Raw genomic sequence first — 223,908 nt, 5'->3', positions numbered from 1 at the left:
CACCGCTCGAAGACCTGATCTTCGGTTCTCGCCGTAACGAGGCTTACCTCGACAACCTCGCCAACGAAATCCAGCGTCGTGTGACTGCCGAGTTCGGCGGCACGATCGCCGATTATCTCTCCGCCGCATAAGGGGCCACCATGACACTTCGCATCGTCCGGGGCTTCACGCTCTACGTCAACGACAACATCAACATGGCGCTCGACATCGAGACGCTCAAGCTTCCGCCGCTGGAAGAAATCACCGAGACCTTCCAGCCGGGCGGCTCTGATATGGAACTGGAAATCAGCGGCCTCGGCGTCAAGGCTCTGACTATGCCGTTCAAGCTCAAGAGCCACACGCCCGAAACCCTCGGCCTGTTCGGCGGACCTCCCGGTGTGCGTCAGAACTGGACCGGCAAGAAGCTGGTGATATCCGAGGAAGACGGAACCGAGCATGAGCACGCCATCGACGTAACCGGTCGTCTTTCCAAAGTCGAAGGCGAGTCCATGGCGGGCGGTAAGGCCACCGGCTACGACCACGAGATCAAGTCAATCTGGTCTTACACCGAATACTGGGACGGCCGCGTGATGCACCGTTTCAGTTTCAAAAAGGGTGGCTGGGACATCTGGAACTATCAGGCCATCAATTCCACCCGCCGCTCCATCCTCTTTTCGTAAGGTCTCGCCATGTCGCTCGTTCAAGAAGTCAAGATATCGCTCGCCGTCCCTGTCCCTGTTGAGGGCGCGGATGGCAAACCGGCGAAGCGGGACAGTTTCACGATGTACCGGCCGAACGTCGCTCACGCCAAGCAGCTCGCCGTGTTGATTGGCCCGAAGCTCGCCTCGCAGCTGATGAGCGACGGCAAGGCGAATATCGATGATGTCGATATCGGCGGACTTATTACCGAGCTTTCCAGCACGTTGCTGACCACCGATGGCCTCGACAGCCTGACCGGCATCGTCGCCTCGATGTCGCGCGAGGAAACGGCCTTCATCGATCAGCTCGACTGGCTTGACCTCGTTTCTGTCGGCAAGGCGCTGCTCGATTTTTTTCCGGCACTCCGGTCCCTCGGGCGTTCGAATACGCCGCAGACCTAGCGGCCGTCTACAAGTTTCAGCCCTCGGAAATCGCACAGATGCCTTGGCTGGATGCTCTCTCATATCGCGCCGAACTCCCCCGCTTGACCGGAACCGCCCAAAGGACCGAATGACATGGATATCTCTTTTGTCATTCGGTTGATCGACCAACTGACCGGACCCGCCAGAAAGGTGAAGTCCGGCCTTCTCGATTTGGGGCAGGCCGCCAAGGAAGGTTTCTCCGGCGCGATCAGGGACGGCTTTACCGTCGAGAATATCGAGACCGCCACTCGAAACGCCGAGGCGGCGCTGCGCGATGCTCGCGGCCGGATGCTTGGCGCGTTCGGGCAGGCCATGACGCTTGCCGCGCCGATCTTCAAGGGCGCGAATTTTCAGGACGCCTTTATCGACTTCGCCAACGTCGCCGAGATTCCGATCGACCGCATGGGCGAGATCGAGGCGCGGCTGATTGCACAGACCCGCACCACCGGCAAGAACAAGACCGAGCTGCTGCAAATCCTTGCCACCTATGTCGGCAAGGGCATGGACCTTGACGAGAGCCTTGCCGCGATCGAGGCGACCGGCCAGGCATCGACTGCCACCAAGGCGGAAGTCGGCGACATGGGCAATGCCGGTTACGCCGTCATGGATAACCTGAAGGTTGCCGCGACCGATCTTGCCAAAGCGTTTGATGTCATGGCGTCCACCGGCAAGTCCGGCTCATTCGAGCTGAAGGACATGGCACGGAATTTCCCCGAGCTGACCGCCAACGCCTCGGCGCTGAAGATGCAGGGTGTCCCGGCCGTGGCATCGCTTGCCGCCGCGCTCCAGATCGCCATGAAGTCGGCAGGTTCTGCCGATCAGGCCGCAAACAACATGTCGAATTTCCTAGGGAAGATCACTTCGCCGGACACGGTGAAGAACTTCAAGAAGATGGGTATCGACATCGAGAAGGAGATGAAGTCGGCCGCTGCCAAGGGTACCGATCCCCTGTTGCATTCGCTGGAGCTGATCAAAAAGGCGACGGGCGGCGATCAGTACAAGATGGGCGAGCTGTTCGCCGACAAGCAGGTTCTCGATTTCCTTCGCGCCCTGATCCCCAATCTGGAGGATTACAAGCGCATCCGTGATGAGGCTGGTGCAGCCAGCGGCGTCATCGACAAGGATTTCGTCAACGTCATGTCTGGCCTGAAAACCCAGATCAAGGGCCTCGTTACCGAGGTCGACAACCTGTTTTCTGCAGGCGGCGCATTGCTGCCCGTGGTGCAGGATATTGTCCTTCGCGGCACGGCCATCGTGCGGATGGTCAACGACTGGACCACGGCGAACCCTGAGCTGACGGCGACGATCGTGAAAATCACGGCCGGGCTACTGGCGGCATCGGTCGCCATGCGCGTTGCCTCCTATGCCTTCGCCGCCATGCGACTGTCCGCGATCGGATTCACCTCGACGTTCCTTCGCTTTCAGGATGGCAGGAACATCGCTACCGGCTGGCGCATCATCGCCGGAGCGTGGCGATTTGCGGCGGGCAGCGCCTCGGCGCTCGGCTCGGCGCTCCTGCCTGTCGCTGGCCGTATTCCGATGCTGCGAAACGCGATCGGCGGTCTTTCCTTCATCTCGGCCGCGAGCGGCGGAGGGCTTGCCGGTTCGCTCTCGGCCGTCACGGCGGCGTTGACCGCCTTTGCCTCTGGTCTTGCAAGCATAGTCGCCGGGATCACAGCGCCGGTTTGGGCAATTGCAGCCGTTCTGGCGGCAGCCGGATTTGCCGTCTGGAAGTATTGGGACCGCATTTCCTCATTCGCTTCCGGTTTTGCAGGGCCGATCGTCGCGTTCTTTAATACCGGCGTTGAGGGTGTCACAAATGCGCTGTCGCGTCTCGTGGACCGCATCGGCTCCGCTCTCAACATCGATCCCGCCTCGATCGCAGCGTTCAAAGCCTCGATGGCGAAGATGTTCGATTTCGGTGAGATGATCGAAGCCGCAAAGCAGAAGCTCAGCGAGATTTGGAAGGTTATTACGTCCTTCTTCTCTCAGGAAAAACTGTCTGACAGCGACAAGGAAGCGATGCGTTCTGCCGGTGCAGCGCTTGGAGACGCGGTTGTCGATGGCTTCAAAATGGCCTTTGAAGCGCTCTATGGCTGGTTGGCTGGTGTGCCAGGACGAATTCGTGATGCCATCGGCAGCATCGATCTCACCGGCCTTTTTAAGTGGCCTGCAATATTTGGCGGTAGTGATGATATTTCCGTTACGCAACCGTACCAGCCTCAACAGTCAGCCGCGTCAGCGCCCGCCGCTGGCGACACCACGTCGAACGTCACAATAAACCAGAACGTGATCCAAAATATTTCGTCACCCGATCCGAAGGCAGCGGGTAATGCCGCAGCATCAAAATTGGGCGCGTCGATCTCCTCTGCTCGATCCAGCGCCCTGAATGATGGAGCTGCGCCATGAGTTCCGCTTTGCTCGCGCTCGGTCCGCATATTTTCCAGATCGACCGGTTGAACTATCAGCAGTTCGCCCGGTCGACGGAAGCGAAGTGGGCATCCATCCCGCGCTTCGGCACTTATCCCGGCCGCCAGTTTGTAGGTTATGGCGACGACACGATCACGATCTCCGGTCTGCTGTTTCCTGATGAATTCGGTGACAGGGCGGATTTCGAGGCAGTCCGCACAACGCAACGCGCCGCCAATCCCGTGATGCTGATCGGTTGGGCCGACGCCAGTTCCACCGTCGCCACTGTCTACGGCCGCGTCGTGATCCTGTTTGTCGATGACGAGCAGTCAGCCATCAACAGGGCAGGCCTCGGACGGAAAGTGACTTATACCATAGAGGTTGCGCCCTTCCATGATGGCGGCAAGCCCGTGGGGCTGTTCATATGAGCGCCACCATTATCCCGGCCGGGACCCGCGTCATAGAATTTGAAGACCTGAGCATCGATCTCGTCTGCTTTGATCACGCCTTCAAGGCCCTCAATGATCGGCGCGTGGCGGGCAAACTCGATGGCTACGTCGAGGCGACTCTCGAAGCCAACCCAAGTATCGCCGATCGCGGCATCCTTCTTCCGCTTGGCAGCACAATCATCCTGCCCGAGTTCACCATCCGGGCAACATCGACATCGGTTGTGAGGCTGTGGGACTGATGCGGCACAAACCATTCATCGAGTGCTTCGTCGGCGGCAAAGCCGTCGCGCCGGGCTTCTATGATCGCTTGTCGACAGCGACGGTCACCGACAATGCAGGTCAGGAGGCCGACCGTATTGAACTGGTTTTCGATGATTCCGGCAACGCGATCCAAATTCCGGAAAAGGGAGCCAAGCTCTCTGTTTCGTTCGGCTACAAGGAATTTGGGTCGTGGGTCATGGGCGAGTTCACAGTCGAGAAAAACAGGATCAGCTTCGGGCAGGACGGCGACAAACTGACCATTTCCGGCCACTCGGCCGACATGCGCGAAGACGTCAAGGAGCAAGGCTCTGAACACTTTGATCAGACCACCATCGGTGATGTGGTTGAGCAGCTCGCCAAACGGCACGGCTACGACGCCAAGGTCAGTCCCGAGCTGGCTTCGAAGCAAATCGAGTACATCGCTCGCGTTGGACAGAGTTCGCTTGATTTCCTGACCCGCCTTGCCGATCGCAACCGGGCGCTCTTTTCGATCAAGGGCAATAAATTCCTGTTCCTGTCTCGCGGCATCTTGCCGACTATCACGATCGACAAAAGCGAATGCGAGAGCGGCGATTTCGAGGTCGAACCCCGCACCAAGTTCGGCAAGGTCGAGGCGTCCTATTTTGACCGCGCAACCGGCAGAACGGAAACCGTCTCGCATTCGACCGGGTTAAAGGGTCCCGTTCGTCGTCTGCGCACCGTTTACGCCACCAAGGCCGAGGCCGAAGCGGCGGCGGGGTCGGAGGGCGACAAACTCGGCCGTGCAACCGGCTCAGGCAACCTCATGATGTTCGGCCGACCCGAGTTGATGGCCGACACCCCCTTGAACCTCACAGGTTTTCGGCCGGAGGCGAACGGGGCGTGGCGCGCCGGAACAGTCACTCAAACCTTCGCGGCCGACAGCTACAAGACCGGCGTTGCCGTCGAAGCACCAGAGAGCGGCAAGGAGTAGCAGGAGAATGAAGATTTCGGCCTGCCGGTAGACCGGGTGGCCGGGGTGTTTGCACGCACCCCAAGCGACGGGCCAAAGTTTGGCGACCTAACCCGTCCGACAGCGCAATTCGATAACTGTCACACCCGTACCCTGCAGGGCGGATTTGCTGTGACTGAGTCGAGAGATATTTGAAATGGTGAATCTGACACCGGTGGCTCCGGCCACTCCCGCCGCCCCTTATATCGGTGGAAAACGTGTTCTGGCGAAAGCCATCATCGCCCGTATCAACGAGACGCCGCACGAAGGCTATGCGGAGGCGTTTGTCGGAATGGGCGGTGTTTTCCTCCGCAGGAACCTCCAGCCGCGCATGGAGGTCATCAACGATATCAGCGGTGATGTCGCCAATCTCTTCAGGATACTGCAGCGGCACTATCCGCAGTTCATGGAGACGCTCCGATATCAGGTTACGAGCCGCCGTGAGTTTGACCGCCTGTCTCGTGTCGATCCCACGACCTTGACCGATCTGGAACGTGCGGCGCGGTTCCTTTATCTCCAGCGGACGGCCTTTGGTGGCAAAGTCGCCGGGCAAAACTTCGGGGTTACAATGCAGGGCGCTCGCTTCAATCTCCTGAAGCTTGCCCCGCAACTGGAGGCGATCCACGAACGGATGGCAGGTGTCGTCATCGAGCAGCTTCCTTGGCGGCGCTTCATTGAACGATATGATCGGCCAGAGATGCTGTTTTATCTCGATCCGCCATACTTCGGGAACGAAACGGACTACGGCTCCGGCGTGTTCAGTCGGGAGGAGTTCGCCGAGATGGCGCATGTTCTCGGCCAGATTAAAGGCCGCTTCATACTGTCTTTAAACGCCGTTCAAGGTGTCTTCGAGACCTTCAAGGATTTTAGAATTGAAGAAGTGGACTGCACCTACTCCATACAGGGAGCTGGAAACAGTAAGGCGGTAAAAGAGGTTGTCATCTCCGGACCGCGCCGCTGAATTGCACACCGCTCAAATTCATGCTTCAAAGCCCTCTATCATGACTAGGGGGCTTAGAGCTTATGATGAAACACTTCACTGTTTTTCTGATAACGACCATCTCGGCTACAGGCTCTTTGTCAGCCGCAGAGCCTGCGCGTGATGCCAAAACTTGGAGCTACTCATGCGTGAAGGCCTCCGAACTGGAAAATTTCAAAGCTGAAGGTCCAGCATTCAAAATCAATAATCTTAGCGTAGTCGAAAAAAAGGCATTCACGGCAAAACCATTGACCCAGCTCGTGGTTAGCTTCTCCGTTGTAAATAGGGGTAACGAGAATGCTTACCTGTCGGCCGACGTGCTGGCGCTCGACAAAGATAGTTTGCCCCTAGCGGCGCTGAGTGCAAATCCGCCATTTGACCTCATCGCGCCGGGTAGCACTGATACTGTGAAAGGTGACACCTTTGTTCCGGCCGGAACTTTGGCGAAGGCCGATCTCATTTGCTACCGTTTCGGTGGCACCGCACTACCCGAAACTGTTGCCAACTGATGTTGCGCTTCGCGCCATTCGATTTTGCGCGCTACACTTGACCCGGTATCCAGTGACGGCGAGTCGGCGCTGTGAAAGAGTATTTCGCTATCAAAGACTTGATCGCGCTGGACCCCGGCTCAAGGCCGGGATGACGGATGGGGATGCTGTGCTTTCTCAGAAGGCCGATTACGGCAACTCCGCCGTCTCAAAAGCCGCCCCCGCGCAACCTCAATCCTTCTTGATCTCACCCATGCGGTTCCACGCATCAAGCCCGGCAATCTTGTAGGCTTCCGCCAGTGTCGGGTAGTTGAACGTATTCTCGACGAAATATTCCACCGTGCCTTTGAGGTTCAGCACCGCCTGGCCAATATGCACCAGTTCGGTGGCGCCTTCGCCGACGATATGGACGCCGAGCAGGCGGCGGGTTTTCAGCGAGAAGATCATCTTCAGGAGGCCGCTGTCGAGACCCATGATGTGGCCGCGGGAGGTCTCGCGAAAATGGGCGATACCGCATTCATAGGGAATGTTGCGTTCGATGACTTCCTCTTCCGTCAGGCCGCAGGTGGAGATCTCCGGCACGGCATAGATGCCGTAAGGGAAGAACTGCGGCGGTTCGCCGGCCGGTGCGCCAACGGCATGGCGGGCGGCGATGCGGCCCTGTTCCATGGACGTGGAGGCAAGGCTCGGGAAACCGATGATATCGCCGGCGGCATAGATGTTCGGCACGGACGTCTGGAAGGTTTCAGGATCGACTTTCAGGCGACCCCGGCTGTCGGCTTCCAGCCCGCAGGCCGAAAGGTTGAGCGTGTCGGTGGCGCCGACACGGCCGGCGGCGAAGAGAACGGTCTCGGCCTTCAGAACGCGGCCATTGCCGAGCGAGACGAGGCACTTGCCGCTCTCGTCGCGCTCCACCTTTTCCGCCTTCTGCCCGAAGATCAGCTTCATGTTGCGGTCGCGCAGCTGATAGGCGAAATCCTCGACGATTTCCTTGTCGATGAATTCGAGCATGGTTTCGCGCGGTTCCACCACCGTCACCTGCGTGTCGAGCGCGCTGAAGATGGTGGCATATTCGATGCCGATGACGCCGGCGCCAACCACGATCATGGAGCGCGGCAGTTCCTTGATTTCGAGAATCTCGTCCGAATCGAGCACCGCTTCGCCATCGAAGGGAATATGCGGCGGCCGGTAGGGGCGGGTGCCGATGGTCAACAGAATGGAAGTGCCGGTGACATTCATGATCTCACCGTCGTTCTTCACCACCTTCATGGTGTTGGCGTCAACGAAGCTTGCCGTGCCGCGAATGTGCTGCACGCGGTTGCGGGCGAACTGGTGTTCCAGCACTTCCACTTCGTGATCCAGGGTGATGAGCAGGCGGCGGCGAAGGTCCTCGGCGTCGATCTCCTGCTTGACGCGATAGGAGCGACCGTAAAAACCGCGCTCGCGCCAGCCGGTGAGATTGAGCGCCGTTTCGCGCAGGGTCTTTGAAGGGATGGTGCCGGTATGCACCGAAACGCCGCCGACGCGGCTGCCTTTCTCGATGACCAGAACCTTCTTTTCGAGCTTGGCGGCCTGAATGGCGGCCCGTCTTCCCGCCGGACCGCTGCCGACAACAATCAGATCGAACTGGTGCATGAAGAACCCCGGAATAGAATGCATTTCGATACCGGATGTCGCATCCGGCATGGCGTCGCCGCGAAATGGTCGTGATGCCATTTTGACGATGGGGAGTGATTCCCCCGTTTGCCTTGACCGCTAGAGTGCAATGCAACAAACGCCTGCGTCAATCTGTAGCGCAAGAATCTGACGGATTCGTAACTGGGTGGGGATATTCGGAGGGTCGCGCTATTCACATCGGAGGGAGGTGGGTGTGGCTTACCCCCCTCTGCCCTGCCGGGCATCTCCCCCTCAAGGGGGGAGATCGGCAAGGGGCTCTCCCACGGCTCATTCTCAAACTTCGAGATAGTCGAAACCTAGCCGCATATCGATCTCCCCCCTTGAGGGGGAGATGCCCGGCAGGGCAGAGGGGGGTAAGCCACACCCACCTCCGTCCACTTTTCCTGAACATGCGCCTAAAACCCCAACAGCTTCATCCCGCACGGCACTGCCGAACGGGTGATCGCTAGAGAGGTCGGGCGATTGCCCGGCTGCGCCTTGATTTGGTTTGGTGTGGGTCGGATGCGTTGCGCAGCCGGGTCTTTCACCATGCCGTATCTCGCAAGGGCCGTGCACTGCACCCTGCGACATGGTCCTTTCCACGAACGTTGCCAGCGTTCCACCACCAGGACCGTCCTTTGGTTTCCGCCACGTCTGGCGTCCACCCGGCAGGACTGCGACCAATATAACAGCCTGTCGCGGAGCGGGGAAAAGCGAGGGTGAATTTTTCCGGTGTCAGTCTTCCTTGCGGGTGACGTGGCGGTGAAGTGCTGCAAGGTCCTGCCGCAGCGCAGCCAGTTCGGCCAGCACTTTCACATCGATCTTTTCATGCAGTGAAAGCACTTCCAGTTCTGCCTTCAGATTCACCTCATAATCCTTGGCGGCCTCGAAGCGGTCGCGGGCGGCCTGACGATTCTGTGACATCATGATGATTGGCGCCTGAATGGCCGCCAGCATGGAAAGAAGCAGGTTGAGGAAGATGAAGGGGTAGGGATCGAAAGCGCGGGTGGTCAGTACGATGGTGTTGATGATAGCCCAGAAAATCAGGAAAAAGCAGAAGCCGAGGATGAAACTCCAGGAACCGCCGACCCTGGCGATCTTGTCTGCCAGCCTGTCGCCGAAACTGGCGCCGGCGGAAAATTCCGCATTAATATCGCTCGAAACCAGCTTTTTCTGGTGCGCCAGCTCGAGAATGCGCCGTTCCACCTCGCCGATTTCACGAGAGGAGCGCTTGAAATGAGAGACGATATAGTCGGAGATATCTGACACGGGCGTGTCTCCGGTTCTGATTGGCGGTGCGGAGCTTTCCCGAAGATAAACCCGCATGATGGCGGAATTCAAACGTTTTCCGCCACCATGCGTTCAGGCGTCCCTCGCCGAAATTCATTACACCGACGGCGCGCCCTCGTGCAGCCAATTGAAGCCGGGGAAAAAGCGCTCTTTTCCATATTGCTTGCCGAACATCATGTCGAATTGCAGCAGGCGATAATTGCGCACCACGTCAGGGACCGCGTTCGGCGCGATCGACCAGTCGGGCAGGGCATCGCCGCCGGCCGTCACCAGCATGTGGCGGTCGATCACGGAAAAGGCCTGCTGAACTTCACCCAGCGTGCCGGTATAGAAGGGATCGGAAAAGCCTGCGGTCTTCAGCACGTGATAGGGCAAAAGCGCCGGGCTGATGGTGCCGATATTCTTACGCACGCCCTTCTTCGAAGACCACACGACGAGCGGCGTCTCATGTTCCTTCTTCATTACTTCCAGCGGCGCGCGGCGGCTGGCCACCATGCCAGGCATGTAACCGCTTTCCACAAAGGCCTGGCCGAGCGGCGGCAGGTGATCACCAAAGAGAACGATGATGGTTTCGCGGTCGCGCTTCTTTGCCCAGCGCATCAGCTTCAGCAGCGCTTCGTCCGCTTCCACCACCCCTTGAGAATAGGTGGCGAGCGCCTGCGAGGCCGAAGCCGAAAGTTCGCCCTCAATGCCGATGGTGTTTTCGGCGTAACGGTTTGTCTCATAGGGGCCATGTCCCTGCAGGGTGACGGCAAAGAGGAAGAGCGGGTTCTGCGTCCGGTCCGCCGTCGCCATGATCTCTTCCATCAGCGCGTCGTCGGAGGCAAAATTGCCGCGTTTTTCCATCGCCGGCAGCGTCTCTTCGGAGCGGAATTCCTCGAAGCCGAAATTTTTATAGACCTGCTTGCGGTTCCAGAACCATTCCTGGAACGGATGAACTGCGATGGCGGAATAACCTTCGCCGCGGAAGAAGCTGGCGAGCGAGGGCACCGGGCGGCGGATATATTGCTGGTAGGGAATGCTGCCATAGGGCAGGAAGGCGTTGGAAAAGCCGGTCAAGGCCTCGAATTCCACATTTGCCGTCATGCCGCCGAACTCGGGCGAAAACACGTTGCCGGACTGTTTGGCGCGGATGGTCGGCATGGGATCGGCCGAGAGATTCACGTTTTCAAGCCGGGTCGGATCCCACAGGGATTCGCTCATCAGCATGATGACGTCAGGGTAATCACCCTTATTGGCGGCGAAAGATGCCGGTTCCGAGATGAGATCGGCGATGCTGTTTTCGCCGTAACCCTCCGGCGCCGAGACATTGGCCATGGGAATATTGAAGGCGAAGGCCATCAGGAAGCCGTTATGGCGGTAGTTTTCCTGCTGATCCCACATCATGGGGATGATGTTGAGGCGATCGCGCACCCAGGAATAATGCGAATAGTCCATCAGCGAGGCGAGGCTGGCGAGAAGCGGCAGCGCCAGCGCAAGGCCGGCGGCGCGCTCACGCCAGCGCAACACCGGCGAATGACGGCGCGCCAGCAGCCAGAGAGCCGCGAGAGAGGCAATTGCCGCGCTGAGGCCGAGACCCACCAGCATCGCCGTAAACGGCTGCGCCTTCAGCATGGTTGGCAAAAGTTCGAGAATCTGCCGCCCGAACAACAGGTCTGAGGGATAAAGCGGATCGGAAAGATAGGTCTGTTTCTGCGCTGAGATCAGCCACACCAGTGCGCAGAGCGGCGCGACCGCAATCAGTGAAAGATAACGCCGGCCGAGGATCGAATCCAGCGCGACGAGAAGGGCGAGCACGGCGGCAATGGTTGTCATGCCCGGACGCGCGGAGGAGGTGATGAAAGTGCCGACATCCTGAAGCGAGCCGCGGACGACCCATTCCAACGCCACGACCAGCACGACGGACGCGACCGTCAGGTTGGCAAGCGTGTAGGCCGTGCCAGAAAGCTTCGAAAGGCTCCTTGTCCATGCAGGCGAAAAGACAAAACCAGCCTTTTCGGAAGCCGTTGTTTTTGGCGCCGAATCTCTCAAACCCATACTCCGGTATTTCAGGCGCCAGCACCGATCCGGGGAGGTGAATCGGGTGTCGCAAAAGTGTCATGTAACTGTCACATAAGCGCGATGAACGCGACATGAACTTTATGAGATGTGCATATAAGCGCGATAACCTTCGCGTGAGGGCGGCTGTGTCGAGAAGCGCACGAATGAATGCAAGTGGGAATTGCTGCGTTGCGGAGCGATCACGGGCGCGGTATTGAAGGTTTATGAGCGACAGACACGATATAGAGAACCATCTCCGGATTGCCGTCGGGCAGTTCAATCCCACCGTTGGCGACGTGGCGGGCAATCTCGCCAAGGCGCGTGAGGCAAGGGCCGATGCGGCAACGCAGGGCGCCGATCTTCTGCTTCTCACCGAACTCTTCATTTCCGGCTATCCGCCAGAGGATCTGGTGCTGAAACCTGCTTTTTTGAAAGCATGTCTGAAAGCGGTGGAAGAACTGGCTGCGGAAACCGCCGATGGCGGGCCGGGTATCGTTATCGGTTTTCCGCGACAGGGCGAGACGGGTCGGCACAATTCCGTGGCGCTTCTCGATGGCGGCAAGATCATTGCGCTGCGCGACAAGATCGACCTGCCGAATTACGGCGAGTTTGACGAAAAGCGTGTTTTCTCCGAAGGGTCGATTTCCGGGCCCTATAACTTCCGCGGGGTGAGGATCGGCATTCCGATCTGCGAGGAAATCTGGAACGACATGGGCGTCTGCGAGACGCTGGCCGAAAGTGGCGCGGAAATCCTGCTGGTGCCGAACGGCTCGCCCTATTACCGCGGCAAGCTGGATGTGCGCCATCAGGTGGCACTCCGGCAGGTGATCGAAAGCGGCCTGCCGCTGGTTTTCGCCAACCAGCTGGGCGGGCAGGACGAGCTGGTGTTCGACGGTGCGAGCTTCGGTTTCAACGCCGACAAGACGCTCGCCTTCCAGATGAGCCAGTTCGAAGCCACGCTTGCCGTCACCGACTGGAAACGCACAGCGGATGGCTGGCGCTGCGAAAGCGGGCCATTTTCCAAGATTCCCGAGGGTGAGGAGGCGGATTACCGCGCCTGCATGCTGGGCTTTCGCGATTACGTCAACAAGAACGGTTTCAAGAGCGTGGTTCTCGGCCTTTCCGGCGGCATCGATTCGGCGATCTGCGCCGCCCTTGCCGTCGATGCGCTGGGCGAGGAGCGGGTACGCTGCATCATGCTGCCTTACCGCTATACCTCGGAAGAATCGCTGAAGGACGCCGCCGATTGTGCGAAAGCGCTCGGCTGCCGTTACGATATCGTGCCGATCGTGGAGCCGGTGGAAGGTTTCCTGTCTGCGCTGTCAGAACTTTTCGAGGGCACGGAAGAGGGCATTACCGAAGAAAACCTGCAGAGCCGCACGCGCGGCACCATCCTGATGGCCGTTTCCAACAAGTTCGGATCCATGGTGGTGACGACGGGCAACAAGTCGGAGATGTCGGTGGGTTACGCGACGCTTTATGGCGACATGAATGGTGGTTTCAACCCCATCAAGGACCTCTACAAGATGCAGGTCTATGCCATTTCCGCCTGGCGCAACGCCCATGTGCCGCCGGGCGCGCTTGGCCCTTCCGGCGAAGTGATCCCCGCCAACATTATCGCCAAGGCTCCATCGGCCGAATTGCGCCCCAACCAGACCGACCAGGATTCGCTGCCGCCTTATCCCGTGCTGGACGATATTCTTGAGTGCCTTGTCGAGAAGGAAATGTCGGTCGAGGAAATTCTGGCGCGCGGCCATGATGTGGCGACCGTGCACCGGGTGGAGCATCTGCTTTACCTCGCCGAGTACAAGCGCCGGCAATCGGCGCCGGGTGTGAAGATCACCAAGAAGAACTTTGGGCGGGACCGGCGTTATCCGATCACCAACCGGTTCCGTGATCGGTAGGGCGTTTTGGGAAGGCGCGTTTAACGCCGTCCCTGCTTAATGAATTGGGCAAGCGCATTGTGAGGCGGTGCGGCATATTTCTTCTCCCCGCCGGGGAGAAGGTGGCCCGAAGGGTCGGATGAGGGGGCAAGCTCTCCGTATACATCGACCCTTGCCCCCTCATCCCGCTGCCGCGGACTTCTCCCCGGGCGGGGAGAAGAAACAGGTGGCATGCGATCGTTCCACAACGGAGGCAGAATGCGCAGCTCCATCGAAATCTTCAACATCCGCACCCGGCAGATGCGGGTGATGTGGCAGACGCCCGATCTTTTCGAAGCGCCGAACTGGTCGCCGGATGGACAATATCTGCTGTTGAACAGCGAAGGGCTGCTTTATCGTCTGTCTCTTGCCGGTGACGTGTCGCCGGAGAAGGTCGATACCGGCTTTGCCACGCTCTGCAACAACGACCACGGCATTTCGCCTGACGGTTCGCTTTATGCCATTTCCGACAAGGTGGAGTTCGGCAAAAGCGCCATCTATCTCCTGTCATCGGCGGGCGGCGCGCCGCGGCTAATGACAAGGAACCTTCCTTCCTACTGGCACGGCTGGTCACCGGATGGGAAAAGCTTTGCGTATTGCGGCATTCGCGATCAGATTTTCGATATCTATTCCATGGACATAAACAGCGGCGTTGAAACACGCCTTACCCATGGCGAGGGCCGCAATGACGGGCCGGATTATTCGCCTGACGGCGCGTGGATCTATTTCAATTCCAGCCGCACCGGACGGATGCAAATCTGGCGGGTGCGGGTGGATGGCTCAGCCGTGGAGCGCATCACCGACAGCTCCTATGGCGACTGGTTTCCGCACCCGTCACCAAGGGGGGACAAGGTTGTCTTCATTTCCTATGACGGCGACGTGTTCGATCATCCCCGCGATCTCGACGTGCGGGTGCGGCTGATGGATATGGATGGCGGCAATGTCGAAACGCTTTTCGAGCTGTTTGGCGGGCAGGGCACGATGAACTCCCCCAACTGGTCACCTGATGGCGACGAGTTCGCTTATGTCAGATATTTCCCGGTGGAGTGATGAAGGTAAGGTGCGGCAGGCCACATTGCCGCACCACCTGCACCGCACTTGTGTTCGCAAGCTTTTTTGCCCATAGCTTCACCCGTCAGGTGCCCGCCCTTCGGCGGGAGAATCGGGAATCCGGTGAAAAACCGGAACGTGCCCAACGCTGTGAGGCGGATGCTCTGTTTCTCATGCCACTGGAGCAATTCGGGAAGGCGAAACGGGGCGGATGAAGCTTAGTCAGAAGACCGGCCTGGCAGGATGGACCGAACCGCGCGGACGGCGGCAGGTCGCTGGAAAAGCGCGTCGTCGCTGCAAACCTCCCATGGTTTCGGCACCGGCCCGCCCCGCATTGTTAGGGATAAACGATGCCGACCGAACCGCCCGTCACCATGTCGCCCGTCACCATGCCGCCCGACTCCAACCCGTTCGATCACGCGCTTTCGCCCGCCCGCCCGTTTTCCGGCGAGGAGCGTGAGGCCGTCTATCGTGCCATCGAAACCCGCCGCGATGTGCGCGACCAGTTCCTGCCGGACCCGCTGCCGGATGATCTCATCGAGCGCCTTTTGAGGGCGGCGCATTCGGCGCCATCGGTCGGTTTCATGCAGCCGTGGAACTTCACCCTCGTCACCGATGGCGCCGTGCGCCAGGCGGCATGGGTGGCCTTCAGCCGCGCCAATGAAGAGGCGGCGGCGATGTTTACGGGTGAAAAGCAGGCGCTTTATCGCAGCCTGAAGCTCGAAGGCATCCGCAAGGCGCCGCTCAGCATCTGCGTGACCTGCGATCCGACACGGGGTGGCAAGGTGGAGCTGGGTCGCACCCATAATGCACGCACGGATGTCTATTCCACCGTCTGCGCCATCCAGAACCTCTGGCTCGCGGCCCGCGCCGAAGGCGTCGGCGTCGGCTGGGTCAGCATTTTCCACGACAGCGATATCAGGGCCATTCTGGATATCCCTGATCATATCGAGATTGTCGCCTGGCTGTGCCTCGGTCGCGTCGATACACTTTATACCGAACCGGAACTGGCGGTGAAGGGCTGGCGGCAGCGCGTGCCGCTGGAAGAGCTTGTGTTTCGTAACCGCTGGGGTGGGGTGTAGGCCCGGAGGCCTGCGAACAGGGCGGGACGTTGCCGCGCATTTCTTCTCCCCGCCGGGGAGAAGGTGGCCCGAAGGGTCGGATGAGGGGGCAAAGACAGAGATTTACGGAGAGCTTGCCCCCTCATCCCGCTGCCGCGGACTTCTCCCCGCCGGGGAGAAGAAACAAGGGGCACGCGCTCGCACCATTCCGCGTGCAGAAGAGATTTCACTGCTGTGGCTGGATACCCTTCAGCGCCGGGTTCTTCAGGTCGATCTTGCCGGTCTGGTCCGGCAGGAATTTGGGCCCGATGACGCGTACTTTTGTGTCGTTCGGGTCATAGTCGCGCTCAGGAACAGGTTGTTCCGGCGGCTTTGCGGCCTGCTGCTCGGCGGGCTTCGGGGCCTTGTCACCTTGCGGCGATGGAATGGTGGTGATGCTGGAATAGGGCTTTTCGGCTTCCGGCCGGGACGCCTGTTCCTGCTTTTGCATCTCCTCGTGATAGGCGGCCATGTTGCAGGCGCAGCCGGGCGCTTTCGTTGAGGCATTGCTATAGGCGAAGGCGGTCGGCAGGTCCTTGTAGGGTTTGCCGGTTTCAGCGGACACCATGTCTGCTGTTTCCTGATCCGTCATGGAGTGGAAATAGAGCTCCGTCTCGGTTCCCGGGCACATTTTCTGGCACTGTTCGGCCTGGGCGCGGAAATCGAGCGGCGAGGCGTTGGAGGCGATCGGGAAGAATGAGCCGTCGCAGGTGCGCACGCAGAGTGTGCGAAGCCCGCCCTCCGCGGCGTTGGGGTAAGGGGAAAGGCCCGCCTGTCCCGGCTCACCGCCATTCTGCCTGAAGGCATCGGGATAACGCGTCACATCGGGTGCAGGCGATGCTTGACGGTTCATCTCCTCAGCGGGGGTGCAGCCATTGGCATCGAGGGCGGCAAGAATGCGCTCGCGCCTGGTATCGCCGTCGTCGCTCCTCGCCGCCGCCATGGCGTCGTCGCGATCGCGGATGATCGCGTCGCGTTCGGCCTCGGCATCCACCAGCGCATCGCCGATCTCGGCGCAGAGCCCGGCATTGGGATTGCCATAAACGATGACGCTGCCGGACGAGCAGCCATAGCTGCGCATGTCGTTCCTGATCTTGCGGATGACGATGTTCTGGTGGGCAAGCGCATTGGCATAGCGCCGCACCTCGCCCGTGTTGCCGATGACACGGGGTGGTTCTCGCAACTGTTGATAAAGCGTATCGCACACCTGATCCGCAAGAGCGGCGGCAGGAGCAATGAAAACAAGGGGAAGCAGAAGGCCGATGATGCGGCTGCGCCGGGTCAATTGTGCGATCCGTTTAATGTCCCCGGCCGGTGGCAGGGGTGTTATGCTTCAGGAAATCCGTGTTTCAGGAAGATAACATAAGCTGTTGCCGCATTGCGGCAACAGCATGTTCAAAACTGCGTTAATGCGCCTTCATCACACCGAAGGGTGCGAGGCCTGCACCACGGCAAAGGCCGCCATGTTGACGACGCCGCGCGAGGTGACGCTGGGCGACAGGATATGGGCGGGCAGGGCCGTGCCGAGCAGGATCGGGCCGACATGCAGGCCTTCCGTCAAGGTGCGGGTGACGCCCAGCGTGATGTTGGCCGCATCGAGGTTCGGGAAGACTAGCAGGTTTGCTTCGCCGGTCAGCACGCTGTTGGGCATGGCGCGTTTGCGCAGCGCTTCTGACAGGGCCGAGCCGCCCTGCATTTCGCCGTCCACTTCCAGTTCGGGTGCAGCCGCCTGCACGATCTTCAGCGCGCGGCGCATCTTGCGGGCGCTTTCGGAATCGCGCGAGCCGAAATTGGAATGGCTGGCGAGCGCGATTTTCGGCGTGATGCCGAAGCGGCGGATTTCCTTCGCGGCAAGAATGGCCATTTCGGCCACTTCTTCCGATGTAGGGTCGTTGTTGACGAAGGTATCGGTGAGGAACAGCGCACCCTGCTGGGTGATGAGTAGGCTGAGGCCGGCGAAGGAGCGGACGCCGTCCTGCTTGCCGATGATCTGGTTCACATCGCGCAGATGGCGGTCGTAACGGCCTTCGAGGCCGCAGATCAGCGCATCGGCTTCGCCACGCTTGACCGACAGCGCACCGATGACAGTCGTGTTGGTGCGCACGATGGTACGTGCCGCTTCCGGGTTGATGCCGGCGCGGCCGACCAGGGCGAAATAATCGTCCACGTAGTCGCGGTAGCGCGGATCGTCTTCCGGGTTCACCACGGCGAAATCCGTATGCGGGCGGATGCGCAGACCGAAACGCTTGAGGCGCGTTTCGATGATCTGCGGACGGCCGATGAGGATCGGGATGCCGGTGCCTTCTTCCAAGAGCACCTGGGCGGCGCGCAGCACGCGCTCGTCTTCGCCTTCGGCAAAGATGATGCGCTTCTTTTCGGCGGCCTTTGCGGCGTTGAAGACAGGCTTCATGATGAAACCCGAGCGCCAGACGAAGCGGTTCAGCTGGTCGAGATAGGCTTCGAAATCGGTGATCGGCCGGGCGGCAACGCCGCTTGCGGCGGCAGCACGGGCAACGGCCGGGGCAATGCGCAGGATAAGGCGCGGATCGAAGGGCGAGGGGATGAGGTAGGTCGGGCCGAAGATCGGCGTTTCGCCGCTGTAAGCCTTGGCGGCCACTTCGGAAACTTCCTCACGCGCGAGTTCCGCGATGGCCTGCACGGCGGCCATCTTCATTTCCTCGTTGATCGTCGTCGCGCCGCAATCGAGCGCGCCGCGGAAGATATAGGGGAAGCAAAGCACGTTGTTGACCTGGTTCGGGAAATCCGAACGGCCGGTGCAGATCATCGCGTCCGGGCGGGCGGCACGCGCCTCTTCCGGCATGATTTCTGGCTTGGGGTTGGCAAGCGCGAGGATCAGCGGGTTCTCCGCCATGCGCTCCAGCAGTTCCGGCTTCAGAACGCCTGCCGCCGACAGGCCGAGGAAGACATCGGCGCCGTCGATCGTTTCGGCCAGCACGCGCTTGTCGGTCTTCTGGGCGTAAACTTCCTTCCACTCGTCCATCAGCGTATTGCGGCCGTCATAAACGAGGCCCTCGATGTCGTGGACCCAGATGTTTTCTTTCTTCGCGCCCATCGCAACGAGGAGGTTGAGGCAGGCAAGGGCTGCCGCACCGGCGCCCGAGGCAACGATCTTGACGCTGGACAGGGACTTTCCGGCCAGTTCCAGAGCGTTGGTGACAGCGGCGGCGACGATGATCGCGGTGCCGTGCTGGTCGTCGTGGAAGACGGGGATGTTCATCTTCTCGCGCAGCTGGCGCTCCACCTCGAAACACTCCGGCGCCTTGATGTCTTCAAGGTTGATGCCGCCGAAGGTGGGTTCCAGCGCCGCGATGGTGGAAACCATGTCGTTAATGCCGGGCGCGTCGATCTCGATATCGAACACGTCGATACCGGCGAATTTCTTGAAAAGGACGGCCTTGCCTTCCATCACAGGCTTGGAGGCAAGCGGTCCGATATTGCCGAGGCCAAGCACGGCCGTGCCGTTGGAGATGACGGCGACGAGATTGGCGCGGGCGGTGTAATCCGCCGCCATCTCCGGGTTTTCATGGATGGCGAGGCAGGGTGCGGCGACACCCGGCGAATAGGCGAGCGCCAGATCGCGCTGGTTGCCGAGCGGCTTGGTGGCCTGGATCTCCAGCTTGCCGGGGCGCGGATAGCGGTGGAAAAAGAGCGCCTGTTCTTCGATGTCGGCCTTTGCCGTGTTGGCGGGCGTGTTGTTCTTATCGTGAGAGGTCATGTCTTCCACCGTCGTATCTGGTTTTATTTCGGACCCCTGAATACAACAAACTTCCCCGTGGTACAGCCGTTATTTACGGGCGTCTCATGCAAATGCGGCCACGGCTTATTCGCGTTTTCGTGAAGCGTTTCGTCATATTCCCTGCAAAAAACGGCCGCTGTCATGTTGCTGAAACACGAGTCTGGTTCTGAGAGGGAAGAAAGCCGCAGGGACGCAACCGAACAGGGGGATGAAATCCGTGGCCGGTCAAATCGAAACCAGACAGTTCAGAACGCTTTTCATTTCGGATGTTCATCTTGGTTCCAAGGCGGCCAAGACTGACTATCTGCTGGACTTCCTCAGACATCACGAGGCCGAAACGATCATTCTCGTCGGTGACATCGTCGACGGCTGGCGCCTGCGCCGCAGCTGGTACTGGCCGCAGGGTTGCAACGACGTGGTGCAAAAGCTGCTGCGCAAGGCCCGCAAGGGAACCCGCATCGTGTATATTCCCGGCAATCACGATGAATTCCTGCGGGAGTTCCCCGGCATGCATTTCGGCGGCATCGAAGTGGCCGAGCGCATGATCCATGAGGCGGCCGACGGCAGGAAATATCTCATCATCCATGGCGACGAGTTCGACGTGGTGGTGCGCAACGCCCGCCTGCTCGCCTATCTCGGCGACTGGGCCTATGACGCAGCAATCGCCATCAATATCGCCATCGCCGCCGTACGCCGCCGCATCGGCCTGCCTTACTGGTCGTTTTCGGCCTGGGCCAAGCTGCAGGTGAAACACGCCGTCAACTTCATCGGTGAATTCCAGCGTGTGGTGGCGGATGAAGCCCGGCGCAACAATGTCGACGGCGTGATCTGTGGCCATATTCACCACGCCGTCATGGAAGACATGGACGGCATACGTTACATCAACACCGGCGACTGGGTGGAAAGCTGCACGGCGATTGCCGAGAACGCCGATGGCAGCTTCGAGCTGATCACCTGGATGCAGACGAGCGAAGTGGTTGCCGAGCAGACATCGGACGAAATGGAGCCGGTGAATATTCCGGGGCTGATTGGCAAGCACGCGGCGTGATTGGAGCGTTTGACGGGCGCTGATGGTAGGCTCACCTGTAAACGATTGTTGGTTGAAATTGTAGCATCCGCATACCGTCATCCCGGCCCTGAGCCGGGATCCAGTGCGATCAAGTCTTTGATCGCGTAAGACTTATTTCTCACGGCGCAGACGCGCCGTGGCTGGATGCCGGATCAGGTCCGGCATGACGGAGGTGAGGCTTTAGAGGCTTCTCAGTAACCTTCCGGTGACGCACCGGAGAGAGGGTGCGAATGCAGCCTCTAGGCACCAACCCAGTCCGGACCCTTAGCGAGAGCTCTACCCCCACAATTCCGGCCGCGCCGGATAAACAAGCGACCCTTCATAAACCAGCCCAGGCTCCCGATCCTCGGCCAAAAGCAGCGGGCCGTCGAGATCGGCAAAGGCCGTGCCCTGCGCGGCAAGCACGGCAGGTGCCATGCCCAGCGAGGTGCCGAGCATGCAGCCGACCATGATGGTGAAACCGAGCCTTTCGGCCTCCGCCTTCATGACAAGCGCCTCCGTCAGGCCGCCGGTCTTGTCGAGCTTGATGTTGATCGCGTCGTAGCGGTCGCGCAGGCCCGTGAGGTCCTTGGTGGAATGCACGCTTTCATCGGCGCAGATCAGCACCGGATGGTCGATACGGGAGAGAATGGCGTCCTTGCCGGCGGGCAGGGGCTGTTCGATCAGCGATATCTTCAGCTCTGCCGCAAGCCTCAGATAATATTCGATATTGTCGTCGTTCCAGCCTTCGTTGGCATCGATGATGATGCGCGCCTCGGGTGCGGCTGCGCGGACGGCCCGCAGGCGGGCTTCATCGTCGGCTGTGCCGGTCTTGATCTTCAGAAGCGGACGTCCGGCGTTCTCTGCGGTCTTTGCGGCCATGGTCTCCGGGTCTGCAAGCGAAATCGTATAGGCTGTGACGAGCGGCTCTGCCTCCTGTCCGAGGACCTGCTCGGCGACGCTCTGGCCGCTCATCTTCGCCTCGAGATCCCAAAGCGCGCAATCCACCGCATTACGGGCCGCACCCGGTTTCATCGCCTGCTGCAACTCCTGCCGCGTGAGGCCTGCGGCGATCCGCTCCGCCATCGCCTCGATATCGGCAATGACGCCTTCGATGCTTTCGCCATATCGCGGATAGGGCACACATTCACCTCTGCCGGTGAAGGAACCATCGCGGATGGTGCACGTTACGACATCCGCATGCGTCCGGGTGCCGCGTGAAATGGTGAAGCTGCCAGCAACGGCGAAACGTTCTGTTGTGGCTTGAAGGTAACGGGGCATGTTTTTTCACTTCCGATTGGGCGTCAAATGACACATGACGCCAAATTTATCACGAATTGTCGGCTGCCACTGTGGCTTGCCGGAGGCCGAAACGTTATGAAACCTTTAAGAATCTCGTGACGGCTGCATTCGCTCGGAGCATTATGCAAGAACAGGACACACGGCAACAGGCGACCCCGGCCGCAATCACCGAAGACGGCGCCGTCTCCGGCGGCGGCCTGCGCTATGTCATGAGCGGCTCCTGGCGCAACAGTAATCTCTCCGCCGTTTTACCTGATCTCGATAAGATCGAAAAAAGCAGACCCGCCGGCCCGGTGGAGATCGAGCTTTCCTCCGTCGAGTCCATCGATACGACCGGCGCCTGGATCATCCAGCGCCTGCGCAAGGACCTCGAGGCGAATGGTGCGACCGTCACGCTCAGCGGCAACGACCGTATCGAGCAGGTGATCGGGCAGCTGCCCGACAAGGCGGAGATGGAGGCGGAGCCGGTCGCGCGCGAGGGACTGGTGGAGCGCATCTTTTCTCCGATCGGCAAGGCCGTGGTCCAGAACGGCGCGGATTTCCTGGCGGGCATGTATATTCTGGGTTCCGCAGTACGCGGTGCGCAGATGAAGCTCGGACGCGGGCGCGGCGTCTCGCCGGCGGCAATCGTCAACCAGATCGACCATATGGGCGTGCGCGCCGTGCCTATCATCATGCTGATGTCGTTCCTGATCGGTGCCATCATCGCCCAGCAAGGCGCGTTCCAGCTCAGATATTTCGGGGCTGAGGTCTTCGTCGTCGATCTGGTCGGCATTCTCCAGCTGCGTGAAATCGGTGTTCTGCTGACTGCGATCATGATCGCCGGCCGCTCCGGCAGCGCCATCACCGCCGAAATCGGCTCCATGAAGATGCGCGAGGAAATCGACGCGCTGAAGGTGATTGGCCTCAATCCCGTGGGCGTGCTGGTGTTCCCGCGGCTGGTGGCGCTCACCATTGCGCTGCCGCTTCTGACCATTCTCGCCAATTTTGCCGCGCTTTTTGGTGCTGCCATCGTGGCGCTGCTTTATTCCGGCATCACTTTTGAGGTGTTCCTCTCGCGCCTGCATGGCGCGGTGGAGGAATCGACCATCGCAGCGGGCATGATCAAGGCGCCGTTCATGGCGCTCATCATCGGCATCGTCGCGGCGGTGGAGGGCATGAAAGTGGGCGGCTCGGCGGAATCGCTCGGCCAGCACGTCACCTCCTCGGTGGTGAAGTCGATCTTCGTCGTCATTCTGGTGGATGGTCTTTTTGCCATCTTCTACGCAGCCATCGATTTCTAGGGAGGGCGCGTTGGAAACACTGGACCAGAAACCGCAGCAGCAGGCAAAGACCGGAAAAGACGGCCGCGAGGTGGTGCTTTCCGTCGAGGGCGTGACAGTCGGCTTTAACGGCCGGAACGTGCTGGAAGATCTCAATCTCGATGTCTATCGCGGCGAAATCCTGGGTTTCATCGGTCCCTCCGGGGCCGGAAAATCCGTGTTGATGCGCACGGTCCTGCGGCTTTTGCCACGGCAGGCGGGCACGATCAGCATTCTCGGCTCTGATTATGACAAGGCGGGCGAGGACGAGCGCATGAGGCTCGACCAGCGGCTTGGGGTGCTGTTCCAGCAGGGCGCGCTGTTTTCCGGCCTGACAGTGAAGGAAAACATCCAGCTGCCGATGCGCGAATATCTCGATCTGCCGAAGAAACTGATGGACGAGCTTGCCTATCTCAAGATCGAGATGGTGGGGCTGAAGCCCGATGCGGGCGACAAATACCCGTCGGAACTGTCAGGCGGCATGATCAAGCGCGCAGCGCTTGCCCGGGCGCTGTCGCTCGATCCCGACCTCGTCTTCCTTGATGAGCCGACATCCGGCCTCGATCCCATCGGGGCGGCGGAATTTGATATGCTGATCGCGCGGCTGCGCGATTCGCTCGGCCTGACCGTTTATATGGTGACGCACGATCTCGACAGCCTGTTCTCCGTCTGTGACCGCATTGCGGTTCTCGGCCAGAAGAAGGTGCTGGTGGAAGGGACGCTGCAGGACATGCTTGCCTGCGACGACCCGTGGGTGCAGTCCTATTTCCGCGGTAAACGGGCGCGCTCTGTCGTTCTTCCGGACGACAGGCAGGAACATCCGGTGGAGTAACGAGAAGCATGGAAACCAAGGCGAACTACACCATAGTCGGAATTTTCACGCTGATCGTGATCGCCGCTGCATTTGGCTTCGTTTACTGGATGGCGGAATTCGGCCGCGGTGGCCCGACAGCACAGCTTGTGGTGCGTATTCCGGGCTCCGCCAATGGCCTTTCGGTAGGCTCTCCGGTGCGCTTCAACGGTATTCCCGTCGGCACGGTACGCGGGCTTGCAATCGACCGCGACGACCCGGCCTATTCCATCGCCTTTACAGAGGTACAGGCGGATGCGCCGGTTTTCCCTTCCACACGCGCCGTGCTTGAAATTCAGGGCCTGACCGGAGCCGCGTATATCGAGCTTTCCGGCGGCAACAAGGATGGCGAGCGCATTCTGCAGAAAGCCGTCGAAAGCGGTGTTCCGGCCGAGCTGACGGCCGATCTTTCCAGCGTCACCAACCTGCTTGCCACCGCCGACAAGATACTGAAGCGCGCCGATGGCGCCATCGGCGAATTGCAGGGCTTCGTGCAGGATGCGCGCGGCCCGCTGACGCAGACGGTTCGCAATGCCGAAAAATTCTCCGATGCGCTGGCGGCAAACTCCGATGGCATCAAGAATTTCATTGCCAGCCTCAGCTCGCTTTCCACCACCGTACAGTCGGTCTCGGTGCGCCTCGACGGCACGCTGAGCGCCATCGAAGATCTGGTGAAGGCAGTGGATGCCGGCAAGATCGATTCCATCCTGTCCAATGTCGACAAGGTGACGAAGGATGTCGCGTCGGCTTCGAGCGATATTCAGGGCATCATGGAAACGGTGCAGAGCACGGCGCGCAATTTCGAGGCGGCAAGCACGGAAGTGCAGACGGTCGTCAAGCGCGCGGATGAGCTTCTCGCCTCCGTCGATCCCGCCAAGGTGGGCACCGTGGTTGACGACGTTTCCTCTGCGACCGCCGATGCGCGCGATGCTGTCGCGAACTTCAAGCGGATCGCCGATGATGTGGGCGCACGGCGCGCCGATATCGATCAGGCGGTTTCCGATTTCACCGAGATGGGCCGCAAGCTGAACCTGGCCTCCAGCCGCGTTGATGGGATTCTCGCCAAGGTGGACGGCATGCTCGGCACTGACGACGCCAATTCGCTGTTTGCCAAGGCGCGTGAGACGCTCACCTCCTTCAAGGCGGTGGCCGACAATCTCAATGCCCGCATCGGACCGATCGCCGACAATCTGACCCGCTTCTCAAGCTCGGGCCTGAAAGATTTCCAGGCATTGATCGGCAGCACGCGACAGACGGTGGACAATCTCAACAATGCCATCACCAATATCGACCGCGATCCGCAACGGTTGATTTTCGGCGGCGAAACCGTGAAACAATATGACGGCAGAACAAGGCGCTAAGAGGGGTATGGGCCAATGAGACTATCGATGAACGGCCAACGCCGCGCCTTCGTTCTGGCCCCGTTGCTTGCTGCAATGATGGCGGGCTGCGCGGGCGCGCCGAAGAACGATACCTTCGATCTCTCCGTCTCGCCGGCGGCGGTGACGCAGGGGCCGTCGCTCAAAAGCCGTCAGTTGCTGATCGCCGATCCGACTGCGCTAAAGGCGCTGGACAGCGAAAACATCGTGGTGCGGCTTTCTGGCTCGGAAGTGCAATATCTCGGCAACTCGCAGTGGAGCGACCGCCTGCCGCGTATGGTGCAATCCAAGCTCGTGGAAGCGTTCGAGGATACCGGCAAGCTCGGTGGCGTCGGTCGGCCGGGGCAGGGGCTGGCGATCGATTATCAGGTCGTGAGCGATATCCGCGCCTTCGAGATCGATACGGCGAAGAATCTCGCCAATATCGAAATCTCGGTGAAGCTGCTGAACGACCGCAACGGCACGGTGAAGGCGCAGGAGGTGTTCCGTTCCAGCGCCCGCGTCAGCGGTTCCGGCAACGCCAATTTCGTGAAAGCACTCGACCAGGCCTTTGCCGCCGCCACGCGCGAGATTGTCGCCTGGACGCTGAAGTCTCTCTGACGGTTGGTCCGTGCAGGCGCGGTGCCGGCACGGACGCTATCGGTATTTTCCCGATCGTTTCAGGCGGCGTCCTGCTGCGACTTCCATTCCGGCAGGGGGAAGACGCGGTCGTAGCTCCAGTTGAAGACAAAAGCATAGACCACGTAAAAAAGCGCGAAGGAGATATCCATCACCAGCGCGTGGGCAAGGCTGATATTCAGATACCAGGCGATGAAGGGCATCAGGACGATCAGCAGGCCGACTTCGAACAGCACCGCGTGCCCGACCCGAATGGCGGGTGTCTTGAGCGTCGTGCCCTTCAGGCGCTGCATGGCGTGGTCGAAGCCGAGATTATAGACGTAATTCCAGATGGTCGCGAGCGTGGCGCTGACGAGGCCCACGACGCCGATATCCTCCATGGGCATGCCAAACAACAATGCGCCGAGTGGAATGACCAGCAGAAGCCCGATGATCTCGAAACTGAGGGCGTGGCGGATACGATCTTGCAGGGAGCGCATTCTATTCTCCGGTTTGTGACCGGGCCGTCCCGCATGCTGTCGCCGATGTGGCCGAGGTCGTCCTCGCGCCTGGTCATATATAGCTTTCGGGCGGATTTTTCAAGCATGGGGGACTTGGGGAGTGTTCCGCCTGCTTCGTCTCGCCGCCGCGGAAGAAAAAACAGGCGGCGACACGTTCATTCTTTCGACTGCACCAACGAAACCGTGATCGGAACAAGAACAGTGCATTTTCGTTATCGCTTACGGAAGGAGTCGTGCAATGCAGCAGAATTCCCTCGAAGGAAGAACGATCAAGGCCGCCAACCAGGCGAAGATTTCGACTTACACGCCAAGCCTGATTTCCCTCAAGGGAAGTTACGTGGCGATGATATTTCGCAGACCGCTTTGCGGAAATCCGCTGGATCTGCGGAAGAAATAACAAAGCATGGCCAGTTCTGGCGCACCATTCGCATATCGAAACGACGACTGCCGACGTGAAGTTTATAAGGTGTCTCTAAAGTGTGATTTTCAATCCGGTTCGTCTCCACCTAGACTGGAGATTGCCATAAAAGCGAAGGGAGAATGACATGAAATCAGTTCTCATTATCGCCGCTGTCTTTGGTTTTTCCGCCAGCGCAGCGCTTGCGGAATGCGCGGGTCATGAAAAGATCAACGCTTCCGTCCCTGCCGTCGACCGCGAATTCAAAACCGCAAGCATCGTTCCGCCGACGGAACCGGCTGACAAGCCCGTCGTCATCCTGAAAAAGACCGATCGCCTTCCCGCCGCGGCGGTTGCCACCACCGGCGAGCCCAAAGCCGCAATGCAACGCATGCAATAAGACAGAACCATGATCTCTTCATTCTGAAAATCCCGTGCGCGATGTGATCCGCACGGGATTTTTCATTGTCTGCTGCGTCGCGCCGCCGCCGTTTTGCAGCGTTTGAACGTTACCAGAAAGGCAGACAGCCTCAGCTGTCGAGCTTCAGCGACAATTGATGCGGTCCTTCGCTCTTCTTCAGCACGTAAAGCGGCCGGGTAATGATGACCTCGGTGCGCCGCTGCAATTCGCGCCGGCGTTCCAGCGCGCGCTCGCGCATGTCACGGGAACGGGCCACGACGGTGAGGGCATTTTCTATGGTTGCGTCTGCTGTGTTCATCGCTGACCTCCATAATGTTCACTATATGTTCTCATTATTGGCCGCTTGTGTCAACACTAAGGCAGGCTGTCAGCGCCATTCCGACATTGCTGGGTAAACAGGGGCGTATCACGTGGCAGCGGGCGTGGGGCCCGGCACGGCTCCGCAAGGCGCATCATGCGCCTGCGGTGGAGGCGTTTAGCTTACGCCAGCCTGGGGATCGGTGTGTGGGGATGGATATCAGGAGTGCCCGGGCGCTGATCCGCCCCGGCGGCAGGGTGCATTCAGGAGTGGGGGCGTTGGTCCGGCGCTGCGAGCGTCGATAACATATCGGTGAGATGTTCGCTGGCGAGCGCCACGATGGCGAGTGCGGCCTGCTGGCGGTTCCAGCCGGCATGTTCGGCTTTTTCAATGAGCCCCTGAATGGAGGGTTCCAGTGCGAACTGGCACTCGGCCTGATAGTCCATGGTGTCGATCGAAAGCGACGGGGAATTGATTGCGGCCCGCATCGTTTGGTCTCCCTGTTTTCCGTCATGTCCTTCAAACGCGAAACGCAAATTGGAACATGCACATTCAGAGGCCGGTGATACCGGATATGCCCCGCAGGGCCCGATATCACTGGCAGCGAATCCCCCAGCAGGCGGGAGTTAACGGCAAGTACCTGTCGCTGTCAACGAATGCCCGGTAGCGATGAGGCGGGGATGCGCTTTTTCAGAGGCTTCGGTTGCGGAAGGGTTTTCGTCTCCAGATCAGCAGAGCCATGACATAAAGCGCGAAAAGGACGAACCATGTGACCGGAAGCACCATGAAAAGCGCCGCGAAAGCACAGCTTCCCTCGAAACAGGAGCCGAGGAGCCCGGAATCGGCAAGGGCTGCCGATAATAAAAACGCACATACCCCGCTCCCGACCGCGCCGAGGACGAACAGCAATATGGTGATGAGTAATCTCATAATCTCGATCATAGGGATGATTGAGACAGCTTTGCGGAAGTAACGTCACCGCAACGCCGAGAATCGCACTTTCGTCCGCTTCATCGCAAGAATTTGAAGAGGCATTCCGGGATCGTTGGTTGCCTCGACGCAGCATGACTGAAAAACCGCCCGGGGATTATGTCAATTTCCTTTCTGGGGCGCGGTTTTAATGTATATATTGATTAAGAGCGGTATATTTTGCAATATATTGTGTAATATAAATATTATTGTGATAGATTTTAGAAGGTTCATGACTGTTTTTGCTTCATAATTTTGTATCTAGGTTGGGAAATATATCCGATTTTATTTCATTGATATTTTAACCATCACTTACTGACAAGCGGCACGGGCTCACCATCCTGCGGCTGTGTCGCGAGCAAAGGATAGCAGATTTGTTCATTCTTTCATTCCCGGCTTGCCCGGCCGGCAAGCTCTCGGGCCTTGTGGCCTGCGCCATCGTGCTGACAGGTTTCCTGACGCAGGCTTCCGCTCAGTCGCGCGCCTGCAACGACCCTACGCCCGTCGGCAATCTCAACGAAATGTTCGATGCCATCTTCGCCTGCTGGGTGCCGCCGGAGGACACGGAGGGACTGGTGGTGACGCTGCAGTTCATTTTGCACAAGGACGGAAGGATAAGGGACAAGGTGGTGGTGATTGCCGCGCGCCCGCAGGAGGATAGTCCAAGACGCAGGGCCTTCATCGAATCCGCCATCGAGGCGGTGAGGCGGGCGGCACCTGTTCCCTTTACCGAGCAGTTTGGAAGCCGTATCGCCGGCCGGCCGCTGGCGCCGCGTTTTGTCGGTGTAGAAGAGCCTGTGCCGACGCTGGAACTTTAGAGGCCAGGCGAAAACACGCGACGCTTCGAGCGCTGGCGTCGTGACTGCCGCAGCAATTTTACTGCTATCGCGCGGAATGCCCGACCTAAGACGAGGCTTCCGAAGCTCACGCGATGCTTCAATCCGGCATCGCAACGTCTTGTCATTATGGAGAAATTTGGTGGGTGATGTAGGGCTCGAACCTACGACCCGCTGATTAAGAGTCAGCTGCTCTACCAACTGAGCTAATCACCCGACCGGCACCGTGTGGCGGTGTGAGGGGGCGTATAAAGGGGAAGTTTGGGCTTGTCCAGCGCGTAAATGAAATTTCTTTGATTTTTGTGACGAAAAAATTTCGGCCGCGCTGGAAAAGCCTGGAAATCCGGGGTTTTACGGATTTTTTCTTTTCGTCATCCGCGCCTGAACGCCCGCCCGATAAAGATGAGGATGCAAGCGCCGATGAAGCCGGCGATCAAATATCCCAGCCAGCCGGTCAAAACGATCCCGAAGACCGAAAGGATGGCGTTGGCGATGATGGCGCCGACGATTCCGAGAAGGATGTTCATGAAAACACCCATATTGCTTTTCATGAATTGTTCGGCGAGCCACCCCGCGACGCCACCGATGATGATGGCTGCAATCCAGCCAATGCCAGCAGATTCCATGATTTCCTCCCATGTTTGCTGCACGATCAAAGGTGATGATTCGCGCGGGGAAAAGCAAGGTAAACTCCTGAAAACCTCGCTTCATGCGGGTGGTTTTCCGCGCTGCAGGCGCTAAATAGCCTGATGCGGTGCAAGAGATGAAAGGCGTGGATGTGCGGTTGATGTTTGGCGAATGGATGAGCGGCAGGCGGGTGCTTCACAAGCGGGCGGGCCGTGGCCGGCGGAGCGGCGGACTTGCCGCCTTTCTGGTTGCGATTTTTGCGCTTTTCAGCGTCTTGAGCGTTGCGCCTGTCTCGGCGCAGGAGGCGACGACGCCAACGGCGCCGGGCGCCATCCAGCCCTCGACCATCGAGCAGGCAAAAGCCGATCTGGAAAAATGGAAATCGGATCTGGCGTTTATTTCGGGACAGGTGGAGGCAGGCGGACGCGATGACGCCCAGCTTGTCGATCTCAAGGGGCGGGCGGACGGTATCGCCGCCGATGCTGCCGCAACCAACACCAAGCTTCGCGCGCGGCTGGACCAGATCAAGACCCGGCTGGATGCACTGGGTGCCGCGCCCGGCGAAGGGCAGCCTCCGGAAGCCGACATGGTGACGGACGAGCGTAACCGGCTGACGGCGGAACGCGGCGAAGTGAATGCCATGGCCGGCGAGGTGGAGGCCACGGCCAATAATGCCGCACAAATTTCCAACAATATAACAGCCGTCCGCCGGGCGCTGTTTGCCGCAACGCTGTTCAAGCGAACGGAAGTCTCCGCCGAGACGCTCGGTGATGCCTCGTCCGCCTTCCTGACGGAACTCACCAACCTCAACAATGCGTTCAGCAGCTGGGCAGCCTATGTATGGAATTACAAGCGGCTGCCGATGTTCGGGGCGGTGACGCTGTCGATCATGGCCGCATTGCTGTTTCTGGTTGGCGGCTACCGTCTTTTCGGCAGTCGTATGGAGCGGCGCGCCTTTACGGGGGCACCATCCTATTTGAGACGGCTATCGGTGGCCTTCTGGTCCACCATGGTGCAGTCGCTGTCGCTGTTCCTGTTTCTGCTCACGTCGGCGTTTTTCCTTGATAATTTCAACGTGTTGCGGTCCGACATCGCGCCGATCCTGTTCGGCGCCATGGCGGTCACGGGCTTCGTTTATTTCGTGTCGCGGCTGAGCTATGCGATCTTTGCGCCGACGCAGCCGGAATGGCGCCTGCTGAAGGTTTCCAATCGCGGCGCACATCAGCTGTCCTCGGCCGTGCTTTTGATGGCGCTGGTGAATGGTCTCGATTATCTGTTCGGCACCATCAGCGAGACGCTTTATTCGCCGCTTATCGTCACCGTTGCCAAGAGTTTCGTCGCCTCGATCATCATCGGTCTCATTCTGCTCGCCGTATCGTTCCTGAGGCCGGTGATCGGCGAGGGGCAGGATTACGAGACCGGCAACCAGCGCCTGCCGCGCTGGCTCGTCATTCTGCTGCGCATCGGCGGCCTCGTTCTCATCGGCGCGTGCCTGACGGGTTATGTCGGTCTTGCGCGCTTCCTCGCCACGCAGATCGTTGCGACAGGCGCGGTGCTGGCCACCATGTATATCGGCATTCTCTCAGGCAAGGCCATTTCCCGGCAGGGCGCCTTCGCCGAATCGCTCGTCGGCCGTTACCTTGCCCGCCGTTATGGCCTTGGACCCGTGCCGCTCGATCAGGCCGGGCTTGTGGCGGGGCTTGGCATCTATGCCGTGGCCTTGACCTTCGGTGTGCCGCTCATCCTGTTTTCCTGGGGCTTCCAGCCCGGCGATATAGAAAGCTGGGCCTATCGCCTGCTGACGGGTATCACCGTCGGCAATGCCTCGATCTCGCTGATCGGCATTTTCGGCGGCATTCTCGTCTTCGCCATCGGTTACATCATCACCCGCTGGTTCCAGAAGTGGCTGGACAGCAACGTCATGGCACGCGGCCAGGTGGATGCCGGCGTGCGCAACTCCGTCAAAACAGGCATTGGATATCTCGGCATTGCGGTTGCGGCCATTTTCGGCGTGTCTTCCGCCGGCCTCAACCTCTCCAGCCTGGCGCTGGTCGCTTCCGCCCTTTCGGTCGGTATCGGTTTCGGCTTGCAGAATATCGTGTCGAACTTCGTCTCCGGCCTCATCCTGCTGGTGGAGCGCCCCTTCAAGGTTGGCGACTGGGTGGTGACCGGCACGACCGAGGGCACGGTCAAGCGGCTTTCGGTGCGTGCCACGGAAATCGAGACCTTCCGCGGCCAATCGATCATCGTGCCGAATTCCGAATTCATCAATTCCTCCGTTGGTAACTGGACGCACCGCAACCGCATCATGCGCGCTGAAATCCCGGTCTCCGTTGCCTATGATTCCGACCCGCAGCGGGTCATGGACATTCTGCTTGAGCTGGTGCGCGCCCAGCCGCCGGTATTGCGCAATCCCGAGCCGCATGTGGAATTCCTCCGTTTCGGCGACTTTTCGCTGGATTTCGAACTGCGCTTCCATCTCGCAGACCTCTCGAATGGGCTTGCCGTGAAGAACTCCCTGAGGATCGCCATTCTCCAGCGCTTCCGCGAGGAGGGCATCGCCATCCCGTTCCCGCAGCGCAACCTCAACATCCACGTGGAAGGCGACGCCAATCCGCAGATGCTGGCAGCCCTGCTTTCGGAGGAGGGCGACAAGGCGGTGGTGGCCCATACGGGCGCCGCATCGCCAGAGAAAGAGGCACCGAAAAACGACAAGGCGACAGAGCCGAAGGAGAAACCCGGCGCGAAAGCGTAGATCGCTGTTGATCGCGGACATTGAGTTCCGGCCAAGGGTGCTCGCCGCTTTTCCACTTCTCCTCGCCAGCGACAAAGGTCGCGGCAGCGGGTTGAGGGGGCGCGCTCTGCGGAGTCCGGCAACGTTGCCCCTCATCCGATCCTTCGCGCCAGCTTCTCTCCGGCGGGAGAAGAAAAGAGCTGCAAAGTTGTGCAACGTTCGTCCGGCACGCTCCGCAATTTCTTCCCTGTCGCAGCACCCTATGGCCATGTCGCAATCAGGCGGCTGAACGACCCGCAAGCGCTTCATATTCCTCCCATCCAAAGCTGGCGGAATAAGGCAAAGCCAGCGCTTTTCAGGGGTTCTGTAAATGAAGACACATGCACGGGCGGTGGTGATCGGTGGCGGCGTCGTCGGCGTCTCGACGCTTTATCATCTGGCCAAGAAGGGCTGGAGCGACAGCGTGCTCATCGAGCGCAAGGAGCTGACCTCCGGTTCCACCTGGCACGCGGCCGGGCTTCTGCCGCTGTTCAACATGAGCTACTCGGTTGGCCAGATCCACAAATATTCCGTGAAGTTCTACGAGGAACTGCAGGAAGAGACCGGCATGAATGTCGGTTTCTCCAAGGTCTCCAACATCCGTCTCGCCCGCACCAAGGATCGCTGGGACGAATATATGTATTATGCCGGCATTGCCGAGACCATCGGCGTGCGCGTTAACATGCTGACGCCGGAGCAGGTGAAGGAGATCTGGCCGCTTTGCGAGACGGACGGCCTGCTCGGCGCCATCCAGCATCCTGATGACGGTTATATTCAGCCCGCCGATCTGACGCAGGCGCTGGCCAAGGGCGCGCGTGACCGCGGCGCGACCATCTATCGCAACACGACAGTCACCGCCATCGAGCAGCTTGAAGACGGTCACTGGAAGGTGACGACCGACAAGGGCGAGATCATCGCCGAACACATCATCTCCTGCACGGGCTCGTTCGCGCGCAAGACCGGCGAGATGGTCGGCATCAACATTCCGGTCATTCCGGTCGAGCATCAGTACATCGTCACCGAGCCGCATCCGGCCATTCAGGAACGCCGCCGCCAGGGCTTGCCGGAAATGGGCGTGCTGCGCGAATCCGACTCGGCCTGGTACATGCGTGAAGAGGCGGGCGGGCTGATCCTCGGTCCTTATGAAGTTGGCGCGCCGGTCTGTTATGTCGACGGTCCATCCGATGACAGCGAATATGAGCTGTTCCAGGAAGAACTCGACCGACTGATGCCGCATATCGAAACCGCCATGGTGCGCGTTCCGGCCTTCGGCGAAGTGGGCATCAAGAAGGTCTATAACGGCGCGATTGCCTATACGCCTGATGGCAATCCAATCGTCGGTCCTGCGCCGGGCCTGAAGAATTTCTGGCTGAACGAAGGCCACTCCTTCGGCATCACCGCCGCTGGTGGTGCAGGCTGGCAGCTGGCCGAATGGATCGTCGATGGCGAGCCGACGCTCGACCTGATGGGTGTCGATCCGCGCCGCTTCGGCCCTTACGCAACGGAAGGTTACCTCATCGCCAAGAACGAGGAAGCCTATGCCAACGTCTTCACCATGCATTACCCGGATGAAGAGCGCTCTGCCGCCCGCCCGCTGAAGACGACGCCGGTTTACGACCGTCTGAAGAAGCTCGGCGGCGTGTTCGGCTCCGTCTATGGCTGGGAGCGCGCCAACTGGTATGCGCCCGAAGGTTACGCGCTGCGTGAGGAAGACCTCGGCGTTGGCGCCGACGTCATCACCAGTCATAACCATGCACCGGCTCTGGATGACGGCCGTATCGTTGAGAAGTGGTCGTTCCGCCGCTCGAACTACTTCGAGCATGTCGGCAACGAAGTGAAGAACGTCCATCAGAATGTCGGCGTGCTCGATATGTCGGCCTTCGCGAAGATGGAGGTTTCCGGCCCTGGCGCGCGTGCCTGGCTCGACAGCATTCTCGCCAATGCGGTGCCGAAGAAGCGAGGCCGCATCGCGCTCACCCATCTTCTGACGCCGAATGGCGGCGTGAAGGCGGAGTTCACGGTCTATGAATGGGCGCCGGGCCGCTTCTACATGGTTTCGGCCGGTGGTCTCGAAGCGCATGACCATGACGTGCTATTCCGCCTGGCGCCGACCGATGGCTCGGTCGTGCTGCAGCCGATCACCCAGAAATACGGCGTGCTGGTTCTGGCCGGTCCGAAATCGCGTGATCTCCTGAAGAAGCTGACCCGCACCAGCCTTGAGAACAAGGACTTCCCCTGGCTCACCGGCAAGCAGATTTCCGTCGGCGTTGCGACGGCGCATGCGCTGCGCGTCAACTTCGTGGGTGAACTTGGCTGGGAGTTGCATCACCCGATCGAGATGCAGAACTACATCTTCGACCGGTTGATGGAAGCCGGTGCCGAATTCGGCATCAAGCCTTTCGGTATCCGCGCCATGGTTTCCATGTCGCTCGAAAAGTCCTATCGCAATATGGGCCGCGAGCTTTCGGTGGAATACAATGCCTATGAATCGGGTCTCGACCGTTTCCTGCGCCCGGAGAAGAGCTTCATCGGCCGCGACGCACTGGTGGCCTACAAGGAGGCGGGCCTGAAGTCGGTCTTCTCGACGCTCACCGTGTCGGGCAATACGGATGTCGATGCGCGCGGTTCGGAAGCGATCTTCGATGAAAACGGCGCACTTGCAGGGCGCGCGACGAGCGGCGGTTTCGGCTGGCGTATGGGCAAATCAATTGCGCTTGCCATGCTCAAGCCGGAATATGCCGCAGTCGGCACCAAGCTGAAGATCCGTATTCTCGGCACGTCCTATGACGCCGAGGTGGTGGAAGAAAGCCCGTTCGACACCGACAACGCGCTTCTGCGCGCATAAGACCAAAATCCCCTCCCAAAGTCGGAATACGGCCCCTCGCGGGCCGTATTTCCGTTTAAGTAAGCATGTGCTCAACTGATGTTTCAGGAAAAGTGCTATTAATCATTCTGAAAAATGAGCCTGCTATCTTCCGCTGACATACGATGGGGGATCGGGGCAGAATGAATTTCCTGGGCATCACGGGCATGCAATATTCGGGCGTGCCTTTTACCAATAACCGCATTTTACTGGCGGAAGACAGCAACGTGTTTACCCAGATGGTGAGCAGGCGGCTCAACGAGATGCTGGGCGTTACCGTGGAAGTATGCCGCTCCTTCGAGGAATTGCAGGCCTGCTACGAACATTCTTCCGAGCCCGTGACGCTCGCCATTTCCAACATCAACCTGCCGGGCGCGGAAAAGGGCGAAGCGCTGGAATATCTGATCGATCTATCGATCCCGACCATCGTTTTCACCAGCACCTTTCACGAGGCGACGCGTGAAACGCTGATCGCCAAGGACGTGGTGGATTATATTCTGAAAGACAATATCTTCGCCGTGGATATGCTGACGGAATCCGTCTGCCGCTTCCTCACCAACCACCGCCATCATGTGCTGATCGTTGACGACAGCCCGACGGCGCGGGCGCTGCTTTCGAGCCGTCTCAAGCGTTATAATTTCCGCGTCAGCCTGGCAGACAGCGGTGCGAAGGCGCTCGATATTCTAAGGGCCAATCCCGATATCGGCCTCGTCGTCACCGACTATAACATGCCCGACATTGACGGTTTCGAGCTGACGCGGCGCATCCGCACCGTGCGCGGCTCCCATGAACTGCGCATCATCGGTGTTTCCTCCTCCACCAACCGGCTGCTGTCGGCGCGTTTCCTGAAGGCTGGCGGCAATGATTTCATGCTGCGGCCCTTCATTGATGAAGAGTTCTATTGCCGCGTCAACCAGAACCTCGATACGCTGGTGCAGATACAGCTGGCGAAGTCCGGGGTGCGGCCGGCTGCGTGAGCCGGACGCTCGTCTTCAAAGCTGAGATTCAAGCGGCAGGAAACGCATGATGCCGGCGATGAGGCGGCGGCCGATAGCGGCGTCTGGCTCGCGCCGGTAGGTCTTGGTACGGCCCTGTTCTTCCGTCGTCCAGACGATGCGGTTGCTGCTGTCGATCTCCAGTTCAAAGCTCATCGTGCGGCGGATTTCCTCGGCGAATATTTCGTCCATGCAAGCGACCAGCGGCGGCGATGTGAAGACCACGCCCATCTCCGTATTGAGGGAGGCCGAGCGCGGATCGAAATTCAGCGAGCCGATATAACCTGTCATGCCGTCACGCGTGAATGCCTTGGTGTGCAGGCTCGCCTGTCCGGAACCGCGCAGGGTGAAGTTCGGCTGGTCCACCTGCGAACGCAGCTCGTGCAGGCGTACGCCGCCCGAGAGAAGCGGCTTGCGATAGCGGGCATATCCGGCGTGAACGGCGGCCACATCCGTCGCCGCCAGGGAATTGGTTAGGATGGCCAGCGATACGCCCCGTTCGGCAATATCAAGGAAAATCTCAACGCCCTGTTTGCCGGGAATGAAATAGGGGGATGTGACGTGCAGGCTGTCGCTTGCCGCCTGCAGCAGGGGCAGCAGGCTTTCCATCAGGAAGTTGTGGCCCTTCCGCCGTTTGCCTGCCGCTTTTTCCGGAGGATCGGCAAGCACATCCACGGAATCCACCCAGTGCATGCGGTCCGACATCAGGAAATGATCTCGGTCATACTGGCTTTCAACGCGCTCCAGATAAGGTTTGGCGGCTTCGCTTTTTGGCAGGGCGTCCAGCTCGCGCCGTAATCTTGCGAGTTTGCTCGGCCTGCGCGCCAGAAGCGAGCGAACGGGGACGGAAACGGCGCTGTTCCAGTAATCATCGAAGATTTCCGTTGCGTCGGCCACGACGTCACCGAAGCCGAGAATATCGAAATCGTGGAAATTCGCCCGTTCGGCCGCATCGAAATAGGCGTCGCCGATATTTCGACCGCCAACGATCACCGCGCGGCCATCGGCAATCCAGGCCTTGTTATGCATGCGGCGATTGACACTGCGAAAGCGCAGCAAAAGTTCCATGCCGCGATGGAGCATGTTCTCCCGCGCCCGGGTGGGGTTGAACAGGCGAAGTTCGATGTTGGGATGGCTGTCGATGGCGTGGAAAATTCGGTCTGACATGGAGACGCCGAGATCATCGAGCAGCAGCCGTACCCGCACGCCGCGATCGGCCGCCGCGATGACCTCGCGCATCATCAGCCGTCCCGTCAGGTCCGCATTCCACATGTAATACATGAGATCGAGGCTACGCCCGGCCGCGCGCGCCGCCGCGACGCGTACCGCAAATGCATCGAGATTGGAATGTAGCAGGCACAGCGCATTCTTTTCGCTCCAGCCATTTTTTATGGTCTGCCAGTGCCGATCCAGAACGGTTTCGTCCTCAGTGACGGGCAGGGCGGCGGAGGGGCGTTTGGGAATGGATTTTTCCCGCTGTTTACCGATGACGACAAACAGGCTCGGCCCGACGAGCAGCAGAAGAATGATGATGAAGACCGTAAATGCAGTCACTTGTTTTGATCGCTCCCGGCCTGGAGAGTATCAGGCGGGATGGAAACGCGCGAGGGAATAAAGCGTTCATTTCGGTTCGGCGGCAGTACGAAAAACCGGTACAGGCGCGACAACGGGCTTGCGAAACACATAAGTGGGTGCTTATGTGTGTTTATGACAGAGAACGATATATTCCGGGCACTGGCCGATCCCACGCGCCGTGCCATTTTCGAAAAGCTGGCGGATGGTGCCATGAATGCCTCTGCCCTGCGCGAAGGGATCGAGATCAGTCAGCCGGCCATGTCGCAGCATCTTTCGGTTCTTCGCGGCGCCGGGCTAGTGGTTGAGAGACGGCAGGGCCGTTTCGTCAATTACGAGGTCGATCCGGAGGGGCTGACACGCATTGCTGCGTGGCTCGGCAAATATCGCGCCTACTGGCCACAGCGAATTGAGGCTCTCAAACTCCTGCTGAAAGATATGGACCAATGAACAGGGATGCAGCGGAAGCGCCGAAAAACGGCATTGAACTTGAATATGATCTGGACGAGCCGCCGCAAAAGGTCTGGCGCGCCATCAGCATTGCAGCGTTCCGTGAAAACTGGCTGCCGAACGAGGCTCTGGCGGAACCTGACGCGATCGACATCAAACCCGGCGAGGAAGTGCGCTACCGGCTGCGCGAAGACATTCCACCATTTCTGGAAAGCACCGTAACCTTCAGGATCGCGGCCAATGCCGAGGGCGGCACCAGCCTTCGCATCATTCATGAACTGCCCACAAATACCGGCCGGACGATGAAGGCCGCTGCAAACCACAACGGCCCGCCGATCAAGCTCGCCGCCTGATCCCACTCGTTTCCCGACATTTCCAAACACAGGAGTTCGCCGATGCGCGAAGTGATGCAACTCGTCCCTATGGTCGTCGAACAATCATCAAGGGGAGAAAGATCTTTCGACATTTATTCGCGCCTGCTGCGGGAAAGGATCATCTTTCTCAATGGCGAGGTCAACGATGCAGTTTCAGCGCTCGTCTGCGCGCAATTGCTGTTTCTCGAAGCGGAAAACCCGAAGAAGCCGATCTATCTTTATATCAATTCTCCGGGTGGCGTCGTGACGAGCGGTCTGGCGATGTATGATACGATGCATTACATCCGCGCCCCGGTTCACACACTCTGTATGGGCACGGCCCGTTCCATGGGATCGTTCCTGCTAATGGCGGGCGAACCGGGCGAGCGCACAGCACTTCCCAATGCCAGCATCCACATTCATCAACCGCTGGGCGGTTTCCAGGGACAGGCATCGGACATGCTGATCCACGCCGAGGAGATGCAGCAGACCAAGCACCGCATGACGCGGCTTTACGCCGAACATTGCAAACAGAGTTATGAGAAATTCGAAGCGGCCATGGATAGGGATTTTTTCATGACGGCGGAGCAAGCGTTGGAATGGGGTCTGATCGACCGCGTTCTGGGCGTTCGTGAGGATATCGCGGCGTAGTGCCGGCTACTATCCGCAAGATGTTGTTTCCATATCAACACAAAAGGCAGCGCCAATGCGCTGCCTTTCAAAGGTCTATCCGGATGATCAGATATCCAGATTATCTGCAAAAGCCGCCCGCTCCTGAATGAAGCGGAAACGGGCATCGGCCTTGGTGCCCATCAGATTGTCGACAGCCTCGCGCGTGCCCTCGAAGTCCACGTCATCGATCTCGACGCGCAGCAAGGTGCGCTTTTCGGGGTCCATGGTGGTTTCCTTGAGCTGGGCGGCCATCATTTCACCGAGGCCTTTAAAGCGGCCCACTTCGACCTTTTTGCCCTTGAAGACGGTTTCCATCAGCTCGGCGCGGTGGGCGTCGTCGCGGGCATAGGCGGATTTCGCGCCCTGACGGATGACGTAGAGCGGCGGCACTGCCAGATAGAGGTGGTTGCCGCGAATGAGTTCCGGCATTTCCTGATAGAAGAAGGTGATGAGCAACGAGGCGATATGGGCGCCGTCGACGTCGGCATCGGTCATGATGATGATGCGCTCATAACGCAGGTCTTCTTCGCGGTACTTGGTGCGGGTGCCACAGCCAAGCGCCTGGATGAGATCGGCGATCTGCTGGTTGGCGGAAAGCTTTTCGCGGCTGGCACTGCCGACGTTGAGGATTTTGCCACGCAGCGGCAGAATGGCCTGATTGGCGCGGTTGCGCGCCTGTTTGGCCGAGCCGCCAGCCGAGTCACCCTCGACAATGAAAAGTTCGGCGCCTTCGGCCGTGTTCTGGGAGCAATCCGCCAGTTTGCCGGGCAGGCGCAGCTTGCGCACGGCGGTCTTGCGGTTGACTTCCTTTTCCTTGCGGCGGCGCATACGCTCTTCCGAGCGCTCGATGACCCAGTCGAGCAGCTTTGCCGCCTCGGCCGGGTTGCCGGTCAGATAATGGTCAAATGGATCGCGCAGCGCGTTTTCGACGATGCGCTGGGCTTCGACGGTGGCGAGCTTGTCCTTTGTCTGGCCGACAAATTCCGGCTCGCGGATGAAAACGGAGAGCATGCCGGCAGCCGAAATCATCACGTCATCGGTGGTGATGTCCTTGGCGCGCTTGTTCTGCGTCAGGTCGGCATAGTTCTTCAGACCCTTGGTGAGCGCGATGCGCAGGCCCGCTTCGTGCGTGCCGCCTTCGGGGGTTGGGATGGTGTTGCAATAGGAATGGATCTGCGTGTCGCCGCCATACCAGGTGACTGCCCATTCCAGCGCGCCGTGGCCGCCGGTCTTTTCGGTACGGCCTGAGAAAATCTCGCGGGTGACGGTGAATTCCTTGCCGAGCGTGGCGGCGAGATAATCCTTCAGGCCGCCCGGGAAATGGAACACCGCCTTTTCGGGGATTTCTCCATCGGCCGGCACCATGCCGGGATCGCAGCTCCAGCGGATTTCGACGCCGCCGAAGAGGTAAGCCTTGGAGCGGGCCATGCGGAAGATGCGGGCCGGTTCGAATTTCGCGTGATCGCCGAAGATTTGCGGATCGGGATGGAAACGCACGCGGGTGCCGCGGCGATTATGCACGTCGCCAAGCTCTTCCAGCGGACCGATCGGCAGGCCGCGCGAAAAACGCTGGCGGTAAAGCTTGCGGTTTCGCGCCACTTCCACTTCGAGAAGATCGGAGAGCGCATTCACCACGGAGACGCCGACGCCGTGCAGGCCGCCAGAGGTCTCGTAGGCCTTACCGTCGAACTTGCCGCCGGCATGCAGCTTGGTCATGATGACTTCGAGCGTCGATTTGCCCGGAACCTGCGGGTGGTTCTCCACGGGAATGCCGCGGCCGTTATCGGTGACCGTCAGGAAGCCTTCGGCATCGAGATGGACCTCGATGAAATTGGCGTGACCGGCGACGGCCTCGTCCATGGAGTTGTCGATGACTTCGGCGAAGAGGTGGTGCAGCGCCTTCTCGTCCGTGCCGCCAATATACATGCCGGGACGCATGCGCACCGGCTCGAGGCCCTCAAGCACGCGTATCGATGATGCGCCGTAGTCGTCACCTGTAGGAGACGCGGGCGGCGGAGGGGCAGACGACGCGACGGGGGCAGCGGCTGCAACGGCTGCGGGTTTCTGCTGCACGTTCACATTGGCAGCAGCGGTCGCCGGGGCCTTCGCGGGCTTCGCCGCGTCCTCGTTCGTGTCCGTGTCGCTGTTTCGTGACGCCGGAAGACCGGAGAAGAGATCGTTGCTGTCGTCCATCATGTCCAAAGTTCAAAAGCGTGTGTCAGAATTTCGCCATGCGAATCATTTTGCCATCAGCGTCAATATACCGCCAAATGTGGTTCCCGTCCGATTGAACCGGGGTCCGCCTGGGCAAGCGCGGCGCATCCTATGTCACGATTGTGTCAGGGTTTCGCAACAGGAGGATTGCGCTGCCGGCCTTGCGATGGCAAGTCTCGCAGCCACGAATGAACGGTTAGCCAAGGCATGTCCACAGCTCATTTCACGTTTTGTACTCTTTTCAGCCTGACTGTGGCGGCAATGCCGGTTACGGCCTTTGCGGCTGACGGGCCGCTGCGGCCTTTCAAGGACGAGTTGTTTTCCGCGCAGACGGTGCTTTCCACTGGCGATGGCGGCGCATCCGAAGTCATCGACTACAAGGAGATGCGCGACATCAACGGCCGCGACGAGGTGCCGGAGCGGCGGGTGAAGCGGCAATATGTGGATATGGCGCCGAAGAAGGTGCAGGCACTGGAGACCGTGACGTTCGCGGGCAGGGCGCTTGAGGTCGGCCGCGTCGGCCCGGCCAGCGGGCAGGCGTTCACCGTCATCTTCATCCACGGGCGCGGCGGTGACCGGCGGCTTGGCATGAACGACTATACGTTCGGCGGAAATTTCAACCGGCTGAAGAATCTGGCCGTCGCCAATGGCGGCACCTATTACGTGCCGAGTGTTCGTTCCTTCGATGAGAACGGCGTTGCCGACATTACGGCGCTGATTGCGGATGCGGCCAGAAAATCCGGCGGCAAGCCTGTCATATTGACCTGCGCTTCAATGGGCAGTTCCATCTGCTATGGCATTAGCCGCGACAAGGCAGCCGTTGCCAATCTCAAGGGAATGGCGATCCTGGGTGGCGCGGTCGATCCCGACTTTCCCAAAAGCGCTTTCGCGAAGGCGAAGAAGCCGGTCTGGTTTACCCATGGCAGCGCCGACAAGGTTTACTCGGCCGATCAGCAGGCGACGATCTTCCGCACGTTGTTGAAGGCTGGGGAGCCCGCGCGGTTCACGCGCTATGAGACCGGCAGTCACGGCACGCCGGTGCGGATGACCGACTGGCGGGCGGTTCTGAACTGGATTTTGAGCCGATAAGGGATCGCGGCGGGCTCGGTCACGACAAATTTTGCCAGATTTGCCGCTGGTTTTAACCCTTGGGCCGCTTTTTTGTACCAATTGCTGCCCGCTGCGGTTAAAGGAATATCCGGGAAATTGCGGCAGAGCTTCTGTCGTGATCAAGGGCCGTCAGCGGCTGAGGGATAGGGCGCCGCCAGGGCTGCGCCCCGAGACAAAGGGAATGGGATACGCATGACGCCGAATGTTCGACCGCTTGTTGCCGGAAACTGGAAGATGAACGGCACGCGTGCCTCGCTCGACCAGATCAAGGCCATGGCAGAGGGTGTCAAGGGCGCGCTGTCCGAGAAGGTGGATGCGCTGATCTGCCCGCCTTCGACCTTGCTTTACGTCGCGACTGCGCTCTGCGATGACAGCCCGCTGATGATCGGCGCTCAGGATTGCCACCAGAACGCCTCCGGTGCCCATACTGGCGATATTTCCGCCGAGATGATTGCCGACTGCTTCGGCACCCACGTCATCGTTGGCCACTCCGAGCGCCGCACTGACCATGCCGAGACTGATCACCTGGTTCGCGCCAAGGCATCTGCCGCCCATGCGGCCGATCTCATCGCCATTGTCTGCATTGGCGAAACGGCCGATGAGCGCAAGGCGGGCCAGACGCTCGATATTTTGAAGCGCCAGCTTGCCGGCTCGCTGCCGGATGAGGCAACGGCGGAAAATACCGTTATCGCGTATGAACCCGTCTGGGCGATTGGCACCGGCCTTACGCCGACGGTGGACGATGTGCGCGAGGCTCATGCCTTCATGCGCGACGAGCTCGTCAAGCGCTTCGGCGATGCCGGAAAGACCATGCGCATCCTTTATGGTGGATCGGTAAAGCCGGCCAATGCGCTGGAACTGATGGGCGTTGAAAACGTCGATGGCGCGCTGATTGGTGGCGCGAGCTTGAAAGCGTCGGACTTCCTGTCCATCTATGCGGCATATGAGCGACTGACGGCCTGAATGAGGCTTTCCTGAAAGAGTATCGGGAAAGGGGCTTGGAATAAGCCTTCGCCTCATGTAAAGAGCCGCAAAACCTTCTTTATGGTGCTCCGCGCGGGGCATGGAATGGATTGTCATGCAGACCGTTTTGATTGTTATTCACCTCATGATCGTGCTGGCGCTTGTCGGCGTGGTCCTGATCCAGCGTTCCGAAGGCGGCGGCCTCGGTATCGGCGGCGGTTCGGGCTTCATGTCCGCGCGCGGAACGGCCAATGCCCTGACGCGCACCACCGCGATCCTTGCGGCGCTGTTCTTCGCAACGTCGCTCGGCCTTGGTCTTCTGACCCGTTACGAATCGCGTCCGACCGATATCCTGAACCGTATTCCGGCCACGCAGGGTCAGGGTAACGGCATTCTCGACACGCTCGGCCCGTCGACGACGCCTTCGACGCCGGCTCCGGCTCCGGCTGAAAATGGTGTTCCGACCAATAACGGCGCTGCTGCTCCCGCACAGACCACACCGGCTCCGGCCGCTTCCGGCACGGCCGCTCCGGCCCCGGCGCAGCCCGCCGATCCGAACGCAGTTCCGACCGGTCAATAAGCCCGGTTCTGATTTAACGCTCCGGCAGGCCAAAAGCCTGCCGGTTTTCTTTTGTTCGCATTCCGGCCAGTTGAATTGTGAATTCGTCAACAGCGAATTTGCAACAGCATGAAATTTGGGCTGGCGGAATCAGAGGTAAAAAGGTATCCGGTGAATCCCATGGCGCGATATGTATTCATCACAGGCGGCGTGGTCTCCTCTCTCGGTAAGGGCATCGCAGCTGCTGCACTCGGAGCTTTGCTGCAATCCCGTGGTTATCGGGTGCGGCTTCGCAAACTCGACCCCTATCTGAACGTCGATCCCGGCACCATGAGCCCGACACAGCACGGCGAAGTGTTCGTGACTGACGACGGTGCCGAGACGGACCTCGACCTTGGCCATTATGAACGCTTTACCGGGCGTTCGGCCACCAAGACCGACAACATCACCACCGGTCGCATTTACAAGAACATCATCGACAAGGAACGGCGCGGCGATTATCTCGGCGCAACGGTTCAGGTCATTCCGCACGTCACCAACGAGATCAAGGATTTCGTGATCGAAGGCAATGACGATTACGACTTCGTCATCTGCGAGATCGGCGGCACGGTGGGTGACATCGAGGCGATGCCGTTCATGGAAGCGATCCGTCAGCTCGGCAACGACCTGCCGCGCGGCACGGCGATCTATCTTCACCTGACGCTGATGCCCTATATTCCGGCAGCGGGCGAATTGAAGACCAAGCCGACCCAGCATTCCGTCAAGGAACTGCAGGCGCTCGGTATTCACCCCGACATCCTTTTGGTGCGCGCTGACCGGGAAATCCCGGAAGCGGAACGCCGCAAGCTTTCGCTGTTCTGCAACGTGCGTCCCTCCGCCGTCATCCAGGCGCTGGATGTGGCGAATATCTACGACGTTCCGATCGCCTACCACAAGGAAGGCCTCGATTCGGAAGTGCTGGCCGCTTTCGGCATCGAGCCGGCGCCCAAGCCGCGTCTGGAGCAGTGGGAAGAGGTCTGCAACCGTATCCGCACGCCGGAAGGCGAAGTGACGATTGCGATCGTCGGCAAATATACCGGCCTCAAGGACGCGTATAAGTCGCTGATCGAGGCGCTGCATCACGGCGGCTTTGCCAACCGCGTCAAGGTCAAGCTCGAGTGGATCGAGTCTGAAGTCTTCGAAAAGGAAGATCCAACGCCATACCTTGAAAAGGTCAACGGCATTCTGGTGCCGGGCGGTTTCGGCGAGCGCGGTTCGGAAGGCAAGATCATGGCGGCGCAGTTTGCGCGTGAGCGCAACGTGCCCTATTTCGGCATCTGCTTCGGCATGCAGATGGCGGTCGTGGAAGCCGCTCGTCATCTGGCCGGCATCGAAAATGCCTCTTCGACCGAATTCGGTCCGACTTCCGAGCCGGTTGTCGGCCTCATGACCGAATGGGTGAAGGGTAACGAGCTGGAGAAGCGCTCCTCCAAGGGTGATCTCGGCGGCACGATGCGCCTCGGCGCCTACAAGGCGGCGCTGAAGAAGGATACCAAGATCGCCGAGATTTATGGCTCCACGGATATTTCCGAGCGCCACCGTCACCGCTACGAGGTGAACGTGGACTACAAGGACCGGCTGGAAGAATGCGGCCTCGTCTTCTCCGGCATGTCTCCGGATGGTGTGCTGCCGGAAACGGTGGAATATCCTGATCATCCGTGGTTCATCGGCGTTCAGTATCACCCGGAACTCAAGAGCCGCCCGCTCGACCCGCATCCGCTTTTCGCCAGCTTCATCGAAGCGGCGGTGGAACAGAGCCGGCTGGTGTGACGGTTTGAAGGATTGTGAAGAGGGTCGCGAAAGCGGCCCTTTTTTATTGCGGGAAGTCTGGACATCTCCTCCGTCACCCGGACTTGATCCGGGGTCCAGTTGTGGCGCGCCGCCACCTTCTGGACGGAAATGAAATAGCTTCTGGACAGAAATTTTTCTAGGCCCTTGGAATTACGCCGCCAGCCGCTGCGCATTCTGGTCCATCAGCTCGGAATAGCGCTGATGGATTTCCTCTGGATAAATGAACCGACTTTGAAAGCCGTATAGCCCGCTGGTGTACCGCCGCACGAATGAAAGCGTCTCCGCTTCCTCATCCGTCAACATCCTCGTGGGCCAGCCTTTCACATAGAGCATTCCCGGCGTAAGTGCGCCTTCCAGTTCCCTGCGGGCACGGGCGATTTCTTTCGCCTCTGCTATCCGCTCTGTCAAACCAGCATCTAGCAGATGCGGCGCAATATCGGCAAGCCAGCGCGCACCCTGAAACGCAAAGGCGCTATCGGCCTCAAGCGCCACCATCCGCCGATAGATGTCATGGGTTTCTTCTTGCGCACTCGCGGCGGTCAAGTCTGGAAGGCTGGACATGATGCAGAAGCGGCACGATACCCGGCTCATGCCGAATTCACGATAGGCTCGATGCGGAGCCAAACCGCTAGCGACGATCATAGCGAACACTTCGGTCTCGCTTAAATCAATGATCGGCCGCCAGTTCCAAACCCGTCCGTCGCGGTCCAGATCGGCCACGTTCATCCGTGCACGCTTTCTACTTTCCGCACGGCGAACGCCGGTCACATTGATAACAGGCTGGCCGCCAAAACGTCGCTTCAGCTCGGCAAGGATGACGTGGGTTTTCTGCTCGGAAGTACAGAAGCGAAGTGAGGGTGTGGACCAGCAAGGCACGAGCGTGACAGTAGTCAACATCTCGTACCGAGTCTTGCTGGATTGCCACCGCGCTTCCCACCGCTCCATCATGCCGCCTGCCTTACGCTGTACGGTCACGAGATCGCAACCAAGGTGCTTAGCAAGAACCTCACACACCGGCAGGCTATCTTCCCATTCAACGGAACCGAGATCGGCATGGATGAGGATACGCGGTCCGCAGTGGCCCTTTCTGTCCAGATGATGAAAGGTGGCGAGGGCGGCGGCTTGACTGTCCTTGCCACCGGAAACGCCTATGGCGACAGGCGCATCAGAAACTATAAGACGATCAATGTCGGGATCGCTATTTATCTGCATGGGCGTGTCTAACATTTGCTCTCGGCATCGCGCAGTTCGATGAATTCCTTCAGTTGCGCTATCACAACGTCAGCGTTGAAGACCGCCAACAACTGAAGCGCCACTGGACTCTTTGTTTGCAACCTGTTCTCCTTGATGAAACCAACGAAGGGATTCTGGTATGAGCGAGCGAATGAAAGTCACAATGAAGCCCGACGACACAGGAGTTGCTATTGAACTTCTTCCAGCAAGTGGAGCGACGGGAATTCTCGATTTGACAGGTGAGCAGCTCTTAGCGCTTATCCGTCAGCTCGGGCAGATACATGCACAGCTTGTCAAAAACAGGCCTATCCCCGTACTGGAAGGCGCGTCCATCGAGGCCGTCGTCAATACGCGATGGTATGTACAGCCGGGAATGCTTGGGGAGCTATCTTGTTTGAGTTTTCAGCATCCCGCCTTTGGTCCAGTTGGTTTTGCTCTCCCGATCGATCAGGTGGCGCAACTGGTAGGCCTCCTCTCCAATCAGCTTCATGAGGCATCGGCATTGAAAGCATCGCCTCAGTAAAATAAGGCCCGCCGCCCGTCACTCCCTCAATGCCTTTAACGGACGCAATCCTTCCGCGAAAAACGATCACGCCGTCACTCCTTCAGGCCAACGAATCGATGTTACAGCCCCGGCCGTCGTGGCGGCCAGCACGCTCGCGGTCAGTTCACCAAGGAGCGTTTGGCACTCAACGACATGTGCCTTGCCGTCGCGTCCGGCTTGCTGAATTTGGCCCGCGTTGTGCATTTTCCAACTCCAGACACCGGCAACATCACAGACCCAGAATGGTGTCTGCCAGTCAGCCGGCAACTCCGGCATGATGCTGTCGGTAACGGAACCCATGAGATTAATCTGCGCCTTAATGTCACTCGGATAGGTGTGAGCGTCCCCAAGTGCGCTGGATTTGAAGCCCCCTATGATTGTTGCTTCACAAGCTGCCCTCAAAGTTTCGACGCGAGCTGCCTTGACTGCATCGAGCGTCGGGGGCACCACAACGGGCGGCTCAAACTTGTTCCCCTTCAGCAGCCAACCGGGTTCAACCTGTGCCGCACACTCTTTGAGCATAGCGGCAATGGCGGGATGGAATGCATCTTCAGGAGCAACATCCAGAACGATGATTTCGAGAACGACGCCGTTCTCAGTGCGTGCAAATCTTTTGCTCATTTTACCACCTCACAATCACGCCACCACGTTCCGGTTCGCCTGTCGATGGCACACCTAGCCCGCCGCCACCGCCCGGCCACGTCGCTTGCACAGTGGCTGCGCGCGCACCTTTGCCGCCGTGCGGACCTGCCGCGTCACCCCCGAACGCAAAGGCATATGGCTCAAAGCCGGTGCCATCCAGCCCCATCGCGCCGGTCAGATTGATCTGCCCCCCGATGCCTGTTCCACCGCTGCCTGCCGCGCCGTTGCTTAAGCCCGGAGAACCTCCTGTGGCGGACATGAACGATCCAAAGGAAGATGTTCCCCCAGCCGTTCCCGAGTCAGTGCCGGACCCAACGCCCCTCGCGCCCACCGTGACAGGGATAACCTGTCCGGGTGTCACCGACACCCAGCCACCCGCGAAGCCGCCGCCACCACCGCCCTCTCCGTGCGCCCGACCGGTATTCCATTCCTGAACCCCGGCGCCACCGCCGCCGCCGTAGACCTCGACATAAATGGAGAACACGCCGTCCGGCACGACGAAATTGGTGGTGCCGACGACGTCGAAAATCTGGATGCTTTTTGGCACCATATGCGCGGGTGACCCACCAGACATTCGCCAGCTCGCGCCATCCCAAATGAAGGGAACGAACGTGTTGATAGGTACATCGCCCGCAGCGGCCGCTTGGCCGGAGGCGCGCTTGATAGTCGCGGCACCCGTGCCGTTGACATTGAGCGTCGGGGCGGCGGCCGTATTAGTCGCAGCGATTTTGAGGACCACGACCATGCCGACCGTCAATGCCTGCGGTGCGGGATTGAGGGACGCTGTCAGGGCATTCGGGGTGCCGCCCGCAACGGCATAGCTCCATTTGCCGGATTGCGCGTCAAGCGCCAACTTCTCGACATAAGTGCCGCCAACGCATTCGAAGACGCGGCCATCCGGCAAGCTGATGCCGTGACCATCGGGCGGCAAAACGTAGTTCCAGCTCGTACCGTTCCACTCGGCAATCCTTCCGATATTTGCGGCCCAGATGCCGGTGGCGTTAGACGGAACAAGGTAGCTGTCGCCCACGGCCGGATTGCCGGGTGCGCTGGAGAGCGTCATGGACAGGACGGGCATCCACGGGAGACGCATGAGCTGACCCATGGGAATTTTGCGGTTTTCGACCCAAGCCCGTGTGGCAAACAACAGGGAAGGATCGACCAGCAAGGTCACATTGGCGTTTTCGCCAATGATGATCTGGAATTCATAACGGATGTCTTCAAGCTGCCCTTCAAGCGCAGTTGGCTTGTACTGGCTGACCGGCTTTGCGACGGCAATCATCGATCCGGCCTGATCGAAAATACCGAACTCCCGCATCCACCAGCCACCGGCATTGGTTGGAATGATCGCCGTGACCAGAATGGCGGAAGGGTTGTCCGGATCAGTGATGACGCTTTCGACCGGCGTGCGCCAGACCTCGCGAACCAGAGCCGTCGCGGCGGCGGTCGGATTGGTTTCAGCGCCATTGCCGTCACCAATGGCAAAATGGGTGATAACGACCGCATCGCCACCGGCTGCGCTCTGTGCGATCTTGATCTTGCCGGTGTTCGTAACGAGCGAAAAATAAGCCTGCGCCATGCCTCAAGCTGCCTTTGCGTTGATGCGGATAGAGCGGAGCGCATAGGCTCCGGTCCCCGCGAAGGTGGAAATTGAATAGGCCGCGTCTCCGAGCTGCGGAGCCATGATGCGGACGGTGCGGCCACGCCGGGACGCCGCGCCAAGGCGAAGGGTCGCTTCGCCTCGCACGCCGTACTGGATGGCGATATCCTGACTGTGCCGCTTGGCGGCGGCGATGATGCGGGCCGCAGCCTTCTGGTTCGGCAGATCGAGCGGCGCGTGGCCGTTGATGACGGTATCGTTGATGAACAGAACGACCTTATGCGTGTCGTGATACGCCTTCGGCTCTTCCTGCCACCATTGCGTCCAGCGGGCGGAAACGCCGATTGTTTCTAACGCCTTGCGCACGCCCGCCACGGTTCCACGCATAGCATGGATTTCAGGGGCCGCGTCGATCATGGCGCGCAGCAAATCCTCGCGCATGTCCGGAGAGATGAAATCCAGCAGTGCGGCTTCCACCACCATGATCGGCAGCAAGGCGGCCGGAGCCGTCAAGGCGTCCTGAACAACAAGGGCGGAGGGGTTGAAGGTGGCGAGCGTCTGGGACAGCGCCTCAATGAAATCGCGGTCGCGCTGGTCGCTGATGCCAGGAGGAACAAGGATGGCGGGAATGAAGTCACTCATTCGGCACCACCACGATGTTGACCACGAGCGATGCCAGAACCGGGAACTGGTGGGCGGCAAGATCGGTGAAATCGAAGCTGGTCAGCTTGGCGTCCGCAACACGCGGCAGGGCTTTCAGGGCTGACGTGATGACGGACGGTGCGATCTGCGCGCCAAGCTCCTGCGTCCAAGGCTGGAAAGCCGCCTGCGCCACGCTTTCGAACAGCGCCTGCTGACCAGCCGCCGCCTCGCGAACGCGAACGGTCAGCACCATGTTGAAATTGACCGGCTCCGGAGAATGGACAACGACATAGTCACCCATCGGGCGGCGGGTGTTCGGATCGAGGTAGGCAAGAATTTCCGCCTTCAGCTCATTCGAAGGCAGGCCGGTTTTCATAAGCGGGTAAATGTCGATGTGACCGGGTTCCGGCCGGATGACGGCAACGTCTACAATCGCCGGATTGACCGCCATGACATGCTCACGATAGCCGTCGCGAGGCCCGGCCTTGCTGATCGTGTGCAGGGCATTAGCGGCGCGAAGACGAAAACGCTCTTTATCCTCGATATCGGTCCCGCCCGAAATATCCGTCAGATTGGTGGCGCTGATGACGAATGCGACCGGATCGAGAATATCCGTCACCTTGCCAATACCGAGACCGTTCCATGTCGCGCCTGCCGCCGTCGCTTTTGCGGCGACGGTTGCCGCCAGCATCCCGGCTGGAATGACGAGATCGGAATCGGTTGCGAAGGTCACAGCATTGCCAGCACCGACGCGGGTGCCTTTCGGGATGACCGTATCCAGCAGGCGGATGGCGGATAGACGAAACTCGATTGTGGTGGCAGCGGCCTGTGCCAGAAGCCGGAAAGTCGAGACGTTGGCGGCGCGGTTTTCGAGGTGTACGCCTTCGGAAAAAACGACAGTGTTCTGAAGAACGCCTGTCTGCGCCGCTTCGTTGAGTAGCGACAGGGCATAAGCCGCGACTTCGATCAGGTACATTTCCGTTTGTGCGGGATAGAGCGTGCGGTTGGCAACCGCTTCGAACTTTGCCTTGAACTGCGCCTTCAGCACCGCAGGATCGCGCTCGAAGAATTCGGGAGCGCCATTTTCGCGCAACTCGGCAAGTGTGCGCTTGACGGGATCAGCCATTGTAAACGACCTCCGTTACCTGAAGATCGTCCAGCACGGATTGAACCGGCCGCCAGAAAACCTGTGTTTGGAAATGGGAGAACTGCACCATGTCAACCACGACGCGCTCGACGGTGACACGCGGCTCCCAAAGGGCGATGGCGTCCCAAATCTCGCGGGTCAGATACGGAATACCGATATCCGGGTTCCGGTCGATGGAACCGAGAATATCGACGCCCTTTTCCGGTTCGGTCGGAACGGAGCCTTTCGGCGTCAGGATAAGATTGGTGATCGACTGCGACAGGTCTTCGACCGCCGTGACGATCTCGCCATAGGTGTCGGGCGCAATAGCGGTCTGCGGATCGGCGCGGCCGACCTTAATGGACCAATGGCGGTGGGTGATTTTATCCTTGTCGATCATGCGAAGAGAGTGCCGCACGCCACAAACAAAAATGACCGGAACTCGGTTCCGGTCAGATGCTGAAGGTGAAGGAAGGTTAGCCGCAAAAGCCTGAAATAACAAGCCCGCGCCTAATCAACCTCCCATTTCGTAGCACCAGATATCAAAACCGCGCCGCATCCGCAGATATCGCCGTCGCGGGCAATGGGCGCTCCCTCGCAACTGTACTTTCCCGAGCCAGAGACAATGGGCGTGACGCCGTGGCCGGGAATGGGGCAGGAATGCATGTCACCTTTGCGGGCAATCAGCGCCTCTTCGGCGCTCCAGTTCGCGGCGCTGGTGATCACGGTGCCCCCATGCGTAGACGTGTCGCCAAGACGAACGATTTTCGGCATCAGGAAAAATGCCCCTTGGCGGCCTTCACGTTGAACTCGCCTGAAACCTCGATACTGACGCTGCCCGGTATCTTGATGTCCAGATTGCCGCTGCCCGTTTCCAACCGCACATAGCCGCCCGGAAACGTGATCACGATCTGGTCGTTGGCATCGCCTGAAGGCGCATCTTTCGCATTGTAGCGGGAGCCTATGACGCAGCCGCTTTCGCCTTTGGCGTCCATGGCGCACCACACCTCGTCATTCTCACCGGGCATCTGGAAGGCGGAAACGCCGGTCGAGGATTTCGCAAGCACGTCGATCCATTGCGTCACCAGCTCGTCTTCATCCTCAAACTGGACCTTGACACGCATCGTCTTCGGATCGCGGTCAACGACGATGCCGCGCCGTGCTGTTGGGTTCTGCCCGTATTCACTATCGCTTCGCTTTGACAAGCTCTGCCCCCGTTGTATAGCCACTACGGCTCATGGTGTGACTGGAACTGTCGATGACCAGAAGCGCGTCATAACGGCCGAAACCGTTGGTCTCGACCACGACGCCGGCGACGGCCGAAACATTGCCGACCATCTCGACCGATCCGGAGAGCGATTTCCGATTCTTGCGATGCAGGCGGGATTTTGCGAGTTTTTCCGCCTGCGCGGCATTCTCGACCCGCTCTCCAGTGATGTTGAGCACGTCACCGGTCGTTACGTCGCTATCCTCGACTTCGGCTTCGATTTTGGATTTCTGGTTCTCATCCATGGCCGTCACCTTGGCCTTGGAATAGGTTTTGTCGGTCTGGAAACGGAAACGGTAGTTCAACAATTGCACGCCGAGCTGAGCATGGCTGATGGTCAGCGCGGCGGCCCGACCGTCCACGGATTTGATGCTGGTGAAAATCGCCCGCTGCCCCCGCACGCTGAAATAATGCCCGGTGTCTTCGGCAAGCCGCGTTAGAAACTCAAGGTCGCGTTCCCGGCGCTGTGTCACTCGCTGGAAAATTTGCTGCTCGATGTCGCCTTCGACCGACAGGCCGTTTTCACCCGCGACCTTTTCCACGATCTGGCGCAGCGACTGCTTCTCGAAAGCGCGGGTCTTTTGGGTGCGGAGCGGCTTGGAGATCGGCGCGGCAAGCCCACGAATCGTCACAGTGTCGCCACCGCGATTTCCAGACGGTTCCGGTTCGTCCATTTCGAAAGTGCCGCAGGGCAACACACCGCCTGCTCCGTCGAAAATGGTGAGCTTCATCGTATCACCGGTCTCCGGCAACCACTCCCCTTTCCAGCGTCCGTCTTTGTCTTGGACTGTAACCGCTATGTCATCGGCCTCACCATGAGCCTTGTCGGTATAGGTGATAGACGTGGTCATGGGATCGAGTTCGGAAGAAATATCCACGCCCTGATAGATCAGCGAGAAATACGGTTTCGTCGCCATGGTCAGACACTGTATTCCGGGTTGGCGCGCTTCCACGGCGGCAACAGGCTGGTATTAGTAGCCTCTTCCTCAATTACCGGAATTTTGAGCGTAACGCCCTGCGGCAGCATGAGCGGCTGCACAGCCAGGTCGTCAAGGATCAGGTGGCGGTTGGCCTCAAGAATGACCGTCTGTTTGTACTGGTCACCGTAATAACGATAGGCCAGCAAATCCCAGCGATCCCCGGCAATCGTCCTGTACTCGAAATACTCTCCCGTCAGCTTGACTGTCATTTGCGCACCTGCGGATTGGTGGCGGCGCTACCGGAGAGCGCCGTGGCGCGGCTCTTGGCAATGGTCGTCAGTTGCGCGAACAGGCCGCCCGCCAGCGGGTCTTCCAGCAGGCCCATCGTGGCCTCAATTCTAACGGGGCTGCCGCTGCGGTTCGTCTTGGTGATGCCGAGCGACAGGCTTTCGATGACATAACGCTTGCCGGTAAATGTGCCGTCGCCAAGCGACAGGGGCAGCGGCGACTTGATTGCAAAGGCGATTTCCAGCTTTGCCAGTTCGGCGGCCGGATCGCAGAATTCTTCAGAGAAGAAGAAGCTGAAGGACTGCGTATCCAGTTCTTCGCCAATCTCCTGAAGAGCAGGTTTGCCCCGCGTGGTGGCGTGCTGGACGAATGTGCCCGCCCGCTCGATGCCGTGCGAAACGGGGCCGGTCAGCGGCGCAACACCAAGGGGAATGGAGCCGAGAAGGTAGATCACAGATCGACCTCATCATAATAGCGAGGAGCATCCTCAAGCCAAGACTGGCACGAGCGGCAATAACGCTTCTGTCCCTCTTCGAGCATGGTGCCGCAATCGCACTTCCATGACTGTTCTTCAGCCATGGCACTGAGTACGGTTTTACGGGTTTCGAACCGGTTGCGGTGACGAGTCAAAATTGCCGCCTTTCTCTAAGACGATTCTCTTCATCGATAAGCGCCGCCAACTCACGGGAACTTTCGTAAAGGGCATCTTTCACGGCCGCCTTGATGTCCGCTGGAGAACCATTTCCGCCATTGACCGAAATTGTTGGATTGAAATGATAGGTGCTGCCGGAACCGCCCGACGCCGCCGACTGGACGGAAGCGCGGGCAACCTGTGCGCGGGCGGCGTCAGCGCCGGTGGAAGCTGTCGCGACGTTCGGCGCGGAGATCGCGGCAGCCGCCATGGTTGCAGCCGATGCGGCGCGCATGGCCTTCACCATCGGTTCGGCCCGGATCGATCCGGCGATGGTTTCCCCGAACTTCAGACGGTGAATGTCTGAAAGCGGCCCGACCTTCGCAGGCGAGGACGGGAGGTGATCGCGCACCATCTGCGCCATGCGCTGGATTTCGTTGACGACAACGGCAGCACGCGCCCGCATGCCCGCCGCCATAGTGTCCATCAGCGCCGCGCCCTGATCGTAGAACGACACCCCGGCAAGATAGCTCCGCGCCTGACCGATAACATCCGTGATCGACGGCACCAGCTTGGCGGCTGCGGCGTCGAGCTCGGCAAGTTTCTGCATGGCGACGGTCGCGTTTTCGCGCAAGGCCACCGCATCCGTCATGGTGGCGGGTGCGGCGGGCGTTTCAGTGGGATCATCACCGCTGAAGCTCAAAACCGATTTGACCTTTTCCCATGCTGCACCAGCTCGGGCGGCCGCGCCGTCGATCAATCCGCCAAGCGCGTCGGAAATCCCGGCCCACGACCTCTGGATTGCCTCAACAGGTGACCATTCAAACAGCGCCTTGATGCGCGACCATACAGCATCCACGGCGGCAAACGCGTTTTCCACCGCCGCTGTCGCGGTCGTGGACAGGCCAGCCCAAAGCCTCGAAATCGTCTCGACAGGAGACCATTCAAGGACGGCTTTAAGATTGGTCCATGCCGCTTCCACAAGGCCACGCAGCGCCTCGATGCCCATCGCGGCAATAAGCTTGTGGGCGTCCCAAAGCTGAAAGAGTATCGGCATGGGATCGAAGCCGAGCCAGCCCTTGACCGTATTCCAGGCATTGGCTGCAGCCGTTGCCATCGAGTTCCAAAGATCGATGAAAAACGCCTTGATCGGTTCCCAATTGAGATAAATCAGCGCTGCACCGGCGACGATCGCGGCTATGGCAAGCGTTATCGGATTAGCCATCAGGGCGGCGCTCAGCATCGACAGGCCCATGGCGATCTGGACGAGACCGGCCGCCGTGGAAATCAGGATCGGCGCAAAGGCCATGCCCGCCAGAATTCCGGCAAGGCGCTCCCACCCACCGACATATTCAGCCGCGACGGAAAGATACTCGCCAAGGCGAGATAGCACCTGATAGACGCCATTGGCGAACTCCCAAGCCGCAGTCAGCACCGTCACGACACGGTCGCTAATATAGGACGCCCATTGCTGAAGGGTGCCGTCATCCGCCATGCGGTTGACGGTTGCGAGGACCAATTCAAGTTTCGACTTCATCCAGTCGAAAAGACCGGCATTCATGATGGCGAGCTGGAACTGCATCCAAAGGTCACCAAGATTGGAGACCATGCCCTCCCATGTGCGGGATAGCTTGTCCATCGCTCCTGAAAAGCGATCAGACATAATCTTTTGCAGCACTTTCTGGATGCCGCCGGGGTCCGACGCCAGCGCTTTCGCGATTCTCTTTTGGCCGTTGATGGTGTAGGAATAGGCGATCTCATCGCCATCCTTCGCGGCGCGGATGCCAAATTCCTTCAGGCGCTCGTTCTCACCCGTAACAGCGTCGGCAATAGCTTCTACCGCTTGTTCCAACGGCTTACCCATTGCGGCCGACATGTCGCCAAGATCGCGAAGCAAGCCAGTTGTCGGATCAAGTCCATAGGCGCGCAATTTCACGAAGCTGTCCATGACACCGTCCAATTCGTACGGCGTCTTTGCGGCGAAGTTGGTTACCCATGCCATTGCGTCCTTGGCTTTGGCGCTGGAACCCTCTGTCGTTTCAAGGATGGTCTGGAATTTTTCGAATTTCGATGCAGTACCGACCAACTGGCCCGCAGCCAAACTCGCAGCGCCAACGGCAACTGTCGCCACGCCAGCGGCAAGCGCTAACCCGCGAAAGGTCTTGCCTGCTCCAGACGCGACCTGTCCAAAGCCTGACTTCGCTAACGCAACGGTCTTATTATGAAGGGCAACCGTTGCACGCGCTGCCGCCTCCGCCCCTGCCACTACGCCTCTGTACGCCGAACGGGCAACGGACCCGATTTTAGATAGGGCAGATGCGTGACGCTCCGTTGCCCGCGTGGCACCGGCTGATGCGGCAGCGCCAGCCTTGGCACCAGCTTCAGCGGCTTTGGCCGTTTTCTTCTCAGCGGCCATGATTTTCGACATGACCTTGGTGGCGCGATCCACCCCCTCGAAAATCATCGCGAAACGCATAAAAAAACCTCTGGTCAGATATCCTGAACAGAGGTCGCACATTACTTGGATAGGAATGACCGGAACTCGGTTCCGGTCAGGTCTTGTTTGAGGCGGCTTTTATAGCGGCAGCTTTCGCCTCTTCCAGTTCAATCTGTTCCGCATACCACCACGCGAATTCGGCTTCATCCATGGCATTAAGATCGCCATGCGTCCAGCCCTTTTCCAGCAAGAACAAGTGCTGGGCGGGTGCCGACAGCGTTACGCCGCCGTCTTTTCCTTTCCCTCGTCATCGTCATCGCCGAAAATTTCGCTGATTAGGGTCAACGTGTCGCCTGCCGCAACAAGCTCTTGAAGGTCGGTAATGGTGAGTTTTTCACCGTCGAACAGGACAGTCTCGCAAATGAATGCCGCCTGCGCCTTCGGGGTGTCACCTTTGGCGATGCGCTGTGCTTTCATCCAGAGGCCATGATTGATGAAATTCGGGATGCTGGCGGTAACGCCGCAGTCCTTCAGCGGAAAATCATAGGTGCCGGATTTGGCGTCCTTGTTGGCCCTCAGTTTGGCGCGAACGCCGGTGAGCTTCGTTTCTGCTGCCACTGTTGTCTCCTGTGTGACGTTAGAACTTGAAAGAAGGGCCGCGCCTCTAACGCGGCCCGATAGGTTGGAAGGATTGCCGCGTCAGCAGCGCATGCGGGTTTCGATGAAGTTGAGCGCGTCCGTTTTCAGGCTTTCGGCATATTCAGGAGCAAGAGGCTGCGCCGTTCTGATTGCCTGATGCCAGGGCATGAATTCGTCCACCTCCATCGACGTGATGGCAACGGGGGAAACATGCATGACGAAGGGACCGAAATCGTCGGCGCTGACGATGACGCTGTAGAAATCGCTCCGGCTTTCCGTCGCGGCCGGAACCGGCGACGTGAAGAAAAGGGAGGCGAGCATGAAGGTCACAGCGCCAACCACCGCAACATAAGGGAAATATCGCTTTACCATAGGTTCCTCAGAAGGGGTTCAATGTGTGTCCGGACGCGCCTTAGCGCGGCCAGACGTCTGTGCCATTGATGCGATAGATGTTGTTCCACGCATCAAATTCGATGATCGGGGTTTCGCCGCCGTAGACGGACTGCTTGAACGAGCTGATGGATATATCGTGCTCCTGCCCGAGATTTTCCCCGAGTTTGGCGGTTCGGCCGCCCGTCTTCATCATCTGGAAGCCGATATGGGTGATCAATGTGTGGGACTGCCCGGTGTTCAGTCCTTCGCCGTCGAAAATATCGACGTAGGAATGAAGCTGGAGCTTGTGCACCTTGGTCGGGTTGAGGATATTGCGCGACACTTCCTCATCCAGCCATTCGAAGGTGATCTTGCCGTCAATCGCCTGCACCGGGCGACCGGGCAGCTTCAGGACGCCGATCATGCCGAGCGTCTGATGCTCGATCTCGGCATGGGCGATTTCGCCCATGTCCAGCTCCGTCACGCGCCCGCAGACATCCACCTCGTTGATGTAGCAGTCGGACTGCGTGATCTGACCGATTTTACGTGCCATGGATTATGCCTCCTGTCAGGCCGCGAGCGAAAGCGCGTTGGAGATGAATTTCGTATCGACGTAGGAGTCGATGGTGATGCGCTCCATGACCGAAATCGGGTGGCATTCGAGTCGGTAATAGAACTTCCCGTCTGCGATCTGCTCGGCGGTGTTTTTCTGCCGGTCGAAGCGGAAGGTGCCGCCATAAATGGCGATGTCGGTTTTCGAGCGCAGATAGGCGTTCACGCCTTCTTCGGCCGCCTCGACGGTCATGGGGGAACCGAGGCGATCCACGTAATTCATCGTGTAGAAGATGATCGCCTCGTGGATCATGTCGAGGATGCGGCGGGCATGAATGAAATTCTCGACATGCGACGAAGTCGGGAAAGCCGCCGAGCGGTTGCCAAATACCCGGATGCCCGTCGCGAACGACCGCATCGCGGTGACGATCCCGGCTTCGTTCAGAAAGTTGGTGTCGTTCTGGTAGTCGGACGGGTAGAAGTTGATCGGCACTTCCAAATCGACCACGCCCTTGATTTCGCGATTGGACGGCGAATTCTGCCAGCCTTCGTTGAGATCGGTAGCGATGATGACGCCAGCCAGCCGCGAAGACAGCGGATCAAGCCGGGTTTCCGTCGCCCCTGTCGTGTCTTCGATAACGACATGCGGATAGGTGAGAACGGTGCGGGCGCTGGAGGTGTTGGCCGTGCCAGCCACGCCGCGAGCGGCGACAGCCTGCTGTTTCGTGAGACCAAGCGGCAGGTCGGCAATCGCCAGCGCATGAAGGCGGCTGGCAACCACGTCCATTTCGGCGCGAACCGTCGCTGCAGGCGAATAGCCAGGTGCGATGATGAGCTTCGGGAAATAACCGAAATTGTTGTAGCACTCGTAGGCACCAGAAAATCCGGAGGCGAGACCGGCAGGTGAAATCGTGCCGTTGATGTCAACCGTCGTCACCTTGGAAGGATCGGGGTTGGCACCTTCCTTGTGAACGTCCGGATCGAAGACGTTGTTGACGATAATCGTGCCGCCGTCGCCCTGATCGAAGATCGCATCGAGCGCGGCCGGGATGGTGTAACCGGCTTTGTGCACACCGAACGCGGCCGCACCTTCCGCCCGCGAGCGGATGATAACGCGTTTATTGATGTAGTCTTCTCGTGCCAGAGCCGTGGCATGCACGTCCTGAATGGGGGCCGTGCCGTTGACGTAGGTGACGGCGGATTTCACGTCGCGAACGACTGTCACGCCGTCCTTGTGTTCGATGACTTCCGGGCCGTGATGGAAAGTTGCCGCCATGTATCAGGCTCCTTCAGCAGATGCGTCGGCAGGCTGCACTTCTTCCTTGCCGGTTTCGGCAATGAGCAGCTTTCTGGCGATCAGGTTTTTGACGGTGTCGTTTTCTTCCGGCAGATCGGTGTAGGAGGTGCCGGGAAACAGCATGCGGGAGGTGCCGTCCGCTTCCAGCGGCGTGACGGGACCACTGTAGCGGTAGGATTTGCGGTTCAGAGGCGACTTTGCCATGTCCTTCTTTCCTTCAGGGGGTTGCGAATGCGGGGCGCATGAACGGCGCTGGTGACGGAGTGCTGCGGGCCACGGCCGGGATCGGCAGGGAAATGCGGATTTCCCAGCGCCAGACGCCATCTACCTCTTCAATGAGCTGGTCGCGGGTCATGACGGCTGGGCCAGCACCCGCAAAGGATCGGCCCTGTACTGCAAGTCGGATGTCCTCAAGATGATTGTAAGCGCCGCCTTCACCGCGCAGCGACCGGACTAGCAGCACCAGCGACCATTCCATGGCGCGGGCCTGTGCGGTGTTGGAAGGACCTTTCGGAGCCGCATAGCGCGAACCGGCATAGTGAATGAGCAGCGCCGCTGGCAGGTTGGAAAAATCGTAGAGCTTCGGGTTGTTGGGGAAATTCTCGACCTTGCACTGGCCGGAGACATTTTCCTTCAGGTGCGGCAGAAGCGCGTCTTCGACCTGTTCGATGATGAGCGGCGGGCGGGCGGTGCGCAGAACGTCGCTCATGAATTCCACCCGTACAGAATACCGGCCACGCGGGATGGCGGAATAATGGCGTCCGCGCGGGTCGATCCGGCCTCGCCATTCACCGGCTCGCCAGCAATCGGAAGCTCGAATTTCCCGGTGGCGACGGCCTTGATGTTTGACATGGCGGCGTCATGGCGCTCGCGCACTGTGGTTTCGACCTGTCCCTGTCCGCCCGACTTGTCGCGCAGGCGGTAACGGGCAACGTCACCGATCAGGCCCTTGACGAGCTGCGGCGTGTTTTCTGGCGTAAGCGTTTCGATGACGGCGTAACGGGCACGGGAATAACCGACAAGAATATCTTCGGCAAAGGTGATGGCGGTTTCGATCTTGGCCACGTCGAGCGTGCGACCGGCCATGTCGTTCAGATTGCCGATGCCCGCGATCTGCGAGACTTCGGCAAGGCCGAACATCGTCGTAAATTCGTCAACCGTTAGAAAACGTGGCATCGGAGAGGTCCATGGGTGAGAGTGAAAACGAGCGGGATGGATGCGGTGCACCATCCCGCTCGAAAGGCCCGGCTTGGGAGTCTTCGGAACGGGGCTTATTTCGGGGTCTTGGCGGGTTTCGCCTTGTCTGCCGCCTGCTCGGCAAGCTTCGCCAGTTCGGCCTGCGCTTCCGCCAGTTTGGTTTCCGCGTCGGTTCGGGCCTGCTTTTCGCTGGTCAGCTCGGCTTCCAGATCGGCAACCTTCTGGCGTTCCTCGACAAGCAGGCTATCCTTGGCTTGAAGATCAGCGATGGCAGTGCTGACCGTGCTCTTTTCGCGACCCAGATCACGCGTCAGATCGAAAATCCGATTTTCGAGCAGGGCGGTATCGAGCAGATGATCCGCCTTCAGCACCTCAATCCGGCCTGCGGCGGCATCTTCCACCGCCGTCTGGAAATCGCTCTCCAGTGCAGTATCGGACATGTCCACGGCCTGCGAAAGCTTCTCCGCAACCTGCGGGTTGATGACGCCGGAGGCGGCAAGCTGGAGCGCCAGCGTCGGGGAAACTGCGACGGTCTTGCCAGCCTTTTCTCTAACGCCGTTGACCTTGGCGGGACCGGTCAGAGTGACGGAAACGGTAAATTCGTCCATGATCGCCTCCTATCAGGCCGGAGCTGCGCCAGCGTTCTGGAGAAGGAAACCGGCCTCCGCCCCGGTGATGGTGGGGCGGCGCTCGATGGTGGTGGGATAAATCCACGAACCGTTGCGATCCTCGTAATACGGCTTGTTGACCTGCGGATAGCCATTCAGCTCGTAGGTGTAGGCGTAGCTCGGCACCTGGAAATTGTTGCCCTGCTCGGGGACATAGGCGAGGATGGCATCGTCGCCCCAGACATCGTTGGCAAGTGCGCTGTCGTCAGCCGTTTCCGGCAGGTAAACAGCAGCCCCCACGACTACCTTCTTCAGGTCGAAATACGCCGCGAGCATCTCAACCGTGATGCTTTCCTTGGAGGTGTATTTGAACTGCTCCTTGATCTTCGGGTGGTTCTTCAGGGCATTGCCGGCATTGGGGCCGAGTGCCAGCGTGTTGGGATAACGGCCAACGGAACGGCGGATGGCTTCCTTGGCAGCGTCGATATCGGATTTCGGATCGGAATTCGGGTCCGTCCAGCGATCACCGCCCGCCAGCGCCAGCTTATGGTTGCCATCGTACTTGGTCGCATCGCGGGCGAGCTTGGCCGCATCGACCTCCAGCGTGAGGTCAAGAACATCCAGCACCATGTTGACGGCTCCGGCCGCAAGGTCGATGCCGGGAATGATTTCGGCTTCCTGCTGATGTTCGGTAGGCACAACAGCTTCAAGACTGTCCTGCGCCAGAGACACCGGATCGTCGGCATAGCCGTACTGGATGCGCTTGCGGTCGGCACCCGGTGCGCGGCGAGTGTTGAGCAGACGGAAGCTTTCCTTGCCGAAGCGGATCGTCCGCATTGAGCGGTTCGGGATCGTTACACGCGGGAAAAGCGCGCTCGAAATGAAGGTGGAGTTGCGGTAGCCGCGTGCATGCGTCGAAAGGATCGGATCGACAACGGCGGCGGTGCGCTGGTTCAGGACATTGTTACCCATTCGGAACTGGTTCCTTATTTCATGAAGACGGTGACAAATTCGCCATCGGCCGCAGCAGTGAGCGCACGGGCGAAGACGTTGACGGATGCGCCTGTAGCGGTCTTGACGCCTCCAGCCGCTGCGGAAATGAGCTTGTCGCCCTTGGCGATAGCGCCGCGAGCGCGCAGGCGGGCCGTGCCGATCATCATGCCCGCGACGTCGAGACCGACCGTTGCCGGGGCGTGCGCCATGGCTTTCACGGGCGCATCGTCTGCCGTGATCTTGGCATCGTTGAAATCGACCAGATCGTAAGCGGCGAAGACGGTGGTAGCGGTCAGCGTCTCGCTGTAGAGGGAGTTGAAAAACTGCATGTCGGGAAGCTCCTGTCAGGAAACGGCGCGCACGGCGTCGAGGTAGGCCGTGCCGGGATGCTGGCGCTGGTAGGCTTCCGCCCTGGCATGGATTTCCATGCCATTGGCATCGACCTGTTTGCCGTCAGCCGAGAACGAAGCGGGGCGGCCTCCGGAGCCGTTGATGTCCGGCATGTCGAAAGCGCCGAACGACACGATCTTCGGCTGCGCCGCCAGAATGTCGCGGAGCGCCTTGGCAACCGGGACGGCTGTTTCACCAGCCGCGAATGAAACGGAGGTTTCGGCAGGCAGGGCGTCAAGGATCGACACGACCTTGTCCTTGCTATCGGGCAGAAGCTTGCCATCGGAGACGAGGCTTTCCGCAAAGGAGACATTCTCGGCGTGGGCGGCGTCGGCTTCGCGTTTCTTGATGCGCTCTTCACGCGCCTTCAGATCGGCTTCCTGAGCCGCAAAGGACGGATTGGGGGTGGTCACGGGGGCTGGCTCCTTCAAAGGGGGAACAACGGGGGCGGAAAATGACGGGCGGGAAATGGGCGGCTTTTCGATCTCGGTTTCCGAGAGCCATTCGAGGCGATAGGCAGGCAGCGCCTTATCGGCGTCTTCCATGCCGAATTTCTCGATGATGAAATCACGCAGCGACCGCATGATGCTGGCGGTCTCCTCGAAACCGCGCTCCCCGAAGGACGAGGCGAAGGTGGCGCTGCCTTCAGACGAGGAAAACGCGACGTTCTTCAGGCCGGAGACGGCAGGGGCCGCGCCGCCGAGAAAACCGATATGTTTCGGATACCATGTGCCGGGGGTCGGATTGGCCGCCTGATCCGGCGAAAAAAGCTGAAGTGATACCTTTTTGTAGGTGCCCTTTTTGACCTCTTCAGCAAAGGCCGGATTGATTTCGCTAACCGTCGCATAGAGACGGTTGGTCGTAGCGTCAAAATCGAAGCTTTCGGCCCATGCGAAGGCAGGCGCATCCGTCGAGGGATGACCGACGACAACAGGTGCTGGCGCAGTCTCATAATCGTAACCGTCTGCCATCGCCTTAAGGTCGGCGGCGGTATAGGTCAGCTCGATGCCTTCCATCGACTTGAAAGTGCCGGGGCGGAAAACTTCGATACGGGCGGTGGCGGAAGCGGTGGTCATGTCGGCTCCAGAAATCATCTGAAGCGACCATGCGGCACGCCGAAAAAGAAAATGACCGGAACTCGGTTCCGGTCAGGCGTACTTGGCTTGTGGACAGACAATGCGCCATGTCGGGAATGGTTTCAAGCCCGGATCGCATCCCCAATGCGGGAGCAAGGCCGCAACCGGCTCACAGCCGGTTTCTAACGCGTCTCTAACGCGGGGGTAACCCAAAATCGGTATGAGCGGACACCCGAAAGGGTTATGCGCGCCTGTGGGCGAAAATTTCGAGGGGGTTATTCCACCTCCAGCCAGTCTTCCGCAATGGCAAAAATTTCCGTCTCGTCGTCGGCCGAAAGACCGAGATACGGCCGCGCCGGTATGGTGACTTTCCGATTCCGACCCGCCTCGCCGCCGAGCTGGTGAATGGCGGCATAGACCAGTGCCGAACCGATACGAACATCGTTCTGGCTGGCGACCATATTGATCGAACCGCGCAAGGCTCCGGAAGCGCGAAGGATCGTGATCGGCGCGTTGCCGTATTTTCTCATGCGCAGATCACGCGTCACCAGCGACAACGTTTTCCAACGCGAACCGTCCGGTGCTGTTTCGCTGTCAAAGCGCTCATCGGTAGAATTCAGGAGATGCTCACCGACATTCTTGTGAAACCCTTCGCGGTTCGCCATGCGCTCCACCAGCTCCGCCAGCTTCTCGCGCATATCGGCGTCGTTGATCGTGGTTTTGTAGCTGATGCCTGTCATTGGACTTTCCCGCTATTTGGGCCTATATTGTCACTGTCAGCGAGCGAGACCGGCGATGGTCACGCCAGTTCGCTGACGCAAAGGCCGGATCGCTCCCGGCCTTTTACTTTTTTGGGCGCTTGTAAATCAGCTTGCCGACGCGCCGCTTCTCCAGCGCCGCAAAATCCGCGTCACCCTTCTTGTCGGTAAAATCAAAGCTGGTGACCGCCTCCCACGTCTTCTCCCCGATCTCGAAGACGATCTGCATGGCGGTTTTCGGATCGACGCGGATATAACGCCGGTCCACGACCAGATCGCCGCTTTCGGCCTTCCGGGCAACGCCCATCCAGATTTCGTCCGGATCAAGCAGCGCTTCCGCCATCATCGACATGACGCGATGCCGGTTCCGCTTCAGCGCCTTCAGCTCGCCATGGCGGTTTCTGAAGAGAAGATCGGAAACCGGGATTTTCGTGCCGGATTTATCCTCGAACAACACGGCCCGGTCGATATCGGCTCCGAAGGGTTTGAGGAATTCGCGGACATAATCCTCCGGCGTCTGGCCGTCCTTCAGCAGTTTCGCCTTGAAGGGTTTCGCAGCCTTGACGAGATCGGAGACCGGCTCCGGCGTGTCGATGGCAACGGCCATGCGGGGATTGTCGAGCAGTTCGCGGCCTTCATCCATCAGGGTGGACGGCGTTAGACCGCGCTCCCAAAGATCACCCGGCATATAATCCCAGCCGTAACCGATACCCTGCGGCTGTTCGATCAGCGCGCCGGAAACCGGGTCGATCATCGGCATCATCAGATCGGCAGGCGCTTCATCCGGACCATCTTTGCCCCGGCGCTTCAGGTCGCGCAGCGAGAGCGATCGGACGCCGCAGGAGCAATACCAGTCGTTCGGCGGAAAGTGCTTCTTCCACCATGGATCATCATGGCGATAAATCCTGCCGTGCAACGCCTCATGCGATGGCCGGGGGATTTTCGGCTTGCGGGTTTCGCCGTGCCGGTATTCCCAGAAAGGCCGAAGCTTCAGCACGTCCGGATCGCGCATCTGCTTCAGGCGGCCCGCCATATAGGAGGTGCGCATATTGGTTTCGAAGATGACGCGGGTGCGCCATCCGTAATCGCCCTTGTAGGTCCAGCCATATTTCGAGACGATCCGGTCGAAGTCGTTTCGAAAATCCTGAAGGGTGCCGCCCTTTTCCATGATGTCGGCTATCGACGTCTGGAAATCGGAGAGCATGGCAAGATCGGTGGCACCGGCAATGACGAAAGCACGGTCATGGGTGCCGCGCATGGCGTCGGTCCAGACCTTGGTGGGCTTGCCGCGCTTCTGCCTGAAGAACTCTATCTGCTCTTTGAAAGGCTGGTTGAATACATCGGCGTCGGCAAAACTCGCCTCGTCCTCACCATCAAGGAAAACCGCCTCGCGACCCTGAAGGCTGGAAAGCTCCAGCGCGTCCCCAAGCAGTTTTCCCAACGCGTCCGGAGACCATTTTGCGCCGAGCTGGAGAATGGCACGGGCTGCGGCCGGAAGATCGGCGGCGCTGTCTATGACGGCGCGGATGGCATTCAAACGGCGTGTGAAGTGTCCGGCCGCTAATTCCTCAACCCGGTCGGCAACATCGCTGACCGGATCGGGGTCGGCCGCAAAACCTACCGAGCTACGGAGTTTTTTTTTACGTCGAGCGCCCCGAACAGGGCGGCGAAGGCAGGGTTCTCAGCGGCTGCCTTGCGCAACACAGCATCACGCTTGCCTCGTTCCGAGAAGGCGAAGCGCGCTTCCACCAGCCGGTCAATGGCCGTTTCCGAAAGCGCATGCGTCAGTTCAAACGACACGATGAACTCGCGGGCCGTATCGTCATCATCCATCATGGCGGCGGATTTGAGGATTTCGACCAGCGCCGCATTCTCCGAACTGGCGGCTTCCGCCTTTGCCTTGCGGGTTTCGGCCTTGGACTTTTCGTTGCTCGGACGCACGCGCCAGACGCGGGGAACGCCAGCGCCGGGGAAATTGTAGTCGATCAGCCACTGCACGAGCTGCTCGTGGAACGTATCGGAAAGATGGTCTGCATCGCTATCCACCAGCAGGTCAAGAATATCGGCATGGGTTTCTGCGGCGGCCTTCGAACCGTGAGAACCGATATCGGTGGTGAGGGTCTCACCAAGAATACAGATGGAAATCTGGCGGTCCCAATATTCCATCCATTCCCGGTAGCTGACCGATCCGGAGCGTGCCGCTTCCAGAAACTTTACGTCCGCCCCCTTTGGCACGGTGATGGCGGCGCTGGTCTGGATGCTGGCGAGCTTCTGCAGAAGCTGGTTCTGTTCGTCTGACAGCATTCCATACGGCGTTTCGGCTATGACGGTCGGGCCTGCGAACTTCTCCAGAAAATGCAGCCAGAAGGCAACGCCCTCGCGCTTGAACAGCACCGCCCAGAAGAGCTGCGAGCCGAGGCCAAGCCCATAAGGGTTATTACCGACGACGCCATGGCGATGCACGATGAACTTGCGGTCAGGCAGTTCCTCGCCTTCGTTCATGTTTGTCCAGGTCAAGAGGCGCGGCCGCCAGTCATGGCCGAAAGCGAAGCGGCGCTGATCGTGGGTTACGATCTTTTCCGGCACGATCCGGTTGTCGTCACGCTTCCAGACGATTTCTGAAACGGAAAAGCCTTTCAGGATAGCGCCGCCGGACAGGTCTTCGGAGATACGGTCGAAGGGCAATTTGCCTAACGTCTTGCGCACGAAATCCGCCGCTTCCACGTCCTGCGGCTTGTCGGATGCGGCGATGCATTCCCATTCGCGGGCGACAAGATGTTTGTTGCGCTTGGTAAGGATGGCGGAGGCATGGGTGTCGCGCTTGATCTCGTCATAGATTTTGAGACCCTTGCCGCCGCCGCGCTGGATGAGCGTGTCGTCGGCATGCTGAAGCGCGCCACTGAAAAACGGGATGGTGATGTCGTTCGTTGCGTTAGCAATCAACGCACGGGCGTCTGCGGGCAGGTTCTTGCGTTCGGCTGCCGTGACCGCTTCTTCTGCAAAAGAGGCCGATTTCTGTTTCCTGCGGCGGCTCATAAGCGATACCCTCCAAGTCTCTGCTGACTGCTGTTCGCAGCCGTATTAATCCCGCCGCCTGCTCCGGCCGTGGCACCGCCCGCATATTCGAGCGTGTGCTGCCAGAGCATGTCGAGGCAGTCCGGGCCGTCATCGTGATCGGCGTTCGGCCATTGCTGAAGCTGGTCGATCAGCGTCTGTTGCGTTTTATTGAGACGGATCAATCCGCCCGCGACGGGTGGCTGAAGCCGCTCAATGCGCAAATCCTTGTCCGCGATAGGTGTAACCGGTACGGCGGAAATACCCACGCCCTGCCGTGCTGCCGTCGCCATCAATGTGGTACGCAGGAATTCCTGAAACTGGACGGCTTCCACGAACCAAAGCAGGCAGCGATATTGCCGCTGCAAGGCGATGACATCGGAAATGATGATATCGGGCAGACGGCGGCGAATGGAGGCTTCCAGCAAATCCATGGTGCCGTGCAGCCGGTTGAAGCCGCCGACAAGAATAGCGCTCGGATCGCGGCCATGGCCCTTTTTGCCAAGCGAGGGGTCGATGGCCCCGAAATGGATAAGATCGGGCTGCTGCAAAACCCAGAACGTTATATCCTTGAAAGGGCTGGCCTCGTTGATCGGCTTGTTCTGATATTCGGTCGCGAAGCTGTCATGGTCCGACGCCCGCTCCAGCATAAGGAAGATAAGCGGCTGGATCGCAGGCCAGTTGACGATGGCACCGGCGTCCATATCCGCCTTGCGCTCGGCGTAAAATGCGCGGGCGGCGTCCTCACCGTCATTCTGGTAGACTTCTTCGAACTGGTCCCAAAGGTCCATCCGGTCGGGAAACTGAATGACCGCCTGAAACTCGGCAACACGCCAGACCGGCGATTTCGCGGCACGAACAAGCACGGCGTCATAATGAAGGACGGTCCCGACCCAGACCACGTCCATGGAGCCGTCAGGCGGCCCGACCTTCAAGGCGGCGCGCTTGATCCAAGTTTCGAGCTTCTTGCGCTGCTCGGGCGACCGCACGGCCTCGTCATTCTCCAGATCGTCAAAGAACATCAGGTCCGGACGATATGGACCATGGCGACGGCCGCGCAGTTTCTGGTTCGCGCCAAGCCCTTCGACGCGGATATTGTTCTTGGTGACGATCTCGCCTTCACGCCAGACACGTCCCTGACCGGCAACCTCGGGAAAATCGTTGGCAAGGCGGGGATTTTCCGTCAGTTCGGCTTTGATCGCCTCTATCAGCAGCGCGGCCTGCGCGTACACGTCGCAGACCTCCAGAATATACCGCTTGAAGCCAAGGCAGATGCAATAAAGCGCAAAGCCGAGCGACAGGTGGGTAGATTTGGACGAACCGCGTGGCGCGATGAACAAATCTCTAACGCCCTTTTCGGAGGCGAGGATTTCCGGAACGCGGGCAAAGATCGTCTTGTGAAAAAGGCTATGCTCGCCCTTCACATAGTGCGGCAGGTAGGTTTCCAGAAAATACTGGAAGCCTGTTTCGGGAATTCTGACTTTAGCCAGGCGCTCGGCTTTGGCCTTCGGATCGGCTGCAAAAGCCGAAACCGACAGGTCCACCCACCGGGCGAGCTTGTCGGCTTCATCCGCGATCCAGTCGCGAAAATCCTTGTCGCTGACCTTCGCCTTCAGGACCGGTTTTTTCATCATGACGAGAAGGCGCTCGCGATCCTGTCACCGAACGGAACAAGGATTTCCTGCACCACGGAAATGTGCTGCGGGAACTGCTCCTGAACGAAGGCAATGAGATGCTGGACAACGGACTGCGCCACGCCCAGCTCGGAGATTTTAGGCGCCAGCTTTCCGGCAGATGCCGTGACCTTCACCATGGCATCGCCCAGCGCCACCATGTGCTTGATCTTCTGGTCAATGGAGAGGTCTTTGTTGTTCTTGACCTCGTCCAGCAGCGCCTGCGCCATGATGACGAAATCTTCGACAACCGACGACACGACAACGTCGAGACCTTCACCGGCAAGCACCGCGCCGGAGCGGGCCATGTCCCAATCGTCGCCATCGGCTTTCGCCGCCGCCTTCCAGCGGCCAATGGTGGCCTGACTGACGTTCAGCGTCACGGCGATGGTGGCAAGCGTCATCCGCCGATAGACATAATCGGAGCGGGCCTTGCGGCGGGTTTCCATATCGTTAGCCACTCAATCCGCCTTTCAGAATAAATGTCATGATGCCGCCGATGATCGCAGCGGCCACCAGCCATACGACCTTGCCGATGGAGGTTTCGATTTTGGTGAGGCTGGTTCGGATGCCGTCCATTCTTTCGTCACGGACGGCGCTGTCCCGTTCCAACGCGGTTACACGAACGGCCACTTCATCGATCCTTGTGTGAGCCTGTTCCACCTTGGCGGCGATATGAGCAGGGAAATCAAAGCCGTTCATCGGCGTCCTCGAATGGCGGCGGCAATCGCATTCAGACCGCCGCCGACAGCCTGAATACCGAAGAAGGAAAGGAGGATCGCGCCCTGCCACTCGTCAAACGGCGCGGGAAACTTCGGGATTGCCCAGCCCAGCTTGAAACAGGTGTCGAGCGTGACAAGAAGAAGGTGAAGCGCAAAGCACCCGGCGATGATCGCCGTGATAAGCCGCATTTCCCAGAAGCCTGAAGACGCCAGCCGGATTTCCTTGGCGTTCCGGGCCGCGTCGATCTGGCGGTTGACATCGGAAATCGCAGCATCGGCAATAAGCCGTTGCTGGTCGTTTTCCGCCTTCAGCCGCATGTCGTAGGCGCGGGTGAGCGCGCCTGCCAAATCACCGGAAAGCCATCGCAACAGGGCAGTTATCATCAAATCCCCTTGATGCGATTGACCGACCAGCGGCCCGAACCGAACATGTAGAGCGCGCCGCCACCCATCAGCAGCAACAGCGCCGTGACGCCGAAGGCCCATGGGTTATTAACGCCGACAAGGGCAGACGCGACGGCCGTGCCAACAGTGCTGCCGATCAGCGTTTTGACCGAACCACTGGCGGACGGTTTGACGTCATCGGCCGTCGCCAGTGCGTGATTGGCGTCGGTTTCTTGAAGCGGCACGGAAGCGGCTTCAATGGCGTCAAGGAAATTCTTGTGATAGCCGGCGATCAGCTTCGCCTTGTCGGTACCGTTGACGATCCGGCGTGCGCCTTCAGCGTCATCCACCTTGTCGTTGAAATAGTCGGAAAGCTTCTTGCCGGTGAAAAGACCTCTGGTCATCCCGACGATGGCGATGCGGGCGCTGATAACCGGGTCCATGGCCCTCGCCGGATTGCTGACGAGATCAACACCCAGTTCATCACCAAGCTCTTCGTAGTTGACCTTGTGGGTGAGCTGGATGAAGCCACGACCGAACCAGCCATCACGCCAGTAAGGGTTTTTGACGGAGCCGAGCTTTCCCGACTTCCATGCCGCTTCAAGACGGCTTTTCGCCTGCGCGTCGGAAGAGGCGTTCGCCTCACGGATCGGCTGCATCTTGCCGCCCGTCTCATGGAAAATCTGCGCGAGGATGTTTGCCAGCCAGCGGCGGTCGATGAGCTTGTAATATTCCCACTGTTCCAGAATGACGTTAATGCCGTCGATCTGGCTTTGCGTCAGGCGGCCACCGAAAGGCGCACGGCGAATGTAAGAAAAGAACGTGGTCTGGTTTTTGATGGTGGACATGTCGCCTCGCGGGTGCGGTTTGCAGTTGCGAGGACTTTGGCAAAGGTCACTATATGAAAAAGACCGGAACTCGGTTCCGGTCAGATGTTTTCGAAGAGATCAAACTGATTGCTTGGCGGGGCGTTGGCAACTTCGCGGACCCACCGCTGCGTGATGCCAAGGCGTCGGGCAATTTCCCCGCGGGACAGCCCCTCTGCCTCCAGACGCCTTATATCGGCCTTGAGGCTGCGCGGCGGGCGGCAGTGCGGGACCGACAAAAGCGATCCGCCCATATATTTGCATACCTCATACCCATCCTCTTTGCCAAGAGCCAGAATGACGGCATGCTGATCGTGCGGGTTTTTCGGGAACTTGATCTCCATGCCGCCATAGGTCTGCACGATCTTCAACGCCAGACGCATGCCGATGGTTTCAGCGATTTCTTCAATGGATGCGGGCATTGGGCGAGCGTCGGTCATGCCAGCACCACCTGACGGCCGGAAACCATATCCAGCAAAACCGATTGCATAACGGTCAGCGCCGCTGCTACACGTTGAGCGTTAGAAACGAGGATGTTTCCATGAAGTTGCTTATTGCCGCCATTTTGTCTGTCGCTACGCCTTTCGCGGCCCAGGCTGGTGCAGATTGGCAGAAAAAGGCGCTCTCCGCCGTTAAGGCGGAAAAGACCGTGCTGGACGCCAAATGGCGTATGCCGAGCCAGAACGTGCTTTGGGTGGCAATGGCGGCAGATGGCAGCAGCAGGGATGGTTTTGCCGAATACCTTTGCGAAGTTATTACCGATGCTGCTCCGAGTGGATCGTTGAAAACTGTGTGGATTTACGACCCCGCATCCTACAAGGCAGGCGGTGCTGCGATGGGAACGGCGGCTTGTAAGTAGGCTCATAGCTTACCTGCCTTTCCGCGCTTCTCCATCGCCTTCAGCGCAGACACAATCGGCTCGGCCTGCGCTTGGGACAGAAAATCCACATCGACAACAATCTTGGTATCTTCCGGCGAAACGAACCGCTTGCAGAAGGCGTTGAGCGCCTTCACGGAGGCGTCGTCAATTACGCCGAGCCGCGCGCAGGACTTCCACAGCGCGTGAATATAACGCGACCACGGCCGGTTGGCGGTCGGGCGATGTTTCTCCAGCTTTCCCTTGGCCGATTTCCCCGGCTGTACCTTGAAGCCGAGACGTTTGAATTCATCCACCACCGCGATGCGCTGGCGTTCCGACATGGCACGGAGCGATGCAATTCCCGTCACCCGAACCAGCAGACCACGGTACTCGGTTTCTTCCAATTCGAGCTGCGACTTGGCAACGTTGATCATGGCGATGGTATTCATTCAGCACCGCCAATCATTTTCGGCGCTTGCGCCGTGCCATCAACACCATGTGACAGGTTGATATTGTTGCCAGACAGCCAGCCCGCCGCAATAGCCTCATTGAAGCGCGTTTTCGTGTCTCTGTTTGCGATTGACGTGGTGTCGGGATAGCGCTCGGCACGGGCAGCAATGGCGTTTTTGAGGGCGGCGGCTGAAACGCTTTCCGCGAACAGATCACGCAGGCGACGGCGCAGGCGCGCCACGAGGCCCGAAGTAAAATCCTGCGCGGCCTGCCGTCTGGTCGCGACCGTGCGGCGACGGCGATAAAATGGGCTGGCCTTGAACAAGGCGATTTCCTTATCCACTGCCCGGTCAAGAACTACATAAAGATAGGTCGCTATCGCAGGGCCGGGATCGATGCCGACAAAGGCACGGCGGCATTCGCTGCGATCTTCGAGGATGATGGCGACGGTATTGGTGCAGTGGCAGAGCATATCCCAAAGCGGATCACGGGCAGAATGGCCTTTCGTGCGGGATTTCACGGCCTGCTCGTCCACGGTAATGTCGTTTTCCGAAAGGCCATATTCGCGCATCAGCTCGGCAGCTTTTGCCGCAGCGGATAACGCTTCGGCTTCTGTGCAGCCGCGCTCTACCGTCATCTGGCGAAGGGCGGCGATGCGTTTGGCTAACGTTTCCCTGTTCATGCGGCACCTGCCACTTCTTTTTCCGCCATGGCATCGAGAACGGCGGATGCGAAGAAGCGCGGCTGGAAGATACGGGCATATACGAACTCAATCGTCATGCCCTGCGCTTCAGCCGTCTGCCAGTTTGCATCGCAGGTGGCAGGATCGATGAAAACAGAAGCAATCGCTTCCGCTTTCGTGGGGCGGAAGCTATGCGGCAGCAATGTTCCTTCAGGGGAGCAAAGAGCGAACCCCTGCGCGAAGGATGACAGGAGAGTGCGATCAGAACTCATTCGCATCCTCCAGTTCGCGAGGGTGGCAAGGCATGACGTGCTTATCACCACGAAAGAGTACCTGGACGTAGTGGCCGGCACTCAGATTCTCCGGCATGACCGTGCCAATCCGGCCCGTCACGGTATGTTTGACGAACTGGTTCACGGTCACTTCAACGCCATAAGAGGAGCGAATATAATCGTAGCTCATGCGATACCGCCTCACTGAACCGTCGAAATTTCGAGTTCAAGCGGTTCGATTGCGAACACTTCGCCCTCGGATTTGATCGTGACGCCCGCAACGGTTCGCGCCTTGTCAGGATCGTTCAGCATGGCTTCCTTGTTGATTTCCTCCTTCTCGCGGATGAACGCCTTCAGGCCGAGAGACTTGAGAGCCTCAATGACGGCTTCCGCGCCACGGATGGAGACACTGGCAGGAAGTGAGCGCCACCGGACGGTGCCCGTGCCGAAGTCGTGGAATTTGACCTTGTCGTTGTTGGTAAGGATCATGCGATTGGCTTCGCACCATGCCTGCACGCCGCGCTCGTGTTCCGCCAGCTCGGCAGCAAAATCGGCAGTATCGGCTTCAAACCGTTCGCCAATCATACGGATCGCCTCGTCCGCTAACGCCTTTCTGGCGGCGATCTCGCGGCGCAGCGTGCCGACGCGGCCAACTGCCCGGATGGCGTCCTCACGGGTCTGGGGAACGCGGGAGATGGCTTTGGATTTCTTTTTCAGTGCAGATTTCATGTGAAATGAACCTCGTATCAGGCAGTTTCGGTAGGATTGTTGGAAGGCGTGGTCTTGCGGGCGCTGGCGAAGGCGGAAAGGGACACGACGTTCTCCGAAAGCAGCGGGCGCAGATCGACCGGAGTGGCCGTGGTCGATTGCAGCGCCGCTTCCATGTCTTTCGCATGGGCCTCGCAGGACGAAAGAAGGCTTGCGATGGTTCCGGCCGCTTCTGGCGGCATGGCAACGCCGCCGCGTTCGTGGGCCTTCAGGTGAATTCGCAGGAGGGACAGGAGAGCCGAGAGCTTCAGCATCTTTGGGTTCCTTTCAGTGGTCGGAAACAAGGGCGATGGAAGAAAGCAACTGACCGTTGAGCGGCACATGCGGGCGGCCGGTCAGGTATTCGATGGTCATTTCCATGTGCTTCGCCTCCATCTCCATGAGGCGCAGCGTTAGAAAAAGCTCCGGGGCATCCAGCCCGTTAACGAGCGGCAACAATCGGTCGCGCAGCTGCGCGGCGGCGTCAGACAGCATTGGCCGGCTCCGGTTTCTTGTGGTTTTTTGGGTTCTGCGGACATGACTGGCACGCCAGCCATTGTTTGAGCTTGACAGGATCACTTTTCGCCATCGGCGCTTCGCGATGGCTAACGCAGGTGCCGGGGGCGATGGCGTCACGAACATGCGGGCACCAAACCTGCTGCCCGTAGAGCGCCATGACCTTGTGCGCGATCTTCGCCTGCACCTTGTTCATGCCAGCGCTGTAGGTTCCGGAGCAAAGCAGCGATATCGCCGTGCGCGACACGCCCAATTCGTCACCGATCTGCTTTTTCGTGCGGTCAGGCTTGGCGGCTTCAGCACGCAGAACGTCCAGCCACGCGGGATCGACAAGAGGCATCAGGCTTGCTTGGCGCATGGCACGGCCTCTCTGGTGTTAGGGTCGTAGACGCTGCCATCGACACTGCTGACGACAGGGGCAAGCAATCCGGAATTGCGGACAAGCCGGTAGCGCATTTGGCCTCTCGGGCCTTTCGGCAATTCGATGAGGTAGCCCGCCCGCTTCAGGGCAAGCAGGTATTTTCCCGCTTCGAATTCCGGGCGCTTCAGCGGCCAATTCGCCGCCATGACCAATTCGGCCGCCATGAAAGTCCCGGACATCCGCATGATGGACCAAAGCCGCTGACGGAAACTGTCGGTAGGAGGTGCGGCGGGGCGGATCGGCTGCACCGGCATTGGGATATTGCCGGTGCGTTTCGCCTTTTGCCCTACAGCCGTGAGCTGGTAGCAACCCATCTTGCGGCGCTCGATCAGGGCGGCCGTGACCATCTTGGCCGTGACGCGGGCAAGCTGTGTCCGCGTCAGGCCGGATTTTTCCTCAAGGGTGTCGAGCGTCAGGCACGCCGTGCCGTCGAGCGCTTCAAAAACACGGTCAAAATGCAGGGTCGAGCTATCCCGTTGCATCAGGCGAACTCCGGGACATGAATGGGCTTGCTGGTGCGCCGGTCGCTGAGAACTTTCAAGCCCGACATATCGGCCACGGTCACACCTGCCGGGCCGGGATCGGCGCGCAGGCCGAACTTTTCGATATTGGCGATGGCTTCCAGAACTTCGCGGTTAAACCCCTGTGAAACCTTCAGCACGAAATCAACGAGGCAATCGGCCACCTTGACCTCGCATTTGCGGTCGATCAGCAGCCGGATATCCTCGCGGCTGGCCTTCTGGAATTTGACGCGCTGGCTGATGCGGCTGGAAATCTGCGGGAAGCGGGAAATGTTGTCGTTGATCTTGCCCATGCCCACGAGGATGACGGGCATTTCCAGCATGTCGGAAATGTCGCGCACGGTTTCGAGCAGGGCTTCCTTGGTCGAAATGTGGTCCGCCTCGTCAATCACAAGGCCGAAAGTGCGCTTGGACATCAGGGCGGCAGAATGACGGCTGCCAAGCTCGCGCAGGATCGTTTCGTATTTCTTCTCGATGCTGTAGGGCGGCTTGACGGGCAGCGCTTCCAGCAGCTCGTTCATCATCCACGCGGATTTCCATTCTTTCTTGGCCCGCAGGTAGACCCAGCCGCTTTGGGCCACCCAATTCTTGAGCGTCGTGGTTTTGCCCAAGCCGGGTTCACCATCGACCACGGCAAGGCAAGCCTCCTGCGCGCCGCGATCTTCCAGAGCCGACAACGCCGAAAGAAAGCGCTTCACGTTGCTGGTCTCGACAAATGTGTTTTTCATGCGTATTTTTCCTCGTGTGTGTTGGCGTCAGGCAGCGGCGCGGATGACGTTACGAAGGGCGTCCACGTCGATGCCTGACAGTCGAAACAGCTCAATGGTGGTTTGCCTCTGGAGGCATCGACGCAAAACACCCACCTGATTGGCTGTCAGTTTTTCCGGATTTTCTAACGCCCATGCCGCAAGCGCCTCGTCGGTCGCGAAGGTCAGCCTGCGGGCGGTCTCTGCGGCTCCGGACGCCGCTGAAGGGGCTTCAGAATTGTCGATCACCAGCACAGGACCGGCCGGAACCGGCTCGGGCGCGATATCGATGAAGGGCATGGGCTGGATCGGGGTTTCTTCCAGCAGATACGGGGCGATGTATTCGGCATCGATGTCGCGGCGCTTCGCCTCGTTGCGCTTGACGCGCCCCTTGTGGCGGGCGTCTTCCGCCGCCTGCTGGAAGGTACGCGGCACATAGTCGGTCTTGTTGCCGGTGAAGTCGGCAACGCAGATCAGCGGACCCGGCTGGCCTTCCTCGCGGTCGATCTCGCGTACCCAAACATAACGGGCCTGCGCGAAGTCGTAGCCGACCATGACTTCTTCGCCGTGGTAGCGCTCCAGCGCCGCGTGGTAATAATGGTTCGTATTCCATTCCACGAGGCCGCGACGGGCGACGCGGATTTCGTAGGGGCGGAACAGATCGTCGCGCAGATCGTCATCAACCGGGACCGGCTCGAAACCATCAGCAACATGCAGCGCCCAAAACTCATTGGGGGAATAGTGGCGGTATTTACCGGTGCGCTCATCGCGGAAGCGTGGCAGGCCGTCATGCGGACGGTCGTTGTACTTGGCGATGGCATTTTCGCACATGGCCCGGAAATCGTCCCATGATGGCAGAAGGCGAGATGAGCCAAATTCCTTCAGGTCGCTGCGGGTTGCCTTGTGGGCAATCTTGGCGGCTTCCTTGTCCATTTCTGCGCCGAGATAGGTGGGCAGCTTGCGGGCAAGCGGGTTCCATACAGAACCGTTGAACCGCTCGATAATGCCCTTGGCCTGCGAATTGTAGGGAAGCGCGTGCATCTTGGTGATGGACAGGCGGCCCATGAGACCGTTCACATCGCCGTCGAGCGTCTTGTTTTTATAGCCGGGGCCACGGTCGGTGTAGAAGATCGCCGGAATACCATGGTCGCAGCAGGCGTTGCGCAGGGCCTCCGTCACCGAGATGACGTTTTCCTTGAGGGCGATGGAGAAGCCGACGCACCGGCGGGTTGCCACGTCGAGGATGGAGGTGATTTCCGGTTTGAACGGCTTCTTCGAAAACGGGTTCTCGACTTCGGCGTCGAAGGTCTTGCCGTCTGCCGTATAGATCGTGGTCGGAAACAGGTTTTCCGTCGAGCGCTGGATATAGGCCATGCGCGACCGAAGCGTTAGAAGTCCCTCACGACCGACATTCTTTTCAATGTCGTTCAGCTTATGGCGCAGCGTATAACGCACATGCTCAATCGTCAGCTTGCTGCCGGGGTTTTCTGCCTTGTAGTCCTCTAACGCTTCCGTTGCCGCCAGCTTCGACGGCTTGCAGTAGAATTTGAGGAAGGCGGAAAACTCTTCCGAGATGGGTTCTTCCGTCTTCGTCAACGCGGGCGCAAGGGCGGTGATGCCGCCAGTATCGCGGGCGCTGAACCACTCATAAACGGTGGCGCGGGAAATCCGGAACTTGTCGCCAGACCGGTCATTGGCAAGGCGCAGGGTATCTTCCAGCAGCCCGAAACCGTCCGGATCGGCAAGAAGCGAGACACGCTCCAGAAGGACACGCTCACGGTCTGTCAGGGCTTTACCTGCCTCAACCTTTTCCAAGGCTGCTTGACGTTCAGCGTGTTCTTCCTGCGCCTGAACGAAATCCAGTATGCCCTTACGGCGACCCCATCCGCCTTTCATGGTGATATAACGGTCGATGGAAAGGAGGATTTCGCCGCGCGCCTCCATGGCCTGACGCTGACGGAACCGCAGCGATGTGACAGAAAGCGCCGCAACCTTCTTGCGGGCGGTCTCGCGTTCTTTTTCCTGCGCGGCAAGCTGATGCGCCCTGATCTCGCGCCCGGTGATGACCGTATGCATGATATCCGGCAGGATGTTCAGATGGTATTCCCGACCGCCACCTACGGCGGCGCGGTCGCGGCACAGATTTTCCGGAAGGTCGTTCCAGCCTTCTTCTTTGGCGCGGTCCCTAACGCCGCGCTCCGAATTCGGGAAAACGCTGCTTTTCAGCCCGCGTTCTGCGGCGATTTTCGCCAGTTCCCCTGCGGTAAACCATTCCTTGGCTATCATCGTTTTGCTCTCCTGCGGGTATCGAGCGCCCGAATACGAGCGTCGATTTCCTCGCGATGTTCTTCCAGAAGGCGCTGTTCGATCAGGTCGGCATATTCGTTCTCGATGACCGTCAATCCGAACTGCCCCGGCACAAAGCCGAGCAGGTCTTTCGCGCCGGTCGCGTGAACGAGGGCGATAAATGCGTCGAGCGGGATGCGGTGGCCTTCCGAGCCTTCGGAGGTCCACTTGTTGAGCATTTCCACCGACACCTTCCGGTCGAGAAATTTGCTGATCTGCTGCGCTATGTCGTCACGGCTAAGGCCGTCTTCGCGGGCATCGCGAAGGGCATGGGCAATCAGCCGTGCAATCTTGTTTTCCAGCCGACCGCGACCGACCACGTCTTCGCTGTAGCCGACAGCCACCTTGGGCGGCTCCCAACTGAACAGGTCTTTGGTGAGGGGATCGCGGCGGCGGGACATTACTGGATGCGTCCCCGGCGCTTGAGCGAGGCAATAACGCGGTCTTCATTCTGGTCGATGACGCTATCCAGATCGTCATCCTTCAGGTCGGCAAAGAACTTGCTCAGGATCGCGATGTTCTTCTTCATCTCTGCGATGCGGGCATCGACCTGTGCTGACACCGCCGCGTCAGCGACCGGTGCAGGTAGGGAATTCAGGGTACGCTTGACGGTCTCCAGCTTCTTTTCCGCTGGCGTCATCACCGTTCCCTTCCGGACAATCGTCACCGCCTCGCTGACCGTAGAAGCGGCGGCGGGTTCAGAAAGAAGCAGGTCCAAGACCCCTGCTTGCGCAGCCGGTGACTGTTCGGAAAGCTCCTTCAGACCCGACTGGTGGTTTGCCAGCCGCGTCCCGGCCAAGCGCTGGCGGCTTTCCGGTGTGAGACCCGTCCAGATTTCAACGGCAAGCTCAATGGAGCGGCGGGACATGCCGATTTTCTCGGCCATCGTGGCGGCAAAACCGAAGATTTCCGGGCTTTCTGGATCAAGACGCAAATTTTGCGTTTTGATTTCCGACTTGCGATCGCCGCCGTGCTTCGCTTCTGGATGCAGGCGCTCATAGACCAGCTTGAGCTCATAAAGATGCTGGCAGCGGTCGAGCTTGTTAAGATCGTATCGGCCAAGGTTCTCCATGACCTCTTCAAGCCGAGCATCGTCGTCGGTTGCAGCAGTCGAAACGGTGGATGGGATTGCCTCCCATTCGAGAAGACGGATTGCTTCGAGGCGTTTCCGCCCCGCAACCAGACGGAAACGGTTGCCAACCGCGCGGACACGAATGGGGTTCTGAAGGCCGGTAGTAGCGATAATGAAGGAGAGCACCTTGGCCTCATCCGGATCGAACGAGCGGGCGCGGTTTTCGGGAATGTCGATTTCGGAAAGGGGAATATCACGCACTTCTTTCGTGCGAATATCGATTTTGACGGCGGCTTGCGGTTTGGGCATCTATTAGACCTGAAATGTAGGTGATGTCGTCTATGCGGAGCCGCCAACGGGGGACGGCGCGGCGGCTCCGCAGGATCGCGCCGGACGCAAGAACCGGATCGGCGCGATGAAAGGGGGAGGATCAGGCGGCGGAAGCGTCGTACTTGTCGGCAATCTCGCGCAGGCGGCTGGCCACAAGCTTGGCGGCTTTGGCCTCAGCGTCGCGTCTGATATCGGCAAGGGTTGCCTCGTACAGACGAGCAGCAAGCGTGTCGAAGTCGCTGGACGCAGGGAGTTCTGCAAGTATCCCAAGCGTGCTGATCTTACGCGTCTCTGGATCGATTTCGGCGGCAATCAATGGGCGTACGGGCTCCGCACTCTCCGGCGCTGCCACCATGGCATCGACCGCGCGGACTGCCAGCTCCGCTTTCGCCTTCACCGGTGACGGCTGAAACTCAGGCAGTGCGGCTGCAAGCCTTTCCTGTGCGATGCCGTGACGGTGACGGCGGTCGTTCTCCGGCTCCCATCGTTTTTCCTGCTGGGCGGTGGATGCAACCGGAGCGGAAATGGCAGCCCTTGGCTTCTCGCCCGGGCGGGGAATGAGGTTTGCCTGAACACCGGCAATCCAGCGCTTCACAATGGCGCGTGGCGGCGGCTCGATATGGAGGAAACGCAAATCCTGCGCGAAGTCCTGATAGGCAGTCTGGCCGTTGTAGCTGGCAGACTGCGCTTCATCCCATAGACGAGCGGCAGACGAGACGGCGGCTTTCGGCAAGTCGTGGAAGAAGGGAATGACTTCGCTGTCAGTAGAATGACGGGCGTTTGACAACATGTTGTTCATGCCGCCACCATCATGTCAGCAGAGGCGTTAGATTTTTGACTTTCTAACGGCGGCCATTTTGCGCTATCCAGTATCCCGGAGCTTTTCTTCGGGTAACGAGTCGGCCAGAGGTTTTCGGGCTTCTGATCAATGAAGGCGGCAAGCGCGGCCTGTCCATTGTAGTGAGTTGTGGTGTTCAGTTTCCGTAGCAGGGAGCGATGAAATCCATTTCTAACTGCGAGTTCAGTTAGCGTCATTCCTCTTCGATGGACTTCGGCCTTTATGGCCTGCCAGTCCATAACTGGCTTATGTTTGCTCATGGTTTTTCTCCGCTGAGAAAGCGGGCGCTGCAACGCCCGCTTTTTTGGGAACGTTTCGGTACAAGTGCGAAGCGCGTAAGCGGTTCGCTGATAGGAGTATTAACGGAGATTCGCCGTTTTGTAAACGGAGAAATTCCGTAAACGCTATGGCTCGCCCACAGGTCGCTAAAACGCCGTTGGCTCAACGGCTTACAGATGTTCGAAAGGCGCTCGGCTTTGCCGCGCGGCTACCTTTTGCACAGTCTTTGGAGATGCACCCGGATACTCTTGGCGGATATGAGCGTGGTGATTCGACGCCGGACCACGAATTTCTGAGTATGTATAAACGGAGATTTGGCGTTAATCTGGACTGGCTGATCACCGGTGATGGACCGATGTTCACCCCCAAAGAAGTTGTTCAGATACTCGCTGCCCATGGTGACAGAACAGTCTACGATCCGGCCATGGGTTCGGGTGGTTTTCTCATGCAGGCTCTTGAACATATGACGGAAAAGAACGGCGACGAAACTGGTTTACCGGCATGGTTGCAAAAAGCGGATTTCGTCAATCTTCCACAATACGATGTTAGAGCATCGGCCGGGCGCGGCCTTATTCCAATCAACGAGATGCCGGTTTCACAAACTGCCTTCGAGCGCAGTTTTTTGCGAAGTCTCGGTGGTGCGCCAGATTTCTGCTTCATGATGTGGGCGGCCGGTGACAGCATGCTTCCGACAATTAATGACAACGCATTGCTCATTGTCGATTCAAGCCAGAACATTGTTGATCACGGGCGGATCTACGTTTTCGCGGTCGGTAGCGGTGTCTTGGTAAAGCGCGCGAAATGGCGCATGGACGGAACGCTAGAACTGACGTCTGACAATGTCGATGGGAATTATCCTGTCGAGACTTTCCACGCGGATCGCGTTGAAGACCTAACTGTGGTAGGGCGAGTTATTTTTATCGGTCATCAGTCGTAGTTTTAGTTTTCTAACGCTGGAAAGCGGTCTTTTTGGTTGCCGACTTAGATTTCCGCTCGTGAAAACACGGCCTGTCGAAAATCTATTGAAAAACAGCATCTTAATTTAAGGCGGCAATCCGCAGGTTAAGTCGGCGCGAACTGCCGACTTAACTGCCGTTGTTCTACGGAAGTTTTTGCCCCCTGAAGCCTGCGGGAAGGCAATTTACTGCGCTGTCGCTTGACGGCTCTCGTGCCAAATTCCCTATGTAGCAAGGCTTTCCGTCCGGTGCGCGGTGGTTGCACGCCAGTGCGCTATCTTTGCCAGCAGAATGTACGATATGCGGTTTAAAATGCGCGATTTTGGCACGCCTTTGGCCGGTCATTTGCAATGCTTTCTGGCACCCCCGTTAGCCTATACGGGCGGTTTTTCCTTATATCATAAGCCTTTGCGCGTTTCTCTAGACGGAATGTCAGTGTCCAGAAGGTACTACCCCCCTACACCAGTGCGATCAAGTCTTTGATCGCAAAAGACTCTTTTCACGGCGCAGACGCGCCGTGGCTGGATGCCGGATCTAGTCCGGCATGACGGAGAACTCTTCCCCGACTGACCATCCTGAGATTCGTTCGGAATGGGCTTGTCTTTAGTTGAGCAAACAAAAAAACGGGCCCGAAGGCCCGTTTTGCATTCCACCAAAATTCAAACAGGCTTACTTCGGCCCGATCATGTTCTCCGGACGCACATACTGGTCGAATTCCTCGTTGGTGAGGTATCCGCCACCAACGGCTTCTTCGCGCAGGGTCGTGCCGTTCTTGTGGGCGGTCTTGGCGATCTTGGCGCAGATGTCGTAGCCGAGCTTGCCGTTCAGTGCCGTCACCAGCATCAGCGAGTTTTCGACGCCCTTCTTGATATTGTCTTCGCGGGCCTCGATGCCCACGACGCAATTGTCGGTGAAGGAGACGGCCGCGTCGCCCAGAAGCTGGACGGACTGCAGGAAGTTATAGGCCATCATCGGGTTATAGACGTTGAGCTCGAAGTGGCCCTGCGAACCGGCGAAGGAGAGCGCTGCATTGTTGCCGAAGATGTGGGCGCAAACCTGCGTCAGTGCTTCCGACTGGGTGGGGTTCACCTTGCCCGGCATGATGGACGAGCCGGGCTCGTTTTCCGGCAGCGAGAGTTCGCCGAGACCGGCGCGGGGGCCGGAGCCGAGGAAGCGGATATCGTTGGCGATCTTGAAGAGTGCCGCTGCTGCCGCGTTGATCGCGCCATGCGAGAAGACCATGGAATCATGCGAGGCGAGCGCCTCGAACTTGTTCGGCGCGGTGACGAAGGAAAGGCCGGTGATCTTCGAAATTTCCTCGGCCACCTTTTCGGCAAAACCGATGGGGGCATTGAGGCCAGTGCCGACGGCCGTGCCGCCCTGGGCGAGCTTGGAAAGCGCGGGCAGGGTGGTTTCGATGTTGGTGATGGCGGAGGCAACCTGCGCGGCGTAACCGGAGAATTCCTGGCCGAGCGTCAGCGGCGTTGCATCCTGCGTGTGGGTGCGGCCGATCTTGATGATCTTTTCGAACTGCTTGACCTTGGCTTCCAGCGCCTTGTGCAGGTGCTTCAGGCTCGGCAGCAGGTGGTGAACGATCTGCTCGACGCAGGCGATGTGCATCGCCGTCGGATAGGTGTCGTTCGAGGACTGGCTCATGTTGACGTGGTCGTTGGGATGAACCGGCTTCTTGCTGCCCATTTCGCCGCCGAGCATCTCGATTGCGCGGTTGGAAATCACCTCATTGGCGTTCATGTTGGACTGGGTGCCGGAGCCGGTCTGCCAGACGACGAGCGGGAAATGTTCGGTCAGCTTGCCGTCGATGACTTCCTGTGCGGCGGCGATGATGGCTTCACCGATCTTCGGGTCGAGGCCGGCAAGCGCCATGTTGGCACGGGCGGCGGCCTGCTTGACGATGCCGAGCGCGCGAACGACAGAGGCGGGCTGCTTTTCCCAGCCGATCTTGAAGTTGCCGAGCGAGCGCTGCGCCTGCGCGCCCCAGTAGCGATCGGCCTGAACTTCAATAGGGCCAAATGTATCGGTTTCCGTCCGTGTGGCTGTCATCAATCTTGCCTTTTTACTCGTGTTCCTCCGCCAAAACGGCGCCTTCGCCCGCCTTGCGCGGCCGATATATAGAATCATCGCGGCGGCAAAGAAAGCCGCTGCAATGCGGCGCGGGAAGATATTTCCCGTCGTTGCGCGGCGATTTGCCTGCAGCGAATGCAGCAAGGCGAAAAACCCGGCCGCGTGGCATTTTTACTACGTCATGAAAAGGCAGGGAAACCGGGCTTGTACCGGGGCGGGCGCTCAAAGCAAAGTGAATGAAATAAATAGAAATTTAACCATTCTCGCCAATTCTGGAAATTACGTTTTTACGGCTTTGGCTGTATTATGAGGTTCATTTCGGCACGATTTTGAGCTTTGGGCGTTTTCTTTTCAACAGGCCGTTGATCGGCTAGACAGGCATGAAACTAATGCCCGCCGTTTTCCCGGTGGTGCTGGGTGCTACGAGGATCAAATTGCAAGTCACATCTGGAAAATCATCGGCAGCACTGGTGCTGGCTCTCGGTCTTTCCGTTTCCACCGCTCTTCCCGGCACCGCCGGTGCGGTGACCCTGATGGACCTCCTGCGCGGCGGGCCCGGCAAGATCGCGCGGGATCGCGGCGAGTTGCCGCCGGCCGGCATCGTCACCTCGCCATCCGGCTCCGGATCGGGCGCTGGTCAGAGTGCAGATGCTTCCGATCCCGAGCCTTTGCCCCGCGTTTCCGGCCCACGCTATTATGATTACAAGGCGGATGCAGCCCGGGCGGTGAACACCGCGAATTTCGGCGAAGGCCTTGCCAATCTCAAGTTCAGCGCCACGCCCGAGATCGCCAAGGCGCTTGAGGCTTATTACGGCGCTGGCGGCAAGACGTTGTGGGTATCCGGTGGCGAACTGACCGAGCGCGCCAACGCCGCCATCGCTTTCCTGGAGACGGTTGGCGAAAGCGGTCTCGATCCCGCCGATTACAGCATTTCCGCACCGGCCAAGGATGTGACCGCGAGTATCAGCAGCAATGTTGCCGGCACCACATCGAACGGCACACCGGTCGAGACGGCTTCGGCGCCTGTTTCCGATGCCTATCAGCGGGCGCAGATGCAGTTCGAGCTGGCGCTGTCCGCCAAGGTTCTCGCCTATGTGCAGGATACGACCCGTGGCCGCGTCGATCCGAACCGGCTGTCCGGTTACCATGATTTCAAGCGCAAGACGGTGAACCTCGCTCCCGTGCTGAAGCTTGCTGGCCTGAGCCCAGATGTGGCCGCTTATCTGCGCAGCCGCGAGCCCTCCAGCACCGAGTATCAGGCGCTGAAGGCAGAGCTTGCCCGCCTGCGTGGCGAGGGCGATGCCGCCCATGTCGTTCGTGTTCCCGCCGATCTGGTGCTGAAGCCCGGCAACAGCAGCGCTGACATGGCGAGTGTCGTCAAGGCTATCGAACATCGGGCTTCTCCCGCCTTCAAGGCGGAACATGCCGCAACGATCTCCGCTTACCAGCAGACGCCGGATTACACGCCCGATCTCGTCGATCTGGTGAAGGCGTTCCAGAGCGAAAATGGCCTGAAGGCGGATGGCGTCATCGGTCGTGCGACCGTGCGCGCCATGGTCGGCGAAAGCAACGACGCGAAGATCGCCAAGGTGCAGGTGGCCATGGAGCAGATCCGCTGGCTGCCGGCCGATCTCGGCCAGCGTTACGTCTTCATCAACCAGCCCGCCTTCATGGCCTATTACCACAATGAAGGCGTCGAACAGTTCGGCATGAAGGTCGTGGTCGGCTCCAAGGCCAACCAGACCTATTTCTTCCAGGACGAGATTCAGACCGTCGAGTTCAACCCCTATTGGGGCGTGCCGCAGTCGATTATCATCAACGAGATGCTGCCGAAGCTGCGCCGTGACCCATCATACCTCGATCGCATGGGTTACGAAGTGCAGGTGAATGGCCGCGCCGTGTCGTCCTCCAGCGTCAACTGGTATGGCTCGACCAATGCCGTCTCCGTGCGCCAGCCGCCGAGCAGCGACAATGCGCTGGGCGACCTGAAAATCCTCTTCCCCAACGCACATGCCATCTACATGCATGACACGCCGGCCAAAAGCTTCTTCAACCGCGACATGCGGGCGCTGAGCCACGGCTGTATCCGCCTGGTCGACCCGCGCCGCATGGCGGCTGCCGTTCTCGGCACCAGCGTTGACAAGGTTGGCGAGCAGATTGCGTCAGGCAAGAACCGCGCCGTGCAGGTGCCGGAAAAGATTCCGGTTTATGTGGCCTATTTCACCGCCTGGCCGGATAAGGACGGCAAGGTCCAGTTCTTCGATGATGTCTATGATCGCGACAGCTACGTGCAGAAGGCCTTTGCGGTGACGACGAAGGCAAGGGCTGCTTCGATCTGATAGGTCGCACCTAGAAAAAGCGCCGGAAACGGCGCTTTTTTGTTCCGGCGATTGCGGTTCTGGCTACTGCTTGAAAAGTGCGAATGCGAGGTCGCCATCGTCATCGATCGTTGCAGCGCGGCTAAGCGCGTCTTCAAGCGATGATTTGCCGACTAGCAGTTCGTAAAACAACATATGGACGAAAAGTGGCGTCGCCGCACCGTCCGGGTAACCCGCCGAAGCAATGTAGGCTTTCGCGCCGCCTTCAATAAAGGCCTTCCCGAAAGCATCGTAGCCCGTGCAGCACGCCGTGCTGAAAATTACAGTGCCCGACAGGTGGACTTTTCCCAGAATTGCTTCAACAGGCAGGCTGCCCTCGCGCAATTTCAATTGGGTCACGTCGGGATTGATGTCTCCGATCACGAGGCCATTTTGATCGCCATGGCCGCTGATGATGAGATAGGGCGGCGGGTTATCAGGTTGATTCAGGCACGCCAGAATATCTTCCGGCGTTCCCGGGAGGTGCAGGCGAACCGCGGCTCCCAGGCTCTCCAATATAGCGCGCAAAAGTAGAGCTTCGCCTGTGTCGCCCACCGCGATGATGCTTACAGCCTTGCGCGGGAAAAAGAACTTTTCGTCGACCATCCCGATTTCGTCAGCACGCAGCACTCAAGCCGCAGCAGCGCCTTTTTCAATCAGCTTCGCGAACAAATCAGGTGTCAGGGCTTCGAAATTATCGATGGCGACATCTGGCTCGAGCTCGGCCATCGGTACATCCGTGTAACCGAAGGTGACGCCGATGGAGGGGACGTTTGCATTCCGGGCGGCGAGGATATCGTTGATGCTGTCGCCGACCATGACCGTGCGCCTGATATCGCCGCCGGCCTTTTCGATGGTGCCGAGAATATGGCGTGCATCCGGCTTGCGGAATTCGAAAGTGTCACCGCAGGTGATGGCGGCGAAATAGTGGGTCAGGCCGAGTTTTTCGAGCAGCGGTACAGCGAGGACTGCGGTCTTGTTGGTGCAGACGGCAAGCGTGATGCCGGATTGCGAAAGCGCATCCAGCGTTTTGACGATGCCGGGGTAGGGGCGGCTTTCGCCGGGCATTTCAGCGCGGTAATGGGTGATGAAGCGTTCGTAGAGCGGATCGATTTCGGCTTCCGGCAGTTCCGTTTCGCGCAGTGCAAAGGCGCGCTTGATCATGACCCGTGCGCCCTGGCCGACGAGATGCGTCAGGTCGTCATAGGTGACGGGCGCTAGCCCGGCGGCGGCAATGGTATGGTTGAGGCTCGAGACGAGATCAGCGGCGGTATCGACCAGAGTACCGTCGAGATCGAAAATGGCGAGCGGGGCGAGCGGGCGGGATGTCACGGAAACGGCCTCTTGTAGAATGCGGGGCTGAGCTATTCATGCTTTCATTCGCGCCAAGCCTAGGCAAAGCCTCCTGTCTTTGCAACCGCATCACAACGTTCTGTTCGTTGCCTTGAAAAAGGCTTTCGTTTGGCTTTCGACCCGTGTAAACAGCACGGCGACGACAAAGCTACCGGAGTTTCAGGCACATGGATGCCCGCCAGATGAAGATCAAGGCCGCCGAGGCCGCATTGTCCCATGTACAGGATGGGATGCGGCTCGGTATCGGCACGGGTTCGACGGCCGAGGAATTCGTCCGGCTTCTGGCCGAGAAGGTCGCCGCCGGCCTCAAGGTCGAGGGCGTGCCGACATCCGAGCGCACCGCGCGTCTGTGCGTCGAGCTTGGCGTGCCGCTGAAATCTCTCGATGAATTGCCGGAACTGGATCTGACCATTGACGGTGCGGATGAGGTTGACCACGCGTTGCGGCTCGTCAAGGGCGGCGGCGGTGCACTGCTGCGCGAGAAGATCGTCGCGGCGGCATCCGCACGCGTGATCGTCATCGCCGACCAGAGCAAGGTTGTGGAGACGCTGGGCGCCTTTCCTCTGCCCATCGAGATCAATCCGTTTGGTCAGGTTGCGACCCGCATCGCCATCGAAAAGCTGGCATCGCGGTCCGGCCTGTCGGGTGAGTTGAAGCTTCGCTCTTCCGGTGACGGCGTCTTCATGACGGATGGCGGACACCTTATTCTCGACGCATCTTTTGGCCGTATTCCTGATGCAGAAGCGCTAGCACGCGAGCTGAACACGATTCCCGGTGTCGTCGAGCACGGACTTTTCATAAATTTGGCATCGCTTGCCATTATCGCTGGCCCTGAAGGCGCCCGCGTGATGCAGGCAGTATAACAGGAGCGAGATTTTCATGATCAAACTAGCGGGACTGGGCAAAGCTGCCGCTGCTTCGATCCTCATTTCCGGCATCGTGTTCGGTACTGCCGCACGCGCCCAGGAAATTTCCGAAGCGCATATTGCTGCCGCGCGGCAGGCGATCGCCTCTCTTGGCGTTACCGACCGTTTCGACGACATTCTGCCGGGACTGGCCGAGCGTCTGAAGGCAGAACTTATTCAGGCTTCGCCGAATGTTCAGGATGCGATCACCGCGACGGTTGACGCCAAGGCGCTTGAGCTTGCACCGCGCCGCGCCGATCTCGAGCGTGAGGCCGCGCTGACCTATGCACGTGCTTTTTCGGTCGAGGAACTGAACGCCATCTCCACCTTCTACAGCAGCGAAGCTGGCAAGAAGCTGTTGAAGGACGGCCCGATTGCGACCCGCGAACTGATGAAGGCTGCCGATATCTGGGCCGCCGGTATCAACCGCGATCTCAACGCTGCCAGCATGACCGAACTGCAGAAGGTCGCCGGCGCTGATCTGAAGCCGCTTCCCGCGGATCACAATGCCACGGGTGGCGCTCCGGCTGCCAAGCCATAAGGCGCTTTTCCAGGTTCAGAAATATTCAAAGCCCGGCCGCAAGACCGGGCTTTTCATTTGTGCGCCGCAGCACCTATATGTGGGCGTGAATGCACCGCTGCCCGTTTGCGGCTGATGGCGGTTTTGATCAGGGGTTTTGACTATGACAGCTTATGACTACGATCTCTTCGTCATCGGTGGCGGTTCCGGCGGCGTGCGCAGCGGCCGTGTGGCTGCCTCGCTCGGCAAGCGCGTGGCGATCGCCGAGGAATACCGCTATGGCGGCACTTGCGTCATCCGCGGCTGCGTGCCGAAGAAGCTGTTCGTCTACGCCTCGCAGTTCCCCGAGCATTTCGAGGATTCTGAAGGTTTCGGCTGGAGCGTCGGCGAGCGCAGCTTCGACTGGAAAAAGCTGATCGCGGCGAAGGACAAGGAAATCACCCGTCTCGAAGGGCTCTACCGTAAGGGTCTGGAAAACGCCAAGGCCGATATTTTCGACAGCCGGGCGGAACTCGTGGATGCCCATACCGTCAAGCTGACGAAAACCGGCGAAACCTTCACCGCCGAGCGTATCGTCATCGCTGTCGGCGGCACGCCGAACGAACACAAGGCGCTGCCCGGCCACGAGTTGACGATTTCGTCCAACGAGGCTTTCGATCTCGAGGAGCTGCCGAAATCGATCCTGATTGCCGGCGGCGGTTACATCGCGGTGGAATTCGCCAATATCTTCCACGGGCTCGGCGTTGAAACGACATTGATCTATCGCGGCAAGGAAATCCTGTCGCGCTTCGATCAGGATATGCGCAAGGGCCTGCATGAGGCGATGGAGGCCAAGGGCATCCGCATCATTCTGGAAGACATCATCGAGGAAGTCAGCAAGGATGGCGCCGGTGGTTTCGTGGCCCGCACCAAGCAGGGCGCTTCGCTGCATGTGGGCCTGGTGATGCTGGCGCTTGGCCGCGATCCGAATACCAAGGGGCTCGGTCTCGAGAATGCCGGTGTGGAGGTGGACGCCCGCGGCGCGATCGTCGTTGACGATTATTCGCGCACGAACGTGCCCAGCATCTTCGCACTTGGCGACGTCACCGACCGGGTACAACTGACGCCGGTGGCGATCCACGAGGCGATGTGCTTCATCGAGACGGAATACAAGAACAACCCGACCAAGCCGGATCACGAGCTGATTGCGACGGCGGTATTCTCGCAGCCGGAAATCGGCACTGTCGGCCTTTCGGAAGAGGAAGCCGGCAAGAAATATCCGGAACTGGAAGTCTATCGCGCCCAGTTCCGTCCGATGAAGGCGACGCTATCTGGCCGTCAGGAGAAAACGATCATGAAGCTGATCGTCAATGCCGCTGACCGCAAGGTCGTCGGCGTGCATATCCTCGGCCATGAGGCCGGCGAGATGGCGCAGCTTCTCGGCATCACGCTGAAAGCCGGCTGCACGAAGGATGACTTCGACCGCACCATGGCCGTTCACCCAACGGCGGCAGAGGAACTGGTGACGATGTATTCGCCGAGCTATCGCGTCGTAAACGGTGAGCGGGTCTAGCTCATCTTCCGCTCCGGCTTCCAGCTCGTCTCTGCCTGATAATGGCGGCTGCCATCGAATAACGCCTCGTTGCCCTTCAGGAGAGCGACGAGGCGATCTATGGCGAGTCGCATTTCCGGGGCGTGCCGGTCGTCGTCGTTGACGATGATCCAGAGCGGATGGGACAGTTCCTCGATGATCTCGCCGTCGCGGACGAGGCCGGGGACGTTATCACCAATAAAGCAGGGCAGGACGCCTTTTCCTGCCCCGCTCTGGATGAGGCTCGGCAAAAGGGCAGGGGCATTCGTCCAGGTGTGGATCAGCGGTTCCCGATGCCGGAACACCCATTTTTCGGCGTCGGATTTCGCGACCTCGGTGCCGATCGAAATCCATTGCTCAACATTCTTGCTTGAGCCGTCGCGCGCGCGATAGGCGCAATAGGCAACGTCGACCGATTTCCGGACGGCGAAATTCCCGGTGGCTGGCCTGACGTGCCTGATCGCGATCATGCCGCGCCTGTAAGTCAACTCGTCGTCATTCTCACATTGCTTGCAGCACAGGCGGAAAGCGTCTGACGGGCCGCGAATGGCCGCCGCATTGGTGGCTATGAAACCGGCAGTCCAGATGTCACTCGACAGAGAAACGATCGGTAGCGAAAAAGCGTCGCTGTGCCATTGAGTGATTTCCGCCGCGCTGTTGCGCATGGACCTTACTTTCTCGAACAGGACCTGGCCGTCCGGTGCGAGCCGGTATCCGTTCTGACTCCGAATAAAGAGCGTTCGCCCCATTTTGCGTTCAAGAAGCATCATCTTTCGGCCAATCGTTGGCGCACTGAGCCCGGCTTTACCCGCCGCGCCGGCGAGGCCGCCCTCTGTGGCGACAATGTCGAAAAGCCTCAACTCGTCCCAGTCCACTTCTGTCACGGCATCCTCTCCACATCATGGCAGCATCTTAGCCGCATCAGGGCCTGTCCTCTCCGTTCAGATATGAAACGGGTCTTTCAGTCCTGCCTCTATGCTTGCTGCAGGGCGCAACCTAACTCGTCTCCAACAAAGGAGACAGACATGTTACCCGAAACGATGTTCCTTATGGAGAAGATTAGACACATGGAAATCCGCCACGGAAGAGGAGGGTGTGTTTCCGAATGGGAGAACTGGCCTTGCTCGCCACTGGACCGGCTTGTTGTGTTTCTCTTGCATCTGCACCATTCCCTGCGCCGATATCTCTGCATCAAGCCCGGAAGTCGGTGACTTCGGAGGGATGGGCAACCATCCACGGAAACTATTTAAATCGTTTGAAATCATTTTTCTGCTTCATGGCGGATCAAAACGGTCCGAAAGAGGGCGGGCGGCGCGCGGATGTCTATGCAAAGCCTGTGCTTGGAGCTATAAGCCGCTCAAATTTCCGAGGCGGTCGCGCGGCGGTTGCGCGGTCGAAAGAAGGGTAAGAACATGGCACAGAATTGGACCCCCGGCAGCTGGCGGCAGAAACCGATCCAGCAGGTTCCCGAATATCCTGATGCGGCAGCGCTTGCGGCAACGGAAGCCACGCTTGCAACCTATCCGCCGCTGGTATTTGCCGGTGAGGCCCGCCGCCTCAAGAAGCAGCTTGCCAATGTGGCGGAAGGCAACGCCTTCCTGCTGCAGGGCGGCGATTGCGCCGAAAGCTTCCTCGAGCACGGCGCGGACAATATCCGTGACTTCTTCCGTGCCTTCCTGCAGATGGCCGTGGTGCTGACCTATGGCGCACAGCTGCCAGTCGTAAAGGTGGGACGCATTGCCGGCCAGTTCGCCAAGCCGCGCTCTTCCAACGTGGAAGTGCAGGATGGCGTGACGCTGCCGTCCTACCGCGGTGACATCATCAACGGCATCGAATTCAACGAAGCCTCGCGCATTCCGAGCCCGGAGCGTCAGCTCGACGCCTATCGCCAGTCGGCGGCGACGCTGAACCTGCTGCGCGCTTTCGCAATGGGCGGTTATGCCAACCTCGAAAACGTTCACCAGTGGATGCTCGGCTTCATCAAGGACAGCCCGCAGGCCGACCGTTACCGCAAGCTGGCCGACCGAATCTCCGAAACCATGGACTTCATGAAGGCCATCGGCATCAGCGCGGACAGCAATCCGAGCCTGCGCGAGACCGACTTCTTCACCAGCCATGAGGCGTTGCTGCTTGGTTACGAAGAAGCCTTGACCCGTATCGATTCCACCTCTGGTGACTGGTACGCCACGTCGGGCCACATGATCTGGATCGGTGACCGCACACGTCAGCTCGACCATGCGCATGTGGAATATTTCCGCGGCATCAAGAACCCGATCGGCCTGAAATGTGGTCCGTCGCTGACGCCCGACAATCTGATCGAGCTGATCGACGCGCTGAACCCGGCAAACGAGGCCGGCCGTCTGACGCTGATTTGCCGTTTCGGCCATGACAAGGTGGCGGACAGCCTGCCGAAGCTCATCCGTGCTGTCGAGAAGGAAGGCCGCAAGGTCGTCTGGTCCTGCGATCCGATGCATGGCAACACGATCACGCTCAACCACTACAAGACGCGCCCGTTCGAGCGTATCCTGTCGGAGGTCGAAAGCTTCTTCCAGATCCACCGCGCCGAAGGCACGCATCCGGGCGGCATCCATATTGAGATGACCGGCAAGGACGTGACGGAGTGCACGGGTGGCGCGCGCGCCGTGACGGCGGATTCGCTGTCCGACCGTTACCACACCCATTGCGACCCGCGCCTCAATGCCGATCAGGCACTGGAACTGGCGTTCCTGCTGTCAGAGCGCATGAAAAGCGGGCGCGACGAGAAGCGCCTGGCAATCGCCAGCGCTTGATGGAAGAGCTGAAAGTCTCTCTGCGCTTGCGCGAGGTCTGATCGTGCCGGACTGAAGATCTGGTCCGGCTTCGGGAGTGTGAGGCTCCCGCTCGCGGACGCTTCAGCCTCTGGTAATGATAAAGCCGCCGGATTTCCGGCGGCTGTTTTTATCTGTGGCTATAGGCTTACTGTACTAGAGCCGGCTGCTGGCAGCGGACATCGGTAACACGAACATCGGCTTCGCCGATCTTGACGCCGAGAACCAGAAGCGTGTTGTAAAGCAGCGTATCAACCGGTGCGGTGACGAGGGACAGCGTGTTGGCGAGCGCCGTCTGGATGACGCCTAGGCCGCCAAGGTTGAGGAAGAGAATCCTGATGTCGAGATCGAGGTTCTTCAGCAACGAGCTGACGAGCGTCGTGACGGTATCCTTCGTGGAGACGCTCTTGATCTTGCCCTGGGCAATATCCAGCTGCGTGAAGGTCAGCTTGGTCTTCGTCATGTTGGTGGCGTTGATGAGGGCGCTGCCGTTGACGGCAAGCAGGGCAGAATCCACGATTGCCGCCTTTGTCACGCGCGGGTCCCGTCCGAAATTGGCGAAGGCCGTGGTATCGACATTGCCAAGTGCAATTTCTGCAACGCCGGGAACAACTTCGACATCAACGGTTCCCTGTCCGCCGCCCGTGCAGCGAATGTCCGCAAGCCGGGCTTCCGCGTGGGCGACTTCCACATAAAGCGGGACATTGACCTTGAGGCCGGCGATTGCCTGGAGCCCATCCACCACGACATTGACCGCAAGGCGGGTCTGGGCGGTACGGACCACGGTGCCCTGGCCGCCAACGGCGAGCGAAGGCGTTTCGACCGGCGGCTGGCCGATGGCGAGTGTCACCTTGGCCGAGGCGAGGCCGAGAACATTAGCGCCGAGATCAAGCGCCAGCTGGTTGCCGCCATTACCGGCAACGGCTGCGGCATTGAGAAGGTCGAAGACGCTGGCATTGACCTTGAGATTTTCCCCGCTGCCAATGAGCTTTTCGGTGAAGGGACCGAGATTGACGATTTCTTCTAGCTTGAGCTTGATGTTGCTCTTGCCGGCGGTTTTTTCCAATGTCTTCAAAACGGTGACGACGGCTGGCTGCAGGCCCGTCGTTTTCGTCAGCGCGTTCAGGAACTTGCCGTAGGTAATCTCCGTCTGCAGCACGTCCTTGTAGGTGCCGGCGGTGAGGCCAAGATCGATCGCTAGAGCTTCGACGACATGCAGCGCGTTGACATCGGCATCGACAAGGGCCTGATAGTCCATGAGCTTGAGCGAGACCGTGGTGCCGAGCAGACCGCCGAGCAGGCTGTTCAGGAGGCCGTCATTGAGGCTGGCAAGCCGCGATCCCACCGAGAATGCGGCGACTTTCTGAGACGAGGCGGTTCCGGCGGCCGAAATCCTTGGCGGCGTTGTAAAGGCCGAAGCGAAGAAGATCTGGCCCTTTTCGAAGATGTTTACTTTTACCGCATTGGTCGGCTGGGCGTTTTCGACGAACCGCTGTCCGACCGGGAGGCTGGCATCCGGTTCGTAATGGCCTTTGACAACCTCGGCGTAGCCGTGGGTTTTGGCAAACTCATTCCGGGGATCGAAAGGCTGCAGCCCGGTTGGCGTTAGCAGCCCCTGCGCCGTCCTGACGCCGAGGTCCAGGCCGTTGAGTGCAAAATATTGCTGCACCGTCTTTTCGGCGTCGGTGACGTTGGCTGCTGCCGAAATGGCCGCGAGATCGGCGGTCTGCTGCAATTGCCGCTTCTGCAGGGTCAGATAACCGTAATCGACGCCAATCGCCAGGATGCCGATAAAAAGCGGCGCCGTCAGGCCGGCGGAGATGGCGATGTTGCCGGCGCGATCCCTCAGGAAACCGGAGAGCAGGGAAGGGATGGTCCTCATGTCATGCTCCTCCGATCCGGATGGTGGAAAAACGCCGGATGACCGGCTCGGGCAGGGTGTAGCTGTAGAGGCTCCAGATCGGCAGATCACGGGCGTCATATTCGACTTTCACCGTGAACTGGTTGGCATTGGCGGGATCAGTGGCGACGTCGACCGTGAAGTGTCTTTTATCCAGGAAGGCGTAACCGAGATCGCTCTTGGCGACGAAATCCCGGGCGAGCTGCTGGCGCTCGGTTGTGTTAAGGCCGGCGACCGCCGTTCTTGCCGCGTCGGCGGCGATCTGCTGCACCGAATAGGCCGCCATCAGATAAATGCCGTAGGCAATCATGGTCAGGAGGACAAGAAAGAAGATTGGCGCGACAATGGCGAACTCGACAGCGTTCGAGCCGGACCGATCGCGAAGGAAACGCACTGCATTACGCATAAAGCACCCCCGTTCCTTAAGGCACCAAGGTTCGATGCCTTGATTTATTATTTTCGGAAATGCTAATTTATAGGTGTTAATTTTGTGTTGACGTGCGCTTATGGGTTGCAGGCCTGTGTAAACCTTCGCGTCTGCTTCAGATCAGGCGCAGGCCCTTGAAGCTGGCGTGGCCATCCTTGCCGATGATGATATGGTCGTGGACGGCGATACCGAGCGGCTTTGCCGTATCGATGATGGTCTTGGTCATCTCGATATCCGCACGCGAAGGTGTCGGGTCGCCGCTCGGGTGATTGTGGATTAAAATCAAGGCGGTAGCCGATAGTTCGAGAGCGCGGCGCACCACTTCGCGGGGATAGACCGGTGTATGGTCCACGGTCCCGTGCCCCTGCACTTCGTCGGCGATGAGGACATTGCGCTTATCGAGGAACAGGATGCGGAACTGTTCGCGTGTTTCATGGGCCATGGCGGCGTGGCAATAATCGATGACCGAGGACCAGGAACTCAGAACCTGCTTGTTGCGGATTTCGCTTTTCAGCATGCGCTGAGAAACGGAGGCGACGAGTTTCAGGTCGAACGCCACGGCTTCGCCCACGCCCTTCACCTCCTGCAACAGCGGCAGAGGTGCGCCGAGTACACCGCCCAGCGTGCCGAAACGGGCAAGGAGCGCCTTGGCGATGGGCTTTGTGTCGCGCCGCGGTATCAGCCGGAACAGTAAAAGCTCCAGCAACTCATAATCGGCAAGCGCCGCGTCGCCGCCATCGCGATACCGCGCCCGCAGCCGGTCCCGGTGACCATGATAATGGGCGGCATCCGCCGGCGGCTCGATGACAGGCACCGGCTTCTTCACCGCATTTCGCGGCTCGGCGAAAAAACCGCGCTCGTCCGCCCCTTCGAAGAGATCGCCTTCGCCCGCCTGAAAGCCGGACGTCGTGGAAAGCTCGGCGGGAGGCGGGGCGGGGCGTCTTGCCATGGGCGGTCTGGCCTTATGAAGGGGTAAGCGGCGGCAGGCCCGGACGGTCGAAGCCGCCGGGCGACAGCGTGAAGATTTCGCAGCCGGTGGCCGTGACGCCAACGGCGTGTTCATATTGGGCGGACAGCGAACGGTCGCGCGTCACCGCCGTCCAGCCGTCGGAAAGCACTTTCACATGCGGTTTGCCTAGATTGATCATGGGCTCGATGGTGAAGATCATGCCTTCCCGGATTTCCGGACCTTCGTCCGGACGGCCGTAATGCAGGATGTTTGGCGTATCGTGGAACAGCCGCCCAACGCCGTGCCCGCAGAAATCGCGCACCACCGAGCAACGTTCGGCTTCCGCATAGGTCTGGATCGCCGCGCCGATCGCGCCGGTGCGCACACCGGGCTTTACAGCCGCGATACCACGCAGCAGGCATTCATAGGTCACTTCCATCAGCCGCTCGGCAGCGCGCTTGATCTGGCCGACCGGATACATGCGGCTTGAATCGCCATGCCAGCCATCGAGCACATAGGTAACATCGATGTTGACGATATCGCCTTCCCGCAGCGGCTTCTCATCGGGAATGCCGTGGCAGACCACATGGTTGATCGAAGTGCAGACGGATTTGGTATAACCACGATAATTGAGCGTTGCCGGCAGCGCGCCGTGATCGGCGCCGAATTCGAAGACGAAACGGTCAATGGCGTCCGTTGTCACACCCGGCTTGACGATTGCGGCGAGTTCATCGAGACAACGCGCCGTCAGCTGGCACGCCTTGCGCATGCCGTCGAAATCCTCAGGGGTGTAGAGGCGGATGACGCCTGTATTCTTGAGGGGGGCGGAGGCGGCGTCGATATAGGTGACCATCATAGTGCTTTCTGTCTCTTTACGTCCCTGTTCATAAAACAGCCGGACGCCACTCGTCCATCTTAACCGTTCCGTTGACTGAAATTTGTGCCGGGGTGACCGCGCATTTCACGGCATAGGCCTCCACGCCCCGCGCCATTGCCCGTTGGAAAGCCAGCGCATAGACCGGATCGAGATCGTCGCAGATGCGCATCCGGTCGCAATCGCCGCGCTGGATGAGATAAAGCATCACCGCCCGGTGACCGGCTTCCGCTGCATCGCCCAGTTCCTCGAGATGCTTTGCGCCGCGTTTGGTGGCGGTATCGGGGAATTCTGCAAGGCCCTTCTCGCGCATGAAATGCACGTTCTTGACTTCCACATAGGCGTCCGGCCGACCGGGTTCGGATAGCAGGAAATCGACGCGGGAATTGCGCCCGTATTTCTGTTCTCGGCGGATTATCGAATAGCCGGCGAGTTCCGGGATACGGCCGTTCAGGATCGCCTCTTCCGCCAGCCGGTTCGGCATGCCGGTATTGATGCCGACGACGGTGCCATCGGCCTCGACCATTTCCAGCATATGACGGTATTTACGGGTGGGGCTGTCATGCTGCGACAGCCAGATGCGGGAACCCGGCGTCGTCAGCCCACGCATGGAGCCGGTGTTGGGGCAGGACCCGGTTATCGCCGTGCCGTCTTCCAGAACTGCGTCGAAGAGGAAACGTTTGTAGCGGGAGATCAGCGTTGCGGGAACGAGCGGGGGCGTGAAGAACATGATGCCTTGAGGTAAGCTTGTGTGTTTGCAGGGTCTTTTTATCCCTCATCCCTGTGCTTGTCACAGAGAACCAGCCAGCCCAAGTCCTTGGGCTGAAGCAAGTCTTTCGCCGCGTAGACCGGCGCCTACTGGATTCCTGTGACAAGCACAGGGATGAGGGTGACGGGGAACGCCTGTGGAAGAGGCCTTTCTGCCGTGTACTGGTCATCTTTTTCACAGATATTCTACAAAAGAACATAGGTTCCCGGCGCATCGCCGAGCACCGGGCGCTTGCCGTCCTCCGGTTTCCGCGCCTTTACCTTCTCGGCGTTCTGGCTTTCGATCCAGTTCTGCCAGTGCACCCACCACGAACCCTTATGAGGTGTGGCGGCGGCCTGCCAGGCGTCGAAGTCTCCGGCTGGTGATGGCCCCGTCCAATACTGATACTTCTCGAGCTGCGGCGGGTTCACGACGCCGGCAATGTGGCCGGAAGCGCCGAGCACGAATTCCACCGGCCCGCCAAACAGGGCAGCACCCGTGAACACCGATTTCGCGGGCGCGATATGGTCATCGCGGGTGGCGAGATCGTAGACGGGTATGTTGATATCGCCGAGATTGATGCGCTTGCCGGCAACGCGCATCAGACCGCGGGCGAGATTGTTCTCGAGGTAACAGTTGCGCAGATAGTACGAGTGGCTGGCGGCCGTCACCCGGGTGGAATCGGAGTTCCAGTAGAGCAGGTCGAATGGCAGGGGTTCGGTGCCGCGCAGGTAATTATCGACCACATAGGGCCAGATAAGATCGGAGGCGCGCAGCATGTTGAAGACGGTGGCCATGATCGAACCGTCAAGATAACCGACGGCCTGCATGTGTCTGTCGAGCGCGGCCAGCTGACCTTCGTCCACGAAGACCTTGAGGTCTCCGGCATGGATGAAATCGGTCTGGGCGGCGAGCAGCGTGGCGCTGCGGATGCGCTCATTGTCCTGCTGTGCATGCAGCGCCAGCGCCGAGGCCAAAAGCGTGCCGCCTACACAATAACCGACGGCGTTTATCTCCTTTTCGCCAGTCCGTTCCTCAATGGTATCAAGCGCAAAGTCGATGCCTTCGCTGATATAATCGTCCCAGCCTTTTTCGGCCAGACCGGCATCCGGGTTGATCCAGGACACCATGAAGACGCTGTGGCCCTGTTCGAGGCACCAGCCGACGAAGGATTTCTGCGGGTTGAGATCGAGAATGTAGAACTTGTTGATCCAGGGCGGTACGATCAGCAGCGGCCGTTTGAAGACCTTTTCCGTCGTCGGCTCGTAATGGATGATTTCGCAAAGCGCGCTTTTCGCAACGACCTTGCCTGGCGTGACGGCAATGTTCTGGCCAATGACGAATTTGCTGTAATCGGTCTGGCGAAGCTTCAGATGGCCGTTTCCGGCCGCGACATCCTCCGCCAGCTGCGCCATGCCCTTGACGAGATTGGCGCCGCTGGAGGCTACCGTCTCGCGGAAGACCTGCGGATTGGTGAAGACGAAATTGGCCGGAGAAAGCGCCTCTGTCACCTGCCGCATGTAAAACAGCGCCTTGGTGCGGGTGTGCTCATCCAGCCCCTCCGCCTCCGTCACCATCCGGTCTGCAAAACCGACGGTCGTCTGATAGGCCTTGAGAAGAAAATCGAAGAACGGGTTGGCCTGCCAGTCGGCATCGGCAAAACGTTTGCTTCTGCGCTGTGCGGGGCCGCTTTCGGCCGTTTTCTCCGAGGTCGAATCGGAGGCTCCGGAAAATTGCGCCACCGATTTCGACCACAGATCGTAATAGCTCGACAGCAGATGGGTCTGCGCTTCCAGTGACCGCTTCGGCTCGGCCATCCAATATTCGGCGACATCGGAGAGCGTCTTGACCAGATCGGTCACGGGATCGGCGCTCGTCTGCGGAATTTCGCCGCGTTCGCGTGGCGCCAGCCATTCACCGGCAGCCTTGCCGAGGTTTTCGAGCGCGCGTGCGATGTTGATCGCGAAGGTTTCGGGGTCGCGGATCAGGTAGGCCTCGGCGGAACTGGCGTCGAAGCCGGGCGTTTTGTCACCCTTTTTCGTGCCCCCGCCGTCAACACCTGCCATGCACCATCCTCCACCAAATTTGTGTTTGCACATTCTGCATGAAAACGAATACAAGTTCCACCAGCAAGGGGAGGCCGCAAAGGGCCGAACCGCGGTCGAATTCGATATCGGTAGATATCCTTACAGGCGGAACATGACGATGGGCAAGCACATGGGCAAATGCGGCACATGGGGAACATATGCGGAAAATGCGGCAAGAATCGCTGTGCTTTCGCTCTCCGGCGCAATGCTCGCCGCCACACTTGCCGCCTGCAAGGCTCCGGAGCCGATCGTCGCGCCCGCCCATATGCGCCGCCCGACGGCCGAAATCGTCGGCCCGCGCCCGGTCAGCGATACTGCGGTGAGCCAGAAGCGCGACACCGGCACCTATCCGACCTTCTCGCAGCCGCTGACGGCCGCTGGCACGCAGATGGGTGAGGATGAGGCTTCGACCATGGAATCGAGCCTGTCGCGTCTCGGCGCTGCACGGAAAAACGGTCAGATTTCCGAAGCGGAATATAATCGTCGGGTTGCCGAATTGCGGGCCCTTGCCGAAAACCAGAAACCGGTTGCGACGCCTGCGGCTTCGCAATAGCTCTTAATTTAATTTTTATTATCACCCTTACGTAATTTGCTTTGATGCTTAGATAGTCGAAAATCGGTTTTTATCTAAATGCGCAATCCGAAGGTGCTTGTACTCTTAATAGTTTTTTTTGGCGCTTTGCCTCTCATCCTACGTCTATTCGATGTGCGACCGTCATTGCTCCTCGGTACATCTTTCTTCATTCTCAGTGTTTTAGTTTGCTTGTTGGGTGCTGCAACGAGATATCGTTTCTGGTGGCTGGCTTACGGAGTGGCCTGCGTTTTCTCTTTTGTGCTTTTTGGCATGTCCAGCCCTCTCTCCCTCGTCCTGTTGCTGCTAGCTTCGAAAGCCTGATTTGTTTTGACGGTTTCTCTTCTGGAGAATGCGCAACAACCATAACCGCTTATTTACCCTGCCTTTGAACCATCCGCTTACCCAAGATGTTAAGCGGATGGATGCGGTTTGGCTGTTATGATGCATCCATAACAAACAGGCCGCTGAAAAGGCGGCATACAGGGTGAAATATCATGAAATGCATCGCCGCTTTGCTGGTTCTTGCCGGTTTTGCGCTCGCACCCGCTCAGGCGCGGGCGCCACACATCAATGTCGGAACTTCCGCGCTTACAGGGCGGTGACAGGGTAATCTCGTCAGTCGTTGCCAGCGGCTTCGCTCAGCGCGTTGAGATCAGGCACCGTGATGTGGCGGTTGTTCTCAATGCGGATAACGCCTTCCTTGCGCAGCTTGGTCATTTGCCGGCTTACGGTCTCAATGGTGAGGCCGAGGAAATCGGCGATATCGGCGCGTGACAGCGGCAGGTCGAAAGCCGATTTGTCATCTTTTTCCGGATCGATATGGGTGGCGATCATATAAAGAAAGCTGGCAACTTTTTCGAGCGCCGATTTGCGCCCCAGCGTCAGCATCCAGTCGCGCGCCTCGTCGAGTTCCTTCAGCGATTGGTTGTGGAGCTTGCGTTCCATATCAGGCACTTCGGAAACCATGCGGTCTACGATGCGGCGCGGGAAGAGGCAGATTTCCACATCCGTTGCAGCTTCGGCGGTCATCTTGCTTTCCGCCATAAACGGGCGGCCGAGAAAATCAGGCGCAAATTGCAGGCCGACGATCTGCTGGCGGCCATCCGACATCATTTTCGACAGCTTCACCACGCCGTTGAGGATATTGCCGTAGGAGGTGACGAGTTCGCCCTGGCCCAGCAATTCATTGCCCGCCTCCAGTTTTTTACGGCTGGAGTGACGGTTGAGGTCGCAGAGCTGCTGCGGTGTCAGCGTGCTGCAAAGACCGCCGTGACGCGCCTCGCAGGAGCGGCATACAACGGGGTATTCCGAGTTGTGGATGGTTTTCTGCAGCGTGTCCATAAGCCTTTTCCAATGCTGGCTTTTTCAGGACGATTACGACCGTGGGTATAAGTTTCGGTCTCTGTGAAGGCTTGCGCCGTGTAGCCGTCGCCCCCGCGTCTACTTTAGCAAGAACTTATGGCGCAATTTGATTGAAGTCAAAGTTGCAAACTGTCGCAGCCGTTACTGAAAGAGAGGAAATCGACATTTTCTTGATAAAAGGCAAATCGGGCGATGAATACCGAACTTCTTCACAAATATTCGGGTGCAGTGCCGCGTTACACGAGCTATCCGACCGCGCCGCATTTCCACGAGGGAATCGATAATACGACCTATCGCGGCTGGCTCGGCGCACTCGGTCACAGGAATCGCCTGTCGCTTTACGTGCATATTCCCTATTGCGACCGGCTTTGCTGGTTCTGTGCCTGCCATACCAAGCACACGCTGAAATACGAGCCGATTGCTATTTATCTTGAAGCACTTAAGCAGGAAATTGCTGCGGTCGGCGCACTTGTTTCGCCTGACGCCGTGGTGAGTGCCGTGCATTTCGGCGGCGGCTCGCCGACCATGCTTGACCCGCAGGACATGCAGGACCTGATGGACTGTCTGCGGCGTCACTTCACCTTCGGTCTTGCACCCGAGATCAGCGTCGAGATGGATCCCAACGATCTGGACGACAGCCGCTATGACGCGCTTGCCGCCATCGGCATGTCGCGGGCGAGCCTCGGGGTGCAGGATTTTGATGACAAAGTGCAAAAAACCATCAACCGCATCCAGTCTTTCGAGCAGACGAAATCCGTGGTGGACGCCGTGCGGGCGAGGGGCGTTCACTCAGTCAATTGCGACATTCTTTACGGGCTGCCGTTCCAGACATGCGAGACACTGAAAACAACGGTCGATCAGATCGTATCGCTTGACCCTGATCGCATCGCGCTTTTTGGCTATGCCCATGTTCCCTGGATGAAAAAACACCAGTCGCTGATCCCCGAACATGCGCTGCCCGATGTTACCGAACGCTACCGCCAGATGACGATGGCGGGGGAGATGCTGAGGCAGGCCGGATACAGCCAGATCGGCATCGATCATTTTGCCCGGGCGACCGACACATTATCCCAGGCCGCCCAGGCGGGTGCCCTGCGCCGCAATTTTCAGGGCTACACGACCGATAATGCCGATGCGCTGATCGGGCTTGGCGCATCATCCATCGGCCGGCTGCCGCAGGGCTATGTGCAGAACATGGTGGCAACCGGTGAATATCAGCGCATGGTGGGTGAGGGCGGTCTTGCCGCTGTGAAGGGCATTGAGTTGTCGCAGGACGATCATCTGCGCTCGCATGTGATCGAAAGGTTGATGTGCGATTTCTCTATCGATCTTTCGGATTTGCAGCACCGTTTCGGCAAGGTGAGCCATTCCGTGAGGGACCAGGCGCAGCAGTTTGCCGCAGGCGACAGGGACGGTCTGGTGCGGCTGGATGCCGATATTTTTGCCGTGACGGAGGTGGGAAGGCCGTTTGTACGTAATATCGCGGCAATCTTCGATACCTATCTCGGCAATGGGCGCGGCCGTCATTCGGTTGCTGTTTAGGCAACAGTTTTGGGGCAAATTTCAAAGTTACGTCACGAAACCATTGGCTTTTTTGCGCGACTTGCCTATGTGGTGCGTCAGAAAGAATAATTCATACGAACGACAATAAGGATTATGGGCGTGACAGCTACATTCGACAAGGTTGCCGACATTATCGCCGAAACCAGCGAAATCGACCGCGAAACCATTACGCCGGAGAGCCACACGATCGACGATCTGGGCATCGACAGCCTCGACTTTCTTGATATCGTTTTCGCGATCGACAAGGAATTCGGCATCAAGATTCCGCTCGAGCAGTGGACGCAGGAAGTCAATGAGGGCAAGGTTTCCACGGAAGAATACTTCGTGCTGAAGAACCTTTGCGCCAAGATTGACGAATTGCGCGCGGCCAAGGGCTGATATGACGGTGCCCGCTTCCGGCGGGCATTTTCTTTTGATGCCGCCTGCGGGCAAACCATGACTAACCGACCAGAGACGGGCCGGACGGATGCTGCTTGAATATTTCCAGATGATCGACAAGGTCGAGGCCGTGGACATGACGGCGCGCACGTTGAAGGCGCGGTCCGTTGTTCCCGATAAAAGCCCTGTTTTCGAAGGCCATTTCCCCGGCATGCCGCTGGTTCCGGGTGTGCTTCTGATCGAGACAATGGCGCAGGCCTCCGGCATGCTGGTTCTGGCATTTTCCGATTTCGCGTCCATGCCGTTCCTGATGTCGGTCGATGGCGCCAAGATGCGGACTTTCGTGGAGCCGGGTGCTGTTCTCGACATCGAGGCAGTGCTTGAGTATGACGGTTCGGGCTTTGCGGTTACCAAGGCAAAGATCACCTCCGATGGCAAGAAGGTCTGCGACGCGCAGCTGAAACTGCGCACCATGCCCTTCAGCGAGATCCCGCTTGGGCCTATCGTCAAGAAGCGGGCGGAAGAAGTCGGCCTGACGGCGGCGATTGCCGCCGATGCACGGAAATAAGCTTTTTCATTCGTTTCGGAGAAGACAGTTTTTCCTGTCGGCCCGGTTTTGATGCACGAAAATCGTGGGCTCGCGACGGTGGATCGGGTCTTCGCCATTGCCAATCCGCACCGCGCGCTTTATTCCGCAACGCATGAAGTGGTTGTTCGCAACCGCTGTTGGATAGCCGTGACCGTTTCGGCGGGGCCGGCTGCAAAGGATGACAGACGATGAAATCTGACAATGATGTGGTGATAACAGGGGTCGGCATCGTGACCTGTCACGGCGTCGGCAGCCAGGCGCATGTGGCGCTTCTTTCGGGAACCGTCGCGCCGGCGACGATTGTCGAGACGGAAAAATTCAAGCCATATCCGGTTCATCCCATGCCCGAGATCGACTGGTCGGCCCAGATCGCCAAGCGCGGCGACCAGCGCCAGATGGAAAACTGGCAGCGGCTCGGCGTTTTTGCCGCCGGTCTTGCACTTGACGATGCCGGCTTGAAGGAAAATGCCGAAGCCTGCGCCACCATGGACATGATCGTTGCTGCCGGCGGCGGCGAGCGCGACATCAATGTCGATACGCTGATCGTTGACGAGGCTTTGAAGCGCAACGACCGCGAAAAGCTGCTGAACGAAAAGCTGACGACGGAACTGCGCCCGACGCTGTTTCTCGCCCAGCTTTCCAACCTGATGGCCGGCAATATCTCCATCGTGCACAAGGTCACCGGCTCTTCCCGGACCTTCATGGGCGAAGAAGCGGCCGGCATTTCCGCCGTCGAAACCGCGTTCCATCGCATTCGTTCGGGCGAATCGAGCCACGCTCTCGTGGGCGGCGCCTTCTCTGCCGAACGTCCAGACATGATCCTGCTGTTCGAAGCCATCGGCGCGCATGCGCAGGGCGAATGGCAGCCCCTGTGGTCGCGCGAAGGCCAGGAAGGCGGCGGCATGGTTTCCGGCTCGCTCGGAGCCTTCCTCGTGCTGGAATCACGCAAGCATGCCAGCGAGCGCGGCGCGCGCATCTATGCCCGCATCGACGCCATCGAAGGTGATCGCGGCAGCCGCGACGACGGCAAGATGGAAAAGCGCATGGAGCGCCTTCTGGCCCCGGCAACGGACAGCACCGCGACCGTCGTCTTCTCCGGCGCCAGCGGTTATGACGGCGTTACGGCCCGTGAGAAGGACATTCTCGAAAAGACCTTGCCGAAGGCTGCCATCCGCGGTTTCGGCGGTGTCACTGGACATGGACTTGAGGCGCAGTTTCCGCTCGGGCTCGCTCTGGCGGCGCTGACGCTTGAAAGCGGTGCCAAGGTTCCTACCTTCGACGCGAATGCGGAAAAGCCAATGGGCGAGGCGGCGACCGAGGCTGTCGTCACCACTGTTGGCCATGTCCGCGGCGAAGGTGTCGCCGTTCTGTCCCGTGACGTGTGAGGAGAAAGACCATGACCAATTTTAAGGATCATCTCGGTCGCCCGATCGTCGCCGTCACCGGCATGGGCATCATTACCTCGCTCGGTCAGGGGCTTGCCGATAACTGGGCGGCGCTGACCTCGGGTAAGTCAGGCATTCACAAAATCACCCGTTTCCCGACTGAAGGGCTTTCGACCAGGATCAGCGGCACGGTGGATTTCATCGATATTCCGGTTCCGAATTCCGTCGAACGTTCCTATGCCTTCGCGCGCGAAACCACCATCGAGGCGCTGGCGCAGGCCGGCATTTCCGGTGACTTTGACGGCCCGCTGTTTCTCGCAGCGCCGCCGATCGAACCGGAATGGAGCGCCCGTTTCGAGCTTGCCGACCGCTCTCCGCCAGCCGCCCAGCCGGGTGATGCCTATGAGCGGTTCCTGACGGCCTTCCGTCAGCGTCCCGATCCGGCATTCCAGGAAGCAGCGCTGTTTGGTGCCATCTCCGAGCGTCTGTCTGACCGTTTCGGTACGCGCGGTCTGCCGGTTACCCTGTCGACCGCCTGTGCATCCGGCGCGACCGCGATCCAGCTCGGCGTCGAGGCCATCCGACAGGGCCGCGCCGAACGGGCGTTGACGGTCGCGACCGATGGTTCTGTCAGTGCCGAGGCGCTGATCCGCTTCTCGCTGCTGTCTGCCCTTTCGACCCAGAACGACCCGCCGGAAAAGGCTTCCAAGCCGTTCAGCAAGGACCGCGACGGTTTCGTGATCGCTGAAGGTGCGGCAACGCTGGTGCTGGAATCGCTCGAAGCCGCCGTCGCACGTGGCGCGAAGGTTCTCGGCATCATCAAGGGCGCCGGTGAAAAGGCCGACAGCTTCCACCGTACACGCTCTTCGCCCGATGGCGGCCCCGCGATTGCGACGATCCGTGCGGCACTGGCCGATGCGGGCGTGGCCGAAAGCGATATCGGCTATATCAACGCCCACGGCACCTCGACGCCTGAGAACGACAAAATGGAATATGGCTCGATGCTGGCCGTCTTCGGCGAAGGCCTGAAGAACATTCCGCTGTCGTCCAACAAGTCGATGATCGGCCATACGCTGACCGCCGCAGGTGCTGTGGAAGCGGTGTTCTCGCTGCAGACCATGCTGACCGGCACGCTGCCACCAACAATCAATTATAACAATCCCGATCCGACCATCACGCTCGACGTGGTGCCGAACGTGAAGCGGGATGCCGAGGTGGGTGCGGTTCTGTCGAATTCCTTCGGGTTCGGCGGGCAGAATGCAAGCCTTGTCATGACGCGGGAACCGGCTTAACCGGTTCGTTACAACAGGGGCGTTTCCGAATGACTTGCGGAAACGCGCCCGTTTCTTTGATTTCGCATTCCAGCCGCAAAACCGTTACAGAGTTTTGCTGGAATGATTTTAGATAACGCCTTCGGGCGAAGGACTGATATATGCGCGCTCTTCAACTCGTCGACGACCGGAAGCTCGAAAAAGTGGATCTGCCCGAACCGGATGCGCCGGCGCCGGGCGAGGTAACGCTGCGCGTCAAGGCCGTGGCGCTCAACCACATCGATGTTTGGGGCTGGCGCGGGATGGCTTTCGCCAAGCGCAAGATGCCGCTCACAATCGGTGCGGAAGCCTCGGGTGTGGTGGAAGCCATCGGTCCGGGCGTATCCAACGTGCTGCCCGGCCAGCTGGTCGCGATCTATGGCGCGCGCACCTGCGGGCTGTGCAAACCCTGCCGCGAAGGCCGTGACAATCTGTGCGAACATGTCCAGGGCGTGCACGGTTTCCATCTCGACGGTTTCGCGCAGGAAAAGATCAACATTCCCGCCCGCCAGCTCGTGCCGGCGCCGCATGGCGTCGACGCCGTCGGTGCTGCTCTCGCGCCGGTGACGTTCGGCACGGTTGAGCACATGCTGTTCGACAATGCCAAGCTGGAGTCCGGCGAAACCATCCTCATTCATGCGGGCGGTTCGGGCATCGGCACGGCGGCGATCCAGCTTGCGAAGAAGATGGGTTGCACCGTCATCACGACAGTCGGTTCCGACGACAAGATCGAACGGGCGAAGGCGCTCGGGGCCGATCATGTGATCAACTATCGCACCGACCGTTTCGAAGGCGTCGTGCGCAAGCTGACGAAAAAGAAGGGCGTCGACGTCGTGTTCGAGCATGTCGGCAAGGATACCTGGGCGGGTTCGATGTTCTCGCTGAAGCGCGGCGGTCGTCTCGTCACCTGCGGTTCCACATCCGGTGTTTCCACCGACATCAACCTGATGATGCTGTTCCAGCAGCAGCTGAAACTGCTCGGCTCCTTCGGCTGCCGTATGGAGAACATGGCCAACGCCATGCAGAAGATGGCACGTGGCATCGTGCATCCGGTCATCGACACCGAAGTGACCTTTGACGATATCGACCGGGCGCTGGAGCGCATGGAGACGCGTCAGGTGTTCGGCAAGATCGTGCTGCGGATGGACTGAGCATCTTGAAGCTGTTCCTGACACGGATCGTCCTGAAACTGGACCACTTCCGGCAGTGGCTGATTGCGACATTCGCCTTCGGCCTTCTCAACCTGCTGAAGCTCTTTCCCGCCGATGCGGGCATTCGCGCCGCTGACAGACTGGCACGCTGGGTGGGGCCGAAAACCGGCCGCCACAAGCTGATGCTTTACAATCTGGCCCGCGCCTTTCCGGAGAAATCCGAAGAGGAACGGCTGGCAATCGCCATGGACAGCTGGGCCAATATGGGCCGGCTGGCGGCGGAATATGTCTTTCTCGACCGGCTGTTCGATTTCGATCCGGAAAAGAACGAGCCGGGACGCATCGAGGTCCAGGGCATCCCGACCTTCCTCGAGCTGCGCGACAATCCGCGGCCTTTCATCGTCTTTACCGCCCATAGCGGCAATTTCGAACTGCTGCCGGTTGCCGGCTCGGCTTTCGGTCTCGATGTGACGGTGCTGTTCCGGCCACCGAACAATCCCTTTGTGGCCGAGAAAGTGTTCAGTTTCCGCAAGGAGCGCATGGGCAATCTCGTGCCCTCGCATGCCGGCTCCTCCTTCGCGCTGGCGCGGCAGCTGGAAAAGGGCGGTGGTGTGGGTGTGCTCGTCGACCAGAAATTCGGCAAGGGACTGACGACGAAGTTCTTCGGACTTGAGGTTCGCACCAATCCGCTTCTCGCCAAGCTGGTGCGGCAGTTCAATTGCGATGTCTATCCTGCCCGTTGCGTGCGCCTGCCCGATAATCGCTACCGGCTGGAAATCGAACCGAAGGTTGAGATTCCGCGCGATGACAAGGGTAATGTCGACATTCAGGCGACAGCGCAGCTTCTGAATGACAAGGTGGAGAGCTGGGTGCGCGAATATCCCGGCCAATGGCTGTGGTATCACGACCGGTGGGACGTTAAGCACCAGATTTGAGGATGCCGGCTGGCTCTTGCTTTCAGAGCAATTTTCACAAAATCAGGCGCAGAAACTGTGCTTTTCGAAATTTTTCCATAGTAGTGGAACCTCATTTTTCGTTCATGGATTATCGAAATTGAAAAAATAGCAGCGGCTGTGATATTTTGAACAACAATCCCCGCCGTGTTTTCGTGCTTCGTTACGTCATTTTTAAGCGCGGAGACGCTATTATCAGGGATAATTGGTCTATCCTTTCGGATTAGGATCGGGATGTTTGCCCGTTCAGGGAGAGTTGGGTTGAAAGATTTGATTGAGCTGTTCTGGCTGCGTTATACGGAACTGCAATCTGCTGTTGGTAAAAACGAGGCCGACAAGATCGCAGTGCTGGAGCGTGAACTGGAGCAGCTTCTCGAGCGCGTCGTCGGACGCAAGACCGAAAGCTCCGAAGACATTCGCGAGCAGTTCCGTTTTGCTATCGATCTCCTCAACCACGAGGCAGAAGACCTCGGCTGCGTGCAGCGCAATTCCGAACTTCTGCGAACGCTCGTCGACCGTTACGTCGGCATGCCGCTCAAGGCGAAAGTGATCGGTGACGAAGATGCGGACAGCCTCGAATGGCACCACCGCCATCTGATCCTCGATGAAGATATGCTCAACGATCTCGATGAGCCTGTCGTCATCGTTTCCCCCGGTTACCGCGTGTCCTTTGCCAATGCGCTCGACGCCTTCCAGCGTAATGCGCCGGAAGGGCTCGTCGGCTGCCACATCGCCGAACTCGTCGGTGTCCACCGTTTCCAGAACGCACTCAGGGAAAAGCTCGATAATTGCTTCAAGGGCGATACGTCGAAATATACCTATGCGGAAGACCAGAACGGTCGCACAATCGTCAAGTCGCTCGAAATGTCGCCTTGTTATTCTTCCGCCTACAAGCTCGTGGGTGCCATGGTGGTCATCCGCGAAATTGCCGATCGCAGGCGCCGCGCTGCGGGTTGACCCCAAGCTCCGCTGATATCAGAAGGACGCGCTGAACGCGCCCGATCGGTCCCTTATTTCGGGAAGACGGTTTCCCAGATCGTGGCGATGGACCAGGCGGACGAGGCGTCAATCAGAAGCTTCGTCGCCATGGCCAGACACGACAGAACCAGAAGCGGGCGGATGATCTTCGCGCCGTTTTTCATGGCGAAACGCGACCCGATCTGCGCCCCGATGAATTGGCCGAACCCCATTGCCAGTCCGAGCTTCCACAAAACCGCGCCGCCCATCGCGAAGACGACGAACCCGCCGAAATTGGAGCCCAGATTGAGAAGCTTGGTATGGGCTGTCGCCTTCAGCATGCCAAAACCGGCAAGTGCCACGAAGGCGAGCATGTAAAAGGAACCGGCGCCCGGACCGAAGACGCCGTCATAAAAGCCGATCAGCGGCGCGGCGGTAAATCCGAACACCAGCGGTGTGATGCGGCGATGGCTGTCTACATCGCTGAGCTGTGGCTTGAAGGCGAAATAGATCGCTATGGCGATCAGCAGGAAGGGCATGATGGTGCGTAGAAGATCGGCAGGCACGAAGGCGGCCGTCAGCGCCCCGAGCATTCCGCCGGCCATCGCCATCAACCCCATCGGCAATTGCTCTTTCAGATTGACATGGCCACGTCTTGCGTAAGCGAGAGTGGCGGAGGCCGAACCGAACTGTGCCTGCAGCTTGTTCGTGCCAAGCGTATCGAGTGGCGGTATTCCCATGATCATCATTGCCGGAATGGTGATGAGGCCACCGCCGCCGGCAATGGAATCGATAAAGCCGGCGAAAATGGCGACGCAGAAGAGGACGATGAAAACGTTGAGGGCGATGTCTTGCACTTGATATGTCCGGGCGGGCGGAAGGAGAGGGCTTCTTCTTTCACCGAAAGGGCCATGGCGCAATCTCTTTCTCTGCATCCCGCAACGGGCAGGGGATTGCGGTGTGGCCGCTTATCGTTATGTTTCCGTGGCGCGTCGCCGGAACGACGGATGGCGCCTGACACATGTGGATGAGGGCATTATGCATAAAGTGATATTCGATACGGACCCCGGTGTGGATGATGCCATGGCGCTTCTGTTCCTGCACCGCCACCCCGATATCGATCTGATCGGCGTCACCACCGTTTTCGGCAATGCGCCCATCGACATCACCACCCGCAATGCGCTTTTCCTCAAGCGGGAATGGCAGATGACCGCGCCGGTCGCGAAAGGGGCGGGCGTGACCTTCGATCCGGCCCGCAAGGAAGGCCACTGGCCGACCTTCATCCATGGTGAAAACGGCCTTGGCGATATCGACATTCCAGCGACCATCGACCTGCCGCTCGACCCGCGGCCCGCGCATCGCTTCATCATCGAGACGGTCAAGGCCAATCCCGGTGAAGTGACGCTTATTGCCGTTGGCCGCATGACCAATCTGGCGCTGGCTTTGCGCGAAGAACCTGATTTCGCGGCGCTGGTGAAGGACGTCATCGTCATGGGCGGCGCCTTCGACATCAACGGCAATGTCTCGCCGGCGGCCGAGGCCAATATTCATGGCGATCCGGAAGCGGCCGATCTTGTCTTCACCGCGCCGTGGCGCGTGGTTGTTGTCGGTCTCGATGTCACGACAAAAACCGTGATGACCAGCGCCTTCATGGCTGAGATGGCAGAGGCGGGCGGCAAGCCGGTGCAGCTGCTTTCGGACCTGTCGCAATTCTACATCGATTTCTACAAGACCCGTACCGGTGACGGCATGGTGGTGCACGACAGCTGCGCCTGTGTTTATCTCGTCGCGCCGGAACTGTTTACCACCCGCAGCGGCCCGGTGCGTGTCGTCTGCGGCGGTCTTGCCGACGGCCAGACCATCCAGAAGCCAGACGGACGCGCTTTTCCGCCGGGCGACTGGGACGGGCATCCGAGCCAGCTGGTCTGCACGGATATCAAGCCGGAGCGCGTGCTTTCGGTCATCCGCGCGGCAATTGTGAAGGGCGAGCGCGGCTGAACGACAGGAATGGCCGTTCTTGAGCATGGCTTGCCTTGCATTTTCCCAGAATCTGGCGTTATGCAAGTTCCCTGATCATAGTGCGCGATCCGCCTTGCCGAAGGGCTTGAAAAGGCGGTGCCGGTAGGACGGGCGGATCACCGCTAGGCGGCGTTGGCCCGAGAAAACCCTTGTGGGTTTTCCCGTGCTTTGCGCTACAATGAATAACGCCTGCCGGGTCGGTTCGTGTCGGCGGCGTTTAACAACAAAAACGAACCTTCGTTATGGACCGGAAGAACCGGTCCATTCCCATGAGGAAAGAGATGGAAGAGTTTCACAAGGTCCGGCGTCTGCCGCAATACGTCTTCGAACAGGTCAACCGTTTGAAAGCGAGCGCGCGAGCGGCCGGGGCCGATATCATCGATCTCGGCATGGGCAATCCCGACCTTCCGACCCCGAAGGCCATCGTCGACAAACTTTGCGAGGTCGTTCAGGACCCTCGTACCCATCGTTATTCCTCGTCCAAGGGCATTCCCGGTCTTCGCCGCGCGCAGGCGGCCTATTATGCCCGCCGTTTCGGCGTTAAACTGAACCCCGACACGCAGGTCGTCGCCACGCTCGGCTCCAAGGAAGGTTTCGCCAACATGGCACAGGCCATCACCGCGCCGGGTGACGTGATCCTGTGTCCGAACCCGACCTATCCGATCCATGCCTTCGGCTTCCTGATGGCGGGCGGCGTTATCCGCTCGATGAATGTCGAGCCTGACGACAGCTTCTTCGGGCCGCTAGAGCGCGCCGTGCGCCACTCCATTCCGAAGCCGCTGGCGCTGATCGTCAATTATCCTTCGAACCCGACGGCGCATGTCGCGTCGCTCGATTTCTACAAGGACGTCATCGCCTTTGCGAAGAAGCACGAGATCATCGTGCTTTCCGACCTTGCCTATTCGGAAATCTATTTCGACGAAAGCAATCCGCCGCCCTCCGTTCTCGAGGTTCCCGGTGCGATCGACGTTGCGGTGGAATTCACTTCCATGTCGAAGACGTTTTCCATGCCCGGCTGGCGCATGGGCTTTGCCGTTGGCAACGAGCGGCTGATCGCGGCGCTGACCCGCGTGAAGTCTTATCTCGATTACGGCGCCTTCACACCCATCCAGGTTGCTGCGACCCATGCACTGAACGGTGACGGCTCGGACATTGCCGAAGTGCGCAATGTCTATCGCCGCCGTCGCGATGTCATGGTCGACACCTTCGGCAAGGCGGGCTTCGAAGTACCGCCGCCGGCGGCCACCATGTTCGCCTGGGCGAAGATCCCGGAAAAATTCCGCCATCTCGGCAGCCTGGAATTCTCCAAGCTTCTGGTCGAGAAGGCCGATATTGCCGTTGCTCCCGGCATCGGCTTCGGCGAGATGGGCGATGATTACGTCCGTCTCGCGCTCGTGGAAAACGAGCATCGAATTCGTCAGGCAGCGCGCAATCTGAAGCGTTTCCTGTCGACAGCAGACGAGACGATGCACAACGTCGTTTCGCTCAACGCCCACAGATAAGGGCAAACCCAGGGCGGCCGGGTCTCGGCCGCCACCATCACCAGCAATCAGGAACATACCCATGGCAGATTCATTGAGAATCGGCATAGCGGGGCTCGGCACTGTCGGCGCTTCGCTCGTGCGCATCCTCCAGCAGAGAAGCAACGAACTTGCGATTACCTGCGGACGCGCAATTGAGATTATTGCCGTAAGCGCGCGCGATCGTTCGCGTGACCGCGGCATTGATCTCACGGGTATTACCTGGTTCGACACGCCTGAACAGATGGCGAGCGAAGCCGACATCGATGTGTTTGTCGAACTGGTCGGCGGTGCTTCCGGACAGGCCGAAAATGCGGTGCGGGCAGCGCTGTCGCGCGGTCTCCATGTGGTGACAGCCAACAAGGCGCTGCTGGCCAAGCATGGTGTCGAACTGGCGACCATTGCCGAAGACAAGGGCGCGCTTCTGAACTTCGAGGCGGCGGTCGCTGGCGGCATTCCCGTCATCAAGGCCCTGCGTGAATCGCTGACCGGCAATCACGTGACGCGCATCTATGGCATCATGAACGGCACCTGCAACTACATCCTCACAAAGATGGAGAAAGAAGGCCTGTCCTTCGAGGCCTGTCTGAAGGAAGCGCAGCGGCTGGGATATGCAGAGGCTGATCCCGCCTTCGATATCGAAGGTAACGACACCGCGCACAAGCTTTCCATTTTGACCACGCTTGCCTTCGGCAACAAGATCGCTGCCGACGACATTTATCTCGAAGGCATCACCAATATTTCGATCGAGGACATCCAGGCGGCTGCCGATCTAGGCTATCGCATCAAGCTTCTCGGCGTGGCGCAGGTCACCGAATCCGGTATCGAGCAGCGCGTCCATCCCACCATGGTGCCGCTCGATTCCGTCATCGCGCAGGTCGATGGCGTCACCAACGCCGTGGCGATCGAATCCGACATTCTCGGTGAATTGCTGATGGTCGGACCCGGCGCCGGCGGCAACGCCACGGCATCCGCCGTGCTTGGCGATATCGCTGATATCGCCAAGAGCCGTCCCGGTGCACAGCGTGTGCCGGTGCTCGGCCGTCCGGCGAAATCGCTGACGGACTATCGCCGCGCCAAGATGAAGAGCCACGAGGGCGGTTACTTCATCCGCCTGACGGTGAAGGATCAGGCCGGTGTGTTCGCCTCCATCGCCAGCCGCATGGCTGACAATAACATTTCGCTGGAATCCATCGTGCAGCGCCAGCGCGTGCACGTGGAAGGCGCGCCGCAGACAATCATCCTTGTTACGCACGCGACAATGGAAGATGCGATCCGCAAGGCGGTAAAAGCGATCAAGAACGAGAAATATCTCGTCAGCGAGCCCCAGGTCATCCGCATCGAGCGGACCTGAAGCGCGACGCTACTGTCGTGAGATCAAAAACCGCGTTTCCATCCGGAAACGCGGTTTTCTGTTGCTTGGGGGACCGGCGCCTTCCTGCGGTCTGGCGGCCGCAAAATTTGAGGGGACGGTGCGTGAAGCGCTGGAAAGCAGGGCGATTCGGCCTTATGGTTAATCGTGTTCACCAAGCGAGGGAGGCGTGGCCGTGACATCGATCATCCTGTTCAAGGACAACAAGCGCCAGGGCGCTCCGGCGAGCCATCACCGGGCGCGGCCGCACAATGCCAATGACAATATTCGCAGCATGGAATTCGATATGGCCGAATATGAGCGTAACTGGTGTTCGCTCGCGGTATTTTCGCTGCTGCTGCTTGTCGCGGCCGTCTCGATTGTCAGCCCTTTTTTCTCGATTTTCTCGACGTGATTTCGTCAAGGCGCGTTTTTGCTTGAAAAACGCAGCATCGCCATTTAGCCCGTTCTAACCATTAGAGCGCCTGTTGGCGCGAATGACAGGACGAATGGACAGGATGGTAATGATGGAGCCGGCCGATACCGTGGCCCGCGCATTTTTAAGCGTGGAGCGGTCGGCAACAGAACAGCGGTGGGTGTCTCGGCTGGATCAGGCCGGGCAGAACCGTGCGCTGGCCATGTCCCAGGTCCACGGTATTCCGGAACTGATCGCCCGGGTGCTCGCCGGGCGCGGTGTGGGGGTGGATGATGCCCTGGCGTTCCTTGATCCCACCATTCGCTCCCTGATGCCCGACCCGCATGTGCTGACCGATTGCGAGAAGGCCGCCGAGCGGCTTGTGCGCGCCATTGAAGCGGGTGAGAAGGTGGCGATCTTCGGTGATTACGATGTCGACGGCGCTGCTTCCTCCGCGTTGATGTACCGGTTTCTTGCACATTTCGGGCTGACGCCCGAGATCTACATTCCCGACAGAATTTTCGAGGGTTACGGGCCTAACCCGGCGGCGATGCAGCAGCTGGCCGCCAATGGCGCGACGCTGATCGTGACGGTGGACTGCGGATCCACCAGCCATGAATCGCTCGAGGCGGCAAAAGAGGCACGAACGGACGTTGTGGTCATAGACCACCATCAGGTGGGTACGGAACTGCCGCCGGCGGTGGCGCTGGTCAATCCCAACCGGGAGGACGATCTGTCGGGGCAGGGGCATCTCTGTGCCGCCGGCGTGGTGTTCCTCGTGCTCGTCGCCACGCTTCGCGTTCTCAAGGACAGGCGGCACCGCCAGGCCTTCACGCTCGATCTGCTGTCATTGCTCGACATCGTTGCGCTTGCGACGGTCTGCGATGTGGTTCCCCTGAAAGGGCTGAACCGCGCCTATGTGGTGAAGGGCCTGATTGCCGCACGCCACATGAAAAATGCCGGCCTTGCCGCGCTGTTCAAGAAGGCGGGGCTGGGCGGGCCTGTGACACCCTATCATTTCGGTTTCCTGATCGGGCCCCGCATCAACGCCGGGGGGCGTATTGGCGACGCTGCGCTCGGCAGCCGATTGTTGACGATCGATGATTCCTCGCAGGCCGAGGTGATTGCCGAGCGGCTGGACGAGCTGAACCGCGAGCGACAGGCGATGGAAGCGGCGATGCTTGCGGAGGCCGAAGCGGAGGCCCTGTTCGAATATGGCGACGGCTCGGGTGCCGGTGTTATTGTCACCGCGCGTGAAAACTGGCACCCCGGCATTGTCGGCTTGTTGGCCTCGCGCCTGAAGGATCGCTTCCGCCGCCCGGCTTTTGCCATTGCCTTCGATCCCTCCGGCAAGGGCACCGGCTCCGGCCGTTCGATCGCCGGCTTCGACATGGGGCGGATGGTGCGCGCTGCCGTGGAGGCCGGCCTGCTGGTCAAGGGCGGCGGTCACGCCATGGCGGCAGGCCTCACGGTTGAGCGCGCCAATCTCGGCAAGCTCAGGACCTTTTTCGAAGAAGCCGCGGCAAAGACCGTAAACGAGCTGGTAGAGAGCAGCGTATTGAAGATTGATGGCGCCATCGGCGCTTCGGGGGCTACGTTGCAGCTTGTCGACCAGCTAGAACAGGCCGGTCCCTATGGTTCCGGTCATTCTCAGCCGATCTTTGCTGTTCCGGCGCATCGCCTGCGTGATGTGCGGCTGGTGGGCACATCCCACGTCAAGATCACGCTGGAGGCCATGGATGGCTCACGGCTGGACGGAATCGCGTTCCGCGCCGCCGAGGCGCCCCTGGGACAGATGCTCATGAATGCCCGCGGACGGAATATTCACGTCGCGGGTACTGTGGGCGCCGATCTCTGGCAGGGGCAAAGGCGGGTTCAACTGCGTGTTCTGGACGCCGCTTTCGCGCCCTGAGAGGGGCCACCAATCTATCTCGACTGTCACCGGCCAACGGTTGTCGCTGACCTATGCACTACAACGGGATATCTTTACGCGATGCGTGAAGATTTTCGTTTATGCTGCTGATTTTAAGGAAGAAGCAAGTGGCACGCCCTAGGGGAGTCGAACCCCTCTTTTCAGAATGAAAATCTGACGTCCTAACCGATAGACGAAGGGCGCGTGCGCTTGTGGTGTGGCGCCCTTATAGTCAGGCTCCGGTTGCTCCGCAAGCGGAAAAACTGATTTTTTTCGCTTTGCGGCGAGTTTTTTTGGCAGGGCGGAACGGGCTGTGGAAAACCCGGTCGGACCGGCCCAAATCCTTGAATTACCGCTCCAATCTCGCGCGGCACGGGACACGACGATGCGGTGCAAGTGGGCAAAGCCCAGCATCTTGATGTTGAGCTGGCAACGCTCTGCCGAAGCTTGGGACTTCCTGATGATCTCGGAGAGGGGAAAGGCAAGCCGGGTGAATTGCGCGGCGGCATTTCGTCCGGCTTGCCTTCCATCGGGGGGACAGGCATCTAACGTGCCTATGGCAAATCGGTTCCGCAGCAATGATGAGATGCTGGAATTATTGCGATTTTATCGAATGATTTCGTCGTGTGGGAGGTAACCAGCAAAGCAAGTGGCACGCCCTAGGGGAGTCGAACCCCTCTTTTCAGAATGAAAATCTGACGTCCTAACCGATAGACGAAGGGCGCGTGCGCTTGTGGTGTGGCGCCCTTATAGTCAGGCTCCGGTTGCTCCGCAAGCGGAAAAACGCATGATTTGACAAAAAAATGACACGGGTGGCCAGAAGCCCTGAAAAACAAGGTTTCTTGTTTCGTAACAAAAGGTTAAAGCGTGCTTGGTCCCGCGGTTTTGCGCTTCTAACGGAAGAGAATGATGTGGGGGAACGCGTTGGTGGGCAGTGATTCACGCAAGTGACTCTGGGACGGGAGAAGCGCAGCGTCATGAGAAGCCCAACGATCACGCCAGATCTGGAGCTGGGTTGTCGTCATAAAGAAACGGGGCCCAAAGGCCCCGTCCGATGATGCTTGGTCTCAGTGCAGTATCTGGCTGAGGAACAGGCGGGTACGCTCGTGCTGCGGATTGTCGAAGAATTCGGCGGGCGAGTTCTGTTCGACGATCTGGCCCTGGTCCATGAAGATAACGCGGTTTGCGACCTGACGCGCAAAGCCCATTTCGTGGGTCACGCACAGCATGGTCATGCCGTCTTCTGCAAGGCTGACCATGGTATCAAGCACCTCCTTGACCATTTCCGGGTCGAGCGCCGAGGTCGGCTCATCGAAGAGCATGATCTTGGGCTTCATGCAGAGCGAGCGGGCAATCGCCACACGCTGCTGCTGACCGCCGGAAAGCTGGCCCGGATATTTATGCGCCTGCTCGGGAATCTTCACGCGCTTCAGATAGTGCATCGCCACTTCTTCGGCTTCCTTCTTGGGCATCTTGCGAACCCAGATCGGCGCCAGCGTGCAGTTTTCGAGGATCGTCAGATGCGGGAAGAGGTTGAAGTGCTGGAACACCATGCCAACTTCGCGGCGCACCTCGTCGATCTTCTTGAGGTCGTTGGTAAGCTCGATGCCATCAACGACGATGCTGCCCGACTGGTGCTCTTCCAGACGGTTGATGCAGCGGATCATGGTCGATTTGCCCGACCCGGAAGGACCGGCGATGACAATGCGCTCGCCCTTCATGACCTTCAGGTTGATATCACGCAGCACATGGAAATCGCCGTACCATTTGTTCATGCCGGTGATTTCGATTGCGACGTCCGTCGCCGAGACGGTCAGTTTTTTTGCCTGGGTTTCTGCCATTTTGAGCGTCCCTTATCGTTTATGCCCGGTGTCGAGGTGCCGTTCCATGAACAGCGAATATCGCGACATGCCGAAGCAGAATATCCAGAATACGAAGCCTGCGAAAATATAGCCAGTCATGGCGGTGACGGGCGTGGCCCAGTTCGCATCCGATTGGTTGAGTGTGACAATACCGAGCAGGTCGAACATGCCGATGATCGAGACCAGCGACGTGTCCTTGAAAAGCCCGATGAAGGTGTTGACGATGCCCGGAATGACGAGCTTCAGCGCCTGCGGCAGCACGATCAGCCTCGTCTTCTGCCAGTAATTCAGGCCGAGCGAGTCCGCACCTTCATATTGTCCCTTCGGAATGGCCTGCAGGCCGCCGCGGATCACTTCCGCCATATAGGCGGAGGAGAACAGCGACACGCCGACCAGCGCACGCAGGAACTTGTCGAAAGTCCAGCCGTCGGGCAGGAACAGCGGCAGCATGATGCTGGCGAAGAACAGGACGGTGATCAGCGGGATGCCTCTGATGACCTCGATGAAGAGGACGCAGAGCATCTTGATGACCGGCAGGTTCGAGCGTCTGCCGAGAGCCAGAAGAATGCCGAAGGGCAGCGACACCGTTATCCCGAAGAAGGACAGGATGAGCGTGACCATCAGGCCGCCCCAGAGCTGCGTTTCCACCTTTGGCAGGCCGAAGACGCCGCCGATGAGCAGGAAGAACGCAATGAAGGGCAGGATGATGAAGAGCGCCAGCGCATTGAGACGCTTGAACGGCGCCTTCGGTATGAGCATCGGGACCAACAGGATCGCGAACGTCACCATCACGAGGATGGGACGCCAGCGCTCGTCAATGGGGTAACGGCCGAAGACGAATTGTCCGAGCTTGGCCGAGACAAAGGCCCAGCAGGCGCCGGACTGTCCGTCCGGAAGCGCGCCGCCCTGTGAAGCGGTGAGACACGCAATACGGTCGATGCCGGTCCAAACCGCGTCGATAAACAGCCACTCGATGATCGGCGGCACGATATAGACGAGGAGGGCAATAGCAAGGACGGTGAGCACCGTATCCTTGGGCGTGGCGAAGAGCTTGGTACGCAGCCAGTGGGTTACGCCCACCGCGCTCGATGGCGCGGGGCGGGCTTCCTCAATGGTCTGGCGCACGAAGGCGTGGTTGCTGATCGTCATCGTCATCTCTCCACCAGAGCCATTTTCGCGTTGAACCAGTTCATGACGACGGCCGTGAGCAGGGACAGCGAGAGATAGATGACCAGCCAGATGGCAACGACTTCAACCGCCTGACCCGTCTGGTTCAGGATCGTACCGCCAACGGAGACGATGTCGGCAAAGCCGACGGCGACCGCAAGCGACGAGTTCTTGGTGAGGTTGAGGAACTGACTTGTCAGCGGCGGAATGATGATGCGCATGGCCTGCGGCACGACGATGAGACGTGTCGTGGTGCTGGAGCGAAGCCCAAGCGCGTCGGCAGCTTCCGTCTGCCCCTTCGCCACGGCCTTGATGCCGCCGCGAACGATCTCGGCGATGAAGGAGGCAGTGTAGAAGGACAGCGCCAGGAACAGCGACATGAATTCAGGCGCGACGACGGCGCCGCCCGAAAGGTTGAAGCGTCCGGCGATGGGGTAATCGAATGTCAGCGGCGCGCCGATTGCGAGGAACGTGGCGAGCGGCAATCCGATGACGAGCAGCGTTATCGTTATTCCGGTGCGGAATTGCTGTCCGGTTTTTTCCTGTCTGGCTTTCGCCCAGCGGTAAACAAGCACGCTGACGACGACGGCGACAAGGAAGGCCAGCGGCACGAGCCAGATTCCGTCCCCCCAGAGCGGTTTTGGAAAGAAGAAGCCACGATTGTTGAGGTAGGTGCCGAGCGGCAGCTCGAGCGATTCGCGTGCCTGCGGCAGGACCGAGATAACGCCCTTGTACCAGAAGAAGATCACGAGCAGCGGCGGAATGTTGCGGAAGATTTCCACATAGGCCTGCGCGAGCTTCGAGATCAGCCAGTTGTTGGACAACCGGGCGATACCGACGATGAAGCCGATGATCGAGGCGGCGATGATGCCAAAAAACGCAACCTGGATCGTGTTGAGAATGCCGACGAGCAGCGCCCGGCCATAGGTCGCGTCGCTGGTATAAGCGATCAGCGACTGGCCGATGTCGAAGCCGGCGCGTCCGTTGAGGAACCCGAAGCCGGATGAAATGTTTGAACGTTGAAGATTGGTGATCGTATTCGTCACGATGACCCAGACGAAGGCGGCCAGGATGACGACCGTCAGGACCTGGTAAAAAATGCCGCGTATGCGTGGATCGTAGATAAGTGACGACGCGCTTTGCGCGCGCGATCGTTGCGAACTGACCGCGTTGCCTGCCATAGGCACCTTTCCCTTTTATATGCTCTTTGCGAGCTTATTTATATAATTTGAAGCGGAGGCCGGGTGTTGCCCAGCCTCCTTATGATCTAGCCGATGATGGGGCCGATCAACGGACCGGCGGTGCGTATTGCAGGCCGCCCTTGGTCCAGAGCGCGTTCTGGCCGCGCTCGATCTTCAGAGGCGAGCCGGCGCCGACGTTGCGGTCGAAGACTTCGCCGTAGTTGCCCACCAGCTTGATGATGTTGTAGGCCCAGTCATTGGTCACGCCGAGATCGGTACCGATCTTGGTGCCTTCTTCCGTGCCGAGCAGGCGCTTCACGTCCGGATTTGCGCTGTTCTTCTGCTCGTCGACGTTCTTGGAGGTGATGCCAAGTTCTTCGGCATTGACCATGGCGTAGTGAACCCAGCTGACGATGTCGAACCACTGGTCGTCACCCTGGCGAACGGCCGGACCAAGCGGCTCCTTGGAGATGACTTCAGGCAGAACGATGTTTTCTTCCGGGTTCTTCAGCTTCAGGCGGATCGCGTAAAGGCCCGACTGGTCAGTGGTGTAGACGTCGCAACGGCCGGCATCATAAGCAGAGGTCGCGTCGGCTTCCTTTTCGAAAACCACCGGGTTGTACTGCAGATTGTTGGTCTTGAAGTAGTCGGCGAGGTTGAGCTCCGTGGTCGTGCCGGTCTGTACGCAGACGGCGGCGCCGGAAAGCTCGAGAGCGGACTTCACGTTGAGGCTCTTCTTGGCGATGAAGCCCTGGCCGTCGTAGTAGTTGACGGTACGGAAGTTGAAGCCCAGCGACGTGTCGCGGCTGATCGTCCAGGTGGTGTTACGGGTCAGAACGTCGACTTCACCGGACTGGAGAGCCGGGAATCGGTCCTTGCTCGAAAGTGCGACGAACTTGGCCTTCGAAGGATCGCCGAAAACCGCTGTGGCAATACCACGGCAATAGTCCACGTCGATACCGGACCACTCGCCCTTGTCATCGGGATTGGAGAATCCCGGAATGCCGGCGCTGACGCCGCAGGTGACGAAACCCTTGCCCTTTACATCCTGAAGCGTCGCAGCCGAAGCGACCGAGGCTCCTCCCAAAACTGCTGCGCCGATGGCGGCCGACAGAATTGCCTTTTTCATTTTTCCCAACCTTTGTTTGTTATCGTCACTTGGAAGAGGACCGGCATGTTTGTTCTGCCCCAGCTCCCCCTTCAGCGAGATCTTTTCGATCCGCTTTTTCTATCACAATCGCAATTGGCAGCGGGGTCAAGACGTGCGGGCAATAATTGTGCCTATAAAACGGAATTTTCCAAAATTTGGTCGTGAAGTGTGCAAAGGGTGAAAATATAAGCATATTTTTGCGGAAATTTGCACTTGCACAGTATTTGTATACTTGTTGTATTCTGGCTGGCGATGGATCAATCCCGGCGGTTGTTGCGTCCGGGCGGGACTTGACCTTGCGGTTCGCTCTCAGCATTGTCGCACGCGTCAATGTTCCTTCGAAAGCTGATCTGAAATGACCAAGACAAATGACCTGCTTTCCGCCGCAGGTGTGAATACGCGCCTCACCCATGGCGGCAATGATCCCGCGGACTGTTTCGGTTTCGTCAATCCGCCAATCGTGCGTGGCTCGACGGTGCTTTTTCCCGACGCGGAGACGCTTTCGACCGAAAACCAGAAATATACCTATGGCACCCACGGCACGCCGACGACCGATGCGCTCTGCAATCTTGTCAATGAGCTGGAAGGGTCTGCCGGAACCATTCTCGTGCCTTCGGGCCTTGCGGCCATCACGGTCCCGTTCCTTGCCTATCTCGGCGCTGGCGACCACGCGCTGATCGTCGATTCCGTTTATTTTCCGACACGTCGCTTCTGCAATACGATGCTGAAGAAGCTGGGTGTCGAAGTGGAATATTACGATCCGGCCATCGGGGAGGGCATAGAGGCTCTCATCCGGCCGAACACGAAGCTGGTGCATCTGGAAGCGCCGGGTTCCAACACCTTCGAAATTCAGGATGTCAGGCTGATCACCGATATCGCTCATCGGCATGATTGTGTTGTGACGATGGACAATACCTGGGCGACGCCGCTTTATTTCAAACCTTTGGATTTTGGCGTCGATGTTTCCATCCACGCTGCCACCAAATATCCCTCGGGCCATTCGGATGTGCTGATGGGCTTCGTCTCGGCCAATGAAAAGCACTGGAAGGCGCTTTATCAGGCCAATACCAATCTCGGAATCTGCGTCACTTCGGACGATGCCTATCAGATCCTGCGCGGCATGCGCACGATGGGAATCAGGCTGGCGCACCATCAGAAAAGCGCGCTCGACATCGCCACATGGCTGGAGAGCCGGGACGACGTCGTGCGCGTGCTGCATCCGGCGCTGCCGAGCTTTGCAGGGCACGATCTCTGGAAGCGCGATTTCAAGGGTGCAAGCGGCGTCTTCTCCTTCGTACTGAAGGCGGAAGAAGGCAGATACAAGCAGACGGCGGCCGCGTTCCTGAATGCGCTGACCTTTTTCGGGCTCGGTTACTCCTGGGGCGGCTACGAATCGCTTGCCGTTTCGGTCTCGCTTGTCGACAGGACCATCGCCAAGGGTCCCTCGGAGGGACCGGTCATCCGCCTGCAGATCGGGCTTGAGGATGTCGCCGATCTCAAGAAGGACCTCGAGGCCGGCTTTGCAGCCGCGGCCGCGGTTTGATCTCAGCCCTTGGCGCGATAGCCGTAGAGCCAGTCGAAGTCCTTCACGAAGGCGTCGGTGGGACGCGTGGAAAACACGAAGTCCCGCGCGATACGCACCGGGCCTGTGGCGTGATAGGCAAAACGATTGAGAGAGGCCCGCTTGCGGGCCTTTTCTATGCGCGGCAGGCGCAGGGCCTCGAAGGCGGCAAGAGCCTGCGGCGCGGGCAGGGTGGCTGAAGCATCGCTGCCCACCATGGTTCCCGCGAGTTCAAACGCATCCTCGATCGCCATGGCTGCCCCCTGGGCGGCGAACGGCATCATGGCATGCGCTGCGTCGCCGATCAGCACCGTGTCCCGGCCATTGTGCCAGCGGCCGGGGCCGGCCTGATAAAGCGGCCAGAAGGTCGGGTTTTCGGACGAATCGAGCAACCGGACGATGTCAGGGCTGAAGCCGCGAAACTGTTCAAGAAGCAGGGCTTTCTGCCGCCCGCTCGATTCCGCCCGCCACGTCGCGCCGGGATCGGCGCCAAGCGCGATGGCGACAATGTTGAAACCGCCGACTTCTTTCAGCGGATAGGCGACGATATGGCCACCCGAGCCGAGATAGGCTGTGACGGCGCTTTTGTTGATGGCCGACGGCACGGCATTGGCGGCAACGGTGAAGCGCCAGGCGACATTGCCGGAGAAGGTGGCGGTGGGAGCGGCAGGAACGGCAAAGCGGGCCGCCGACCAGACACCGTCCGCGCCGACAATCAGATCATGGTCGCGGAATGTGGTTGCGGCAATCACATCGGCCGTCGCGTTTTCGATGCGTTTGCCGAGATGCAACCGGCATAGGGGATTATCTGTCACCGCGTGGAGAAGTGCGCTTTGCAGGGTGGAGCGGTGCAGCACGCCATAAGGAGCGCCCCAGCGCGTACGCGCCACCGCGCCCACAGGCAGGGAGAGCAGCGTTGCGAGCGATTTTCCGGAGGCGAGTTCGACACTGACGGGCTCGGTCCAACGCGCCTCGATGGCAGGCAGCACGCCAAGCGTGGCGAGAATGCGGGCGGCATTGGGCGAAATCTGCAGGCCGGCGCCCACTTCCGTCAGTTCGCCGGCCTGTTCGATGATGTCGCAGTCTATACCGTGCCGGGCAAAAGCAAGGGCAGCGGTGAGACCGGCAATGCCGGCACCGATAATGGCTACGGATTTTATGGGCATGATGCGCCCCGATCAGGAAAAGTGGAGGTCAGGCAGCCTTCACGTGGAAAACGCAGCCCGGAGGATTGGTCTGCTCGGCCTTCAGCGACGGATTGTAGCGATAAAGGGTGGAGCAGTAGGAACAGACCTTCTCATTGTCGTCGCCCATATCGATGAAGATATGCGGATGATCGTAAGGAACGGAAGCGCCGGTGCACATGAATTCCTTGACGCCGATCTCGATCATGCGGTGTCCGCCATCGTTCTGGAAGTGGGGAATGGTATGCCCGGCCATGTTCGTCTCCAAATGCAATATCGTTGTAGAGCCGCAATCCGTCTTCGCATGCCGGCTCGTCGTTGCGGATATGTAGCCTCAAACGCATTGCATCTCCATAAAAATCGTCAGCAAAACATGTTCAACATTGCTAATTCCTGCCATATGGTCCGGCAAAAAGGATGTCCTTGATGAATCTCAACACGCCGCAGTTTTCCGATTTTTTCCATGACGGCCTTCGCCTCGCATATTTTGACGAAGGCGATCCGGCGGGAGACCCGGTTTTGCTGATCCATGGCTTTGCATCCAGCGCCAACGTCAACTGGGTCCATCCCGGCTGGCTGAAGACGCTGGGAGATGCCGGCTACCGGGTGATCGCCATCGATAATCGCGGCCATGGCGCAAGCGACAAGCCGCATGATACGGAGGCCTATTATCCGTCCGTCATGGCCGAAGATGCGGTGGCGCTGCTCAACCATCTTGGCATCGCAGAGACGCATGTGATGGGTTACTCCATGGGGGCGCGCATTTCCGCCTTCCTGGCCATGGCGCACCCCGAGCGTGTGCGTTCTCTGGTTTTCGGCGGGCTCGGTATCGGCATGGTCGAAGGTGTGGGCGACTGGGACCCGATCGCAGAGGCGCTTCTCGCGCCTTCGCTCGATGTCGTGACCCATGAGCGCGGCCGCATGTTCCGGGCCTTTGCCGATCAGACGAAGAGCGACCGCTTGGCGCTTGCCGCCTGCATCGAGACATCGCGGGTTCTCGTCACACGCGACCAGGCGGCAAAGATAGATGCGCCGACGCTGATCGCGGTCGGAACGAAGGACGATATTGCCGGCTCCGGTGAAGAGCTCGCTGCCATCATGCCGCATGCGCGGGCGATCGACATTCCCGGCCGCGACCACATGCTGGCCGTCGGCGACCGCGTGTTCAAGGCGGCGGTGCTGGATTTCTACCGTTCGTTCTGAGTTGACGCATTTTCGAGGAAAAACGGGGCAGGCTTTCCGCGCAGAAGCGCGGCAAAGCGCAGTTCGGCAAGAAACGGTTTTTCAAGCTGCATGAAGAAAAACTGAAGCCGTGCCGCCTTTAAAGTCGTCATTCGAATCCCATTTCTAATGCACGTCTTTTTCTGTATAAAGAACGACCACTGCAAACGAGGAGACCGTTCATGGTCGCACGTACCGAGGCCCGTCAGCCTGAACAGCTGGCGATCGTCGACCCGATCTGGGGCAGCCTGCTGCATGAAGCGCGCAGCGCCGCCGCACAGGATCCGCTGCTTTCAGCCTTTCTTTATTCGACGATCCTCAACCACCGGTCTCTCGAAGAATGTGTGATCTACCGTATCTGCGAACTTCTCGACCATCCGGACATACAGGCCGTGCTGTTGCGTCAGACCTTCCAGGACATGCTGGATGACTGGCCGGAATGGGGAAGCGTTCTCCGCGTCGACATCCAGGCCGTTTACGATCGCGATCCGGCCTGCACGCGCTTCATGGAACCGCTGCTTTATTTCAAGGGTTTCCAGGCCATCCAGACCCATCGGCTTGCCCACTGGCTGCTGCAGAAGGGCCGCAAGGATTTCGCGCTTTATCTGCAGAGCCGGTCTTCCAGCATTTTCCAGACCGATATCAACCCCGCAGCACGCATCGGCAAGGGCATCTTCCTCGACCACGCCACCGGGCTGGTGGTCGGCGAAACGGCAGTCATCGGCGATAATGTCTCTATCCTGCATGGCGTCACCCTCGGCGGCACCGGCAAGGAAGGGGCGGACCGTCACCCGAAGATCGCCAACGGTGTGATGATCGGCGCAGGGGCGAAAATCCTCGGCAATATCGAAATCGGCAGCTGCTCGCGCATTGCCGCAGGATCTGTGGTGCTGAAGCCGGTTCCGCCGAAGACCACGGTTGCCGGCGTGCCGGCGCGGGTGGTGGGAGAAGCAGGGTGTTCTGAACCCTCGCGCCTGATGGACCAGCTCATCGGAGCCGATATCTGAGCGGCACTGCCGCGTTGACAGGTGGCCGGTTTTTTTGCCGTCGTCCGTGTGGAAGACACGGATGACCTGCCGCTTTCACTTTACTTTGGCCTTTGTCCCATGCCAAAAGCGGGCCAACGCGAACCGCACAGGAGAATAGTGGTGAAAGCCGACGAAATCAAAAAACTCGACGCCTACTTCAAGCGTACCTTCAACCCGACGATGGTGGTCAAGGCGCGTCCGCGCAAGGACGATTCCGCCGAAGTGTATCTTGGCGAAGAGTTTCTCGGCGTCGTTTACATCGATGACGAAGACGGCGACCGTTCCTACAATTTCTCGATGGCGATCCTCGACGTCGACCTGTGATCGTCACCGTTCGGTGACCCAGGAGGCCTCCATTCATCGCCCGCGGTGGTTCACGCCGCGGGCGATTTGTTTTTCCGTTGCACGATCCGCATCGTCAGGCGACTTTCCGGCCGCAATGTTACCCGCATCAGCGGTGCCGCAGTTGCCGTTGACCTGTTTTCCAGATGAAGGCCTTGCAGAAGAACGGCCAGAATCGCGACGGCTTCCATCATCGCAAAAGCATTGCCGATGCAGATGCGGGGTCCCGCCCCGAATGGCATATAGGCATAGCGGTGGCGCGCCTTCGTCTTTTCCGGTTCGAAGCGCGACGGATCGAAGCGCTCGGGCTCGTCCCACAAGGCGGAGTGGCGGTGCACGGCATAGATGGGCACGTAAAGAACGGTGCCCGCCGGAATATCATGCCCGCCGAGCCTGAAGTCTTCAAGCGCCGTGCGTGTGATGACCGGAGCTGGCGGGTAAAGCCGCATCGCTTCCGAGAACACCTGTCGGGTATAGGTCAGGCCGGCGATATGTTCCGCCGCGACCGGTTCACCGGCGGTGACGGTGTCGATTTCCTCAAGGATTTTTCTCTCCGTCTCCCGGTTCTTCGACAGAAGGTGAAACGTCCATGCGAGACCGAGCGCCGTCGTTTCGTGGCCGGCGGTGATGAATGTCAGGAGATTGTCGACGATTTCCGTGTCGGTCATCATGCGTCCGGTTTCAGGATCCCTGGCCTCCAGCAGCATCGAGACGAGGTCGTTCCTTTCGGATGGATTTTTCCGCCGTCCAGCAATCACCTTCGCAAGGCTTTCGCGCAGATAACCGACGGCGATCCGGGCCTTGCGCCGGCCGGGATGAGGCAGCCATTCCGGCGCCCCCAGCATGGTGAGCGCGAAGGTCCAGCCTGTCGGTTTCAGATAATCGGTAATGCTCTGTTCGACCCGCGCTACATCAATTCCGTGTCCACCGGACATCATCGTTTCGACGATGATGTCGAACGTGGTTCGCATCATTTCGTGGCCCACGTCGATGTCACCAATGGAAGGAGAGCGCCAGCGCGTTTCCGTGCGTCGTGCCGTCTCGATCATGACCGGAAGCAGATCCAACAGCTTTTCGTGGCGGAAAGCGCCCGCGACGGATTGCCGTTGCCATTTCCAATGGTCTCCGTCGGCGGTCAGAAGTCCCTGACCGAGGGCCGGGCCGAGGACGCGCCGCACATCTTCACCCTTGCCGAGCAGATGGGCATTCTTGACCAGAGCCTCGTGGATCAAAACGGGATCGGCGAGATGCACGCGCATCGTATCGCCAAGGCGAGTGAAAACCGCAGGTTCATGAAAGATTTCCGGCGGCAACGCCTTCAACGGATTGCGGATAATGGAGAGAGCGAGACGCGCGGTGGCGAGCTTCGATACGGTTTGTGTCCCGATCGCCTCGGGCGAGGGGTTGCGAAGGCCGGTGTCGGTCATCTGCGGGTCCTTTATGCGCGTTGAACAATGGCAACATGCTGTTAAGGTGTTTACCTTATACCGGTAATTTAAGGTGTACGCCTTAATTTTCAATGGTGGGGTGAAATTTCTATGATGAACGGCGCGAAACGGCCGGGGCGATCCCTGACACGTGAAAAAATTCTAGATGTTACACTCGGTCTCTTCAACGAACGTGGCCCGGACCGTGTGACAACGGCCGAAATCGCCGGCGATGTGAAAATCAACGAGGGAAATCTCTATTATCATTTCCGCACCAAGGAATCGCTGGTCCTTGCCTTGTTCGCCCGCTTCGAAAACGATGCGCTGGCGCTCGTCGCGACTGTTGACGGAGCGGACGAGGCGGCTGCGGCGACTTATGCCGGCTTTCTGCGGCAGTGGTTCTCTCTCGTCTGGAACTACCGCTTCCTTTTTCGCGATCTTGTCGGTCTGGTGGCGTTGGCACCGGGGCTGGTGGAGCCCGTCCGAACCATAAGCGCCGCCATGCGTCTGGCGGTCGGCCACATCGTCACTCGGATGCAGAATGCGGAGCTGGTGGATATTCCCGAACCGGAGCGCGAGGCGGTTTTGACGAATTTGTGGATCGTCTCAACCTATTGGGCGTCCTATCTTAATCTGCAGGAAGGTGTCAGCGAATTCGGGTCGCAGCAACTGGAGTGGGGGCTGCGGCAGGTCTCCAGCCTGTTCAGGCCTTATCTTTCTTCCGAGGCGATGGCCGAGCTGGAGGCGCTGGAAGAAGGCGAAAAATAGTGTCTCCGGCAGGGGACATTTGCGCCAATGGAAAACCGCCCGTTTATAGCGGGCGGTTTCATTACTCCGGTTTTCCGGTGCAGGCGTCAGGCCGCCTTGAGCAGGTCGCCATGCGGATCGAGCACGAACTTGGTGGCTGCGCCCTGGTCGAAGCTCTCATAGCCCTGTACGGCATCGTCGAGCGCAATGATCCTGGCGTTGACGATGTCGGCAATCGGCAGGCGGTCGTGCAGGATCGCCTGCATGAGCTGGCGGTTATATTTCAGCACCGGTGTCTGGCCGGTGTGGAAGGATTGCGCCTTCGCCCAACCGAGGCCGAAACGCAGTGACAGGCTGCCTTGTTTGGCAGCATCATCCACCGCGCCCGGATCTTCGGTGACATAAAGGCCGGGAATGCCGATCGAGCCGGCGGCGCGGGTGATTTCCATCATCTGGTTGAGAACGATCGCCGGCTGTTCGCCGCCTGCGTGGCCGCGCGCTTCAAAGCCGACCGCATCGATGGCGCTGTCCACCTCGTTGGTGCCGACAATCTCGGCGATCATGTCGCCCAGCCGGTCGCCCTTCGAGAGATCGACGGGTTCGAAGCCGACTTTCGCAGCGTGGGCAAGACGATCCTTGTTAAAATCGCCGATCATGACGACCGCAGCACCCAGAATGCGGGCGGAGGCGGCCGCCGCGAGGCCGACCGGGCCGGCACCGGCGACATAAACAGTGGAGCCGACGCCGACACCGGCCTTCACTGCGCCGTGGAAGCCGGTTGGCAAAATGTCGGAGAGCATGGTGAGGTCGCGGATCTTCGACATCGCCTTGTCACGATCCGGGAATTTCAGCAGGTTGAAATCGGCATAGGGGATGGTGACATATTTCGCCTGACCACCGATCCAGCCGCCCATGTCGACGTAGCCATAAGCGCCGCCGGCGCGGGACGGGTTCACTGTGAGGCACACGCCGGTATCCTGAGACTTGCAGCAGCGGCAGCGGCCGCAGGCGACGTTGAACGGCACGGAAACGATGTCGCCAATTTCGAGCATCTCGACATCGACGCCTTTTTCAATGACTTCGCCGGTGATTTCATGACCGAGAACAAGGCCCGGCATCGCCGTGGTGCGGCCGCGCACCATGTGCTGGTCGGAGCCGCAGATATTGGTGGAAATCACCTTGAGAATGACACCGTGCTCGATGCGGCGGCCATCCGGCGCCTCAAGCTTCGGGTCGTCGATGTCGCGGACTTCGACCTGGCCCGGCCGCATGTAGACGACGCCTCTGTTCCTGCTCATATCCATCTCCTCCATGGTTTGAACACCGTACCTGTCCGCTCCTCCGCGGGCAGATGACTTCATGGGTGCAGCAAACCATGAGAGGGGAGATGTGGCGTTCGGGAATACGACACGCGGTGTGGTCGTAACGACACCGCGTTTCGCCCGATGTCACGGTGGTGTTATCTGTCGAGCGGTTTCCTGAGGCGGCCGGCGGCGTCTTGAATATATTGCCAGGCGACACGGCCTGAGCGGCCGCCGCGGGTGGTTGCCCATTCCAGCGCTTCGTGATGCAGTGTCTCGCGGTCGAGACCCAGATCGAAATGCGTGGCATAGCTGTCGATCATCGTCAGATAATCTTCCTGACCGCATTTGTGGAAACCGAGCCAGAGGCCGAAGCGATCGGAGAGCGACACCTTTTCCTCAACCGCTTCGGATGGGTTGATGGCGGTGGACTGCTCGTTTTCCATCATGTGACGCGGCAGGAGGTGACGACGGTTGGAGGTCGCATAAAAGAGGACGTTGTCGGGACGGCCCTCGATGCCGCCGTCGAGCGCTGCTTTGAGTGACTTGTAGGCCGTATCGTCATGATCGAAGGAGAGGTCGTCGCAGAAAACGATGACGCGCTGGCCCGAGGCCTTGAGGATGTCGAGCAGGGCGGGCAGGGTGTGAATGTCCTCGCGGTGCACTTCCACCAGCTTGAGCGAAACACCGCTCGCTACACGCACATCTTCGTGAACGGCCTTCACCAGCGAAGACTTGCCCATGCCGCGCGCACCCCACAGCAGCACGTTGTTGGCGGCGAAACCTTCCGCGAAACGCAGCGTGTTTTCGTGGAGAATGTCGCGGACATGATCGACGCCGCGGATGAGTTTCAACGCGATGCGGTTGGGGCGGGCAACAGGCTGCAGGAAAGAGTTCAGCGGCGCCCAGACAAAACAATCCGCCGCATTCCAGTCGTTTACGGCGGGCGCCGGTCCCGCCAGCCGTTCGACGGCATCGGTGAGCCGGCGCAGTTCTGAAAGAAGCAGGGAGGCCGTTTCTTCTCGAATCATGGTGTTTCTTCCGCTTGTCTGATGTTCAAAAGTCTGTTTTGCGCCCGGCCTAGCATGGTGTTTGGCGCCCATAAAGGTTAAGAGGTCCGGAATCGGTACGGCGAGGGCCCTGCATCTGTTGCAATCCCGGCGTTCCCCACTATATTCCGGCGGCTTGAAAGCTGGGGCGGCATACGAGGTCGTGCCGTAATCGTTGAGGAGTTTTATATGTTCATTAGTCAAGCTTTTGCCCAGGATGCAGCGGGCGGCACGTCGGCGCTGGGTTCCGGCCTTGAAATGCTTTTCCTGTTTGCGCCGCTCATGGTGGTCTGGTATTTTTTCCTCATCCGTCCGCAGCGCGCACAGATGAAGAAGCGCCAGGAAACGCTGACCAATATTCGCCGCGGTGATCAGGTCGTTCTCGGCGGCGGCATCGTCGGCAAGGTGACCAAGGTCATCGATGACAGTGAACTCGAAGTCGAAATCGCCGAAGGCGTGAAAATCCGCGCTGCCCGTGCTTACATTGCCGAAGTGCGCGTGAAGGGCGAAGTGGTCAAGACGGAAGCAGCTTCCTGATCCTGCCGGACAACCGAATGCCCGATTGCGAATTTTGACGGGTTGCGCAGAGCGCGACCCCAACCCTGACCGAGATCGAAATGCTTCATTTTTCCCGTTGGAAAACAGTCTTCATCTGGCTGCTTGTGCTGGCAAGCGTCGTCATCGCCTCTCCCAATCTGTTTACGGACAAACAGCTGGAGGGCATGCCCGCCTGGTACAAGGACAACAAGGTAACGCTCGGTCTCGACCTTCAGGGCGGTTCCCACATCATGCTCAAGATCGAGCGTTCCGACATCGTCAAGGAACGGCTCGAAACCATCGTGGGCGATGTGCGAACGCAGCTTCGCGATGCCAACATCCGTTATTCGGGCTTGACCGGCAACGGCCAGCAGATTCAGGTCCGCATCAGCGATCCGGCGCAGCTGGAAGCCGCCAAGAACGCACTTCGCGACCTGACGCAGCCGGTATCCGCCGGTACGCTGGTCGGCGGCTCCATTACCGAAGTGACGATGAATGATGGTGGCGACAATCTGCTGCGTCTCAATCTCACGGATGAGGGCATCGATTACCGCCTGTCATCAGCCGTTTCGCAGTCCATCGAAGTCGTGCGCCGCCGCGTTGACGAAGTCGGTACGACCGAGCCGCTCATCCAGCGTCAGGGTTCCGACCGCATCATCGTGCAGGTGCCTGGTCTTCAGGATCCGCAGCGCCTGAAGTCACTTCTCAACCAGACGGCAAAGCTCTCCTTCCGTATGGTTGACACCACCATGCCGGTGCAGGAAGCCATGAACGGCCGTCCGCCAGCGACGTCCGAGGTTCTCTATTCGCAGGACGATCCGCCGGTTCCCTATCTCGTGGAGCGCCGTGCGCTCGTTTCCGGCGACAATCTCGTCGACGCGCAGGCAAGCTTCAACCAGCAGACCAATGAACCCGTCGTCACCTTCCGCTTCGACAGCCGCGGCGCGCAGCGGTTTGCGCAGGCGACGCAGCAGAATGTCGGCAAGCCTTTCGCCATCGTGCTCGATAATCAGGTCATTTCCGCGCCTGTCATCCGTGAGCCGATCATTGGCGGTTCGGGCCAGATTTCAGGTAATTTCTCGGTGCAGGGCGCAAACGACCTTGCGGTCCTGCTGCGCGCCGGTGCGCTGCCGGCGACGCTGACGGTGGTTGAAGAGCGTACCGTCGGTCCGAGCCTCGGTAACGACTCCATTACCGCCGGTCTGACGGCAAGCGCCATTGGCGCCGTGGGCGTCCTCATCTTCATGTTCGTGTTCTATGGCTTCTTCGGCCTGCTGGCGAATATCGCTCTTGTGGTCAACGTCATCATGCTGCTGGCGGTCCTCAGCGTGATCGGATCGACGCTGACGCTACCGGGTATCGCCGGTATCGTCCTGACCATCGGCATGGCTGTCGATTCCAACGTTCTGATCTATGAGCGAATACGCGAAGAGGTGAAAAGCGGCAAACCACTGATCCAGTCACTGGATAATGGCTTTACCCGCGCCTTTGCGACCATCATTGACGCCAACCTGACGACGCTGATCGTGGCGAGCGTGCTGTTCTACATGGGCACGGGCCCGGTCAAGGGCTTTGCGGTTACGCTGGCCGTCGGTATCATCACGACCGTCTTCACGGCCTATACACTGACAGCGTGGATGTTCGGTTACTGGGTTCGCCGCAGTCGTCCGAAGCATCTGCCGAAGGGCGTTCGTACCGCCATGTTCGACGGTCGCGACATCCCGTTCATGCGCTACCGTCGCGTGGTGTTCATGATCACCGGCGTGATCATGCTTGCCTGCGTTGGCGGTTTCATCGCCAAGGGTCTGAACCTCGGTATCGACTTCCAGGGCGGCTCCGTCATCGAAGTCCGTGCCAAGCAGGGTGAGGCCGATCTGGCCGATATCCGCGATCGTCTGAACCAGCTAAACCTGGGTGAAATCCAGGCTCAGAATTTCGGTACGCCGCAGGATGTTCTCATCCGCATTCAGGCGCAGGAAGGCGGCGAAAATGCCGAGCAATCCGCCATCACCATGGTGCGCGGCGAGCTTGAGGACAAATATGACTTCCGCCGCGTTGAAGTTGTCGGCCCCGCCGTTTCCGGTGACCTCACCTTCACCTCCACGATCGGCATCCTGCTCGCCATGACGGCGATCATGATCTACATCTGGGTTCGCTTCGAATGGCAGTTTGCGCTCGGCGCCGTCATTTCGATGGTGCACGACGTGGTCTTCACAATCGGCCTCTTCGTGTTCCTGGGGATAGAGTTCAACCTCACCAGTATCGCGGCGATCCTGACGATTATCGGTTATTCGCTGAATGACACCGTCGTCATCTATGACCGTATCCGCGAAAACCTGAGGCGCTATAAGAAGATGCCGCTGTCGATGATTATCGACGTGTCGCTGAACCAGACGCTGTCACGTACCATCCTCACCGGCTTGACCGTGCTTCTGGCGCTGCTCGCGCTCTACCTCTTCGGTGGCGAGGTCATCCGCTCCTTCACCTTCGCCATGCTCTTCGGTGTCGGTATCGGCGTGTTCTCGTCGCTCTACATTGCCGCTCCGGTGCTGATCGCCTTCAAGCTTCGTCCTGATAGCAAGGACGCGGAAGACGAGAAGGATGAAAAGTCCGGCAACGCCATCGGCGGCAAGCCTGCCGTCTGATGGCCGGCGGGATCGAAATACGCCCGGCCCATTTTCCCGGCCGGGCGCCCATAGATGCTTATGGCAATGGCGGCTTCCGCTTTGCCGACATGTCGCATCGAGGCTCGCTTCTGCTCCTGCCTTCGGGCATTTACGGGTGGGAGCCCGTTGACGCCAAAGAACTGAGCGTCGGGCATTTCGAAAAGGTTCTGGCGGAAGCGCAGGATATCGAAGTGCTGCTGATCGGCACGGGAGATGGTATGCGGGTTCTGCCGAAGGAGCTGCGCGCGGCTTTCAAGGAAGCGGGCATTTCCATTGATCCGATGAGCACGGGTGCCGCCGTACGCACCTACAATATCATGCTTTCGGAATCGCGCGCCGTGGCTGCGGCGTTGATTGCCGTCGAAGGCTGACGTAACGCTCCGCGCGGGGAACCATGGCACCCACAGAAAATCTCGACGTCTGCCTTGCGACGCTGCGCGATACGGATCGTGACCGCTATCTCGCCTGTCTTCTGTCTCCCGCGGACAGGCGCAACGCCCTTTCAGCGCTTTATGCCTTTAACGCCGAGATTGCGCGTATTCGCGATTCCGTGCGTGAAGCGCTGCCAGGTGAGGTGCGCATGCAATGGTGGCGCGATCTGCTCGAGGGAAGTCCCCATGGGGACAGCCAGTCGCACCCCGTCGCGTCGGCGCTTCTGGAAACGATCGAGCGTTACAGGCTGCCGCGACCGGTGCTTTCCGACATGATCGAGGCGCGCATCTTCGATCTCTACGACGATCCTTTCGAGGATCGCAACGCGCTTGAAGGCTATGCAGGGGAAACGGCTTCGGCGCTGATCCAGCTTGCCAGCCTCGTTCTGTCTCCGGAAGAGGCTGCGGCAAGCGCGGAAGCGGCCGGACATGCGGGTGTGGCGCAGGCCATGGCCGGCATGCTGCTGCTCATGCCACTGCACCGTCGCCGTGGTCAGGTCTATATTCCAGCCGACATGCTCTCGGCCGCCGGGCTTGACCGCGAGACGTTCCTGGAAGGCACGGACCGACAGCGGATCGGCATTGCCATCGAACTGTTCGCGGCCCATGCGCTGGATCATATCGAGAAGGCAAGACGCGCTCGCATTTCGGGCAGCGTCTTTGCGGCCTATTTGCCCGTCGCCATCTCCGGGCCGGTCATAACGGCCGCGAGAAAGGCTGGCGCGGGCGTGTTTGAAGGCGAAGTGCAATTATCGCAGCTTCGTCGGCAATGGCTGTTGGCAAAAGCATCTTTCCTCAAGCGCTTCTGATCGTCGCTCCTGGCGCCGATGCGGGAGCCATACTTCGCGCAAGCCTCGTTTCCTATCAAAGCGAACCGGGTTCGCGTCGTTCCGATTCGCGACCCATGATGTTTGGTTGCTGAGGGAGCGTTCCGGATGAATATGGCGATCTGGATTATCGTTTTCGTGCTGCTTTTGGTCTTTGCCGTTTATGCCTGGCGCATGTCGCGGGCGACGGATGAGGACAACAGCCATGATGTCGGGCAGGCGATCATGGATTTCGCCCGCGCCTTTCCCAATGAGGCGATCAGAAGCCTGCACATGACGGTAGATGGAGGCGCTGCCTTTGTGCGGCTGCACGACAACAAGGCCGGTTTCATGCGCAACATGGGTTCTCATTACGTCTGCGTGATGATCGATCCCGAGCGGATCCGGGTGGAGAGCCTGGAAAGCGGAGACGGTTTCGTCGTTACCTTCTTCGACATGCCGAAATATAGCGGTTCATACCGCTTCAAATCGGCAGGAGAGGCGGCCGAAGTCTCTCTCTGGCTGCTCGGCAGTCTCGTCGAGGCGCAGGATCATCACGATGAAGGACCGCTGCCTTCCGGCACCTGATGGCTACCGCATGGCCCGTCACTGCCCGTCGAGCGGCGGCCGATTGGCCCCTGCCTGCTGGCGTTCGCGCCAGATGATGAACAGGCCGGATGCGACGATGATGAAAATACCGAGCCATTTCGACGGCGTCGGAAAATCCGAGAACAGCGCATAACCGAGGATCGTCGCCGAGATGATCTCGAAATACTGGAACGGCGCCAGCAGCGAGAGCGGGGCCAGCCTGAAAGCCCTGACGATCAGCAGATGCATGTAGCCGGATATCGATCCTAGCAGCACGAGCAGAGCCAGGGCCAATCCCGATTGCGGCAGCGAGACGGCGAAATCCTTGTCGCCGAGCGCATCGCCGGCAAGAAGGGCCGCTCCCATGAATAGCGTGCCGGCAATGCCCGACATGGTCTGCATCACAAGCGGGCTGTCGGCGTCACCGATGGCTCGGTTCAGGAAGAGATAGAGCGTGTAGAGGAATGCGCAGGCCACCGGCAGCAGCGACGTCCAGCCGAAGATTTCGAAGCTCGGCTGAATGACGATCATCGCGCCGCCGAAACCGACCACGATCGCCGTCCACCGCTTCCAGCCGACCCTGTCGCCGAGAAACAGAGCCGACATCATCGTCAGCATGAACGGTTCTACGAAATAGATCGCGAACACATCGGCAAGCGGCATGTATTTGACTGCGGCGAAGAACATCAGGCTGGCGGAAGCGTGCAATACGCCGCGCAGGCAGTTCATCCACGGACGCTTCGCGCTGAAAAGCGCGCTGGGTGAGACCATGAGCAGCAGCGGCAGGGTGCAGACCACCTGGAAGAAGAAGCGATAGAAGGTTACCTGCGCCGGTGACATGCCGCCGACCACGGCCATGTATTTGGCTATTGCGTCCATGACGGGCAGCACGAACATGCAGGTCGCCATGATCGTCATGCCCTTGGCGACATCGCTGAAACCGGTCTGGCTGGTCATGGTTCGAATAGCGCTTTCGACCGGAAGGTCCATTGAGAAAAGGGGGCGCTAAAGGCTGCCCCCTTTCGCAGGTCAGGCGGCCTTCTGGCGCGGCAGGCTCTTCATATCAATGACGAAACGATAACGCACATCGCTTTTTATCATGCGTTCATAAGCATCGTTGATCTGATCGATATCGATCATCTCGATGTCGGCGGCGATGCCTTTTTTGGCGCAGAAATCCAGCATTTCCTGGGTCTCGGGAATTCCGCCGATCATCGAGCCGGCAAAGGTCTTGCGGCCCGGAATGAGACTGAACGCCATTACCGACAGCGGCTTTTCCGGCGCACCCACCTGCACCAGCGCGCCGTCGCGCTTCAGCAGGGCAAGATAAGCGTTGATGTCATGGTCGGCGGCGACAGCATCGATGATGAGGTCGAGGCTCGAAGCGGCCTTTTTCATCTGATCCGCATCGCGGGAGACGATCACCTCATGGGCGCCGAGTTTTTTTGCGTCTTCAGCCTTGCCGGGCGACGTCGTGATCATCACCACCGTCGCGCCCATGGCATTGGCGAGCTTCACCGCCATATGACCAAGGCCACCGAGACCGACAACGCCGACCCGCTTGCCGGGGCCTGCATTCCAGTGGCGCAGCGGGGAGTAGGTTGTAATGCCCGCGCAGAGCAGGGGTGCGGCAGCGGCCGGATCGAGACCTTCGGGTATGCTGAGAACGTAACGGTCATCGACCACCACATGAGCGGAGTAACCGCCAAGCGTATGGGCGCCGCCGCCCATCGCCTTGTCAGGCGAATTATAGGTGCCCGTCATGCCGTTTTCGCAATATTGCTCCAGCCCCTCGGCGCAGCTTGCGCATTGCCGGCAGCTATCCACGATGCAGCCGACGCCGACGCGGTCACCCGTCTTGAACCTGGTGACATCCGAACCCACGCGGCTGACACGGCCGATGATTTCGTGGCCGGGAACGCAGGGGTAAAGAGAGCCCGGCCATTCGCTGCGTGCCGTGTGGATATCGGAGTGGCAGACGCCACAGAATTCTATTTCGATTTCGACATCGCGCGGGCCGGGATCGCGACGCTTGATGGTCGCGAGCTTCATCGGTGAAGATCCGTCGTCGCAGGCGTAAGCGGATGTTGTGAACATGGTCGTTCCTCCTCTTGTGGTGATCGATGCATCAAACACCGGCCTGCGGCAGGGGTTGCGGCGGTCAGCCGCCAGCGCCGGTTTCGGGGACTGCCGGGCCAAAAACCTCCTCGAAGGCCTCGCGCAGCAGGACGTCGACATCACCGATCATAACCGGCAATCCAAGATCGACAAGGCTGGTGACGCCATAGGCGCTGATGCCGCAGGGAACGATGCCGGTGAAGTGCGAGAGATCGGGATCGACATTGATCGCGAGCCCGTGAAAACTCACCCATTTGCGCAGACGGATACCCAGTGCGGCAATCTTGTCTTCTGCCATGCCGCCATCCGGCAGGAGAGGTTTCTCGGGGCGCCTAACCCAGACGCCGACGCGATCCTCCCGCCGCTCGCCACGCACATTCATCTTATCAAGCGTGCGGATGATGACATCCTCGAGTGCCGCCACATAGGCGCGGACATCCTGGCGGCGGCGTTTGAGATCAAGCATGACGTAAGCGACCCGCTGGCCAGGGCCGTGATAGGTATATTCGCCGCCGCGCCCCGTGGCGAAGACCGGGAAACGATCCGGTTCGATCAGGTCGGCCACATCGGCGCTGGTGCCGGCCGTATAAAGCGGCGGATGCTCCAGAAGCCAGACGAGTTCATCCGCCTCGCCAGATGCGATGGCGCTAACCTCGCGCTCCATTTCCTCTACCGCCTGCTCGTAAGGCACGAGGCCGTCGGAGATTCGCCAGCGAACGGCCGGCGAACCGGCGGCGGGGAGCATTTTTGTCTCGATATCCGTGCGTGTGAGCATGAAAAAGTCCTTTCCACAGCCTTCTCGCAAAATGGCGTCACGGCCGCAACCCCAGCATTTCCGGGCTTCCTGCATATAGGATGGTGCAGTGCGATTTTTAATTTCAAAAAACTGTCACGACGCTCTTGTGCACCCAAAATCCTTTTGCTACATGCACCCCCGTCGGCGCAAGTCGACGCCTACCACGATGCGGTCGTGGCGGAATTGGTAGACGCGCAGCGTTGAGGTCGCTGTGGGGCAACCCGTGGAAGTTCGAGTCTTCTCGACCGCACCAAAGAAACCCGCTTCGGCGGGTTTTTTCTTTTTTAGACAATCGGTTAGCCCTGACCCCACAATACGCCAGGCTGCGTCGGAGCCAATTCGGCTACCGTGTTTTATTTTGCCGTCAGCATTATAAAAATTACGGGCGGCAAATCATTGACCCGACGCCGCCCGAATTGAATGGCCGGACTGAACTAGCGTCGGTAACGCTGTCCGTCCCCGACACGGTAGGGGTCCCCATCCATTACCTGATCCATTCGCCACTCGTTTCCACGATATGGGCTATGCCACGTCTGGCATCCGGCCAGAAAGACGGTTGCGGTCAGCAATCCGAAAGTAAGGGCGGCTCGCATCATCTTGAACTCCTCGAAATGTCATCCCAGCCATGTAGGCGCACGCCCGCATTTTTGCGATACCTCGTCGGAATTTGTCGTCCGTTTTAGAACGGCGCAACAATTTGGATTGCCGGAAAATTCCGGTGGATATTGATGCACGCTTTGGTAGCTCGTCTGCTCCCCCCACAAAACGAGGGGTGGAATATGAGAGGTCTGATGTTAGCTTTTGTCAGGAAATAATGTCCGGGGGTTTTCGTGCAGGGGGACAAGACGGATTCAGACAATGCGCTCGGTTATTACATGTGGAGCATTTCCGACAACAGGCTGATCATGGATGCGGTTACCGCGGAATGCCATGGATTTTCCGAACCGGTTGCATCACGCGGGGTAACGATCGAGGAGATTCTGGAAAGGATCGATATTGAGATGCGCGATCGGGTGGCACAGGCCATTTTCGACAGCATCACCACGGGCGTCTTTTTCGATCAGCGTTACAAGGTCAACCTGCCTGACGGCTCTAGCCGATGGATCGCGGCAAAGGGCAGGGCGATCTTCGATCCGGAGGGCACGCCTTTTCTCGGTATAGGCAGCGTCCGGGATATCACGCTGAAAAAACCTTACCAGTTTGAACCACGCCAGTAACGACAACAAAAAAATAGGCGGCTTTCGCCGCCTTTTTTCGTCTGCGCCTTGCCGGGACATCAGAACACGGCGAGATATTTCAACAGCGAAATAATGCCGATAATAATGACGATAACCTGTGCGATCTGTTTGGCGCCGCCGCCAACGGGCAGTCGCGCGATGAGCCACAAGACAAGCACAATCACCAGGAAGGTGATCAGAATGCTGACGAGCGTAGATGTAACCATATGTCCCAGCTCCCTATTGAAATTCGATATTCAACGATGGTTCACCGTTGCGTGAGTAAAAAGGCGCCAGCCGGTATTTTGTTCCATGTGGTCGATTGCGCGCGATTAAATTAGGATTTTCTGAATGACCGAGAGCGTGAGGATGAAATCGAGGCCGGTCGGCGCTTCCGTCAGCGTGGGGCGGCTTGGCCGTCCTCATGTGTCGTCGGTCACCGGTGGCGCTCTGGACATCGTCACGGGGGTTTCGGAGCCAGGGTTTAACCCAATCGATCTTTTATACTCCTCGCTGGCCGCCTGCCTGGCGCTCAGCGTCCGCATCGCAGCCAGCGGCTTGGGACTGCTCGATCTGTTCGAGGGTGTTCGTGTTGATGTCTCCGGCGAGAAATCGGCTGATGAGCCCTATCGCATCATCCGCTTCGACATTCGGATGGAGATCGCTGGAAACTTCAACGCGGCGGAGCGACTGGCGCTTGCGCACAGGGCGGAGGATATCTGCACCGTCAGCAACACGCTGAAGGGCGATGCGGAATTTGTGCTGTCGATTACCAGCTGACGGTTACGGCTTTCTCGACTTTTCCCATTTCTTCACCAGCCGGTCGCGTTTCAGCTTCGAAAGCCGCTTCACCCAGAAAATGCCGTCAAGCTGGTCAATCTCGTGCTGGATGCAGATGGCGTGAAATCCCTCGACGGCCTGACGGTGCTCCGTGCCGTCGATGTCCTGAAACCTCACTTCGATCTTGGATGGCCGCTCCACTTCGTCCGTGAAGCCCGGCATCGAGACGCTGCCCTCCACATGTCGCATGGTCTGCGTGGCGCGGCCGATGATTTCGGGATTGACGTAGGTAAGGACGGTCCCCGGCGTCAGTTCCAACACAAAAACACGCTGCTTCACGCCGATATGGGCGGCGGTGATGCCGACACCCGGGGCGGCGCGCATCGTGTCGATCAGGTCGCTGACAAGATCCTGCAATTGCCCGTCAAACACCGTGACCGGCTCGCAGATTTCCGATAAGCCGGGATGCGGATAGGGCAGGATAGGCCTGGTTGCCAAGGAAATGCTCCGTTCGTTTCAAATCCGGGCGGCGGCGGCGAGCGCCTTTCCCTCCGCTGTCGCTTCCAGGAAGCTGCGCTGGGTGCGGGCATGGCGTCTCGTTATCTGCACGAAGCGCGGTGACAGACCGGCGATTTCGCGCAGAACGAGGGCATGTGCAAGACCCAGCCTGTTGGCAATGCCGCGGCTGTCGGTGGCTATATTGAAGTCGACCGCAATCAGTATCGCCGCGCCGGTGGATGTCAGCAAGGGCTGCGATCGCTCTTGAACCCGTGCCACCGCGGCCATGAAGGCATCAGCGGACTGTTCCTCATTCATCAGGAGGCATCCGGGCGCAGGCGGACGGACACGAGCACGGATTTAGACGTCGGTGTAAAACTGTCTTTGCCATAGCTCGACAGCGGCACCAGCACATTCAGTTCCGGATAATAACCGCCGATGCTGCCCCGCGGAATATTGTAGGGCACCAGCCGGAAATTCTGTGCGATGCGTTCGACCCCATCGCCATATTCGCCAACGACATCGACACGCTGGCGGGAATGGGCGCCGAGCGCTTGCATATCCGCCGGGTTCATGAAGATGACGTGGCGTTCGCCATAAACGCCACGATAGCGGTCGTCCATGCCGTAGATCGTGGTGTTGTATTGATCGTGGCTGCGGAAGGTCTGCAGGACGAAAAGGTTCTCGCGCGTGAGCGCCTGCTGGTGTTCGGTCTGTTCCGGCAGGGGGCCGCTGAAAAAGATCGCCTTTTTCGCCGGTGTGTTCCATTGCCGTTCCGCAGCCCTATTGGGCAGACGGAAGCCGCGCGGCACGCGAACGCGTTCGTTGAAATTCTCGAAGCCGGGTATGACCCGCTCGATCATGTCGCGGATAAGATCGTAATCATCAGCGAGCGCTTTCCACTTCACAGGCCCGCTGCCCAGCGTCGCTTCTGCGATGCCGGCGATGATGGCGACTTCCGAGCGCAGCTCGTCCGACGCCGGTGGATTGATGCCGCCGGAGCCGTGCACCATGCTCATGGAATCCTCGACCGTGACGATCTGCGCCCGGCCTGCCGAATTGCGGTCGATCTCGGTTCGCCCCAGGCAAGGCAGCACGAACGAGGTTTCGCCAGGCACGAGATGCGAATGATTGAGCTTGGTGGCGATGTTGACGGTGAGCTTCTGATTTTCGAATGCCTTGATAATAAGCGGGCTATCGGGCGTGGCGCGCAGGAAATTACCCCCGAGCGCAATGAAGGCTTGCGCCTTGCCCTCAAGCATGGCCGCCACAGCCTCCACCGTATTGTGGCCGGGCTTGCGCGGCATGGTAACGCCGAGTTCCTTTTCCAGCGCATCGAGAAGTGCGGGCGGTGCTTTTTCATCGATGCCGACGGTGCGGTCGCCCTGAACGTTGGAATGACCGCGCACGGGGCAAAGGCCCGCACCGGGACGACCGACATTGCCGCGCAGCAACATGAAATTCGTGATCTCGCGCACGATGACGACCGAGTGACGATGCTGAGTGACGCCCATGGCCCATGTCGCGATGACGGAGCCGGCCTTCATGTAGATGTGGGCGGCTTCTTCGATCTCCGCGCGGGTGAGGCCGGACTGGTCGAGAATGGTCTTCCAGCTCGTCGCTTCGACGGCGGCACGGTAGGCCTCGAACTCCGCTGCATGTTCGGCGATGAAGTCGTAGTCGATGATGGCGGGTTCGCCCGCCGCCCTTGCGGCGTCGTCAGCGGCGAAGACCGCCTTGCTCATGCCGCGCACCGCCGCCATGTCGCCGCCCTGGCGCGGCTGGTAATAATTGGTGGCAATCTTCGTGCTGCCGCCACTGATCATCTCGATCTTGTCCTGCGGGTCTGCAAAGCGCTCCAGCCCCTTTTCGCGAATGGGATTGAAGACGGCGATCCGGGCGCCGCGCAGGGCGGCGCGGCGCAGGTCGCCCAGCATGCGCGGATGATTGGTGCCCGGGTTTTGCCCGATCACGAAAATCGCGTCGGCCTTTTCAAAGTCCTCGAGCAGCACCGTTCCCTTGCCGACACCGATCGATGCGTTCAATCCGACACCGCTTGCCTCGTGGCACATGTTGGAGCAGTCGGGGAAATTATTGGTGCCGTAAAGCCGCACCATCAGCTGATAAAGGAAAGCCGCCTCGTTGGAAGCGCGGCCGGACGTATAGAATTCAGCACGGTTCGGGTTGTCGAGACTGTTGAGGATGCTGCCGATTTCGGTAAAGGCCTCGTCCCACGATACGGGCAGGTATTTGTCGCTCATCCGGTCATAGCGCATGGGATGGGTGAGACGCCCCTGTTTTTCCAACTCGTAATCGGACCAGCCGCGCAGTTCGGAGACGGTGTGGCTGGCGAAGAACTCCGGCGGCACGCGGGCTTCGGTCGCTTCCCAGGATACCGCCTTGACGCCGTTTTCACAGAACTCGAAAGAGGAGCCGTGTTCCGGATCGCCCCAGGCGCAACCGGGACAGTCAAAACCATCCGGCTGATTGGTCTTCAACAGGGTGCGGACGCCCGAGATCGGTGCCCCGGATTCCAGAAGGCGCTTGCCGACGCTTTTAAGTGCGCCCCAACCGCCTGCGGCGGACGATGCCTTGCCGATGAAACCCGTCTTGCTCATGGTTTGCCACCCCGAAACTGACTTTCCGCGTCCGGTCGGCGCGGTTTGTCCTTTGTCAAAAATATCTTCAGAAGCGCCCATCCGCATCGGCTGTCAACGCCTTTGTTGTGCGGTGCGGTAAAACCAGCGTCATGGCCATCAACCTTGGCTGCGGAACGGCGTAAAGGGTGCGGGCGTTGTCGTAAAACAAGCGGCACGGATCGGCTATTCATGCTTATAAGCCGCACTCCGCCCGGTCCTGCCGGAGAGGCGAAGAGGAATGACGAATGGAATTTTCGCAACACGCACGAAGCTTAGGTATTTGCAGCTATCCGGTTGTTGACAATATGCTTTTTAACGCCATTCTGCCTTCGAATCCGAGCATTGCGGCATTTGAATACAAGGGGACGCCAGATGACAGACCGTGACGACGACGCTGTCGCGCCCGATGAATTGAAGCCGTTGGATGCCCCGTCGGATATTTATGCCGAAGATGGCTCGGTGCGTTCCGATTTTCTGACGATGGTGGGTGCGGCAATCGCCGATCGCGACCTCTTGTTCCTGCGCAAGAATGTGGCGCGGCTGCATGAATCCGAACTCGGAGACCTGCTTGAATCCATTCTCCCGGAACAGCGCCACGCGCTTGTGCGGCTGCTCGGTTCCGATTTTGATATGACGGCGCTGACCGAGGTGGATGAAGGTATCCGCCTCGATATCGTTGATCAGATGTCGAACGAGCAGATCGCTGCCGGTATCGGCGAGCTCGATTCGGACGACGCCGTCTACATTCTTGAAGACCTCGACGACGAGGATCGTAAGGACATTCTCTCGCAGCTGCCCTTCACCGAACGCGTGCGGTTGATGCGGGCGCTGGACTATCCTGAGAGCTCGGCCGGTCGGCGCATGCAGACGGAATTCGTCGCCGTGCCGCCATTCTGGACTGTCGGGCAGACTATTGATTATCTGCGAGAGGAGGAGGAACTCCCGGACTCCTTCACCCAGATTTTTGTCATCGATCCCACTTTCAAGCTGGTCGGCGCGCTCGATCTCGACAAGGTGCTGCGGGCCAAGCGCCAGGTGAAGATCGAAACGATCATGCATGAGACAAACCATTCCATTCCAGCCGAAATGGACCAGGAAGAGGCAGCGCAGCTCTTCGAGCAATACGACCTTCTGTCCGCCGCCGTGGTGGACAATAACGGCCGGCTGGTCGGCGTGCTGACCATCGATGACGTGGTCGACGTCATCCAGGAAGAGGCCGAGGAAGACCTTCTGCGTCTCGGCGGTGTGGGTGACGAAGAGCTGTCGGACTCCATCGCCAGCACGTCGCGTTCCCGCGTTCCGTGGCTCGCCGTCAATCTCATCACTGCCTTTCTGTCCGCTTCCGTCATCAGCCTGTTCGATGCGACAATCCAGCAGATCGTCGCGCTGGCGATCCTGATGCCTGCGGTCGCCGGCATGGGCGGCAACGCCGGATCGCAGACCATGACGGTATCGGTGCGCGCGCTCGCCACCAAAAGCCTCGATATCAACAATGCCGCCCGCATTATTCGGCGCGAGGCGGGGGTGGGCATTCTGAACGGCATGCTGTTCGGTTGCGCCATCGGCGTTGTCGCAGCGCTATGGTTTCAGGACATCCATATTGGGGGCATCATCGCCACGGCCATGTGTCTCAACATGCTCGCGGCGGCCCTGGCGGGAATTCTCATTCCGCTCGTCCTCGACAAGTTCGGAGCTGACCCTGCCGTCTCATCCGCCGTCTTCGTAACGGCGGTAACGGACATTGTCGGGTTTTTTGCCTTCCTGGGAATAGCGACCTGGTGGTACGGAATTTCGGGATAGGCGAGGGCGGCCATAAAATTGACTTTTACGTGAAGGTCAAATAATAATGATCCGGTTAGGAATCGGATAGGCCCGTGAACAAATATTATAGCATAACCGAACTGACCCGAGAATTCGGTGTTTCCACCCGCACACTCAGATTTTATGAGGATGAAGGGTTGATCCATCCTGAGCGGCGCGGGCGCACCAGGCTTTTCCGTGCAGCGGACCGCCGTCTCATTCAGGAAATCCTGCGCGGTCGCCGTATCGGTTTCACGATAGCCGAAATCCGCGAGATCATTCAGGTCTACAAGGAGCCGCCGGGGGAATCGGGCCAGCTTGTGCTCCTGATGAAGAAGGTCGATGAAAAGCGCGCCGATCTTCGGCAGAAGCGCAAGGATATCGAGGAGACGCTGGCGGAGCTCGACAATGTCGAAGAAGCCTGTCTGACGCGTCTTGCCGAAATCGGCGTTGGGACCTGAGCACTGCTTTTTAGCGGTATCGGATATTCCGTTGACGTAACTGTCGGGAACGGCTCCAAGCCTCTCCGCTTTGCTTCATAGGAAACGAGCGGGTTCCGCTTGCCTTTTCTTCCCGCCGACGAGAATGTCGCGGCAGCGGGATGTGGGACATGATCTCGATTTATCACCGACGTTCGCCCCCTGATCCGACCCTTCGGGCCACCTTCTCCCCGGAAAGGGGGAGGAAAGACGGCGACCGCTGACGCTCTGGCTGCCTGCGCTACTGCGCCTCAACAGTGCACTGCTGTGCCACTTCGCTGACCTTCGTCTGCTGATCCGCGGTCAGCTTGCCTTCCATCATGATGTCAAAAAGGCTTTCCGCCTGGAGCTTCTCCAGCGTGCAGCCGCAGAAGCGCTGGCACAGCTCCAGCCCGTTCGCCTGTTCGACGCAGCTTTTTTCGCAGCTTGATTTGTATAGTTCGACTTGGTCGACAGGCGGGGGTGGGGCGACGAGCGACAGGGTGTAAACAAGGCCGATTAATACCGGCTGGTGGATGAGATAGAAGGCAAGGCTGTGACGGCCGGCGCTTGCAAGAAGGTTGCGAGGTGAACTCGGGCTTCGGAAGCGGTCGAGCCAGCCGCGCGGCGTGACGAATTGCGAGACCGCAAGCCCGGCGAGGAACGGCGCAAGCCATGGCAGCAGCGGGACATAATCATTCGAACGGGGTGGCTGGGTGGAGAAGCCGATCCAGGCCAGCCATTTTGCATTGAACAGTTCGGATTGCAGATATTGCGGCAGGATAAAAGCAATCACAGCGAAAAGCAGTGTCACGGCTGCGGGTGCCCTGAGGAACAGCAGTCCCACGAGGCTTGCGGCGGCAATATTATGCAGGATGCCGAAGAAGATGAAGCTGTCCGGAAAGGCAAAATAGGTGGCGATGGTGATGAGTAGCGCCGAACCGGCCACCATGGCAAAACGCTTGCCGAAGGATGGCCAGTACACGCCCTTGCCGTGGGCGAGAAACAGGCTGAAACCCGCAAGGAACAGAAATGACGTGGCGATGCCGCGTGCGTAAAGCTTCCAGAGCCCCGTGGTTGCCGTTGCTGGTTCGAGATAACCGAAATATTCCAGATTCCACGTGAAGTGGTAGGACGCCATGGCGATGAGGGCCAGCCCGCGGAGCGTGTCGAGGCCGCCTATGCGGCCTTTACGGCGGTTTTCGTCGGCGACTGTGTTTGTGTCCATGGTTTCCGTTTTTCAGCTTTCGGTAAGGCCGGTGTCTTGCTCGGCTTGGCCCTTGAAGTGCGGCTATTTCAAGGCCTGTTTTCTTCCATGATGGCGCGTCGCGCCTCGGAAAAGAACTGGCGGCGCAAGAGCGCGACAATGATGATGACCGTGCTGGCGATGAAGACATAGGGGCTGATGAACCAGCCGAGATAACCGATGGACAGAAAGATGGTCCGCAGGCCGTCATTGAAGTTCTTGGCGGCGATGATGTTCATCTTGATGACGTTCTCGGCCGCGCGTTCCGCCGCCTCGCGGTCGGCGCCCACGTCGTGCACCATCGGAATGGCGCCGAAGAGGATCGTGCAATAGTTGAATAGGCGGTAGGACCAGCCGAATTTGAAGAAGGAGTAACCGAACAGACAGGTGAGCCCGATGACCTTCAGTTCAAAAGCCGTGCGGCCGGCATAATGCACGAAAGGCATGTCGCGAAACACCGACTCGACCTGATCGGTCGCCCCCAGAAGGGCGAAACATCCGCCGATGGCGAAGATGGAGGTGGAAGCGAAAAAGGCGGTTCCGTTCTGCAGGCCGGCCATGATTTGCGTGTCGATCATCTTAAGGTCGCGCTTCAGCGAGTTCATGATCCAGTCGCGACGGCGCTCGGCCATGGCCTGGTTGAGGCTGGCGCGCGAAAACAGCCTCGTTCCCGTCGTCACATGGGTGTAGGCGGCCCATAGAAGGATGAAAACGACAATCGCGATATAGTCGATGACGGTCATTACGGGCAGGCCACCTTGCTGTTTGCGAATCTTCGAAACCATATTGATTTGAAGGCCATGGCAAGGCAATGGCGGCGGCTGACGTCACTCCCATATTCTCTTTTGGCGTTGCGGTTTCATCATTCGGTTTAACGCTAACCTTCCGGTAACCAAGTCGCTTTATCAGTCCTGTCGCGGACGACAGGTCTGCCGGTTCCGGGTTAAGGTTTTGCGTACCGGTTCCGCCTGGTTTTTCACCGACGGCAGGGACGGATTGACAGGATGGCAGTTCGCACCTAGCTTTTATTCCGGACCGGTGTTTCCGGTATCCGGAGCATCAAGACTGATATGCCCCGCATCCTGCAGGCAGGTCTTGTTTTTTCCGGCCCGGTATCAGCGGCAGTCCGGCGTGAGCAACCGGGGGACGCCTTTTCTACGAATCGTTCCCTTCATGTCCACCTGTCACTGGCTCGCTATTCAGCGAAGATGCCGGTCCGTTTATTCTCTTCCTTCAGGTTTCCCATGACAGAAAATAACCGCTCCGTTTTCATTCTTGGCGGCGCGCGCTCCGGCAAATCGCGTTTTGCGGAAGAGCTTGCCATAAAGGCGGGCGGAAACCTGCATTATCTGGCCACCGGCCGGGCGTGGGATGACGAGATGCGTGAACGGATCGCCCATCATCAGGCGCGGCGTGGCGGCGAATGGACCACCCATGAAGCGCCCCTCGATATCGCCGCCATGCTGGAGCGGCTGGACCGGCCGGACAATGTCGTTCTCGTCGATTGCCTCACTTTGTGGCTTACCAATCTGATGATGGAAAATGCGGATTTCGATGCAGCCTTCGCGGCACTTGAGGCGGCGATCCTGTCGGCTCGGGCAAAGCTGATTTTCGTCTCCAATGAAGTCGGTCTCGGCATCGTGCCGGAAAATCGCATGGCGCGGGAATTCCGGGATCATGCGGGGCGGCTGCATCAGCGAATCGCCGCCATTGCCGGTGAGGTCTTTTTCGTCGCCGCCGGGTTGCCCCTGAAAATGAAGGGCTGAAGCGGCACCCGCGAAAGCGCGGCCGACATCGCCGTATCCTTGTTTATAGGCAAATTTCCCCTGAAATGCGAGCCGCATTTTGGCGAGGCTGCGACAGCTTTGCTTTCTTGATCTGGATCAAGGTCGCTTCCCATTCCCGGTGGCAATGCTCCAGCCGACGCAAAGGCGCACGTCCGCTCTCCCAGGCGCATGCCGTGCCTTTCGTCGGTCGGCTTGCACGTTGGGGGAAACCAACAATGAACTACACACTGGAAACCGCGATCGTGGCCCTTGGGGCCTTTCTCGCGTTGCTCGGGGCGGCATTCGCCCATGACAGTCTTTTCGCCGCCCATATGTGGGTGCTGTTCTTTACGCTGCTGGTCAGCACGGTGCTTCTGTTGCGCCGTGTCTCCTTTGCGCCCGTCGATCCGGCCGCGCGGGCCCGGCGCAAGTCGGAATATTTCGACGGAGTCGTACGATACGGTGTCATCGCCACCGTCTTCTGGGGCGTCGTCGGCTTCCTGGTCGGCGTCGTGGTGGCGCTGCAGCTTGCTTTTCCGGATCTCAACATTGCGCCCTATTTCAATTTCGGCCGTGTAAGGCCGCTGCACACGTCGGCGGTGATCTTCGCTTTCGGGGGAAATGCGCTGATCGCCACCTCATTCTACGTGGTGCAGAGAACCTGTCGGGCACGCCTGTTCGGCGGCGATCTCGGCTGGTTCGTGTTCTGGGGCTACAACCTCTTCATCGTCATGGCCGCCACCGGCTATCTGCTCGGCATAACGCAGGGACGCGAATATGCGGAGCCGGAATGGTATGTCGATATCTGGCTGACGATCGTCTGGGTTGCCTATCTCATCACGTTCCTCGGCACGATCCTGACACGCAAGGAGCCGCATATCTATGTGGCGAACTGGTTCTACCTGAGCTTCATCGTGACGATTGCCATGCTGCACATCGTCAACAACCTCGCCATTCCCGTCTCTTTTCTCGGCGTCAAGAGCTACTCCGCCTTTTCGGGCGTGCAGGACGCGCTGACGCAATGGTGGTATGGCCATAACGCCGTCGGCTTCTTCCTGACGGCCGGCTTCCTCGGCATGATGTATTATTTCATTCCGAAGCAGGTGAACCGCCCGGTTTATTCCTACCGCCTGTCGATCATCCACTTCTGGGCGCTGATCTTCATGTATATCTGGGCAGGCCCGCACCACCTGCATTACACGGCACTTCCGGACTGGGCGCAGACGCTTGGCATGGTGTTCTCGATCATGCTGTGGATGCCATCTTGGGGCGGCATGATCAACGGCCTGATGACGCTTTCGGGCGCATGGGACAAGATCCGTACCGATCCCATCGTGCGCATGATGGTGATGGCGGTTGCCTTCTATGGCATGGCCACCTTCGAGGGCCCGATGATGTCGATCAAGGCCGTCAACTCGCTCAGCCACTATACCGACTGGACCATCGGCCATGTGCATTCGGGCGCTCTCGGCTGGAACGGCATGATCACCTTCGGCGCGATCTATTATCTGACGCCCAAGCTGTGGGGCAGGGACCGTCTTTACAGCCTGCAACTCGTGAACTGGCACTTCTGGCTCGCCACGCTCGGCATCGTCATCTACGCCGCCGTCATGTGGGTGGCCGGCATCCAGCAGGCGCTGATGTGGCGCGAATATGATAGCCAGGGCTTCCTTGTCTATTCCTTCGCGGAATCGGTGGCAGCGCTGTTCCCCTATTATGTGATGCGTGCACTGGGCGGCCTGATGTTCCTCAGCGGCGCGCTGATCATGGCCTACAACGTCACCATGACCATCCTCGGTCATCAACGCGAGGAGGGCGCCAGCAAAGGCGCGGCTCCTTCGCTGCAGCCCGCTGAATAGGAGGGGCCGATGTCCATACTCGACAAACACGGCGTCATCGAACGTAACGCCACCCTGCTTCTGGTCGGCTCGCTGCTGGTGGTCTCGATCGGCGGTATCGTGGAAATCGCACCGCTCTTCTACCTCGAAAACACCATCGAGAAGGTGGAAGGCATGCGGCCCTACACGCCGCTGGAACTGGCCGGGCGCAACATCTACATTCGCGAGGGATGTTATGTCTGCCACAGCCAGATGATCCGTCCGTTCCGCGACGAGGTGGAGCGTTACGGGCATTACAGCCTGGCGGCGGAATCCATGTACGACCATCCGTTCCAGTGGGGCTCCAAGCGCACGGGGCCTGACTTGGCACGCGTGGGTGACCGTTATTCGAACGAGTGGCACGTGCAGCATCTGGCCGATCCACGCTCGGTGGTGCCGGAATCGATCATGCCGTCCTACGCCTTCCTCAAGACAACGCCGCTCAAGATCACTGACATCTCCATGGAGCTGAAGGCCAACCGTGCTGTCGGTGTGCCCTATAGCGACGAGATGATCGAGAAATCCGCGGCCGATCTCGCCGCCCAGGCGGACCCGAATGCGGATTCGTCGGAACTGCTGGCGCGCTATCCCAAGGCCAAGGTCGGCGATTTCGACGGCGACCCGGCCAAGCTCACGGAAATGGACGCGCTGGTCGCTTATCTCCAGATGCTCGGCACGCTGGTCGATTTCTCGACCTATGACGATGCCGCCGGTTACCGGTGAGGAGGCGGAACAATGGAAACCTACACGGCCATGCGCCACTTCGCCGATAGCTGGGGTCTGCTTGCCATGACTCTGTTCTTCGCCGGCGTCGTCATCTTCACGCTTCGCCCAGGCTCGAAAAGGGCTGCGGACGATGCGGCCAGCATTCCGCTCAGGGAGGACTGAACATGTCCGAAAAACACATCGATAAAATCAGTGGCGTCGAAACCACCGGCCACGAGTGGGACGGCATTCGCGAATTGAACAATCCCATGCCTCGCTGGTGGGTATGGACATTCTACGCCACGATTGTCTGGGCCATCGGCTACACCATCGCTTTTCCGGCATGGCCGCTGATTTCCGGTGCAACCCAGGGCGTCCTCGGCTGGAACAGCCGTGCCGAAATCGCCGCGGACTTGGCCGATGCCAGACAGTCTCAGAGCATCTATGTCGACAAGATCGCCAATTCGTCGCTTGCCGACATCCAGGCGGACCCGACGCTGATGCAATTTGCCCTTTCGGGCGGTGCTGCCGCTTTCAAGGTCAATTGCATTCAGTGTCACGGTTCTGGCGCGGAGGGCGGGCAGGGTTATCCCAACCTCAATGACGACGACTGGATGTGGGGCGGCAGCGTCGATGATATCTATACGACGGTGAAGCACGGCATCCGCTTCCAGGATGATCCAGACACACGGGCTTCAGAAATGCCGGCCTTTGGCGATATACTGCAGCCGGATGAAATTCGTCAGGTTGCCGCTTATGTGTTCAGCCTCACGGGAACGCCTTCCAACCCGGTGCTGGTGGAACCCGGAAGGCAGCTGTTTGCCGACAATTGTGCCTCTTGCCATGGGGAAGATGCCAAGGGCAACCGCGAATTCGGTGCACCCAATCTTGCCGACGCCATCTGGCTGAAATCTCATGGCGAAGAGGGGATCGTTTCGCAGATACGCTCTCCCAAGCATGGCGTCATGCCCGCCTGGGGTGAGCGCCTCGGTGACACGACCGTCAAGCAGCTTGCGATCTTCGTGCACTCGCTGGGCGGCGGCGAATAAGAGCGCCTGAGCAAAAGCAGGGGCCGCATCGTGCGGCCCTCGACTGTTTCCATTCTTCTTCGATGATGCAGCTCGGCTGCGGGCGGAGAAAACCGGCGCTCGAATCGTGAGGCGTCCCGCCCCTCAGGACGTGACCTTATCGAGCGAGCGTTCGATGCGCTTTGCCGCTTGCCAGAGGTCTTCCATCCTCTCGAGGCTTGCTTCCTCCAGCGTCTCGCCATTTTCGCCGAGCGACTTTTCGATGTGGTTGAAGCGCCTGCGAAATTTCGTGTTGGTGCCGCGCAGCGCGTTTTCCGGATCGGCCTTGACGTGACGGCCGATATTGACGAGGGCGAAGATCAGGTCGCCCAGTTCGTCTGAGACCTTTTCAGGCCTTCCTTCCTCCAGCGCTTCGCGCAGTTCGGCGATTTCTTCTTCGATCTTGTCGAGAATGGGGGCGGGGTCCGACCAGTCGAAACCGACGCGCGCCGCCTGTTCCTGCAGTTTGAGCGCTTCGGTCAGCGCCGGCTGGCTGCGTTGCACACCGCCGAGAAAGCCGGCCTTGAAATCCTCCGTGATGCCCCGGCGCGCACGGCGCGCTGCGCGCTCGCGTTTTTCCTCGGCCTTGATCCGGTCCCACTGCAGCTTGACGCTGTCGGGCGTATCGGCCTCGGAGGCGGCAAAGACATGCGGGTGTCGGCGGATCATTTTCGAGGTGACGGCATGCACCACATCGCCGAAGGCAAACTCACCGCGCTCTTCGGCGATACGTGCATGAAAGACGACCTGCAACAGAAGATCGCCCAGTTCTTCGCAAAGATCGTCCATGTCCCCGCGCTCGATGGCGTCGGCGACTTCATAAGCCTCTTCAATCGTATAGGGCTTGATCGTCTCGAAGGTCTGGACGACATCCCACGGGCAACCGGTTTCCGGCTGGCGCAGGGCTTCCATGATCTCGATCAGGCGGGAAATGTCCTTCGAGGCTTCCATATGCTCAAACCTTCGCTTGTGTTTATGCCGGTCCGGCCGTCCAGTTCCGCGCTTAATTCAGAGGAATATCGTTGCCGCCCTTCGACGACTGATAGCTGGTGGACAGATCGTCATAGGCCGCCTTGATGCGGGCGGTCTGCGCCTTCAACGTGCTCTTCAGCGGATCCTCCTCGGCTTCCACCAGATCGGTGATGAAATACGAGTTCCAGAAAGCGTTGTTGCGGCGATAGCCGCCCGGCTCCAACCCGAAGACTTCCTTCAGAATTTTCAGATCATGCGGGATCGCGAAAGCGTCGCGCGAATCCTCGTGGCTGAAGAAGGAGTAGAAATTGTCGAAACCGGCCCAGGTGATGGCGGACATGCACATGGTGCAGGGTTCGTGGGTGGAGAGGAAAATCAGGTCCTTCGTATTCGGCTTTTCGCCCAGTTCGTAAAACCGCTTCAGCGTATGCACCTCGCCGTGCCAGAGCGGATTTTCCAGCTCGTTGTTGGTTTCCGCAACCACCAGCGACAGGTCGGACTTACGCAGGATTGCCGCGCCAAAAACCTTGTTGCCAAGGCTGACACCGCGCGCCGTCAACGGCAGGATATCGTGTTCGATGACATCAAGAAGGCGGGCGGAAAGTGGCTGGCTGGTCAAGGGGGCGGTCCTTCTTGCCGCTTGTATAAAGCGGTCTTCGCATGGAAAACAGATGGCAAATTGTCTTCCCTTGTTCGGCGCGGGGGCCGGGTTTGTCAAGGGATTCGCGCTGCGCTTGGAAGCCTCCAGGCGTGCGGGAAACAGAGGCCGGTTTGTTTTCCTCCAAAACCGGGGTGTTCGAGAAATAAAAATCCAGGTGCCGGAAAGGCTTGAATTTCTGTTTCTTCAATCTTGCGCCGCGATGCGGGATATATGTCCAATGCACAACGAACATGATTTTTCCGCTGCCAGCGATCGCCTTTCAACCTTCCCCGCGTTCTTCCGGGTCGAGGGCAGGCAGGTTGGCGTCTTCGGAAATGGCGATGAGGCCTTCGCAAAGGTTAGGCTTCTTGCCAATACCAATGCGCATATCATTGCCTATGCCGACGAGCCGGAGGCTGATTACGCAACTTATCTCCGCGAACACGGCATCGATCATCGGCCTCATGCTTTTGCCAGCCATCTGATTGACGGTGCGACCTTGGTTTTTGCTGCAACTGGCGAGGCTGTTCTGGACAGGGACATCGTTGCTGCCGCGCGTTCCCGGAAAATCCCCGCCAATGCGGTGGACCAGCCGGAATTCTGCGATTTCTTCACGCCGGCGCTCGTGTCCCGGGCACCCGTCGCGGTGGCTATTGGCACCGAAGGGGCAGGGCCGGTGCTCGCGCAGATGATCCGCGCGCGCATAGACCAGATGCTGTCGCCTTCACTTGGCAAGCTCGCACATCTTGCCGTGCAGTACCGCAGTGCAGCGGAACAAACCGTACCGAAGGGCGCGTTGCGGCGCAATTTCTGGCGGCGATTTTTCTCCGGTGCAGTTGCGGATGCCGTCGCCGTCGGCGACGCCCCGGCCGCCCATCAGGCTGTCGACCGTCTTCTGCGGTCGCCCGAACGCAGCGAAGGCCGCGTATGGCTTGTCGGCGCCGGGCCCGGTGCGGAAGATCTTCTGACGCTGCGCGCGCAGCGCGTGCTGATGGAAGCCGACGTCATCGTTTACGATGCGCTGGTGCCGCAGGCGATCATCGATATGGGCCGTCGCGACGCCGAGAGGCTATCGGTCGGCAAGCGCAAGGGCTGCCATAGCAAGTCGCAGGACGAGATCAACCGCCTGCTGGTGCGTCTCGGCAAGGACGGCAAGCGCGTCGTACGCCTCAAATCCGGCGATCCCCTGGTTTATGGCCGTGCGGGCGAGGAGATGGCAGCGCTGCGCGATGCCGGCATCGCTTACGAGATCGTGCCTGGCATCACGTCGGCCTTCGCCGCCGCTGCGGATTTTGAACTGCCGCTGACGCTGCGTGGTGTCGCCTCGTCGCTGATTTTCACCACCGGTCACGATCTGACTGGCGATGTTCTGCCCGACTGGGCCCGGCTTGCCGTTTCCGGTGCGACCATTGCCGTCTATATGGGCCGCAGCGTCGCTGCCTCGGTGGCCACAAGGCTTATCGAAGCGGGGCTCGGTGTGGAAACCACCGTCGCCGTTATCGAAAACGCCAGCCGCGCTGATCGCCGCCTGCTGCACGGAACATTAAACGATCTGCCCGACCTTGAACATCGCGATGAACTGACCGGTCCTGTAATGGTCATCATCGGCGATGCGGTGGCAGGCGCCAATTTCGACAGGTCCGAGGCGCTTGCGCTTGCCGGAAGGCCGGCGGACCTCAAACGGGAGTATGTAAATGGCTGACAAGGTTTTGACCGCCAACCGCCTGAGCGATGGCATTGCCGTCTGGCTCGACGCCAACGGCGAATGGACGGAAAACCTGCAGGGCGCAATCGTCGCCCGCCATGCGGAAGCGGTCGCCTCGTTCGAGGAGATCGGCAAGCGGGATTTTTCCGCCAACAAGGTCGTTGACGTTAATATCGTCGACGTTGTGGAAGAGAACGGCAAGCTCTGGCCGACGCGCCTGCGCGAGCGCATTCGCGCCGCCGGCCCGACCGTGCACTATGCGACCGGCTACAAGCCGGCCGATGCAGCATTTATCGCAGTCTGAGGAAGAATATGTACCGTTACGACGAGTTCGATCACGCATTTGTTGAAGGCCGCGTGGCGCAGTTTCGCGATCAGGTGGAGCGCCGGCTATCCGGTGAGCTGGCCGAGGACGCATTCAAGCCATTGCGCCTGATGAATGGTGTCTATCTTCAGCTGCACGCCTATATGCTGCGCGTCGCCATCCCCTACGGTACGCTGAATTCCAAGCAGATGCGAATGCTGGCGCATATTGCCCGTAAATACGACCGGGGTTACGGCCATTTCACCACCCGTCAGAACATCCAGTATAACTGGCCGCGCCTCTCTGATACCCCGGATATCCTCTCCGAACTGGCAAGCGTGGAAATGCACGCGCTGCAGACCTCTGGCAACTGCATTCGCAACGTCACTGCGGATCATTTCGCTGGCGCTGCGGCCGACGAGGTTGCTGATCCGCGTCCTTATGCCGAGATCCTGCGCCAATGGTCTTCCGTGCATCCGGAATTCTCGTTCCTGCCGCGCAAGTTCAAGATTGCAGTGACGGGTGCCGAACGCGATCGTGCGGCCATTCAGGTTCACGATATCGGGCTGCATCTTAAAAAGAACGACAAGGGCGAGATCGGCTTTGCCGTTTATGTCGGTGGTGGACAGGGGCGCACGCCGATGATCGCCAAGAAGATCCGCGACTTCCTGCCGGAAGAAGATCTCCTGTCCTATACCACGGCCGTGATGCGGGTTTATAACCTGCATGGTCGTCGGGACAACAAATACAAGGCGCGCATCAAGATCCTCGTGCATGAGACGGGTGCGGAAGAACTGGCCCGTCAGGTCGAGGTCGAATTTGCGGAACTCAAGAACACCGAATTGAAGCTGCCGGATGCCGATATCGCCGCCATCACCGCCTATTTCGCGCCGCCGGCGCTGAAGGACCGGCCGGAAGGCTGGGAAAGCCTGGCGCGCTGGAAGCGCGCCGACGAGGGCTTTGCCCGTTTTGTCGAGCAGAACGTCGCCCCGCACAAGCATCCGGACTACGGCATGGTAACGATCTCGCTGAAGCCGATCGGTGGCATCCCGGGCGACGCGACGGATGAGCAGATGGAGCTGGTCGCCGATATTGCCGCGGAATATGCCTTCGACGAAATCCGCATCAGCCATGAGCAGAACATCATCCTGCCGCATGTGGCGCTGGCTGACCTCGAGCCGGTCTATCGTGCACTTGCAGGCGCGGGTCTTGCGACCGCCAATGCCGGGCTCATCACCGATATCATCGCCTGTCCCGGGCTGGATTATTGCGCGCTTGCCAATGCGCGCTCCATTCCGGTGGCGCAGGAAATTTCTACCCGCTTCGGTTCGCCGGAGCGTCAGGCGGAAATTGGTGAGCTGAAGATCAAGATTTCCGGCTGTATCAATGCCTGCGGCCACCACCATGTCGGTCATATCGGGCTGCTGGGCGTGGAAAAGAAGGGTGCGGAACTCTACCAGATCACGCTTGGCGGATCGGGTGACGAAAACACCTCGATTGGTGAGATCATCGGTCGCGGCTTCGAACCGGAAAAGGTGACCGACGCGGTTGAAACCATCGTCGACACCTATCTCGGGCTTCGCCTTTCAAAGGAAGAGAATTTCCTTGAAGCCTATCGCCGCGTCGGGCCGCAACCGTTCAAGGATGCGCTCTACGGTTCCGCCGCCGAAGCCGCCTGAGGAGAATGTCATGACGAAAATCTGGACCCGCGACGGCTTCGTGGAGAACGATCCCTGGGTGATCGAAACGGAAGAATTAAAAGCGGTGGCTGAGCAGAAGTCCGTGCTGCCGCTTGCCGATTTTCTGGTTCGTGCGGCCGAAAGCAACGATATCGGTCTCGGGGTGCTGATTGCGCCGGCCGATGATGTGACCCGGCTGGAACCTTATCTTGACCGTATCGAGCTTGTCGCGGTGAGTTTCCCGGCTTTCAACGACGGCCGTGGTTTTAGCCACGCGTCGCTGCTGCGCAGCCGCCTCGGTTTCACAGGCGAGGTGAGGGCGATTGGCGACGTGCTGATCGATCAGGTGCCGCTCATGCTGCGTACCGGCTTCACAAGCTTTGCGGTGACGAATGGTACGGCGATCCGCCGCCTGTCCGAAAATCGCCTGCCGGAAATTCCGGTCTATTACCAGCCGACGGCCAGGCCTGCGAGCGACGGCGAGGCTTATAGCTGGCGTCGACGTGCGTCTCTGTGACACGTTGCACGGAAATATGAGTTTCTGATACATATTTCCTACGCACATGGCAGTATTGACATTCTCATGCCTTCAAACCGGAGCAGAAATGGTATAATTGCCCGGTCGGAGAATGTCGCTCATCGAATAGAATGGACGGAACCTAAATGAACGCGCCAGCCAAGACGGAAGATTTCGCGATCAAGATACCCGATGGTGTTTATGCCGAGACGGTTTTGTCGGTGGAACATTATACGGATCATCTGTTCCGTTTCCGCATGACGCGTCCGGCCGGCTTCCGTTTTCGTTCCGGCGAATTCGCCATGATCGGCCTGATTGTCGGCGACAAGCCGATCTATCGCGCCTATTCCATCGCCAGCCCCGCCTGGGACGAGGAGTTGGAATTTTTCTCGATCAAGGTCCCGGATGGTCCGCTGACCTCCCATCTTCAGGCGATAAAGCCTGGCGATACCGTTTTGATGCGCAAGAAGCCGACAGGCACGCTGGTTCTCGATGCGCTAACGCCCGGCAGACGGCTTTACATGTTCTCCACCGGCACCGGCATTGCGCCTTTCGCGAGCCTGATCCGCGATCCCGAGACCTATGAGAAGTTCGAAGAGGTCATCCTCACCCATACCTGCCGCGATGTGGCCGAACTGAAATACGGTTTCGATCTGGTCGAGGAAATCAAGAACCACGAGTTCCTCAGCGAGATTGTCGGCGACAAGCTCAAGCATTATGCGACGGTGACCCGCGAAGATTATCCTTTCAAGGGCCGCATCACCACGCTGATCGAAAACGGCAAGCTGTTTTCCGATCTCGGCGTACCAGCGCTCGATCCGGCCATTGACCGCGGCATGATCTGCGGTTCCTCGGCGATGCTCAAGGATACCAAGGAACTGCTTGAGAATGCCGGTCTTACCGAAGGCGCCAACAACAAGCCTGCCGAATTCGTGATCGAACGCGCTTTCGTCGGCTGACGGAACACGGTCTACGACATATAAGGAGGCCAGATGGCCTCCTTTTCTGTTTGCGCCGTTACTGCCTTCCTTGAGATAGGCCATCATTATTCTGTTTAGGCGCTATCTCGTTGCGATAGAGCAGGAAAAGCCCGATGGCGATTGCCGCAATGCCGCCGCCGACAAGGTGCGACAGTGAATAACCGCCCTTCGTCACCAGCCAACCTGCGACGACATTGCTGAATGACGCGCCGATTCCTTGAACCATCATGACGCTGGCAAGACCGACATTAAAGCGGCCCGTGCCCTTCAAAATTCTCTCCACCGCAACCGGCGTGACTATGCCGAGCAGCCCCGCTCCGACACCGTCCAGAAACTGGACGGGGAAAATGACCCAGAAGTCCGTAAAGGCGGAAGCGAGAACGCCGCGGATCGGCAGTGCGACCAGCGCGATGATAAAGACGGTTGAGAGACCGAAACGTCGTATCAGCCAAGGCGCCATGGCGGCGACGAAAATCATCGCAAATTGCGCGACGCCGGTAATGATCGCAGTGGTGCGGAAGGGTGTCTGAAGTTCGATGGCGAAATCCTGCGCGATCAACCGGCCCATCGGCGCGTTGCCGAAGTGGAAGACGAGCAGGATGATGGCCAGAAAGATAAGTCCGCGTTCCTGCAGCAAGACCGCGATGCCGGATGGACCGGGTTCGCCCCTGTCTTCGCCAAGGCCGCGCGCCACCTTGTGGTCGATGCGTTCGGGGTCGATGGCCGCCGTCGCGACCAGAGCACCCGCAGCGGTCAGCAGCATCAGGCCGATGATGCCGTTCATGCCGAAGAAAGTGACGACGACATAAGTCGCGAAGAGCGATGCGAAATTGCCGCCGTGGTTCCAGAACTCGTTGCGCGAAATCTGATGGGAAAACAGGCGCTCGCCGACAAGGCCGAGCGTGAGGCCGGCAAGCGCCGGGCCGACCACGGCGCCGACGACGGCCGTCATGATCTGGCCGGTCCAGACGATCCAAACATCGGGAAAGATCAAGGTGATCAGCGCGCCGATGGTCACGAGGACGACGGGTATGGCAATCAGCGTCCTTTTCCACGTCGTTCCATCTACCAGGGCGCCACAAAGCGGCGTGGCGAGCAGACCCACAAGGCCGCCGACCGTGGCGATCATGCCCAGCGAGAGCGAAGACCAGCCCCGTGTCGCCAGAAATGCATCCAGAAACGGCCCGAGACCGTCGCGGGCGTCGGCGAGAAAGAAATTCAGTGCAGCAAGGGCAAAAAGCGTGCGATCCGAGATGCCACCGCTATGCGGCAGGCCGCCGGAAGGAAGGCGGCCGTGTGGTGCCGCAACGCCTACAGTCGTCATGAAAATACTCCGAGAAATATGCAGGGAATCGAAAAATTGATCGAGGCTGGCGAGAAACATCTGTGCCCGCATTTGGTTGCATTGGCACGACATCAGCAGGGATGTTCCGATATTTTTGCCCGTTGCGGGATTAGCTGGAGGAACGTTTAACGGCATTTGTGAGTTAGGCTTCGTGGAAAAACGGATAATCGCCATGAAGATCAAGGCTCTTGCAGTTTTATTTTCGGTCGGATTGCTCGCAACCCAGCCTGCTTACGCGGACGAGGGCGCTTTTCTCTCCTCGATGAAGGGCACGTGGGCGGGAAAGGGAACCGTAATTACCCGGATCGGCACACCGCCCATTAACGTCAGCTGCACGCTGAATTCCAACGCGGGATCATCGTCACTCAACATGTCCGGCACTTGCCGCGGTCTTCTGGTGGTAAGGCGCGCGATCGCAGCCGATCTCTCGGAGAAGGGCGGGCGCTATAGCGGCGCCTATACGGGCCCTTCCGGTCGGCCGTCCGCACTATCGGGCACAAGAAAAGGAAACGCCATCAATCTGACGGTGCGATGGAACCGCGATATCAACGGCGACCGCGTTGCCGCCATGACCATCGAAAAGGTCGGAGCCAATGGCTTGCGGCTGCGCACGACCGATAAGGACGGCAGGACCGGCAAGACGGTGGTGACGAGCGACATCCAGCTGGTGCGTTGAAGAGCCTACGCATAGCACCTCCAGTTCTTCAGCTGAATTCAAGCAGCAACGGGCAATGATCCGAGACTTCGGGCTGTCTAACGACGTCGAAACGATCAACTTTCACCGCCGGATTGACCAGCAGGTAGTCGGCATATCTGTTATGCTTGGCGTAATGTGAGGTTCTGGTATCTGTGAAACCGCGGGTCGTGACGAGCTCGACAAGATTGAGTTCATTCAACACGGTAAAGGTTTCGCTGTTGGGCAGGACATTAAAATCGCCGCATACGATCACCCGGTCGCCATTCTCCGCAATGTTGTTGACGAGGTTCACAAGTCGTTTTGCCTGCGCCAGGCGGGCGGCGGTATCGTGTTTGCCGTCGAGGTCGCGTAACCCGTGCATATGGGCAATGACAGCCGGCTGTCCAGTGGCAAAGTCGAAAACCCTGATGGCATGGCCGGTGCGTGACCGTGGATGATCGCCATATCCGTCCGCAGAAAAGGTCCCATGGACGAAGCCCTGCGCCTGGGCAACGATGGCGATGGACTTGCGAACGAATGTGGCCAGTCCCCATTGGGAAAAATATCTAGTCGTACCCTGCCAGAGATCACCCTGCGCCGCGGGGCAGAACATCGCGACATGATCCGGCAGGGCATCGGCGACATCGCGGAGGAAATTCGCTCTCTGCGGAAGCTCGATGCCGTGATCACGATAGGTCAACCAATCCTCTTCGGCAGCGGGCGTATGCACCACTTCCTGCAGGCACAAGATATCCGGGTCGGACAGGGAGATGTAAGGAACCAGCTCATCGTGGAGCTTTCCGCCCCAACCGTTCAGGCAGATAAGGCGCATGCACACTCCATCGCTTGATTGTGTGATCCGATTTAGCATGGAAGCGATGAAGATCAATCACACCCCGTTCCTTTTCACGGCCGGGATTACGCCCACCTGAATGAGGAAGGCCCGAATTGCTTCGGGCCTTAGTCGTTCGAGCCCAGATTGGCGCTGCGGCGCTGCCTTACATTTTCGGCAGCAGCACCTTGTCTATGACATGTATGACGCCGTTGGATTGTTTAACATCAGCGATGGTGACATGGGCGACCGTGCCATTCTCATCGGTAAGTGTGATTTTTCCCATGCTTTCTTTTGCCTTGAGTACGCAGCCGCCGACCGTCTTCACGTCGTGCTCGCCCTTGTCATCCTTGATCATTTTTTCGATGGCGGATGACAGTGCATTGGCTGCAACGACGTGGCAGGTGAGAACCTTGACCAGCTTCTGCTTGTTCTCTGGCTTCAGAAGATCGTCGACCGCGCCTTTCGGAAGGGCCGCGAAAGCCTCGTTGGTGGGTGCAAAAACCGTAAACGGTCCTTTGCCCTGAAGTGTTTCCACAAGTCCGGCAGCCTTTACCGCGGCGACGAGGGTCGTGTGGTCTTTTGAGTTCACCGCATTTTCAACGATGTTCTTGTCCTCGAACATCGCCGCGCCGCCCACCTTGGGGTTCGCGGCATAGGCCGAAACCGTGCCGATGGAAAGAGCTGCAGCCAGCGTCAGGGCGCGAACGGAAAGCTTGTACATCATTATTCCTCCTTGTGACATCCAAGGCCCCGAAAGGTGGCTCTTCCAGCGGCCGCTATCGGTTATCCGTAGCGACACAAGAGACGGAAGCCGGTCTCGCAAAGTTTCAGGCGAGCCGGAAAAAAAAGATAAATGGCTGATTTAAAACATGGTCCCGGCGCGCGAAAGCCGAGGGTTCGTCCTGCGACGGGACGGAAAACGAAAAAGCCCGGATCGCTCCGGGCTTTCTGGCTCGAACGAAGGACAGCTTATTCGGCCGCCTCGGCATAGGCCTCCATCGGCGGGCAGGTGCAGATGAGGTTGCGGTCGCCATAGACATTGTCGATGCGGTTGACCGGCGACCAGTATTTGTCAATGCGGAATGCGCCGGGCGGGAAGCAGCCCTTTTCGCGGCTATAAGGACGGTCCCAATCGCCGACGAGGTCCTCGACCGTATGCGGCGCGTTCTTGAGCGGATTGTTCGTCTTGTCCGCGCGGCCTTCCTCGATGTCGCGGGCTTCCTCGCGGATGGCCAGCATGGCATCACAGAACCGGTCGAGTTCCGCCTTGGTCTCGGATTCCGTCGGCTCGATCATCAGCGTGCCGGCAACCGGCCAGCTCATGGTCGGCGCGTGGAAACCGCAGTCGATCAGGCGCTTGGCCACGTCATCGACAGTCACGCCGCAGCTGTCTGCCAGCGGGCGGGTGTCGATAATGCATTCATGTGCCACGCGTCCCGTTTCGGATTTGTAGAGCACGTCATAAGCACCCTTCAGCCGCTCGGCGATGTAGTTGGCGTTGAGGATCGCAACCTTGGTTGCCTGCGTCAGCCCTTCGCCGCCCATCATCAGGCAGTAGCTCCAGGAAATCGGCAGGATGGACGGCGAACCGAACGGGGCGGCAGACACCGCGCCCTCGCGGCCGTCGGTCGCCGGATGGCCGGGCAGGTAAGGAGCAAGATGCGCCTTGACGCCGATCGGCCCCATGCCCGGACCACCGCCACCGTGCGGAATGCAGAAGGTCTTGTGCAGGTTAAGGTGCGAAACGTCGGAGCCGATATCGCCGGGACGGGCAAGGCCCACCATGGCGTTCATGTTCGCGCCATCAAGATACACCTGACCGCCATGCTTATGGGTGATCTCGCAGATCTCGCGAACCGTCTCCTCGAACACGCCGTGAGTGGACGGATAGGTGATCATGCAGCATGAGAGGTTTTCGGCGTACTGCTCTGCTTTTGCACGGAAATCATCAATATCGATATCACCGTTGTCCCGCACTTTCACCGGCACCACCTTCATGCCCACCATCTGCGCCGAGGCAGGATTGGTGCCATGCGCCGAGGTCGGAATGAGGCAGACATCACGGTGTGTCCCGCCATTGGCGAGGTGATAATTGCGGATGGTCAAAAGCCCGGCATACTCGCCTTGCGCACCGGAATTCGGCTGCATGGAGAAGGCGTCGTAACCTGTGACCGAGCACAGCTTTTCGGAGAGATCGTCGATCATCTCCTTGTAACCGAGTGCCTGATTGGCCGGTACGAAGGGATGGATGTCGGAAAATTCCGGCCAGGTGATCGGCAGCATCTCCGCCGTCGCATTGAGTTTCATGGTGCAGGAACCGAGCGGGATCATCGAGCGGTCGAGCGCCAGATCGCGGTCCGAAAGACGGCGAATGTAGCGCGTCATCTCGCTTTCGGCACGGTTCATGTGGAAGATCGGATGCGTCATGTACTGGCTGGTACGCAGCAGCTCCTTCGGCAGGCGATAGTCCGGCGTGAAATCCGAGACCGAGAAATTGCCGCCGAAAGCGCGCCAGACGGCTTCCAGCGTTGCCGGGCGCGTACGCTCGTCAAGGCTCATGCCGATCTTGGTGGCGCCGACCTTGCGCAGGTTCACCCCTTCCGCGACGGCCGAACGCAGGATAACGCCCTGCATATGGCCGACTTCGACGGTGATCGTGTCGAAGAAGGTCTCCGGCTCGATGGTGTAACCGAGCTTTTCTAGTCCCTTGGCCATCAGCACGGCCTTCTGGTGGGTCTGCTGGGCAATCGCCTTGATGCCCTGCGGGCCATGGAAGACGCCGTACATCGAGGCCATGACTGCCAGCAGCACCTGCGCCGTGCAGATGTTGGAGGTGGCCTTCTCACGGCGAATATGCTGCTCGCGGGTCTGCAGCGACAGGCGATAGGCGCGGTTGCCGCGCGCATCGACCGAGACGCCGACGAGACGGCCCGGCATGGAGCGCTTATGCGCATCCTTGACGGCCATGTAAGCGGCATGCGGACCACCGTAGCCGACCGGAACGCCAAAGCGCTGCGAGGTGCCGATGGCGATGTCAGCGCCCATTTCGCCGGGAGATTTCAGCAGCGTCAGGGCCAGAAGATCGGCGGCGACGGCGGCAATCGCGCCCGTCTGATGCAAGCGGGAAATCAGGCCGGAGAAATCGCTGAGATGTCCGTGCGTGCCGGGATACTGGAAGATCGCGCCAAACACGTCGACCGGATCGAGATCGGTGAAGGGGTTGCCGACAATCACCTTCCAGCCGAGCGGGGCCGCACGGGTCTCGATCAGCGCGATGGTCTGCGGATGGCAATTGGCATCCACGAAGAAGGCGGTCGCCTTGGATTTCGCGACGCGCTGGCACATGGCCATGGCTTCGGCGGCCGCAGTCGCTTCATCGAGCAGCGAGGCGTTGGCGACGTCAAGGCCGGTCAGATCGCAGACCATGGTCTGGTAGTTCAGCAGCGCCTCAAGACGGCCCTGGCTGATTTCCGGCTGGTATGGCGTATAGGCCGTGTACCAGGCCGGGTTTTCCAGAATGTTGCGCTGGATGACCGGCGGCGTGATGGTGCCGTAATAGCCCTGACCTATCAGCGAGGTCAGGACCTGGTTCTTGTTGGCCGTCTCGCGAAGACGATCCAGCGCCTCACGTTCGGTCAAGGCCGCACCCCAGGTGAGAGGCACTTTTTGACGGATGGAGGAGGGAACGGTGGCGTCGATGAGCGCGTCGAGGCTCTTATAGCCGACGACCTTCAGCATCTCGGCCATTTCCGACGGCGACGGCCCGATGTGACGCCGGTTGGCGAAATCATAGGGCTGATAGTCGGTGAAATGGAATTCGGTGGGCGTCGTCATTACGCGATCAGCTCCTTGTAGGCTGCCTCGTTGAGCAGCGTATCGGCATCTGCAACGTTGGAAAGCTTGAGCTTGAAGAACCAGCCGGCGCCTTGAGGATCGGAATTGACCAGCGAGGGGTCGTCGACGATGGCCTGGTTGATCTCGACCACTTCGCCATCCAGCGGACAATAGACATCGGAAGCCGCCTTGACGGATTCAACGGTTGCGGCTTCTCCATCCTTGGAGAAGGTGGCACCCACTTCCGGCAATTCGACGAAAACGAGATCGCCGAGCTGTTCAGCGGCGTGGCTGGTAATGCCAACGGTGGCGACATCGCCTTCGAACTTCAGCCATTCGTGTTCTGCAGTAAATTTCAGCATCGTGTTCTCTCCGGAGATGGGATGAAATTATCGTTTGTAGGTGGGCTTTATGAAGGGCAGGGCGGCGACGGTGACGGGCAGATATTTGCCGCGCACTTCCGCGAAGATCGCCGTGCCGGGAGCGGCGTAAGAAACAGGCACGTAACCCATGGCGACGGGGCCTTCGACCGAAGGACCGAAACCGCCCGAGGTCACTTCGCCGATTTCCGTCTTGCCTTCAGCATCCGCAAAAAGCTTCGAATGGCCACGCACCGGTGCCTTGCCCTCGGGCTTCAGGCCGACGCGGCGGCGCGATGTGCCGTCCTTCAGTTCACCAAGAATGCGTTCCGCGCCCGGGAAACCGCCTTCGCGATCACCGCCGGCGCGGCGCGCCTTCTGGATCGCCCATTCCAGCGAGGCTTCGATGGGGGAGGTCGTGGTGTCGATGTCATTACCGTAAAGGCAAAGGCCTGCTTCCAGGCGCAGGCTGTCACGCGCGCCAAGTCCGATGGCTTCGCAATCGGGATGTTCGAGCAAGGCCCTGGCGATCTCTTCTGCCTTGTCTGCCGGCGCGGAAATTTCAAAGCCGTCTTCACCGGAGTAACCGGAGCGGGAGACGATGCAGGCAACATCGTGCAGCGGCACCTCCTGCACGTCCATGAATTTCATCTCGGAAACGCCCGTCCAGAGTTCGGCCAGTACCTCCTCGGCGCGGGGGCCCTGCAGCGCGACCAAGGCGCGGTCCTCGAGAAGGGTGATTTCGCAGCTGTCTGAAAGATGCGCCTTCATATGGGCGACGTCGGCATCCTTGCAGGCCGCGTTGACGACGACGAAAAGGTGATCGCCGCGATTGGTGATCATCAGATCATCAAGAATGCAGCCCTTGTCGTCGGTGAAGAAACCGTAGCGCTGGCGGCCTTCCTTGAGGCCGAGAATATCAACCGGCACCAGCTTTTCCAGTGCCTGTGCGGCATCGGCGTTGTTGCCGGACTTTGCCTTCACAATCACCTGACCCATATGGGAGACGTCAAAGAGACCGGCTGAGGTGCGGGTTTGAAGATGCTCCTTCAAAACGCCGGCCGGATATTGCACGGGCATGTCGTAACCGGCGAATGGCACCATGCGGGCGCCAAGCGATAGATGCAGGGAATGAAGCGGCGTGGTTTTCAGCGCGGCGGTATCGTCCAAGGACGCCTCCAGGGTTGCGCGAGCAATCGCGCGGGCTCAGGTCGTGGCGCAGATGCGCCGGTTCAAGAGCCCCCTCTGTCCTTGTCGCCTGAGATTGTTATCCCTTCGGCGAGCCGTCCTTATGAAAGGTGGCTTCTCTCCAGAGTTCCGTCGTCATCGCTGGTCCTTTTGCCTGAGAGTTTCCGGGGCGGTTGCTCCTTCGGCACCGCATTGAAGCGGTTTCTCCCAACGATGATGCGACGCTCATTATCTTCGAAGACCCGCTATTGGCAAGGACCAAATGACGCATCTGAACAGATTCTTGCTCCATCTGCGCCATCATCCCTCATCTCTTTCGCAACGACGTTTTGATATTGTCGTTCCGTCATCATTCCAACGAATGGGAATGGCGGTGGAAAGACGCCGTCATTCCGATTTTTTTGCCGGCAGACCCTTGCGTTTCGTTGAGGCAAAATCCTCAAGTTCCTTTTCCGTCATGGACTTCTCCATGCTTTTTGAAGCACCTTTTAAACTGGATTTCTTCGTTTCGCCCCTTTTGGCGGCGAGTGCTGCACCCGCAGCTTTCTGCTGGGCTTTCGATTTGGCAGGCATGTCATGTCTCCCTTGAACGATCCGTGTTGCAGGAAAATGCCGCCTTGCGGCGATTGTTCCTCATACACGTCAAGCCTGCGGCAAAATTCCCCTTTGAAATCGAAGGGAAGCGCGATATCGCATGAGATCATGGGCGCACATCGAAAAAGACGGCTGACAGGGATCGAGAAAATGCTTCGCATTTTCTGTGCAACCCTGATGCTGTCGCTCGGTTTTGCCCACAGGCCCGCGCTTGCCGCAGCCCCCGCAGTCGTGCTCGATGAGAGCTACCGGCTGCCTGATGGCACCTTTGCGGAGATCTGCCTCGGCCATGGCGGCGGGGTGAATGCCTCGCATGCCAAGGAGGGGCCCGCCCATTCGGGCGACGCGATCCTGTTTTGCGAGGCCTGCCTGCTGGCCTCGTCCATTCTTCTTCCGGTCCCCGACAAGGAAAGCTGGCTGAAGACCGAATTTGCCTGGCTTGAGAACCGCCCGTCCACCGATTGGCGTTTCCACCCAGTCCCGACGATCCGCAAACCGGTCGCACGCGGCCCGCCAGCCTTGTCCGCCTGATTTTTCATCTTACAGGATCATCGCCGCCGAACCGGTGGCAAGAAACGGCTGCTTGAACCCGAAGGGCTGGCAGTCGCAGGGACAGACAAATGAAAACCACCAAGATCATCACATCGACCCTTTTTATCGCCGCGGTTTCCACCGCGCAGGCTTTTGCCCACGCCACCTTCGTTGACGGCTCGGCCGAACAGGAAAGCACTGTCGTCGCTGCTCTTCAGGTGCCGCACGGTTGCGAAGGCGGGCTTGCCACGACGGAAGTGCAGATCAAGCTGCCGGAGGGCTTCATTTCCGCCAAGCCGCAGCCGAAGGCCGGCTGGGAGCTGGAGGTCATCAAGGGCGATTACCGGAAGGCCTATAAAAATCACGGCAAGGAGATCAAAAGCGGGCCCGTCGAAATTCGCTGGAAGGGCGGCAATCTGCCGGACGAATTCTACGATACATTTGCCGTGCAGGGGAAGGTTTCCGGCGTCGAGGTGGGGCAGGAACTACCCTTCAAGGTGACACAGCTTTGCGGCGACAAGGGCAAGGTTTCCTGGGATGAAGTGGCTGCAGCTGGTGTCGATCCCCACTCGCTGAAAAATCCCGCGCCGACCATCAAGGTCACCGCCAAAGCCCATGCGGGCGGCCACGATCACGCGGGTATGAGCATGGATATGGATGTCGTGAAGGCTGGCAATCTCGAAGTGTTTGGCGGCGCGACGAAGGCCATGTTGCCGGGCCAGCCCGTCGGTGGCGGTTATGTGACGATCAAGAATGGCGGCGATAGCGACGACAAGCTGATCGGAGTCGAATCGTCTGCCGCCGGACGCGCTGAAATCCATGAAATGGCCATGGTCAATGACGTGATGAAGATGCGCAAGCTGGACGAGGGCATCGTCATTCCCGCCGGTCAGACCGTGGAATTGAAACCCGGCGGCCTGCACATGATGTTCTTCGACGTGAAGAAGCCCTTTGCCGAAGGAGACAAAGTGCCGGTAACGCTGATCTTCGAAAAAGCCGGGAAGGTCGACGTCATACTGTCTGCGGGAGCTGCCAAGGGCGGCGGCGACCATCAACATAATTGACCAATGAAAAGCGGCTACCGGAACGCGTGACAGGTCCGGTAGCCGCAAGATTTCTCATTTGTCCGGTCTATTGTTTCGGCGCCGCGGCGGAAAACGGATGACGCTCGCTTTTGGTGATTTCCGGAAGCCGGGTGTAGATATCTAGAAACTCAACCTGACACCAAGCTGAATGCCACTCCCGCAACGACAGGGTTGAAATCTAACAAGCGACATCAGGATGTCTGTCTATCATCCTGATTCAAAAGAATATCATCTGCTTTTTGGGGGAGGTTGTTTTCCTCGTATGCCTCCACGGCCTGCTCAAGCGTCGCCTGCGGTTCCTGATGCTGGCTGGCGACGGTCAGGAAATAGAGGGTGAGGGCTGGTGGCTTGATCACAGTCATCATGCCGCGAAGCTGGAAGTCGTCGCTGTTCTCGGCCTTGCGCGCGAGTTCGTGAATGGCCTCTTCGACCTCGCTCCGGCGCGGCACGCGCTGTGACGGTTTTACAGCCTCCAGCGCATAGGCTGCCGTGTTCGCAGAAACGGAAAGAACCTGTGTCATCCAACCTCCGGCCATCGTTGCCGACCTTCAAAAATCGCAGGTTAGCATCTGCGTGTTGTTGGAAGGCTAAATCGCGGAGGCGCAATTTAATCGTATTTTAACAGCTGGCAGTGCCCGGCCAAGGGTTTCGCAGGCGGTTTACGTGGTCTAGAAATCTAAGCGGACCGTGAGGTCCGGCCGTTCCCTCCGGAGATAAATGCATGATCAATATAGTCCTCGTCGCAGCGGGCGGCGCAATCGGTTCCGTCTTCCGTTATCTGGTCGGCGTCTGGAGCGTCCGGCTGGCGGGGGTGAATTTCCCCTGGGGAACGCTTACGGTCAACGTGGTGGGTTCTTTCCTGATCGGTCTCCTGGTGGAGCTCGTGGCGCGACGTCTGAATGCCTCGATGGAAATGCGTCTTTTTCTCGTGACCGGCGTGCTCGGCGGTTTCACGACGTTTTCATCTTTTTCGCTCGATGCTGTCTCGCTTTTTGAACGCGGCGCGCTCGGCCTTTCTGCCGTTTACGTTCTTGCGAGCCTTTCGGTTTCCATCGCTGCGGTTTTCGCCGGGCTGGCCTTGGGCCGCAACTTGTTCTAAAGGCTTGATCCAAACGGCGCGCCGAAGAAACGGCTGCGCGATCAGGACAGAGAGACTGGAAAATTTATGGCAGGTATCGAGCATATCAAGGTCGAGGCCGACGAGGCCGGTATGCGCCTCGATCGCTGGTTCAAGATTCACTATCCGGGGCTTGGGTTCGGGCAGTTGCAGAAGCTGCTGCGATCCGGCCAGGTGCGTGTGGATGGCGGCCGGGTGAAGACGGACGCGCGGGTGCAGCCGGGACAGATGGTGCGCGTGCCGCCGGTCGATTCCGATATGAAGACCAAGAGCGGTCCGATCGGCTCTAAGGACCTCAAAAATTCCGCCGATGGCGAGCTGTTGGCACGAATGCTGCTGCATGAAGACGATAAGGTGTTCGTTTTCAATAAGCCTGCTGGCATCGCCGTTCAGGGCGGCTCGGGGGTGACCCGGCACATTGACGGCTTGCTGGAAGCCTGGACCAACCAGAAGGGCGAAAAGCCGCGTCTCGTGCACCGGCTGGATCGTGATACGTCGGGTGTGTTGGTGGTTGCCCGTACCAGAGGTGCCGCGCAAAAACTGACCGCCGCCTTCCGCGAACGCGACACCAAGAAAACCTATTGGGCGCTCGTCAAAGGCGTGCCGCGCAAGCACCAGGACAAGATTTCCACCTGGCTGGTCAAGGAACAGACAATCGACGGAGACCGCATGCGCATCGCCAAGCATGGCGAGGAGGGCGCCGATCACGCCGTGTCCTATTACCGCGTCATCGATACCGCCGCGCAGAACCTCGCCTGGCTGGAAATGGAGCCCTATACCGGCCGCACCCATCAGCTTCGCGTGCACGCGCTGCATATGGGGCACCCGATCATCGGCGATCCCAAATATTACATCGACGATCCAAACTGGGATTTTCCGGGCGGCATCCAGAAGCGCCTGCATCTGCATGCGCGCCATATCGACATTCCGCATCCGAATGGCGGCCGGCTTCGGGTCAGCGCACCCCTGCCGCCGCATATGGTACAGACCTGGAACCTGCTCGGTCTCGACGTGGCCGATGGCGATAGGGAAGACTGACGGCAGATGAAACTTGTTCTTTTCGATTGCGACGGAACGCTGGTGGACAGCGCGGGCCTTATCCATGCCGTCATGGCCGATACGTTCGCCGATTTCGGCAAGCCGCGCCCCGATATCTCCGAAACCAAGGCGATCATCGGTCTGACGCTGGATATCGCCATCGCCCGCATGCTCGGCAAGGCGCATGTGGATGACGAGGTTCAGGCGATGACCCAGCGTTATAAGGAAATCTACCATCCGATCCGTGCACGTCCGGGGATGATCGAGCCGCTTTTCGAGGGCATTGCCCCTCTGATCGACACCCTTTCAAGGCGGGATGACGTGCTGATCGGTGCGGTGACGGGCAAAGGGAGGCGCGGGCTGACCCACATTCTCGAAACCCATGGATTTGCCAGGCACTTCATTGTCTCGCGCACGGCGGATGATTGCCCTTCCAAGCCGCATCCGGCCATGGTGATGGAATGCTGCCATGAAACCGGCATGGTTCCGGCCGATACTGTCGTTATCGGCGACGCGGTCTATGATATGCAGATGGCAAAAGCTGCGGGCGCAAAAGCGATCGGCGTCGCGTGGGGTTATGCGTCCATCGACGAACTCTGGACGGCGGGCGCCGATGCAGTCGTCAGCCACCCGCGTGAAATCCCGGTCTATGTTCCGACCGATAATCCCTAATTGTCCTTTCTACCGACCGATGAGGATGTGCCATGCGTGATCTCCTGAACGACCTTTCAGAAGGCCTGAGCCACCCCGATCCGATCTTGCGCGCGCAGATCCAGATGCAGAAACCGCTGCCCAAGCGGTTCTACAAAGATGTGACGGTCGGCGAGGCGGCGGAGGAAGGCTTCACCATCCTTCTAGACGGTAAGCCGTTGCGCACCCCCGCCAAGAAGCCGTTGGTCGTGCCGTCGAGGTCGCTCGCGGAATTGCTTCGCGATGAATGGGACGCCCAGACCGAGGTCGTCAATCCGGTTGTCATGCCGGTGTCGCGCCACGTGAACACGGCCATCGACGGCGTCGCCAATGATACGCAGGCGGTTTTCGAGGATATATTGCGGTTTTCCTCCTCCGATCTCCTCTGCTACCGCGCTGGTGAACCGGAAGCGCTGGTCGCGCGCCAGACGGACCATTGGGATCCCGTGCTCGACTGGGCGGCCAATGTACTTGGCGCGCGCTTCATTCTGGTGGAGGGAGTCATGCATCGCGACCAGCCGCGGGAGGCCATCACCGCCTTTGCAGTGACGCTGAAAAAATACCATACACCGATCGCGCTCGCGGCACTTCATACCATGACGTCGCTGACAGGGTCTGCCATTCTGGCGCTGGCGCTGGCGGAAGGAGAGCTGAGGCTTGAGGAAGCCTGGGCGCTTGCCCATCTGGATGAAGACTGGACTGCGGAACAATGGGGTGAGGATGAGGAGGCGCTGGAGCGCCGGGCCGTCCGTCTCATCGACATGCGTGCTGCGGTCAATGTTCTGGAGTCTCTGACGAGCGCATCTTAACGCTTTTCTAACCCTGATCGACGATCATCAGGCTACCTCACGTAAGGGGAGCCACAGATTATGACAACCACGCTGAAACGCCTTGGCATCATTGTGCTGGCGTGTTTCATGCTCATGTCTTTCAGGCTTGAACCGGAAGCGACCAGTGCCGATCGGCTGCTTTACGACGTGCGCGGCGCGTTTGTTGCAGCACGACCGGATGTGGCGCCGGCGCTGATGCAGTCCATTCATGCGCAGGTTCAGAATGCGATCAAGACCACAGCACGGGGTGAGACCCGACCGCGCGTGGTGCTGACCATCCGCCTTGCATCCGTCACACGCGGTCCCTTTCTTTTCGGTGAAAAGGCCTCCGCCAAGGTCATCGTGCGGGCCGCCGCCGTGGCCACGGGCGAGGTGATCGCCGAAGCCAAATTCACCGCCACCGTCGTAAGCTTCGATGACGAGGCTTTAGAACAGGAGCTTGCTTATGGCGTTGCCGAGCGGGTGATCCGCGAATTCAGATTGAACCGGCCGGGTCCGACCACGCTGGCGACAGCGCTGTTTCCATAGATTGGACCAAAGGCGTGAGCGGGACTGCGGCAGTCATCAGCGCGCCAGCGCCGGAAACCATCTTCTGCTTTGACAAAGTGCGTCTCGATATTCACATACGTCACGTATCTCAATTGACATGCGTCGTGTAGGTCACTATCTCACATACGAAACGTATGTGAATTGGGCGTCCGGAGTTCTTCTTCCGACGCCACTCAGCCAAAAAGAGAGATGCAAGATGAGCAAACGCGAGGCAATTTTTCCCGCAGACCGGCACGCGCTTTACGAACAGCACGGTTACTCCGCGGCAATTCGGTCGGGTGACCTTCTTTTCGTTTCCGGCCAGGTCGGCAGCCGTGCCGACGGAACGCCCGAACCCGACTTTGAGCGTCAGGTTCGGCTTGCTTTCGAAAATCTCGCGGCCACGCTCAAGGCCGCGGGATGCACGTTCGACGATATTGTCGACGTGACGACGTTCCATACCGACCCGCAGAACCAGTTCGGGACGATCATGGCCGTTAAGCAGGAGATTTTCAGCAAACAGCCTTATCCGAACTGGACCGCCGTCGGCGTCAACTGGCTTGCGGGCTTCGATTTTGAGATCAAGGTGATCGCCCGCATCCCGTGAGATGCGGTGGGCCTAAAGGGGCGGCGTTCGCAGGCGCCGCCCGCTTTGTGTTTGCCGCTTATCCGAGCCGTTCGGCATGCCATTTCAGATGATCGTCCATGAAGGTGGAGATGAAATAATAGGAGTGATCGTAGCGGTCGTGCAGGCGCAGCGTCAGGCCGATATCCGTGCCTTTGATCGCCTCTTCGAACAGCCATGGCCGCAGGCCCTTTTCCAGGAAACTATCGGCCTTGCCCTGATCGATCAGGAATTCGGGAAAACGCGCACCGTCCTCCACCAGTGAGCAGGCGTCGTATTGACGCCATGCTGCCCGGTCCGGTCCCAGATATTTTTCCAGCGCCGGTTCCGACCAGTCAGCGGAGGAGGGAGCCACGATCGGCGCGAAAGCGGAGCAGCTTTTGAACCGTTCGGGGTTTTTCAGGGCGATTGTCATCGCGCCGTGGCCGCCCATTGAGTGGCCGAAAATGCCCTGACGGCTCATATCGGCGCGGAAATGCTGGCCGACCAGTGCAGGCAACTCCTCCGTCACATAGCTGTACATCCGGTAGTGCTCCGACCAGGGTTCCTCGGTCGCGTCGAGATAAAATCCCGCGCCTTTGCCCATCTGCCAGTTGGTCAGTTCATCCGGTACGTCATTGCCGCGCGGACTGGTGTCGGGGCACACGACGATAAGACCAAGTTCGGAAGCCATGCGGCGATATTCGCCCTTCTCCATGACATTGGCGTGGGTGCAGGTGAGGCCGGAGAGATACCACAGGACGGGGCATGGCTCGTGGATTGCCTTCGGCGGTACATAAACCGCAAAGGTCATCTCGCATTTCAGGGTCTCGGATACATGGGAAAATACACCCTGCATGCCACCAAAGGCCGTATTTTGCGACATAATGTTCATGAAGCCATTCCTTTGAAAAAATCCCGGTTCAACCGGCAAGCGAGACTGCGGCATTGACGGCTGCCGCTACCAGAACCGTGTTGAAGAAGAAAGAGACGATGGAGTGCAGCAACGTGACCTTGCGCATGGCGGTCGTGGTCACACCCACGTCCGAGGTCTGCGCCGTCATGCCGATCACCACGGCGAAATAGAGAAAGTCGTAACCGCAGGGCTCTTTGGTCGCGGGGAAGTCCATGCCGCCGCGATGCTGGCGCTTGCCGTCGACCGTGTGCGGACGCCAGTAAAGATGCGCGTAGTGCAGGGCCGTCATGGTGTGGATGGTCAACCAGCCGAAAATCACCGAGGCGAAAGCGATGACCAGCGTCCAGACGGTTTCACCGGTATGGTTGAGCGCCTGAAAAAGGGACACCACGGCGACGGTCACTGCCAGCAGCGTCACGGCGATGATGGCAATTGCGGGGAGATCGTCGCTGTCGGCATGGGCTTTCAAATGCTGCGCCGTCAATTTAGAAAGACGAAAGGCAACCAGCGTCAGATAGGTCAGGAAGAAAGAAACTGCCGCGATTTCTATTGCCACGGAAGGCGCGAGAGCCAATGCAATACCGAGGCCGGAAGCCCCGACAAGAACGGCGATGAAAAAAGGTTGATGGCGGCGATAGGTATTGCTGTTGGAACTGGCCGGGGTCATGGGCTGGGCCTTTCTGCTTGCGGCATCACTTTTTTACACGGCGGCAGAAACGGTCAAGCGTCTCCAGAAAAGCGGATCGATCGCGTGGCGAAAACGCGGCATTATAGCCCTTGCTTTCACCGGTTTCGCGCAGATGTGCACCAAGGTCTCGCATCGCCGTTGCCATGCCGATATTCGACTGGTCGAAAACGCGGCCCGTCGGACCCGTCACCAGTGCGCCTTTGGCAACACAGCGCCCGGCCAGCGGCACATCGGCGGTAACGACGATATCGTTCTCGCCGGCATGATCGGCAATCCAGTCGTCCGCCGCGTCGAAACCGGCGGAAACAATGACATTTCTGACCATGGGGTCGCGCGACGGGCGCAGACCGGAATTGGCAACAAAGGTTACCTCCAGCCCATGCCGCTCCGCGACCCTGAGGATTTCCGGCTTCACTGGACAGGCGTCGGCATCGACGTAGATTTGCGGATTTTGCTGCATGGACACTCTTTTGGATCGTTCTGCCACGCTTCTAAGCGCAAATGCTGCGATTACCAAGCCCGCGATTGGTAAATTGCGGGCGAGGCAAGGGCAGGGCGTGGCGCTTGCGAAGGATCCGGAAATGAATTATGTTCCCCTTATGTTCTTTCCCAAGAGGGTTCCATGCTGGAAGAGTTCATAGTGAGGGCCAAGTCCGCCACATATGTTGGCGGGGGCAACAAATCCGCCACGCCCACTCGCACGGGATCGCATGATCTCGGCTATCGCGACGGAGACTGGCACTATATCGACAGCTATTTCGGCGGAACCGATTTCATCGGTCAAGAGGTCGTCTGGCACCGGGGGACAGCCATGTGGGCGATGAACTATCACGGCCGCATCCTCCGGCCCGATATGATCGACGCCACAACGGCCGGCATGGTCATTCAACGTTCGCTTTCCACGCTCTATCGGGAAGGGCGGTTTCTGGGCGGCTTCACGCACCCGGTGGAGAATTTGGTCTATGTCGACACGAATGCAGGCGAATTCCAGTCGTTCACCGGCGTCGAGCGCATTTATCTCGGACATTTCGAGACGTACCGGCTCGACTATCATGGCGGGATCATAAAGCCATGAAAATTGCGATGATGGGGCAATGATGTTTCGCCGCCCCATCAGGCTTCAAATCAGCCCGGCTGCTTTGTCTTGCGCAGATAGGGAAGAACCGTGTCATAGGAACCAAAACGCGCAATCGCATCCTCATTGGAGACGGCGGCGGTAATGATGACGTCTTCGCCTTGCTTCCAGTTGGCTGGCGTCGCCACCTGGTGTTTCGAGGTCAGCTGGATGGAATCGATGGCGCGGAGGATTTCCTCGAAGTTGCGGCCGGTGGTCATGGGGTAGGTGAGGACCAGCTTGATCTTCTTGTCAGGACCGATGACGAAGACCGAGCGTACGGTGGCGTTATCGGCCGGCGTGCGGCCTTCCGAGCTGTCGCCTGCGCCGGCCGGCAGCATGTCGTAAAGCTTCGCGACCTTCAGGTCCTTATCGCCGATCAGTGGATAATCGACATTGAAGCCAGTGGCGGTGCGGATGTCGTTCTTCCATTTTTCATGGCTTTCGACGGGATCGACCGAGATACCGATGATCTTCACACCGCGCTTTTCGAATTCCGGCTGCAGGCCGCCCATAGCGCCGAGTTCGGTGGTGCAGACCGGCGTAAAATTCTTCGGATGCGAAAACAGGACCGCCCAGCCGTCGCCGATCCAGTCGTGAAAGCTTATCGGACCATGGGTGGTCTCGGCGGTGAAGTCGGGCGCTATATCGTTGATACGCAGGCTCATCTGGTGCTTTCTCCCTAATCATTTGAACTGAAAACTGATGGTGCGGCAATCCGTCTCCAGCGCAGGAGCTTAGAGTTTTTGCGTGAAATGGCCAGCCCTTTAGCGTGTGCCGACAACACGATGCGTTGTTTTCGCTCATTCCGGCGCCTATTGTGACACAACGCCAGGTAACAGAATTGCGCGGGGCAAGTTTGCATGGGGGAGTGATGGAGAACAGCAATGACAATCACCATTACCGCCTTTGAACGCTCGCCCGATGGCGGCAAGGGTCTTGCCCGCGACATGCGTGTCCGCTGGGCACTGGAGGAAGTGGGGCAACCGTATGAGGTTCGCCTTCTTTCCTTCAAGGCGATGCGGGAGCAAGGGCATCTTGCACTTCAGCCCTTCGGGCAGATCCCGACCTATGAGGAGGGCGATCTCGTCCTGTTCGAATCCGGTGCGATAATATTCCACATAGCCGAGCGCCAAGCCGGCCTGTTGCCGCGGGAAGCGAACGCGCGGGCGCGCGCGATCATGTGGATGTTTGCGGCGCTCAGCACCGTGGAACCACCGATAGTCGAGCATTTTGTCGCCGGTTTTGTCGAAAGGGACAAGAGCTGGCATCGTGAACGCCTGGAAATCGTCGATGAACGTATTCGCAAGCGACTTGGCGAACTGTCCCAGCGACTGGGTGAGGGCGAGTGGCTCGACGGCGCGTTCAGCGCCGGCGACCTGTTGATGATATCGGTGCTGCAACGGATAAAAAGCTCGGGCATTCTCGATGAATATGCGAACCTTGCAGCCTATGTGGCGAGAGGCGAGGCGCGTCCCGCCTACCGACGCGCATTTGCCGATCAGCTGGCGGTTTTCAAAGCCGCATCGAACTGATTGATACGCATCGCGAGGGCCCGAACTTCAGGCCCTCGCTGTGTGCTAGCACTCCGCCGTGACAGATTTCCACAAACATGCCGGATCGAGGTCATCGCACCGCTCGATCACGATCCGCGTGCCGTTTTTCACCTGGCGTCGCCATGGATCGGAGGCGTCGCCGTGCGTGCGAATCCGGCCGCCGCGCTGAAGCCTTTGTAGAAGCGACCGCGAAAGCGCGAGCTCAGACGCCAGCAGGCGGTCGAGGCGTATACCGGTCTGGAACGGAACGATGAGATCAATTTCCGCCACGGCCCAATCCGGAGGTTCATCCCGTATCTGTTTCACGATATCGAATTCGGAAAACACGTCGACGCGCGGCGATCTGCGTCTCAACGCCTCGAGATTGAACGTTTCCAACCTTATCCATTGCGGGTCATTGTTCTGCAGCGCCTCGAGAACAGAAGGGCTGATGTCGCGAATAGCCCGCCGCTCAAAGATCGGCCGGTTCCAGCTCCTGTCGCATATCCGGCATCTGTATATGAGCCAGGCATCCAGCTTGCGGCCATTGGCATTGAGGCGGATCTTGCCGCTCGGCTGAAATGGCCTCGCTTCTCCGCATCCGCTGCAGGCAATCCAGGGCTGCGGCGCGGTTTTGGGTGTAACGGTCCACTGGACCCGAAATATATTGCACATAGTCGGTTGGTCTTCCATTCGGAAGTCCACCAAGATGGTGCAGGAGAAAACCCATGCGGGAACGGCGTGGCGGTGTTCTGGAGTGGTGAAGAGCTGAAACAGCATAGCTGCGCACGGCACATTGTAACGATGCCAGACCGGTCTCTTGCCACCACCCGATGAACATGATCATGCGGCGACAGCCGGTGGCTATCCGCACAGGGTGAAACTGGATTGAGACCGGTATTTACTTAGGCAAAGTCTACCTCGATGCGCCAATGCTCTTCGCTAGGAGCAATAACAGATAAACGGCGGCAGATGGAGTCCCTCATAGAAAAGACGACCAAGTTTTTATCTTTGAACGATTTATAATAAATACAATGGCTTGTCGGCCAATATTAAACTCATATCAGAAATGCATTTTACGGGGAAAGGGGAAGGTCTGGCTCAAGCCCAATCTGGACATCGACAGACAGCTGTGCGCATCGTGAATCATGTCGCTGATGCAAGACCTCGAGAAAATTCTGGACACTGTCCTGCCAATCGATCCCAGCTTTCGGCGCATCGAACCGGCAATGATAGACCGCTGCATTTATGATACCCGACGATACGCTTTGGAGGGCTTCAAAGAGGCCTTTCTGTTTTCCGCGATGCGCCTGCTTGCGCTTCCCGACAACGGACACACACGGTTGATCCCGAACGATTCCATTTCGGTGCTCCCGCTGAGGTTTGTAAGCGTTGGAACGGGGGTGCAGTTAACTGACACGGCACTGGAAACAACTGTGCCAAGAGGGGAGCTGATAGCAGTCAACGGCATACCCCTTGGTCAGATTGAAGCCGCCGCAGGGAAATTTCTGGCGGGAACGCGCCAGCGGAAACGGGTGATCGGACCGATTCTCCTCGCATGGCCATATGCATTGGCTCATCTCGGGTTTTCTTCAAAAGAGAGTAGCACTGAATATCGCCTGAAAGGCGAGAATGGGCAGATCACCGACCTGAAAGTGGAGAACCGGCTTACCGTTCCGGCATCGATGCTCTACCCGAGAAACGAGCATGGCAAGGCTGACCCGGCCTGGAAACCTCGGGCATTTGTGGAGATTGAGGACCGGCAGGAGTTTGGGCTTTCAATATTATTGCCGAGTTTCTTCGACCCAAGCGAAAGTGCGCTGCCGAAAGCCATCTCCGCTGCAGCGGAGCGCGTGAGAACCTGCGGGAACAACAAACTCTTGATTGATGTTCGCGGAAACACCGGTGGCGATTTTCTTCAAACTGTGCCCTTGATCGACGCCATCTCTGAAAACGCAGGCAGGCAGGTTGTTGTGCTTGTCGATAAGTTCACGTTTTCTGCAGCGATAGTATTTGTGGCCATTCTCAAACATCGTCTGGGACGTAGGCTCAAGCTCGTCGGGGAAGAAATGGGCGACGGCCTGACGTTTTTTGCCGAGGGAGGGTTGCTCGATTTGCCGACCAGTGGAGCGGTCGTTCGATACTCATCAGCCTTTCACGACTGGGAGAACGGAACCAGCGACGAAACCACACCGGCTGAGATCGCACAGCAAATGGTTCCTGCAGGAAAACTGCATCTCGATTTGGAATGGATCGAAGGGCCTGCCGCTGAGGTTTCACAAGAAGCGTTCCATCAGCGAGTTTTAAAGGTTCTGTGTGATTAGACGAGGGGCCATTTATGCCAGCGAGCGATCTGGCTTCTCTCATCCATGCCGATATTGGGACAGGCGTGTTTCACTGAATGTGCCTTGCAGGAGACAACCCATAGGAACATTTGCAGGTTGACGTCATTCCCGAACCCGCCAGCACGCATACAATAATCGCATAAGATAGAATGTGGAATTTCGGAGGTTTAGTGACAGTGTATTTTCATACACTTGAGTAACCCACGTTACATAATCTGTGTGAACTGATTTGGGTATTCTCGTCAAGGCCCCTAGCACCACGGTACAAAGCTTTTTTTGCTTCCGCTACCGCTCTTAACTCGCGCCGCTTTTCTACTGTCAGGACGCTTTTTGCACACCATTTTATCTCGCGCCCTTTCGGACGACTTCCTCGCGTCAGGAGAGGGTGTAGCAGCTAATGACAGATTTGAATGATAGCGCGCTTCTTTTGTGGTGACAGGCCTATTGACGTTCCTCAAAGGCTGTTTTGGCTTCGCCAATGGCTGACGGGGGAGCGCTAGCGGCTTCGCCGCAATCCTTGCGGACCGCACTGAAAACGTTGCGGGCGCATAGCCCCGCGATGGTTCCATAAGGGTAACTTTATGCGCGGGAGCTTTTATCGACCGCTTCACCGCCATTTGAATGTGCGGATTAGGGCCACGCCTCACAGAAAAGGCGCGAGCGGGCGGGCCTACAGGTCGATTGATATCGTGGGTACGTGAGTTTGAAACCCGGCGAGCCGCCACAGGCGTTCTGTCTCGTACGGGTTGTGACTTGTGGGCTTTATTTTTACGTGCCATCCGGCATCTCCTTCTTGATCATGAGAGTACCACAGCCGCTGACCGGCAGTGGCAGTGAAGTAGCAGTTTGCTTTTTCGCAAAACTGCACGATCGCCCCTTCGAATGGCGGGGCGAGGGGGACAGGCCCCTTCGCTTGACGCTCGTAACGAGGTGCAGCGATTTCAGCCCAATATTCCTCAAGCGTCCCATGGAGGTACGCCCACACGACTTCCGAGCGCGGCGGCTCGTCATTGTGTTTTTCACGCCAAATGTCGATGAAATATTGGAGGAAGTTTTCCGCCGTTTTCCCGGTCATGTGAAATTGCACCGGCTTGGCAGCTTCCCGGAACTGCTTATGCGTTTTGGCGCGAAGCGTCCTGGGGACACGGCGCACATCGGGAAAGTGATACATGAGAGTTTGCGGGGACAGACCCGCATCGAGATATTCATGCGCCAAGCGCTTGAAATACTCATGCCCAAGCGGCGGCTTCTTGGAAACCATCGGCCCCCAGCCTTGCTGCTCTTCGTCAGCGGCCTCCTTAAGGAGATATTTGCAGGCGTATCGAACGGCCTCAGGCGTCGATTTGTCCCAATAGGACCAGCCGTGGGGCCAATGTTTTTCCATGAAGTTTTCTCTAAGTACGTGCTCAGGGACAGGCCCTTGCCAGTACATGATGATGTGCCAATGAGCGCGGCCCTTCATGGAGCCGTATTCGCCTACAACGAAATACCGAACAGGGAACCCATCGGCGCGTAGATACTTCAAGTATTTTTGCACATCGGAGTAAGTCAGCACAGCCGCCCGAATATGATCGATATCGCCCGTTGTGCGATCCTGCCCGTAGGTCAGTGTTACGACATGGGACGCTGTTGCAGTCTTACTTTCGGCAATGTTCCGTCCGACCCAATCGTCAACTTTTGTCTCCCGGCATTGCCAGCATTCGCGACAGGCCACAAAGCCAACATCGCTGATTTTCACCGGATTGATACACATTCGTCTTCGTGTCCTGTCACTAAATGCACCTATTACCAAGGGATGGTGTTCCGCCGCGCCTCCCTCCCTCCTGCGATCTTGGGATCGAGGGAGGGAGGCACGGCTACGCGCCCGCCGCGTTGACGGCGGGTGCGCTTTTCATGCGCCAAAGAGGCTTGGTTAGAGGGAGCGGCCTATGTCTCGCCAGTTGGCGAGTTCCCAGTGGGCCGGATCGTAGAACGCCCAGTCACCGCCCCAAACAACTTGGACGCCCATGGAGGCCGCAACTTCCTTGCCGACATGACCGACAACCTCCCATTGCTTCCGCGTAAGGTCCCATGCCTTCGTGCCGTGCACGATATCAGCGGCAAAGCCGTGATTATGGGCGGACTGACCCGCCTTCGCCTTGCTCAGACCCTTCACATACAACCGCGTTTGCTCTTTATCGTCGCGATACACGCAATGCGCGAACATTGGCACACCGAGTTTTGCGAAACGCTTAATTAGCTTTCGCTCAAATTCGAGCAGGGTCGGATGACCGCGTGAGCGGTCAGCACGATTGTGCTGACCCTTATGACGTTCGCTGAGAAGGAATGATCTATCGATCATCCCCCTCAGTTCCGAGGCGTATTTATCGCCGTCAGACGGAACCACCCGTTCCGGTGGGTCCACCTCCGGTGCTGCCCTGTTGTTCGCCTCCATTCGGGGCAGGGGCAGTTTCGCCGGATTCTTCACCGGCTGCGCTTTGCGCTGGTACCTCTGGGCCACCAGCGCCAGCAACCGTTCCCGGAGCGTTGGAGACGACTGTTTCAGCGGACCTTCCATTTTCTTCCTCCATACGCCGACGCTCAAGCGCGGCTTCAAATTCGTCCGCTTGCTGCGCAAGGCGACGTTCGAGGTTCTGGTTCATGCGGAACATCATTTCTTCAAGTTCCGGGTTCCGATGACGCCGGTTTGCGATCTTGGTGAAAATCACCGGATCGACAATTTCAGAGAACGTCGGCTCAAGATCGGCGCTGACGTAGTGCACGACGCCGGAGCCCTTTTCGGCGTAGACGCGGAACGTTCCGAGGGCGTTGAACTCAATTGTTTCCTGCCCCTGCGGCAAAGCGCAGAGGAAGTTTTCGACCCCATCATTATCAACGATGAAGAACGACGTCGCGGCTTCAAGGTTGAAATCGATACGGACGCGCCTTTCAGCGACATCCGAACCGGCGAAGACGATAGCCTGCTCAGGGGCGAGGGCAGACCAGCGGGAAAGGGAATTAAGCTTCACAACCATCGGAGTTACACCTTTTCAATGCGGTCCTGCGGAGCAACCGCCAGCACCTTTTCATAATCGTCCGTGGCCTCGACCAAATGGCCGCCGAACACAGTGTTTCCTTCGATAAAGAGGTCGCCCTGGGTGACGACTTCGAAGGGGTCTTGATTGGTCACGACAAACGGCTTCGTGTGCATGTTCGTGCACAGATAGAAGTCCGTTGAGAGCGTCGGATTAATGGTTTCGACAGCCCAAATGCGCTGACGGTCTTCATCGAAGCCCGTATTAACCGTGGGGCGGTAAAAACGACCGCCAACACGCGGCGTATCGATATTCCAGCGCCCGTTCAGAGGCTCATACCCGAACGTCGCGTTCGGATTAGCATGCGACGTGTCGATGCGGCTGTTTTTGACGATATCGACCTTTTCAGGATCAAGCGTGTCACGCAGGTACTGCGGAAGGCCGTCCACCGACAAAGTGTTGAGCCATGGGTCTTCCTGCCGCTCAAAAAGCTGGTCAGGAGTGATTTCCGCAACCACCATGATGATGCCGCCCGTGTTAATGCGCGGAAGCTGGATTGACATATCCAAGCCAGTCATGCCGTTGACAACGCTTTCCGTCAGGTTGCCGGCGTCGGAAGCATAACGCTTCGACATGCCGAAAATCGTCTTACGATCAGAAAGCAACATCGGCTGCTTAAACGCCTGATCGGGAATAGAAATCGCGTCCATCAACAGATTGATGATGTGATCATCATGCATGTTGTACTGCTGGCGCAGCTTGGCAAACGCCTGCGTTTTACGTGCCATTTCGATGTTCGACAGTGACACAGTAATGCCGTTCTGCTGCAATTCGGCATACATGCCATCCAGCAGAAGTTCCTGAGTGACGAGCGCACCACGGCTACTCGTCACCACATCTGTACCAGCCTTATGCTCAAGCACGCGAGTAAACCCGTCGCTGGCACCTTTGAGCACCAAACGGTTACCGCCGACATTGTCGCGCAGAGGCATAACCGCGTTCACGACATTGAGCGGAACTTCGCCGTCAATCACCGCCTGATCGAAATCAGGGACGATGTGCGAGAAGCGCTCATGCAACCAGAACGCCGGAGCCAAACCCGTATCGAGCCGATTGCGCAACGTCAAATCCGGCGAACGGTTTTTCGCCCGGAAATTCCAAATTTGATTGTACGCCTCAACATAGGAGGAATTGACCATCTGGTCAGCACGGCCGTGGAGGCCGAGGTAACGATAGATGTCGTTCGAACCGTGAGCGCCGAAGGCGACCTGTTCGATGAAGGGAACAACCTGTTCACCTTCAAGCGGCGGCTTGCCCTCATAGGAGAGGTTGAGCTGGTCCATAGACCCGTTAAAGCGGTCGAGAGCCAGCATGGGAACGAAATACGCCATCACTCGAACGTTGATGGCATTCATGAGGACTTCCGCCGTTTCCATCATTTCAAATGAGAAACGTAGACGGCCAGACCGCACCGCATCTTCACGGAGAACCGGAAACGCGGCGAGGGGAACCATCTTGCCAGCGGGGAGGGACGTAATCCCACGCGCCGAGTGTTTGCGAACTGTGCGGGGCGCAACAAGCGCCTCCGTCCTCGTACGGCTATTTGTGATCGAATTTGGACCTGTCATTTACGGGTTCCTTTCTTGAACCTTTTCAGAAACTGCTTTAGCTTTGCCGCCCGGCGCATACACGCCGAACACTTCTTACGAGGACTTACCATGTGGCCTATCGTTCGGTTTGGGTTGAACTTTTTCGCGACGCTCGCTTTGCTCGCGCTCGCGACAATCGGCGGCCTATACGTCGTGGGTGGAATACTGGCGGCGTTGGCTTAACTCACCAACCACCGCCACCGCCGGTAGAGCCTATCGAGAGCCTACCGGACTTCTTCGACTTCTCAGTCCCAAGAAGCTTATCGACCCAGCGCGCCGCGTTGCGGATAGCACCGCCCGGCTTGGTAAACGCGCTGGCTTTGCGATTAGCGTAATCCCACGCATCCGCCGCGCCAACGACGGCACCGCCCACCCAGCTTCCCGGCTCGCCATAACGCTGCTCCCACGTCGCAGCATCTGACCAATTCGCATTGACCGGCTCAGTCTTAAAGGGATTAGTGACGTTGACATCGCCCGCCGTCCAAAGGGACGGCTTGCCAAGTGCAGCACCAACGGAGGAGGGGCGGCGGTCCGTATTGCCGGTTGCATAAGAGCCTTGGCCGTAACGAACCCCCGACAATGCAGAGGCGTTCAACGCGGCAATCTGGCTTTCAACAAGGCGATATTCTTGCTCCCGCCTGTCGTCCGCCATTGGGTCGAAATTGGAGAGAAAATCCCCAACCGAAGAAATAGCGTCGCCAAAGCCGGAACCACCGCTATTAACAGCCCGCCGCGCAGGCGGGGTAAATGTTGGGGTGCTTCCGCCGCCGACCGACGGCGAAACAAGAGAGGCAGACGATAACGGCGCGAAACCAGCGCCAGCGTTGTAAGAAGTCGCGCCGCCACCGCGCAAAACGGTGAGGGGATTAAACCCGGCGTTTTGACTGTCCTCAACAAGATGAGTTAGCGCTTGACGGCTGTAAGCCCGCGCTTCATCAAGTTGCTGCCGGTTATAAGTGCGCGCCTCATCAAGCTCTTGCCGGTTGTATGCGCGATCTTCATCACGCATGCGCAAATCCCAAGCGCGGTTTTCGTACAAATCATCGAAATACCATGTGCGCTGTTGCCACGCTTGCGCCCATTCATTCTCATATTGCTGCTGCGCGGCCTTTTGGGCGGCCTTCTTGGCGGAGTTGGCGCCAAAAAGTTTGCCAACCGCGCCAAGAGCAGCACCCGCAAATTGAATGAATTAACGAACCTCCTGTGTCTTGGACCGCAGGTAGCTACCGACCAGATCAGCAGCGAGCAAGACACCGGCAAGAACCCACGCTTCAACGCGGGAGGCAATCACCGGATCGGAGATTGCGAGGCCGGAAAGAGCACCTGCGGCGAGAGCGCCGAGACGTGCACCAATCGGTTTCACGAGAACGGAAACGATACCTTTCATGAACGATCCCTTTCAGATGTTCACGAAATTCCCCATTTAAATCGCATAAGATAGATTATGGAACCGCCCAGTCATTTTCCCGCTGTTGCTTTTAGGCCTGAAATGACGCGTTATCCTGTTGCGAGCTTTTTGAATTAACTGCCGTTATGGCTGTTGCTTTTCCTCGTCTACCTTGGAATGTTCTGTTCACGGTTCCACCGTGGTGATTCATGCCGGTCAACGTCAACTCGTCAAGTCTCCCGCCATCTTTGAATGCGGTCATCAGCGTTGGGCCCACCAACGTTCCACGGTTCTGGGCAACGGTCTGGAGCGATATCCTCAAGCGTGACATCGAGGCTTCGACCCGACGGAAACACCTCGCATCTCTTGATCGCTTCTATGTCGCTGTCGCGCGCCAGCGGCGAACGGACTGTCTCGACAGACTGATTGCCGACGCCGACGCTGATGCGCTCGAAGACTGTCTGATGGGCTTTCTTGCCCAGCTCCAGAACGAAGCCGCCGTCAACGGTGTGGATCGGTCTTCGATATGGCAAACGTCAGTCGCCTTCGTTGTCGATATGCTCCGACGAGCCGGAAACGTAGCCGGCACACGGGCGGCGCAGATCGAAGCGAAGCTTCTCAGGATCGAGACCCTCTATAACCAGCTTGCGCCAAATCCCGAAAGGCCTCCTGCACCCATCCGGGCGCTGCCCGCTCTGGTGGTCGAAGACTTGTATGAAATCTTCAGACCAGACTCGCTAAGAAACCCGTTCAAGACGGAGACGCTCCGCTGGCGGAACCTGCTGATCTTCATGTTGCTCTTGCGCCTCGGACTGCGGCGCGGCGAAGCCGCGCTTCTCATCGACAACTCCTTCAAGCACGACTTCGATCCGGTGTCCGGCAAGACGATCCACTGGGTCGACATCGAGGATACGAACGACGGCGATCCGCGATACGAGCTTCCCAGCCTGAAAACACCCATGTCACGCAGGCAGTTGCCCGTTCAGCAAGAGGTCGTCGATCTGGTCGACTACTTCAGGAAGAACCACCGCGGCCGAGCCGACTTTCCACATCTACTGATGTCCCAGAAAGCCAAACCGCTGGCATTGCGGTCGATCAACAAGGTGTTCGACATCGCGACGGAAGCGCTGTCCGTCGAGGCAAAAGCGTCTCTGAAGAAGCAGGACCTGGACGGCGTGTCGCCCCACGACTGCCGCCATACCTCGGCGGTCGTCCGGATGACGCTCTATAAGGAGGCCGGATACGATATCCAGCAATCGATCGAGAAGCTGCGCGTCTACTTCGGCTGGTCGAAGAAGTCGGACATGCCGAGGCATTATGCCAAGGCCTACTTCGAGACCAGCCTGGCCGAGGTCTGGAATGAGAAATTCGATACCTATGTCGACGCCTTGAGGAGCATCAATCCGGAGATACCCTCATGAGAGTTCCATTGGAACGGCACACCCCCCAACTATTGGACGAGATCGCGGCGATCACCAGATCGCTACCGCCGTTGCCGTTCGTTGTCCGCTACCACGATGATTTTGCCGATGAAACGCGATCAATCCGGTGGGACGATGAAGAAACAGCCGTGTTGTTATTGGATGGCACACCATACCGTCTAGCCACGAATAGATTCACTTTCGCAGAAACGATCATGCGGCACGTTATTGCCGACTGGCTCACGAGGCTCGATCCTCATACGGTGAAAATCTACATTGAGGCGGCGTTCAAAGCGGTTCGTGACGAGTGTCCCGACGCGTTCTTCGAATTGTTCATCTGCGCTCCGCAGAGCTGTCGGACCATCTGGACATTGAAGATACAACCTGTTGTCAGCGCCAAAGTATCTTTTGCACTCAGAGCGCTCCTTCACTCGCTTTGCCGCCTGAATATCGGCCAATGGACCCAGCCAAACGCATCAATCGTCAGGTCTCTGACCAGTCCGAAAGTCGACCGCTACCGCGTCGTGCGCGCCGGCGACTGCTTCATGCCGCTAGACCAGCAGGCCATCATCGTCGGCCACATCGACGACATGTGTCAGATGCTCGCCGCCGATCCCGAGATGCTCGACAACGACACCCTGCTCGACGTCTGCCTGCTGGTCCTGTCGTTCCAGTACGCCTTGAGACCGGGGCAGCTCGCGAGGATCGAGCTGGCCGACCTCAGAATCTATTCGGTCGCGGTACACTTCGCCTTCACTATCATCAAGCAGCAGGACCAGTCCAAGCGCATCCGGGAAACCAGGAAGATCAAACGGGAATGGGGACCGCTCTTCGTGGAGCTGGCGAAGCGCAGGCAAAGCGGCGCTCTCCAGCCGGAAGAGGGCGTTCCCCCTCGCCTGCTCTTCGGCCTAACGCCCCCTGGTGTAAGAAAAGCGATACAGGACTTGACCGAACACCTGACTGGAGAGCCCTGGACGCCGACCGACATCAGGCACACGGCGGCCCAGCGCATGGCAGACGCTGGTGTGTCACGTGCGGTCTTGACGCAATTTCTGGGCCAGACGAGCGACCGGATCGCCGACGTATACTACGAACAGTCACCGTCTCAGGCCGAGCAGATCAACAAGGCTCTCGCACTATCGCCGATCTTCAGCAACGTGGCCAAGGTCGGTACGACCAAGACGATCGACATTGCCATGCTCCGCGGTCTTCCAGAGGAAAAGCAGATCGGCGGAGTGCCGCACGGGGTTCCCCTCGCCGGGATCGGCGGCTGTCAGCTCGGACAGAGCCTCTGTATGAAGAACCCGGTTATAGCCTGTTACACCTGCACAAACTTCATGGCATTGGACGAACCTGAAATTCACGAGGAGGTTCTTGATGGTCTGCGTCCGGTGGTGAACGAGTTCGCCTCCGCCTCGCGAAACAACCAGATGTCTCCAGCGTACGGTCAGCTCAGGGCGACCTTGAGCGCCGTGCAACGCCTAGTCGACGAACTTCGCAACGAGGGTGAACCGTGAACCGCTTCTACGCCGAATTTATCAGGACAGCCCGAGAGTTGGCCGAAGGCCGTGGCCTTGTTTGGGACCTCGAGTTTGACGAAGGCGGAAAGGTAAGCAAGGAGACTCGTTGGAATCTGACCGCTCTGGTCGGATTGATGCCGCCGCCAACGCTGTGGCTCGGGCAGGTCGGTGTCGACGCGAACTCTTTCTCAAGCCTGAACGAGATCAGAAAGAGAATGGGGCAAGGACCGATCACCGCCTCCCCAATGTCGAGGGATTGGCAAGACCTCTATAAGGCCATCTTCATCCACCAGCTTCTCGTCCGGAAAACCAAGCCGCTTAGCGCCACGAAGATTGCAGGACCGATCCGGCAACTCGCTCCTGTTGCTGGTGATACGCCGCCTTGGTCGATTACTCCGGATCAAATCCAGCAAGCGTACAACGCGACGCTGGAGGGGCAGTCGTCAGGAAAGGTGGCCCTCGACTTCAAGACGACGGTCAAAACCATTATTGACGGTCTGCATCTTGCCGACATCCCTTCCCTCGATCGTTTCTGCGTTGCCTACACGACCAAGGAAGCTTCAGAGGCACAGGAACGAGCCAACGCGACGAAGACCCGCCAGAACGCACACGGTGGACGCGACGGCCTGCGAAAGAGGCTCGCCGAGCGCAAGTCGGCCTCCAAGCTCCCCGACGAGCGCGCCTTCTGGGAGCTGGTACGGATCGTTTTTACCGAGACGCCGCGATCGTTCAACGACGCGATCTGTTTCGCCGCATTTAAGGTGCATATCATCATGGGCTTCCGGATCGGGGAAACCGCCTCAATACCGTACGATTGGAAGCGCTGGCGTGACCATGTCGACGCGAAGGGGCGTCCCGCAGGCGAGCGCGGCGGCATCTCGCGCTCGCTGATGATCCGCCACTTCGCGGAAAAGCAGGCGGAAAGCGCGACCGACGATGGGATGGCGCTCTACGAAAACACGGCTTATGTACCGTCGATGTTCCAGGATATCCTTGTGGAAACGCTGGACTTCGTTGATAGGATCACTGCACCCCTTCGGGAACGGTTGCGCCAGCAGGTCGAAACAGCACGGATGTTCCCGGAATATCCAGATGATGCGTTAATTCCCGCGTGGGAAATGTACGTCAGAATGACGGGCAATATAGCCTTCTCAGACACCAACATGCCCACTGACCTCGTCTCGCGCTACCGCCAAGACTATAGCCTCGATGCGCTGTCCAAGATCAGAGAGTATCAACTGAATGGGCGACACGCACTGCTTACAAAATTTTGGAACCGACCCCAGCAGGCGATGATCCGTGTCAGAACGCCTGATGGCACAGCATATTCTGGGCGGATAGAATGGAGATTTGCCTACATCCGGGTCGGGGATATCGAGGAACACATCCGCACCAACAGCTTGACGAAGTTGTCTGATACGACGCTGACCATACTCACGGATGGCACCGCCGTTCACCCACACGATTTGATGTTCCTCGTCCCTATCAGGAACCTCATTGAAGGCAGGAACAACGGCATTCTGGATACGACACTGTACTCCGCCATCGGTCGGACGAGCGGCCAAGACCTCGTGAACTTTCTGAGCGGTGGCGGTACGATGCCGAGCCTATTCGCCCGCTATGGGATAACGGAAGAGGATCGGGCGCTTTCGCTGGTGTCGCATTCCATCCGCCACTTACAGAACACAGAACTGTTCCGTCTCGGCGTCGCTGACACCCTCATCAGCAAGAGGTTCAACCGACGCAGCGTCGCCCAGAGCTATGAGTACGATCACCGGAGCCTCGAAGAGGACATCGCTTTCGTGGATGTACCGCCCGAGGCAGAAGACCGCCTTGGGCACAATGCCCGGCAAGTCTACAAACTGATTGCCGCCAGCAAGGCGCACGGCCCTACCGTCGACGAATTCCGGAGCATCCAGCGCGAGTACGGTGATGAAGCCGCGCTCGACTTCCTTGAGGCCGAGGCGGATGGGCTTCATGTAACCCCTTACGGCCTTTGCGTGAATAGCTTCACGAGCGATCCGTGCCCCAAGAACCTCGAATGCTTCAACGGCTGCGTCAACCTCGCGAGGACGAGGGTCGCCAGCGAGCAGACCCATCTGGAGACCCTGCGGGATAGGTTCGCCATGATCATTATCAAGCTGGAGCAGACGCCTGAGAACCGACGCAACATCGGATGGGCCAACCAGCTCCGGCACGCCCGCGTCCGCTACAACAACATCTGTAAGGCGATCGACACGGTCCCAGGCGAGCAGGTCTTTCCCGACGGTGTCGACCTATCGGTTACCCCGAAGCAGCAGTTCGGCAACACCATCATCGACACCATGAAGAACCTGAGAGACCTCGATGTTTGACAAGGCAAAGGTACTGGAGGAACTGCTCGAGGCGATGATCGCCGAAAACGAGACCATTACCATCAGAGCGGTTTGCCGCCGGAGCGACGGCGTCTTCAAGCACGCTACCGATATCACGCGCAATACCAAGCGAAAGTCGATGGTCGACGCGGCGATTGCGAGGCAGGAAACCATCCGGACAGCCGTCGAGCGCAGTAGTAAGAAGTCCCGCAGCGAACTGGAAAGGCTGGTCGCCGCGAAGAATGACGAGATAGCGCAGTTGCAGAAGGATAAGGAACTTCTGATAGCATCGCACCGCGCCATGATCCTCGCCGTGGCCGAAATGGGTGGGTTCGCCACTTGGAGAAAGTTCTACGATGGATACCAGGCGGTTATAGACAGGCTTGAGAAGATACATGCCATTCCGACGGGCGAAGTGGTCGACTTTCTTCCGAAAGGGCCCAACTGATGGCGCGGGGAACTGGAAAAAGCGGCGTCGAGATTGCGCAGGAACATGTCGATGCCCTGATCGAATATCTGGAGCGCCACAAGGAAGAGCCGCTTCCGAGATACGGTATCGATCTGAACAAGAGCGTCATCGCCAAGGAATGCGGGTTCGACCGACAGGTGTTCCGCACGAACCCGCGTTGCGCCGAAATCCTGAGCAACGCCGACGACCGTGATCGCAAGGCCAACCTGACGCGCCTGGAACAGTCGGAGGCGGACCGCGAGCAGAAGGCAAAGGTCGATGGCAATCAGATGGCCTTGGAGGAAGAGAACCTCCGTCTGAAGGCGGAGAACGCCTCGCTACGCCGGGACCTGGACCGCATGAAGCGATTGAGCGCGGTGATCGCCGAGACTGGGAGACTTCCATGATTGGGTGTTTGAAGTCTGGTCCTCGGAGCCGCGCCGTCGTGGCCCCGACAGGCCGTGGGAGCTGGATCGCAGTGAATGAGGCACAGGGACCCGCGACGGCACGTCGTGGATGGCCGCAGTGAACGGAGAGCTAGAGCCCATGGCAGGGGCCAATCAACGACGAGGTGGCGCAGAGGGGCAGACGTTCCTGGTCCTTGGTGAGCGTTCTGAGCAGTCTTCCTGGGAGCTGTCTATCACGTCGGTCCATGCCAGCCGGTTCGGCGACCATGTCATCATCGGGCGTGACGAGGCCGAGCAGCTTCGTCGTGCGCTCGTGCTCTCTAAGAGATCACCGCGCGATCCGGCGGTGGGCGAAACGTGGCGTGTCACGGGCTCCATCCAATTGCATCAGGAATATGGTCCACAGCTCCATGCCGAGGTGGCCCTACCCCTCGTCACAAAAGGGCGGGCGATCATTCGCCACCTAGCCACCGATAAGCGCTTCGTCGGTATCGGCTGGGCGACGGCGGAGAGGGTCTGGGAGCGCTTCGGCGAGACCATCTATGGCATCATCCGGGATCGCGACCTGAAGGCGCTCGCGGAAGTCGTCGGGGCGGATCGTGCCATCACCATTGTTGACGGGTTCGGCATGCTTGCCGACGAGGTCGAAATCTTCCGATGGCTGGATCGATACGGCGTCTCCCCTCGTGTGGCTGGTGCTGCCGCCCGCGTCTGGGGTCTGGGAGCTATCGACCGCATCAAGGCCGACCCGTTCACTATGACATTGCTGGAGCCTTGGAAGGACGTTGATGCGCGAGCGCTGCGGCTGGGCGTCGCCCTCGACGACTCGAGGCGGCTGACAGCCGCAGTCGAGGAGGCGTTGGCGATCCGCTTCAGGGCAGGCAACATGGCCTCCCCTTCCCCGGTCCTGAAGCCTCTAGTGAAACGCCTGCTGGCACCTTGGACGGGCGATCCGGCGACGGCCATCGCTCTGGCCTTGGCCACGGGGCGCGTGGTCTCACCATCGACCGATCTTCTTCAGTCGCGAGCGTGTCGGTTCATGGAGGAAGAGGTCGCTCGAGAGATTGGCGAGCGCATCGGCCGCGAAGTTCCAGGATTCAGCGGCAAGCTCGTCGTTGATGCCATGACCAAGGTAGAGGCCGAGATCGGCTACGCTCTGACAGATGCGCAGCGCGAGGCGGTCTTCATGGCCACGACCTGCGGCGTCTGCGTGATCAGCGGTGGAGCGGGCACGGGCAAGACAACCGTCGTTCGGGCGATCCTAGAAGCATTGGAAGCCATCCGCGATCATCTGCCAGCATCGCAACGCCTTGGTGTCGAACATCTGCAGGTGGCTCTGGCGGGCCGCGCCGTAAGACGGATCAGCGAAGCGACTGGCCGCCCGGCGAGCACTCTTTCGCGGCTGGTGCACGACATCGAGGATGCTGGTTGTCGTATCGAGGCGGGAACCGTCATCTTCGATGAGTCCTCGATGCTCGATACTCCGTCGATCTACCGGGTGCTCGCCCACTTGCCTACTGAGGTCAACCTGATCTTCATCGGCGATCCCGGTCAGCTTCCGCCCATTGGTCCCGGGCTGCCCTTCCACATCATGGTTAAGGCGGCGAGCATTCCCTCGGTCACCCTCGACATCGTTCACAGGCAGGATGATGCCACAGGCATTCCTGCTGTCGCATCCGCCGTACGCACCGGCAAGATGGTCGGTCTCCGACGCTTCGATCCGAACGTCGCGCTGACCCCTGGCGTCTATCTCTTCCCGGCATCGAAAGACGACGTGGCGGCGAAGACCATAGCAGCCTTCCGCGCCATGTGCGGGCGGGTTCCACCCTATGGCAAGACGGCCACCCTACACGAGATGGACGTCCAGATACTCGCGCAGGTGAAGAACGGCGTCGCAGGATCGAAGGAGATGAACCGCGCCATCGAGGTCGAGTACATGGCCAGGCAGGCAAAAGTCGAGGATTGGGGTCTGAGCGTCGGCTCGAAGATCATGTGGCTGAAGAACGATTACTCGAAGGCCCCTCAACTCGATGCTGAAGGGAAGCCTGTCGTCGATAAGGTGACGGGCGATCCGATCTGCGCTGGCTTTATGAATGGCTCCCTGGGCGTGATTACCAAACCTCATCCCAAAGGGGCTTGGGTGCGATTCGACGACGGCGCTGAAGACGCGATTACCACTGCCGACCTTGAGAAGCTCACCCACGGATGGGCGATCAGCGTCCACAAGGCGCAGGGATCGGCATTCAAACGGGTGATCATCCCCGTTGTCCGGTCGAAGCTGTTAGATAGGACGATGCTCTATACTGCGATAACTCGCGGCATAGAGACTGTCGTTCTTGTCGGCGATATTGAATTCATTAACGAGGTGATCTCAGCGGCACCCGCGAGCCTAGCTAGAGATACTGCGCTCTGCCTGTGCTGATGGTGTACTGATGACAATGCGGGAGAGGTGGTGGACGTACTGCGTGCCCCGAGCTCAGATGTCGCGTCATTCCGAAAAGAAGGCCTTCACGAGCTCCATTCCGCAGGCCGCACTCGTGTAAGCCGCATAGTCTTGGTAAGTATCATTCTTGTGCGAGTTTGCGAAGTCACAGACTGACTTAATGACTATGGCCATAGCCCGAGGTGCCACCATTTCGGCCGTTGTTGCGTAGACGGCGTAGGCCTCCATATCCACAGCCACTACTTTACGTTTTGCGGCGGCGAGCTCATCGAAAAAACCGTCGTCGGCGCGCACTGCCGCCCCTGTCGCCATCGCGCCGACGACTACGTTGAGCACGCTGTTGATTTTTTGTGGCTTGTAGCCTCTGCGGATTGCGTCCAGCGCCTCTTGATTAGCTGACAACGCCTCCGCATGTTTTCGCAGCATTGGCTCAAGAGCGATCTGGACGGGATCGGGGGCAAACCGTACTTCGCCGTCCTTGTGGTGAAACTTTCCGTTGCCATAGTCCCAAGAGATGTTTGCGACCACAACATCACCTAGCTGGATGTCTCCTTCCCGGCCAGCGCAGATACCAGTCATGACGATAATGCGGGGCCGGAATGCGCTGGAAACCTTTGCCACGACAGCTGCTGTGGCGACCATTCCCATCTGAGCGGCGTGGCAAGCGACTACGCGAAGAGTTTTCGAACCTGCGCGGATCGTTCCAGACCAATACTGAGTCGGATCGGTGCGTCGATCGATCACCTTCCAGTCGCAATCGTGGTCGAGTACAGCAGACAGCTCGGGTTTGGCGAGGGCGCAGACAAAGGCCACGTCATAGTCGTAGTCCAAACCCGTGGCAACCGCATCGATTGACGACTGGATGTAACGAACCTTTCCCGAGAGCTGTTCGATCCAGTCCGCCGAGGACGTGTCGTATTTCAGGATCGACCAGAGTCCGTTATTGAAATCGGCCTCTGATTGGTCCCTCGCGTCGTCGAAAGAGGTCAGGCCAACGATATGCTTGGGGCGAAGGAATGTCCCGCGGGCCATTATACTCCGAAGCAACGATTGCCCCCCATCCAGCTCAGCCTCACCCAGACGGGTCTTAGGAATCATGAGGTCAAGGACTAACAAGTCAAACTGGGTCTTACGAAGCTCGGCGGCCGCATCGAAGGAGTTCGTGACGTGAGTGATGTCATCTAGCGTTGGGACCCCCGCCTCCAGCAAGACCTTGGAGATGGCGGAAGCCTTCGCAGTATCGTCGTCTACGATCAAAATCCTCATTGAATTTTCAAGCCCTGAATCATCGAGTTAAGGTTCTTCGCCCATTCATCAATCGATGCATGATAGTAGACGGAGCCGACATAGTGTTTCGAGTATTTCGATTTCAGTTCCGCGTCCAAGTCAGCCAGTCTCGTGACGTTCGGCGCTTCCCCGAAGCTCTCGAACTGGGTTAGAACAATGACCTTGCAGGAAGCGGAGGTTCTCGCAATTTGTCTGAGAAACTCCTTTCCGCCGAATGGGTGCATTCGCCCGTCCAGCTCCATCCCTCTAGCCTCATAGTTCGGAAGCGTCATGTCGAGAATTACGAGATCGGGAGAACTGCGTTTGGCCTCCCTGAGCCCCGCAACGAGAGAAGAGCCAAACATCAGCTCGTCCGCTGGGTAGTTAGACCGCAGGAACTCATGTACCTCGCGGCGCTTATTCTCGTCGTCTTCAACTACCAAAATACGCACAATCTTGCTCCTCGGTAGGTTGTCGAATTTTGTGATAAGAGAACCTCAAGCGACACGTAAAATGCCCAGTTTCTTCATTGATGCCAATGTCTACGGGTTCGGAAGCGGTTGAGAACGCCATAATATTGGCAAGTTTCGGAAAGCCCGTGCCCCCCTCTGTGCTCAGGTCTTTCAACGAATCGGAGGTTTTGAGCTTACTTCGTGCATCTTCGATTTTCTGGCGATGGATCGAAATGTCACGGCAGTCGCTGACGAACGACATTTCGAGTACACCGTCGATTTCGTCGATCTCGATACGAACCTCCGGTTGTTCCATGTCGGCGTGCTTCACGACGTTCCCGAACAAGATGTAAATCGCGTCGGTGAAGACGATCAATGCGTTGCCTAGCTTCATCTCCAATCGGTCGGTGATGCTGAGCCGAGGGTTGAAATGTGGATGCAGACGGCGCACCATCTCCTTCCCAATCTCCGCGAGAACTTCGAAGCTCAGCGGCGAGTTTTCGATCGTCTGGGGTACGTCAAACCACTCGGCCATCTCGTGCAGGGCGTCGTGAAGACCAGAGCGTGCCCGAACCATCGCGTCGTTCAGCAACGGAAAATTGGCCGCGTTGACGTTGGGGAGGATGTCAGCGGAGGCATTCGCGAACAGTTCGTCGAACTGGTCACGAAGTTCGTTGCGGATGTAGGATTGGACTGTCCTAAGCACGTTGCCCATGTGAGCCCAGAACACGGAAAAGAAGGAGTCCAAAAACTGATCAAAGTCTATGATCTCTTTCGCATCCGACGAGAAGCTCAGTACCACTGCTTCCGGGAACTGGTAACTTATAAGGCCCTTAGGCTTGTCGGGTCTACGTATCTGGACATAGTCGGACGAGAAACGGTCTACCAGTAGATCGTACTCTCTGGAAAACGCTCCGAGTTGCTGAGATACCTGCTCTGCGTCCTCGTGGCCGAGGTGTCCTTGCAGCAAGTCATACCAATGTTGGTTGGGACCGTAAGCCCCGCCAGAAGAGACTGTGGTCAGAAGATGCTGTTCCTGGGACGGTCGCCTCAGCTGTCCCGAGATGGTGCCGTGTCTGATACGAAGGCTAAGATAGCTGTTGATGCCGTGTCTGCTGTTCAGGCTGCTCTCTCGGCACAACTCGCCAAGCATTTCCGCGAAAAGTGCCGAAACCTCGTTGTCGGGTATCTCGAAGGGTTTGGTATCCGGCGTGCCGGCGGCAAGCCGATTCAGGATTTCGAACGCCACCATAGGGGACACGGTTTCCATTCCCGCTTCGATCAGCGCCCGAAAGCGGTCGAATTTCCCTCGGAGATTCTTCCGCGCCCAATCTCTAATCGGCTCCTCATCCATCGAGATTTTGCTGCGGTCCAGCGATTTTATAGCCTTGGTAACTTCCTGACGCCTCAAAATGAGGGTTATTTCGTCCTCGAAGATCGACGAGCGTTCCGGATCGAGCGTCTTCAACTGCGACAGTATTGCCAAGCGTTCTTCTTCGAGTTCGAACTGGCTCTCGTACACCAGCGAAAGGCTCAACGTGTCCTCGGTGCAGATAGACCAGAGGAAGAACACGAGCTCCGCCACATCATCTGCGTCTACGGCCCTAAGCTGGGATGGTCGAGCAACGTTGTGTTCATCAAGGTAGTTATCGACCGCATAGGAGAGAGGGGACCGAAAATCCCGGTCGTAGTGCTCTGAAAGAAGCCACACCACGAGAGCCATGCTTGTAGAGCCTGCGTACTGGCCGACTGTCATGTCGTCGAGCCGCGCGGCCAGCCTTTCGCAGGGAAGCCAGTGAACAAGCTCAGGCCTGCGGCGGTAGAAGTCGGCGCAGACCTCGACGGCTCGGTTAATTTCACCTGCTGCCAGCATGGCTTCGATCTCACACCACATCGCCATGCGGGTCGCCGGGAGCCCTTCCCCCCGCTCGGCCTGTAGCAGTGCTGCGACTTCTCGATTCTGCCGGGCTTTCATTGCAGAAGCAAATTTCCACCAGAGGTCCCCACGACTGGAAACCCGACATGTGGGCAGGGCCGAACTGTCGAAGCGGCAGTATTCGACTACGCCACGCGGGAGCCCGACAGCGGACGTCAAGAATTCACCATAATGCACGGAGACTTCTGGCGGCAGGAAAGCGAGTGCTGACGGGTCGTGGGCCTTGTGGCTCATGAACCTCCTGCGGTGCTGTGCCTCGCCTGCAATAGGCGACGGATTTTCGCTTAGTAAGAATATACTGGTTGCAGCCTCGCCGATACTGAACCTCGGAAAAAACAGTGCCTGCTGAAGAAGCCGCTCTCGTGCAGCATCAAGACGGTCCGGCGCAAGTTGCATATCGAGCACTGATCTAGCAACTGCCGTAAGGTCACAACTTGGCACGATGCCGAGGTTCGACATTTGATAGACTTGGTGAAGCGTAGGAACGGACAGCCCGCATTCATCCTCCTCAATCAGAGCGATATCGGTCTCCAACGCTCCGGCCTCGAATCCGATCGCTGCGGAGAGGTTGCCCATAAGAAAGGATATCTTATCGACGCGGACGTCGCCGATGCGGGACATGAACGGTAGAAAGTAATTATAGAGCGGGTAGGAAGCTGCCCTACCCTCTGCTGCGCACACACGTGCCAGCTGAACACAGAATTCGTATAGGTCAATCACCGAATGCGTCTGAACCTGCGCGAGCATTTCAGCTTCGTCGCCGTCTGCCACATCCTCACCGGCGAGTTGATAGGCCAAAAATCGCTTACCGTTTGCATCGGTCCAAAAGGTTTCTATCCGGGTTTTGATTTCTGTCCGATATCTGCCTGGGTTTTGATCGTTTTCAGACCGCACACCGAACCAGTAACAGTAGAAATTTGCAGCGACTGACGCGCCCTCGACGGTCTGTGCCGATATCCAGTTCTTCTGTCCCTCGAGACCGTGCACAAGGCTTGTCAGGCCTATCCGCGCTGCCATCATCTCCAACGACCAGCAAAGCGAACCGTTGATATCATCAACGATCTCCACCGCCTCTAGGTACTTCGCTTGACTTAGGAGTTCATCTAGAGCCTCCCGTTTGTTGACGTATCTCCCGAGTTCATCCTCATAGACTATAAGTGTTCCAATAGCCCATGCTAACTCCCTATCCAGAGATTGCGTCGCGAAGGGCGGCATAGAGCTTATGCGGGCCACAGATTTGGGAAACACGCCGTCTATCGGAGACCGATGACGCTGGCTCTTCGCTACCCAAGAAGCAATTTTAGGAAGCGCCTGTAATGGATAAGACGCCCTCACAGCGTCTAGTGGGGTCTTTAAATCTGTTCCGCCCCTGACCGCATTGCGCCATTCCGAATGCGAGGGAGGATTCCGCTTCCGGCTTACGGGCAACTTACCATCCTCTGTTCAGCACAGAACTACATCTTGATAAGTGCCAGTCATAGTAGGTAGTATAACTAATCCACTACATTCTAAAGTGGTCGAGTTTTGCTGGCGATCGAGCAAACTGTGATGCGGGACAGGAGCCAACTCGGCACGACGTCGTACCGATAGAACATCCTGCCTACTTCATCATTGAGCGTCCCATCCTCTTGCAGCGTCGATTTAAATATCGTCTTTTCCACGTCGCTCCGCGCTTCAGGAGAAACTTGAAGACGGTTGTCACGTAGCCGTATCGTGCACGAGATAATCTTCGTGCTTTACCCCTGGCGCCTTCAAGATCGCCTCGACTGCCGTGTTGGAAAGATAGTACTGTTGCCGTAAAGCTTTGGGTATCCAATAAAGAGCAGCCAGATGTAGCAAATAGCCGACGATTCGCTACTAATCATTCCGCAGAACGGACGTGGGGGAATTATGGCGGGCAATTCGAATGATCTATTTGGGCGCGCGGTTGCTGTCGAGGAAGTGGATAACGTAGTTGACGCCGAGGTCATTGAGGTCGCTCCTGCCGACGTTGAAGGAAAACGTCGAGTTAAACGAAGGGGCGGCAATACTCTCGACAAATGGGAGGTGCCGCTTGTTAAGGCTATGCTCCTCAGAAAAGAATACAACGACCAGGACATTCTTGCATACTTCACGCGCCCGACCAGAACGGTAAACCACCGTCTCATTGGTGAGATTAGGTCTGGGGCTAAGCATAATGCAATAAAGGCTGCCGATGAAGAGGATTTGAACGTCTTCCTCTCTACATGGCCAGATGTCGATCATGAGACAGGACTTAGTGTTCGGGGTGATGAGCTGTTGATCAAAGCGCGAGAGGCGATGATCGCTGCTGTTCATATTTTCAACAGTGCAGGTCTTACCTTTCGGGCTGAGTTGTTCATCGTGAGCGCTATCATCTCGTGGACCTATCTCCTTCACAGCTACTACAAGCGTCTCGGTATTCCTTACGTTTACAAGGACAAACGGACCCCTCAGGGACAGGATCGCTACTGGGACCTGACCCAGTGCATCGACACCGGTAAGTGTCCTTTGCAGGAAGGGATGAAGACCAACCTCCGTTTCCTGATTGGTCTGAGAAATGAAATTGAGCACCAGTCGACCAGCAGGATGGGGCTCTGTGGTCATTTCTACATTAATACACGCTAAGGGCATTTTGCAGGTGACGGGAAACACATGATTTCCGCTCACCGTGATCGCGGGGCAAACTGGCCACGCAATAGGGCCATTTTTTGCGCGACAAACCCTGTCGGAATGTTAGGCTGTGCGGCAACACCTGATTTGAGGTTTGTCGCACATGTTGATCGGTTACATGCGGGTATCGAGTAGTGACGAGCGCCAGTCGGTTGCCTTGCAGCGCGATGCCCTGCTCGCGGCCGGGGTCGATGAGCGCCATCTCCATCAGGATCGCGCTTCCGGAGCGCGTGATGACCGGCCGGGTCTGAAGGCATGCCTCGGCGAATTGCGCGAAGGCGATGTCCTGGTCGTCTGGAAGATAGATCGGTTAGGCCGGTCACTCTCCCACTTGATCCGTATCGTCGAGGATTTGAAGGAACGTGGTGTCGCCTTCCGATCTCTCACGGAGGCGATCGACACCACGAATTCGCACGGCGCGTTTCTGTTCAACCTGTTCGGCTCGCTTGCAGAATACGAGAGAGTGCTGATCACCGAGCGGGTCAATGCCGGCCTGGCGGCGGCTCGCCGACGTGGCCGTAAGGGCGGGAGACCTCCAACGATCGATGCGGAAAAGGTCGAGCAGGTTCTAGCTGCTTTGGAAGCTGGCGCCAGCAAGGCGTCCGTGTGCCGGACGTTCAAGGTGGCGCGCTCGACCTTGATCGACACGTTGAAGCGGACTGGATGGACAGGCCCCGGCAAGACCGGCACGCCCGAAACCGTAGTTTGACGAGTGACCGTGGCTGATGGCGTTTCTCGATGAGCAATCGCGTGCCGTTTTATTCGAACCACCCGAAGCTTATGAAGATGCGCAAGCGCGCTATGCACTGACTTCCGAGGATATTGTCTTCGTCAAGGAACATCGCCGGTCGCATAATCGGCTTGGCTTTGCGATCCAACTCGCACTGGTGCGTGATCTGGGCCGTCTGCTGCGAATAGGCGAAGTTCCACCTCAGGCGGTTGTCTCTGTTGTCGCCGACCAGCTGGGCATCGACCCTGCAGTGTTCGAGTTCTACGCCCAGCGCGACGAAACGCGCCGGGAACACGCGCGCGAGATCGTCTCTGCACTGGAGCTTCAGCCTGTCCGGACGAGTGACTATCGCGAGTTGATAACGGCGGCGGCACGCGAGGCGGCGGCCACTGAACAAGGTGCGCCGATCGCCAAGGCCGTGATCGAAGCCTTGAAGGAACGAAAGTTGCTCGTTCCTATGCCGGAGCTGCTGATCCGTCTGGCACTGGCCGGCCGGGCGGCGGCGCGTCGACAAGCCTATCGCGAATTGATCCGGGATCTGGAGCAGCCTTCGATCGAGGCGCTTGATCAGCTCCTCGCTGAGCGGGCCGGCGATCGGAGCCACCTTGGCTGGATTGCGGAAGCACCTGAAGGGGCGAAGCTGAAGAACCTCAAAGGCTTGATCGCCCGCCTCGAGGTATTGCGCTCAGCCGCCATTCCCGACGACCGTCGCAAGACGATCCATGCCAATCGCTACGGCATCATCGCCAGGGATGCACGCATTCTGCATGCCCGGGAGATACGACGCCTGACATCCGAACGTCGCTACGCCACGCTGGCCGCCTTCGTCATCGAGAGACAGGCGTCGATCACCGACCTGACGATCGACATGTTCTGCAAAATGATTGGGAGCAACCGCCGCAAGGCCGAGATCAGCCGCACGGAACGCCGGCTAAAAGAGGCCGAGGTTCTTGATGGGGTGGCGCTTGAGCATCTCAAGCTCGGCGAGGCGCTTCTGGCCGCTCGTGCGAGCAAAACCGATCTTGCATCGGCGATCGCAGCCTCCCTCGGCTGGGACGGATTGGTCGCCAGCATGGCGGCAGCCAGATCTGTCGTCCACCCTGATCGCAGTAACGAATTCGACGAGCTCATCAAGCGGCACAAATCGTTGCGCAAGCTGGGCAGACTGATGTTCCGCACGTTCTCGTTCCGGTCGTTTCGTGCTGATGATCCGATCCTTGTAGCAGTGGACCATCTGCGCGCGCTCTATGGCGGCCGGAAATTGCCGGCGCAGGTGCCGCTCGCCTTTCTGACCCGCAAATGGCGACGCTGCGTGCGCCCGAACAGTGCCGATATCGACCTGCGCGCCTGGGAAGTGGCGGTCCTCGTTCACCTGCGAGAGCGTCTGAGGGCCGGTGACATCTGGGTCGAAGGCAGCCGGGCATGGCGCAGTTTCGAGGATTATCTTCTGCCTCGGCCGATCTTCGAGCTGATGCGCGCCGAGGGGCGGCTCGGGCTCGCACTCCCCGACAGCTTTGCCGAATGGCGAGCAGAACGGACCGCCACGCTCGATGCGAAGCTGAAAGAGCTGGCAAAGGCGGCGGCTGCCAATGCTATTCCGGATGCAGCGATTTCCGACAAGGGCCTGTCGATCTCGCCGATCCGCGAGGAGGAGCGCGACAGCATCGTCGCGCTCAGCCGCCGACTATATGTTCTGGTGCCACGGATCAGGATCACCAGCCTGCTTGCCGAGGTGCAAAGCTGGACCAAATTCCTCGACAGCTTCACGCATTATCGTACCGGTGAGACGGCAAACGACGAGGCAGCGCTGATGGCAGCGATCCTTGCCGACGCCACCAATGCCGGAGCCGAACGTATGGCGGAAAGCTCACGCGGCGTCACGATCCACCAGATGATGCTGATGGTGGACAGGCATATGCGATCGGAAACCTACGCCACGGCGACCGCCGTGCTGGTCGATGCGCAGCAGGCCCATCCCTTTGCCGCGATCTGGGGTGACGGCCATATCTCCTCCTCGGACGGACAGTTCTTTCCGGCTGGCGGGCGTGGCGAAGCCAGCCTCGACTACAATGCAAAATACGGCAAGCGACCGGGGGCGTCGATCTATGGCTTCCTGTCCAACCGTTTTGCTTCCTTCTTCTCCCGCATGATCCAGGCATCCGAGGGCGAAGCCCCCTACGTTCTCGACGGCCTCCTTCACAACGAAAGCTCCGTCGAAATCTATGAGCACGCAACCGATACCGCTGGCGCCACCGAAACGACGTTCTCCATGTTCCACGCCTTTGGCTACAGGCTCATTCCCCGTATCCGCAATCTCGGCAATCGCAGGCTCTTTGTCATTGATCGCGATCCGGCTTACGAACCGCTCGACGCGCTGATCGCTGGAACCGTCAACATGGATGTCGTCGAGCACCACTGGGATGAGGTCTTGCGGCTGAAGGCTTCGATCGCTGCAGGTTTGGTGCCGCCTTCCGTCATCCTCAAGAAGCTGGCAGCGTCGCCGCGACAAAACCGGCTGAACCAGGCCCTGCGCGAAATGGGCCGGATAGAACGCTCGATCTTCATCTGCGACTGGCTGCTCGATACGAAACTGCGCCGCAGATCGCATGCGATCCTCAACAAGGGTGAAAGCCGTCATGCTCTCGCACGCGCCATCTTCCTCCACCAGCTCGGCGAATTGCGCAACCGCGTCGCCGAAACCATGGCTTACCGCGCGTCCGGTCTTAACCTCGTCGTCAACGCCATCATCCTGTGGAACACTGTCTATCTCAGCCGTGCTGTCGATTATATCAGCAGTCAGGGTATTATCATTCCGGACGAGCTGCTCTCCCAGGTCGCACCACTACCATGGGCGCATATCGCGCTCACCGGCGACTACCTCTGGAACGAAATTGACCGACCCCTCGAACGCTTCAGGCCAATCCGGGCTAACCGCTTCAATCCAAACAACTTCAAATTCCCTTAGCGTGTATTAATGTAGAAATGCCCACGGAGCCCCAGGATCGACGATGCGGTCGGAGCAGAACTTCAGGCCTGCTGCCTCAACTTCAATGAGGTCCTCAAGGAACATTTTGGTCATCAGTTTGGGCTCGAAAAGCGCCTGCCAATTGCTCTTCAATTTGTATCGTTCGGGATGGATCAACGGACCGCGTTGAAAAAGGCATCGAGCTTACCAACGCATGTGTCATCATTCATATCGGCGTTCGAACATGACTTGAGCGACGAACAGGTAAAAGACCCCGCCTTCCGCTTGAAAGTCGCGTTCGTTCCCATCGCAGCGAAAAAGGCGGCTGGAGCGGATCAAGCAGTCGTGACGGTTCCGCTTGGGTCGGACCTAGCGGACAAGATTGAGGTCGTCTTCAAGGAAGTAAATCGATCGCGCTACATCCGGAAGGACATTTTGGACAAGGTCCACGAGGCCGGTTACCCGAACTTTGGACCTGGTGATCACACTAGACTCATGAATAACCTTGACGCCAAGGACCCCGCTAAAGGATTGGGGTGCGTTGGTGACTACAAGGCTCACTGGGTCTGGTACGACAAATGGCTGGAGACGGTTCTCGAACACTGCAAGGCTAACACCGACCAATATGAGTGATGAAAACCATCGAAACGGGTAAATTAGAGATCGCCGCGGTTAGCTGAATGCCGACGTCAGTGTAAGCGTTCTGCTGTCTGCGTCCAAGACAGCCTCAGTGCCGATCGGGATAGCCACGGCGTCTGCACCGTGGCCAAGCGGCAGCCCACCTAAAACCGGGACTCCAAGCTCCGCAAGTCGATCCCGCAAAACGTCCACTACGGTCCAACCTTTAGACGGGGCGAAGTTCGTGAACTGCCTTGCACTTCGGTCAACAGGATCGAATTTAACATGGTTTTACCTCCGGAGCGCAGCATGGCATGAGTTCTGCGATGAGTGGCGCGCAAAGTTCTGTCGAGCCGCCGCAGCAATCCTTCAGCAGGAAAAGTGTCATATCACGCAGACCGTCGAGATCAGCGCGGTAAATGATAGATCGGCTCTGCCGCTCACTCTTCACTAGTCCCGCTCTTGAGAGGGTTGCAAGGTGTGCCGACATGGTGTTCTGAGGGACATCAAGCAGTCGGGCGAGTTCCCCCGCCGGAACTCCATCAGGTTCATGCCGCACAAGTAAACGGAACGTCTCGAGTCGAGTGTTCTGGGCCAAGGCCGCGAGGGCCGTTATCGCAATGTTATTTTCCATATATCCAGATTAATGGATATAATGATGCTGTCAATAAGGCTGCTACCCCTCAGTCACCCTATATCTCATCGGTGAACATCTTCATGTCGAAGGGTTCCGGGTTCGGTCCCAAAATACCCGCGACTTCATCTTGTAGTTTCCCCACCATGTCCCTTAGTGGTGAAGATTGCTCCGCGCAGACAGGTTCAAGTTTAAAGGCGCTGCAGTCGGCGTCAATTAAGTCCTTAGTAGTTTCACTCATTGTAACAGATCCTTTAGCTCAGCCAACCAGCGTCACCCCCAAGTATAGCATACATTCGCACCCAAGCACTCGATATGGGATGTCGTATTGAGATCGGCTTGTCCGTCTCTCCCATATTCGCGAACAGGACTGCCGTTGGCAAGTATACTCTCTTTGGCGTGGAGACCGTCGTCATCGTAGGCGATCCGGAAGTTCTGCGGCGCACGATAGAAAAGCCACCACGGGCCCTTGAACGAGACACGGCCAAGGCCCCTCCTCCGAAAGATGCTGGAGCGTTGCGGGACATCATCACTGTGGCAGGTTCGGACATCGAGAATCCTTAGGGCGGCGTTATAGTTCGCGGAACCTATTGGGCAATGCGTCGAGCGTCGAGTGAAGATTCCCTCATTCAAACGTCACGATCAAAAAGCAACAGACCGGCGTTCTTGCGGGCGCAACAGTGTTGCCAAGTGTAGTGAAATCGCGGCTCTTCAAAAGCAACAAAGGGGGCGAAAGCAGCGGTGCAACACCCTTTTGTCGGAAGAAAGCGCTGCTTCCCTTGCCAACAAGGGGGAATACTTCACTCACTCACCCAGCTTCAAAGCCGAAACCGCACTCTTTGGAACTTTTCGTACTTAGTTACCGGGAAAACCGTAAGCTGTCAGATCGCAGCGCCGTTGCTGTCATCATTGAAAAGCGCCGCTTATCGCATTGATACATCCATATCCAGGTCGATCATAATTCTCCTGATGCCTCTCGGCGTCGCAGATCGAGCTCTTCACTGTAGCGTCTCAGCGTGTGACTTTCGGTAAGCAGGCCAACGGGACGATTTTCGATCTTGTCGTTGACGACGACGAGTGCTTCGCTTTCCGCCGCGTCAAAGGCTGCCGCCGCTTGCCGTGCATTCATGGTCGGCAGCAATACGTCGTTCTTGTAGTGCAGATAGGTCTCGAGGCTGATCTTGCTTGGGTCGCGATCCATCGGATCGGCATAGATTTCCGGCACGAGAACGATCCCGGCATAACGCCCGTCATCGTGGGTCATGATGACCCGCTGCGTCGAACCGAGCGGGAACTTCTCCTTGAAGGCCGGAAGCCCCATGCTGACATTGGCCTTGCGGATGTCAGCGCGCATCATCTTGCCCACCGTCAGGTCGCGGATCCAGCCGATGTCATGGGCGCTGCGAATGCTCTCACCGCGCAGGTGAAAACGCCAGGTGGCGAAGGAGTAGCCGAAGGTGGTGCGCACCACCAGCGATGTGGTGATGACGGCGGCAAGCACGAGCGCCGTAATCTGGAAGTCGCCGGTCAGTTCCAGCGCCAGAAATGTCATTGTCAGCGGACCACCGATGATGGCGGCGGCAAAGGCGCTCATGCCGATCACGGCGTAGACGATCGGGGCCGTCGAGCCATAGCCGATATAGGGCGCGCAGAGTGCGAAAATCTTGCCGAGCAGCGATCCCATGAACAGCGAGGCGAAAAACAGGCCGCCGCGGAAATTCGAACCTATCGAGATCGCGCTGGCCGCCGCCTTCAACAGGAACAATCCTGCAAGCCCGTAGATCGTCAGGTCGGCATCGATGTTGAGATGCAATGCTCCATGGCCGCTCGAGAGAACCTGCGGTGAAATCAACGCCAGCCCGCCGACAACGATGCCGCCAAGCGTAGGACGCAGCCAGCCAGGAATAGCGCTTTTGCGCGCCGTCTCCTCAATGAAGGACACCGCCTGCATGAGCACGATACCGATTGCCGCGCACACAACCCCAAGGAAAATAGCCGGCACGTAATCGGCGGGGGTCACGCGGCTGGCATCGACGATATCGATGGAAAGGCCATGGCCGCCAATCAGGCCGATAACGGTTGTCGCCACCAGCGCCGAAACGATCAGCGGGGCGAGCGTGACGACTGTATAGGTGCCGATGATGAGTTCGATGGCGTAAAATGCGCCAGTCAGAGGCGCGTTGAAGGCGGCCGCGATGGCGCCCGCGGCGCCGCAGCCAACGAGGATGCGCATGTCCCCTCGCCTCAGTTTCAGCTTGATGCCGATCTTCGATGCAACGCCGCTGGCAATCTGCGTATAGCCAGCCTCGAGCCCGACGGATGCGCCAAAACCGTTGGAAACGACGTTCTGCACGCAGACAATGATGCTGTCCGTAAGCGACAGGCGGCCACCATGCAGCGCATTTGCCTCGATGGGGTCGACCATCGGCTTTTTGCGGGTTTTGGAGAGGATGAAGATGATCAGCCCGAGCAGGACACCGCCCATGATCGGCCCCACCAGCACGATCTGTCCGGAAAGATCGCTGCTGCTCAGACGTTCGACGCCAAAGACGAGCACATGCAATGCCGTGCTCAAAGCGCCGATCAACGCCACCAGCAGGCCGGCTGCGATGCCGATGAGCACGGCAAGCGCGACGAGGCCGAGTTCGCCGCGTCGGAACATGGCGCGCAGGCGGCTGGCGCGCAGATTGTCGAAGAAGCTCGCCATACTCGGTGCACGGAAAGGCTTAGTCGACATGCTGTTCCTTTTCAGGCGGCGTCAGGCGGTTTCGAGATCGATCTCAATTTCGAAACGCATCTGATCATAAGCCGGTTCAACATGATCAGGCGTTTCCTGCATCACCGTCTCATAATCGAGCGGAATATGCATGTGGGTCAAGATCGCCCTTTTGGGTGCCAGTGTTTCGATCCAGCCGAGCGCCTGTTCGAGTGATAGATGGCTGGGGTGGTAGCGATATTGCAGGGCGTCGATGATGAGCACCTCAAGTCCGGCGAGTTTCGGCAGGCTTTCGGCCGGAAAATCGCTGACGTCGGTGCAATAGGCCACATCACCAATGCGGAAACCCAAAGAATGAACGTCCCCATGCTGTTGCATATGCACCCCAAAGGCGATTGGTCCTCCTGCTCCATCAATAACAACCGGCTCGTTGATATCGGCAATCAGATAAGGCCGGACAATCGGTGGATAATTGCTGCCCGCCGGCGTCTCGAGACAATAGGCAAAACCACCGCGGATGCGCGCCATGGTAATGGGATCGGCATAGATCGGGACGCGGCTTTTCTGGAGTGCGAAATAGATGCGCAGATCGTCAATGCCATGCAGATGGTCGGCATGAGCATGGGTGTAGAGAACGGCATCGATAGCCTCCACCTTCGCGGCGATCATCTGCTCGCGAAAATCAGGACCAGTATCGATCACAACGGTCGTTTTGCCGCCATCAGGACCGATCTGTTCCACCATGAAGGCCGCACGCGTGCGCCGGTTCTTCGGATTATCGGGGTCGCAGGCGCCCCAGTCGCCGTTAATGCGCGGCACGCCGGGTGACGAGGCGCATCCGAGAACCGTGAAGCGGCGACGGGAGATTGCCACGCCTACACCCTTGTCATCTTGGAAAAGCAGCGGAAGGCGTTTTCGGTGGTGATCTCGGCCATCCGCTCGAAGGAGATGCCATGCACCTCGGCCAGAACCTCCGCGGTATTGACGACGTAGGAAGGCTCGTTGCGTTTGCCACGCCAGCGCTTCGGCGCAAGATAGGGTGCGTCCGTTTCTACAAGCAGCCGGTCAAGAGGCACGGTTGCAGCGATATCGCGAATATCCTGCGACTTTGGGAAGGTCAGAATGCCCGAGAAAGACACATATCCGCCAAGCTCGACACCCGTTTTTGCGAGCTCGGGACCAGCGGAAAAGCAGTGCAGAATGAACGGAAATGCGCCCTTCCCGCTTTCGGAGCGCAGGATGGCGGCCATGTCGTCATCGGCACTGCGGCTGTGAATGACAAGCGGCAGCTTCGTTCGTCTCGCCGCCTCGATATGGCGAAGAAGGCCGGTCTTCTGGTCTTCGGGCTTCTGCGTGTCGTAGAAGTAATCCAGACCCGCCTCTCCGATCGCCACGATCTTCTCATGACTTTCGGCAAGCTGCACCAGCTCATCGGCGGAGATATCCAGTTCCTCATCGGCATTGTTCGGATGGGTGCCGACCGAGCAAAAGACTGACGGATATTTTTCCGTGATCTTCAACAGCTCCGGCAGACGACGCACCCGGGTCGAGATCGTCACCATCTGGCTCACGCCGGAGGCATGCGCCCGAGCGATGATGTCGTCGCGCTCCGCCTCAAAATCAGGAAAATCCAGATGGCAATGGGTATCGATCAGCATCGTGGTCGCCTTCACGCTTCCGGCGCGACGTAACGCGGAAAGACTGGCTTCGGAGCTTCCAGTGGTGTGCCCGGCACCAGACGACCGGCTTCGCCCAACGCCGTAAAGTCGCGCTTGTCGGCTGGCGCCGCAACGAGATCGAGCAGCTTTTCGCAGGAACCCGGCATGATCGGCTGCAGGAGAATGCCGATCTGACGCACGACCTCCGCCGTGACGTAAAGCACGGTGCCCATCCGCTCAGGGTCGGTCTTTTTCAGCGCCCAGGGCTCCTGAGAGGCGAAATAGCGGTCGGTCTCGGAAACGACGGCAATGATGGCGGCTACCGCGCGGTGGATGAGCTGCTTGCCCATCTCCTCACGGCAAATGGCGAGCAGAGCGTCTGCAGACGCGAGCATCGCCTTGTCTTCGTCGGTGAACGGACCAGGCGTAGGGATCTTGCCGTCGCAATTCTTGACGATCATCGACAGCGAACGGCTGGCGAGATTGCCGATGCCATTGGCAAGATCGGCATTGATGCGGGTGGCAATGCCCTCTTCGCTATAGCTGCCGTCCTGGCCGAAGGAGACTTCGCGCATGAAGAAATAGCGGACCTGATCAAGGCCGAAATGGTTTACCAGATTGGCGGGATCAACGACATTTCCGAGCGACTTCGACATCTTCTCGCCCTTGTTGAGCAGGAAGCCATGTGCATAAACGCGCTTCGGCAGCGGCAGCTTTGCGCTCATCAGGAAGGCTGGCCAGTAGACGGCGTGAAAACGAATGATGTCCTTGCCGATGATATGCACGTCGGCCGGCCAATACTTCGCCCGCGGTCCGTTCCTGTCTTCGAGGTAACCCGTTGCGGTGATGTAGTTGGTCAGTGCATCGACCCAGACATACATCACGTGCTTCGGATCATTGGGAACCTTGATGCCCCAGTCGAAGGTGGTGCGGGAAATCGACAGGTCCTTCAGACCGGATTTCACGAAGGAGATGATTTCGTTACGGCGTTCCGCCGGACCGATGAAGTCGGGGTTTTCCTCATAGAGCTTCAGCAGCTTGTCCTGGTACTCGGAGAGCTTGAAGAAATAGCTTTCCTCCTCCACCCATTCCACCGGCGTGCCCTGCGGGCCGTAACGGACGCCATCGGCGCGCACTTCCGTCTCGTCCTCGGCGTAATAGGCCTCGTCACGAACGGAATACCAGCCGGCATAGCTATCCTTGTAGATGTCGCCGCTCTCGGCCATCAGGTTCCAGATATTGCGCGAGGTCTCGTGATGTCGTTCTTCCGTCGTGCGGATGAAATCGTCGTTCGAGGCGTTGAGCAGCTTGCCCATCTCGAGAAACTGATTGGAATTTCGCTCCGCGAGTTCTTCCGGCGAAACGCCTTCCGCACGTGCCGTCTGCTGCATCTTCTGGCCGTGTTCGTCTGTGCCCGTCAGGAAGAACACATCCATTCCGTCCAGGCGCTGAAAGCGTGCCATGGCGTCCGTTGCGATCAGTTCATAGGCATGGCCGATATGCGGCTTGCCGTTGGGATAGGAGATCGCGGTGGTGATGTAGAATGGTGTCTTGTCTGTCATGACGGTCTATCGACTTTACGCGCTGTTTTTTGGATAGACCGCTCTTAAACCATTGTTCGCAGCAGCGAAAGAAAAAGCTACCGAATTGGTACACTGATATCAATATTGCCGACTATTCGTCATCCTCGGGCTCGAGCCGAGTATCCATTAATTTCAGCGGGTTGCGGATTCCCGTGTCAATCCCGGGGGTAATGCGGCTTAGAGTGGGCCAATCCGAAAAGGCAACTTCGGTCCTCACGATTTTCCGGCCTTAGACGCCCCGGATATCCTCAAGAATGGAAATCACTATCTGTTTCTTGTCAAGATTATAGGCCTGCGCCACGGTGATGCGTTCCGAGAGCGCCGAAGAAAGCCGTGCCAGCCTTTCCGCAGCCGTGATATCGCCCGTCATGGCCGCCGCGCGCGCGCGCGCCATCAGATCTTCCGTCACATGTTCCATGAAGAAACCGAGGACGATGTCGCCATCCTTCTGGGCCAGGATCTCGGCGACCTTGTGCATCTGTTTGCGGGCGCCCGGCCCGTCGGCATTCATGACTGCGGCAAGGGCCTCGACAATATCGGAGCCGCCGTAGTTCATCAGCTTCAGCGCCTGCGCAACGCTACCCTTGGAAGCGGCAAGCAGGGCATCGCGCTTTTCCTCCGTGAGACTTATGCCGAGATGATCGAGTGCCTGCACCATGGCCGAATCCGAAAGCGGTAGCAGCCTGAGCGGCATGCAGCGTGAGCGGATTGTCGGCAGCAATTTTCCCGGTGCGTGGGAGAGCACGAGAAACATCGCCCTTTTAGGCGGCTCTTCCAGTATTTTCAGGATCGCGTTCGCGGCATTGCGGTTGAGATCGTCGGCGGGATCGATGATGACGATGCGCCAGTTGCCGGTGCCCGAGGTCTGCGAGAAAAAATGCCCTGCCCGTCGCACCTCGTCCACCGTGATGGCGGATTTCACGCGGCCGGTCTTTTCATCCACGGGCCGGGTGAGATGCAGCAGGTTATGCGAGGCGCCGGCGGTGATCTGCCGGCTGACCAGCGACTGCGGATCGGGGTCTGGCAGAAACTCCGGTGCCGACAAAGGATCGGGATGGTTCAGCACATGATTGGCGAAACGGAAAGCGAGCGTCGCCTTGCCGATGCCCTCCGGCCCTTCGATGAGAATGGCATGATGGCCTTTGCCAGAGCGATAGGACTGCGCGAGAAACGCCTCCGCCTCCTCATGGCCAAAAAGCCTCGTGTTCTGCTGCGGCGCGATTGCACCGTCGAGAACGCCCTGGACCTCACTCATGGGCCCTGCCCGCCTCGGTCCCCAGCTGTTCGAGCAAGGGCTCGACGAAGGACATGACATCCTCCGCAACTTTTTCTTCCGGCTGATCGGCATTGACGATCCGGCAGCGACGCGGCTCGGCAAGCGCGATATCGAGATAGGCTTCCCGCCGCTTCTCGTGGGTTTCGATTTCCTCTTTCTCGAAGCGATCGGGCTTCGCGCCTTCATCCGCACGCTTTCTGGCGCGGGCAAGGCCTTTTTCGGCAGCGATATCGAAAATCAGTGTCAGCTCCGGAACGACGCCATCAATCGCGATGCGCTGCAGCGTCTCGATGAAATCCGGCTCCAGATTGCCGGTCGTGCCCTGATAGACGCGGGATGAATCGAGAAACCGGTCGCAGAGCACGATCTCGCCGCGCTCCAGCGCAGGGCGAATGACCTCTTCGACGTGATCGTTGCGCGCGGCGGCGAACAAGATGGCTTCCATCCGGACGCCAAACGGCTCCGCCGCACCGGAAAGGAGAACATGTCTTACGGCCTCCGCACCCGGAGAACCGCCGGGCTCACGCGTTACGACCACCTTGAAGCCACGATCGCGAAGCGCCTCGGCAAGCGTGCGAATCTGCGTCGATTTGCCGGCGCCTTCGCCGCCTTCGAAGCTGATGAACAATCCGGTCTTTTCGGCCAATGTCACGTCCTGCAAGGAATTCACGTCAATGTTGAAATGCCTGTTTACAGCATCGGACCGAAATGTGTGAAGCGCTTTTCAGAAAAACCGGTGCCTGAACAAAAGCATAGGAGAAAAGGCACGTGCTGAACCGCACTTCACAGCCAGAACAGCAGAAGTTCCTTCAATGCTCCTGCGGCATTCTGGGTGAGCGAACCCTTGTTCACCCGGCTCTTCGTATAGAGCGGCACTTCGCGCAATAGACGCTCGCCCGAGAATATCTTCAGCGTTCCGGCATTCGCCCCGACATCGAGCGGCGCGTTCAGCGGCCATCGATAGACGATACGTCCGGAGAGGCGTTCCGGATTGTTGACGGGCACCAGGACGCTGACATCGTCCTTCGGAGAAAGGTCGACATAGGAGGCATCGCCGCCATACACGCTGACGGAGCCAACCACTTCGTCCTTGCTGAACAGGCGGCGTTTTTCGAAGGCGGTCAGGCCCCAGTCCACCACTCTGCGCGCTTCCTCCTGCCGCGTCTTGTCGTCTGCGATGCCGGCAAGCGCCAGATAGATGCGGCGCCCTTCCCGCTCCGCCGAAACCACGGCGGCAAAACCGCTACCTTCTGCAAAACCGAGGCCAAGACCGTCTATACCGCTTCCCGGCATCAGCAACGTGTTCTTGTTGCGCTGGAAAATCCGGTTCCATTCGAAGTCCGGCTTCGTAAACAACGAGTAGCGGTCGGGATAGATGTCATGCAGATGTTGGGCAAGGCGCACCATGTCCCTGGCGGTCGTCTGGTTTCCGGAATCGGGAAGTCCGGTGGAATTGGCAAACGTGCTGCGGTTCATGCCAAGTTCGCCGGCCCGTGCCGTCATGCGCTTGGCAAAGGCAGCGTCCGATCCCGCCATGCCTTCGGCGATGATGATGCAGCCGTCATTGGCGTTCTGCACGATGATTCCGGTTAAAAGGTCATTGATGCCAACGGAGGATTTCAGGGCGGCGAACATGGTCGACGTTCGCGATGGGGCTCCGCCCGTGCGCCAGGCATATTCCGAAACGGGATAGGCCGTTTCCGACGCCAGCTGTCCTTTCGACAGCGCATCCAGCACCACCTCCACCGTCATCAGCTTGGCAAGCGATGCGGGCGGAAAGGACTGATCCTCATTTTGGGCAAGAAGCACCGTACCGGTTTCGGCATCGATCATATAGGCCTGCTCGGCCTTGGCGATGAAGGGCGCTGTCTGCGATTGCGCCGCGCCGGCGCTCAAAAATGCAAAAGCGGCCGCCGCGACGGCCGACAGATAGGAGCGATGAAAGGTCTTGCGCATGAAACCGCCCAGTGCTGTCTGCCACAACCGGCCACCCGCCATGAGAACGGTGCGGCGGTGTCCTTAATCCGTTAGCGTGACTTCGCCTGCTGACGCTTCACATGGGCGAGGATCGACTCTTCGCTCAAGCCGTCACGATTGACGAGCACGGTGTCGAACACCTTTGCGGTTTTGGATACGGCGGCGGATTCTTCGGAATAGGCCGCTGCATATTTGGAAGACGGCGTGGGCACACGCAGATAATTGCCGCCTGGAGCCGCTGGTTCCCGCAGGAAGTTACCTTCGGGGCGCTCCGCCAGGATCGGGCCGATTTCCGGCAGGATCGCGAATTGTTCGAATGCGGGCTGTACACCGTTGACGAGTGGCATGGCCTGAAGCGCCGCATTCTTCTTGGAACCAACGAGCGCGGTCTGAGCCGAGCCGGCATAATTCGGGTTCGATGTCGGCGCCGGCACGAAATTCGGCGAGGCCGAAGCAACCATCACGCCGGTCGCGATCTGCCCTTCAGGCGCGACGCCCGGCGAACGCGAACCCTTCGGAATATAGGAAGCCATCAGGTAAGGCATGTCATGGCCGTCGAGCGGCGCACGGCCCGCATATTGAACCCGTACATTTGCTGTCCCCGTCGCCTTCATGTCCAGAAGATCTGCCGTCTTGCTGGAAACGTCGATCAGACGGCCCTCGTGGAACGGACCACGGTCGTTGACACGGACGAGCACCGACGCGCCATTATCCATATTGGTGATGCGCGCGTAGCTCGGCAGCGGAAATGTCGGATGTGCGGCAGAAAGATGTTCCTTGTCGTAAACCTCGCCATTGGCCGTGAGGCGTCCATGGAAGGCGGAGCCATACCAGGAAGCAAGGCCAACCTTGTTGTAGCCCGGCTCCTCTTTCGGGAAGTAACGGCGGCCCTTGACGGTATAGGCGTTACCCAGCAGCTCGCGTCCGCCACCCTTCGGGATGTTCTTTCCATCGGCAACGCGCGGGCTGGCCTTTACGCCATATTCGGATTCGGAGAAATATTCCTTGCTGCGCTTGGGCTTAGGCTTTGTCTCGGAGGTGGTGGAACACGACGCCGTTGCAGCGCAAAGCACGGAAATTGCAAGCCACTTCACGCCCGACCTGGCGCTGATGCCTGTTTTCTTGACCGTAGAATTCAAATCGTCTGCCCCACGCTGCTATTGGCTCGGAGAACCGCACCCTCACTTGCCTCGATATTGCCCCTGCCATCGAAGCACCTAACAGTCGCTTAATCTTGTGCATAACGTGGCGAAAATGCGAACGACTTTTGCAAATTCGATAAAATTGTAACGAACGTGGTTAATGATTTCTATCTTTTCGGCGCGCCCGCCACGGCGGAATCCGCCCGCCGTCAGTCCTCCCCTCGCAGCCTCGCAAGGAACAAAGCAGCGGTAACCGCGTTTTCTCCGCGCAAACAAACGAGCTTCCGCCGGTTTCGGCTGAGGGAGGAAACATGATAAATTTTATGAAAACCACAGGTCTGGCGATTGGCATCGCCCTGGTATCCTTCGCCGCACCTATGCCTGCCGGTGCTCAGGATATGGAGCTCAGAATCGGCCCGGATGGCGTCCGTCCCGTCATCCGCGACCGTGATCGGGACATGGACCGCCGGGGTCCTCCACGCATGCGTGGCTGCAGCGAACGCGAAGCCCGCGCCGCGGCCCGTGAAGCAGGCCTTCGTGATCCCGAAGTCGTGCGCGTCACGCCGGGCCGCGTTGTTGTCGAAGGCTTCACGCGCCGGGGACCGGACCGGATCACCTTCGCAAATGAACGAGGCTGTCCGGAAATCTGATCCACAACCGCTGCCTGGAACCCGCCGAAAGGCGGGTTTCTTATTTGTACGGATCTACGCGATCCCCAAACGCTGCGGGAACATGCCTCGTCGCGACATTATTCGAATGATGTTGCGCTTGATGGCAGATGGGGTGGGATTCGAACCCACGGTACGCTCTCACGCACGCCGGTTTTCAAGACCGGTTCCTTAAACCACTCGGACACCCATCCATGGTGGTGAGGCTTTATAGCGGTTTGAAAAAGGGCGTCAATCCCGCTCCGACAAGCATCGTCTTCCTTCTCTCACAGTTGGCGGATCATTGCCCCGGGGTCGCTGCGGGCGGCAGCAGGGAGCCGTCACCTGAAGGTATCGAAGGGACCTGCTGCGCTGTATCGAACAACGTAAGGCTCAAAACGATTGCAACAAGCACCAACAAAAGCGCCACAAAGAGGATTCCGGATTTATCCATGCGTCTGCTCATGTCACGTTACGTTAAAGGAGAATATGTGCAATTCGAGGCAAGCAAAGAATAAAGCGAAAGCCTGTCAAGTTGTCTTACAGATCCGTCAAATTCATCGTTCAAAAATCTGCGGATTAAGTGAAATTTGTGCATGGGCGTACTGTTTGGGACGGAAGTGGCCTATCGCGTCCGCACCATTGTCTCTTATATCCCACTCATCGCTCCCGGGCATTGCCCAACTTTCCCCGAGCGATCAACCTGCCCCGCCTCTTTGCGGGGCTTTTTTCTTTTATGGTCATTACATGATGTGCGGCCGGAGGATGGGCGACCCTTTACGGCGGGCGTCTCACTCAAACGCCGATGCTGGGCCCGCCATGGCCGCGCCGGCCTTCCCCCCGGAGAAGGTCCTCGAAGAGGTTCAGCAGCGCCGGCGGCAAGGTATCGGACAACTCAGCGATGATTTCGTTGGCGCGGTTATAGGAATAGATCGCGCATAGCGTGAGCACCAGCAGAACGATCCAGGGCCAGATTGGTTTGCGCCTTTGCGGCGCTCCGTTGGGCTGTTGCGGTAAAGTCATGCCGGCACCCTCCGTTCAGGCCTTGACGCGCGGCTCGCCTCCCGGCGCATAGGCGGTTTTCTGCAGGAAGCGGAATATGTTGCCGCATTGGGCGCAGCGGATCATGAAGTCAGTGGGGTCGCCCGACGGGCGTTCTGCGCGAAATCCCCGGGGCATTTCGTCAATGCGGAAATCAACGTCCCGGCGGGTTTTGTCATCCGACTCGGACGCCTCGGCAAAACCCTGATGGCCACATTTGGAACATTCGAGTTTCCGGGAATATCTGTCACGCGCTGCCATATGCCGTCCTTTGCTTGCGCTTATCAGGTAGCAGCGGCAAAACATCATTTCAATGGCGATCGCCGCGGGTTAAAGCTTTGCCTGTTATTTCCGCGCCGAAAACCCGGCGGACAGAACGAGTTTGAAAGCTCATGCATAGCGACACAGGCTTCCTTTCCTCTTCCCTCATAAGACGCGTCATCGTCATATGCGGAGCCCTTGCCGCCCTTCTCACTGCGCTCAATTTCGGCATGAAATGGTATGGCGACAGAATTATTCAGGCGGGACACACCACGTCGACCGACGAAGTGGAGATCACGATCGGCAACGACCGGCTGAAACTGGCAAAAAACACCCTTCGAAATCCGTCTGATCGTGACAGTGCACATGTGCGCGCCGACCTCTACCTCACCTGGCCCGACCTTGCGGGGTATCGAGATTCGAATCGTGCCCTTTTCGACGATCCGAAAAATGCAGTCGGGCTGATTTTCGTTCAGCTGTCGCAAAGCACCATG

231 protein-coding genes, 5 tRNA genes and 2 riboswitches (2 of these 238 only partly in view) are annotated in these 223,908 nt (G+C 58.9%); of the genes, 103 read left to right on the top strand and 133 right to left on the bottom strand.

Going from position 1 to position 223,908, the window contains the following annotated elements; all coding sequences use genetic code 11:
• The 9 genes from BTN45_RS06675 to BTN45_RS06635 all read left to right on the top strand — a co-directional run.
• Window positions 1-131, top strand: partial view of a phage tail sheath subtilisin-like domain-containing protein gene (locus BTN45_RS06675; protein WP_207589447.1) — the 3' end only. Its footprint begins 1,144 nt before the window's first position; 131 of the gene's 1,275 nt are visible here — the last part of the coding sequence; its start codon lies beyond the left edge, outside the window; the stop codon is at window positions 129-131.
• Between the two features lie 9 nt (window positions 132-140).
• Entirely contained in the window at window positions 141-659 is a 519-nt protein-coding gene (locus tag BTN45_RS06670) for a phage major tail tube protein (protein ID WP_207589439.1), read from the top strand.
• A 9-nt stretch (window positions 660-668) separates the two neighbouring features.
• Window positions 669-1,079 carry a hypothetical protein gene (locus BTN45_RS06665; protein WP_207589438.1) on the top strand — a complete coding sequence of 137 codons (411 nt, stop codon included), beginning with the start codon at window positions 669-671 and terminating at the stop codon, window positions 1,077-1,079.
• A 114-nt stretch (window positions 1,080-1,193) separates the two neighbouring features.
• The gene (locus BTN45_RS06660) at window positions 1,194-3,509 is read left to right on the top strand and encodes a phage tail tape measure protein (RefSeq protein ID WP_207589436.1); all 2,316 of its coding nucleotides are present in this window, start codon (window positions 1,194-1,196) and stop codon (window positions 3,507-3,509) included.
• Window positions 3,506-3,937, top strand: coding sequence for a phage tail protein (locus BTN45_RS06655; RefSeq protein WP_207589435.1), 432 nt, complete (start codon window positions 3,506-3,508; stop codon window positions 3,935-3,937). Before BTN45_RS06660 ends, BTN45_RS06655 begins: the two co-directional genes overlap by 4 nt.
• Window positions 3,934-4,197 carry a tail protein X gene (locus tag BTN45_RS06650; RefSeq protein ID WP_207589434.1) on the top strand — a complete coding sequence of 88 codons (264 nt, stop codon included), beginning with the start codon at window positions 3,934-3,936 and terminating at the stop codon, window positions 4,195-4,197. The genes BTN45_RS06655 and BTN45_RS06650 overlap by 4 nt, the downstream gene beginning before the upstream one ends.
• The gene (locus BTN45_RS06645; protein ID WP_348649827.1) at window positions 4,197-5,171 is read left to right on the top strand and encodes a late control protein; all 975 of its coding nucleotides are present in this window, start codon (window positions 4,197-4,199) and stop codon (window positions 5,169-5,171) included. The genes BTN45_RS06650 and BTN45_RS06645 overlap by 1 nt, the downstream gene beginning before the upstream one ends.
• Window positions 5,172-5,346: 175 nt before the next feature.
• Complete coding sequence (locus tag BTN45_RS06640; RefSeq protein WP_207589432.1) at window positions 5,347-6,150, top strand: DNA adenine methylase; 804 nt, start codon at window positions 5,347-5,349, stop codon at window positions 6,148-6,150.
• Window positions 6,151-6,212: 62 nt separating this feature from the next.
• Entirely contained in the window at window positions 6,213-6,677 is a 465-nt protein-coding gene (locus BTN45_RS06635; RefSeq protein ID WP_207589431.1) for a hypothetical protein, read from the top strand.
• A 210-nt stretch (window positions 6,678-6,887) separates the two neighbouring features.
• On the opposite strand, the gene sthA is transcribed toward BTN45_RS06635, so the two are convergent.
• From sthA to BTN45_RS06620, 3 genes are all read right to left on the bottom strand, one after another.
• The gene (gene sthA / locus BTN45_RS06630) at window positions 6,888-8,291 is read right to left on the bottom strand and encodes a Si-specific NAD(P)(+) transhydrogenase (protein ID WP_004442050.1); all 1,404 of its coding nucleotides are present in this window, start codon (window positions 8,289-8,291) and stop codon (window positions 6,888-6,890) included.
• A 756-nt stretch (window positions 8,292-9,047) separates the two neighbouring features.
• On the bottom strand, window positions 9,048-9,581 hold the full coding sequence (locus tag BTN45_RS06625) for a DUF1003 domain-containing protein (protein WP_035210951.1): 534 nt from the start codon (window positions 9,579-9,581) through the stop codon (window positions 9,048-9,050).
• A 117-nt stretch (window positions 9,582-9,698) separates the two neighbouring features.
• The gene (locus tag BTN45_RS06620) at window positions 9,699-11,639 is read right to left on the bottom strand and encodes an LTA synthase family protein (protein WP_207589430.1); all 1,941 of its coding nucleotides are present in this window, start codon (window positions 11,637-11,639) and stop codon (window positions 9,699-9,701) included.
• A 227-nt stretch (window positions 11,640-11,866) separates the two neighbouring features.
• Here BTN45_RS06620 and BTN45_RS06615 point away from each other — a divergent pair, with 227 nt between their 5' ends.
• From BTN45_RS06615 to bluB, 3 genes are all read left to right on the top strand, one after another.
• Complete coding sequence (locus tag BTN45_RS06615; RefSeq protein ID WP_004442045.1) at window positions 11,867-13,546, top strand: NAD+ synthase; 1,680 nt, start codon at window positions 11,867-11,869, stop codon at window positions 13,544-13,546.
• A gap of 237 nt (window positions 13,547-13,783) precedes the next feature.
• Entirely contained in the window at window positions 13,784-14,614 is an 831-nt protein-coding gene (locus tag BTN45_RS06610; protein ID WP_207589428.1) for a TolB family protein, read from the top strand.
• A gap of 70 nt (window positions 14,615-14,684) precedes the next feature.
• A riboswitch (cobalamin riboswitch) is annotated at window positions 14,685-14,868 on the top strand.
• Window positions 14,869-15,003: 135 nt separating this feature from the next.
• Window positions 15,004-15,696: a 5,6-dimethylbenzimidazole synthase gene (gene bluB, locus BTN45_RS06605; RefSeq protein ID WP_207589662.1), complete on the top strand. Its 693-nt coding sequence runs from the start codon at window positions 15,004-15,006 to the stop codon at window positions 15,694-15,696.
• A 205-nt stretch (window positions 15,697-15,901) separates the two neighbouring features.
• Here the strand turns inward: bluB and BTN45_RS06600 are convergent, their stop codons facing one another.
• Complete coding sequence (locus BTN45_RS06600; protein WP_207589426.1) at window positions 15,902-16,999, bottom strand: DUF2865 domain-containing protein; 1,098 nt, start codon at window positions 16,997-16,999, stop codon at window positions 15,902-15,904.
• A gap of 135 nt (window positions 17,000-17,134) precedes the next feature.
• Entirely contained in the window at window positions 17,135-19,450 is a 2,316-nt protein-coding gene (locus BTN45_RS06595) for an NADP-dependent malic enzyme (protein ID WP_173614669.1), read from the bottom strand.
• 229 nt (window positions 19,451-19,679) lie between these two features.
• Here BTN45_RS06595 and BTN45_RS06590 point away from each other — a divergent pair, with 229 nt between their 5' ends.
• The gene (locus BTN45_RS06590) at window positions 19,680-20,519 is read left to right on the top strand and encodes a UDP-2,3-diacylglucosamine diphosphatase (RefSeq protein ID WP_006697377.1); all 840 of its coding nucleotides are present in this window, start codon (window positions 19,680-19,682) and stop codon (window positions 20,517-20,519) included.
• 297 nt (window positions 20,520-20,816) lie between these two features.
• Here BTN45_RS06590 and dgcA read toward each other — a convergent pair whose 3' ends face one another.
• Window positions 20,817-21,800, bottom strand: coding sequence for an N-acetyl-D-Glu racemase DgcA (gene dgcA / locus BTN45_RS06585; RefSeq protein ID WP_207589424.1), 984 nt, complete (start codon window positions 21,798-21,800; stop codon window positions 20,817-20,819).
• A 143-nt stretch (window positions 21,801-21,943) separates the two neighbouring features.
• On the opposite strand from dgcA, the gene BTN45_RS06580 reads away from it, so the two are divergent.
• Genes BTN45_RS06580 through BTN45_RS06565 form a run of 4 tightly spaced genes read left to right on the top strand, consistent with a single transcriptional unit; the run spans window position 21,944 to window position 25,951 of the window.
• The gene (locus tag BTN45_RS06580) at window positions 21,944-23,104 is read left to right on the top strand and encodes an ABC transporter permease (protein ID WP_006697379.1); all 1,161 of its coding nucleotides are present in this window, start codon (window positions 21,944-21,946) and stop codon (window positions 23,102-23,104) included.
• 10 nt (window positions 23,105-23,114) lie between these two features.
• Window positions 23,115-23,954 (top strand): ABC transporter ATP-binding protein, encoded by an 840-nt coding sequence (locus BTN45_RS06575; protein ID WP_207589422.1) that lies wholly within the window; start codon window positions 23,115-23,117, stop codon window positions 23,952-23,954.
• Window positions 23,955-23,962: 8 nt separating this feature from the next.
• Entirely contained in the window at window positions 23,963-25,333 is a 1,371-nt protein-coding gene (locus BTN45_RS06570) for an MlaD family protein (protein ID WP_004442026.1), read from the top strand.
• 15 nt (window positions 25,334-25,348) lie between these two features.
• Entirely contained in the window at window positions 25,349-25,951 is a 603-nt protein-coding gene (locus BTN45_RS06565) for an ABC-type transport auxiliary lipoprotein family protein (RefSeq protein WP_045533661.1), read from the top strand.
• Between the two features lie 59 nt (window positions 25,952-26,010).
• Here the strand turns inward: BTN45_RS06565 and BTN45_RS06560 are convergent, their stop codons facing one another.
• The gene (locus BTN45_RS06560; protein ID WP_207589420.1) at window positions 26,011-26,448 is read right to left on the bottom strand and encodes a PACE efflux transporter; all 438 of its coding nucleotides are present in this window, start codon (window positions 26,446-26,448) and stop codon (window positions 26,011-26,013) included.
• A gap of 259 nt (window positions 26,449-26,707) precedes the next feature.
• Here BTN45_RS06560 and BTN45_RS06555 point away from each other — a divergent pair, with 259 nt between their 5' ends.
• The gene (locus tag BTN45_RS06555) at window positions 26,708-26,866 is read left to right on the top strand and encodes a hypothetical protein (protein ID WP_207589412.1); all 159 of its coding nucleotides are present in this window, start codon (window positions 26,708-26,710) and stop codon (window positions 26,864-26,866) included.
• Window positions 26,867-27,014: 148 nt separating this feature from the next.
• A complete protein-coding gene (locus tag BTN45_RS06550; protein WP_207589410.1) occupies window positions 27,015-27,266 on the top strand; it encodes a hypothetical protein in 252 nt (83 codons plus the stop codon).
• A gap of 130 nt (window positions 27,267-27,396) precedes the next feature.
• Here the strand turns inward: BTN45_RS06550 and BTN45_RS06545 are convergent, their stop codons facing one another.
• From BTN45_RS06545 to BTN45_RS26685, 3 genes are all read right to left on the bottom strand, one after another.
• Window positions 27,397-27,585 carry a hypothetical protein gene (locus BTN45_RS06545; protein WP_207589408.1) on the bottom strand — a complete coding sequence of 63 codons (189 nt, stop codon included), beginning with the start codon at window positions 27,583-27,585 and terminating at the stop codon, window positions 27,397-27,399.
• Between the two features lie 263 nt (window positions 27,586-27,848).
• Window positions 27,849-28,073, bottom strand: coding sequence for a hypothetical protein (locus tag BTN45_RS06540; RefSeq protein WP_004442019.1), 225 nt, complete (start codon window positions 28,071-28,073; stop codon window positions 27,849-27,851).
• A gap of 202 nt (window positions 28,074-28,275) precedes the next feature.
• Window positions 28,276-28,527 carry a hypothetical protein gene (locus tag BTN45_RS26685; protein WP_004442017.1) on the bottom strand — a complete coding sequence of 84 codons (252 nt, stop codon included), beginning with the start codon at window positions 28,525-28,527 and terminating at the stop codon, window positions 28,276-28,278.
• A gap of 401 nt (window positions 28,528-28,928) precedes the next feature.
• Here BTN45_RS26685 and BTN45_RS06535 point away from each other — a divergent pair, with 401 nt between their 5' ends.
• Window positions 28,929-29,372 carry an energy transducer TonB gene (locus tag BTN45_RS06535; RefSeq protein ID WP_246751674.1) on the top strand — a complete coding sequence of 148 codons (444 nt, stop codon included), beginning with the start codon at window positions 28,929-28,931 and terminating at the stop codon, window positions 29,370-29,372.
• A gap of 158 nt (window positions 29,373-29,530) precedes the next feature.
• Here the strand turns inward: BTN45_RS06535 and BTN45_RS06530 are convergent.
• Together BTN45_RS06530 and BTN45_RS06525 are read right to left on the bottom strand one after the other, a co-directional pair.
• Window positions 29,531-29,606, bottom strand: a tRNA-Lys gene (locus BTN45_RS06530).
• 155 nt (window positions 29,607-29,761) lie between these two features.
• Complete coding sequence (locus BTN45_RS06525; protein WP_004442014.1) at window positions 29,762-30,016, bottom strand: GlsB/YeaQ/YmgE family stress response membrane protein; 255 nt, start codon at window positions 30,014-30,016, stop codon at window positions 29,762-29,764.
• A 137-nt stretch (window positions 30,017-30,153) separates the two neighbouring features.
• Between BTN45_RS06525 and BTN45_RS06520 the strand changes: the two genes are divergently transcribed.
• From BTN45_RS06520 to BTN45_RS06510, 3 genes are all read left to right on the top strand, one after another.
• On the top strand, window positions 30,154-32,772 hold the full coding sequence (locus tag BTN45_RS06520) for a mechanosensitive ion channel family protein (protein WP_207589406.1): 2,619 nt from the start codon (window positions 30,154-30,156) through the stop codon (window positions 32,770-32,772).
• A gap of 349 nt (window positions 32,773-33,121) precedes the next feature.
• Window positions 33,122-35,635: an FAD-dependent oxidoreductase gene (locus tag BTN45_RS06515; protein WP_184285512.1), complete on the top strand. Its 2,514-nt coding sequence runs from the start codon at window positions 33,122-33,124 to the stop codon at window positions 35,633-35,635.
• A gap of 161 nt (window positions 35,636-35,796) precedes the next feature.
• Window positions 35,797-36,630: a response regulator gene (locus BTN45_RS06510; RefSeq protein WP_004442009.1), complete on the top strand. Its 834-nt coding sequence runs from the start codon at window positions 35,797-35,799 to the stop codon at window positions 36,628-36,630.
• 15 nt (window positions 36,631-36,645) lie between these two features.
• On the opposite strand, the gene BTN45_RS06505 is transcribed toward BTN45_RS06510, so the two are convergent.
• Window positions 36,646-38,202: a phospholipase D family protein gene (locus BTN45_RS06505; protein WP_035210920.1), complete on the bottom strand. Its 1,557-nt coding sequence runs from the start codon at window positions 38,200-38,202 to the stop codon at window positions 36,646-36,648.
• 153 nt (window positions 38,203-38,355) lie between these two features.
• Here BTN45_RS06505 and BTN45_RS06500 point away from each other — a divergent pair, with 153 nt between their 5' ends.
• From BTN45_RS06500 to BTN45_RS06490, 3 genes are read left to right on the top strand one after another with little or no spacing between them, the layout of a single operon-like run.
• Window positions 38,356-38,670 carry a metalloregulator ArsR/SmtB family transcription factor gene (locus BTN45_RS06500; RefSeq protein WP_006697387.1) on the top strand — a complete coding sequence of 105 codons (315 nt, stop codon included), beginning with the start codon at window positions 38,356-38,358 and terminating at the stop codon, window positions 38,668-38,670.
• Window positions 38,667-39,023 (top strand): hypothetical protein, encoded by a 357-nt coding sequence (locus BTN45_RS06495; protein ID WP_006697388.1) that lies wholly within the window; start codon window positions 38,667-38,669, stop codon window positions 39,021-39,023. The genes BTN45_RS06500 and BTN45_RS06495 overlap by 4 nt, the downstream gene beginning before the upstream one ends.
• Window positions 39,024-39,065: 42 nt before the next feature.
• Window positions 39,066-39,674, top strand: coding sequence for an ATP-dependent Clp protease proteolytic subunit (locus BTN45_RS06490; RefSeq protein ID WP_072494408.1), 609 nt, complete (start codon window positions 39,066-39,068; stop codon window positions 39,672-39,674).
• A gap of 87 nt (window positions 39,675-39,761) precedes the next feature.
• On the opposite strand, the gene parE is transcribed toward BTN45_RS06490, so the two are convergent.
• Window positions 39,762-41,891: a DNA topoisomerase IV subunit B gene (gene parE / locus BTN45_RS06485; RefSeq protein WP_207589404.1), complete on the bottom strand. Its 2,130-nt coding sequence runs from the start codon at window positions 41,889-41,891 to the stop codon at window positions 39,762-39,764.
• A gap of 225 nt (window positions 41,892-42,116) precedes the next feature.
• Here parE and BTN45_RS06480 point away from each other — a divergent pair, with 225 nt between their 5' ends.
• The 4 genes from BTN45_RS06480 to BTN45_RS06465 all read left to right on the top strand — a co-directional run bounded on the left by BTN45_RS06480 (window position 42,117) and on the right by BTN45_RS06465 (window position 46,350).
• Window positions 42,117-42,998 (top strand): dienelactone hydrolase family protein, encoded by an 882-nt coding sequence (locus BTN45_RS06480; protein ID WP_207589402.1) that lies wholly within the window; start codon window positions 42,117-42,119, stop codon window positions 42,996-42,998.
• A gap of 213 nt (window positions 42,999-43,211) precedes the next feature.
• On the top strand, window positions 43,212-43,982 hold the full coding sequence (gene tpiA / locus BTN45_RS06475; RefSeq protein ID WP_035210909.1) for a triose-phosphate isomerase: 771 nt from the start codon (window positions 43,212-43,214) through the stop codon (window positions 43,980-43,982).
• Between the two features lie 115 nt (window positions 43,983-44,097).
• Window positions 44,098-44,562, top strand: a complete 465-nt coding sequence (secG, locus tag BTN45_RS06470; RefSeq protein ID WP_035210946.1) for a preprotein translocase subunit SecG — start codon at window positions 44,098-44,100, stop codon at window positions 44,560-44,562.
• A gap of 159 nt (window positions 44,563-44,721) precedes the next feature.
• Window positions 44,722-46,350, top strand: a complete 1,629-nt coding sequence (locus BTN45_RS06465) for a CTP synthase (protein WP_006697393.1) — start codon at window positions 44,722-44,724, stop codon at window positions 46,348-46,350.
• Window positions 46,351-46,521: 171 nt separating this feature from the next.
• On the opposite strand, the gene BTN45_RS06460 is transcribed toward BTN45_RS06465, so the two are convergent.
• Window positions 46,522-47,598, bottom strand: a complete 1,077-nt coding sequence (locus BTN45_RS06460) for a phosphoadenosine phosphosulfate reductase family protein (protein ID WP_246751673.1) — start codon at window positions 47,596-47,598, stop codon at window positions 46,522-46,524.
• Window positions 47,599-47,767: 169 nt separating this feature from the next.
• Between BTN45_RS06460 and BTN45_RS06455 the strand changes: the two genes are divergently transcribed.
• The gene (locus tag BTN45_RS06455) at window positions 47,768-48,127 is read left to right on the top strand and encodes a hypothetical protein (protein ID WP_207589400.1); all 360 of its coding nucleotides are present in this window, start codon (window positions 47,768-47,770) and stop codon (window positions 48,125-48,127) included.
• 66 nt (window positions 48,128-48,193) lie between these two features.
• On the opposite strand, the gene BTN45_RS06450 is transcribed toward BTN45_RS06455, so the two are convergent.
• The 33 genes from BTN45_RS06450 to BTN45_RS06295 form a co-directional block, all read right to left on the bottom strand.
• Window positions 48,194-48,769, bottom strand: a complete 576-nt coding sequence (locus BTN45_RS06450; protein WP_207589398.1) for a hypothetical protein — start codon at window positions 48,767-48,769, stop codon at window positions 48,194-48,196.
• 1 nt (window position 48,770) lies between these two features.
• On the bottom strand, window positions 48,771-50,369 hold the full coding sequence (locus BTN45_RS06445; RefSeq protein WP_207589396.1) for a phage tail protein: 1,599 nt from the start codon (window positions 50,367-50,369) through the stop codon (window positions 48,771-48,773).
• Window positions 50,370-50,372: 3 nt separating this feature from the next.
• The gene (locus tag BTN45_RS06440) at window positions 50,373-51,032 is read right to left on the bottom strand and encodes a phage tail protein I (protein ID WP_207589394.1); all 660 of its coding nucleotides are present in this window, start codon (window positions 51,030-51,032) and stop codon (window positions 50,373-50,375) included.
• Window positions 51,025-52,158, bottom strand: a complete 1,134-nt coding sequence (locus BTN45_RS06435; protein ID WP_207589392.1) for a baseplate J/gp47 family protein — start codon at window positions 52,156-52,158, stop codon at window positions 51,025-51,027. The genes BTN45_RS06440 and BTN45_RS06435 overlap by 8 nt, the downstream gene beginning before the upstream one ends.
• The gene (locus tag BTN45_RS06430) at window positions 52,151-52,558 is read right to left on the bottom strand and encodes a GPW/gp25 family protein (protein ID WP_207589390.1); all 408 of its coding nucleotides are present in this window, start codon (window positions 52,556-52,558) and stop codon (window positions 52,151-52,153) included. The genes BTN45_RS06435 and BTN45_RS06430 overlap by 8 nt, the downstream gene beginning before the upstream one ends.
• A 110-nt stretch (window positions 52,559-52,668) precedes the next feature.
• Entirely contained in the window at window positions 52,669-52,932 is a 264-nt protein-coding gene (locus BTN45_RS06425) for a PAAR domain-containing protein (RefSeq protein WP_207589388.1), read from the bottom strand.
• On the bottom strand, window positions 52,932-53,363 hold the full coding sequence (locus tag BTN45_RS06420; RefSeq protein ID WP_207589386.1) for a hypothetical protein: 432 nt from the start codon (window positions 53,361-53,363) through the stop codon (window positions 52,932-52,934). The genes BTN45_RS06425 and BTN45_RS06420 overlap by 1 nt, the downstream gene beginning before the upstream one ends.
• The gene (locus BTN45_RS06415; RefSeq protein ID WP_246751672.1) at window positions 53,344-54,342 is read right to left on the bottom strand and encodes a contractile injection system protein, VgrG/Pvc8 family; all 999 of its coding nucleotides are present in this window, start codon (window positions 54,340-54,342) and stop codon (window positions 53,344-53,346) included. The genes BTN45_RS06420 and BTN45_RS06415 overlap by 20 nt, the downstream gene beginning before the upstream one ends.
• A gap of 2 nt (window positions 54,343-54,344) precedes the next feature.
• Complete coding sequence (locus BTN45_RS06410) at window positions 54,345-54,614, bottom strand: tail protein X (protein ID WP_207589384.1); 270 nt, start codon at window positions 54,612-54,614, stop codon at window positions 54,345-54,347.
• A complete protein-coding gene (locus tag BTN45_RS06405) occupies window positions 54,611-55,087 on the bottom strand; it encodes a phage tail protein (protein ID WP_207589382.1) in 477 nt (158 codons plus the stop codon). The genes BTN45_RS06410 and BTN45_RS06405 overlap by 4 nt, the downstream gene beginning before the upstream one ends.
• Window positions 55,084-55,263: a hypothetical protein gene (locus tag BTN45_RS06400; protein ID WP_207589380.1), complete on the bottom strand. Its 180-nt coding sequence runs from the start codon at window positions 55,261-55,263 to the stop codon at window positions 55,084-55,086. Before BTN45_RS06400 ends, BTN45_RS06405 begins: the two co-directional genes overlap by 4 nt.
• A complete protein-coding gene (locus tag BTN45_RS06395) occupies window positions 55,260-57,740 on the bottom strand; it encodes a tape measure protein (RefSeq protein ID WP_207589378.1) in 2,481 nt (826 codons plus the stop codon). The genes BTN45_RS06400 and BTN45_RS06395 overlap by 4 nt, the downstream gene beginning before the upstream one ends.
• A gap of 76 nt (window positions 57,741-57,816) precedes the next feature.
• Window positions 57,817-57,951 (bottom strand): hypothetical protein, encoded by a 135-nt coding sequence (locus BTN45_RS26625; protein WP_281434747.1) that lies wholly within the window; start codon window positions 57,949-57,951, stop codon window positions 57,817-57,819.
• A 29-nt stretch (window positions 57,952-57,980) separates the two neighbouring features.
• Window positions 57,981-58,319, bottom strand: a complete 339-nt coding sequence (locus BTN45_RS06390; protein ID WP_207589376.1) for a hypothetical protein — start codon at window positions 58,317-58,319, stop codon at window positions 57,981-57,983.
• 81 nt (window positions 58,320-58,400) lie between these two features.
• The gene (locus tag BTN45_RS06385) at window positions 58,401-58,712 is read right to left on the bottom strand and encodes a hypothetical protein (protein WP_207589374.1); all 312 of its coding nucleotides are present in this window, start codon (window positions 58,710-58,712) and stop codon (window positions 58,401-58,403) included.
• A 40-nt stretch (window positions 58,713-58,752) separates the two neighbouring features.
• Window positions 58,753-59,265, bottom strand: a complete 513-nt coding sequence (locus BTN45_RS06380; RefSeq protein ID WP_207589373.1) for a phage major tail tube protein — start codon at window positions 59,263-59,265, stop codon at window positions 58,753-58,755.
• Between the two features lie 15 nt (window positions 59,266-59,280).
• Window positions 59,281-60,540, bottom strand: a complete 1,260-nt coding sequence (locus BTN45_RS06375; protein WP_207589370.1) for a phage tail sheath subtilisin-like domain-containing protein — start codon at window positions 60,538-60,540, stop codon at window positions 59,281-59,283.
• Between the two features lie 3 nt (window positions 60,541-60,543).
• Window positions 60,544-60,765: a hypothetical protein gene (locus BTN45_RS06370; RefSeq protein WP_107326993.1), complete on the bottom strand. Its 222-nt coding sequence runs from the start codon at window positions 60,763-60,765 to the stop codon at window positions 60,544-60,546.
• Between the two features lie 13 nt (window positions 60,766-60,778).
• Window positions 60,779-61,270: a Gp37 family protein gene (locus tag BTN45_RS06365; RefSeq protein ID WP_246751671.1), complete on the bottom strand. Its 492-nt coding sequence runs from the start codon at window positions 61,268-61,270 to the stop codon at window positions 60,779-60,781.
• Complete coding sequence (locus tag BTN45_RS06360) at window positions 61,267-61,737, bottom strand: phage protein Gp36 family protein (RefSeq protein ID WP_207589360.1); 471 nt, start codon at window positions 61,735-61,737, stop codon at window positions 61,267-61,269. Before BTN45_RS06360 ends, BTN45_RS06365 begins: the two co-directional genes overlap by 4 nt.
• Window positions 61,738-61,832: 95 nt before the next feature.
• Window positions 61,833-62,366 (bottom strand): hypothetical protein, encoded by a 534-nt coding sequence (locus BTN45_RS06355; RefSeq protein ID WP_207589358.1) that lies wholly within the window; start codon window positions 62,364-62,366, stop codon window positions 61,833-61,835.
• Between the two features lie 12 nt (window positions 62,367-62,378).
• Window positions 62,379-63,338 (bottom strand): major capsid protein, encoded by a 960-nt coding sequence (locus BTN45_RS06350; protein WP_207589356.1) that lies wholly within the window; start codon window positions 63,336-63,338, stop codon window positions 62,379-62,381.
• 14 nt (window positions 63,339-63,352) lie between these two features.
• A complete protein-coding gene (locus tag BTN45_RS06345) occupies window positions 63,353-63,688 on the bottom strand; it encodes a capsid cement protein (protein WP_207589354.1) in 336 nt (111 codons plus the stop codon).
• A gap of 15 nt (window positions 63,689-63,703) precedes the next feature.
• Entirely contained in the window at window positions 63,704-64,825 is a 1,122-nt protein-coding gene (locus BTN45_RS06340) for a hypothetical protein (RefSeq protein ID WP_246751670.1), read from the bottom strand.
• A 275-nt stretch (window positions 64,826-65,100) separates the two neighbouring features.
• Window positions 65,101-65,565, bottom strand: a complete 465-nt coding sequence (locus BTN45_RS06335; RefSeq protein ID WP_207589350.1) for a phage virion morphogenesis protein — start codon at window positions 65,563-65,565, stop codon at window positions 65,101-65,103.
• A 103-nt stretch (window positions 65,566-65,668) separates the two neighbouring features.
• Window positions 65,669-67,120, bottom strand: a complete 1,452-nt coding sequence (locus BTN45_RS06330) for a PBECR2 nuclease fold domain-containing protein (RefSeq protein WP_207589348.1) — start codon at window positions 67,118-67,120, stop codon at window positions 65,669-65,671.
• 80 nt (window positions 67,121-67,200) lie between these two features.
• Window positions 67,201-68,619 (bottom strand): DUF935 family protein, encoded by a 1,419-nt coding sequence (locus tag BTN45_RS06325; protein WP_207589346.1) that lies wholly within the window; start codon window positions 68,617-68,619, stop codon window positions 67,201-67,203.
• Window positions 68,616-70,271, bottom strand: coding sequence for a phage terminase large subunit (terL, locus tag BTN45_RS06320; RefSeq protein WP_207589344.1), 1,656 nt, complete (start codon window positions 70,269-70,271; stop codon window positions 68,616-68,618). Before terL ends, BTN45_RS06325 begins: the two co-directional genes overlap by 4 nt.
• Window positions 70,268-70,771, bottom strand: a complete 504-nt coding sequence (locus BTN45_RS06315; protein WP_035241014.1) for a DUF1804 family protein — start codon at window positions 70,769-70,771, stop codon at window positions 70,268-70,270. Before BTN45_RS06315 ends, terL begins: the two co-directional genes overlap by 4 nt.
• Entirely contained in the window at window positions 70,764-71,012 is a 249-nt protein-coding gene (locus BTN45_RS06310) for a hypothetical protein (protein ID WP_207589336.1), read from the bottom strand. The genes BTN45_RS06315 and BTN45_RS06310 overlap by 8 nt, the downstream gene beginning before the upstream one ends.
• Window positions 71,009-71,416, bottom strand: coding sequence for a hypothetical protein (locus tag BTN45_RS06305; protein ID WP_207589334.1), 408 nt, complete (start codon window positions 71,414-71,416; stop codon window positions 71,009-71,011). The genes BTN45_RS06310 and BTN45_RS06305 overlap by 4 nt, the downstream gene beginning before the upstream one ends.
• Window positions 71,416-72,264: a glycoside hydrolase family 19 protein gene (locus BTN45_RS06300; RefSeq protein ID WP_207589332.1), complete on the bottom strand. Its 849-nt coding sequence runs from the start codon at window positions 72,262-72,264 to the stop codon at window positions 71,416-71,418. Before BTN45_RS06300 ends, BTN45_RS06305 begins: the two co-directional genes overlap by 1 nt.
• Before the next feature lie 80 nt (window positions 72,265-72,344).
• Entirely contained in the window at window positions 72,345-72,722 is a 378-nt protein-coding gene (locus BTN45_RS06295; protein ID WP_207589330.1) for a helix-turn-helix domain-containing protein, read from the bottom strand.
• Between the two features lie 101 nt (window positions 72,723-72,823).
• Between BTN45_RS06295 and BTN45_RS06290 the strand changes: the two genes are divergently transcribed.
• Entirely contained in the window at window positions 72,824-73,141 is a 318-nt protein-coding gene (locus BTN45_RS06290) for a hypothetical protein (RefSeq protein WP_137038148.1), read from the top strand.
• Window positions 73,142-73,143: 2 nt separating this feature from the next.
• On the opposite strand, the gene BTN45_RS06285 is transcribed toward BTN45_RS06290, so the two are convergent.
• The 15 genes from BTN45_RS06285 to BTN45_RS06215 form a co-directional block, all read right to left on the bottom strand.
• The gene (locus tag BTN45_RS06285; RefSeq protein ID WP_207589328.1) at window positions 73,144-73,590 is read right to left on the bottom strand and encodes a regulatory protein GemA; all 447 of its coding nucleotides are present in this window, start codon (window positions 73,588-73,590) and stop codon (window positions 73,144-73,146) included.
• A complete protein-coding gene (locus BTN45_RS06280; RefSeq protein WP_207589326.1) occupies window positions 73,587-74,273 on the bottom strand; it encodes a DUF2786 domain-containing protein in 687 nt (228 codons plus the stop codon). The genes BTN45_RS06285 and BTN45_RS06280 overlap by 4 nt, the downstream gene beginning before the upstream one ends.
• The gene (locus BTN45_RS06275; protein ID WP_246751669.1) at window positions 74,270-74,545 is read right to left on the bottom strand and encodes a hypothetical protein; all 276 of its coding nucleotides are present in this window, start codon (window positions 74,543-74,545) and stop codon (window positions 74,270-74,272) included. The genes BTN45_RS06280 and BTN45_RS06275 overlap by 4 nt, the downstream gene beginning before the upstream one ends.
• Window positions 74,535-74,735, bottom strand: a complete 201-nt coding sequence (locus tag BTN45_RS06270; RefSeq protein ID WP_207589324.1) for a hypothetical protein — start codon at window positions 74,733-74,735, stop codon at window positions 74,535-74,537. Before BTN45_RS06270 ends, BTN45_RS06275 begins: the two co-directional genes overlap by 11 nt.
• Before the next feature lie 11 nt (window positions 74,736-74,746).
• Window positions 74,747-75,274, bottom strand: a complete 528-nt coding sequence (locus tag BTN45_RS06265; RefSeq protein WP_207589322.1) for a host-nuclease inhibitor Gam family protein — start codon at window positions 75,272-75,274, stop codon at window positions 74,747-74,749.
• Between the two features lie 17 nt (window positions 75,275-75,291).
• Window positions 75,292-75,567, bottom strand: coding sequence for a hypothetical protein (locus BTN45_RS06260; RefSeq protein ID WP_207589320.1), 276 nt, complete (start codon window positions 75,565-75,567; stop codon window positions 75,292-75,294).
• Window positions 75,568-75,580: 13 nt separating this feature from the next.
• Window positions 75,581-75,787: a hypothetical protein gene (locus tag BTN45_RS06255; RefSeq protein ID WP_080828336.1), complete on the bottom strand. Its 207-nt coding sequence runs from the start codon at window positions 75,785-75,787 to the stop codon at window positions 75,581-75,583.
• Entirely contained in the window at window positions 75,777-76,166 is a 390-nt protein-coding gene (locus BTN45_RS06250; protein ID WP_234825297.1) for a helix-turn-helix domain-containing protein, read from the bottom strand. The genes BTN45_RS06255 and BTN45_RS06250 overlap by 11 nt, the downstream gene beginning before the upstream one ends.
• Complete coding sequence (locus BTN45_RS06245) at window positions 76,148-76,711, bottom strand: hypothetical protein (RefSeq protein ID WP_246751668.1); 564 nt, start codon at window positions 76,709-76,711, stop codon at window positions 76,148-76,150. The genes BTN45_RS06250 and BTN45_RS06245 overlap by 19 nt, the downstream gene beginning before the upstream one ends.
• Window positions 76,711-77,478 carry an ATP-binding protein gene (locus BTN45_RS06240; protein WP_107326971.1) on the bottom strand — a complete coding sequence of 256 codons (768 nt, stop codon included), beginning with the start codon at window positions 77,476-77,478 and terminating at the stop codon, window positions 76,711-76,713. Before BTN45_RS06240 ends, BTN45_RS06245 begins: the two co-directional genes overlap by 1 nt.
• A gap of 27 nt (window positions 77,479-77,505) precedes the next feature.
• Window positions 77,506-79,782, bottom strand: a complete 2,277-nt coding sequence (locus BTN45_RS06235) for a Mu transposase C-terminal domain-containing protein (RefSeq protein WP_207589318.1) — start codon at window positions 79,780-79,782, stop codon at window positions 77,506-77,508.
• Window positions 79,779-80,243 carry a hypothetical protein gene (locus tag BTN45_RS06230; RefSeq protein ID WP_246751667.1) on the bottom strand — a complete coding sequence of 155 codons (465 nt, stop codon included), beginning with the start codon at window positions 80,241-80,243 and terminating at the stop codon, window positions 79,779-79,781. Before BTN45_RS06230 ends, BTN45_RS06235 begins: the two co-directional genes overlap by 4 nt.
• The gene (locus BTN45_RS06225; RefSeq protein ID WP_207589316.1) at window positions 80,243-81,223 is read right to left on the bottom strand and encodes a ParB/RepB/Spo0J family partition protein; all 981 of its coding nucleotides are present in this window, start codon (window positions 81,221-81,223) and stop codon (window positions 80,243-80,245) included. The genes BTN45_RS06230 and BTN45_RS06225 overlap by 1 nt, the downstream gene beginning before the upstream one ends.
• Before the next feature lie 121 nt (window positions 81,224-81,344).
• Window positions 81,345-82,043, bottom strand: coding sequence for a hypothetical protein (locus BTN45_RS06220; protein WP_207589314.1), 699 nt, complete (start codon window positions 82,041-82,043; stop codon window positions 81,345-81,347).
• Window positions 82,040-82,342, bottom strand: a complete 303-nt coding sequence (locus BTN45_RS06215; RefSeq protein ID WP_207589312.1) for a helix-turn-helix domain-containing protein — start codon at window positions 82,340-82,342, stop codon at window positions 82,040-82,042. Before BTN45_RS06215 ends, BTN45_RS06220 begins: the two co-directional genes overlap by 4 nt.
• Window positions 82,343-82,488: 146 nt before the next feature.
• Between BTN45_RS06215 and BTN45_RS06210 the strand changes: the two genes are divergently transcribed.
• Window positions 82,489-83,298, top strand: coding sequence for a LexA family transcriptional regulator (locus BTN45_RS06210; protein ID WP_207589310.1), 810 nt, complete (start codon window positions 82,489-82,491; stop codon window positions 83,296-83,298).
• A gap of 688 nt (window positions 83,299-83,986) precedes the next feature.
• Here BTN45_RS06210 and fumC read toward each other — a convergent pair.
• Entirely contained in the window at window positions 83,987-85,378 is a 1,392-nt protein-coding gene (gene fumC, locus BTN45_RS06205; protein WP_207589302.1) for a class II fumarate hydratase, read from the bottom strand.
• Here fumC and BTN45_RS06200 point away from each other — a divergent pair.
• On the top strand, window positions 85,368-85,709 hold the full coding sequence (locus BTN45_RS06200) for a hypothetical protein (RefSeq protein WP_137068715.1): 342 nt from the start codon (window positions 85,368-85,370) through the stop codon (window positions 85,707-85,709). The two genes, fumC and BTN45_RS06200, sit on opposite strands and share 11 nt — an antisense overlap.
• Window positions 85,710-85,869: 160 nt before the next feature.
• Window positions 85,870-87,738, top strand: coding sequence for a murein L,D-transpeptidase (locus tag BTN45_RS06195; protein WP_162699332.1), 1,869 nt, complete (start codon window positions 85,870-85,872; stop codon window positions 87,736-87,738).
• A 63-nt stretch (window positions 87,739-87,801) separates the two neighbouring features.
• Here BTN45_RS06195 and BTN45_RS06190 read toward each other — a convergent pair whose 3' ends face one another.
• The gene (locus tag BTN45_RS06190) at window positions 87,802-88,362 is read right to left on the bottom strand and encodes a hypothetical protein (RefSeq protein WP_004441995.1); all 561 of its coding nucleotides are present in this window, start codon (window positions 88,360-88,362) and stop codon (window positions 87,802-87,804) included.
• 24 nt (window positions 88,363-88,386) lie between these two features.
• The gene (locus BTN45_RS06185; RefSeq protein ID WP_112765835.1) at window positions 88,387-89,088 is read right to left on the bottom strand and encodes an HAD family hydrolase; all 702 of its coding nucleotides are present in this window, start codon (window positions 89,086-89,088) and stop codon (window positions 88,387-88,389) included.
• Between the two features lie 188 nt (window positions 89,089-89,276).
• Between BTN45_RS06185 and rpiA the strand changes: the two genes are divergently transcribed.
• The 3 genes from rpiA to gor all read left to right on the top strand — a co-directional run bounded on the left by rpiA (window position 89,277) and on the right by gor (window position 92,086).
• Window positions 89,277-89,972 (top strand): ribose-5-phosphate isomerase RpiA, encoded by a 696-nt coding sequence (rpiA, locus tag BTN45_RS06180; RefSeq protein WP_006697397.1) that lies wholly within the window; start codon window positions 89,277-89,279, stop codon window positions 89,970-89,972.
• Window positions 89,973-89,988: 16 nt separating this feature from the next.
• Entirely contained in the window at window positions 89,989-90,555 is a 567-nt protein-coding gene (locus BTN45_RS06175) for a DUF2059 domain-containing protein (protein WP_006697398.1), read from the top strand.
• A 142-nt stretch (window positions 90,556-90,697) separates the two neighbouring features.
• Window positions 90,698-92,086 carry a glutathione-disulfide reductase gene (gor, locus tag BTN45_RS06170; RefSeq protein ID WP_037093218.1) on the top strand — a complete coding sequence of 463 codons (1,389 nt, stop codon included), beginning with the start codon at window positions 90,698-90,700 and terminating at the stop codon, window positions 92,084-92,086.
• Here the strand turns inward: gor and BTN45_RS06165 are convergent.
• A complete protein-coding gene (locus BTN45_RS06165; RefSeq protein ID WP_112765834.1) occupies window positions 92,083-92,988 on the bottom strand; it encodes a LysR family transcriptional regulator in 906 nt (301 codons plus the stop codon). The two genes, gor and BTN45_RS06165, sit on opposite strands and share 4 nt — an antisense overlap.
• A 528-nt stretch (window positions 92,989-93,516) precedes the next feature.
• Here BTN45_RS06165 and BTN45_RS06160 point away from each other — a divergent pair.
• On the top strand, window positions 93,517-94,893 hold the full coding sequence (locus BTN45_RS06160) for a 3-deoxy-7-phosphoheptulonate synthase class II (RefSeq protein ID WP_004441981.1): 1,377 nt from the start codon (window positions 93,517-93,519) through the stop codon (window positions 94,891-94,893).
• A gap of 166 nt (window positions 94,894-95,059) precedes the next feature.
• On the opposite strand, the gene BTN45_RS06155 is transcribed toward BTN45_RS06160, so the two are convergent.
• The 6 genes from BTN45_RS06155 to phaC all read right to left on the bottom strand — a co-directional run bounded on the left by BTN45_RS06155 (window position 95,060) and on the right by phaC (window position 101,875).
• A complete protein-coding gene (locus BTN45_RS06155; RefSeq protein ID WP_153775558.1) occupies window positions 95,060-96,793 on the bottom strand; it encodes a TadG family pilus assembly protein in 1,734 nt (577 codons plus the stop codon).
• A 1-nt stretch (window position 96,794) separates the two neighbouring features.
• Window positions 96,795-97,217 carry a TadE/TadG family type IV pilus assembly protein gene (locus BTN45_RS06150; RefSeq protein WP_004441978.1) on the bottom strand — a complete coding sequence of 141 codons (423 nt, stop codon included), beginning with the start codon at window positions 97,215-97,217 and terminating at the stop codon, window positions 96,795-96,797.
• 136 nt (window positions 97,218-97,353) lie between these two features.
• Entirely contained in the window at window positions 97,354-98,187 is an 834-nt protein-coding gene (gene radC, locus BTN45_RS06145; protein ID WP_004441977.1) for a DNA repair protein RadC, read from the bottom strand.
• A gap of 13 nt (window positions 98,188-98,200) precedes the next feature.
• On the bottom strand, window positions 98,201-99,040 hold the full coding sequence (map, locus tag BTN45_RS06140; RefSeq protein ID WP_006697403.1) for a type I methionyl aminopeptidase: 840 nt from the start codon (window positions 99,038-99,040) through the stop codon (window positions 98,201-98,203).
• Between the two features lie 31 nt (window positions 99,041-99,071).
• On the bottom strand, window positions 99,072-99,791 hold the full coding sequence (gene sfsA / locus BTN45_RS06135; protein WP_207589300.1) for a DNA/RNA nuclease SfsA: 720 nt from the start codon (window positions 99,789-99,791) through the stop codon (window positions 99,072-99,074).
• A gap of 224 nt (window positions 99,792-100,015) precedes the next feature.
• Window positions 100,016-101,875, bottom strand: a complete 1,860-nt coding sequence (gene phaC / locus BTN45_RS06130; protein WP_113380589.1) for a class I poly(R)-hydroxyalkanoic acid synthase — start codon at window positions 101,873-101,875, stop codon at window positions 100,016-100,018.
• Window positions 101,876-101,900: 25 nt separating this feature from the next.
• Here phaC and BTN45_RS06125 point away from each other — a divergent pair, with 25 nt between their 5' ends.
• Window positions 101,901-102,449 (top strand): hypothetical protein, encoded by a 549-nt coding sequence (locus BTN45_RS06125; protein ID WP_246751666.1) that lies wholly within the window; start codon window positions 101,901-101,903, stop codon window positions 102,447-102,449.
• Window positions 102,450-103,085: 636 nt separating this feature from the next.
• Here BTN45_RS06125 and fnrN read toward each other — a convergent pair.
• Window positions 103,086-103,811: a Crp/Fnr family transcriptional regulator gene (gene fnrN / locus BTN45_RS06120; protein WP_207589299.1), complete on the bottom strand. Its 726-nt coding sequence runs from the start codon at window positions 103,809-103,811 to the stop codon at window positions 103,086-103,088.
• 213 nt (window positions 103,812-104,024) lie between these two features.
• On the opposite strand from fnrN, the gene hemN reads away from it, so the two are divergent.
• From hemN to BTN45_RS06080, 8 genes are all read left to right on the top strand, one after another.
• Window positions 104,025-105,374 (top strand): oxygen-independent coproporphyrinogen III oxidase, encoded by a 1,350-nt coding sequence (hemN, locus tag BTN45_RS06115; protein ID WP_207589298.1) that lies wholly within the window; start codon window positions 104,025-104,027, stop codon window positions 105,372-105,374.
• A gap of 114 nt (window positions 105,375-105,488) precedes the next feature.
• Complete coding sequence (locus tag BTN45_RS06110; protein WP_003495848.1) at window positions 105,489-105,773, top strand: acyl carrier protein; 285 nt, start codon at window positions 105,489-105,491, stop codon at window positions 105,771-105,773.
• Window positions 105,774-105,861: 88 nt separating this feature from the next.
• Window positions 105,862-106,341, top strand: coding sequence for a 3-hydroxyacyl-ACP dehydratase FabZ family protein (locus BTN45_RS06105; protein WP_207589297.1), 480 nt, complete (start codon window positions 105,862-105,864; stop codon window positions 106,339-106,341).
• A 209-nt stretch (window positions 106,342-106,550) separates the two neighbouring features.
• On the top strand, window positions 106,551-107,747 hold the full coding sequence (locus BTN45_RS06100; RefSeq protein ID WP_207589296.1) for a beta-ketoacyl-ACP synthase: 1,197 nt from the start codon (window positions 106,551-106,553) through the stop codon (window positions 107,745-107,747).
• An 11-nt stretch (window positions 107,748-107,758) separates the two neighbouring features.
• Window positions 107,759-109,039 carry a beta-ketoacyl-ACP synthase gene (locus tag BTN45_RS06095; RefSeq protein WP_022556203.1) on the top strand — a complete coding sequence of 427 codons (1,281 nt, stop codon included), beginning with the start codon at window positions 107,759-107,761 and terminating at the stop codon, window positions 109,037-109,039.
• Window positions 109,040-109,179: 140 nt separating this feature from the next.
• The gene (locus BTN45_RS06090) at window positions 109,180-110,208 is read left to right on the top strand and encodes a zinc-binding dehydrogenase (RefSeq protein ID WP_004441953.1); all 1,029 of its coding nucleotides are present in this window, start codon (window positions 109,180-109,182) and stop codon (window positions 110,206-110,208) included.
• Window positions 110,205-111,143: a lipid A biosynthesis lauroyl acyltransferase gene (locus BTN45_RS06085; protein WP_077986269.1), complete on the top strand. Its 939-nt coding sequence runs from the start codon at window positions 110,205-110,207 to the stop codon at window positions 111,141-111,143. The genes BTN45_RS06090 and BTN45_RS06085 overlap by 4 nt, the downstream gene beginning before the upstream one ends.
• A 279-nt stretch (window positions 111,144-111,422) precedes the next feature.
• Window positions 111,423-112,118 (top strand): hypothetical protein, encoded by a 696-nt coding sequence (locus BTN45_RS06080; protein ID WP_006697409.1) that lies wholly within the window; start codon window positions 111,423-111,425, stop codon window positions 112,116-112,118.
• A gap of 53 nt (window positions 112,119-112,171) precedes the next feature.
• Here the strand turns inward: BTN45_RS06080 and BTN45_RS06075 are convergent, their stop codons facing one another.
• Entirely contained in the window at window positions 112,172-112,975 is an 804-nt protein-coding gene (locus tag BTN45_RS06075) for a TSUP family transporter (protein ID WP_006697410.1), read from the bottom strand.
• Between the two features lie 181 nt (window positions 112,976-113,156).
• Between BTN45_RS06075 and BTN45_RS06070 the strand changes: the two genes are divergently transcribed.
• From BTN45_RS06070 to recJ, 5 genes are all read left to right on the top strand, one after another.
• The gene (locus BTN45_RS06070; RefSeq protein WP_207589295.1) at window positions 113,157-114,116 is read left to right on the top strand and encodes a nucleoside hydrolase; all 960 of its coding nucleotides are present in this window, start codon (window positions 113,157-113,159) and stop codon (window positions 114,114-114,116) included.
• A 302-nt stretch (window positions 114,117-114,418) separates the two neighbouring features.
• A complete protein-coding gene (locus BTN45_RS06065) occupies window positions 114,419-115,639 on the top strand; it encodes an LL-diaminopimelate aminotransferase (protein ID WP_004441943.1) in 1,221 nt (406 codons plus the stop codon).
• A 61-nt stretch (window positions 115,640-115,700) separates the two neighbouring features.
• Window positions 115,701-117,011 (top strand): homoserine dehydrogenase, encoded by a 1,311-nt coding sequence (locus BTN45_RS06060; RefSeq protein WP_004441941.1) that lies wholly within the window; start codon window positions 115,701-115,703, stop codon window positions 117,009-117,011.
• 187 nt (window positions 117,012-117,198) lie between these two features.
• Window positions 117,199-117,423 carry a hypothetical protein gene (locus BTN45_RS06055; protein ID WP_022556200.1) on the top strand — a complete coding sequence of 75 codons (225 nt, stop codon included), beginning with the start codon at window positions 117,199-117,201 and terminating at the stop codon, window positions 117,421-117,423.
• A 103-nt stretch (window positions 117,424-117,526) separates the two neighbouring features.
• Entirely contained in the window at window positions 117,527-119,335 is a 1,809-nt protein-coding gene (gene recJ / locus BTN45_RS06050) for a single-stranded-DNA-specific exonuclease RecJ (RefSeq protein WP_246751683.1), read from the top strand.
• A 129-nt stretch (window positions 119,336-119,464) separates the two neighbouring features.
• Here the strand turns inward: recJ and BTN45_RS06045 are convergent.
• From BTN45_RS06045 to BTN45_RS06020, 6 genes are all read right to left on the bottom strand, one after another.
• Window positions 119,465-119,539, bottom strand: a tRNA-Glu gene (locus BTN45_RS06045).
• Between the two features lie 446 nt (window positions 119,540-119,985).
• Window positions 119,986-120,060, bottom strand: a tRNA-Glu gene (locus BTN45_RS06040).
• Window positions 120,061-120,402: 342 nt separating this feature from the next.
• The gene (locus tag BTN45_RS06035; protein ID WP_004441935.1) at window positions 120,403-121,176 is read right to left on the bottom strand and encodes an amino acid ABC transporter ATP-binding protein; all 774 of its coding nucleotides are present in this window, start codon (window positions 121,174-121,176) and stop codon (window positions 120,403-120,405) included.
• Window positions 121,177-121,188: 12 nt separating this feature from the next.
• Complete coding sequence (locus tag BTN45_RS06030; RefSeq protein WP_207589294.1) at window positions 121,189-122,346, bottom strand: amino acid ABC transporter permease; 1,158 nt, start codon at window positions 122,344-122,346, stop codon at window positions 121,189-121,191.
• A 2-nt stretch (window positions 122,347-122,348) separates the two neighbouring features.
• Complete coding sequence (locus BTN45_RS06025) at window positions 122,349-123,545, bottom strand: amino acid ABC transporter permease (protein WP_004441931.1); 1,197 nt, start codon at window positions 123,543-123,545, stop codon at window positions 122,349-122,351.
• Between the two features lie 106 nt (window positions 123,546-123,651).
• On the bottom strand, window positions 123,652-124,674 hold the full coding sequence (locus BTN45_RS06020; RefSeq protein WP_004441929.1) for an amino acid ABC transporter substrate-binding protein: 1,023 nt from the start codon (window positions 124,672-124,674) through the stop codon (window positions 123,652-123,654).
• Window positions 124,675-125,050: 376 nt separating this feature from the next.
• Between BTN45_RS06020 and BTN45_RS06015 the strand changes: the two genes are divergently transcribed.
• Window positions 125,051-126,238, top strand: a complete 1,188-nt coding sequence (locus BTN45_RS06015) for a cystathionine beta-lyase (RefSeq protein WP_006697412.1) — start codon at window positions 125,051-125,053, stop codon at window positions 126,236-126,238.
• Window positions 126,239-126,240: 2 nt separating this feature from the next.
• Here BTN45_RS06015 and BTN45_RS06010 read toward each other — a convergent pair whose 3' ends face one another.
• Window positions 126,241-127,422, bottom strand: a complete 1,182-nt coding sequence (locus BTN45_RS06010) for an FAD-dependent monooxygenase (protein WP_207589292.1) — start codon at window positions 127,420-127,422, stop codon at window positions 126,241-126,243.
• A gap of 28 nt (window positions 127,423-127,450) precedes the next feature.
• Window positions 127,451-127,696, bottom strand: coding sequence for a zinc-finger domain-containing protein (locus BTN45_RS06005; protein ID WP_004441925.1), 246 nt, complete (start codon window positions 127,694-127,696; stop codon window positions 127,451-127,453).
• Between the two features lie 170 nt (window positions 127,697-127,866).
• On the opposite strand from BTN45_RS06005, the gene BTN45_RS06000 reads away from it, so the two are divergent.
• The 3 genes from BTN45_RS06000 (at window position 127,867) to BTN45_RS05990 (ending at window position 130,013) form a co-directional block, all read left to right on the top strand.
• Window positions 127,867-128,643: an alpha/beta hydrolase gene (locus BTN45_RS06000; protein ID WP_004441923.1), complete on the top strand. Its 777-nt coding sequence runs from the start codon at window positions 127,867-127,869 to the stop codon at window positions 128,641-128,643.
• Between the two features lie 200 nt (window positions 128,644-128,843).
• Complete coding sequence (gene cysE / locus BTN45_RS05995; protein WP_004441918.1) at window positions 128,844-129,668, top strand: serine O-acetyltransferase; 825 nt, start codon at window positions 128,844-128,846, stop codon at window positions 129,666-129,668.
• Window positions 129,669-129,809: 141 nt separating this feature from the next.
• On the top strand, window positions 129,810-130,013 hold the full coding sequence (locus BTN45_RS05990; RefSeq protein WP_003524869.1) for a DUF3126 family protein: 204 nt from the start codon (window positions 129,810-129,812) through the stop codon (window positions 130,011-130,013).
• A gap of 50 nt (window positions 130,014-130,063) precedes the next feature.
• On the opposite strand, the gene BTN45_RS05985 is transcribed toward BTN45_RS05990, so the two are convergent.
• Window positions 130,064-131,458 (bottom strand): cytochrome P450, encoded by a 1,395-nt coding sequence (locus BTN45_RS05985; protein ID WP_207589290.1) that lies wholly within the window; start codon window positions 131,456-131,458, stop codon window positions 130,064-130,066.
• Between the two features lie 111 nt (window positions 131,459-131,569).
• Between BTN45_RS05985 and BTN45_RS05980 the strand changes: the two genes are divergently transcribed.
• The gene (locus BTN45_RS05980) at window positions 131,570-132,226 is read left to right on the top strand and encodes a TetR/AcrR family transcriptional regulator (RefSeq protein WP_207589288.1); all 657 of its coding nucleotides are present in this window, start codon (window positions 131,570-131,572) and stop codon (window positions 132,224-132,226) included.
• Between the two features lie 86 nt (window positions 132,227-132,312).
• On the opposite strand, the gene fdhA is transcribed toward BTN45_RS05980, so the two are convergent.
• Both fdhA and BTN45_RS05970 read right to left on the bottom strand, forming a co-directional pair.
• On the bottom strand, window positions 132,313-133,503 hold the full coding sequence (fdhA, locus tag BTN45_RS05975; RefSeq protein ID WP_035208897.1) for a formaldehyde dehydrogenase, glutathione-independent: 1,191 nt from the start codon (window positions 133,501-133,503) through the stop codon (window positions 132,313-132,315).
• Between the two features lie 161 nt (window positions 133,504-133,664).
• A complete protein-coding gene (locus BTN45_RS05970) occupies window positions 133,665-134,537 on the bottom strand; it encodes an ATP-binding protein (RefSeq protein ID WP_207589286.1) in 873 nt (290 codons plus the stop codon).
• A gap of 207 nt (window positions 134,538-134,744) precedes the next feature.
• On the opposite strand from BTN45_RS05970, the gene yajC reads away from it, so the two are divergent.
• The 5 genes from yajC (at window position 134,745) to BTN45_RS05945 (ending at window position 139,583) form a co-directional block, all read left to right on the top strand.
• A complete protein-coding gene (gene yajC, locus BTN45_RS05965; RefSeq protein WP_004441911.1) occupies window positions 134,745-135,092 on the top strand; it encodes a preprotein translocase subunit YajC in 348 nt (115 codons plus the stop codon).
• A gap of 80 nt (window positions 135,093-135,172) precedes the next feature.
• Window positions 135,173-137,737 carry a protein translocase subunit SecDF gene (gene secDF / locus BTN45_RS05960; protein ID WP_004441909.1) on the top strand — a complete coding sequence of 855 codons (2,565 nt, stop codon included), beginning with the start codon at window positions 135,173-135,175 and terminating at the stop codon, window positions 137,735-137,737.
• Entirely contained in the window at window positions 137,737-138,129 is a 393-nt protein-coding gene (locus tag BTN45_RS05955; RefSeq protein WP_022556191.1) for an Mth938-like domain-containing protein, read from the top strand. The genes secDF and BTN45_RS05955 overlap by 1 nt, the downstream gene beginning before the upstream one ends.
• A 23-nt stretch (window positions 138,130-138,152) precedes the next feature.
• Complete coding sequence (locus BTN45_RS05950; RefSeq protein WP_207589284.1) at window positions 138,153-138,998, top strand: phytoene/squalene synthase family protein; 846 nt, start codon at window positions 138,153-138,155, stop codon at window positions 138,996-138,998.
• 126 nt (window positions 138,999-139,124) lie between these two features.
• Window positions 139,125-139,583, top strand: coding sequence for a hypothetical protein (locus tag BTN45_RS05945; RefSeq protein ID WP_207589282.1), 459 nt, complete (start codon window positions 139,125-139,127; stop codon window positions 139,581-139,583).
• Window positions 139,584-139,601: 18 nt separating this feature from the next.
• On the opposite strand, the gene BTN45_RS05940 is transcribed toward BTN45_RS05945, so the two are convergent.
• From BTN45_RS05940 to lipB, 3 genes are all read right to left on the bottom strand, one after another.
• Window positions 139,602-140,540: a DMT family transporter gene (locus tag BTN45_RS05940; RefSeq protein WP_162749519.1), complete on the bottom strand. Its 939-nt coding sequence runs from the start codon at window positions 140,538-140,540 to the stop codon at window positions 139,602-139,604.
• 72 nt (window positions 140,541-140,612) lie between these two features.
• Window positions 140,613-141,680, bottom strand: coding sequence for an NAD(P)-dependent alcohol dehydrogenase (locus BTN45_RS05935; RefSeq protein WP_207589280.1), 1,068 nt, complete (start codon window positions 141,678-141,680; stop codon window positions 140,613-140,615).
• A 64-nt stretch (window positions 141,681-141,744) separates the two neighbouring features.
• Window positions 141,745-142,476, bottom strand: a complete 732-nt coding sequence (gene lipB / locus BTN45_RS05930; RefSeq protein ID WP_107340669.1) for a lipoyl(octanoyl) transferase LipB — start codon at window positions 142,474-142,476, stop codon at window positions 141,745-141,747.
• Window positions 142,477-142,665: 189 nt separating this feature from the next.
• Between lipB and BTN45_RS05925 the strand changes: the two genes are divergently transcribed.
• Window positions 142,666-142,750 (top strand) — tRNA-Leu (locus tag BTN45_RS05925).
• Window positions 142,751-143,327: 577 nt separating this feature from the next.
• A complete protein-coding gene (locus BTN45_RS05920) occupies window positions 143,328-143,714 on the top strand; it encodes a PAS domain-containing protein (protein WP_113380598.1) in 387 nt (128 codons plus the stop codon).
• 59 nt (window positions 143,715-143,773) lie between these two features.
• Here the strand turns inward: BTN45_RS05920 and BTN45_RS05915 are convergent, their stop codons facing one another.
• Entirely contained in the window at window positions 143,774-143,941 is a 168-nt protein-coding gene (locus BTN45_RS05915; protein ID WP_003502827.1) for a Thivi_2564 family membrane protein, read from the bottom strand.
• Window positions 143,942-144,065: 124 nt separating this feature from the next.
• Here BTN45_RS05915 and BTN45_RS05910 point away from each other — a divergent pair, with 124 nt between their 5' ends.
• Entirely contained in the window at window positions 144,066-144,494 is a 429-nt protein-coding gene (locus BTN45_RS05910; protein ID WP_035208788.1) for an OsmC family protein, read from the top strand.
• Window positions 144,495-144,497: 3 nt separating this feature from the next.
• Here the strand turns inward: BTN45_RS05910 and BTN45_RS05905 are convergent, their stop codons facing one another.
• The 3 genes from BTN45_RS05905 to BTN45_RS05895 are packed head-to-tail and all read right to left on the bottom strand — an operon-like array spanning window position 144,498 to window position 147,610.
• Window positions 144,498-144,992, bottom strand: coding sequence for a peptide deformylase (locus BTN45_RS05905; protein WP_037092801.1), 495 nt, complete (start codon window positions 144,990-144,992; stop codon window positions 144,498-144,500).
• A gap of 18 nt (window positions 144,993-145,010) precedes the next feature.
• Window positions 145,011-145,310: a hypothetical protein gene (locus tag BTN45_RS05900; protein WP_142185409.1), complete on the bottom strand. Its 300-nt coding sequence runs from the start codon at window positions 145,308-145,310 to the stop codon at window positions 145,011-145,013.
• Window positions 145,310-147,610 (bottom strand): FdhF/YdeP family oxidoreductase, encoded by a 2,301-nt coding sequence (locus BTN45_RS05895; RefSeq protein WP_207589278.1) that lies wholly within the window; start codon window positions 147,608-147,610, stop codon window positions 145,310-145,312. The genes BTN45_RS05900 and BTN45_RS05895 overlap by 1 nt, the downstream gene beginning before the upstream one ends.
• Window positions 147,611-148,003: 393 nt before the next feature.
• On the opposite strand from BTN45_RS05895, the gene mgtE reads away from it, so the two are divergent.
• Both mgtE and BTN45_RS05885 read left to right on the top strand, forming a co-directional pair.
• Window positions 148,004-149,431, top strand: coding sequence for a magnesium transporter (gene mgtE, locus BTN45_RS05890; RefSeq protein ID WP_004441871.1), 1,428 nt, complete (start codon window positions 148,004-148,006; stop codon window positions 149,429-149,431).
• Window positions 149,432-149,505: 74 nt separating this feature from the next.
• Window positions 149,506-149,892 carry a MerR family DNA-binding transcriptional regulator gene (locus tag BTN45_RS05885; RefSeq protein WP_004441868.1) on the top strand — a complete coding sequence of 129 codons (387 nt, stop codon included), beginning with the start codon at window positions 149,506-149,508 and terminating at the stop codon, window positions 149,890-149,892.
• Between the two features lie 259 nt (window positions 149,893-150,151).
• Here the strand turns inward: BTN45_RS05885 and BTN45_RS05880 are convergent, their stop codons facing one another.
• Window positions 150,152-151,117, bottom strand: coding sequence for a DUF1624 domain-containing protein (locus tag BTN45_RS05880; RefSeq protein ID WP_207589274.1), 966 nt, complete (start codon window positions 151,115-151,117; stop codon window positions 150,152-150,154).
• A gap of 68 nt (window positions 151,118-151,185) precedes the next feature.
• On the bottom strand, window positions 151,186-151,878 hold the full coding sequence (locus BTN45_RS05875) for a DUF599 domain-containing protein (RefSeq protein ID WP_207589273.1): 693 nt from the start codon (window positions 151,876-151,878) through the stop codon (window positions 151,186-151,188).
• A 501-nt stretch (window positions 151,879-152,379) separates the two neighbouring features.
• Here BTN45_RS05875 and cobU point away from each other — a divergent pair.
• From cobU to ccoP, 5 genes are all read left to right on the top strand, one after another.
• Window positions 152,380-152,901 carry a bifunctional adenosylcobinamide kinase/adenosylcobinamide-phosphate guanylyltransferase gene (gene cobU / locus BTN45_RS05870; RefSeq protein ID WP_207589272.1) on the top strand — a complete coding sequence of 174 codons (522 nt, stop codon included), beginning with the start codon at window positions 152,380-152,382 and terminating at the stop codon, window positions 152,899-152,901.
• A gap of 236 nt (window positions 152,902-153,137) precedes the next feature.
• Window positions 153,138-154,760, top strand: a complete 1,623-nt coding sequence (ccoN, locus tag BTN45_RS05865) for a cytochrome-c oxidase, cbb3-type subunit I (RefSeq protein ID WP_035208797.1) — start codon at window positions 153,138-153,140, stop codon at window positions 154,758-154,760.
• Window positions 154,761-154,769: 9 nt separating this feature from the next.
• Window positions 154,770-155,501: a cytochrome-c oxidase, cbb3-type subunit II gene (gene ccoO / locus BTN45_RS05860; protein ID WP_003495954.1), complete on the top strand. Its 732-nt coding sequence runs from the start codon at window positions 154,770-154,772 to the stop codon at window positions 155,499-155,501.
• Window positions 155,502-155,513: 12 nt separating this feature from the next.
• Window positions 155,514-155,666 carry a CcoQ/FixQ family Cbb3-type cytochrome c oxidase assembly chaperone gene (locus BTN45_RS05855; protein WP_004441852.1) on the top strand — a complete coding sequence of 51 codons (153 nt, stop codon included), beginning with the start codon at window positions 155,514-155,516 and terminating at the stop codon, window positions 155,664-155,666.
• 2 nt (window positions 155,667-155,668) lie between these two features.
• On the top strand, window positions 155,669-156,532 hold the full coding sequence (gene ccoP / locus BTN45_RS05850; RefSeq protein WP_006697432.1) for a cytochrome-c oxidase, cbb3-type subunit III: 864 nt from the start codon (window positions 155,669-155,671) through the stop codon (window positions 156,530-156,532).
• 123 nt (window positions 156,533-156,655) lie between these two features.
• On the opposite strand, the gene mazG is transcribed toward ccoP, so the two are convergent.
• The 3 genes from mazG to BTN45_RS05835 are packed head-to-tail and all read right to left on the bottom strand — an operon-like array spanning window position 156,656 to window position 158,415.
• Window positions 156,656-157,501 (bottom strand): nucleoside triphosphate pyrophosphohydrolase, encoded by an 846-nt coding sequence (gene mazG / locus BTN45_RS05845; RefSeq protein ID WP_207589271.1) that lies wholly within the window; start codon window positions 157,499-157,501, stop codon window positions 156,656-156,658.
• A 52-nt stretch (window positions 157,502-157,553) separates the two neighbouring features.
• On the bottom strand, window positions 157,554-158,141 hold the full coding sequence (locus BTN45_RS05840) for a nucleoside deaminase (RefSeq protein WP_006697434.1): 588 nt from the start codon (window positions 158,139-158,141) through the stop codon (window positions 157,554-157,556).
• Entirely contained in the window at window positions 158,107-158,415 is a 309-nt protein-coding gene (locus BTN45_RS05835; RefSeq protein ID WP_022556178.1) for a hypothetical protein, read from the bottom strand. Before BTN45_RS05835 ends, BTN45_RS05840 begins: the two co-directional genes overlap by 35 nt.
• Between BTN45_RS05835 and cysG the strand changes: the two genes are divergently transcribed.
• The 5 genes from cysG to BTN45_RS05810 all read left to right on the top strand — a co-directional run bounded on the left by cysG (window position 158,401) and on the right by BTN45_RS05810 (window position 163,326).
• Complete coding sequence (cysG, locus tag BTN45_RS05830) at window positions 158,401-159,864, top strand: siroheme synthase CysG (RefSeq protein WP_207589269.1); 1,464 nt, start codon at window positions 158,401-158,403, stop codon at window positions 159,862-159,864. The genes BTN45_RS05835 and cysG overlap by 15 nt on opposite strands.
• Complete coding sequence (locus tag BTN45_RS05825; RefSeq protein ID WP_004441838.1) at window positions 159,857-160,171, top strand: DUF2849 domain-containing protein; 315 nt, start codon at window positions 159,857-159,859, stop codon at window positions 160,169-160,171. The genes cysG and BTN45_RS05825 overlap by 8 nt, the downstream gene beginning before the upstream one ends.
• An 8-nt stretch (window positions 160,172-160,179) precedes the next feature.
• Window positions 160,180-161,850, top strand: a complete 1,671-nt coding sequence (locus tag BTN45_RS05820) for a nitrite/sulfite reductase (RefSeq protein ID WP_035208803.1) — start codon at window positions 160,180-160,182, stop codon at window positions 161,848-161,850.
• Between the two features lie 10 nt (window positions 161,851-161,860).
• The gene (locus tag BTN45_RS05815) at window positions 161,861-162,367 is read left to right on the top strand and encodes a DUF934 domain-containing protein (protein ID WP_004441835.1); all 507 of its coding nucleotides are present in this window, start codon (window positions 161,861-161,863) and stop codon (window positions 162,365-162,367) included.
• A gap of 146 nt (window positions 162,368-162,513) precedes the next feature.
• Entirely contained in the window at window positions 162,514-163,326 is an 813-nt protein-coding gene (locus tag BTN45_RS05810) for a ferredoxin--NADP reductase (protein WP_207589267.1), read from the top strand.
• A 58-nt stretch (window positions 163,327-163,384) separates the two neighbouring features.
• On the opposite strand, the gene BTN45_RS05805 is transcribed toward BTN45_RS05810, so the two are convergent.
• A complete protein-coding gene (locus BTN45_RS05805) occupies window positions 163,385-164,671 on the bottom strand; it encodes an MFS transporter (protein ID WP_246751665.1) in 1,287 nt (428 codons plus the stop codon).
• Between the two features lie 193 nt (window positions 164,672-164,864).
• On the opposite strand from BTN45_RS05805, the gene BTN45_RS05800 reads away from it, so the two are divergent.
• A complete protein-coding gene (locus BTN45_RS05800; protein ID WP_207589263.1) occupies window positions 164,865-165,368 on the top strand; it encodes a hypothetical protein in 504 nt (167 codons plus the stop codon).
• A 28-nt stretch (window positions 165,369-165,396) separates the two neighbouring features.
• Here BTN45_RS05800 and BTN45_RS05795 read toward each other — a convergent pair whose 3' ends face one another.
• The 6 genes from BTN45_RS05795 to BTN45_RS05770 all read right to left on the bottom strand — a co-directional run bounded on the left by BTN45_RS05795 (window position 165,397) and on the right by BTN45_RS05770 (window position 172,157).
• Window positions 165,397-166,200 (bottom strand): endonuclease/exonuclease/phosphatase family protein, encoded by an 804-nt coding sequence (locus BTN45_RS05795; RefSeq protein ID WP_207589261.1) that lies wholly within the window; start codon window positions 166,198-166,200, stop codon window positions 165,397-165,399.
• A gap of 166 nt (window positions 166,201-166,366) precedes the next feature.
• A complete protein-coding gene (locus BTN45_RS05790) occupies window positions 166,367-166,924 on the bottom strand; it encodes a fasciclin domain-containing protein (RefSeq protein ID WP_006697440.1) in 558 nt (185 codons plus the stop codon).
• Between the two features lie 248 nt (window positions 166,925-167,172).
• Window positions 167,173-170,037, bottom strand: a complete 2,865-nt coding sequence (gene gcvP, locus BTN45_RS05785) for an aminomethyl-transferring glycine dehydrogenase (protein WP_207589259.1) — start codon at window positions 170,035-170,037, stop codon at window positions 167,173-167,175.
• A complete protein-coding gene (gene gcvH / locus BTN45_RS05780; RefSeq protein WP_207589257.1) occupies window positions 170,037-170,399 on the bottom strand; it encodes a glycine cleavage system protein GcvH in 363 nt (120 codons plus the stop codon). Before gcvH ends, gcvP begins: the two co-directional genes overlap by 1 nt.
• Before the next feature lie 27 nt (window positions 170,400-170,426).
• Window positions 170,427-171,566, bottom strand: a complete 1,140-nt coding sequence (gene gcvT / locus BTN45_RS05775; RefSeq protein ID WP_207589256.1) for a glycine cleavage system aminomethyltransferase GcvT — start codon at window positions 171,564-171,566, stop codon at window positions 170,427-170,429.
• A 150-nt stretch (window positions 171,567-171,716) separates the two neighbouring features.
• Window positions 171,717-171,804, bottom strand: a riboswitch (glycine riboswitch).
• 167 nt (window positions 171,805-171,971) lie between these two features.
• Window positions 171,972-172,157 carry a DUF3008 family protein gene (locus tag BTN45_RS05770; protein ID WP_006697443.1) on the bottom strand — a complete coding sequence of 62 codons (186 nt, stop codon included), beginning with the start codon at window positions 172,155-172,157 and terminating at the stop codon, window positions 171,972-171,974.
• Window positions 172,158-172,328: 171 nt separating this feature from the next.
• Between BTN45_RS05770 and BTN45_RS05765 the strand changes: the two genes are divergently transcribed.
• Together BTN45_RS05765 and BTN45_RS05760 are read left to right on the top strand one after the other, a co-directional pair.
• Window positions 172,329-172,709, top strand: coding sequence for a hypothetical protein (locus BTN45_RS05765; RefSeq protein WP_246698704.1), 381 nt, complete (start codon window positions 172,329-172,331; stop codon window positions 172,707-172,709).
• A gap of 89 nt (window positions 172,710-172,798) precedes the next feature.
• On the top strand, window positions 172,799-173,773 hold the full coding sequence (locus tag BTN45_RS05760; RefSeq protein WP_207589255.1) for a copper chaperone PCu(A)C: 975 nt from the start codon (window positions 172,799-172,801) through the stop codon (window positions 173,771-173,773).
• Window positions 173,774-173,985: 212 nt separating this feature from the next.
• Here BTN45_RS05760 and BTN45_RS05755 read toward each other — a convergent pair whose 3' ends face one another.
• Complete coding sequence (locus BTN45_RS05755; protein WP_022556168.1) at window positions 173,986-174,315, bottom strand: hypothetical protein; 330 nt, start codon at window positions 174,313-174,315, stop codon at window positions 173,986-173,988.
• 200 nt (window positions 174,316-174,515) lie between these two features.
• On the opposite strand from BTN45_RS05755, the gene crcB reads away from it, so the two are divergent.
• From crcB to BTN45_RS05725, 6 genes are all read left to right on the top strand, one after another.
• Window positions 174,516-174,893, top strand: a complete 378-nt coding sequence (gene crcB, locus BTN45_RS05750) for a fluoride efflux transporter CrcB (protein ID WP_006697447.1) — start codon at window positions 174,516-174,518, stop codon at window positions 174,891-174,893.
• A gap of 66 nt (window positions 174,894-174,959) precedes the next feature.
• Window positions 174,960-175,949, top strand: a complete 990-nt coding sequence (locus BTN45_RS05745) for an RluA family pseudouridine synthase (RefSeq protein ID WP_006697448.1) — start codon at window positions 174,960-174,962, stop codon at window positions 175,947-175,949.
• Between the two features lie 6 nt (window positions 175,950-175,955).
• Window positions 175,956-176,621 (top strand): HAD family hydrolase, encoded by a 666-nt coding sequence (locus BTN45_RS05740; RefSeq protein ID WP_037092784.1) that lies wholly within the window; start codon window positions 175,956-175,958, stop codon window positions 176,619-176,621.
• A 32-nt stretch (window positions 176,622-176,653) separates the two neighbouring features.
• Window positions 176,654-177,448, top strand: a complete 795-nt coding sequence (locus BTN45_RS05735; RefSeq protein WP_207589254.1) for an ATP12 family chaperone protein — start codon at window positions 176,654-176,656, stop codon at window positions 177,446-177,448.
• A gap of 60 nt (window positions 177,449-177,508) precedes the next feature.
• Window positions 177,509-177,997, top strand: a complete 489-nt coding sequence (locus tag BTN45_RS05730) for a hypothetical protein (RefSeq protein ID WP_153775533.1) — start codon at window positions 177,509-177,511, stop codon at window positions 177,995-177,997.
• 217 nt (window positions 177,998-178,214) lie between these two features.
• Window positions 178,215-178,604 (top strand): RidA family protein, encoded by a 390-nt coding sequence (locus BTN45_RS05725; protein ID WP_004441786.1) that lies wholly within the window; start codon window positions 178,215-178,217, stop codon window positions 178,602-178,604.
• A gap of 58 nt (window positions 178,605-178,662) precedes the next feature.
• On the opposite strand, the gene fghA is transcribed toward BTN45_RS05725, so the two are convergent.
• From fghA to BTN45_RS05710, 3 genes are read right to left on the bottom strand one after another with little or no spacing between them, the layout of a single operon-like run.
• Window positions 178,663-179,496, bottom strand: coding sequence for an S-formylglutathione hydrolase (gene fghA / locus BTN45_RS05720; protein WP_207589253.1), 834 nt, complete (start codon window positions 179,494-179,496; stop codon window positions 178,663-178,665).
• Window positions 179,497-179,524: 28 nt separating this feature from the next.
• Window positions 179,525-180,184: a DUF1345 domain-containing protein gene (locus BTN45_RS05715; RefSeq protein WP_004441782.1), complete on the bottom strand. Its 660-nt coding sequence runs from the start codon at window positions 180,182-180,184 to the stop codon at window positions 179,525-179,527.
• Between the two features lie 25 nt (window positions 180,185-180,209).
• Entirely contained in the window at window positions 180,210-180,665 is a 456-nt protein-coding gene (locus BTN45_RS05710) for a YaiI/YqxD family protein (protein ID WP_004441780.1), read from the bottom strand.
• A gap of 162 nt (window positions 180,666-180,827) precedes the next feature.
• Between BTN45_RS05710 and BTN45_RS05705 the strand changes: the two genes are divergently transcribed.
• The gene (locus BTN45_RS05705; RefSeq protein ID WP_035208813.1) at window positions 180,828-181,280 is read left to right on the top strand and encodes a DUF5680 domain-containing protein; all 453 of its coding nucleotides are present in this window, start codon (window positions 180,828-180,830) and stop codon (window positions 181,278-181,280) included.
• 50 nt (window positions 181,281-181,330) lie between these two features.
• On the opposite strand, the gene BTN45_RS05700 is transcribed toward BTN45_RS05705, so the two are convergent.
• Window positions 181,331-181,987, bottom strand: coding sequence for a peroxiredoxin (locus BTN45_RS05700; protein ID WP_037092776.1), 657 nt, complete (start codon window positions 181,985-181,987; stop codon window positions 181,331-181,333).
• Between the two features lie 219 nt (window positions 181,988-182,206).
• Between BTN45_RS05700 and BTN45_RS05695 the strand changes: the two genes are divergently transcribed.
• A complete protein-coding gene (locus tag BTN45_RS05695) occupies window positions 182,207-182,854 on the top strand; it encodes a glutathione S-transferase family protein (RefSeq protein ID WP_207589252.1) in 648 nt (215 codons plus the stop codon).
• 45 nt (window positions 182,855-182,899) lie between these two features.
• Here the strand turns inward: BTN45_RS05695 and BTN45_RS05690 are convergent, their stop codons facing one another.
• Entirely contained in the window at window positions 182,900-183,529 is a 630-nt protein-coding gene (locus BTN45_RS05690; RefSeq protein WP_246751664.1) for a DUF1062 domain-containing protein, read from the bottom strand.
• Window positions 183,530-184,002: 473 nt separating this feature from the next.
• Here BTN45_RS05690 and BTN45_RS05685 point away from each other — a divergent pair, with 473 nt between their 5' ends.
• The gene (locus tag BTN45_RS05685) at window positions 184,003-185,178 is read left to right on the top strand and encodes a peptidase S41 (protein WP_207589248.1); all 1,176 of its coding nucleotides are present in this window, start codon (window positions 184,003-184,005) and stop codon (window positions 185,176-185,178) included.
• Window positions 185,179-185,869: 691 nt separating this feature from the next.
• Here the strand turns inward: BTN45_RS05685 and BTN45_RS05680 are convergent.
• The 6 genes from BTN45_RS05680 to BTN45_RS05655 all read right to left on the bottom strand — a co-directional run bounded on the left by BTN45_RS05680 (window position 185,870) and on the right by BTN45_RS05655 (window position 191,249).
• Window positions 185,870-186,952, bottom strand: a complete 1,083-nt coding sequence (locus BTN45_RS05680; protein ID WP_207589246.1) for a hypothetical protein — start codon at window positions 186,950-186,952, stop codon at window positions 185,870-185,872.
• Window positions 186,953-187,111: 159 nt separating this feature from the next.
• Window positions 187,112-187,354, bottom strand: coding sequence for a M15 family metallopeptidase (locus BTN45_RS05675; RefSeq protein WP_246751682.1), 243 nt, complete (start codon window positions 187,352-187,354; stop codon window positions 187,112-187,114).
• A 217-nt stretch (window positions 187,355-187,571) separates the two neighbouring features.
• A complete protein-coding gene (locus tag BTN45_RS05670) occupies window positions 187,572-188,213 on the bottom strand; it encodes a hypothetical protein (protein WP_207589243.1) in 642 nt (213 codons plus the stop codon).
• A gap of 5 nt (window positions 188,214-188,218) precedes the next feature.
• Complete coding sequence (locus BTN45_RS05665) at window positions 188,219-189,628, bottom strand: hypothetical protein (protein WP_207589242.1); 1,410 nt, start codon at window positions 189,626-189,628, stop codon at window positions 188,219-188,221.
• A 418-nt stretch (window positions 189,629-190,046) separates the two neighbouring features.
• Window positions 190,047-190,871: a hypothetical protein gene (locus BTN45_RS05660; RefSeq protein WP_207589240.1), complete on the bottom strand. Its 825-nt coding sequence runs from the start codon at window positions 190,869-190,871 to the stop codon at window positions 190,047-190,049.
• Between the two features lie 180 nt (window positions 190,872-191,051).
• Entirely contained in the window at window positions 191,052-191,249 is a 198-nt protein-coding gene (locus BTN45_RS05655; RefSeq protein ID WP_153775524.1) for a hypothetical protein, read from the bottom strand.
• 209 nt (window positions 191,250-191,458) lie between these two features.
• On the opposite strand from BTN45_RS05655, the gene BTN45_RS05650 reads away from it, so the two are divergent.
• The 6 genes from BTN45_RS05650 to BTN45_RS05625 all read left to right on the top strand — a co-directional run bounded on the left by BTN45_RS05650 (window position 191,459) and on the right by BTN45_RS05625 (window position 199,821).
• Entirely contained in the window at window positions 191,459-192,670 is a 1,212-nt protein-coding gene (locus BTN45_RS05650; protein ID WP_207589238.1) for a site-specific recombinase, read from the top strand.
• Window positions 192,667-194,187 (top strand): site-specific integrase, encoded by a 1,521-nt coding sequence (locus BTN45_RS05645; protein WP_207589236.1) that lies wholly within the window; start codon window positions 192,667-192,669, stop codon window positions 194,185-194,187. Before BTN45_RS05650 ends, BTN45_RS05645 begins: the two co-directional genes overlap by 4 nt.
• On the top strand, window positions 194,184-196,544 hold the full coding sequence (locus tag BTN45_RS05640; RefSeq protein WP_207589235.1) for a hypothetical protein: 2,361 nt from the start codon (window positions 194,184-194,186) through the stop codon (window positions 196,542-196,544). The genes BTN45_RS05645 and BTN45_RS05640 overlap by 4 nt, the downstream gene beginning before the upstream one ends.
• Window positions 196,537-196,992 carry a hypothetical protein gene (locus BTN45_RS05635; protein WP_207589233.1) on the top strand — a complete coding sequence of 152 codons (456 nt, stop codon included), beginning with the start codon at window positions 196,537-196,539 and terminating at the stop codon, window positions 196,990-196,992. The genes BTN45_RS05640 and BTN45_RS05635 overlap by 8 nt, the downstream gene beginning before the upstream one ends.
• The gene (locus BTN45_RS05630) at window positions 196,992-197,399 is read left to right on the top strand and encodes a hypothetical protein (protein WP_207589231.1); all 408 of its coding nucleotides are present in this window, start codon (window positions 196,992-196,994) and stop codon (window positions 197,397-197,399) included. The genes BTN45_RS05635 and BTN45_RS05630 overlap by 1 nt, the downstream gene beginning before the upstream one ends.
• A 139-nt stretch (window positions 197,400-197,538) precedes the next feature.
• The gene (locus BTN45_RS05625; protein WP_246751663.1) at window positions 197,539-199,821 is read left to right on the top strand and encodes an AAA family ATPase; all 2,283 of its coding nucleotides are present in this window, start codon (window positions 197,539-197,541) and stop codon (window positions 199,819-199,821) included.
• Between the two features lie 66 nt (window positions 199,822-199,887).
• Here BTN45_RS05625 and BTN45_RS05620 read toward each other — a convergent pair whose 3' ends face one another.
• The 3 genes from BTN45_RS05620 to BTN45_RS05610 are packed head-to-tail and all read right to left on the bottom strand — an operon-like array spanning window position 199,888 to window position 204,564.
• Window positions 199,888-201,108 (bottom strand): hypothetical protein, encoded by a 1,221-nt coding sequence (locus BTN45_RS05620; protein WP_207589227.1) that lies wholly within the window; start codon window positions 201,106-201,108, stop codon window positions 199,888-199,890.
• Entirely contained in the window at window positions 201,105-201,560 is a 456-nt protein-coding gene (locus BTN45_RS05615; protein WP_207589225.1) for a response regulator, read from the bottom strand. The genes BTN45_RS05620 and BTN45_RS05615 overlap by 4 nt, the downstream gene beginning before the upstream one ends.
• Window positions 201,541-204,564: a hypothetical protein gene (locus BTN45_RS05610; protein ID WP_207589223.1), complete on the bottom strand. Its 3,024-nt coding sequence runs from the start codon at window positions 204,562-204,564 to the stop codon at window positions 201,541-201,543. The genes BTN45_RS05615 and BTN45_RS05610 overlap by 20 nt, the downstream gene beginning before the upstream one ends.
• Before the next feature lie 822 nt (window positions 204,565-205,386).
• On the opposite strand from BTN45_RS05610, the gene BTN45_RS05605 reads away from it, so the two are divergent.
• The 4 genes from BTN45_RS05605 (at window position 205,387) to BTN45_RS05590 (ending at window position 210,494) form a co-directional block, all read left to right on the top strand.
• Window positions 205,387-206,121, top strand: coding sequence for a DUF3644 domain-containing protein (locus tag BTN45_RS05605; RefSeq protein WP_207589221.1), 735 nt, complete (start codon window positions 205,387-205,389; stop codon window positions 206,119-206,121).
• A gap of 148 nt (window positions 206,122-206,269) precedes the next feature.
• Window positions 206,270-206,875 (top strand): recombinase family protein, encoded by a 606-nt coding sequence (locus tag BTN45_RS05600; protein WP_003501158.1) that lies wholly within the window; start codon window positions 206,270-206,272, stop codon window positions 206,873-206,875.
• A gap of 16 nt (window positions 206,876-206,891) precedes the next feature.
• A complete protein-coding gene (locus BTN45_RS05595) occupies window positions 206,892-209,861 on the top strand; it encodes a Tn3 family transposase (RefSeq protein ID WP_003501156.1) in 2,970 nt (989 codons plus the stop codon).
• A 249-nt stretch (window positions 209,862-210,110) separates the two neighbouring features.
• Entirely contained in the window at window positions 210,111-210,494 is a 384-nt protein-coding gene (locus BTN45_RS05590; RefSeq protein WP_207589219.1) for a hypothetical protein, read from the top strand.
• 265 nt (window positions 210,495-210,759) lie between these two features.
• Here BTN45_RS05590 and BTN45_RS05580 read toward each other — a convergent pair whose 3' ends face one another.
• The 10 genes from BTN45_RS05580 to BTN45_RS05535 form a co-directional block, all read right to left on the bottom strand.
• Window positions 210,760-211,113: a metalloregulator ArsR/SmtB family transcription factor gene (locus tag BTN45_RS05580; protein ID WP_207589215.1), complete on the bottom strand. Its 354-nt coding sequence runs from the start codon at window positions 211,111-211,113 to the stop codon at window positions 210,760-210,762.
• A gap of 58 nt (window positions 211,114-211,171) precedes the next feature.
• A complete protein-coding gene (locus BTN45_RS05575; RefSeq protein ID WP_207589213.1) occupies window positions 211,172-211,354 on the bottom strand; it encodes a hypothetical protein in 183 nt (60 codons plus the stop codon).
• A gap of 714 nt (window positions 211,355-212,068) precedes the next feature.
• Window positions 212,069-213,820, bottom strand: coding sequence for a chloride channel protein (locus BTN45_RS05570; RefSeq protein ID WP_207589646.1), 1,752 nt, complete (start codon window positions 213,818-213,820; stop codon window positions 212,069-212,071).
• Window positions 213,821-213,871: 51 nt separating this feature from the next.
• Window positions 213,872-214,702 carry an MBL fold metallo-hydrolase gene (locus BTN45_RS05565; RefSeq protein WP_207589205.1) on the bottom strand — a complete coding sequence of 277 codons (831 nt, stop codon included), beginning with the start codon at window positions 214,700-214,702 and terminating at the stop codon, window positions 213,872-213,874.
• Window positions 214,703-214,704: 2 nt separating this feature from the next.
• A complete protein-coding gene (locus BTN45_RS05560; protein ID WP_006697457.1) occupies window positions 214,705-215,487 on the bottom strand; it encodes a TatD family hydrolase in 783 nt (260 codons plus the stop codon).
• An 11-nt stretch (window positions 215,488-215,498) separates the two neighbouring features.
• Entirely contained in the window at window positions 215,499-217,049 is a 1,551-nt protein-coding gene (metG, locus tag BTN45_RS05555) for a methionine--tRNA ligase (protein WP_207589203.1), read from the bottom strand.
• A gap of 250 nt (window positions 217,050-217,299) precedes the next feature.
• Window positions 217,300-218,325, bottom strand: coding sequence for a DNA polymerase III subunit delta' (locus tag BTN45_RS05550; protein WP_207589201.1), 1,026 nt, complete (start codon window positions 218,323-218,325; stop codon window positions 217,300-217,302).
• Window positions 218,318-218,992, bottom strand: a complete 675-nt coding sequence (gene tmk / locus BTN45_RS05545; RefSeq protein WP_004441759.1) for a dTMP kinase — start codon at window positions 218,990-218,992, stop codon at window positions 218,318-218,320. The genes BTN45_RS05550 and tmk overlap by 8 nt, the downstream gene beginning before the upstream one ends.
• A 137-nt stretch (window positions 218,993-219,129) precedes the next feature.
• On the bottom strand, window positions 219,130-220,302 hold the full coding sequence (locus BTN45_RS05540; RefSeq protein ID WP_207589199.1) for a D-alanyl-D-alanine carboxypeptidase family protein: 1,173 nt from the start codon (window positions 220,300-220,302) through the stop codon (window positions 219,130-219,132).
• A 71-nt stretch (window positions 220,303-220,373) separates the two neighbouring features.
• On the bottom strand, window positions 220,374-221,462 hold the full coding sequence (locus BTN45_RS05535; protein WP_006697463.1) for a septal ring lytic transglycosylase RlpA family protein: 1,089 nt from the start codon (window positions 221,460-221,462) through the stop codon (window positions 220,374-220,376).
• Between the two features lie 314 nt (window positions 221,463-221,776).
• Here BTN45_RS05535 and BTN45_RS05530 point away from each other — a divergent pair, with 314 nt between their 5' ends.
• Entirely contained in the window at window positions 221,777-222,115 is a 339-nt protein-coding gene (locus BTN45_RS05530) for a hypothetical protein (protein WP_004441749.1), read from the top strand.
• Between the two features lie 122 nt (window positions 222,116-222,237).
• Here the strand turns inward: BTN45_RS05530 and BTN45_RS05525 are convergent.
• Window positions 222,238-222,327, bottom strand: a tRNA-Ser gene (locus BTN45_RS05525).
• Between BTN45_RS05525 and BTN45_RS05520 the strand changes: the two genes are divergently transcribed.
• Window positions 222,328-222,630 carry a hypothetical protein gene (locus BTN45_RS05520; RefSeq protein WP_207589197.1) on the top strand — a complete coding sequence of 101 codons (303 nt, stop codon included), beginning with the start codon at window positions 222,328-222,330 and terminating at the stop codon, window positions 222,628-222,630.
• 277 nt (window positions 222,631-222,907) lie between these two features.
• Here the strand turns inward: BTN45_RS05520 and BTN45_RS05515 are convergent, their stop codons facing one another.
• Entirely contained in the window at window positions 222,908-223,135 is a 228-nt protein-coding gene (locus BTN45_RS05515) for a hypothetical protein (RefSeq protein ID WP_035208823.1), read from the bottom strand.
• Window positions 223,136-223,150: 15 nt separating this feature from the next.
• Window positions 223,151-223,414, bottom strand: coding sequence for a hypothetical protein (locus tag BTN45_RS26335; protein WP_004441746.1), 264 nt, complete (start codon window positions 223,412-223,414; stop codon window positions 223,151-223,153).
• Between the two features lie 131 nt (window positions 223,415-223,545).
• On the opposite strand from BTN45_RS26335, the gene BTN45_RS05510 reads away from it, so the two are divergent.
• Window positions 223,546-223,908: the 5' portion of a hypothetical protein gene (locus BTN45_RS05510; RefSeq protein WP_035208826.1), read on the top strand. 354 nt of this gene lie beyond the right edge of the window; the window shows 363 of its 717 coding nt (coding positions 1-363); the start codon lies at window positions 223,546-223,548; the stop codon falls past the right edge of the window.

The organism is Rhizobium sp. ZX09 (assembly GCF_017357485.1).
Classification (GTDB): Bacteria; Pseudomonadota; Alphaproteobacteria; order Rhizobiales; family Rhizobiaceae; genus Agrobacterium; species Agrobacterium pusense.
This window is presented reverse-complemented; position numbering and strand designations above follow the sequence as displayed.

What these genes read in the sequence shown, in the direction of transcription:
- BTN45_RS06015 (WP_006697412.1), top strand. Translation starts at nt 125,051, where the DNA reads ATGACCAAGACAAATGACCTGCTTTCCGCCGCAGGTGTGAATACGCGC.
- BTN45_RS05570 (WP_207589646.1), bottom strand. Translation starts at nt 213,820, where the DNA reads ATGGCGAGCTTCTTCGACAATCTGCGCGCCAGCCGCCTGCGCGCCATG.
- ccoP (WP_006697432.1), top strand. Translation starts at nt 155,669, where the DNA reads ATGTCCGAAAAACACATCGATAAAATCAGTGGCGTCGAAACCACCGGC.
- BTN45_RS06440 (WP_207589394.1), bottom strand. Translation starts at nt 51,032, where the DNA reads ATGAGTGACTTCATTCCCGCCATCCTTGTTCCTCCTGGCATCAGCGAC.
- BTN45_RS06590 (WP_006697377.1), top strand. Translation starts at nt 19,680, where the DNA reads ATGAAATCCGTGGCCGGTCAAATCGAAACCAGACAGTTCAGAACGCTT.
- BTN45_RS05815 (WP_004441835.1), top strand. Translation starts at nt 161,861, where the DNA reads ATGACGAAAATCTGGACCCGCGACGGCTTCGTGGAGAACGATCCCTGG.
- BTN45_RS06660 (WP_207589436.1), top strand. Translation starts at nt 1,194, where the DNA reads ATGGATATCTCTTTTGTCATTCGGTTGATCGACCAACTGACCGGACCC.
- BTN45_RS06260 (WP_207589320.1), bottom strand. Translation starts at nt 75,567, where the DNA reads ATGCTGAAGCTCTCGGCTCTCCTGTCCCTCCTGCGAATTCACCTGAAG.
- BTN45_RS06615 (WP_004442045.1), top strand. Translation starts at nt 11,867, where the DNA reads ATGAGCGACAGACACGATATAGAGAACCATCTCCGGATTGCCGTCGGG.
- cysG (WP_207589269.1), top strand. Translation starts at nt 158,401, where the DNA reads ATGCACAACGAACATGATTTTTCCGCTGCCAGCGATCGCCTTTCAACC.
- BTN45_RS05580 (WP_207589215.1), bottom strand. Translation starts at nt 211,113, where the DNA reads ATGGAAAATAACATTGCGATAACGGCCCTCGCGGCCTTGGCCCAGAAC.
- BTN45_RS05805 (WP_246751665.1), bottom strand. Translation starts at nt 164,671, where the DNA reads ATGACGACTGTAGGCGTTGCGGCACCACACGGCCGCCTTCCTTCCGGC.
- BTN45_RS06595 (WP_173614669.1), bottom strand. Translation starts at nt 19,450, where the DNA reads ATGACCTCTCACGATAAGAACAACACGCCCGCCAACACGGCAAAGGCC.
- BTN45_RS06410 (WP_207589384.1), bottom strand. Translation starts at nt 54,614, where the DNA reads ATGACAGTCAAGCTGACGGGAGAGTATTTCGAGTACAGGACGATTGCC.
- BTN45_RS06550 (WP_207589410.1), top strand. Translation starts at nt 27,015, where the DNA reads ATGAAATCAGTTCTCATTATCGCCGCTGTCTTTGGTTTTTCCGCCAGC.
- BTN45_RS06340 (WP_246751670.1), bottom strand. Translation starts at nt 64,825, where the DNA reads ATGACCACCGCTTCCGCCACCGCCCGTATCGAAGTTTTCCGCCCCGGC.
- BTN45_RS06225 (WP_207589316.1), bottom strand. Translation starts at nt 81,223, where the DNA reads ATGCCCAAACCGCAAGCCGCCGTCAAAATCGATATTCGCACGAAAGAA.
- BTN45_RS06235 (WP_207589318.1), bottom strand. Translation starts at nt 79,782, where the DNA reads ATGATAGCCAAGGAATGGTTTACCGCAGGGGAACTGGCGAAAATCGCC.
- BTN45_RS05765 (WP_246698704.1), top strand. Translation starts at nt 172,329, where the DNA reads ATGCTTCGCATTTTCTGTGCAACCCTGATGCTGTCGCTCGGTTTTGCC.
- cysE (WP_004441918.1), top strand. Translation starts at nt 128,844, where the DNA reads ATGGTCGCACGTACCGAGGCCCGTCAGCCTGAACAGCTGGCGATCGTC.
- lipB (WP_107340669.1), bottom strand. Translation starts at nt 142,476, where the DNA reads ATGCTCACACGCACGGATATCGAGACAAAAATGCTCCCCGCCGCCGGT.
- BTN45_RS05550 (WP_207589201.1), bottom strand. Translation starts at nt 218,325, where the DNA reads ATGAGTGAGGTCCAGGGCGTTCTCGACGGTGCAATCGCGCCGCAGCAG.
- bluB (WP_207589662.1), top strand. Translation starts at nt 15,004, where the DNA reads ATGCCGCCCGACTCCAACCCGTTCGATCACGCGCTTTCGCCCGCCCGC.
- BTN45_RS05955 (WP_022556191.1), top strand. Translation starts at nt 137,737, where the DNA reads ATGGCCGGCGGGATCGAAATACGCCCGGCCCATTTTCCCGGCCGGGCG.
- BTN45_RS05650 (WP_207589238.1), top strand. Translation starts at nt 191,459, where the DNA reads ATGCCGGTCAACGTCAACTCGTCAAGTCTCCCGCCATCTTTGAATGCG.
- BTN45_RS05710 (WP_004441780.1), bottom strand. Translation starts at nt 180,665, where the DNA reads ATGCAGCAAAATCCGCAAATCTACGTCGATGCCGACGCCTGTCCAGTG.
- BTN45_RS06335 (WP_207589350.1), bottom strand. Translation starts at nt 65,565, where the DNA reads ATGACAGGCATCAGCTACAAAACCACGATCAACGACGCCGATATGCGC.
- crcB (WP_006697447.1), top strand. Translation starts at nt 174,516, where the DNA reads ATGATCAATATAGTCCTCGTCGCAGCGGGCGGCGCAATCGGTTCCGTC.
- fnrN (WP_207589299.1), bottom strand. Translation starts at nt 103,811, where the DNA reads ATGGACACGCTGCAGAAAACCATCCACAACTCGGAATACCCCGTTGTA.
- BTN45_RS05795 (WP_207589261.1), bottom strand. Translation starts at nt 166,200, where the DNA reads ATGCGCCTTATCTGCCTGAACGGTTGGGGCGGAAAGCTCCACGATGAG.
- BTN45_RS06110 (WP_003495848.1), top strand. Translation starts at nt 105,489, where the DNA reads ATGGGCGTGACAGCTACATTCGACAAGGTTGCCGACATTATCGCCGAA.
- BTN45_RS26335 (WP_004441746.1), bottom strand. Translation starts at nt 223,414, where the DNA reads ATGGCAGCGCGTGACAGATATTCCCGGAAACTCGAATGTTCCAAATGT.
- BTN45_RS06380 (WP_207589373.1), bottom strand. Translation starts at nt 59,265, where the DNA reads ATGGCACGTAAAATCGGTCAGATCACGCAGTCCGACTGCTACATCAAC.
- rpiA (WP_006697397.1), top strand. Translation starts at nt 89,277, where the DNA reads ATGGATGCCCGCCAGATGAAGATCAAGGCCGCCGAGGCCGCATTGTCC.
- terL (WP_207589344.1), bottom strand. Translation starts at nt 70,271, where the DNA reads ATGATGAAAAAACCGGTCCTGAAGGCGAAGGTCAGCGACAAGGATTTT.
- BTN45_RS06635 (WP_207589431.1), top strand. Translation starts at nt 6,213, where the DNA reads ATGATGAAACACTTCACTGTTTTTCTGATAACGACCATCTCGGCTACA.
- BTN45_RS06560 (WP_207589420.1), bottom strand. Translation starts at nt 26,448, where the DNA reads ATGCGCTCCCTGCAAGATCGTATCCGCCACGCCCTCAGTTTCGAGATC.
- BTN45_RS06640 (WP_207589432.1), top strand. Translation starts at nt 5,347, where the DNA reads ATGGTGAATCTGACACCGGTGGCTCCGGCCACTCCCGCCGCCCCTTAT.
- BTN45_RS06435 (WP_207589392.1), bottom strand. Translation starts at nt 52,158, where the DNA reads ATGGCTGATCCCGTCAAGCGCACACTTGCCGAGTTGCGCGAAAATGGC.
- BTN45_RS05630 (WP_207589231.1), top strand. Translation starts at nt 196,992, where the DNA reads ATGGCGCGGGGAACTGGAAAAAGCGGCGTCGAGATTGCGCAGGAACAT.
- BTN45_RS05645 (WP_207589236.1), top strand. Translation starts at nt 192,667, where the DNA reads ATGAGAGTTCCATTGGAACGGCACACCCCCCAACTATTGGACGAGATC.
- BTN45_RS06655 (WP_207589435.1), top strand. Translation starts at nt 3,506, where the DNA reads ATGAGTTCCGCTTTGCTCGCGCTCGGTCCGCATATTTTCCAGATCGAC.
- BTN45_RS06500 (WP_006697387.1), top strand. Translation starts at nt 38,356, where the DNA reads ATGACAGAGAACGATATATTCCGGGCACTGGCCGATCCCACGCGCCGT.
- BTN45_RS06095 (WP_022556203.1), top strand. Translation starts at nt 107,759, where the DNA reads ATGACCAATTTTAAGGATCATCTCGGTCGCCCGATCGTCGCCGTCACC.
- fumC (WP_207589302.1), bottom strand. Translation starts at nt 85,378, where the DNA reads ATGACAGCCACACGGACGGAAACCGATACATTTGGCCCTATTGAAGTT.
- BTN45_RS05730 (WP_153775533.1), top strand. Translation starts at nt 177,509, where the DNA reads ATGACAACCACGCTGAAACGCCTTGGCATCATTGTGCTGGCGTGTTTC.
- BTN45_RS05950 (WP_207589284.1), top strand. Translation starts at nt 138,153, where the DNA reads ATGGCACCCACAGAAAATCTCGACGTCTGCCTTGCGACGCTGCGCGAT.
- BTN45_RS05980 (WP_207589288.1), top strand. Translation starts at nt 131,570, where the DNA reads ATGATGAACGGCGCGAAACGGCCGGGGCGATCCCTGACACGTGAAAAA.
- BTN45_RS05770 (WP_006697443.1), bottom strand. Translation starts at nt 172,157, where the DNA reads ATGCCTGCCAAATCGAAAGCCCAGCAGAAAGCTGCGGGTGCAGCACTC.
- BTN45_RS05635 (WP_207589233.1), top strand. Translation starts at nt 196,537, where the DNA reads ATGTTTGACAAGGCAAAGGTACTGGAGGAACTGCTCGAGGCGATGATC.
- fdhA (WP_035208897.1), bottom strand. Translation starts at nt 133,503, where the DNA reads ATGAGCAGGAACAGAGGCGTCGTCTACATGCGGCCGGGCCAGGTCGAA.
- sfsA (WP_207589300.1), bottom strand. Translation starts at nt 99,791, where the DNA reads ATGTTCTTCACGCCCCCGCTCGTTCCCGCAACGCTGATCTCCCGCTAC.
- BTN45_RS06425 (WP_207589388.1), bottom strand. Translation starts at nt 52,932, where the DNA reads ATGCCGAAAATCGTTCGTCTTGGCGACACGTCTACGCATGGGGGCACC.
- BTN45_RS06090 (WP_004441953.1), top strand. Translation starts at nt 109,180, where the DNA reads ATGCGCGCTCTTCAACTCGTCGACGACCGGAAGCTCGAAAAAGTGGAT.
- BTN45_RS06520 (WP_207589406.1), top strand. Translation starts at nt 30,154, where the DNA reads ATGAAAGGCGTGGATGTGCGGTTGATGTTTGGCGAATGGATGAGCGGC.
- BTN45_RS06350 (WP_207589356.1), bottom strand. Translation starts at nt 63,338, where the DNA reads ATGGGTAACAATGTCCTGAACCAGCGCACCGCCGCCGTTGTCGATCCG.
- gor (WP_037093218.1), top strand. Translation starts at nt 90,698, where the DNA reads ATGACAGCTTATGACTACGATCTCTTCGTCATCGGTGGCGGTTCCGGC.
- BTN45_RS06190 (WP_004441995.1), bottom strand. Translation starts at nt 88,362, where the DNA reads ATGGTCGACGAAAAGTTCTTTTTCCCGCGCAAGGCTGTAAGCATCATC.
- mgtE (WP_004441871.1), top strand. Translation starts at nt 148,004, where the DNA reads ATGACAGACCGTGACGACGACGCTGTCGCGCCCGATGAATTGAAGCCG.
- BTN45_RS05680 (WP_207589246.1), bottom strand. Translation starts at nt 186,952, where the DNA reads ATGTGTATCAATCCGGTGAAAATCAGCGATGTTGGCTTTGTGGCCTGT.
- BTN45_RS05735 (WP_207589254.1), top strand. Translation starts at nt 176,654, where the DNA reads ATGCGTGATCTCCTGAACGACCTTTCAGAAGGCCTGAGCCACCCCGAT.
- BTN45_RS06665 (WP_207589438.1), top strand. Translation starts at nt 669, where the DNA reads ATGTCGCTCGTTCAAGAAGTCAAGATATCGCTCGCCGTCCCTGTCCCT.
- BTN45_RS06105 (WP_207589297.1), top strand. Translation starts at nt 105,862, where the DNA reads ATGCTGCTTGAATATTTCCAGATGATCGACAAGGTCGAGGCCGTGGAC.
- BTN45_RS06175 (WP_006697398.1), top strand. Translation starts at nt 89,989, where the DNA reads ATGATCAAACTAGCGGGACTGGGCAAAGCTGCCGCTGCTTCGATCCTC.
- BTN45_RS05690 (WP_246751664.1), bottom strand. Translation starts at nt 183,529, where the DNA reads ATGTGCAATATATTTCGGGTCCAGTGGACCGTTACACCCAAAACCGCG.
- metG (WP_207589203.1), bottom strand. Translation starts at nt 217,049, where the DNA reads ATGACAGACAAGACACCATTCTACATCACCACCGCGATCTCCTATCCC.
- BTN45_RS06540 (WP_004442019.1), bottom strand. Translation starts at nt 28,073, where the DNA reads ATGCGGGCCGCAATCAATTCCCCGTCGCTTTCGATCGACACCATGGAC.
- BTN45_RS05625 (WP_246751663.1), top strand. Translation starts at nt 197,539, where the DNA reads ATGGCAGGGGCCAATCAACGACGAGGTGGCGCAGAGGGGCAGACGTTC.
- BTN45_RS05740 (WP_037092784.1), top strand. Translation starts at nt 175,956, where the DNA reads ATGAAACTTGTTCTTTTCGATTGCGACGGAACGCTGGTGGACAGCGCG.
- BTN45_RS05560 (WP_006697457.1), bottom strand. Translation starts at nt 215,487, where the DNA reads ATGCTGATCGATACCCATTGCCATCTGGATTTTCCTGATTTTGAGGCG.
- BTN45_RS06155 (WP_153775558.1), bottom strand. Translation starts at nt 96,793, where the DNA reads ATGAGGACCATCCCTTCCCTGCTCTCCGGTTTCCTGAGGGATCGCGCC.
- BTN45_RS06065 (WP_004441943.1), top strand. Translation starts at nt 114,419, where the DNA reads ATGGAAGAGTTTCACAAGGTCCGGCGTCTGCCGCAATACGTCTTCGAA.
- BTN45_RS06610 (WP_207589428.1), top strand. Translation starts at nt 13,784, where the DNA reads ATGCGCAGCTCCATCGAAATCTTCAACATCCGCACCCGGCAGATGCGG.
- BTN45_RS05825 (WP_004441838.1), top strand. Translation starts at nt 159,857, where the DNA reads ATGGCTGACAAGGTTTTGACCGCCAACCGCCTGAGCGATGGCATTGCC.
- BTN45_RS05855 (WP_004441852.1), top strand. Translation starts at nt 155,514, where the DNA reads ATGGAAACCTACACGGCCATGCGCCACTTCGCCGATAGCTGGGGTCTG.
- BTN45_RS05685 (WP_207589248.1), top strand. Translation starts at nt 184,003, where the DNA reads ATGTCGCTGATGCAAGACCTCGAGAAAATTCTGGACACTGTCCTGCCA.
- BTN45_RS06005 (WP_004441925.1), bottom strand. Translation starts at nt 127,696, where the DNA reads ATGGCCGGGCATACCATTCCCCACTTCCAGAACGATGGCGGACACCGC.
- BTN45_RS06450 (WP_207589398.1), bottom strand. Translation starts at nt 48,769, where the DNA reads ATGAGCAAAAGATTTGCACGCACTGAGAACGGCGTCGTTCTCGAAATC.
- BTN45_RS06310 (WP_207589336.1), bottom strand. Translation starts at nt 71,012, where the DNA reads ATGAACGGCTTTGATTTCCCTGCTCATATCGCCGCCAAGGTGGAACAG.
- secG (WP_035210946.1), top strand. Translation starts at nt 44,098, where the DNA reads ATGCAGACCGTTTTGATTGTTATTCACCTCATGATCGTGCTGGCGCTT.
- ccoN (WP_035208797.1), top strand. Translation starts at nt 153,138, where the DNA reads ATGAACTACACACTGGAAACCGCGATCGTGGCCCTTGGGGCCTTTCTC.
- BTN45_RS06280 (WP_207589326.1), bottom strand. Translation starts at nt 74,273, where the DNA reads ATGAACAGGGAAACGTTAGCCAAACGCATCGCCGCCCTTCGCCAGATG.
- BTN45_RS05665 (WP_207589242.1), bottom strand. Translation starts at nt 189,628, where the DNA reads ATGAATGCCATCAACGTTCGAGTGATGGCGTATTTCGTTCCCATGCTG.
- BTN45_RS06510 (WP_004442009.1), top strand. Translation starts at nt 35,797, where the DNA reads ATGAATTTCCTGGGCATCACGGGCATGCAATATTCGGGCGTGCCTTTT.
- BTN45_RS06620 (WP_207589430.1), bottom strand. Translation starts at nt 11,639, where the DNA reads ATGGGTTTGAGAGATTCGGCGCCAAAAACAACGGCTTCCGAAAAGGCT.
- BTN45_RS26685 (WP_004442017.1), bottom strand. Translation starts at nt 28,527, where the DNA reads ATGATCGAGATTATGAGATTACTCATCACCATATTGCTGTTCGTCCTC.
- cobU (WP_207589272.1), top strand. Translation starts at nt 152,380, where the DNA reads ATGACAGAAAATAACCGCTCCGTTTTCATTCTTGGCGGCGCGCGCTCC.
- BTN45_RS06455 (WP_207589400.1), top strand. Translation starts at nt 47,768, where the DNA reads ATGAAGCCCGACGACACAGGAGTTGCTATTGAACTTCTTCCAGCAAGT.
- mazG (WP_207589271.1), bottom strand. Translation starts at nt 157,501, where the DNA reads ATGGAAGCCTCGAAGGACATTTCCCGCCTGATCGAGATCATGGAAGCC.
- secDF (WP_004441909.1), top strand. Translation starts at nt 135,173, where the DNA reads ATGCTTCATTTTTCCCGTTGGAAAACAGTCTTCATCTGGCTGCTTGTG.
- BTN45_RS06070 (WP_207589295.1), top strand. Translation starts at nt 113,157, where the DNA reads ATGCATAAAGTGATATTCGATACGGACCCCGGTGTGGATGATGCCATG.
- phaC (WP_113380589.1), bottom strand. Translation starts at nt 101,875, where the DNA reads ATGGCAGGTGTTGACGGCGGGGGCACGAAAAAGGGTGACAAAACGCCC.
- BTN45_RS06020 (WP_004441929.1), bottom strand. Translation starts at nt 124,674, where the DNA reads ATGAAAAAGGCAATTCTGTCGGCCGCCATCGGCGCAGCAGTTTTGGGA.
- BTN45_RS06445 (WP_207589396.1), bottom strand. Translation starts at nt 50,369, where the DNA reads ATGGCGCAGGCTTATTTTTCGCTCGTTACGAACACCGGCAAGATCAAG.
- BTN45_RS06430 (WP_207589390.1), bottom strand. Translation starts at nt 52,558, where the DNA reads ATGATCGACAAGGATAAAATCACCCACCGCCATTGGTCCATTAAGGTC.
- fghA (WP_207589253.1), bottom strand. Translation starts at nt 179,496, where the DNA reads ATGAACATTATGTCGCAAAATACGGCCTTTGGTGGCATGCAGGGTGTA.
- BTN45_RS06250 (WP_234825297.1), bottom strand. Translation starts at nt 76,166, where the DNA reads ATGCGCCAAGCAAGCCTGATGCCTCTTGTCGATCCCGCGTGGCTGGAC.
- BTN45_RS06265 (WP_207589322.1), bottom strand. Translation starts at nt 75,274, where the DNA reads ATGAAATCTGCACTGAAAAAGAAATCCAAAGCCATCTCCCGCGTTCCC.
- BTN45_RS06465 (WP_006697393.1), top strand. Translation starts at nt 44,722, where the DNA reads ATGGCGCGATATGTATTCATCACAGGCGGCGTGGTCTCCTCTCTCGGT.
- BTN45_RS06000 (WP_004441923.1), top strand. Translation starts at nt 127,867, where the DNA reads ATGAATCTCAACACGCCGCAGTTTTCCGATTTTTTCCATGACGGCCTT.
- BTN45_RS05820 (WP_035208803.1), top strand. Translation starts at nt 160,180, where the DNA reads ATGTACCGTTACGACGAGTTCGATCACGCATTTGTTGAAGGCCGCGTG.
- BTN45_RS05530 (WP_004441749.1), top strand. Translation starts at nt 221,777, where the DNA reads ATGATAAATTTTATGAAAACCACAGGTCTGGCGATTGGCATCGCCCTG.
- BTN45_RS05895 (WP_207589278.1), bottom strand. Translation starts at nt 147,610, where the DNA reads ATGAGCAAGACGGGTTTCATCGGCAAGGCATCGTCCGCCGCAGGCGGT.
- BTN45_RS05745 (WP_006697448.1), top strand. Translation starts at nt 174,960, where the DNA reads ATGGCAGGTATCGAGCATATCAAGGTCGAGGCCGACGAGGCCGGTATG.
- BTN45_RS06300 (WP_207589332.1), bottom strand. Translation starts at nt 72,264, where the DNA reads ATGTCCACCATCAAAAACCAGACCACGTTCTTTTCTTACATTCGCCGT.
- BTN45_RS06555 (WP_207589412.1), top strand. Translation starts at nt 26,708, where the DNA reads ATGCAGCAGAATTCCCTCGAAGGAAGAACGATCAAGGCCGCCAACCAG.
- BTN45_RS06255 (WP_080828336.1), bottom strand. Translation starts at nt 75,787, where the DNA reads ATGCTGTCTGACGCCGCCGCGCAGCTGCGCGACCGATTGTTGCCGCTC.
- BTN45_RS06270 (WP_207589324.1), bottom strand. Translation starts at nt 74,735, where the DNA reads ATGAGCTACGATTATATTCGCTCCTCTTATGGCGTTGAAGTGACCGTG.
- BTN45_RS06245 (WP_246751668.1), bottom strand. Translation starts at nt 76,711, where the DNA reads ATGCAACGGGATAGCTCGACCCTGCATTTTGACCGTGTTTTTGAAGCG.
- BTN45_RS06035 (WP_004441935.1), bottom strand. Translation starts at nt 121,176, where the DNA reads ATGGCAGAAACCCAGGCAAAAAAACTGACCGTCTCGGCGACGGACGTC.
- sthA (WP_004442050.1), bottom strand. Translation starts at nt 8,291, where the DNA reads ATGCACCAGTTCGATCTGATTGTTGTCGGCAGCGGTCCGGCGGGAAGA.
- BTN45_RS05515 (WP_035208823.1), bottom strand. Translation starts at nt 223,135, where the DNA reads ATGACTTTACCGCAACAGCCCAACGGAGCGCCGCAAAGGCGCAAACCA.
- BTN45_RS05810 (WP_207589267.1), top strand. Translation starts at nt 162,514, where the DNA reads ATGAACGCGCCAGCCAAGACGGAAGATTTCGCGATCAAGATACCCGAT.
- BTN45_RS06415 (WP_246751672.1), bottom strand. Translation starts at nt 54,342, where the DNA reads ATGGCGACGAAACCGTATTTCTCGCTGATCTATCAGGGCGTGGATATT.
- gcvH (WP_207589257.1), bottom strand. Translation starts at nt 170,399, where the DNA reads ATGCTGAAATTTACTGCAGAACACGAATGGCTGAAGTTCGAAGGCGAT.
- BTN45_RS06545 (WP_207589408.1), bottom strand. Translation starts at nt 27,585, where the DNA reads ATGAACACAGCAGACGCAACCATAGAAAATGCCCTCACCGTCGTGGCC.
- BTN45_RS06460 (WP_246751673.1), bottom strand. Translation starts at nt 47,598, where the DNA reads ATGTTAGACACGCCCATGCAGATAAATAGCGATCCCGACATTGATCGT.
- BTN45_RS06385 (WP_207589374.1), bottom strand. Translation starts at nt 58,712, where the DNA reads ATGGTAAAGCGATATTTCCCTTATGTTGCGGTGGTTGGCGCTGTGACC.
- BTN45_RS05945 (WP_207589282.1), top strand. Translation starts at nt 139,125, where the DNA reads ATGAATATGGCGATCTGGATTATCGTTTTCGTGCTGCTTTTGGTCTTT.
- BTN45_RS06160 (WP_004441981.1), top strand. Translation starts at nt 93,517, where the DNA reads ATGGCACAGAATTGGACCCCCGGCAGCTGGCGGCAGAAACCGATCCAG.
- map (WP_006697403.1), bottom strand. Translation starts at nt 99,040, where the DNA reads ATGGTCACCTATATCGACGCCGCCTCCGCCCCCCTCAAGAATACAGGC.
- BTN45_RS05600 (WP_003501158.1), top strand. Translation starts at nt 206,270, where the DNA reads ATGTTGATCGGTTACATGCGGGTATCGAGTAGTGACGAGCGCCAGTCG.
- BTN45_RS06210 (WP_207589310.1), top strand. Translation starts at nt 82,489, where the DNA reads ATGGCTCGCCCACAGGTCGCTAAAACGCCGTTGGCTCAACGGCTTACA.
- ccoO (WP_003495954.1), top strand. Translation starts at nt 154,770, where the DNA reads ATGTCCATACTCGACAAACACGGCGTCATCGAACGTAACGCCACCCTG.
- BTN45_RS06525 (WP_004442014.1), bottom strand. Translation starts at nt 30,016, where the DNA reads ATGGAATCTGCTGGCATTGGCTGGATTGCAGCCATCATCATCGGTGGC.
- BTN45_RS05900 (WP_142185409.1), bottom strand. Translation starts at nt 145,310, where the DNA reads ATGAATGAGGAACAGTCCGCTGATGCCTTCATGGCCGCGGTGGCACGG.
- BTN45_RS06010 (WP_207589292.1), bottom strand. Translation starts at nt 127,422, where the DNA reads ATGCCCATAAAATCCGTAGCCATTATCGGTGCCGGCATTGCCGGTCTC.
- BTN45_RS06290 (WP_137038148.1), top strand. Translation starts at nt 72,824, where the DNA reads ATGAAGTTGCTTATTGCCGCCATTTTGTCTGTCGCTACGCCTTTCGCG.
- BTN45_RS06480 (WP_207589402.1), top strand. Translation starts at nt 42,117, where the DNA reads ATGTCCACAGCTCATTTCACGTTTTGTACTCTTTTCAGCCTGACTGTG.
- BTN45_RS06295 (WP_207589330.1), bottom strand. Translation starts at nt 72,722, where the DNA reads ATGACCGACGCTCGCCCAATGCCCGCATCCATTGAAGAAATCGCTGAA.
- BTN45_RS06150 (WP_004441978.1), bottom strand. Translation starts at nt 97,217, where the DNA reads ATGCGTAATGCAGTGCGTTTCCTTCGCGATCGGTCCGGCTCGAACGCT.
- BTN45_RS06355 (WP_207589358.1), bottom strand. Translation starts at nt 62,366, where the DNA reads ATGGACGAATTTACCGTTTCCGTCACTCTGACCGGTCCCGCCAAGGTC.
- BTN45_RS06360 (WP_207589360.1), bottom strand. Translation starts at nt 61,737, where the DNA reads ATGCCACGTTTTCTAACGGTTGACGAATTTACGACGATGTTCGGCCTT.
- BTN45_RS06345 (WP_207589354.1), bottom strand. Translation starts at nt 63,688, where the DNA reads ATGCAGTTTTTCAACTCCCTCTACAGCGAGACGCTGACCGCTACCACC.
- parE (WP_207589404.1), bottom strand. Translation starts at nt 41,891, where the DNA reads ATGATGGACGACAGCAACGATCTCTTCTCCGGTCTTCCGGCGTCACGA.
- BTN45_RS06515 (WP_184285512.1), top strand. Translation starts at nt 33,122, where the DNA reads ATGAAGACACATGCACGGGCGGTGGTGATCGGTGGCGGCGTCGTCGGC.
- BTN45_RS05760 (WP_207589255.1), top strand. Translation starts at nt 172,799, where the DNA reads ATGAAAACCACCAAGATCATCACATCGACCCTTTTTATCGCCGCGGTT.
- BTN45_RS05660 (WP_207589240.1), bottom strand. Translation starts at nt 190,871, where the DNA reads ATGCGTGATGAAGATCGCGCATACAACCGGCAAGAGCTTGATGAGGCG.
- BTN45_RS06060 (WP_004441941.1), top strand. Translation starts at nt 115,701, where the DNA reads ATGGCAGATTCATTGAGAATCGGCATAGCGGGGCTCGGCACTGTCGGC.
- recJ (WP_246751683.1), top strand. Translation starts at nt 117,527, where the DNA reads ATGGTAATGATGGAGCCGGCCGATACCGTGGCCCGCGCATTTTTAAGC.
- BTN45_RS05970 (WP_207589286.1), bottom strand. Translation starts at nt 134,537, where the DNA reads ATGATTCGAGAAGAAACGGCCTCCCTGCTTCTTTCAGAACTGCGCCGG.
- BTN45_RS06030 (WP_207589294.1), bottom strand. Translation starts at nt 122,346, where the DNA reads ATGACGATCAGCAACCACGCCTTCGTGCGCCAGACCATTGAGGAAGCC.
- BTN45_RS05880 (WP_207589274.1), bottom strand. Translation starts at nt 151,117, where the DNA reads ATGGACACAAACACAGTCGCCGACGAAAACCGCCGTAAAGGCCGCATA.
- BTN45_RS06275 (WP_246751669.1), bottom strand. Translation starts at nt 74,545, where the DNA reads ATGAGTTCTGATCGCACTCTCCTGTCATCCTTCGCGCAGGGGTTCGCT.
- BTN45_RS06305 (WP_207589334.1), bottom strand. Translation starts at nt 71,416, where the DNA reads ATGATAACTGCCCTGTTGCGATGGCTTTCCGGTGATTTGGCAGGCGCG.
- BTN45_RS06670 (WP_207589439.1), top strand. Translation starts at nt 141, where the DNA reads ATGACACTTCGCATCGTCCGGGGCTTCACGCTCTACGTCAACGACAAC.
- BTN45_RS06490 (WP_072494408.1), top strand. Translation starts at nt 39,066, where the DNA reads ATGCGCGAAGTGATGCAACTCGTCCCTATGGTCGTCGAACAATCATCA.
- hemN (WP_207589298.1), top strand. Translation starts at nt 104,025, where the DNA reads ATGAATACCGAACTTCTTCACAAATATTCGGGTGCAGTGCCGCGTTAC.
- BTN45_RS05940 (WP_162749519.1), bottom strand. Translation starts at nt 140,540, where the DNA reads ATGACCAGCCAGACCGGTTTCAGCGATGTCGCCAAGGGCATGACGATC.
- BTN45_RS06580 (WP_006697379.1), top strand. Translation starts at nt 21,944, where the DNA reads ATGCAAGAACAGGACACACGGCAACAGGCGACCCCGGCCGCAATCACC.
- BTN45_RS06285 (WP_207589328.1), bottom strand. Translation starts at nt 73,590, where the DNA reads ATGAATACCATCGCCATGATCAACGTTGCCAAGTCGCAGCTCGAATTG.
- BTN45_RS05715 (WP_004441782.1), bottom strand. Translation starts at nt 180,184, where the DNA reads ATGACCCCGGCCAGTTCCAACAGCAATACCTATCGCCGCCATCAACCT.
- BTN45_RS05605 (WP_207589221.1), top strand. Translation starts at nt 205,387, where the DNA reads ATGGCGGGCAATTCGAATGATCTATTTGGGCGCGCGGTTGCTGTCGAG.
- BTN45_RS05755 (WP_022556168.1), bottom strand. Translation starts at nt 174,315, where the DNA reads ATGACACAGGTTCTTTCCGTTTCTGCGAACACGGCAGCCTATGCGCTG.
- BTN45_RS05705 (WP_035208813.1), top strand. Translation starts at nt 180,828, where the DNA reads ATGCTGGAAGAGTTCATAGTGAGGGCCAAGTCCGCCACATATGTTGGC.
- BTN45_RS05875 (WP_207589273.1), bottom strand. Translation starts at nt 151,878, where the DNA reads ATGACCGTCATCGACTATATCGCGATTGTCGTTTTCATCCTTCTATGG.
- dgcA (WP_207589424.1), bottom strand. Translation starts at nt 21,800, where the DNA reads ATGCCCCGTTACCTTCAAGCCACAACAGAACGTTTCGCCGTTGCTGGC.
- BTN45_RS06570 (WP_004442026.1), top strand. Translation starts at nt 23,963, where the DNA reads ATGGAAACCAAGGCGAACTACACCATAGTCGGAATTTTCACGCTGATC.
- BTN45_RS05520 (WP_207589197.1), top strand. Translation starts at nt 222,328, where the DNA reads ATGGTGGTGAGGCTTTATAGCGGTTTGAAAAAGGGCGTCAATCCCGCT.
- BTN45_RS06495 (WP_006697388.1), top strand. Translation starts at nt 38,667, where the DNA reads ATGAACAGGGATGCAGCGGAAGCGCCGAAAAACGGCATTGAACTTGAA.
- radC (WP_004441977.1), bottom strand. Translation starts at nt 98,187, where the DNA reads ATGGCAAGACGCCCCGCCCCGCCTCCCGCCGAGCTTTCCACGACGTCC.
- BTN45_RS06370 (WP_107326993.1), bottom strand. Translation starts at nt 60,765, where the DNA reads ATGGCAAAGTCGCCTCTGAACCGCAAATCCTACCGCTACAGTGGTCCC.
- BTN45_RS05620 (WP_207589227.1), bottom strand. Translation starts at nt 201,108, where the DNA reads ATGAGGATTTTGATCGTAGACGACGATACTGCGAAGGCTTCCGCCATC.
- BTN45_RS06100 (WP_207589296.1), top strand. Translation starts at nt 106,551, where the DNA reads ATGAAATCTGACAATGATGTGGTGATAACAGGGGTCGGCATCGTGACC.
- BTN45_RS05790 (WP_006697440.1), bottom strand. Translation starts at nt 166,924, where the DNA reads ATGTACAAGCTTTCCGTTCGCGCCCTGACGCTGGCTGCAGCTCTTTCC.
- BTN45_RS05575 (WP_207589213.1), bottom strand. Translation starts at nt 211,354, where the DNA reads ATGAGTGAAACTACTAAGGACTTAATTGACGCCGACTGCAGCGCCTTT.
- BTN45_RS06220 (WP_207589314.1), bottom strand. Translation starts at nt 82,043, where the DNA reads ATGAACAACATGTTGTCAAACGCCCGTCATTCTACTGACAGCGAAGTC.
- BTN45_RS05985 (WP_207589290.1), bottom strand. Translation starts at nt 131,458, where the DNA reads ATGACCGACACCGGCCTTCGCAACCCCTCGCCCGAGGCGATCGGGACA.
- BTN45_RS06325 (WP_207589346.1), bottom strand. Translation starts at nt 68,619, where the DNA reads ATGAGCCGCCGCAGGAAACAGAAATCGGCCTCTTTTGCAGAAGAAGCG.
- BTN45_RS05725 (WP_004441786.1), top strand. Translation starts at nt 178,215, where the DNA reads ATGAGCAAACGCGAGGCAATTTTTCCCGCAGACCGGCACGCGCTTTAC.
- BTN45_RS06230 (WP_246751667.1), bottom strand. Translation starts at nt 80,243, where the DNA reads ATGTCCCGCCGCCGCGATCCCCTCACCAAAGACCTGTTCAGTTGGGAG.
- BTN45_RS06365 (WP_246751671.1), bottom strand. Translation starts at nt 61,270, where the DNA reads ATGAGCGACGTTCTGCGCACCGCCCGCCCGCCGCTCATCATCGAACAG.
- BTN45_RS05700 (WP_037092776.1), bottom strand. Translation starts at nt 181,987, where the DNA reads ATGAGCCTGCGTATCAACGATATAGCGCCCGACTTCACCGCCGAGACC.
- BTN45_RS05835 (WP_022556178.1), bottom strand. Translation starts at nt 158,415, where the DNA reads ATGTTCGTTGTGCATTGGACATATATCCCGCATCGCGGCGCAAGATTG.
- BTN45_RS06240 (WP_107326971.1), bottom strand. Translation starts at nt 77,478, where the DNA reads ATGAAAAACACATTTGTCGAGACCAGCAACGTGAAGCGCTTTCTTTCG.
- BTN45_RS06395 (WP_207589378.1), bottom strand. Translation starts at nt 57,740, where the DNA reads ATGCGTTTCGCGATGATTTTCGAGGGGGTGGATCGCGCCACCAAGGTC.
- BTN45_RS06650 (WP_207589434.1), top strand. Translation starts at nt 3,934, where the DNA reads ATGAGCGCCACCATTATCCCGGCCGGGACCCGCGTCATAGAATTTGAA.
- BTN45_RS05935 (WP_207589280.1), bottom strand. Translation starts at nt 141,680, where the DNA reads ATGTTCACAACATCCGCTTACGCCTGCGACGACGGATCTTCACCGATG.
- BTN45_RS06645 (WP_348649827.1), top strand. Translation starts at nt 4,197, where the DNA reads ATGCGGCACAAACCATTCATCGAGTGCTTCGTCGGCGGCAAAGCCGTC.
- BTN45_RS05670 (WP_207589243.1), bottom strand. Translation starts at nt 188,213, where the DNA reads ATGGTTGTGAAGCTTAATTCCCTTTCCCGCTGGTCTGCCCTCGCCCCT.
- BTN45_RS05915 (WP_003502827.1), bottom strand. Translation starts at nt 143,941, where the DNA reads ATGGTTACATCTACGCTCGTCAGCATTCTGATCACCTTCCTGGTGATT.
- BTN45_RS05695 (WP_207589252.1), top strand. Translation starts at nt 182,207, where the DNA reads ATGACAATCACCATTACCGCCTTTGAACGCTCGCCCGATGGCGGCAAG.
- BTN45_RS05800 (WP_207589263.1), top strand. Translation starts at nt 164,865, where the DNA reads ATGAAGATCAAGGCTCTTGCAGTTTTATTTTCGGTCGGATTGCTCGCA.
- BTN45_RS05655 (WP_153775524.1), bottom strand. Translation starts at nt 191,249, where the DNA reads ATGAAAGGTATCGTTTCCGTTCTCGTGAAACCGATTGGTGCACGTCTC.
- BTN45_RS05595 (WP_003501156.1), top strand. Translation starts at nt 206,892, where the DNA reads ATGGCGTTTCTCGATGAGCAATCGCGTGCCGTTTTATTCGAACCACCC.
- BTN45_RS05540 (WP_207589199.1), bottom strand. Translation starts at nt 220,302, where the DNA reads ATGCGCAAGACCTTTCATCGCTCCTATCTGTCGGCCGTCGCGGCGGCC.
- gcvP (WP_207589259.1), bottom strand. Translation starts at nt 170,037, where the DNA reads ATGACGACGCCCACCGAATTCCATTTCACCGACTATCAGCCCTATGAT.
- BTN45_RS06025 (WP_004441931.1), bottom strand. Translation starts at nt 123,545, where the DNA reads ATGGCAGGCAACGCGGTCAGTTCGCAACGATCGCGCGCGCAAAGCGCG.
- BTN45_RS05910 (WP_035208788.1), top strand. Translation starts at nt 144,066, where the DNA reads ATGACCGAGAGCGTGAGGATGAAATCGAGGCCGGTCGGCGCTTCCGTC.
- BTN45_RS06565 (WP_045533661.1), top strand. Translation starts at nt 25,349, where the DNA reads ATGAGACTATCGATGAACGGCCAACGCCGCGCCTTCGTTCTGGCCCCG.
- yajC (WP_004441911.1), top strand. Translation starts at nt 134,745, where the DNA reads ATGTTCATTAGTCAAGCTTTTGCCCAGGATGCAGCGGGCGGCACGTCG.
- tpiA (WP_035210909.1), top strand. Translation starts at nt 43,212, where the DNA reads ATGACGCCGAATGTTCGACCGCTTGTTGCCGGAAACTGGAAGATGAAC.
- BTN45_RS06215 (WP_207589312.1), bottom strand. Translation starts at nt 82,342, where the DNA reads ATGAGCAAACATAAGCCAGTTATGGACTGGCAGGCCATAAAGGCCGAA.
- BTN45_RS06375 (WP_207589370.1), bottom strand. Translation starts at nt 60,540, where the DNA reads ATGGCGGCAACTTTCCATCACGGCCCGGAAGTCATCGAACACAAGGAC.